Origin of the sequence: Nitrosopumilus oxyclinae (assembly GCF_013407165.1) — an archaeon.
GTDB classification, from domain to species: domain Archaea; phylum Thermoproteota; class Nitrososphaeria; order Nitrososphaerales; family Nitrosopumilaceae; genus Nitrosopumilus; species Nitrosopumilus oxyclinae.
This window is the reverse complement of record NZ_CP026994.1, coordinates 1,318,871-1,548,283: the sequence shown is the minus strand read 5'-3', so window position 1 is coordinate 1,548,283 and position 229,413 is coordinate 1,318,871. Positions and strand designations below refer to the sequence as shown.

At 32.6% G+C, this 229,413-nt stretch carries 267 protein-coding genes, 9 tRNA genes and 1 pseudogene (1 of these 277 running past the window's edge); 169 read left to right on the top strand and 108 right to left on the bottom strand.

Features of this window, described 5'->3' with window-relative positions; genetic code table 11:
• On the bottom strand, positions 1-103 hold the beginning of the coding sequence (locus tag C5F49_RS09345) for a hypothetical protein (RefSeq protein ID WP_179362700.1). The gene continues 488 nt to the left of window position 1, outside the view; 103 of the gene's 591 nt are visible here — the first part of the coding sequence; it begins with the start codon at positions 101-103; the stop codon falls past the left edge of the window.
• 26 nt (positions 104-129) lie between these two features.
• Between C5F49_RS09345 and C5F49_RS09340 the strand changes: the two genes are divergently transcribed.
• Positions 130-1,281 carry an aminotransferase class V-fold PLP-dependent enzyme gene (locus tag C5F49_RS09340; protein ID WP_179362699.1) on the top strand — a complete coding sequence of 384 codons (1,152 nt, stop codon included), beginning with the start codon at positions 130-132 and terminating at the stop codon, positions 1,279-1,281.
• Here the strand turns inward: C5F49_RS09340 and C5F49_RS09335 are convergent.
• Positions 1,276-1,533 (bottom strand): Lrp/AsnC ligand binding domain-containing protein, encoded by a 258-nt coding sequence (locus C5F49_RS09335; protein WP_179363654.1) that lies wholly within the window; start codon positions 1,531-1,533, stop codon positions 1,276-1,278. The genes C5F49_RS09340 and C5F49_RS09335 overlap by 6 nt on opposite strands.
• Before the next feature lie 75 nt (positions 1,534-1,608).
• Here C5F49_RS09335 and C5F49_RS09330 point away from each other — a divergent pair, with 75 nt between their 5' ends.
• The gene (locus C5F49_RS09330) at positions 1,609-2,262 is read left to right on the top strand and encodes a cyclase family protein (RefSeq protein ID WP_179363653.1); all 654 of its coding nucleotides are present in this window, start codon (positions 1,609-1,611) and stop codon (positions 2,260-2,262) included.
• Positions 2,263-2,294: 32 nt separating this feature from the next.
• Positions 2,295-2,789 carry a dual specificity protein phosphatase 23 gene (locus C5F49_RS09325; protein WP_179362698.1) on the top strand — a complete coding sequence of 165 codons (495 nt, stop codon included), beginning with the start codon at positions 2,295-2,297 and terminating at the stop codon, positions 2,787-2,789.
• Position 2,790: 1 nt separating this feature from the next.
• Here the strand turns inward: C5F49_RS09325 and C5F49_RS09320 are convergent, their stop codons facing one another.
• The 3 genes from C5F49_RS09320 to C5F49_RS09310 are packed head-to-tail and all read right to left on the bottom strand — an operon-like array spanning position 2,791 to position 3,668.
• Positions 2,791-2,937, bottom strand: coding sequence for a hypothetical protein (locus tag C5F49_RS09320; protein WP_179362697.1), 147 nt, complete (start codon positions 2,935-2,937; stop codon positions 2,791-2,793).
• Between the two features lie 10 nt (positions 2,938-2,947).
• On the bottom strand, positions 2,948-3,100 hold the full coding sequence (locus C5F49_RS09315) for a hypothetical protein (protein ID WP_179362696.1): 153 nt from the start codon (positions 3,098-3,100) through the stop codon (positions 2,948-2,950).
• A gap of 31 nt (positions 3,101-3,131) precedes the next feature.
• On the bottom strand, positions 3,132-3,668 hold the full coding sequence (locus C5F49_RS09310) for a hypothetical protein (protein ID WP_179362695.1): 537 nt from the start codon (positions 3,666-3,668) through the stop codon (positions 3,132-3,134).
• Positions 3,669-3,719: 51 nt separating this feature from the next.
• Between C5F49_RS09310 and C5F49_RS09305 the strand changes: the two genes are divergently transcribed.
• The 6 genes from C5F49_RS09305 to cobJ are packed head-to-tail and all read left to right on the top strand — an operon-like array spanning position 3,720 to position 8,879.
• Positions 3,720-3,998: an RpoL/Rpb11 RNA polymerase subunit family protein gene (locus tag C5F49_RS09305; protein WP_179362694.1), complete on the top strand. Its 279-nt coding sequence runs from the start codon at positions 3,720-3,722 to the stop codon at positions 3,996-3,998.
• Between the two features lies 1 nt (position 3,999).
• The gene (locus tag C5F49_RS09300; RefSeq protein WP_179362693.1) at positions 4,000-4,317 is read left to right on the top strand and encodes a transcription factor S; all 318 of its coding nucleotides are present in this window, start codon (positions 4,000-4,002) and stop codon (positions 4,315-4,317) included.
• Between the two features lie 34 nt (positions 4,318-4,351).
• Positions 4,352-5,098, top strand: coding sequence for a proliferating cell nuclear antigen (pcna) (gene pcn, locus C5F49_RS09295; RefSeq protein ID WP_179362692.1), 747 nt, complete (start codon positions 4,352-4,354; stop codon positions 5,096-5,098).
• Between the two features lie 35 nt (positions 5,099-5,133).
• Positions 5,134-6,537, top strand: a complete 1,404-nt coding sequence (locus tag C5F49_RS09290; RefSeq protein WP_179362691.1) for an aspartate kinase — start codon at positions 5,134-5,136, stop codon at positions 6,535-6,537.
• Between the two features lie 38 nt (positions 6,538-6,575).
• Positions 6,576-8,039 carry a DUF7482 domain-containing protein gene (locus tag C5F49_RS09285; RefSeq protein WP_179362690.1) on the top strand — a complete coding sequence of 488 codons (1,464 nt, stop codon included), beginning with the start codon at positions 6,576-6,578 and terminating at the stop codon, positions 8,037-8,039.
• A gap of 45 nt (positions 8,040-8,084) precedes the next feature.
• Positions 8,085-8,879 (top strand): precorrin-3B C(17)-methyltransferase, encoded by a 795-nt coding sequence (gene cobJ / locus C5F49_RS09280; RefSeq protein WP_179362689.1) that lies wholly within the window; start codon positions 8,085-8,087, stop codon positions 8,877-8,879.
• Here the strand turns inward: cobJ and C5F49_RS09275 are convergent.
• The gene (locus C5F49_RS09275; protein WP_179362688.1) at positions 8,876-9,922 is read right to left on the bottom strand and encodes a tyrosine--tRNA ligase; all 1,047 of its coding nucleotides are present in this window, start codon (positions 9,920-9,922) and stop codon (positions 8,876-8,878) included. The genes cobJ and C5F49_RS09275 overlap by 4 nt on opposite strands.
• Before the next feature lie 94 nt (positions 9,923-10,016).
• Here C5F49_RS09275 and C5F49_RS09270 point away from each other — a divergent pair, with 94 nt between their 5' ends.
• On the top strand, positions 10,017-10,226 hold the full coding sequence (locus C5F49_RS09270) for a hypothetical protein (protein ID WP_179362687.1): 210 nt from the start codon (positions 10,017-10,019) through the stop codon (positions 10,224-10,226).
• A gap of 2 nt (positions 10,227-10,228) precedes the next feature.
• Here the strand turns inward: C5F49_RS09270 and C5F49_RS09265 are convergent, their stop codons facing one another.
• Both C5F49_RS09265 and C5F49_RS09260 read right to left on the bottom strand, forming a co-directional pair.
• A complete protein-coding gene (locus tag C5F49_RS09265) occupies positions 10,229-10,417 on the bottom strand; it encodes a C2H2-type zinc finger protein (RefSeq protein WP_179362686.1) in 189 nt (62 codons plus the stop codon).
• Positions 10,418-10,479: 62 nt separating this feature from the next.
• Positions 10,480-11,055, bottom strand: coding sequence for a hypothetical protein (locus C5F49_RS09260; RefSeq protein ID WP_179362685.1), 576 nt, complete (start codon positions 11,053-11,055; stop codon positions 10,480-10,482).
• Between the two features lie 82 nt (positions 11,056-11,137).
• Here C5F49_RS09260 and C5F49_RS09255 point away from each other — a divergent pair, with 82 nt between their 5' ends.
• Both C5F49_RS09255 and C5F49_RS09250 read left to right on the top strand, forming a co-directional pair.
• Positions 11,138-12,220 carry a DegT/DnrJ/EryC1/StrS family aminotransferase gene (locus tag C5F49_RS09255; RefSeq protein ID WP_179362684.1) on the top strand — a complete coding sequence of 361 codons (1,083 nt, stop codon included), beginning with the start codon at positions 11,138-11,140 and terminating at the stop codon, positions 12,218-12,220.
• Positions 12,217-12,684: a tetrahydromethanopterin S-methyltransferase subunit A gene (locus C5F49_RS09250; protein WP_179362683.1), complete on the top strand. Its 468-nt coding sequence runs from the start codon at positions 12,217-12,219 to the stop codon at positions 12,682-12,684. Before C5F49_RS09255 ends, C5F49_RS09250 begins: the two co-directional genes overlap by 4 nt.
• Before the next feature lie 4 nt (positions 12,685-12,688).
• Here the strand turns inward: C5F49_RS09250 and C5F49_RS09245 are convergent, their stop codons facing one another.
• Entirely contained in the window at positions 12,689-13,030 is a 342-nt protein-coding gene (locus C5F49_RS09245) for a dUTPase (RefSeq protein WP_179362682.1), read from the bottom strand.
• 146 nt (positions 13,031-13,176) lie between these two features.
• Here C5F49_RS09245 and C5F49_RS09240 point away from each other — a divergent pair, with 146 nt between their 5' ends.
• A complete protein-coding gene (locus tag C5F49_RS09240) occupies positions 13,177-14,397 on the top strand; it encodes a helix-turn-helix domain-containing protein (RefSeq protein ID WP_179362681.1) in 1,221 nt (406 codons plus the stop codon).
• Positions 14,398-14,660: 263 nt separating this feature from the next.
• Here the strand turns inward: C5F49_RS09240 and C5F49_RS09235 are convergent, their stop codons facing one another.
• The 4 genes from C5F49_RS09235 to C5F49_RS09220 all read right to left on the bottom strand — a co-directional run bounded on the left by C5F49_RS09235 (position 14,661) and on the right by C5F49_RS09220 (position 18,861).
• On the bottom strand, positions 14,661-15,410 hold the full coding sequence (locus C5F49_RS09235) for a hypothetical protein (protein ID WP_179362680.1): 750 nt from the start codon (positions 15,408-15,410) through the stop codon (positions 14,661-14,663).
• 113 nt (positions 15,411-15,523) lie between these two features.
• A complete protein-coding gene (locus C5F49_RS09230) occupies positions 15,524-17,311 on the bottom strand; it encodes an AAA family ATPase (protein ID WP_179362679.1) in 1,788 nt (595 codons plus the stop codon).
• A 238-nt stretch (positions 17,312-17,549) separates the two neighbouring features.
• Complete coding sequence (locus tag C5F49_RS09225) at positions 17,550-17,855, bottom strand: hypothetical protein (protein WP_179362678.1); 306 nt, start codon at positions 17,853-17,855, stop codon at positions 17,550-17,552.
• Positions 17,856-17,901: 46 nt separating this feature from the next.
• On the bottom strand, positions 17,902-18,861 hold the full coding sequence (locus C5F49_RS09220) for an endonuclease/exonuclease/phosphatase family protein (RefSeq protein WP_179362677.1): 960 nt from the start codon (positions 18,859-18,861) through the stop codon (positions 17,902-17,904).
• A gap of 265 nt (positions 18,862-19,126) precedes the next feature.
• Here C5F49_RS09220 and C5F49_RS09215 point away from each other — a divergent pair, with 265 nt between their 5' ends.
• The 4 genes from C5F49_RS09215 to C5F49_RS09200 are packed head-to-tail and all read left to right on the top strand — an operon-like array spanning position 19,127 to position 21,232.
• A complete protein-coding gene (locus C5F49_RS09215) occupies positions 19,127-19,417 on the top strand; it encodes a hypothetical protein (protein ID WP_179362676.1) in 291 nt (96 codons plus the stop codon).
• Positions 19,414-19,836 (top strand): CBS domain-containing protein, encoded by a 423-nt coding sequence (locus tag C5F49_RS09210; RefSeq protein ID WP_179362675.1) that lies wholly within the window; start codon positions 19,414-19,416, stop codon positions 19,834-19,836. Before C5F49_RS09215 ends, C5F49_RS09210 begins: the two co-directional genes overlap by 4 nt.
• Before the next feature lie 2 nt (positions 19,837-19,838).
• Positions 19,839-20,243 (top strand): hypothetical protein, encoded by a 405-nt coding sequence (locus tag C5F49_RS09205; protein ID WP_179362674.1) that lies wholly within the window; start codon positions 19,839-19,841, stop codon positions 20,241-20,243.
• The gene (locus C5F49_RS09200) at positions 20,240-21,232 is read left to right on the top strand and encodes a hypothetical protein (protein WP_179361849.1); all 993 of its coding nucleotides are present in this window, start codon (positions 20,240-20,242) and stop codon (positions 21,230-21,232) included. Before C5F49_RS09205 ends, C5F49_RS09200 begins: the two co-directional genes overlap by 4 nt.
• Positions 21,233-21,241: 9 nt before the next feature.
• Here C5F49_RS09200 and C5F49_RS09195 read toward each other — a convergent pair whose 3' ends face one another.
• The 4 genes from C5F49_RS09195 to C5F49_RS09180 form a co-directional block, all read right to left on the bottom strand.
• Positions 21,242-21,409: a hypothetical protein gene (locus tag C5F49_RS09195; RefSeq protein WP_179362673.1), complete on the bottom strand. Its 168-nt coding sequence runs from the start codon at positions 21,407-21,409 to the stop codon at positions 21,242-21,244.
• Between the two features lies 1 nt (position 21,410).
• Entirely contained in the window at positions 21,411-22,082 is a 672-nt protein-coding gene (locus tag C5F49_RS09190) for a hypothetical protein (protein ID WP_179362672.1), read from the bottom strand.
• Positions 22,083-22,432: 350 nt separating this feature from the next.
• A complete protein-coding gene (locus C5F49_RS09185) occupies positions 22,433-23,326 on the bottom strand; it encodes a PfkB family carbohydrate kinase (RefSeq protein ID WP_179362671.1) in 894 nt (297 codons plus the stop codon).
• Between the two features lie 11 nt (positions 23,327-23,337).
• Complete coding sequence (locus C5F49_RS09180) at positions 23,338-23,787, bottom strand: hypothetical protein (RefSeq protein ID WP_179362670.1); 450 nt, start codon at positions 23,785-23,787, stop codon at positions 23,338-23,340.
• 129 nt (positions 23,788-23,916) lie between these two features.
• Here C5F49_RS09180 and C5F49_RS09175 point away from each other — a divergent pair, with 129 nt between their 5' ends.
• Positions 23,917-24,402 carry a hypothetical protein gene (locus tag C5F49_RS09175; protein ID WP_179362669.1) on the top strand — a complete coding sequence of 162 codons (486 nt, stop codon included), beginning with the start codon at positions 23,917-23,919 and terminating at the stop codon, positions 24,400-24,402.
• Here the strand turns inward: C5F49_RS09175 and C5F49_RS09170 are convergent.
• The gene (locus C5F49_RS09170) at positions 24,395-24,586 is read right to left on the bottom strand and encodes a hypothetical protein (protein ID WP_179362668.1); all 192 of its coding nucleotides are present in this window, start codon (positions 24,584-24,586) and stop codon (positions 24,395-24,397) included. The genes C5F49_RS09175 and C5F49_RS09170 overlap by 8 nt on opposite strands.
• A 48-nt stretch (positions 24,587-24,634) precedes the next feature.
• Between C5F49_RS09170 and C5F49_RS09165 the strand changes: the two genes are divergently transcribed.
• Complete coding sequence (locus tag C5F49_RS09165; protein WP_179362667.1) at positions 24,635-24,790, top strand: hypothetical protein; 156 nt, start codon at positions 24,635-24,637, stop codon at positions 24,788-24,790.
• Here the strand turns inward: C5F49_RS09165 and C5F49_RS09160 are convergent.
• Together C5F49_RS09160 and C5F49_RS09155 are read right to left on the bottom strand one after the other, a co-directional pair.
• On the bottom strand, positions 24,777-25,670 hold the full coding sequence (locus C5F49_RS09160) for a hypothetical protein (protein WP_179362666.1): 894 nt from the start codon (positions 25,668-25,670) through the stop codon (positions 24,777-24,779). The two genes, C5F49_RS09165 and C5F49_RS09160, sit on opposite strands and share 14 nt — an antisense overlap.
• Positions 25,671-26,147 (bottom strand): peptidylprolyl isomerase, encoded by a 477-nt coding sequence (locus C5F49_RS09155; RefSeq protein ID WP_179362665.1) that lies wholly within the window; start codon positions 26,145-26,147, stop codon positions 25,671-25,673. It lies immediately after the preceding gene.
• 246 nt (positions 26,148-26,393) lie between these two features.
• On the opposite strand from C5F49_RS09155, the gene C5F49_RS09150 reads away from it, so the two are divergent.
• The gene (locus C5F49_RS09150) at positions 26,394-26,627 is read left to right on the top strand and encodes a hypothetical protein (RefSeq protein WP_179362664.1); all 234 of its coding nucleotides are present in this window, start codon (positions 26,394-26,396) and stop codon (positions 26,625-26,627) included.
• 82 nt (positions 26,628-26,709) lie between these two features.
• On the top strand, positions 26,710-27,183 hold the full coding sequence (locus C5F49_RS09145) for a hypothetical protein (RefSeq protein ID WP_179362663.1): 474 nt from the start codon (positions 26,710-26,712) through the stop codon (positions 27,181-27,183).
• A 499-nt stretch (positions 27,184-27,682) separates the two neighbouring features.
• Here C5F49_RS09145 and C5F49_RS09140 read toward each other — a convergent pair whose 3' ends face one another.
• From C5F49_RS09140 to bluB, 3 genes are all read right to left on the bottom strand, one after another.
• Positions 27,683-28,210, bottom strand: coding sequence for an NADPH-dependent FMN reductase (locus C5F49_RS09140; protein ID WP_179362662.1), 528 nt, complete (start codon positions 28,208-28,210; stop codon positions 27,683-27,685).
• Positions 28,211-28,263: 53 nt separating this feature from the next.
• A tRNA-Arg gene (locus tag C5F49_RS09135) sits at positions 28,264-28,356 on the bottom strand.
• A 24-nt stretch (positions 28,357-28,380) separates the two neighbouring features.
• Positions 28,381-29,091, bottom strand: coding sequence for a 5,6-dimethylbenzimidazole synthase (gene bluB / locus C5F49_RS09130; protein WP_179362661.1), 711 nt, complete (start codon positions 29,089-29,091; stop codon positions 28,381-28,383).
• Positions 29,092-29,160: 69 nt separating this feature from the next.
• Between bluB and C5F49_RS09125 the strand changes: the two genes are divergently transcribed.
• Positions 29,161-29,234: transfer RNA gene (locus C5F49_RS09125), tRNA-Val, on the top strand.
• Between the two features lie 8 nt (positions 29,235-29,242).
• On the opposite strand, the gene C5F49_RS09120 is transcribed toward C5F49_RS09125, so the two are convergent.
• Positions 29,243-29,737, bottom strand: a complete 495-nt coding sequence (locus C5F49_RS09120) for a hypothetical protein (RefSeq protein WP_179362660.1) — start codon at positions 29,735-29,737, stop codon at positions 29,243-29,245.
• An 81-nt stretch (positions 29,738-29,818) separates the two neighbouring features.
• On the opposite strand from C5F49_RS09120, the gene C5F49_RS09115 reads away from it, so the two are divergent.
• A complete protein-coding gene (locus tag C5F49_RS09115) occupies positions 29,819-30,316 on the top strand; it encodes a CopD family protein (protein WP_179362659.1) in 498 nt (165 codons plus the stop codon).
• Here C5F49_RS09115 and rtcA read toward each other — a convergent pair.
• Positions 30,293-31,318 carry an RNA 3'-terminal phosphate cyclase gene (gene rtcA, locus C5F49_RS09110; protein WP_179362658.1) on the bottom strand — a complete coding sequence of 342 codons (1,026 nt, stop codon included), beginning with the start codon at positions 31,316-31,318 and terminating at the stop codon, positions 30,293-30,295. The genes C5F49_RS09115 and rtcA overlap by 24 nt on opposite strands.
• Positions 31,319-31,379: 61 nt before the next feature.
• Here rtcA and C5F49_RS09105 point away from each other — a divergent pair, with 61 nt between their 5' ends.
• The 3 genes from C5F49_RS09105 to C5F49_RS09095 all read left to right on the top strand — a co-directional run bounded on the left by C5F49_RS09105 (position 31,380) and on the right by C5F49_RS09095 (position 33,888).
• On the top strand, positions 31,380-31,874 hold the full coding sequence (locus C5F49_RS09105) for a nicotinamide-nucleotide adenylyltransferase (protein ID WP_179362657.1): 495 nt from the start codon (positions 31,380-31,382) through the stop codon (positions 31,872-31,874).
• A 39-nt stretch (positions 31,875-31,913) separates the two neighbouring features.
• The gene (locus C5F49_RS09100) at positions 31,914-33,059 is read left to right on the top strand and encodes a pyridoxal-phosphate-dependent aminotransferase family protein (RefSeq protein ID WP_179362656.1); all 1,146 of its coding nucleotides are present in this window, start codon (positions 31,914-31,916) and stop codon (positions 33,057-33,059) included.
• A gap of 82 nt (positions 33,060-33,141) precedes the next feature.
• Positions 33,142-33,888: a peptidylprolyl isomerase gene (locus C5F49_RS09095; RefSeq protein WP_179362655.1), complete on the top strand. Its 747-nt coding sequence runs from the start codon at positions 33,142-33,144 to the stop codon at positions 33,886-33,888.
• On the opposite strand, the gene C5F49_RS09090 is transcribed toward C5F49_RS09095, so the two are convergent.
• Entirely contained in the window at positions 33,885-34,949 is a 1,065-nt protein-coding gene (locus tag C5F49_RS09090; RefSeq protein ID WP_179362654.1) for a sn-glycerol-1-phosphate dehydrogenase, read from the bottom strand. The genes C5F49_RS09095 and C5F49_RS09090 overlap by 4 nt on opposite strands.
• A gap of 75 nt (positions 34,950-35,024) precedes the next feature.
• Here C5F49_RS09090 and psmB point away from each other — a divergent pair, with 75 nt between their 5' ends.
• Both psmB and C5F49_RS09080 read left to right on the top strand, forming a co-directional pair.
• Positions 35,025-35,657 (top strand): archaeal proteasome endopeptidase complex subunit beta, encoded by a 633-nt coding sequence (gene psmB / locus C5F49_RS09085; RefSeq protein WP_179362653.1) that lies wholly within the window; start codon positions 35,025-35,027, stop codon positions 35,655-35,657.
• 7 nt (positions 35,658-35,664) lie between these two features.
• Positions 35,665-37,605, top strand: coding sequence for a beta-CASP ribonuclease aCPSF1 (locus C5F49_RS09080; protein ID WP_179362652.1), 1,941 nt, complete (start codon positions 35,665-35,667; stop codon positions 37,603-37,605).
• Here C5F49_RS09080 and sepF read toward each other — a convergent pair.
• Together sepF and C5F49_RS09070 are read right to left on the bottom strand one after the other, a co-directional pair.
• Positions 37,597-37,875: a cell division protein SepF gene (gene sepF, locus C5F49_RS09075; RefSeq protein WP_179362651.1), complete on the bottom strand. Its 279-nt coding sequence runs from the start codon at positions 37,873-37,875 to the stop codon at positions 37,597-37,599. The two genes, C5F49_RS09080 and sepF, sit on opposite strands and share 9 nt — an antisense overlap.
• A gap of 73 nt (positions 37,876-37,948) precedes the next feature.
• Positions 37,949-38,962: a tRNA (5-methylaminomethyl-2-thiouridylate)-methyltransferase gene (locus C5F49_RS09070; protein ID WP_179362650.1), complete on the bottom strand. Its 1,014-nt coding sequence runs from the start codon at positions 38,960-38,962 to the stop codon at positions 37,949-37,951.
• A 71-nt stretch (positions 38,963-39,033) separates the two neighbouring features.
• Between C5F49_RS09070 and C5F49_RS09065 the strand changes: the two genes are divergently transcribed.
• Complete coding sequence (locus C5F49_RS09065; RefSeq protein ID WP_179362649.1) at positions 39,034-40,098, top strand: M24 family metallopeptidase; 1,065 nt, start codon at positions 39,034-39,036, stop codon at positions 40,096-40,098.
• Between the two features lie 2 nt (positions 40,099-40,100).
• Here the strand turns inward: C5F49_RS09065 and C5F49_RS09060 are convergent, their stop codons facing one another.
• The 7 genes from C5F49_RS09060 to C5F49_RS09030 are packed head-to-tail and all read right to left on the bottom strand — an operon-like array spanning position 40,101 to position 45,391.
• Positions 40,101-40,583: a hypothetical protein gene (locus tag C5F49_RS09060; protein WP_179362648.1), complete on the bottom strand. Its 483-nt coding sequence runs from the start codon at positions 40,581-40,583 to the stop codon at positions 40,101-40,103.
• A gap of 11 nt (positions 40,584-40,594) precedes the next feature.
• Positions 40,595-41,437 (bottom strand): methyltransferase domain-containing protein, encoded by an 843-nt coding sequence (locus tag C5F49_RS09055; protein ID WP_179362647.1) that lies wholly within the window; start codon positions 41,435-41,437, stop codon positions 40,595-40,597.
• Positions 41,438-41,466: 29 nt separating this feature from the next.
• Positions 41,467-41,634 carry a hypothetical protein gene (locus tag C5F49_RS09050; protein ID WP_179362646.1) on the bottom strand — a complete coding sequence of 56 codons (168 nt, stop codon included), beginning with the start codon at positions 41,632-41,634 and terminating at the stop codon, positions 41,467-41,469.
• On the bottom strand, positions 41,631-42,893 hold the full coding sequence (gene coaBC, locus C5F49_RS09045; protein WP_425489627.1) for a bifunctional phosphopantothenoylcysteine decarboxylase/phosphopantothenate--cysteine ligase CoaBC: 1,263 nt from the start codon (positions 42,891-42,893) through the stop codon (positions 41,631-41,633). The genes C5F49_RS09050 and coaBC overlap by 4 nt, the downstream gene beginning before the upstream one ends.
• A complete protein-coding gene (gene panB / locus C5F49_RS09040; RefSeq protein WP_179362644.1) occupies positions 42,874-43,713 on the bottom strand; it encodes a 3-methyl-2-oxobutanoate hydroxymethyltransferase in 840 nt (279 codons plus the stop codon). Before panB ends, coaBC begins: the two co-directional genes overlap by 20 nt.
• On the bottom strand, positions 43,706-44,470 hold the full coding sequence (locus tag C5F49_RS09035; RefSeq protein WP_179362643.1) for a 4-phosphopantoate--beta-alanine ligase: 765 nt from the start codon (positions 44,468-44,470) through the stop codon (positions 43,706-43,708). Before C5F49_RS09035 ends, panB begins: the two co-directional genes overlap by 8 nt.
• Before the next feature lie 9 nt (positions 44,471-44,479).
• Positions 44,480-45,391, bottom strand: a complete 912-nt coding sequence (locus tag C5F49_RS09030) for a pantoate kinase (protein WP_179362642.1) — start codon at positions 45,389-45,391, stop codon at positions 44,480-44,482.
• A 65-nt stretch (positions 45,392-45,456) separates the two neighbouring features.
• Here C5F49_RS09030 and C5F49_RS09025 point away from each other — a divergent pair, with 65 nt between their 5' ends.
• Positions 45,457-46,437, top strand: a complete 981-nt coding sequence (locus C5F49_RS09025; RefSeq protein WP_179362641.1) for a phosphate signaling complex PhoU family protein — start codon at positions 45,457-45,459, stop codon at positions 46,435-46,437.
• Here the strand turns inward: C5F49_RS09025 and C5F49_RS09020 are convergent, their stop codons facing one another.
• Positions 46,438-46,953: an NUDIX hydrolase gene (locus C5F49_RS09020; protein WP_179362640.1), complete on the bottom strand. Its 516-nt coding sequence runs from the start codon at positions 46,951-46,953 to the stop codon at positions 46,438-46,440. It abuts the gene before it with no gap.
• Positions 46,954-46,978: 25 nt separating this feature from the next.
• The gene (locus tag C5F49_RS09015; protein ID WP_179362639.1) at positions 46,979-47,881 is read right to left on the bottom strand and encodes an AsnC family transcriptional regulator; all 903 of its coding nucleotides are present in this window, start codon (positions 47,879-47,881) and stop codon (positions 46,979-46,981) included.
• 146 nt (positions 47,882-48,027) lie between these two features.
• Between C5F49_RS09015 and C5F49_RS09010 the strand changes: the two genes are divergently transcribed.
• The 7 genes from C5F49_RS09010 to C5F49_RS08980 all read left to right on the top strand — a co-directional run bounded on the left by C5F49_RS09010 (position 48,028) and on the right by C5F49_RS08980 (position 54,104).
• Complete coding sequence (locus C5F49_RS09010) at positions 48,028-49,185, top strand: ABC transporter permease (RefSeq protein WP_179363652.1); 1,158 nt, start codon at positions 48,028-48,030, stop codon at positions 49,183-49,185.
• A gap of 19 nt (positions 49,186-49,204) precedes the next feature.
• Positions 49,205-49,879 carry an ABC transporter ATP-binding protein gene (locus C5F49_RS09005; protein ID WP_179362638.1) on the top strand — a complete coding sequence of 225 codons (675 nt, stop codon included), beginning with the start codon at positions 49,205-49,207 and terminating at the stop codon, positions 49,877-49,879.
• Positions 49,879-51,183: a COG1361 S-layer family protein gene (locus tag C5F49_RS09000; RefSeq protein ID WP_179362637.1), complete on the top strand. Its 1,305-nt coding sequence runs from the start codon at positions 49,879-49,881 to the stop codon at positions 51,181-51,183. The genes C5F49_RS09005 and C5F49_RS09000 overlap by 1 nt, the downstream gene beginning before the upstream one ends.
• Positions 51,184-51,227: 44 nt before the next feature.
• Complete coding sequence (locus C5F49_RS08995; RefSeq protein WP_179362636.1) at positions 51,228-51,560, top strand: hypothetical protein; 333 nt, start codon at positions 51,228-51,230, stop codon at positions 51,558-51,560.
• A gap of 187 nt (positions 51,561-51,747) precedes the next feature.
• Positions 51,748-51,930, top strand: coding sequence for a hypothetical protein (locus C5F49_RS08990; protein ID WP_179362635.1), 183 nt, complete (start codon positions 51,748-51,750; stop codon positions 51,928-51,930).
• Positions 51,931-52,170: 240 nt separating this feature from the next.
• Positions 52,171-52,554: a hypothetical protein gene (locus C5F49_RS08985; RefSeq protein ID WP_179362634.1), complete on the top strand. Its 384-nt coding sequence runs from the start codon at positions 52,171-52,173 to the stop codon at positions 52,552-52,554.
• 5 nt (positions 52,555-52,559) lie between these two features.
• Entirely contained in the window at positions 52,560-54,104 is a 1,545-nt protein-coding gene (locus tag C5F49_RS08980) for an ABC1 kinase family protein (protein WP_179362633.1), read from the top strand.
• Here C5F49_RS08980 and hsp14 read toward each other — a convergent pair whose 3' ends face one another.
• Complete coding sequence (gene hsp14, locus C5F49_RS08975) at positions 54,105-54,485, bottom strand: archaeal heat shock protein Hsp14 (RefSeq protein ID WP_179362632.1); 381 nt, start codon at positions 54,483-54,485, stop codon at positions 54,105-54,107.
• Between the two features lie 77 nt (positions 54,486-54,562).
• Here hsp14 and tmk point away from each other — a divergent pair, with 77 nt between their 5' ends.
• From tmk to pyrH, 3 genes are read left to right on the top strand one after another with little or no spacing between them, the layout of a single operon-like run.
• The gene (tmk, locus tag C5F49_RS08970) at positions 54,563-55,168 is read left to right on the top strand and encodes a dTMP kinase (protein WP_179362631.1); all 606 of its coding nucleotides are present in this window, start codon (positions 54,563-54,565) and stop codon (positions 55,166-55,168) included.
• A complete protein-coding gene (locus C5F49_RS08965; RefSeq protein ID WP_179362630.1) occupies positions 55,165-56,400 on the top strand; it encodes an HD domain-containing protein in 1,236 nt (411 codons plus the stop codon). Before tmk ends, C5F49_RS08965 begins: the two co-directional genes overlap by 4 nt.
• A complete protein-coding gene (gene pyrH, locus C5F49_RS08960) occupies positions 56,397-57,080 on the top strand; it encodes a UMP kinase (RefSeq protein WP_179362629.1) in 684 nt (227 codons plus the stop codon). The genes C5F49_RS08965 and pyrH overlap by 4 nt, the downstream gene beginning before the upstream one ends.
• Here the strand turns inward: pyrH and C5F49_RS08955 are convergent, their stop codons facing one another.
• Complete coding sequence (locus C5F49_RS08955; RefSeq protein WP_179362628.1) at positions 57,081-57,437, bottom strand: hypothetical protein; 357 nt, start codon at positions 57,435-57,437, stop codon at positions 57,081-57,083.
• 70 nt (positions 57,438-57,507) lie between these two features.
• Here C5F49_RS08955 and C5F49_RS08950 point away from each other — a divergent pair, with 70 nt between their 5' ends.
• Entirely contained in the window at positions 57,508-58,062 is a 555-nt protein-coding gene (locus C5F49_RS08950; protein ID WP_179362627.1) for a hypothetical protein, read from the top strand.
• Between the two features lie 250 nt (positions 58,063-58,312).
• Here the strand turns inward: C5F49_RS08950 and C5F49_RS08945 are convergent, their stop codons facing one another.
• Genes C5F49_RS08945 through C5F49_RS08930 form a run of 4 tightly spaced genes read right to left on the bottom strand, consistent with a single transcriptional unit; the run spans position 58,313 to position 60,994 of the window.
• Complete coding sequence (locus tag C5F49_RS08945) at positions 58,313-58,960, bottom strand: Dna2/Cas4 domain-containing protein (protein ID WP_179362626.1); 648 nt, start codon at positions 58,958-58,960, stop codon at positions 58,313-58,315.
• 34 nt (positions 58,961-58,994) lie between these two features.
• A complete protein-coding gene (locus tag C5F49_RS08940; RefSeq protein ID WP_179362625.1) occupies positions 58,995-59,231 on the bottom strand; it encodes a hypothetical protein in 237 nt (78 codons plus the stop codon).
• A gap of 8 nt (positions 59,232-59,239) precedes the next feature.
• Positions 59,240-60,271: a V0D/AC39 family V-type ATPase subunit gene (locus C5F49_RS08935; RefSeq protein WP_179362624.1), complete on the bottom strand. Its 1,032-nt coding sequence runs from the start codon at positions 60,269-60,271 to the stop codon at positions 59,240-59,242.
• Between the two features lie 42 nt (positions 60,272-60,313).
• On the bottom strand, positions 60,314-60,994 hold the full coding sequence (locus tag C5F49_RS08930; RefSeq protein WP_179362623.1) for a hypothetical protein: 681 nt from the start codon (positions 60,992-60,994) through the stop codon (positions 60,314-60,316).
• A gap of 127 nt (positions 60,995-61,121) precedes the next feature.
• On the opposite strand from C5F49_RS08930, the gene C5F49_RS08925 reads away from it, so the two are divergent.
• The 4 genes from C5F49_RS08925 to C5F49_RS08910 all read left to right on the top strand — a co-directional run bounded on the left by C5F49_RS08925 (position 61,122) and on the right by C5F49_RS08910 (position 66,018).
• Positions 61,122-62,681 (top strand): ammonium transporter, encoded by a 1,560-nt coding sequence (locus C5F49_RS08925; RefSeq protein WP_179362622.1) that lies wholly within the window; start codon positions 61,122-61,124, stop codon positions 62,679-62,681.
• Positions 62,682-62,751: 70 nt separating this feature from the next.
• Entirely contained in the window at positions 62,752-63,528 is a 777-nt protein-coding gene (locus C5F49_RS08920) for a sulfurtransferase (protein WP_179362621.1), read from the top strand.
• A gap of 105 nt (positions 63,529-63,633) precedes the next feature.
• Positions 63,634-65,196, top strand: coding sequence for a porin PorA family protein (locus C5F49_RS08915; RefSeq protein WP_179362620.1), 1,563 nt, complete (start codon positions 63,634-63,636; stop codon positions 65,194-65,196).
• Positions 65,197-65,223: 27 nt separating this feature from the next.
• The gene (locus tag C5F49_RS08910; protein ID WP_179362619.1) at positions 65,224-66,018 is read left to right on the top strand and encodes a hypothetical protein; all 795 of its coding nucleotides are present in this window, start codon (positions 65,224-65,226) and stop codon (positions 66,016-66,018) included.
• 6 nt (positions 66,019-66,024) lie between these two features.
• Here C5F49_RS08910 and C5F49_RS08905 read toward each other — a convergent pair whose 3' ends face one another.
• On the bottom strand, positions 66,025-68,124 hold the full coding sequence (locus C5F49_RS08905) for a V-type ATP synthase subunit I (protein WP_179362618.1): 2,100 nt from the start codon (positions 68,122-68,124) through the stop codon (positions 66,025-66,027).
• Positions 68,125-68,201: 77 nt separating this feature from the next.
• Between C5F49_RS08905 and C5F49_RS08900 the strand changes: the two genes are divergently transcribed.
• The 6 genes from C5F49_RS08900 to C5F49_RS08880 are packed head-to-tail and all read left to right on the top strand — an operon-like array spanning position 68,202 to position 73,104.
• Positions 68,202-68,816 carry a V-type ATP synthase subunit E gene (locus tag C5F49_RS08900; protein ID WP_179362617.1) on the top strand — a complete coding sequence of 205 codons (615 nt, stop codon included), beginning with the start codon at positions 68,202-68,204 and terminating at the stop codon, positions 68,814-68,816.
• A gap of 1 nt (position 68,817) precedes the next feature.
• Positions 68,818-70,596, top strand: a complete 1,779-nt coding sequence (locus tag C5F49_RS08895) for a V-type ATP synthase subunit A (protein ID WP_179362616.1) — start codon at positions 68,818-68,820, stop codon at positions 70,594-70,596.
• Complete coding sequence (locus tag C5F49_RS08890) at positions 70,593-71,978, top strand: V-type ATP synthase subunit B (protein WP_179362615.1); 1,386 nt, start codon at positions 70,593-70,595, stop codon at positions 71,976-71,978. The genes C5F49_RS08895 and C5F49_RS08890 overlap by 4 nt, the downstream gene beginning before the upstream one ends.
• 4 nt (positions 71,979-71,982) lie before the next feature.
• Entirely contained in the window at positions 71,983-72,612 is a 630-nt protein-coding gene (locus tag C5F49_RS08885) for a V-type ATP synthase subunit D (protein WP_179362614.1), read from the top strand.
• Positions 72,613-72,614: 2 nt separating this feature from the next.
• Positions 72,615-72,740: a hypothetical protein gene (locus tag C5F49_RS09760; RefSeq protein ID WP_281361113.1), complete on the top strand. Its 126-nt coding sequence runs from the start codon at positions 72,615-72,617 to the stop codon at positions 72,738-72,740.
• A gap of 55 nt (positions 72,741-72,795) precedes the next feature.
• Complete coding sequence (locus tag C5F49_RS08880; protein WP_179360722.1) at positions 72,796-73,104, top strand: ATP synthase subunit C; 309 nt, start codon at positions 72,796-72,798, stop codon at positions 73,102-73,104.
• A gap of 36 nt (positions 73,105-73,140) precedes the next feature.
• Here C5F49_RS08880 and pyrI read toward each other — a convergent pair whose 3' ends face one another.
• Positions 73,141-73,602, bottom strand: a complete 462-nt coding sequence (gene pyrI, locus C5F49_RS08875; RefSeq protein ID WP_179362613.1) for an aspartate carbamoyltransferase regulatory subunit — start codon at positions 73,600-73,602, stop codon at positions 73,141-73,143.
• Between the two features lie 41 nt (positions 73,603-73,643).
• Here pyrI and pyrB point away from each other — a divergent pair, with 41 nt between their 5' ends.
• From pyrB to C5F49_RS08855, 4 genes are all read left to right on the top strand, one after another.
• Positions 73,644-74,573, top strand: a complete 930-nt coding sequence (gene pyrB, locus C5F49_RS08870) for an aspartate carbamoyltransferase (protein WP_179362612.1) — start codon at positions 73,644-73,646, stop codon at positions 74,571-74,573.
• A gap of 46 nt (positions 74,574-74,619) precedes the next feature.
• The gene (locus C5F49_RS08865; protein WP_179362611.1) at positions 74,620-75,327 is read left to right on the top strand and encodes an LON peptidase substrate-binding domain-containing protein; all 708 of its coding nucleotides are present in this window, start codon (positions 74,620-74,622) and stop codon (positions 75,325-75,327) included.
• A gap of 2 nt (positions 75,328-75,329) precedes the next feature.
• Positions 75,330-76,691 carry a PEFG-CTERM sorting domain-containing protein gene (locus C5F49_RS08860; RefSeq protein ID WP_179362610.1) on the top strand — a complete coding sequence of 454 codons (1,362 nt, stop codon included), beginning with the start codon at positions 75,330-75,332 and terminating at the stop codon, positions 76,689-76,691.
• 224 nt (positions 76,692-76,915) lie between these two features.
• Entirely contained in the window at positions 76,916-77,527 is a 612-nt protein-coding gene (locus C5F49_RS08855; protein ID WP_246275337.1) for a hypothetical protein, read from the top strand.
• Positions 77,528-77,573: 46 nt separating this feature from the next.
• Here the strand turns inward: C5F49_RS08855 and C5F49_RS08850 are convergent, their stop codons facing one another.
• Positions 77,574-77,957, bottom strand: a complete 384-nt coding sequence (locus C5F49_RS08850) for a CopG family ribbon-helix-helix protein (RefSeq protein ID WP_179362608.1) — start codon at positions 77,955-77,957, stop codon at positions 77,574-77,576.
• 89 nt (positions 77,958-78,046) lie between these two features.
• On the opposite strand from C5F49_RS08850, the gene C5F49_RS08845 reads away from it, so the two are divergent.
• Genes C5F49_RS08845 through C5F49_RS08835 form a run of 3 tightly spaced genes read left to right on the top strand, consistent with a single transcriptional unit; the run spans position 78,047 to position 80,498 of the window.
• Positions 78,047-78,961: a metal ABC transporter substrate-binding protein gene (locus C5F49_RS08845; RefSeq protein WP_179362607.1), complete on the top strand. Its 915-nt coding sequence runs from the start codon at positions 78,047-78,049 to the stop codon at positions 78,959-78,961.
• Positions 78,955-79,677 carry a metal ABC transporter ATP-binding protein gene (locus tag C5F49_RS08840; RefSeq protein ID WP_179362606.1) on the top strand — a complete coding sequence of 241 codons (723 nt, stop codon included), beginning with the start codon at positions 78,955-78,957 and terminating at the stop codon, positions 79,675-79,677. The genes C5F49_RS08845 and C5F49_RS08840 overlap by 7 nt, the downstream gene beginning before the upstream one ends.
• 32 nt (positions 79,678-79,709) lie before the next feature.
• Positions 79,710-80,498: a metal ABC transporter permease gene (locus C5F49_RS08835; protein ID WP_179363651.1), complete on the top strand. Its 789-nt coding sequence runs from the start codon at positions 79,710-79,712 to the stop codon at positions 80,496-80,498.
• Here the strand turns inward: C5F49_RS08835 and C5F49_RS08830 are convergent.
• Positions 80,488-83,262, bottom strand: a complete 2,775-nt coding sequence (locus C5F49_RS08830; RefSeq protein WP_179362605.1) for a copper resistance CopC/CopD family protein — start codon at positions 83,260-83,262, stop codon at positions 80,488-80,490. The genes C5F49_RS08835 and C5F49_RS08830 overlap by 11 nt on opposite strands.
• Positions 83,263-83,356: 94 nt before the next feature.
• On the opposite strand from C5F49_RS08830, the gene C5F49_RS08825 reads away from it, so the two are divergent.
• Entirely contained in the window at positions 83,357-83,992 is a 636-nt protein-coding gene (locus tag C5F49_RS08825) for a hypothetical protein (protein ID WP_179362604.1), read from the top strand.
• A gap of 14 nt (positions 83,993-84,006) precedes the next feature.
• Here C5F49_RS08825 and C5F49_RS08820 read toward each other — a convergent pair whose 3' ends face one another.
• On the bottom strand, positions 84,007-84,867 hold the full coding sequence (locus C5F49_RS08820; protein ID WP_179362603.1) for a PEFG-CTERM sorting domain-containing protein: 861 nt from the start codon (positions 84,865-84,867) through the stop codon (positions 84,007-84,009).
• Between the two features lie 57 nt (positions 84,868-84,924).
• Positions 84,925-85,743 (bottom strand): CFI-box-CTERM domain-containing protein, encoded by an 819-nt coding sequence (locus C5F49_RS08815; RefSeq protein ID WP_179362602.1) that lies wholly within the window; start codon positions 85,741-85,743, stop codon positions 84,925-84,927.
• A gap of 115 nt (positions 85,744-85,858) precedes the next feature.
• Between C5F49_RS08815 and C5F49_RS08810 the strand changes: the two genes are divergently transcribed.
• The 10 genes from C5F49_RS08810 to C5F49_RS08765 all read left to right on the top strand — a co-directional run bounded on the left by C5F49_RS08810 (position 85,859) and on the right by C5F49_RS08765 (position 94,401).
• Positions 85,859-87,562 carry a peptidase gene (locus C5F49_RS08810; protein ID WP_179362601.1) on the top strand — a complete coding sequence of 568 codons (1,704 nt, stop codon included), beginning with the start codon at positions 85,859-85,861 and terminating at the stop codon, positions 87,560-87,562.
• Between the two features lie 33 nt (positions 87,563-87,595).
• Positions 87,596-87,802 (top strand): hypothetical protein, encoded by a 207-nt coding sequence (locus tag C5F49_RS08805; protein WP_179362600.1) that lies wholly within the window; start codon positions 87,596-87,598, stop codon positions 87,800-87,802.
• Positions 87,759-89,351 (top strand): peptidase, encoded by a 1,593-nt coding sequence (locus tag C5F49_RS08800; protein ID WP_179362599.1) that lies wholly within the window; start codon positions 87,759-87,761, stop codon positions 89,349-89,351. The genes C5F49_RS08805 and C5F49_RS08800 overlap by 44 nt, the downstream gene beginning before the upstream one ends.
• A gap of 63 nt (positions 89,352-89,414) precedes the next feature.
• A complete protein-coding gene (locus tag C5F49_RS08795; protein WP_179362598.1) occupies positions 89,415-89,807 on the top strand; it encodes a hypothetical protein in 393 nt (130 codons plus the stop codon).
• The gene (locus C5F49_RS08790) at positions 89,800-90,300 is read left to right on the top strand and encodes a winged helix-turn-helix transcriptional regulator (protein WP_179362597.1); all 501 of its coding nucleotides are present in this window, start codon (positions 89,800-89,802) and stop codon (positions 90,298-90,300) included. The genes C5F49_RS08795 and C5F49_RS08790 overlap by 8 nt, the downstream gene beginning before the upstream one ends.
• A 46-nt stretch (positions 90,301-90,346) precedes the next feature.
• A complete protein-coding gene (locus C5F49_RS08785) occupies positions 90,347-91,525 on the top strand; it encodes a peptidase (protein WP_246275336.1) in 1,179 nt (392 codons plus the stop codon).
• 59 nt (positions 91,526-91,584) lie between these two features.
• Positions 91,585-92,229 (top strand): CHRD domain-containing protein, encoded by a 645-nt coding sequence (locus C5F49_RS08780; protein ID WP_179362596.1) that lies wholly within the window; start codon positions 91,585-91,587, stop codon positions 92,227-92,229.
• Between the two features lie 200 nt (positions 92,230-92,429).
• On the top strand, positions 92,430-93,173 hold the full coding sequence (locus tag C5F49_RS08775; RefSeq protein ID WP_246275335.1) for a rhomboid family intramembrane serine protease: 744 nt from the start codon (positions 92,430-92,432) through the stop codon (positions 93,171-93,173).
• A gap of 76 nt (positions 93,174-93,249) precedes the next feature.
• The gene (locus C5F49_RS08770) at positions 93,250-93,426 is read left to right on the top strand and encodes a tautomerase family protein (protein ID WP_179362595.1); all 177 of its coding nucleotides are present in this window, start codon (positions 93,250-93,252) and stop codon (positions 93,424-93,426) included.
• Between the two features lie 168 nt (positions 93,427-93,594).
• Positions 93,595-94,401 carry a carbon-nitrogen hydrolase family protein gene (locus tag C5F49_RS08765; protein WP_179362594.1) on the top strand — a complete coding sequence of 269 codons (807 nt, stop codon included), beginning with the start codon at positions 93,595-93,597 and terminating at the stop codon, positions 94,399-94,401.
• Here C5F49_RS08765 and C5F49_RS08760 read toward each other — a convergent pair.
• Entirely contained in the window at positions 94,385-94,801 is a 417-nt protein-coding gene (locus tag C5F49_RS08760) for a DNA topoisomerase (protein ID WP_246275334.1), read from the bottom strand. The two genes, C5F49_RS08765 and C5F49_RS08760, sit on opposite strands and share 17 nt — an antisense overlap.
• A 98-nt stretch (positions 94,802-94,899) precedes the next feature.
• Here C5F49_RS08760 and C5F49_RS08755 point away from each other — a divergent pair, with 98 nt between their 5' ends.
• The 13 genes from C5F49_RS08755 to C5F49_RS08695 all read left to right on the top strand — a co-directional run bounded on the left by C5F49_RS08755 (position 94,900) and on the right by C5F49_RS08695 (position 106,870).
• Positions 94,900-96,063, top strand: coding sequence for a thiolase domain-containing protein (locus C5F49_RS08755; RefSeq protein ID WP_179362592.1), 1,164 nt, complete (start codon positions 94,900-94,902; stop codon positions 96,061-96,063).
• Between the two features lies 1 nt (position 96,064).
• Complete coding sequence (locus C5F49_RS08750; RefSeq protein ID WP_179362591.1) at positions 96,065-96,430, top strand: Zn-ribbon domain-containing OB-fold protein; 366 nt, start codon at positions 96,065-96,067, stop codon at positions 96,428-96,430.
• A gap of 69 nt (positions 96,431-96,499) precedes the next feature.
• A complete protein-coding gene (locus C5F49_RS08745) occupies positions 96,500-96,661 on the top strand; it encodes a hypothetical protein (RefSeq protein ID WP_179360698.1) in 162 nt (53 codons plus the stop codon).
• Between the two features lie 184 nt (positions 96,662-96,845).
• On the top strand, positions 96,846-98,945 hold the full coding sequence (nrdD, locus tag C5F49_RS08740; protein WP_425489654.1) for an anaerobic ribonucleoside-triphosphate reductase: 2,100 nt from the start codon (positions 96,846-96,848) through the stop codon (positions 98,943-98,945).
• Positions 98,946-99,178: 233 nt separating this feature from the next.
• Positions 99,179-101,830: an adenosylcobalamin-dependent ribonucleoside-diphosphate reductase gene (locus C5F49_RS08735; protein WP_179362589.1), complete on the top strand. Its 2,652-nt coding sequence runs from the start codon at positions 99,179-99,181 to the stop codon at positions 101,828-101,830.
• Positions 101,831-101,875: 45 nt separating this feature from the next.
• Complete coding sequence (locus tag C5F49_RS08730) at positions 101,876-102,994, top strand: hypothetical protein (protein WP_179362588.1); 1,119 nt, start codon at positions 101,876-101,878, stop codon at positions 102,992-102,994.
• Between the two features lies 1 nt (position 102,995).
• Complete coding sequence (locus C5F49_RS08725) at positions 102,996-103,664, top strand: ribosome biogenesis protein (RefSeq protein WP_179362587.1); 669 nt, start codon at positions 102,996-102,998, stop codon at positions 103,662-103,664.
• A gap of 22 nt (positions 103,665-103,686) precedes the next feature.
• Positions 103,687-103,760, top strand: a tRNA-Gly gene (locus C5F49_RS08720).
• Between the two features lie 87 nt (positions 103,761-103,847).
• Positions 103,848-104,114: a ribonuclease P protein component 4 gene (locus C5F49_RS08715; RefSeq protein ID WP_343045190.1), complete on the top strand. Its 267-nt coding sequence runs from the start codon at positions 103,848-103,850 to the stop codon at positions 104,112-104,114.
• A 31-nt stretch (positions 104,115-104,145) separates the two neighbouring features.
• A complete protein-coding gene (locus tag C5F49_RS08710; protein WP_179362586.1) occupies positions 104,146-104,598 on the top strand; it encodes a 30S ribosomal protein S19e in 453 nt (150 codons plus the stop codon).
• A 7-nt stretch (positions 104,599-104,605) separates the two neighbouring features.
• A complete protein-coding gene (locus C5F49_RS08705) occupies positions 104,606-104,887 on the top strand; it encodes a DNA-binding protein (protein ID WP_179362585.1) in 282 nt (93 codons plus the stop codon).
• A 41-nt stretch (positions 104,888-104,928) separates the two neighbouring features.
• The gene (locus C5F49_RS08700) at positions 104,929-106,008 is read left to right on the top strand and encodes a zinc-binding dehydrogenase (RefSeq protein ID WP_179362584.1); all 1,080 of its coding nucleotides are present in this window, start codon (positions 104,929-104,931) and stop codon (positions 106,006-106,008) included.
• Between the two features lie 7 nt (positions 106,009-106,015).
• Positions 106,016-106,870, top strand: coding sequence for an HpcH/HpaI aldolase/citrate lyase family protein (locus C5F49_RS08695; protein ID WP_179362583.1), 855 nt, complete (start codon positions 106,016-106,018; stop codon positions 106,868-106,870).
• A gap of 19 nt (positions 106,871-106,889) precedes the next feature.
• Here C5F49_RS08695 and C5F49_RS08690 read toward each other — a convergent pair whose 3' ends face one another.
• A complete protein-coding gene (locus tag C5F49_RS08690; RefSeq protein WP_179362582.1) occupies positions 106,890-107,501 on the bottom strand; it encodes a transcriptional regulator in 612 nt (203 codons plus the stop codon).
• Positions 107,502-107,559: 58 nt separating this feature from the next.
• On the opposite strand from C5F49_RS08690, the gene C5F49_RS08685 reads away from it, so the two are divergent.
• The 12 genes from C5F49_RS08685 (at position 107,560) to C5F49_RS08630 (ending at position 114,564) form a co-directional block, all read left to right on the top strand.
• Positions 107,560-107,910 carry a response regulator gene (locus tag C5F49_RS08685; RefSeq protein ID WP_179362581.1) on the top strand — a complete coding sequence of 117 codons (351 nt, stop codon included), beginning with the start codon at positions 107,560-107,562 and terminating at the stop codon, positions 107,908-107,910.
• Positions 107,911-107,978: 68 nt separating this feature from the next.
• Positions 107,979-108,122, top strand: a complete 144-nt coding sequence (locus C5F49_RS08680) for a hypothetical protein (protein ID WP_179362580.1) — start codon at positions 107,979-107,981, stop codon at positions 108,120-108,122.
• A gap of 66 nt (positions 108,123-108,188) precedes the next feature.
• A complete protein-coding gene (locus tag C5F49_RS08675) occupies positions 108,189-108,893 on the top strand; it encodes a tetratricopeptide repeat protein (protein WP_179362579.1) in 705 nt (234 codons plus the stop codon).
• 69 nt (positions 108,894-108,962) lie between these two features.
• Positions 108,963-109,547, top strand: a complete 585-nt coding sequence (locus C5F49_RS08670) for a riboflavin synthase (RefSeq protein WP_179362578.1) — start codon at positions 108,963-108,965, stop codon at positions 109,545-109,547.
• A gap of 77 nt (positions 109,548-109,624) precedes the next feature.
• Positions 109,625-110,290 carry a 3,4-dihydroxy-2-butanone-4-phosphate synthase gene (gene ribB / locus C5F49_RS08665; RefSeq protein ID WP_179362577.1) on the top strand — a complete coding sequence of 222 codons (666 nt, stop codon included), beginning with the start codon at positions 109,625-109,627 and terminating at the stop codon, positions 110,288-110,290.
• A gap of 2 nt (positions 110,291-110,292) precedes the next feature.
• Positions 110,293-110,709, top strand: coding sequence for a 6,7-dimethyl-8-ribityllumazine synthase (ribH, locus tag C5F49_RS08660; RefSeq protein WP_179362576.1), 417 nt, complete (start codon positions 110,293-110,295; stop codon positions 110,707-110,709).
• Positions 110,706-111,458 (top strand): GTP cyclohydrolase IIa, encoded by a 753-nt coding sequence (locus tag C5F49_RS08655; protein WP_179362575.1) that lies wholly within the window; start codon positions 110,706-110,708, stop codon positions 111,456-111,458. Before ribH ends, C5F49_RS08655 begins: the two co-directional genes overlap by 4 nt.
• The gene (locus C5F49_RS08650; protein WP_179362574.1) at positions 111,452-112,642 is read left to right on the top strand and encodes an amidohydrolase family protein; all 1,191 of its coding nucleotides are present in this window, start codon (positions 111,452-111,454) and stop codon (positions 112,640-112,642) included. The genes C5F49_RS08655 and C5F49_RS08650 overlap by 7 nt, the downstream gene beginning before the upstream one ends.
• A complete protein-coding gene (locus C5F49_RS08645; protein ID WP_179362573.1) occupies positions 112,629-113,285 on the top strand; it encodes a 2,5-diamino-6-(ribosylamino)-4(3H)-pyrimidinone 5'-phosphate reductase in 657 nt (218 codons plus the stop codon). Before C5F49_RS08650 ends, C5F49_RS08645 begins: the two co-directional genes overlap by 14 nt.
• Positions 113,286-113,321: 36 nt before the next feature.
• The gene (locus tag C5F49_RS08640) at positions 113,322-113,615 is read left to right on the top strand and encodes an SWIB-MDM2 domain-containing protein (protein ID WP_179362572.1); all 294 of its coding nucleotides are present in this window, start codon (positions 113,322-113,324) and stop codon (positions 113,613-113,615) included.
• A 98-nt stretch (positions 113,616-113,713) separates the two neighbouring features.
• On the top strand, positions 113,714-114,271 hold the full coding sequence (locus C5F49_RS08635) for a hemerythrin domain-containing protein (RefSeq protein ID WP_179362571.1): 558 nt from the start codon (positions 113,714-113,716) through the stop codon (positions 114,269-114,271).
• Between the two features lie 2 nt (positions 114,272-114,273).
• Entirely contained in the window at positions 114,274-114,564 is a 291-nt protein-coding gene (locus tag C5F49_RS08630) for a hypothetical protein (RefSeq protein ID WP_179362570.1), read from the top strand.
• Between the two features lie 22 nt (positions 114,565-114,586).
• Here the strand turns inward: C5F49_RS08630 and C5F49_RS08625 are convergent, their stop codons facing one another.
• The 5 genes from C5F49_RS08625 to C5F49_RS08605 form a co-directional block, all read right to left on the bottom strand.
• Positions 114,587-115,978, bottom strand: coding sequence for an NAD-dependent succinate-semialdehyde dehydrogenase (locus tag C5F49_RS08625; protein ID WP_179362569.1), 1,392 nt, complete (start codon positions 115,976-115,978; stop codon positions 114,587-114,589).
• Between the two features lie 62 nt (positions 115,979-116,040).
• Positions 116,041-116,556: a transcription factor gene (locus C5F49_RS08620; protein ID WP_179362568.1), complete on the bottom strand. Its 516-nt coding sequence runs from the start codon at positions 116,554-116,556 to the stop codon at positions 116,041-116,043.
• A gap of 26 nt (positions 116,557-116,582) precedes the next feature.
• The gene (locus tag C5F49_RS08615; protein ID WP_179362567.1) at positions 116,583-117,116 is read right to left on the bottom strand and encodes a tRNA (cytidine(56)-2'-O)-methyltransferase; all 534 of its coding nucleotides are present in this window, start codon (positions 117,114-117,116) and stop codon (positions 116,583-116,585) included.
• The gene (hflX, locus tag C5F49_RS08610; RefSeq protein WP_179362566.1) at positions 117,106-118,227 is read right to left on the bottom strand and encodes a GTPase HflX; all 1,122 of its coding nucleotides are present in this window, start codon (positions 118,225-118,227) and stop codon (positions 117,106-117,108) included. Before hflX ends, C5F49_RS08615 begins: the two co-directional genes overlap by 11 nt.
• A gap of 58 nt (positions 118,228-118,285) precedes the next feature.
• Positions 118,286-119,332 carry a phosphate uptake regulator PhoU gene (locus tag C5F49_RS08605; protein ID WP_179362565.1) on the bottom strand — a complete coding sequence of 349 codons (1,047 nt, stop codon included), beginning with the start codon at positions 119,330-119,332 and terminating at the stop codon, positions 118,286-118,288.
• 92 nt (positions 119,333-119,424) lie between these two features.
• On the opposite strand from C5F49_RS08605, the gene C5F49_RS08600 reads away from it, so the two are divergent.
• From C5F49_RS08600 to C5F49_RS08550, 11 genes are all read left to right on the top strand, one after another.
• Complete coding sequence (locus C5F49_RS08600) at positions 119,425-119,898, top strand: PUA domain-containing protein (RefSeq protein ID WP_179362564.1); 474 nt, start codon at positions 119,425-119,427, stop codon at positions 119,896-119,898.
• Positions 119,898-120,239, top strand: coding sequence for a nascent polypeptide-associated complex protein (locus C5F49_RS08595; RefSeq protein ID WP_425489653.1), 342 nt, complete (start codon positions 119,898-119,900; stop codon positions 120,237-120,239). The genes C5F49_RS08600 and C5F49_RS08595 overlap by 1 nt, the downstream gene beginning before the upstream one ends.
• 79 nt (positions 120,240-120,318) lie before the next feature.
• Positions 120,319-120,645, top strand: coding sequence for a hypothetical protein (locus C5F49_RS08590; RefSeq protein WP_179362562.1), 327 nt, complete (start codon positions 120,319-120,321; stop codon positions 120,643-120,645).
• 189 nt (positions 120,646-120,834) lie between these two features.
• Complete coding sequence (locus C5F49_RS08585; RefSeq protein WP_246275331.1) at positions 120,835-121,329, top strand: hypothetical protein; 495 nt, start codon at positions 120,835-120,837, stop codon at positions 121,327-121,329.
• Between the two features lie 341 nt (positions 121,330-121,670).
• Complete coding sequence (locus C5F49_RS08580) at positions 121,671-122,129, top strand: hypothetical protein (protein ID WP_179362561.1); 459 nt, start codon at positions 121,671-121,673, stop codon at positions 122,127-122,129.
• A 17-nt stretch (positions 122,130-122,146) separates the two neighbouring features.
• Positions 122,147-122,488, top strand: a complete 342-nt coding sequence (locus C5F49_RS08575; protein WP_179362560.1) for a proteasome assembly chaperone 4 — start codon at positions 122,147-122,149, stop codon at positions 122,486-122,488.
• Positions 122,481-123,812 carry a UbiD family decarboxylase gene (locus C5F49_RS08570; protein WP_179362559.1) on the top strand — a complete coding sequence of 444 codons (1,332 nt, stop codon included), beginning with the start codon at positions 122,481-122,483 and terminating at the stop codon, positions 123,810-123,812. Before C5F49_RS08575 ends, C5F49_RS08570 begins: the two co-directional genes overlap by 8 nt.
• A 48-nt stretch (positions 123,813-123,860) precedes the next feature.
• A complete protein-coding gene (locus C5F49_RS08565) occupies positions 123,861-124,349 on the top strand; it encodes an acyl-CoA thioesterase (protein WP_179362558.1) in 489 nt (162 codons plus the stop codon).
• A gap of 50 nt (positions 124,350-124,399) precedes the next feature.
• The gene (locus C5F49_RS08560; RefSeq protein WP_179362557.1) at positions 124,400-124,813 is read left to right on the top strand and encodes a hypothetical protein; all 414 of its coding nucleotides are present in this window, start codon (positions 124,400-124,402) and stop codon (positions 124,811-124,813) included.
• A 57-nt stretch (positions 124,814-124,870) separates the two neighbouring features.
• Entirely contained in the window at positions 124,871-125,044 is a 174-nt protein-coding gene (locus C5F49_RS08555) for a hypothetical protein (protein WP_246275330.1), read from the top strand.
• 18 nt (positions 125,045-125,062) lie between these two features.
• The gene (locus C5F49_RS08550) at positions 125,063-125,728 is read left to right on the top strand and encodes a hypothetical protein (protein ID WP_179362555.1); all 666 of its coding nucleotides are present in this window, start codon (positions 125,063-125,065) and stop codon (positions 125,726-125,728) included.
• 4 nt (positions 125,729-125,732) lie between these two features.
• Here the strand turns inward: C5F49_RS08550 and C5F49_RS08545 are convergent, their stop codons facing one another.
• Together C5F49_RS08545 and C5F49_RS08540 are read right to left on the bottom strand one after the other, a co-directional pair.
• A complete protein-coding gene (locus tag C5F49_RS08545) occupies positions 125,733-126,416 on the bottom strand; it encodes a hypothetical protein (RefSeq protein WP_179362554.1) in 684 nt (227 codons plus the stop codon).
• A complete protein-coding gene (locus C5F49_RS08540; protein ID WP_179362553.1) occupies positions 126,413-126,796 on the bottom strand; it encodes a hypothetical protein in 384 nt (127 codons plus the stop codon). Before C5F49_RS08540 ends, C5F49_RS08545 begins: the two co-directional genes overlap by 4 nt.
• Before the next feature lie 151 nt (positions 126,797-126,947).
• On the opposite strand from C5F49_RS08540, the gene C5F49_RS08535 reads away from it, so the two are divergent.
• Entirely contained in the window at positions 126,948-128,336 is a 1,389-nt protein-coding gene (locus tag C5F49_RS08535; RefSeq protein WP_179362552.1) for a DUF5679 domain-containing protein, read from the top strand.
• Between the two features lie 27 nt (positions 128,337-128,363).
• Here the strand turns inward: C5F49_RS08535 and C5F49_RS08530 are convergent, their stop codons facing one another.
• Both C5F49_RS08530 and C5F49_RS08525 read right to left on the bottom strand, forming a co-directional pair.
• Positions 128,364-128,852, bottom strand: a complete 489-nt coding sequence (locus C5F49_RS08530) for a hypothetical protein (RefSeq protein WP_179362551.1) — start codon at positions 128,850-128,852, stop codon at positions 128,364-128,366.
• 66 nt (positions 128,853-128,918) lie between these two features.
• Entirely contained in the window at positions 128,919-129,074 is a 156-nt protein-coding gene (locus tag C5F49_RS08525; protein WP_179362550.1) for a hypothetical protein, read from the bottom strand.
• Positions 129,075-129,165: 91 nt separating this feature from the next.
• Here C5F49_RS08525 and C5F49_RS08520 point away from each other — a divergent pair, with 91 nt between their 5' ends.
• Positions 129,166-129,375, top strand: a complete 210-nt coding sequence (locus C5F49_RS08520) for a hypothetical protein (protein ID WP_179362549.1) — start codon at positions 129,166-129,168, stop codon at positions 129,373-129,375.
• On the opposite strand, the gene cyoE is transcribed toward C5F49_RS08520, so the two are convergent.
• The 3 genes from cyoE to asd all read right to left on the bottom strand — a co-directional run bounded on the left by cyoE (position 129,370) and on the right by asd (position 131,917).
• Positions 129,370-130,299, bottom strand: a complete 930-nt coding sequence (gene cyoE, locus C5F49_RS08515; protein WP_179362548.1) for a heme o synthase — start codon at positions 130,297-130,299, stop codon at positions 129,370-129,372. The genes C5F49_RS08520 and cyoE overlap by 6 nt on opposite strands.
• Positions 130,300-130,301: 2 nt before the next feature.
• Complete coding sequence (locus C5F49_RS08510; RefSeq protein ID WP_425489622.1) at positions 130,302-130,661, bottom strand: Lrp/AsnC family transcriptional regulator; 360 nt, start codon at positions 130,659-130,661, stop codon at positions 130,302-130,304.
• 179 nt (positions 130,662-130,840) lie between these two features.
• A complete protein-coding gene (gene asd / locus C5F49_RS08505) occupies positions 130,841-131,917 on the bottom strand; it encodes an aspartate-semialdehyde dehydrogenase (protein ID WP_179362547.1) in 1,077 nt (358 codons plus the stop codon).
• Between the two features lie 83 nt (positions 131,918-132,000).
• Between asd and C5F49_RS08500 the strand changes: the two genes are divergently transcribed.
• The 5 genes from C5F49_RS08500 to C5F49_RS08480 are packed head-to-tail and all read left to right on the top strand — an operon-like array spanning position 132,001 to position 136,186.
• The gene (locus C5F49_RS08500; protein WP_179362546.1) at positions 132,001-133,083 is read left to right on the top strand and encodes a pyridoxal phosphate-dependent aminotransferase; all 1,083 of its coding nucleotides are present in this window, start codon (positions 132,001-132,003) and stop codon (positions 133,081-133,083) included.
• Positions 133,080-133,919, top strand: a complete 840-nt coding sequence (locus C5F49_RS08495; protein ID WP_179362545.1) for a cobyric acid synthase — start codon at positions 133,080-133,082, stop codon at positions 133,917-133,919. The genes C5F49_RS08500 and C5F49_RS08495 overlap by 4 nt, the downstream gene beginning before the upstream one ends.
• Positions 133,916-134,887: a cobalamin biosynthesis protein gene (locus tag C5F49_RS08490; RefSeq protein WP_179362544.1), complete on the top strand. Its 972-nt coding sequence runs from the start codon at positions 133,916-133,918 to the stop codon at positions 134,885-134,887. Before C5F49_RS08495 ends, C5F49_RS08490 begins: the two co-directional genes overlap by 4 nt.
• Positions 134,880-135,605, top strand: a complete 726-nt coding sequence (cobS, locus tag C5F49_RS08485; protein ID WP_179362543.1) for an adenosylcobinamide-GDP ribazoletransferase — start codon at positions 134,880-134,882, stop codon at positions 135,603-135,605. The genes C5F49_RS08490 and cobS overlap by 8 nt, the downstream gene beginning before the upstream one ends.
• Positions 135,602-136,186 carry an NTP transferase domain-containing protein gene (locus tag C5F49_RS08480; RefSeq protein WP_179362542.1) on the top strand — a complete coding sequence of 195 codons (585 nt, stop codon included), beginning with the start codon at positions 135,602-135,604 and terminating at the stop codon, positions 136,184-136,186. The genes cobS and C5F49_RS08480 overlap by 4 nt, the downstream gene beginning before the upstream one ends.
• Here the strand turns inward: C5F49_RS08480 and C5F49_RS08475 are convergent.
• Both C5F49_RS08475 and C5F49_RS08470 read right to left on the bottom strand, forming a co-directional pair.
• Positions 136,169-136,366: a 30S ribosomal protein S27e gene (locus C5F49_RS08475; RefSeq protein WP_179362541.1), complete on the bottom strand. Its 198-nt coding sequence runs from the start codon at positions 136,364-136,366 to the stop codon at positions 136,169-136,171. The two genes, C5F49_RS08480 and C5F49_RS08475, sit on opposite strands and share 18 nt — an antisense overlap.
• Positions 136,363-136,644: a 50S ribosomal protein L44e gene (locus C5F49_RS08470; protein ID WP_179362540.1), complete on the bottom strand. Its 282-nt coding sequence runs from the start codon at positions 136,642-136,644 to the stop codon at positions 136,363-136,365. Before C5F49_RS08470 ends, C5F49_RS08475 begins: the two co-directional genes overlap by 4 nt.
• A 118-nt stretch (positions 136,645-136,762) precedes the next feature.
• On the opposite strand from C5F49_RS08470, the gene C5F49_RS08465 reads away from it, so the two are divergent.
• From C5F49_RS08465 to C5F49_RS08450, 4 genes are all read left to right on the top strand, one after another.
• Positions 136,763-138,478 carry an adenine deaminase gene (locus C5F49_RS08465; RefSeq protein ID WP_179363646.1) on the top strand — a complete coding sequence of 572 codons (1,716 nt, stop codon included), beginning with the start codon at positions 136,763-136,765 and terminating at the stop codon, positions 138,476-138,478.
• A gap of 44 nt (positions 138,479-138,522) precedes the next feature.
• The gene (thsB, locus tag C5F49_RS08460) at positions 138,523-140,130 is read left to right on the top strand and encodes a thermosome subunit beta (RefSeq protein ID WP_179362539.1); all 1,608 of its coding nucleotides are present in this window, start codon (positions 138,523-138,525) and stop codon (positions 140,128-140,130) included.
• Between the two features lie 43 nt (positions 140,131-140,173).
• Positions 140,174-141,040 carry an ROK family protein gene (locus C5F49_RS08455; RefSeq protein ID WP_179362538.1) on the top strand — a complete coding sequence of 289 codons (867 nt, stop codon included), beginning with the start codon at positions 140,174-140,176 and terminating at the stop codon, positions 141,038-141,040.
• Positions 141,041-141,138: 98 nt separating this feature from the next.
• Positions 141,139-141,747 carry a hypothetical protein gene (locus C5F49_RS08450; RefSeq protein ID WP_179362537.1) on the top strand — a complete coding sequence of 203 codons (609 nt, stop codon included), beginning with the start codon at positions 141,139-141,141 and terminating at the stop codon, positions 141,745-141,747.
• On the opposite strand, the gene C5F49_RS08445 is transcribed toward C5F49_RS08450, so the two are convergent.
• The 5 genes from C5F49_RS08445 to C5F49_RS08425 are packed head-to-tail and all read right to left on the bottom strand — an operon-like array spanning position 141,744 to position 145,282.
• Positions 141,744-142,004 carry a DUF2024 family protein gene (locus tag C5F49_RS08445; protein WP_179362536.1) on the bottom strand — a complete coding sequence of 87 codons (261 nt, stop codon included), beginning with the start codon at positions 142,002-142,004 and terminating at the stop codon, positions 141,744-141,746. The genes C5F49_RS08450 and C5F49_RS08445 overlap by 4 nt on opposite strands.
• Before the next feature lie 12 nt (positions 142,005-142,016).
• Positions 142,017-142,373 carry a hypothetical protein gene (locus C5F49_RS08440; protein WP_246275329.1) on the bottom strand — a complete coding sequence of 119 codons (357 nt, stop codon included), beginning with the start codon at positions 142,371-142,373 and terminating at the stop codon, positions 142,017-142,019.
• 8 nt (positions 142,374-142,381) lie between these two features.
• A complete protein-coding gene (guaA, locus tag C5F49_RS08435; RefSeq protein ID WP_179362534.1) occupies positions 142,382-143,905 on the bottom strand; it encodes a glutamine-hydrolyzing GMP synthase in 1,524 nt (507 codons plus the stop codon).
• 4 nt (positions 143,906-143,909) lie between these two features.
• Positions 143,910-144,509 (bottom strand): hypothetical protein, encoded by a 600-nt coding sequence (locus tag C5F49_RS08430; protein ID WP_179362533.1) that lies wholly within the window; start codon positions 144,507-144,509, stop codon positions 143,910-143,912.
• A gap of 35 nt (positions 144,510-144,544) precedes the next feature.
• Complete coding sequence (locus C5F49_RS08425) at positions 144,545-145,282, bottom strand: 6-hydroxymethylpterin diphosphokinase MptE-like protein (protein ID WP_179362532.1); 738 nt, start codon at positions 145,280-145,282, stop codon at positions 144,545-144,547.
• A gap of 33 nt (positions 145,283-145,315) precedes the next feature.
• Here C5F49_RS08425 and folP point away from each other — a divergent pair, with 33 nt between their 5' ends.
• From folP to C5F49_RS08410, 3 genes are read left to right on the top strand one after another with little or no spacing between them, the layout of a single operon-like run.
• On the top strand, positions 145,316-146,167 hold the full coding sequence (gene folP / locus C5F49_RS08420) for a dihydropteroate synthase (RefSeq protein WP_218841237.1): 852 nt from the start codon (positions 145,316-145,318) through the stop codon (positions 146,165-146,167).
• 45 nt (positions 146,168-146,212) lie between these two features.
• The gene (gene guaB, locus C5F49_RS08415) at positions 146,213-147,643 is read left to right on the top strand and encodes an IMP dehydrogenase (protein ID WP_179362531.1); all 1,431 of its coding nucleotides are present in this window, start codon (positions 146,213-146,215) and stop codon (positions 147,641-147,643) included.
• Positions 147,644-147,678: 35 nt separating this feature from the next.
• On the top strand, positions 147,679-148,146 hold the full coding sequence (locus C5F49_RS08410) for a hypothetical protein (protein WP_179362530.1): 468 nt from the start codon (positions 147,679-147,681) through the stop codon (positions 148,144-148,146).
• Here the strand turns inward: C5F49_RS08410 and pheA are convergent.
• Both pheA and C5F49_RS08400 read right to left on the bottom strand, forming a co-directional pair.
• Positions 148,143-148,958, bottom strand: coding sequence for a prephenate dehydratase (pheA, locus tag C5F49_RS08405; protein WP_179362529.1), 816 nt, complete (start codon positions 148,956-148,958; stop codon positions 148,143-148,145). The genes C5F49_RS08410 and pheA overlap by 4 nt on opposite strands.
• A gap of 3 nt (positions 148,959-148,961) precedes the next feature.
• Positions 148,962-149,513 (bottom strand): exosome complex RNA-binding protein Csl4, encoded by a 552-nt coding sequence (locus C5F49_RS08400; RefSeq protein ID WP_179362528.1) that lies wholly within the window; start codon positions 149,511-149,513, stop codon positions 148,962-148,964.
• Positions 149,514-149,600: 87 nt separating this feature from the next.
• Between C5F49_RS08400 and C5F49_RS08395 the strand changes: the two genes are divergently transcribed.
• Both C5F49_RS08395 and C5F49_RS08390 read left to right on the top strand, forming a co-directional pair.
• A complete protein-coding gene (locus C5F49_RS08395) occupies positions 149,601-150,677 on the top strand; it encodes a zinc-binding dehydrogenase (RefSeq protein ID WP_179362527.1) in 1,077 nt (358 codons plus the stop codon).
• A 4-nt stretch (positions 150,678-150,681) separates the two neighbouring features.
• Positions 150,682-151,281 carry a tetratricopeptide repeat protein gene (locus C5F49_RS08390; protein WP_179362526.1) on the top strand — a complete coding sequence of 200 codons (600 nt, stop codon included), beginning with the start codon at positions 150,682-150,684 and terminating at the stop codon, positions 151,279-151,281.
• Here C5F49_RS08390 and dph2 read toward each other — a convergent pair whose 3' ends face one another.
• Positions 151,282-152,277 carry a diphthamide biosynthesis enzyme Dph2 gene (dph2, locus tag C5F49_RS08385; RefSeq protein WP_179362525.1) on the bottom strand — a complete coding sequence of 332 codons (996 nt, stop codon included), beginning with the start codon at positions 152,275-152,277 and terminating at the stop codon, positions 151,282-151,284.
• An 82-nt stretch (positions 152,278-152,359) separates the two neighbouring features.
• Between dph2 and C5F49_RS08380 the strand changes: the two genes are divergently transcribed.
• Positions 152,360-153,688, top strand: coding sequence for a TiaS agmantine-binding domain-containing protein (locus C5F49_RS08380; protein WP_425489652.1), 1,329 nt, complete (start codon positions 152,360-152,362; stop codon positions 153,686-153,688).
• A gap of 1 nt (position 153,689) precedes the next feature.
• Here C5F49_RS08380 and C5F49_RS08375 read toward each other — a convergent pair.
• A tRNA-Met gene (locus tag C5F49_RS08375) sits at positions 153,690-153,764 on the bottom strand.
• Positions 153,765-153,846: 82 nt separating this feature from the next.
• Between C5F49_RS08375 and C5F49_RS08370 the strand changes: the two genes are divergently transcribed.
• The 11 genes from C5F49_RS08370 to hisI are packed head-to-tail and all read left to right on the top strand — an operon-like array spanning position 153,847 to position 163,597.
• Positions 153,847-154,938 carry a PQQ-dependent sugar dehydrogenase gene (locus tag C5F49_RS08370; RefSeq protein WP_179362523.1) on the top strand — a complete coding sequence of 364 codons (1,092 nt, stop codon included), beginning with the start codon at positions 153,847-153,849 and terminating at the stop codon, positions 154,936-154,938.
• 1 nt (position 154,939) lies between these two features.
• Positions 154,940-156,196 carry a hydroxymethylglutaryl-CoA reductase, degradative gene (locus C5F49_RS08365; RefSeq protein ID WP_179362522.1) on the top strand — a complete coding sequence of 419 codons (1,257 nt, stop codon included), beginning with the start codon at positions 154,940-154,942 and terminating at the stop codon, positions 156,194-156,196.
• A gap of 38 nt (positions 156,197-156,234) precedes the next feature.
• The gene (hisG, locus tag C5F49_RS08360; protein WP_179362521.1) at positions 156,235-157,212 is read left to right on the top strand and encodes an ATP phosphoribosyltransferase; all 978 of its coding nucleotides are present in this window, start codon (positions 156,235-156,237) and stop codon (positions 157,210-157,212) included.
• On the top strand, positions 157,212-158,483 hold the full coding sequence (hisD, locus tag C5F49_RS08355) for a histidinol dehydrogenase (protein WP_179362520.1): 1,272 nt from the start codon (positions 157,212-157,214) through the stop codon (positions 158,481-158,483). Before hisG ends, hisD begins: the two co-directional genes overlap by 1 nt.
• The gene (gene hisC, locus C5F49_RS08350; protein ID WP_179362519.1) at positions 158,480-159,550 is read left to right on the top strand and encodes a histidinol-phosphate transaminase; all 1,071 of its coding nucleotides are present in this window, start codon (positions 158,480-158,482) and stop codon (positions 159,548-159,550) included. Before hisD ends, hisC begins: the two co-directional genes overlap by 4 nt.
• The gene (locus C5F49_RS08345; RefSeq protein ID WP_179362518.1) at positions 159,547-160,521 is read left to right on the top strand and encodes an HAD-IA family hydrolase; all 975 of its coding nucleotides are present in this window, start codon (positions 159,547-159,549) and stop codon (positions 160,519-160,521) included. The genes hisC and C5F49_RS08345 overlap by 4 nt, the downstream gene beginning before the upstream one ends.
• Before the next feature lie 25 nt (positions 160,522-160,546).
• Positions 160,547-161,134 carry an imidazoleglycerol-phosphate dehydratase gene (locus C5F49_RS08340; protein WP_179362517.1) on the top strand — a complete coding sequence of 196 codons (588 nt, stop codon included), beginning with the start codon at positions 160,547-160,549 and terminating at the stop codon, positions 161,132-161,134.
• Positions 161,134-161,739 (top strand): imidazole glycerol phosphate synthase subunit HisH, encoded by a 606-nt coding sequence (gene hisH, locus C5F49_RS08335; RefSeq protein ID WP_179362516.1) that lies wholly within the window; start codon positions 161,134-161,136, stop codon positions 161,737-161,739. The genes C5F49_RS08340 and hisH overlap by 1 nt, the downstream gene beginning before the upstream one ends.
• Positions 161,736-162,443, top strand: a complete 708-nt coding sequence (gene hisA, locus C5F49_RS08330) for a 1-(5-phosphoribosyl)-5-[(5-phosphoribosylamino)methylideneamino]imidazole-4-carboxamide isomerase (RefSeq protein WP_179362515.1) — start codon at positions 161,736-161,738, stop codon at positions 162,441-162,443. The genes hisH and hisA overlap by 4 nt, the downstream gene beginning before the upstream one ends.
• Positions 162,440-163,243 carry an imidazole glycerol phosphate synthase subunit HisF gene (gene hisF / locus C5F49_RS08325; RefSeq protein WP_179362514.1) on the top strand — a complete coding sequence of 268 codons (804 nt, stop codon included), beginning with the start codon at positions 162,440-162,442 and terminating at the stop codon, positions 163,241-163,243. The genes hisA and hisF overlap by 4 nt, the downstream gene beginning before the upstream one ends.
• A 24-nt stretch (positions 163,244-163,267) precedes the next feature.
• Positions 163,268-163,597: a phosphoribosyl-AMP cyclohydrolase gene (hisI, locus tag C5F49_RS08320; protein WP_179362513.1), complete on the top strand. Its 330-nt coding sequence runs from the start codon at positions 163,268-163,270 to the stop codon at positions 163,595-163,597.
• 1 nt (position 163,598) lies between these two features.
• Here hisI and C5F49_RS08315 read toward each other — a convergent pair whose 3' ends face one another.
• Positions 163,599-164,174: a hypothetical protein gene (locus tag C5F49_RS08315; RefSeq protein ID WP_179362512.1), complete on the bottom strand. Its 576-nt coding sequence runs from the start codon at positions 164,172-164,174 to the stop codon at positions 163,599-163,601.
• A 212-nt stretch (positions 164,175-164,386) separates the two neighbouring features.
• On the opposite strand from C5F49_RS08315, the gene C5F49_RS08310 reads away from it, so the two are divergent.
• The 8 genes from C5F49_RS08310 (at position 164,387) to C5F49_RS08275 (ending at position 179,926) form a co-directional block, all read left to right on the top strand.
• On the top strand, positions 164,387-165,601 hold the full coding sequence (locus C5F49_RS08310; protein ID WP_179362511.1) for a threonine synthase: 1,215 nt from the start codon (positions 164,387-164,389) through the stop codon (positions 165,599-165,601).
• Positions 165,601-166,932: a ThiF family adenylyltransferase gene (locus C5F49_RS08305; protein WP_179362510.1), complete on the top strand. Its 1,332-nt coding sequence runs from the start codon at positions 165,601-165,603 to the stop codon at positions 166,930-166,932. The genes C5F49_RS08310 and C5F49_RS08305 overlap by 1 nt, the downstream gene beginning before the upstream one ends.
• 215 nt (positions 166,933-167,147) lie before the next feature.
• Positions 167,148-172,325, top strand: a complete 5,178-nt coding sequence (locus tag C5F49_RS08300) for a hypothetical protein (protein ID WP_179362509.1) — start codon at positions 167,148-167,150, stop codon at positions 172,323-172,325.
• 154 nt (positions 172,326-172,479) lie between these two features.
• Positions 172,480-173,412 carry a methyl-accepting chemotaxis protein gene (locus tag C5F49_RS08295; RefSeq protein WP_425489651.1) on the top strand — a complete coding sequence of 311 codons (933 nt, stop codon included), beginning with the start codon at positions 172,480-172,482 and terminating at the stop codon, positions 173,410-173,412.
• 31 nt (positions 173,413-173,443) lie between these two features.
• Positions 173,444-177,238 carry a S8 family serine peptidase gene (locus tag C5F49_RS08290; protein ID WP_179362507.1) on the top strand — a complete coding sequence of 1,265 codons (3,795 nt, stop codon included), beginning with the start codon at positions 173,444-173,446 and terminating at the stop codon, positions 177,236-177,238.
• A 42-nt stretch (positions 177,239-177,280) separates the two neighbouring features.
• Positions 177,281-177,886, top strand: a complete 606-nt coding sequence (locus tag C5F49_RS08285; protein ID WP_179362506.1) for a Rieske (2Fe-2S) protein — start codon at positions 177,281-177,283, stop codon at positions 177,884-177,886.
• Positions 177,870-179,465 (top strand): cytochrome b, encoded by a 1,596-nt coding sequence (locus C5F49_RS08280; RefSeq protein ID WP_179362505.1) that lies wholly within the window; start codon positions 177,870-177,872, stop codon positions 179,463-179,465. Before C5F49_RS08285 ends, C5F49_RS08280 begins: the two co-directional genes overlap by 17 nt.
• A complete protein-coding gene (locus tag C5F49_RS08275) occupies positions 179,462-179,926 on the top strand; it encodes a cupredoxin domain-containing protein (protein WP_179362504.1) in 465 nt (154 codons plus the stop codon). The genes C5F49_RS08280 and C5F49_RS08275 overlap by 4 nt, the downstream gene beginning before the upstream one ends.
• Here C5F49_RS08275 and C5F49_RS08270 read toward each other — a convergent pair.
• The 4 genes from C5F49_RS08270 to C5F49_RS08255 all read right to left on the bottom strand — a co-directional run bounded on the left by C5F49_RS08270 (position 179,923) and on the right by C5F49_RS08255 (position 182,530).
• Positions 179,923-180,273 carry a hypothetical protein gene (locus C5F49_RS08270; protein WP_179362503.1) on the bottom strand — a complete coding sequence of 117 codons (351 nt, stop codon included), beginning with the start codon at positions 180,271-180,273 and terminating at the stop codon, positions 179,923-179,925. The genes C5F49_RS08275 and C5F49_RS08270 overlap by 4 nt on opposite strands.
• A 39-nt stretch (positions 180,274-180,312) precedes the next feature.
• A tRNA-Arg gene (locus C5F49_RS08265) sits at positions 180,313-180,387 on the bottom strand.
• Positions 180,388-180,420: 33 nt separating this feature from the next.
• Positions 180,421-181,263 (bottom strand): DNA-3-methyladenine glycosylase 2, encoded by an 843-nt coding sequence (locus C5F49_RS08260; RefSeq protein ID WP_179362502.1) that lies wholly within the window; start codon positions 181,261-181,263, stop codon positions 180,421-180,423.
• A 1-nt stretch (position 181,264) separates the two neighbouring features.
• A complete protein-coding gene (locus C5F49_RS08255) occupies positions 181,265-182,530 on the bottom strand; it encodes an MBL fold metallo-hydrolase (RefSeq protein ID WP_179362501.1) in 1,266 nt (421 codons plus the stop codon).
• A 113-nt stretch (positions 182,531-182,643) separates the two neighbouring features.
• Here C5F49_RS08255 and C5F49_RS08250 point away from each other — a divergent pair, with 113 nt between their 5' ends.
• Together C5F49_RS08250 and C5F49_RS08245 are read left to right on the top strand one after the other, a co-directional pair.
• Positions 182,644-182,856, top strand: coding sequence for a hypothetical protein (locus tag C5F49_RS08250; protein ID WP_179362500.1), 213 nt, complete (start codon positions 182,644-182,646; stop codon positions 182,854-182,856).
• Positions 182,857-182,997: 141 nt separating this feature from the next.
• Positions 182,998-183,300, top strand: coding sequence for an ATP-binding protein (locus C5F49_RS08245; RefSeq protein ID WP_007403030.1), 303 nt, complete (start codon positions 182,998-183,000; stop codon positions 183,298-183,300).
• 38 nt (positions 183,301-183,338) lie between these two features.
• Here the strand turns inward: C5F49_RS08245 and tgtA are convergent, their stop codons facing one another.
• Together tgtA and C5F49_RS08235 are read right to left on the bottom strand one after the other, a co-directional pair.
• The gene (tgtA, locus tag C5F49_RS08240) at positions 183,339-184,850 is read right to left on the bottom strand and encodes a tRNA guanosine(15) transglycosylase TgtA (protein ID WP_179362499.1); all 1,512 of its coding nucleotides are present in this window, start codon (positions 184,848-184,850) and stop codon (positions 183,339-183,341) included.
• A 31-nt stretch (positions 184,851-184,881) separates the two neighbouring features.
• Positions 184,882-185,430: an adenylate kinase family protein gene (locus C5F49_RS08235; protein ID WP_179362498.1), complete on the bottom strand. Its 549-nt coding sequence runs from the start codon at positions 185,428-185,430 to the stop codon at positions 184,882-184,884.
• Positions 185,431-185,503: 73 nt separating this feature from the next.
• Between C5F49_RS08235 and C5F49_RS08230 the strand changes: the two genes are divergently transcribed.
• Both C5F49_RS08230 and kae1 read left to right on the top strand, forming a co-directional pair.
• Complete coding sequence (locus C5F49_RS08230; protein WP_179362497.1) at positions 185,504-186,691, top strand: redox-regulated ATPase YchF; 1,188 nt, start codon at positions 185,504-185,506, stop codon at positions 186,689-186,691.
• Between the two features lies 1 nt (position 186,692).
• Positions 186,693-187,676 carry a KEOPS complex N(6)-L-threonylcarbamoyladenine synthase Kae1 gene (gene kae1 / locus C5F49_RS08225; RefSeq protein WP_179363644.1) on the top strand — a complete coding sequence of 328 codons (984 nt, stop codon included), beginning with the start codon at positions 186,693-186,695 and terminating at the stop codon, positions 187,674-187,676.
• On the opposite strand, the gene C5F49_RS08220 is transcribed toward kae1, so the two are convergent.
• The gene (locus tag C5F49_RS08220) at positions 187,673-187,996 is read right to left on the bottom strand and encodes a hypothetical protein (protein ID WP_179362496.1); all 324 of its coding nucleotides are present in this window, start codon (positions 187,994-187,996) and stop codon (positions 187,673-187,675) included. The genes kae1 and C5F49_RS08220 overlap by 4 nt on opposite strands.
• A 37-nt stretch (positions 187,997-188,033) precedes the next feature.
• Here C5F49_RS08220 and C5F49_RS08215 point away from each other — a divergent pair, with 37 nt between their 5' ends.
• Positions 188,034-188,654, top strand: coding sequence for a KEOPS complex kinase/ATPase Bud32 (locus C5F49_RS08215; protein WP_179362495.1), 621 nt, complete (start codon positions 188,034-188,036; stop codon positions 188,652-188,654).
• Positions 188,638-189,186, top strand: a complete 549-nt coding sequence (rdgB, locus tag C5F49_RS08210) for an RdgB/HAM1 family non-canonical purine NTP pyrophosphatase (protein WP_179362494.1) — start codon at positions 188,638-188,640, stop codon at positions 189,184-189,186. The genes C5F49_RS08215 and rdgB overlap by 17 nt, the downstream gene beginning before the upstream one ends.
• On the opposite strand, the gene twy1 is transcribed toward rdgB, so the two are convergent.
• Positions 189,164-190,195, bottom strand: a complete 1,032-nt coding sequence (twy1, locus tag C5F49_RS08205) for a 4-demethylwyosine synthase TYW1 (protein WP_179362493.1) — start codon at positions 190,193-190,195, stop codon at positions 189,164-189,166. The genes rdgB and twy1 overlap by 23 nt on opposite strands.
• A gap of 195 nt (positions 190,196-190,390) precedes the next feature.
• Here twy1 and C5F49_RS08200 point away from each other — a divergent pair, with 195 nt between their 5' ends.
• The 5 genes from C5F49_RS08200 (at position 190,391) to C5F49_RS08180 (ending at position 198,603) form a co-directional block, all read left to right on the top strand.
• Positions 190,391-192,772 (top strand): thrombospondin type 3 repeat-containing protein, encoded by a 2,382-nt coding sequence (locus tag C5F49_RS08200; protein WP_179363643.1) that lies wholly within the window; start codon positions 190,391-190,393, stop codon positions 192,770-192,772.
• A gap of 10 nt (positions 192,773-192,782) precedes the next feature.
• The gene (locus tag C5F49_RS08195; RefSeq protein WP_179362492.1) at positions 192,783-194,951 is read left to right on the top strand and encodes a thrombospondin type 3 repeat-containing protein; all 2,169 of its coding nucleotides are present in this window, start codon (positions 192,783-192,785) and stop codon (positions 194,949-194,951) included.
• 82 nt (positions 194,952-195,033) lie between these two features.
• Positions 195,034-197,205: a thrombospondin type 3 repeat-containing protein gene (locus C5F49_RS08190; protein ID WP_179362491.1), complete on the top strand. Its 2,172-nt coding sequence runs from the start codon at positions 195,034-195,036 to the stop codon at positions 197,203-197,205.
• Between the two features lie 57 nt (positions 197,206-197,262).
• Positions 197,263-198,225, top strand: coding sequence for a tRNA dihydrouridine synthase DusB (gene dusB / locus C5F49_RS08185; RefSeq protein WP_179362490.1), 963 nt, complete (start codon positions 197,263-197,265; stop codon positions 198,223-198,225).
• Positions 198,226-198,363: 138 nt separating this feature from the next.
• Positions 198,364-198,603, top strand: coding sequence for an Lrp/AsnC family transcriptional regulator (locus C5F49_RS08180; protein WP_179362489.1), 240 nt, complete (start codon positions 198,364-198,366; stop codon positions 198,601-198,603).
• 164 nt (positions 198,604-198,767) lie between these two features.
• On the opposite strand, the gene C5F49_RS08175 is transcribed toward C5F49_RS08180, so the two are convergent.
• Positions 198,768-199,109 carry a P-II family nitrogen regulator gene (locus C5F49_RS08175; protein WP_179362488.1) on the bottom strand — a complete coding sequence of 114 codons (342 nt, stop codon included), beginning with the start codon at positions 199,107-199,109 and terminating at the stop codon, positions 198,768-198,770.
• Between the two features lie 126 nt (positions 199,110-199,235).
• On the opposite strand from C5F49_RS08175, the gene C5F49_RS08170 reads away from it, so the two are divergent.
• Positions 199,236-199,412, top strand: a complete 177-nt coding sequence (locus C5F49_RS08170; protein WP_179362487.1) for a hypothetical protein — start codon at positions 199,236-199,238, stop codon at positions 199,410-199,412.
• A 46-nt stretch (positions 199,413-199,458) separates the two neighbouring features.
• Positions 199,459-200,154, top strand: coding sequence for a hypothetical protein (locus tag C5F49_RS08165; RefSeq protein ID WP_179362486.1), 696 nt, complete (start codon positions 199,459-199,461; stop codon positions 200,152-200,154).
• A 1-nt stretch (position 200,155) separates the two neighbouring features.
• On the opposite strand, the gene C5F49_RS08160 is transcribed toward C5F49_RS08165, so the two are convergent.
• The 14 genes from C5F49_RS08160 to C5F49_RS08095 form a co-directional block, all read right to left on the bottom strand.
• The gene (locus C5F49_RS08160; protein WP_179362485.1) at positions 200,156-200,731 is read right to left on the bottom strand and encodes a hypothetical protein; all 576 of its coding nucleotides are present in this window, start codon (positions 200,729-200,731) and stop codon (positions 200,156-200,158) included.
• Between the two features lie 71 nt (positions 200,732-200,802).
• Positions 200,803-201,024, bottom strand: coding sequence for a hypothetical protein (locus C5F49_RS08155; protein ID WP_179362484.1), 222 nt, complete (start codon positions 201,022-201,024; stop codon positions 200,803-200,805).
• 15 nt (positions 201,025-201,039) lie between these two features.
• The gene (locus tag C5F49_RS08150) at positions 201,040-201,603 is read right to left on the bottom strand and encodes a TATA-box-binding protein (RefSeq protein ID WP_179362483.1); all 564 of its coding nucleotides are present in this window, start codon (positions 201,601-201,603) and stop codon (positions 201,040-201,042) included.
• Positions 201,604-201,667: 64 nt separating this feature from the next.
• Positions 201,668-202,123 (bottom strand): ASCH domain-containing protein, encoded by a 456-nt coding sequence (locus tag C5F49_RS08145; protein ID WP_179362482.1) that lies wholly within the window; start codon positions 202,121-202,123, stop codon positions 201,668-201,670.
• A 5-nt stretch (positions 202,124-202,128) separates the two neighbouring features.
• On the bottom strand, positions 202,129-203,670 hold the full coding sequence (locus tag C5F49_RS08140) for a pyridoxal-phosphate dependent enzyme (RefSeq protein ID WP_179362481.1): 1,542 nt from the start codon (positions 203,668-203,670) through the stop codon (positions 202,129-202,131).
• 80 nt (positions 203,671-203,750) lie between these two features.
• Positions 203,751-205,313, bottom strand: a complete 1,563-nt coding sequence (locus tag C5F49_RS08135; RefSeq protein WP_179362480.1) for a vWA domain-containing protein — start codon at positions 205,311-205,313, stop codon at positions 203,751-203,753.
• Positions 205,314-206,108, bottom strand: coding sequence for an AAA family ATPase (locus C5F49_RS08130; RefSeq protein ID WP_179362479.1), 795 nt, complete (start codon positions 206,106-206,108; stop codon positions 205,314-205,316). It lies immediately after the preceding gene.
• Between the two features lie 40 nt (positions 206,109-206,148).
• Positions 206,149-207,606: an NAD(P)/FAD-dependent oxidoreductase gene (locus C5F49_RS08125; protein ID WP_179362478.1), complete on the bottom strand. Its 1,458-nt coding sequence runs from the start codon at positions 207,604-207,606 to the stop codon at positions 206,149-206,151.
• Positions 207,607-207,792: 186 nt separating this feature from the next.
• Positions 207,793-208,221 (bottom strand): RNA-binding domain-containing protein, encoded by a 429-nt coding sequence (locus C5F49_RS08120; protein ID WP_179362477.1) that lies wholly within the window; start codon positions 208,219-208,221, stop codon positions 207,793-207,795.
• A gap of 27 nt (positions 208,222-208,248) precedes the next feature.
• Positions 208,249-208,860: a 30S ribosomal protein S3ae gene (locus C5F49_RS08115; protein ID WP_179362476.1), complete on the bottom strand. Its 612-nt coding sequence runs from the start codon at positions 208,858-208,860 to the stop codon at positions 208,249-208,251.
• Between the two features lie 40 nt (positions 208,861-208,900).
• Complete coding sequence (gene serS, locus C5F49_RS08110) at positions 208,901-210,166, bottom strand: serine--tRNA ligase (protein ID WP_179362475.1); 1,266 nt, start codon at positions 210,164-210,166, stop codon at positions 208,901-208,903.
• Positions 210,166-210,408 (bottom strand): KEOPS complex subunit Pcc1, encoded by a 243-nt coding sequence (locus tag C5F49_RS08105; RefSeq protein ID WP_179362474.1) that lies wholly within the window; start codon positions 210,406-210,408, stop codon positions 210,166-210,168. The genes serS and C5F49_RS08105 overlap by 1 nt, the downstream gene beginning before the upstream one ends.
• Positions 210,371-211,792, bottom strand: coding sequence for a RecJ family nuclease (gene recJ, locus C5F49_RS08100; RefSeq protein WP_179362473.1), 1,422 nt, complete (start codon positions 211,790-211,792; stop codon positions 210,371-210,373). Before recJ ends, C5F49_RS08105 begins: the two co-directional genes overlap by 38 nt.
• Entirely contained in the window at positions 211,792-212,241 is a 450-nt protein-coding gene (locus C5F49_RS08095) for a 30S ribosomal protein S15 (protein ID WP_179362472.1), read from the bottom strand. The genes recJ and C5F49_RS08095 overlap by 1 nt, the downstream gene beginning before the upstream one ends.
• 124 nt (positions 212,242-212,365) lie before the next feature.
• On the opposite strand from C5F49_RS08095, the gene C5F49_RS08090 reads away from it, so the two are divergent.
• Together C5F49_RS08090 and C5F49_RS08085 are read left to right on the top strand one after the other, a co-directional pair.
• Positions 212,366-212,698, top strand: coding sequence for a hypothetical protein (locus C5F49_RS08090; protein ID WP_179362471.1), 333 nt, complete (start codon positions 212,366-212,368; stop codon positions 212,696-212,698).
• A 141-nt stretch (positions 212,699-212,839) separates the two neighbouring features.
• Complete coding sequence (locus C5F49_RS08085) at positions 212,840-213,109, top strand: hypothetical protein (protein ID WP_179362470.1); 270 nt, start codon at positions 212,840-212,842, stop codon at positions 213,107-213,109.
• Positions 213,110-213,271: 162 nt separating this feature from the next.
• Here C5F49_RS08085 and C5F49_RS08080 read toward each other — a convergent pair whose 3' ends face one another.
• The 3 genes from C5F49_RS08080 to C5F49_RS08070 all read right to left on the bottom strand — a co-directional run bounded on the left by C5F49_RS08080 (position 213,272) and on the right by C5F49_RS08070 (position 214,824).
• Positions 213,272-213,805 (bottom strand): hypothetical protein, encoded by a 534-nt coding sequence (locus C5F49_RS08080; protein ID WP_179362469.1) that lies wholly within the window; start codon positions 213,803-213,805, stop codon positions 213,272-213,274.
• Positions 213,806-213,843: 38 nt separating this feature from the next.
• Positions 213,844-214,158: a hypothetical protein gene (locus C5F49_RS08075; protein ID WP_179362468.1), complete on the bottom strand. Its 315-nt coding sequence runs from the start codon at positions 214,156-214,158 to the stop codon at positions 213,844-213,846.
• 96 nt (positions 214,159-214,254) lie between these two features.
• Positions 214,255-214,824, bottom strand: coding sequence for a methane monooxygenase/ammonia monooxygenase subunit B (locus tag C5F49_RS08070; RefSeq protein ID WP_179362467.1), 570 nt, complete (start codon positions 214,822-214,824; stop codon positions 214,255-214,257).
• 253 nt (positions 214,825-215,077) lie between these two features.
• Between C5F49_RS08070 and C5F49_RS08065 the strand changes: the two genes are divergently transcribed.
• The 3 genes from C5F49_RS08065 to C5F49_RS08055 all read left to right on the top strand — a co-directional run bounded on the left by C5F49_RS08065 (position 215,078) and on the right by C5F49_RS08055 (position 216,874).
• A complete protein-coding gene (locus tag C5F49_RS08065) occupies positions 215,078-215,641 on the top strand; it encodes a methane monooxygenase/ammonia monooxygenase subunit C (RefSeq protein ID WP_179360580.1) in 564 nt (187 codons plus the stop codon).
• Positions 215,642-215,754: 113 nt separating this feature from the next.
• Positions 215,755-216,117 (top strand): hypothetical protein, encoded by a 363-nt coding sequence (locus C5F49_RS08060; protein ID WP_179362466.1) that lies wholly within the window; start codon positions 215,755-215,757, stop codon positions 216,115-216,117.
• A gap of 106 nt (positions 216,118-216,223) precedes the next feature.
• On the top strand, positions 216,224-216,874 hold the full coding sequence (locus C5F49_RS08055; RefSeq protein WP_086907103.1) for an ammonia monooxygenase family protein: 651 nt from the start codon (positions 216,224-216,226) through the stop codon (positions 216,872-216,874).
• Between the two features lie 94 nt (positions 216,875-216,968).
• Here the strand turns inward: C5F49_RS08055 and C5F49_RS08050 are convergent, their stop codons facing one another.
• Together C5F49_RS08050 and C5F49_RS08045 are read right to left on the bottom strand one after the other, a co-directional pair.
• Positions 216,969-217,832, bottom strand: coding sequence for a DNA adenine methylase (locus tag C5F49_RS08050; RefSeq protein ID WP_179363642.1), 864 nt, complete (start codon positions 217,830-217,832; stop codon positions 216,969-216,971).
• Positions 217,833-217,966: 134 nt separating this feature from the next.
• Positions 217,967-218,040: transfer RNA gene (locus C5F49_RS08045), tRNA-Thr, on the bottom strand.
• A 91-nt stretch (positions 218,041-218,131) separates the two neighbouring features.
• On the opposite strand from C5F49_RS08045, the gene C5F49_RS08040 reads away from it, so the two are divergent.
• Positions 218,132-218,253 (top strand) — tRNA-Leu (locus tag C5F49_RS08040).
• A 1-nt stretch (position 218,254) separates the two neighbouring features.
• Here the strand turns inward: C5F49_RS08040 and C5F49_RS08035 are convergent.
• The gene (locus tag C5F49_RS08035; protein WP_179362465.1) at positions 218,255-218,641 is read right to left on the bottom strand and encodes a hypothetical protein; all 387 of its coding nucleotides are present in this window, start codon (positions 218,639-218,641) and stop codon (positions 218,255-218,257) included.
• Between the two features lie 117 nt (positions 218,642-218,758).
• On the opposite strand from C5F49_RS08035, the gene C5F49_RS08030 reads away from it, so the two are divergent.
• The gene (locus C5F49_RS08030; RefSeq protein ID WP_179362464.1) at positions 218,759-219,652 is read left to right on the top strand and encodes a winged helix-turn-helix domain-containing protein; all 894 of its coding nucleotides are present in this window, start codon (positions 218,759-218,761) and stop codon (positions 219,650-219,652) included.
• A gap of 7 nt (positions 219,653-219,659) precedes the next feature.
• Here C5F49_RS08030 and C5F49_RS08025 read toward each other — a convergent pair.
• Positions 219,660-219,734: transfer RNA gene (locus C5F49_RS08025), tRNA-Ile, on the bottom strand.
• 39 nt (positions 219,735-219,773) lie between these two features.
• The gene (locus C5F49_RS08020; RefSeq protein WP_179362463.1) at positions 219,774-220,322 is read right to left on the bottom strand and encodes a thioredoxin family protein; all 549 of its coding nucleotides are present in this window, start codon (positions 220,320-220,322) and stop codon (positions 219,774-219,776) included.
• Between the two features lie 80 nt (positions 220,323-220,402).
• Here C5F49_RS08020 and C5F49_RS08015 point away from each other — a divergent pair.
• The 6 genes and pseudogenes from C5F49_RS08015 to C5F49_RS09630 all read left to right on the top strand — a co-directional run bounded on the left by C5F49_RS08015 (position 220,403) and on the right by C5F49_RS09630 (position 224,793).
• Positions 220,403-220,476, top strand: a tRNA-Ala gene (locus C5F49_RS08015).
• A gap of 336 nt (positions 220,477-220,812) precedes the next feature.
• A complete protein-coding gene (locus C5F49_RS08010; protein ID WP_246275325.1) occupies positions 220,813-221,853 on the top strand; it encodes a hypothetical protein in 1,041 nt (346 codons plus the stop codon).
• A 474-nt stretch (positions 221,854-222,327) separates the two neighbouring features.
• Positions 222,328-222,600, top strand: a pseudogene (locus tag C5F49_RS09635) (hypothetical protein); the annotation flags it as partial.
• A 79-nt stretch (positions 222,601-222,679) separates the two neighbouring features.
• A complete protein-coding gene (locus tag C5F49_RS08000) occupies positions 222,680-223,156 on the top strand; it encodes a phosphopantetheine adenylyltransferase (protein ID WP_179362460.1) in 477 nt (158 codons plus the stop codon).
• A gap of 52 nt (positions 223,157-223,208) precedes the next feature.
• Positions 223,209-223,538, top strand: coding sequence for a hypothetical protein (locus tag C5F49_RS07995; protein ID WP_179362459.1), 330 nt, complete (start codon positions 223,209-223,211; stop codon positions 223,536-223,538).
• Positions 223,539-223,611: 73 nt separating this feature from the next.
• Positions 223,612-224,793, top strand: coding sequence for a CxxC-x17-CxxC domain-containing protein (locus C5F49_RS09630; RefSeq protein WP_246275324.1), 1,182 nt, complete (start codon positions 223,612-223,614; stop codon positions 224,791-224,793).
• Positions 224,794-224,941: 148 nt separating this feature from the next.
• Here the strand turns inward: C5F49_RS09630 and C5F49_RS07975 are convergent, their stop codons facing one another.
• Entirely contained in the window at positions 224,942-225,223 is a 282-nt protein-coding gene (locus tag C5F49_RS07975; RefSeq protein WP_179362458.1) for a hypothetical protein, read from the bottom strand.
• Positions 225,220-226,332 (bottom strand): tryptophan--tRNA ligase, encoded by a 1,113-nt coding sequence (locus C5F49_RS07970; protein ID WP_179362457.1) that lies wholly within the window; start codon positions 226,330-226,332, stop codon positions 225,220-225,222. The genes C5F49_RS07975 and C5F49_RS07970 overlap by 4 nt, the downstream gene beginning before the upstream one ends.
• A 51-nt stretch (positions 226,333-226,383) precedes the next feature.
• On the opposite strand from C5F49_RS07970, the gene pheS reads away from it, so the two are divergent.
• Together pheS and pheT are read left to right on the top strand one after the other, a co-directional pair.
• Positions 226,384-227,775 carry a phenylalanine--tRNA ligase subunit alpha gene (pheS, locus tag C5F49_RS07965; protein WP_179362456.1) on the top strand — a complete coding sequence of 464 codons (1,392 nt, stop codon included), beginning with the start codon at positions 226,384-226,386 and terminating at the stop codon, positions 227,773-227,775.
• The gene (gene pheT / locus C5F49_RS07960; protein ID WP_179362455.1) at positions 227,766-229,406 is read left to right on the top strand and encodes a phenylalanine--tRNA ligase subunit beta; all 1,641 of its coding nucleotides are present in this window, start codon (positions 227,766-227,768) and stop codon (positions 229,404-229,406) included. Before pheS ends, pheT begins: the two co-directional genes overlap by 10 nt.
• Positions 229,407-229,413: the final 7 nt, after the last annotated feature.

The window sequence follows — 229,413 nt, the reverse complement described above, 5'->3', positions numbered from 1 at the left end:
ATGGTTTTGAACATAAAACAATGTTGGGATTGTTTTGTTCAAATTTAATTTGAACTGGTGTTAAATCATCACCTATAATTATCTCAGGATTTTTATCCAACACCGAATTAGCAATCTACAGATATAATAATGAATTTGGTATCTAAAGACATTTCAGATGATTTTCCAACCTCAGAGAAAATCTATCTCAATAATGCATCTGTTTCTTTAATGCCCACTCAAAGTATTGAGGCTATGAAAGAATTTCTAATCACATACAATTCTATTGGCCCTGATTCAAAAGAGTCAGAACCTCTTGTCAATGATAAATTGCGAAATGTAAGAAAAACTATTGCAAAAATCATTTCTTGTCAACCTGATGAAGTGGTTCTTACCCAAAGTACTACTGATGGAATTAATTTTGTAGCAAACGGATTGTCTTTTGATGAAGACTCTAATATGATAATTCGTGGAATGTCACACGAACATCATGCTAATTTTTATCCGTGGATAAAGTTACAAGAAAAAATTTCTATTCAAAATTTACCTATTGATGATAATGGTTTTTTTAAGTTAGATGATTTAGAGTCACTTGTTAATGATAAGACAAAACTAGTTGCACTTAGTCATGTATTGTATAACACAGGTGCAATAATTCCTGTAGAAGAAATAGGAAAAATTCTTGAAGACAAGGTTCCATTCTTCATTGATAGCGCACAAAGTATAGGTTGTATTGGAGATATCGATGTTTCAAAAATTAAATGTGATTTTATGTCATTTAATGGATCTAAATGGCTTTGCGGCCCCATGGGCACAGGATTATTCTATTGCAAAAGAAATTCTAGTGAATTACTAGAACCCAAAACAATTGGTGGCGAATCTGCAATAATTTATGATGATTCAAAATTAGCATACAAAGAATTACCAGATAAATTTCAAACTGGATTTAGAAATTATGTGGGAATTGTCGGATTGGAATCATCTGCAAATTATTTGTTAAAGTTTGGAATGAATAACATTCGCAAGAAAAATCAACACTTGTCAAATGTTTTAAGAGAAGAACTATCAAAAATTCCAAATATTATTTTGTATGGGCCGGAGGATTCTGATGTTAGAACAAGTATTGTTTCATTTAACATCAAAGGGATTGATTCACAACTTGTTGTTGATAAACTTGAAAAACAAAATATTATTTTAGCAGTAAGAGAAATTATGGACCAAAAGATTGTACGTGTATCTCCACACTTTTTTAATACTGAATCTCAGATTTTAAAAGTAATTGATGCAATAAAGAAATTATAGGCTTTCTTGTTCTTCTATTACCATCATTGTTAGTGTAGATTGAACTTTACTAATTTTTCTAACTTTGTTGGTAATAATTGCACGTAATTTTTCAGCATCATCAGAAGTTAATTTTAGGACAATATCGTATACGCCGTATACGCCTTGAACCTCATACTTTACATCCTCTTTTGTAAGAATTTGTTTTACTTCGTTGATGATTGTTTCATCTGATCCTAAATCAGAATTTAATAGAACATACGCTGTAGGCACAAGGGCTTTTTTCATCAGACCGTATTTAACCTTTCATTCTTCAAAATTGATAAATCACTAATGCGTCTTGATGATGTGAAACCAATAGATTTGTCACTTACAATATCAGAATCCATTCCAAGTTTCCCTGGATCTCCAACTCCCCAATTCATTGATTGGTCAGATATAGATCATGATGGATATAATCTTGAATTATTATTCCTAAGTTCACATACAGGAACACATCTGGATGCACCTTATCATTTTGTCAAAAATGGACTAAAAATTCACCAAATTCCACTTGATAGACTCTTTGGAAAAGCAATTCTAATCAAACTCAAAAAATCAAAGAATACCCCAATTACCAAATCCGATATCACATCATTTGAAAAAAAGAACGGTAATATCCCAAACCATTCTTCTGTTTTTTTCTTTACAGACTGGCAAAAAAATCTGAAAAAAAATAATTATTTCACTGAAAATCCTGGATTAGATGCATCATCTGCAAAGTATCTTGCATCCAAAAAAATCAATTTAGTAGGTATTGATTCCCCAAGTATAGATCTTGGAAAAGATGAATCATTTTCTGTACATCACATATTGTCTAAAAATAATATTTTGATAGTAGAAAATTTAGCAAATATGAATAAAATACGAACTTTGGAATTTAATTTTACAATTCTTCCATTAAAGCTAAAAGATGCTACAGGTTCCCCTGTCCGTGCAGTAGCTCATGATTACACTACGTAATACTAAAAATACAGAGTAATCATGAATTTAACATGAGTAAACCTGGTAATATTTGGAGAAAGGTTCATGGTAAAATTACAAAAAAACCTACAAACTTTTCTTGGTTAATTGAAGAAAAATTAGCAGGCTCAGGTATTCCGACAAGTTTGGATGAATTTGATTGGCTTCTAAATCAAGGTGTTAAATCAATTGTAACTATGACTGAGCAATCATTACCAGATGACTGGGTTAAAAATATTGGATATCTGCATGTCCCAACTCCTGATTTGACTGCTCCTGATATGGACAGAATAGATTCAGCAGTTGATTTCATTCATGAACAAATTAAAAATGATCAATCAGTAATGGTTCATTGTGCCGCCGGAATGGGAAGAGCTGGAACAATACTTGCTTGTTATTTTATAAAATACAAAAATTTTTCAGCCAAGAATGCAATTAAAAAAATTCGAGACGAAAGACCAGGTTCAATCCAATCTGAAGTACAAGAATTAGCTATCGGATTTTATGAAAAACATGTAAGAAATTAGTTTAAACAAATTCAGAAACTAATTTTCCATCTACAACTTTAATTTTCAAGGTTTTCTCTTCTTGAAAAAACAAAGTCATTCCACCGTCTGCATCAGGATCTTCTACTTTAACAAGTTCTAACATTTTGATTGCGTCAAATTTTTCCATTCACATTCACCTATTCTGGAATTGATACGGTCTCAATTTTTCCATCAACTGCTTTTATGAACATAAACCTGTTGTCTTTGAAGATAAAGGTAATTCCACCTTCCTTATCAGGTTCTTCAACTTCAAGTATTGGTTGTCCTAACAGACCATCGTATTTTGCCATTAATTATTACCCAAAAAAGTTCCTTATATCCCTAATTGATTGTAATTTCAATTTCACTTGAGCTGTTTTTGACATTTCCAGTTTCTGTAAAGTCATGTTTCTGCCAAGATGCAAAAGCTTCTGCTCCAATCTTGTGTTTTCCTTTACCCAAGTCTGATGCTTTGAATACAAATTTTTCATTAAAGTCAAATAATTCCTGTCTGACTTCCTCTTCTGATAATCTGATAAATGGTTCAAAATTTTTGGCTATCTGTACCCAAATTCGTCTGTCTTTCATTGGATTGACTAGTTTTGGATTTCGAGTCCAAAATATTGATGCCTTTCTATAACTATCAATGGTCCGTCCTAACTCCTTCTTTCTTAGTCCTCCAGATGTCAATTTTATGCCATGTTTCATTTTGAAAGAGACATCGTTATTGTTGTAGGCTTTAGTCCAGTTTGCCTCATTGAAGGCATTTCTAATGTCTCCCTCGACTGAAAATTGGACATTTATCTCGATATTTTCCTCAGATGAGTACTCATCCTTGGATTTTACTAATTCTATTACTGAAATCTTGCTTTCTCCCATTGTTACCGCTCATAATGATTTATATCCGCAATATGTGCTTTTTCTGAATACATGAATGCACAAGTGATCAGTTCTGAGCCTAAAGAGATCAGCCTTTCAATTACTGAAACTGATATTGGAATTTTATACATAATTCAACATGAACTGCTAAAAGCATCTTCTACTGATTTTGCAGGAGTTATTGTAAAGCATCCTCTTACCAATGAATGTTGGATGAGAGTTAATTCTAGTTCAAAACCACTTGGTGAAATTAAAAAAGCAACAGATTCAGCCATCAAAATGGCTCAAGAATTCAACCAACTATTCCATTCTCAAATTAAGGTAAATTAGATTGAAGTTTTGCCCCAAATGTGAGGTCAAATTAAAAAATAGTGGATCCGGCCTCCAATGTTCTAAATGTGGTTATACTGATGGAGAAAAAGCTAAACCAACAAAAAAAATTGCTGCTGAAGAAGAACCAGATTTCTCATTACTTGCTTTTGAAGGAGATGAAGGCGAAGAATCTAATCCAACTGTCAAGATAGACTGTGAAAAATGTGGACATGATGAAGCAGTTGGTTGGATGTTCCAAACTAGAAGTGCAGATGAACCTACAACAAGATTCTATCGTTGTCAAAAATGCAAATACACCTGGCGTGATTACACATAAGGTTTAACTGGAACATAAAGGGAAGAAAATTGATTTGACTTTTGGTGCAAAAACAAGTGGATCTGATGATCTAAAAGCTATCATTTCTGCAATATCTACACTTGTTGAGGAAGCAACTTTTGTTGCAACAGCAGAAGGAATTACTTTTAGAGGAATGGATCCATCACATGTAGCTTTGATAGATATCTCATGGCCAAATTCTGCATTTGAAAAATATGAATGTGATAGTGATATTAAATTTGGTGTAAGAATAGATGAATTTTCAAAACTTATCAAAAGAGCAGATAAAAAAGATAGCATTGAGATCAGTATCTCTGAACAAAACATGTTACTTGTAACAGTTGGAAAAAATAAAAAATACAAAATGCGATTAATTGAAAGTTCTGCAACTGATACTCCATTACCAAAAATCCCTTATGACTCAAAAATTGTTTTAACCTCATCAAAGTTTGACAAAATTCTTGGTGATGTACAGGTTGTATCTGATTATCTTACTATCCAAACATCTGATTCAAAAGGGGACTTTTCTGGAAAAGGTGATTCTGGTGAAGTTGTAATTGAACTTGACAAAGATGATAAAGAAATTGAAGAAATTTCTTCAAAAGAGGACAGTGTTGGTACATACAGTCTTGAATATCTAAATCCTGTAGTCAAAGCAGTAGGTTCCAATGCAGGCTCAATTACATGTGAGTTTTCAAGCGCAAAGCCTCTTAGAATTGAATTTAAAGTAGCAAATATCGGTAGAATTCACTTTTACCTCGCTCCACGCGTCGAAAGTTAAAGCATTTAAAGATTAACTAGTTCAGGTATTTTGAATTGAGACTTGTAATAAAATATGGTGGAACATCAATTTCTGCCGCAAAAGACATCCAAGCAGTAGCTAAGCATCTTAATGAATTATCAAAGAAAAACCAAATTGTTGTAGTATGTTCTGCAACTAGTGGAACTACAGATGATTTGATAGAAATTTCAGAATCAATAAAAAAAGAAAATAAATCCAAAGCTGAACAACTTGCATCAAAAATTACCAATAGACATAAGCAATTAGCTAAACAGACGATCAAAAAATCTGACATAAGAAAAAAATTACTTTCAAAATATGATGAAGACTTTGATGAACTTGTGGCCCTAATTGATGGAATGGTGTTACTAGGTGAAGTTACTCCAAGAACAATGGATTATCTATTTTCGTTTGGAGAAAGGTTATCAATAAAATTAGTTTCATCAGCAATTACTGATTCAGGAAAAAAATCAGTTCCTCTCACTGGCAAAGAAGTGGGAATAGTTACTGATTCTAATTTTGGTGAATCTAAACCACTCATTGATACAACACGATTGAGAGTATCAAAGACTGTAGATGCTTTATTTTCAAAGAAAACAATCCCGGTTGTTGGAGGATTTGTTGGTGCTGATCAACATGGTCATGTTACTACCTTTGGTAGAGGCGGTTCTGATTATTCAGCAACAATTGTTGGTTCCTGCATAAAAGCAGATGAGATTTGGTTAATGAGTGATGTAGATGGTCTAATGACTGCAGATCCAAAAATTGTAAAAAATGCAAAATTACTCAAAGAAGTTTCATACATTGAAGCAGTTGAAATGGCTCTATTTGGTGCAAAGCAGATACACCCAAGAACATTTGAGCCTCTAATAACAAAGAAAATCCCAATGAAGATTAGAAATTCCTTCAATATCAAAAATGAAGGAACCCTAGTTTCTGCATCAACTTCTTCAGCTGTAAAAAATACAGTAAAGTGCGTAAGTAATGTACGAAATAATGGATTAATTGATGTTCAAGGCGGTAGTATGGTTGGAACTCCAGGTACTGCAGCAAAAATATTTGCCACGCTAGCAAAGGCTGGAATCAACGTAATGATGATCTCACAGAATCCATCTGAATCAAGCATTACAATTGTAGTAAAAAATGCTGATCTTGATAAAGCAGTTAGTGCATTAGAGATGGAATTATTGGGAAAAATTATCAAAAAATTAGACATTACTACAGATGTTGCAATAATTGCATTAATTGGTTCAGGAATGAGAGGAACTGTTGGAGTTGCCTCTAAAGTTTTTGGTGCAATTGAGAAAAACAAAGTAAACGTATCCATGATTACTCAAGGATCATCTGAACTTAATCTTGCATTTGTTGTAAAAAATTCTGATACAAATGCAGCTGTACGAGCTTTGCACAATGAATTTGCACTAGATAAAATCAATTAAGACAAAATCATTTAAGGGAATAATCTCAAGATTATTTATTGAATAAACTTCAATCTTTGTTAATAATTGGAATTGTTTCTATTGGTATAATTTTTGTATCATCATCATCTGATCAACTAGTTGATGCAGGTTCTAGAAAGAAAATTCATTTCACTGAAACTATAACATCATCCCAAGATCCTGGCCAAGGACATGAAAATCACCAACTGGCATTGATTTTATCTCCAAATGAGGGAACAATCTATGACGGTTCTATGACATTTACCTCAAGTGAGCCTGTACAGATTATAGTTTTACATGAAATTAGTTCTCAAGAATCAAAAGGCCAACCTACATGGACAGTTGATGGAAAAACAATCTATGGTTTATCATTAATTGATTTACAAAAAAATTCAGGATCATTTGAGTTTACGGGAGCAGCGCTTGCATTGCATTCACCAAACTCCAAAAAATTTACATCTACTGTTAGTCTAGACGGATGGATTAGAGGCCAACCCACTGATGTAATAATGCAAAAAATTGAGTTTGAAAAAGATGAATCATCATATTTACTTTCAAGAACAAATGTCCCTGCCACAATCCCAATGCACAAAGGAATCTATGAAGGAAATCAAATCCATTACATCATAACTGATGGTAGTGATAAAAATTATGCAAAAACTATTTCAGATAAACAAGAATGGAATGTAGAATTTGCACCAGTTCTTGCAGATGTACCAGAAAAAGCACTTCAAAAATTATATGTTTTTAAAAATGGAGTAAAGGGCAATGGAATATATGGATTCCAAAACGAAGTATTTTCTAGCACACCATCACAAAAATCAGAATACAGTGCACTAAATTCTATTGTTGAAGTTACTTGGAAAGTTGGTCAAAAAGAAATTGAATTTAAATCTGCAGCAGATGTAATTGCAGCTGAAGAAGGTGGTCGAGTTAAATTTAATGAAACAGGAATTGTACTGAATACACCTCAAATTATTTGGCCTGATGGACAAATGAAAGTTCGTTCAGACAAAGAAATTTCTGATGAAATGTCTTACAGTGGTGGTCAAATTACTGAAATTAACAAAGAGGAAATGACTGTAACTTTTGTAGCTCATAGGGGTTGGGGACCTGATGGAAGAACAATTTACTATATTGTAACTGATGCAACACCATCAGGACCTGCTGAAACTATGGGTGTGGCCTCATCTCCTAGTTCAGCAAATCTGATTACTCATTCAGGCGCAGTAGATTTGTTCCAATTTAAAAATGGAATTACTGGTTCTGGCCCATTGGGATTCCAAGCAGGAATTGCTGGAGCATCACTTGGAGATGCAAATTATAGTCCTATGTGGAGAATCTATCTAGTTGAATGGAATGATGAAAAATCTGCAAAAATTTTAGAAACAAGGTCTGATATTGACTCTTTTAGTAAAGAGGATAAACTTTCAGTTAGTATTGCCAGACCAACTAACAGTGATCATATAGTAAACTGTCCATTTATTGATCCATTCCAATAGATCCACTAAACGGATAAATTACTTGATAAAAAATTTCTTTTAAAATTGACTGGTAAACTCTACATTGTAGGTGTCGGACCTGGCCATCATGACCATATGACATTTCGAGCAAAAGAAGTGATTGGTGAGAGTAATACAATTGTTGGATATGAAACTTATGTTAATTTAGTACAAGATCTTATTGAAGGAAAAACTGTTCATCGTTATGCAATGACACAAGAAGTTGAAAGAGCTCATCAATGTATTGATCTTGCTAAATCTGGAAAAATTGTTTCACTAGTATCAAGTGGTGATCCAGGAATTTATGGAATGGCAGGATTAATCTATGAAACACTTGCTGAATCTGGTTGGAATCCAAAAGATGATCTTCAAGTGGAAATTGTTCCTGGCGTGTCTGCACTTAATTCATGCGCATCAATTATTGGCTCACCTCTAATGACTGATTTTGCAGTTGTTAGCATGAGTGATTTACTGGTTCCATGGGAAGTTATTTCAAAAAGAGTTGAAGCAGCAGCTCAAGGTGACTTTGTAATTGTAATTTATAATCCTGCTAGTAAAAAAAGAATTCATCAATTACAAGATACAAGAAAAGTTCTTTTAAAATATAGAAAACCTTCTACACCAGTTGCAATTATCAAAAGTGCATATAGAGAATCTGAATCTATTGTAATGACTGATTTAGAAAATTTACCCAATCATTCAGATCAACTAGGCATGACTAGTACTGTAATTGTTGGAAATTCATCGACTTATACTTACAAAGATTTAATGATCAACCCAAGAGGTTACAAATCAAAATATAATTTAGAAGAACAAACAAATCCTAATCTTAAAGTCTAAAAACTTTTCTTAATTGCATCATTCAATTCTTCACTAAGATTCAATTTTTCTCTGATTGGAGAAACTACTTTGACTAAATAATTTCCAACTGTTTGTTTCAAATCTCCAGGATGTAATTTCTTTTCTGCAAAATCTTTTTCCAGTTGATTGTAATTAATATATGATACATTTCCACCAAATTTTTCAGGTCTCTCTACATTCATTTCATTAAATTCATGAAATATTACAGATTTTGAAATTTCTAATAATGGATTATTTTCAATATTTGCTTCTTCACACCATGCCTTGCTTATTTTTTTCCTTATTTCATCATCAGCATTATGAATAAACACTCCTGAGTTTGGATCAGATTTACTCATTTTACCTACGATTTTCTCATCACTAGAGTCTGCAGGTTTTGAAAGTCCTGGTAATAATTTATGATGAACAGCAACAGGTACTTTCCATTTCATTTTTGGAAATATTTCTCTAACCAACATGTGGATTTTCCTTTGATCCATTCCAGCATGAGCAATATCTACATCTAAAGAATGAATATCAACTGCTTGCATTGCAGGATATAGTAATTTTGCAACATCAATTTTTTTGTCGTCCTCTGATCTACCCATTATAGTCAAAGTTCTCATTGTTCTTGCAATTGACATATGTTTTGTAAATTTTACAAGCTCAGACCAATATTCTGTTTTTTCCTCATATAGTTTAGATCCTAAAATTATTTCTGCATCAGGACAAACTAATTTGAAAGCATCTTGGTAATATTTTGAAACTTTTGCAATTGTTTCCCAATCTCCACCTAGTTTGTCATTTATCAGAGTATGCCAATCGGCCAGAAAGATCTTACATTTTACACCAGCTTTTACGAAATCATTAATTTTAAAACCTGTACTAATTAGACTGCCAAGATGCAAGAAACCAGAAATTTCTAAACCAATGTAATGATTTGGTGATGAATTAGTTTTGAATAGTTCAATTAATTCTTCTTGTGTCACTATTTCTTCAGTTGGTGGTCTTTGAATCAAATCTACTTTTTCTGTAATATCCAAATCAAAACAACTTTTGAGAAGTAAACGTATAAAGTTATTCAAAGTTCAAGTTTCAATCTAGAAGGTTTGAATAGAAGATATTTTCATACTGTTTATGACTCTCGAAGAAGGTTTAGAATTAATTTCAAATTATAGAAAAGCCCTTGAAAAATTTCTTGAAACGTTACCTGAACAATCAGTCCAATTAGGCTCAGAAATGATCAATACTTTATCAATGAATTCTAAAAATGAAATTAAAAATTTAGATGCAATTGAAAAAGCTCTGAAAAGACAACCAAATTATGAATCTGGGTTGTCTGAATAATTTTATTTACAATTCTTCTTGTGTTTTCTCAAATCTTCTGAATAATCAAATTCAGCTCCACAAGCTCTGCATTTTTCTTTTTTCTTATTGTGTGCTTTTTCTTGATGTTTCTTTAATCTATCAGAATCTGGAAGGATTGTACCACATTTTTTACATTTTAATTCATTTTTACTAGAACCAAATAATCCCATGAACAAATTAGCCATTCATAGTTGATATAGTTTTTTTCGAAAATTATTCTGTAAAGAAAAAACTAATCAATTTTTGATTCATCTAGATTTTTTCTTGGTTTTACACTGAGATAAAATGCATGGGAACTAATGATAAATGATGCAAGAAAAACTTTGGTTGCAAATACTAAATTCCATGGTCTATCAGGATCTGGATACGCAACTGATAATTTATCAATGTCTGGAACCATCCCATTGATAACACCTGCAGTCATTTGTGCATTTAACACAGTAAAATTGTATAATACTTCATAAAGTGAAATTATTGAAAATCCTAATAACATTAATTGAAGTAATGCCATTTTTGTACCGACAATTTTATCGCCAGCAGTTCTTCTCCATCCAATTCTTGTAACACAATACCATCCAATTATTGTAGAGAAAAATATCCAAGTAGTTACTCTTGCAAAATTTTCAAATGGTATGGTTGTATTGTGAATTACTTCTCCCATAACATATGTTCCATTTTCCAGCCATTCTATTGTGGTGACATATACTCCGAAAACTAATGATGATGTCATTATGATTCCGCAGATATAGAAAATGTATAGATATACTTTGTAGCCTGGATCTGTTTTTTCAAGATGACGTGGCTTCATGATGCCGTTTGCCAAATTTTGAAATATAAAAATTCATGTTTCTTTGCTGAGATTTATAGACTAGTTATAAACAAGAATATTGTTGAAAATTGCAATTAACATTCCTATTGTGGGTAAAGAAGAGATAGATGTAGTCACGTCAATTCTTAAAAATGGAGCTTTAACATCTGCTGCTAATTTAGGCGGAAAACATGTTCAGGAATTTGAAAAATCTGTGGCATCTTTTGTAAAATCAAAATATGCCATTGCAGTAAATTCTGGTACTGCAGCATTACAGGCCGCACTTTATGCATTGGATATTAAAAAAGGAGATGAAGTTTTACTCCCATCATTTACATTTGTAGCAACTGCAAATGCAGTAGTTGCAACTGGAGCAAAACCAGTTTTTGTTGATATCTTAAAAGAAAATTATACTATAGATCCTGATGATTTAATAAAAAAAATTACAAAAAGAACACGAGCAATAATCCCAGTTCATCTGTATGGAAATGTAGCAAATATTGAAAGACTTTCTGAAATATCTAAAAAACATAATATCCCTATCATAGAAGATTCTGCACAATCATTAGGTTCTACTTACAAAGGAAAACACACTGGAACTTTCTTTGAAATGGGATGTTACAGTATGTATCCTGCTAAAGTAATGACTGCAGGAGAAGGCGGTTTTGTTGTAACTAATAATAAAAATCTCAGAGATAAACTGCTAATGATTAGAAATCATGGAATGGTTCATGGTTATGATACTCGAGTGTTTGGTCTAAATTTAAGATTGCCAGAAATAAATGCAGCAATAGCAACTGTACAAATAAAAAAACTTCCTAAATTTTTAAAATCTAGAAAAAATAATTCTCAACGTTTAACAAAATTAATTTCTGATCTTGATCTTGTTTTACCAAAAGAAAGAAAAAATGAAAATGTAAATTGGTATCTATATACAATTTCAACTGATAAACGTGATAAACTATTAAAAAAATTAAATGATAAAGGAATTGGTGCAGCATCCTACTATCCTACACCTGTACATAAAACACCATTTTACAAACTCAAAACAAAATTGCCTGTTACTGATTGGGCAGCTTCACATGTACTATCTTTACCAATCCATCCAAATGTAACTCAGAAAAATATTGAATTTATTGCTAAAACAATGCGTGAAATATTGTGAATGTAATTGGTGAGGCAATTGGAGAACTTTGTAAAGTCATTTTACCTATTAATGAAGAATTTTATCTTGGAAATCCTGATTCTAAGATAGCAATTTGTACTCTTTCAAGCATGGATTTGCTCAAAAATATTGCAAATTCTGAAATGCTAAACAAAATATCAATTGTGGGGAGATTACTTTCTGAAAACAAAGGAATTGATTCTATTATAAAATATGTAAACAAAAATCACAAAGTCAATACCATAATTGTATGTGGCAAAGATGTTTGGGGACATAAATCAGGTCATTCATTATTTCAACTTCATAAAAATGGAACTGATCAAAATAATAGAATAATTAATTCATCTAGTCCAGATCCATTTCTCACCGTTTCAAAATCAGAAATAAAATATTTTCAAGATAATGTAAAACTTGTAAATTTGATTAATGTAACTGAAACTGAAGTAATTTTTAAAAAATTCTAATTTTTTAATAACCTGTTCTTTGTCTTTCACGATTGATTTCATTTTTCTTTTTGTATTCATCTAAAATATCATCAGGTGTAAGTTTTAGTTCGAGAGAAGCCTGCACAACAAAATGCCAAATATCAATTAATTCTTCCCTTGCTTCGGCTTCATCAAATTCTACAGGAGTTTTCCACCATTTCCAGTTTGTTGTTCTTTGTAGTTCTACAGCCTCATGCATTATGGCAGTACATAAAGCAGAAATTCTTCCTTCAGAATCTTTTGGATATCTATCCAGTTTCATCATACTTGATAGTCCTTTTTGAAGTTTGAATATTGTCTCTAGTCGATCTTTTTCTTCTGACAATGATAAATAAATTTGAGAAATAATTGAACTTAAGTCTTTTTAGAAGATGTTCAAGTGTCAGATATGAAACCATCATATCTATTCTTTACATCAAAAAAACTTTCAAAATATTTTTGGTATGACCTTCTTTTTGGAGGAAAATATTTTTGAGCAGACCTCACATAAGACTACAAAAGAAAAGAGCAACAGAAGATCAAATAACAAATGAAATCTACAATCTGTTACACGGTACAGGTACCAGACCATATCCACTAACAGTAACGGAGACTGCCAAAGTCCTCGGAGTGTCAAGGGATACAATATACAGATACGTAAAAAAGATGAAAGGAGAATCAAAGATTCTCAAAACTAAAGACAGGCTAGTCTTACCAAAACTTCCCGAGGATACAAAGTTCCGCCAGTTTAACAAGAACCATCTAATTACAGGAGACCCGCTAGTCACAGAATGGATTGATGATCTATTAACAAGAAAGGGAGGAAGTCCGCTCAAGAACTGGGACAGAAGAATATGCTGTCTTGAGACAGTATGCAATACCTGCAAGATAGAACCCCAAGATCTCATAGTATCTCACAGGAGAACTGAAAAAATTATGCGAACCTTTGCCAAATTCTATACGTCAGGAAATGCAATCCAGTCAAAGAGCGGCTCAAAACCAACTGGACTAAACACAGGAATATACGCGCGAGTCCAAGCAGTCAGAGACTTTTGTATGTTTTACAATCTCTTCTGGCAGAAAGGAGTTACGGGTATTATGTCACAAAAAGTTCTAGGGCATGGCAAGTACAGCGACATCAGACTAACAGATGATGAATTACAAAGAGCAGATGAATACATCAAGGAAAAGTGGGGATTGGATTCAGATGTTTACCGCTGGTTCTGGGTTGGAATAGAGTCTTGTGCAAGATTTGATGCATTATACAACATGCCACTAGAATATACAGAATCAGTTTCTAAAAAATCAGGGAATACAACTTACCTAATGACTGCAATCGAAACAAAGACTGATCATATTCGAGGTGGAAAGTGGTTAAAGTATATCAGCAGAAAAGATACTCAGACAAGTTTGGATTTACTAAAAAGTAGAGGAGGACAAAGAATTCACGAAAATAATATCATAAAATACAAGTTTACAAAAAATATCTCATATTATCTAAAACAAATTTACAAACACTTGGGAAAACAAGCATCCTATTTTCAACATCACCCAACACATGCATTACGCCATATTGGTGCACATTACTGGTTATCAAAAACAGATTACAATTATGGATTAATTGCAGAGATCGGAGGATGGAACAACATGGACGAATTGAAGAAAAGTTACGGTCAAATTCCTCCAGAGAAAATTCTTGAAATTATAGAATAATACTAAAATTAACGTCCAAATGTTTTGTAGATCATTATTGAACCAATAATAAATACAATTAATCCCAATAAAAGATTAGACCCATCAGAAATATTTCTAAAAAGTATAGAACCAATAGAAATAGAATTGAAATCTGGTGATATCAGACCAAGAATAGAAAATAAAGTAATCAATGACCATAAATTCAACAGAAGTCCAATAACACCTATAGATCTAATCATTTCTTAGACCTCCAAAATATTGGAAATGATTGCGTTCCAAGTTTATCCATGATAGATTAGATCCTTATATCTAGTCTCAATTTTCAACATATCGAGCAGTAATAATGATTGAATAATAATCAAATCAAATCCTATATGTCTACATATATGGTGTTCATCATCAAATGTTAAATCGATTATACATTGTTCTGAAATAAGTCTTAATCTATTAATAATATCAGAATTAAAAAGCAATACAGAAGAATTTTTTGAATCATTAATTATTTCAACATAATGACAAAGGGAATTTTTCCATAAATAATTACATCTCTTCTTAATGATCTCTTTTTCTTCAATATTATCCTCTCTAAGCCATAATTTGATTTCCTTTTCCAATTCACCCATATTATACAAAATTCCTTCTAATGCAAAACCAATATGGAATCGTGCAGAATCTCTACCATTGTTATCTGGATCCAATTTTACATGAACTAAACCTTCAATTTTTCTAATTCTAGAGAATATTTCACGATTAGATTTTCTATTTACAGCATCAACAACAATTGCAATGATAATAGCAACGGCTGTTGTGAGTACTAAAGAATACCATGTTGAATTTTTATCAAATCCAGTACTTGTTGCAACTGCTGTTGCATACATTACAACTGAAAAAACAAGTACAATGGGTAGAACATATCGAAATCCTCCAAATTCATGCTTTAAGGAATATCTTATTTCTTCAATATGCCTTCTTCTTTGATCTATAGGACGACGAATGAATCTAGGGGGAGAAGGAAATACAGTTTTTATCACTATATACAAAATCATTGATGCAATTAATGCAAATACAAAACCAGAAATAAAATCAAATAGTAAATCGATATTCAACATAAATCACATTATAGAAACATGTATTATCCGATTTTTTAAGTATTAAGAATTGTTCGTACGTGGTCAAACAAAGGTTTAAAATTCTGAAATTCAATTTCTCCTTTTAACATCATTCTATCAAGAAAATCATTTTTGTATTTTTTAGCATTAAATTCAATAATTGTTTCCTGAGTTGCATCATCAGTAATTGTTTTAGTAAAGCCATCAAACATTTCAATTGAAAACAGATTTTCAATTCCTTTGTCACACAAGTTATTTGATATATTTTTTAAAAATGTATAAGCATATGTTTTATTTTTGGTTTCAAGATTACGATAATTTTCAACATCAGGATCCCAAACAAATAGTAGTTTGTTAGTATGTGGAATAGATGAAAACAAATCCCAAAATAATTTTAGTTGCCCTTTTCCAGTGATATCTTCAATACCTTCAAGAACATCTACGTTATCGATTAAGTCATTTGCAAAAAATTCCATTGTTTTTTTAATATATTGTACATTTTTTCCTTCAGTAATGATAACTAGTTCTTTGTTACTTAATTGATCAGCTAAATGTAATCCTTCTTCCAAGGTTGCAAATCCCTCAGTTAAAATATGTAATGCATTTTTTTTAGTACTTTTTTCAATTTTATTTTCTCCATCTTTATTTACAACAAAAACAGAATTTTCATCAGATAGTGCAATTGTTGTAGGAGAGTGAGTAGATAATATCACCTTAGTTCCATTTTTTAAAAATACTTCATTAATCACATTGAAAAGATTTTCAATCATACTTGGATGAAGTGTAGCATCAATTTCATCAAGCAATAATAGTTTTGGAAACATATTATCAGATTTACTTTTGAATAAACATAGGGCTAGTGAAAACAGAATTTGTTCGCCAGAAGATAATTGATTATATGGAATTGCCAAGTCACGTTTTTTATCTAACAGCATAGGTGTGAAAAGAGGCCCATCCTGATTAGAATAAGTGGACAAATCTAATTCTTCAGGAAATGAAAGTTTGTAATCAAAATTACTAAATGTACTAAGAAATGAATTAACTACCTCCCATGGTTTTTGTCCATTATAACGCTCCATGCATTTTTCTTCAGCTCTTTTTTTAATTTCAGTAGTATTTCCATTAATTTTTTGTAAATTAGCAGAGCATTCCTGAAATTCACTCATTCTATATTTTAGAAATATTTTACCAATTTCAATAGGTAAAAGATTTTCCTTGAGATGAATAGGCTCAAATAATTTAGTAAATTCAACATAAGTTATTTCATCTAAAAATGAATTAAATTTTTTTGAAACAAATACTATTGTAGGTAAAGTCCCACCATGTTTTAGTAACTCAGGGTGAGAAAAAATTTGTTTTAATCTTTTTTTATAATTACTTATTTTTTCATATGTTACATCATCAAGATCTTTTTTAGTTAATGATAACAATGGTTTATTTTTTGTTTTAGCAATTTCAGAAATTTTTTCTGAGTCGGCAGTCATAGGAAAAATAGATGATTTTATACTTAACAAATTATTTTTTAAAGTTCCAAATCGGGGAATATTTTGAGAGTCAAGTAGATCCCAAGTAGCCTTTTGCTCTTGTCTTAATTGAAAGCTATTCTGCTCAGGTTCATTACTTACTCTAAATTCCATATAATCAAAATAAATTATATCGTTTACGTCTTCAATAGAATCTATTACAACATCACCATTTTGAATTGCTTTTAGAAGATGAGTTTTGCCTGATCCATTAACGCCGGTTAAAATTGAAAAATCAGGCAATTCTGTAGAAGTGAACTGTTTAATGGAATGAAAATCATTTTTGTATTCTAATTTCATATATTCATATTTTGGGAGACTTTTATAAAGATAAACACCGTTGTAGTATTTCCACATTATATGGAAAATAATCTCTTTTCCAACTAACTATTCATCATCAATGATAACCCATGACAATCCAAGTAATTCTTCCCATGATTCATTTTGTGACATGGTATGGTATAGTCAATTCTGTTTATAACATTCATGAATGATTCATTCAGATCAATGATCCATCTCGAAAGTTAGAGTTTTATTTTTAACAGTCTGCTGCCGTTTTGGCTTTATCAATTTGTTCTATTGTGTCACGAATCGTATCCTTTTGTGCATTAGTAAGACTGCTTAGTGTGTTAAGATAAGTCTGCAATCTTAATTTGTGACCATCAAGATTAGAACAAAAATCAGAATCATTTGGGCTTTGCAATGTAGATAAAGTATCTCGAATCTCATCTTGGACTTGCTGTGGCATGGTTCCAGTAGAGCCAGAACCAAACAGTGCAATAATTGCAACAAGTATTGCAGCAGCTGCGGCTATTGCTAAAAGAACAAGCCATGGAAATCCCATGATATTGTATGAGAATCATATACTAATAACTGTATAGCAGAAGATTTTAGGATTTTTTTCGAATCAGCTGATCAAGTTCCTCATCATCAGTCCAGATATCCAGCTGAATCCACAAAGGAAGATGGTCAGACATTTCATATGTGAATGACTCTTTATCCATGTCAGGGAATTTCTTTTTAGGATATAGTTTCCTGAAATCCTTTTTGTAAAAGTCAACTACACCACCTTCATCATTGATGTTTTTTGTGTGACGCTTGTAATACAGAATTTGATCATATCTTTTCTTTTTTGCAAGATTTGTCCCGTGTTTTCCTAGCAAGGATTTTGGCATTTGGAGATTATAGGTTGTAATTGCATCATAGAGGGGGCTTTTTTCATTTGGGATGTTAAAGTCGCCCATTACAATGATATCCTTGTCTACAACATGTTTTGACTTGCGTCTTTTCTCAACCCATTCTGCAAGTTGCAATAGGGGATCATACCTGTCAATTGCACCTTTGCCCCATCGGATATGAGCAGTTAGCAGTACAAAGTCAAATCGTCCTGCACGAAATGATGCCAAGTAAGGGCTTCTCCACCAAGTAATCTCAGGCTCGTACTCTCCAGTCTTTTTGTTCTTTTTTCTAAATGGGTCGGCTTCTGCTGCCAATCCAGTGAATGTAACTACTCTCTTGTCATATAGATAACCAATTCTCTCAGAATTTCCTCCTCTATCCATTGCAATGTCTGAAAATACAACCTTCCAGTAAGGCCCCAAAACATCTATGACTCTTTTTAGATCGTTGAGGTTTTCTGCAAGTTCTGTAATTGCAATTAGATCAAAATTGGATAATACTTCAGCAATGTAATGAATTGATGCCTTGTCTCTTTTCTTTTTTCCAAAGGCGCGAATGTTCCAAGTTGCAATATTTATTTTCTCATCAACAACGGAGGATGGAACCTTGATTCTATTTCGCAGTTCCTTAATTCCCTTTGCAGTTTGGGCATCAATGTTCTCATGTAACATATTTCTTGGAATATAGTATTACTAGTTAAGTATGACTTTAGATTTTATGAACAAGCGTAATTACGATATTCATACTGTTATATCTTAAAACATTTGTGCAGGACTCTTAATAATATGAAAATATGAATATAACAACATGCCAATTGAACATACATTTTTTTATCTCTCAAATATTTTTCTGCAAACCAATATTTTCTCAACGTTGATTGATGAATGGTTTATACAAAATACCAATAATCTGTCTGCAATTATAGGTTCAGTGATTATGGGAATAGTAGGATCTACAGCATATCTTGTTGCCTCAAAACTAGGTTTCATCAAGTTTAATCAAAACAAAAAATTTCAGGAATTGGGTTATGGACGTGCATTTGGATATGCAATGATAGGAGGTGCAGTGGCCACGGTATTTCAGATACCTGAACTGCCAAACTTTATTCCAATCCAGTCATTTGTGTTGGGAATTACATGGCCATTACTTGTTGCTCAATACACTTCTAAGACAGAACCATCAAGTGAAAAAGAAGACATCTTGAAAAGGTTAGAGTGGGATAAATGAGACTAAATAAATTCGAAGAAAAAACTGTTGGAAAGATATTAGATCATATCATTGACAAGACAGACATTACTGTTCCAAATAGTATCAAAATAGCAGAAGCTGGAAAAAGTTTGGATAACAAGTATGGAGTTCTTGCAATTAAGGATCAAAATGACAAGGTTGTTCAAGTGGTATCAAAATCAGATATTACTCACATTTTATCAAATGAAATTACTTTGAATACATCTAATCTAATTAAAGATATTCAAACACGAATACATTACAATCCAATCAAAGTAGATGACAACGTAAGAAAAGTTTTAGATTTCATTATTGCTAATAAGATAGATAATTTGGTTTTGGTAGACAAGGATGGAAAGTATCATGGAATTATTAACAAAAACAAACTAAAAGATGCCATTGAAGAAATGGTAGACTAGAATTGCAAGAGTTTGATTTAATCTTCTTTGTTATTGGTGCTTTTGGATCATTTCTTCTAGACACGTATTGGTGGGTAAAGCCATCATTTAGCAAATATGAGAAAGGAGTACTTGTAAACCACGAGCACTATCATTTTGGACTGGAACTCATCATAGTTGCAATTGCATTAATTTTTGTATCAAAAGAATTCTCCATACCACTATCAATTGTATGGTCAGCCCTTGTTGGTGCAGGATTTGGATTCATCATTGCTGAATGGAGACAGATAGTAGAGACACACAGGGGAGAAGTCACTATGGGTCATCCGTTTGCATATGGCTCTAAGCACTTTAAGGAAAGCACTCAGATAGGAGTAGTTATTTTTGCAATACTGGTAATATTTTTGGCATATGTGATGGTAACATGACAGAATTTACAGTAGGAATCAATCTTGCATGGGTAGGAACACAGTATGATCATGACTTTGGAACAAACTCAACTAGAGACCATGACAATGGAGACCATATCCCAGTAGCGTATAATTCAAAAGAATTTGAGGAAATAATCAAGGACATTTCAGAGATGGGAGTCAAAGTGGTAAGATTATGGCTCTTTGAGAGATTTGAGGGGCTGTCATTTGGTCCAATTGGAACTGTTTTGGGAATTACAACTGACTTTTGGCATAACTTGCGTGATGCATGTACCATTGCACAAAAGTATGATGTGAAATTTTATTTTTGTCTTATGGATACATGGGCAATTACAGATGAGGGTGTAAAACAATTCAGAGAACATTATGCAGATATGATTAATGGAATTATAACAACTCAGCAAAAACGCCAGACCTTTCTTGATGCAGTTATTGAATTGCTAAATGATGAGATAATAAAAAAATCAGTTTGGGCAGTAGATGTAATTAATGAGCCAGAAGGAATAGAGCATGAAAAAATATTCAATGACAGAAGTGTATCTACAAATATCCATTGGCCTCAAATCATTCAGTACATCAATGATGCATGTACTCAGATAAAACAAAAGACAGGACACAGAGTATCATGTGGATTTCAGGAAAGCAACACAGTAAAGAAATTCAAAGAAGAGATAGAACAATCAATTGACTTTTTTGATTTTCACAGATATAATGATGCAGGAAATTTACCATCATACCAAGAATTAGGACTATCAAAACCATGCATAATTGGTGAATGTGGACAAGAATCTCAAGATAATAATGAAAATTTACAAAAAAAGACAATCAAAGCATTCCTCAAAAATTCAAAAGATTTAGGATATTCAGGTTGTATGGTTTGGAGATATGGTTACAAGAACTATACAGATGATTTTGACAGTTGGAATTTTTTGATTAATCCTGATGGATCACATAGACAGGCGGTAAAGGAATTGTCAAAAGTCTAGTTTTCATTTTTATCTACCACAATTCTCAAAATCAGGAAACATGAAGACTTCTTGGTCAGGTATAGCGATAGTCCAAAAATATGTGCACAGTATTGTATTTGCAGCACCGCCCACAATCACCCACAGGCCTCCAAATATCAGAACCAAGACAACTGAGATTAGATAAATTGTTTTCATTTTACATATCTCCAAAGTCATGTTTCATGCTATGCTCTATGATCTCGGGGTAGTTGCACGCAACACCGACATTTGATGATGCAGGAGTATGCCATGTTGCAAAGTAATCTTTGTCCTCCAGAGTAACCACGCCAAGATACTGTACCAGAGTTACACTTGTCCCCTCATAGTTATTGCATTTTGCAATAAACACATCAAATTTTTCCAAGACAGCAGAGAACTCAAAGTCATCAGTAATCTCATAATCTGTTCTTTCAGAGTTTCCAACTCGATAATCCTTGTCTGCAAGTGTTACAAGTGCAGTATCACCTGAAATCACTGTCATGTTCTTCATTGTAAAATAGGATACGCCTTTCTCAATAGGATCAAAGTGCAACTCACCATCAATTCCCGAAACTCCTCGAACATAGGATATGGCAGAATCCTCATAAACTCGCGGGTATTCATAGCAAAAGAAATTGTCATTCAAAGTTGTAAAGCAGGTGGAATCTTTCTTGTCCAGTGTTTTCTGAAATTTGTCAGGATCATCAGTGAATGTATAAATGTCAACTACAAGGCTGTTCAGAGGAACAGAGTAAGAGTAAAAATCAGAAATGGCTCCATAGTTTAATGAAATTAAAAGTAACGGGACAAGAATAGTACTAATCACAAAGAGGACGTTTACACTTTTCATTACAACTAATTCCAAATTATTAGATTGATAAGGAATTCTAATGAATTACAATGTAGAGATTAACAAGACCTTTTCCAGTAGAGAATGTAGGCACTACAAAAACAATTGTGTAGGCACTGCAAAGCATGTTGTAGAGAATGTAGAGACAGTGTAGGGGCAGATGTAGAGAATGTAGAATTTGTAATGCCTACACTTTTGGAAATTTAGTTTATCGACTATAACGTGTAGAAAAATAATGTGTAGAGATTGTAGTGCCTACAGTATTGTTTATTGTTAGAAATTATACAATCTGACACTCTATCTGACACTTTTTGTCAGATGTTATGCGTAAAAAGAGGGAAAGCTTAATTTTAGAATCGAATCATTTTTTCATATGTCTTGATACGTTTTTCAATATCGCCATTTTTTATTTTTAATAATCCATCAAGACCATATTTCTCTACAGCAAATGATCCTAAAACATTTCCATAAATTACAGCCTTTTTGATATCAGATATCTTTGTAGATTTTTTACTTGCAAGGTATCCAATCATTGCACCTGCAAATGAATCCCCTGCACCTGTAGGATCTACAACATCTTCTAGAGAGAATCCTGCAGTTGGAAAAATTACATCATCATAAAACATCAAAGAACCATGCTCCCCTTTCTTAATGATGACATATTTTGCTCCCCATTGCATCATTTTTTTTGCACATTTAATTAAATTGAATTCTTTTGTTAGGAGTTTAGCTTCTTCATCATTAATTACAACAGCATCAACTGCTTTGATCATTTTAATTACTGCCTCACGTTTAGTAGAAATCCAAAAGTCTATTGTATCACACATGGAAAATTTAACATTATCAAACTCTTTAATTAGAGAAGTGTTTTGTTCTGGATCATTATTTGCAAGATATACAAATTGAGATTTTTTATACGCTTCAGGTACAGTTGCTTTAAAATCCGCTAACACATTTAATTCTGTTTTTAATGTTGATCTTGTACTAAGTGTATTATCGTATTTTCCATCGTAACGAAATGTTTTTCCTTTTTTGATAGTCAATCCTTGTAAATCAAGATGTTTTGATAAAATTTTATGATGTTCTTTGGGAAAATCTTTTCCAACTACTGCAATTAGACCTGTATCTACAAAATTACTAGCTGAAATTGCTGCAAATGTAGCTGCCCCACCTAAAACATTTTTTAATGTTTTTTTTGGAGTTCTAATGGTATCTAGTGCTGTAGATCCAAAAACAGTAAGCATATAATGAGAAATTAATTTTGATGTATAAATTCTCTTGCTTGTTCTTCTGTTGGATAGTATACAAATGGAACATCTATTGATGTAACTAGTAGATCGTATTTTATTACTCCTGAAATTTTCACTGAATGAGATTCATCAGAATTAATATCTGTATGAAATGTTCCCTTTACAAAACTACTACCTAATGGCTGTAAAGTAAATGATTCAAGATTACCTTTTCCAATAATTTCATCGTTTGAAATTAGAAAGAATTCTGTTTCTCCTGCAGTTAATATCAACAATGAAGGATTTTCAAATTGCAATTCAATATTATAGTTTGAGCCTTTATCGTTTTCATTTAATAATTCACTTTGACTAATGCTTACTCCGATCTGTGAAGCAGATGCATATTGTGAATATCCAAAAATACTCATGCCTAATACAAACAAAACAACTATGCCTGCTTTTTTTGAAGATTTCATGACTAGTTTTTGAAAATTTGCATTTAACCTGAGAGGGAAAAAATCACAATAAATTGTGTAAAAGTTTTGATCTAATCTTAAAGCTCCTTAGAGCTACCAGAATAAATCAAAAATAGGTGATATCATCGTATGGCTAGAATTAAACTCAAACTAGGTGAAAATGAAATTGAGGTTGACTCTAGAGATTTCTATGTTGATAATCAAACATTAGGAGAAATCATTGATGATATTTCTCAGCATTTACCTGAAAATCAAGCTAAAATTGTTTATGAAACAGATACTGCCCAATCATCAATTCCGGCAGAACATCCAGCACAGTTTGGATTGGAATATTTAGATGATGCTGAAGCATATGAACCTGAATTTAATGAACCAAAATATATCACATCTCATGAGATTAAATCAAAGCTAAGAATTTTAGAAACAAGTAAATTTTTTGATTCTCCTAGAACAGTTACTGAAACTGTTCAACAACTTAGAGAATATGGATGGGCAGCTAGTCCATTAGATGTTTCAAAATCTTTAGCTAAAATGGCTTCTAACAAAGAAATAATGAAAAATTCTGAAGAAAATCGTACTCATTATTTTGTTCACGAATCTTTAGTAGCTAACTAGAAAAATATTTACATTTTTCACAGTTTGAAAAAATTTCTCCATCTAAATGATCAAAATGTGTATTGCATTGTTTGCATGTGTGATGCATGTCAAAATATCCATCTTTTTCAACTTCTCCAATTCTATTTGATTCTAAATCTGTACTTTTGCACTTTATACAATGACATCCACATTCAATTTTCATGATTATTCTCAGATAATGTATGTATAGTTGGAATGACTATACAAATCATTGGAAAAGAAAAGGGAGATACCAATAGAAATTGATGATCATTTCAAGCTTTTTGGAAAGGAACCATGGGAAGTAGAATATGGAGAAAAATGTGCAGTTTGTAATGTTCGAATTGACGAATATGGTTTTTGTTCTTGTGGATCTAAGGGAGATTAATTTTTCTTACAAAAGGCATAATCATAATTAATAAAAATCCAATTGCTAATGGTGTAATTATTGGAAATTCAGGTATAACTGTAGTTCCTGTGATGAGAGTTTCACCTACTGTATCAGGCCTCATGTTAATCCAAACATGTGTTCCATTATTTCTATGATCTTGAAATTGAATATTCTTATCATCGTGGATTATTACATATGGCCCCCACAATAATTCCAATGGGATTACTATGGTAAAAAATTGATTACTATCATTAATATCAAAACTAATTTTTTTTGTAGGTTGATCAAATTCAAAATTATCTATATTTGCAAAAGTTCCAATTTCTACTAGAAATTTTTTATCTTCCCAATTAACTTCAAAGATATTTTTTGGTTCATCAATTGCATATTCCAAAATTATTTGACAACCATGACATGAAAATCCTTTTTTCTCATCCAAGTAAACTGGTCTATCATTTAAAAAAATCAAATCTAATTCTTCAGGAATTAGAAAATCTGTTGTTTGTAAATATCTAAATTCCCATCTCCATAAATTATCTTTAAGTAAAAGTACATTTTTTAAATCATATTCTATAATTGAATCACTGCTTGATGGTAAAATTAGTACAGAATCATTACTGGCTGTTTCAACTAACATTTGTTCATTCCCTTCCTTATCAAATAAAACCAAATTTTCAATATCTCCACTGATCAATTCTACTTGTTTTGTAGTGGTAGAGGAACCTACAACATGTTTAACATGAATATTTCCTTCAATATCGATTACTACTTGAACTGATTTTTGATTTGCTTTTTCACCTATACTGAATTCTTGAGCAGTTGCTGAAGGAATTATTAATACTAGTAAAATTATGATAAATATTCCAATTATTTTCATTTATTCCACTGTAACATGAATCATTGATGTTTTTTCTAGTGGACAATCATTTCCATCTCTATCAAGATTTACAATTTTGTCTGCAACATCCATTCCTTCAGTTACTTCCCCAAACACAGTATATTCTCTATCTAAAAATGCACTATCAGAGGTAACGATGAAGAATTGTGAACCTGCACTGTTTGGATCTTGCGATCTAGCCATGGAAACTATGCCTCGTAAATGAGATCTTGAACTAAATTCAGCCTTGATATTGTAACCTGGTCCTCCCATTCCCCATGAACCTTTGTTATCTGTTTTTGTATTAGGATCGCCCCCTTGAATCATAAATCCTGGGATGACTCTGTGAAAAAGAGTTCCATCATAAAATCCGTCTTTAGCTAATTTTTCAAAATTTCTTACAGTTTCTGGAGCTAGTTCAGGTAATAGTTTAAATGAAATCTTTCCTAAATTAGTTTCAATATTCACTGTGGCCATTAGGATGAATCTGTAAATACATCTTAATAGTCTTTTGTGGAAATGACTTGGAATATTCTTACAGATAGTTTAGCATTATTGAAAAATCCATAACGTTCTGTACGGTTTTCGTTAGAAAATTAATTTTTGTGGACTATGAAATTTTTTGTTTTAGTATTATCTATACTATTTGAATTAATCAAAAATGACAATTTTGAAATTACAAAAGTTATAGTCTTATATAGAACAATTAAAATGTAGAATTCGTTGAATCGTACAAACCAAAGCACGATAATTAAAGAAGCGATTAATTCTTATCTTGACAAAGGGGTAACCGACAAGCAGGATATCTACACCAAAGTGGTTGATGAACTTGGAGTTCCAAGACCAACTGTAAGAAGAGTTGCAAGAGATCTAAGAACTGAACTATTGCAAAAAATTCAAATCTTACAATCAGATATGCCAAAAGCAACTGTCGCTACCACTGAAGCAGACGAATAAATTCAGCTCTTTTTTCTTTTTAATTATATTATTTTATGATTTTTAGCATTACTGTTATAAATAATGAAATTTTAAAATAATTATGGGATATGTTGGTAACCATTTAGCCACATTAGTAACCGGAGTTTTTGCAGCAGTATTGACCGGGCTTTGGGCATTTTGGGATTTATCACCAATACTAGATTTCGTATTTCTGATGGCAGTTCCTATTACATGGTTTATGGCTTTCACATGCTGGATATCTCAGAAAAGTACAGATTACATGCATAATCATGCACCATCTCATGTAGAAAAAAAAAGCTTGAGTAATACACAAACTATTGAAACTACAACTACTGGTTCACAAGTTAGTCTTTCAGAAATCAAACAAATTCAAAATGAATTATCTCTTGAACTAAATAATGTGAAAGAAACTGTAAAACTAAAAGACAGTGAAATTGAAAGATTAAATCAAGAAATTTCTAATCTTGAAACTCTTGTTCAAATAGAGTCATTAAAAACTGAATTAGCTAATCTCAAAATGCTAGCATCTGAAAGAAAAACTAAGAGTAAATAGATCTAATCTTTACAATGGGGACATACTTCACCATGATTTTCTTTACAACCTGGACAACTAACTGCCCCTCCAAAATGACATTTACATGAACATAATTCGGTTGGATCTTCTTTCAAATTCATAATATGTTCTTTAAATGATGTTATTATTTGACTTTTGCATCAAAATTGACATTTTGATTATTCTTTTATTGATAAATTTTTGATATTTGAAATGAATTTATTTGAATAGTGTGAATTTTAACTATTAATGAAATATTTCTCAAGTTCTTTTTAACAAAAGTTCTTTTAAATTAATTATTTTGATAAATCAAAAATTTTAAAATAAAAAATTGGTTAGAATTAATTAAATTAATTATGTAAATCATTTCATACATTCTAAATTCCTAATGATCACTATGAATTTTTTAAAAATAAAATAATTTATTAAAATTATCGTAATGTAAATTTACTAATATTAAATTTAGAATATTTGATTTTACTAGAGGGATTAATTGAGCCTATTTTTGATGCATTTTTGATGCAATATCTAAAGTCTCATCGACCATATCTCGTAGTCTATTTTTTGCATCATCATCAACTAAATTTTCTTTTATTGATTCTGTAGTTAAAAATACAGCCTTTGGATTTGTTATTACTCTGAAATATGACATCAATTGTGTGATTAATGCCTGTACGTTGACAAATCCAATGTTCCCAGCAGCCAAAATTGTAATTCCAGCCACTTTTCCTGGAGTCTTTTTATAATTTACATATTCAAAAAGATTTTTCAGTGCTGAACTAAAAAATGAATTATAAATTGGTGAACCAATTAACCATACATCTGCATCCATGATGTCATTTGCAGCAGTTTTTGTTGTTTCATCATATTCTATGTCTGGTCCTCTATAGTATTCAATCTGACCATCAGAGAGATTAATTAATTTTGTATCTTGATTTTTTGTTTTGGCATATTCAAAAACATATTTCATAATAATTTGCGTATTTGCATTTTTTCTTGGACTACCAGAAATGACAATAACTTTCATATCTTCAGCCATTCGTCTTTGTATTTAAATTTCCATTACTTATTAAAATTAAACGGGCTTGGAGGGCTTCGATCCCTCGACCTGTAACTTAGGAGGCTACTGCGCTATCCATGTTGCGCGTCATATTGACTCTGCGCTACAAGCCCAGCAAAAAAAACATTCTTAATTATTTAAGCGTAATCAAGATTTTCTTTAATCATTTTTTGAATTTTTTCCCAATTTTTATTTTCTTTATCATTCCATTTTTCAAAAAATACAACATCTTTCAATTCTAGTCTTGGTAACCAACCTTTAGTTTCAAGATCTGGTTTTTCAGCAAATTCATCAACATATCCTAAACACAAGTATGCAATAGGAATAACATGCTCAGGTAAATCTAAAGTTTCTTTTAATGTGTCATTTGATAGAATGCTAACCCAGCCAAGACCTATATTTTCTGTTCTAGCTGATAACCATAAATTTTGAATAGCACAACATACACTGTAAAGTCCAGCTTCAGGAATACTTGATCTACCAATTACAAAAGGCCCAAACTTTGTAGGATCGTATGTGACACATAGATTTACAGGAGATTCCAAAATCCCTTCTAATTTGAAAGAAAGATATTTTGATTTTTTTGGTTCTTCAACCAATTGTGATGATCGATTTTTCTCTTCCTCAAAAGATTCTTTTATTTTCTTTTTAGTATCCTGATCTTTAATTAAAATAAAATTCCATGGTTGAGAAAATCCTACTGAAGGAGCGTGATGTGCTGCGTTTAGAATTTTTGATAAAACCTCATCTTCTATTGGCTTTGAGATAAAGTGAGATCTTACATCTCTTCTTGAATAAATTGCCTTGTAGAAGCCCTGTTTTTCTTCATCAGTAAAATTTTCTGTCATCTATTTTGTACCTTCATTCTTTCTTTTGTTAAACGTTAATAATGTCAATTATTCGATTTATTTTTCAATGGGCCTGTAGTCTAGCTGGTTAGGATACCGCCTCGACATGGCGGTGATCATGAGTTCGAATCTCATTAGGCCCACTTTTTAATTAATAACCAGTTTTGAATTTTTTCTCAGTTTCACTCCATGAAGTTTGAGTGATGATATTTCCTTCAGCAGAAAAACTAGTAATTTTTTCATTAATGACATCTTCATAAATTTCTGAATTAACGTCTGATTTAGAAATAACAAATATGTTTTTTAATGGAATTTCTGCACCTGAAACAAATAATGCTCTGCCAGGCAATGCTATGTCTGCTGTAGAATATAATCCAGAACCTAATAGTTCACCATTACCATATAATTGGAAATCTATTTGTGAAACTGTTAGTGTTTTGTCACTTGGGTTTGTTACCAAAAATGTAACCTCGAATTTTGCTTGATTATTTACTGTGTTCACATCTAATAATTTCACATTTGTTAGTTCAATCTCAATTAAAGCAAGTTCATCATTATCAAGACTAGCATAGAAAATAATTCCTCCCATTAATGCTAAAACTCCAACTATTGCTAGATAAACTATCAATTTACTTTGAAGTGCCATTTCAATGATTCCAGATTTGTACAACTAAAAAAGGTTGGCAAGATCCAAATACATAATATTTGATTTAAAATATCATTAACTATGACTGCAATAGAACAGGCAATAATCACTTGGATTCATCTAATAGCTGCGTCAATTTGGGTTGGTGGTTCTTTATTTATTGGAATTGTATTTTCTCCTCTTTTAAAAACAATGACTAGTTCTATTGAAGAACGAATGCAAATAATGATTCGTGTTGGTAAACGGTTTAACAAAGTTGCTGTTCCTTCATTGATAATTTTAATGATCACCGGTTTGTATACTTCACATGCATTAATTGGAAAACCTGAACTTCTTTTTTCAACAAGCTATGGGACTTTTCTAATTATTAAGATAATTCTTGTTATTGCATTAATTATTACATATGCTGTTCATGTTAGAGTAATTCGTAAAGATGTTGAGGAAAAAATTATGTCAAACCAGATGTCAGAACCTGAAATTCAAAAACTTAGAAAAAAAATTATCATACTTGGAGAGATAACTGTAGTATTGTCTATAGCAATTCTATTCTTTGCTTCATTGCTTGATGCTGGAGTTTGAGATTCCCTCAATAATTACTTCAAAACCATTACTTGTTTTTCCAATACCATATTTACAACCAGTGATTTTTGATGTTACAAACAAATTTGTCTCTAAATGTTTTGTAATTTCTTTAACAGGAAAAATTGTTTTTCCAGCAGATAAACTGGCAGGAACGACTAACATGTCTGCTAAATTATTATCAATAGAATAATTTTTAATAAAATTATCCAAGTCTAAATCAAATTCATCTGTTTTTTTATTATATAATGCATCAATCCCCATAATGGAATCATGATCAATACTGTAAATTAACAAAGATGCACCAGAATCTAGTGCTTCTTCAGATATTATTTTTACGTTTACAATATGGTTTGCTTCAGTTAATTTTTTTACAATTTGATTTACTTTATTTTTAATTTTGTTGTTTGTAGATTTTGAAAAAGAACAAATTAATTTAACTTCATTTGTTTTTCTTTTTGAAAATGATGTTGCTTTTACATTAGATGGGGTTACTTGTAATTTTACTTCTCCACCGCCTTTAGGATAATAACCCCTTTTGATTAATTCAAGTGAAAAATTAATACCCATTCTTGAATATGCTTCTTGTAATACGTATTGAGTATAATCAATAGTTGGACTCCAAAGTACATCAGTACCGCCTTTAATTTTTAAATCAAGATGTTTTTTTGATATTGCAACTACCGGAATTAAAACCTGTAAAATTAATGGAATACTTCCAGCTGTTCCAACGTTTTCAACTAATTCTAAATTTTCAATATTACCTGGGATAAATTTTATTTCTGTAGATCCTATTTTTGCTCCAATGACTTTAGCATTTGCAACTTTTTGAAGAATTTTGATTGCTGTAAGATGTTGTGGCCTTAATCCAGAAATTTTTCTATTTTTTCTAATATTTTCTAAATGTATTGCTTGTTTTGTAATACATGATAGTGCAATTGCTGAGCGAATAATTTGTCCACCACCTTCGCCGTGGCCTCCATTAATCTTTAGAAAATCCATAGTTTTTTCAATTAATCACTCTTTATGATAGTTTTTTAAAAAGAAATTTTCTATAGATGATATGGATGGTTTATTGATAGGAAGATTCCAACCTTTTCATCTGGGCCATCTTGAAGCATTACAATTTGCATTATCTAAAGTTGATAAATTATGGATAGGCTTGGGAAGCTCAAACAAACCTGTAGAAAAAAACAATCCATTTACTGCCGAACAACGAAAAGAAATGATTTTATCTTCTATTGATGATTCAATGAAAGAAAAAATTTCAATTTATTTTATTCCTGATGTTGATAATCATGTGAAATGGATTGAAAAAATAGATACTATTGTACCAAAATTTGATATAATTTTTTCAAATGATGATTTGACAAAGCATCTATATTCGAAAAGAAAGATTCAGGTTCTTTCGATTCCTTTTTTGAATAGGGAATCATTATCTGGAACCAATATTCGCGATCTTATAATTCGCGATCAAAAATGGGATAATCTAGTACCTTCTGGAACAAGAAATTTTTTGGAAAGAATTAGTGCTAAAGAACATTTGAAAAATCTCTAATTATAAATAAACCCCAAAATAACTGCTGATAGATAACATATGGAATATCTATCAATGCTTCCTGGTCCAACAAATGTACCTAATAGAGTAATGAGGGCAATGCTTGCACCTATCATCAATCACAGAAGTGATGATTTTGTAGAGTTGTACACTGATGTTGTTGATAAAACTCAACAAGTATTTGAAACACAAAATGATATTGTAGCTTTATCTGCATCTGGAACTGGGGCAGTTGAAGCAAGTGTTGTAAATTTAGTTAAAAAAGGTGACAAAATTATCATTCCTGTAAATGGAGAATTCAGTAGACGATTATCAGAATTAATTGAAGGTCAAGGAGGCAATGTTGTAAAACTTCAAACTCCACCAGGAGAAAATGCAACTTTTGATCAAGTTAAAGAAGCATTTGATAATAACAAGGATGTTAAAGCATTCTATGTTGTTCACAATGAAACTTCAACAGGAACAATGGTTAATTATCTTGATAAAGTATCTGATTTGACTTCAAGAAATGATGCATTCTATGTTGTAGATTCTGTTTCATTACTTGGCGGTGCTCCACTTCCAGTAGATAAATGGAATATTGATGTATGTATGACTGGTGCACAAAAAGCAATCGCTGCTCCTCCAGGAATTTCACCAATTTCTGTTAGTGCTAAAGCCAAAAAATACATGATTGAAAATCCACCCGCTACAATGTATTTCAATTTAGCAAGATACTTCAAATTTTATGATGGAGAAAAACACACTCCTTTCACACCAGCACTTCCATTACTTTATGCATACAGAGAAGCATTATCCATGATCTTAGAAGAAGGATTACAAAATGTCTTTAAACGTCATAAAGTTTGTTCAGATGCATTATACTCTGGTCTAAGTGCAATGGGATTATCTCCATTTGCAAAAGAAGAAGATCGTTCAATCTCAATTATTGCATTAAATTATTTGGATGGACTTGAAGACAAAACTTTCAGAAATACACTAGCTGACAAGTTCAAAGTACTAGTTGCAGGTGGGTTTGGTGATCTTAAAGGTAAAGTATTCAGAGTTGGATGTATGGGAGAAGTTAGTCCTTATCATGTAATGAGAACTATTTCTGCAATCTCAGCTACATTGACAATGATGGGATATAACGTTGATGCTCAAGCAGGTTTTAAAATAGCAGAAGAAAAATTAAAAGCTCTCTAAACCCTGTTAATTTGATATTATGAAAAATAATCTTATCCGTTTCTCGCTTAACTTAATATAAGGAAATTCGAAACCGATCTCATTGACTTTCATCAAAGGTTCACTAATTCTAGTAGATTATACTGCAAAGGTAAAAGATACTGAAGAAGTCTTTGATACAACAATTGAAGAAGATGCAAAAAAACATTCAATTCATGAACAAAATTTCAAGTATCAACCAAAACTAGTTTCTATTGGTGAAATTTCTTATCCTGTTCTAAAAGGACTTGATGAAGCACTTGCAAAAACAGCTGTTGGTGATAAACTTACAATTGAAGTAACACCGGACAAAGGTTTTGGTGAAAGAGATTCTGGCAAAGTTAGAATGATTCCTATTAGAAAATTAGGTGAAGATGCTGAGAAAGTTTCAGTAGGTGATTCTATTGAAGTTGATAATAAAAGAGGCATTATTCGTTATATTGGATCTGGTAGAGTTCAAGTAGATTATAATCACAGATATGCTGGAAAAACAATTTTGTTTGATGTCAATGTCATTAAATCTCTAGATACTCCAAATGATAAAATCGATAGCATTCTTAAAAATAGATTACCTGTTGAGGATACAAAAATTGCATTTGATTTGAAAGATAAAGAAGTGAACATTACAATTCCTGAGGAAATTTTACGTGCTGATGGATTACAAATCATGAAACACTTTATCCAACTTGATGTTTTCAAATTTGTTCCTACATTAGAAAAAGTTAGTTTTGTTGAAACACATGTGAACAAACAAGCTCAGGAAAAAAAGCCTGAAACAAAAGAAAAAGCCCCTGAACAAAAAACCGCTTAAGTTACATTTGTAGATTTTGCAATATTTTTAGCTCTTCGTTCTGTCATATCGATTTCTTTTAGAATTGTATATCTTTCTGGACGTAAATCTTGTGCAATCATTAATGCATCAATTATTTGTTCTTCCTTCAAATCAATCTGTTTTGCAGTAGTTGGTGCTCCTACATTTTTCAATGTTTTGACTATTTCTTTCCAGTTTTGTCCTTGAAGTTTTGAAATCATAATAGCACCTAACCCACATTTTTCTCCGTGTAATCCTTTACCTGGTGCAATTCTATCTAATGCATGTGAAAAAAGATGTTCAGCACCTGAACATGGTCTACTACTTCCTGCAATACATGATGCAACTCCTGCACTAATCAAAGCTTCAACTATTACTCTGGCATCTAGACCATTCTTGGCATATTGACTAGATTTTTCCATAACTATTTCTGCACTCATTATTGCTAAATTTGCTGAATATCTTCCGTAATATTCACCTGTTTTATCCCGTCCTAATTTCCAATCTTTAACAGCAGTAATATTTGCTACCAAATCTCCACAACCACTTGCTAGTAGTCTAGATGGTGCTTTTTTGATTATATCTATATCTACAAAAACACCTAATGGTGCTGTTGCTACAATTGAATGTGGTTTATCGCTTTTTATTGAAACAAAAGGACTTGCAATTCCATCATGTGATGCTGCTGTAGGTACACTGACAAATGGAATATCTAAATTAAACCCGATTAATTTTGCGGTATCTATTGAACGTCCACCTCCTATTCCTGCAATTATATCACTGTGATCTTTTTTTACATCATTTTGAATTTTTTTAAGAGTAGTAATCTGATTATCTTTTGATGTATGCCAAACAAATTTAATTTTTTTACTTTTTAATGATTTTTCAATTTTTTGTTTAAGAATTTTTTTTACATTAATTCCTGAAATTAATGACACTTTCTTAGGCTTAGTTAAACTTTGAAGAAATCCTGCAAATTCATTGATATTTTTTTCACCTACAACGATCTGTCTAGGTAATTCCATCGTGTGTGAATCCATGCGATCTTGATTTGTTCTCATTATTTATGATTTCAAGGGATCAAAAAGTTATTTAAAAGGGGCCGATTCCCTTTACTTTATCTTAATAGGTGTATTTTGTCAAATAACGTTGAAGAAAAAATTCTGCATGGGACTACCACAGTAGGTATCAAGGCCAAAGACGGCGTCGTATTATGCGCCGACATGAGAGCCAGCGCAGGCTATTTTATTGCAAATAACAATACTATGAAAATCCAACAAATTGATCAACATGCTGGACTTACCCTGGCAGGTGGTGTTGCTGATGCTCAAAATATCGTGGATATCTTACGTTATCATTCTAATCTTCACAGAGTTGAAAAACAAGGTGACATTTCTATTCATTCACTAGCAAGATTATGTTCATTGATATTTCATCAGAATAGAGGATATCCATTCATGGCTGATATCTTACTTGGTGGATATGATGCAAATGGTCCGTCATTGTTTAATGTTGATATGTTTGGATCAGTTGAAGAGAAATCATATGTTACAACTGGTAGCGGTTCTCCAGTAGCTTATGGTTTACTTGAAGAAGAATACAAAGAAGACCTTACGATAGAAGAAGCAAAACAAGTAGCTCTAAGAGCTGTTAAAGCCGCAATAACTAGAAACATTGGTACAGGCGATGGAATTAACATCGCAGTTATGGACAAAGACGGTTTCCGTCTATTAACCGATGAACAAAAGAAAGCCGTCATCGAACTTTAGTGATTTAATGCAACGTAAATATCAAGAAAAAGAATTACCTCCTACTAGCCAGAATATAATGGCCACCATACTGCAAAGTATACCTAAAGAGGCAAGTGTAACAAAAATAGAATATGAAGGACCAAGAATTGCTCTTTATACAAACTCTCCACGCTACTTGATGGAAAACAATGATACAATTTCTAATCTTGTAAATATAATTAAAAAAAGAATTGTTGTTAGAACTGATGAATCAATAAGAAAACCTGAAGCTGAAGCAAGAAAAATTTTGGCTGATTGTGTACCAAAAGAAGCTAATCTACAAGGAACTATTTTTGATACCGCAACAGGTGAAGTGTCAGTTGAAGCAAAAAGACCTTGGTTGTTACAAAGGAATGCAAAAGAATTCAATCATGCTGAAGTAACTGAAAAGATAGGTTGGAGATTACGAATTAGAAAAGCAACAACTATTCCTTCGCGTACAATTCAAACAATTAATGCGACTCTAAAACAAGCCTCTGTTGAAAGAGGTAAACAGCTAAAACAAGTAGGTGATGAAATTTTCAGACCTCGATTATCTCAAAGAACTGAAGTGTCTCTTCATACTCTTGGTGGATTTGGTCAAGTAGGACGATCTTCAATGTTACTATCTACTCCTGAAAGTAAGATCTTAGTTGACTGTGGAATTAATCCTGGTGCACGTTCTCCAATGGACGCATTTCCAAGATTAGATTCTCTAAACATAACACTAGATGAACTTGATGCTATAGTTATTGGACATGCTCATTTGGATCATACTGGATTTTTACCGGCATTATGCAAATATGGATACAAAGGTCCAATCTATTGTACTGAACCTACATTACCGATGATGAATTTGATTCAATTAGACGCAATCAAAGTAGCTGCTGCTCAAGGCAGGACTCCAATTTATGCTGAACGCGATGTAAAACAAGTCATGAGACAAACAATTACTTTACCATATGGAACCGTAACTGATATTTCTCCTGACATTAAACTAGTTCTTGCAAATGCAGGTCATATTCTAGGTTCTGCATTATGTCATTTTCATATTGGAAATGGTGATCATAACTTTGTTTATTCAGGTGATATTAAATTTGGAAAAAGTATTTTGTTTGAAGCTGCTAGTTGGAACTTTCCAAGAGTTGAAACTTTATTGATAGAAAGTACGTATGGTCTTAAAGAAGATATTCAACCAACCAGACAACAAGTAGAATCTTCTTTCATCAATGCTGTAAACAACACACTAGCTGATGGTGGTAAAGTTTTGATTCCTATACCAGCAGTTGGACGTGCACAAGAAATTATGATGGTAATTGATCACTATATGAAATCAGGAGAAATGGTTGAAGCCCCTGTATTTACAGAAGGAATGATTTCAGAGGCATCAGCAATACACGAATCTTATCCTGAATATCTTGCAAGAGAACTTAAACAAAAAATACTAGAAACTGATGATAATCCATTTGATTCTGAATACTTTACTAATATTGAACATGCCGATGCTAGAGAAGAGCCTATGAGGGATAATTCACCATGTATTATTTTGGCAACATCTGGAATGTTAGAAGGTGGACCTGTTTTAGAATATTTCAAAAATATTGCACCTGATAAAAAGAACAAAGTGTTGTTTGTTTCTTATCAAGTGAATGGAACTTTGGGAAGACGAGTTCTTGATGGATCTAAACAAGCAACTATGTTAGGCAAAGAAGGAAAAGTTGAAGTTGTTTCAATTAACTGTGGTGTTGAAAAATTAGATGGTTTTAGTGGACACAGTGATTATAATCAATTAATGTCATTTGTACAAAGATTAAGACCAAAACTTCGTCGTGTTCTAGTTAATCATGGTGAACGCTCAAAATCAGAAAACCTTGCAATGAATATCAGACGAATGTATAAGCTACCTGCACATTACCCACAAGTTCAAGAAGCAATAAAATTATTTTAGATCGTATTCAGGTTTCCAGATCTTTATACTGGATGGTGCAATTATAATTCTCTCCTCACCTAATCTTGCAATTTCAGCATCTTCTGCTTTTGCAATAGAATACAATTCTTCAACTACTTTACGAAGTTGTTCCACATCTTTTTGTGCTAATGGTGTAACTCTTAGAATCAATATCATATTTTTTTTGATGTCTTCTTTGATAGAATGAACATCACTAATGTCTCTAATTGTTATTGCCTTTAGATATGTAGAATTTTCTTGTTTTTGCATCCTTGTTGAAAATGAGAACTACTTATTCAAAAACTCTTCCTTAGTTTTAACTAATTTTTAAAATATTTCACGCCTACATTCTAAATTTAAGATAAGATTGTTCTTCTGCACATTCAGAACTAACTTCATCAGTTGAATCTCCATTTTTAACAGAAACTACACTGTGTCCACTTTTTGGCGCATCTGAATATCTTAAAGTTACAGCTGATGCAAATTCTACATGTAACTTTGCATTCTTACCACGTAAGATTGAAACTGGTCCAACGTAATCTTTAGCCTCAAGTAAAATATCGTCAGGCAAAGCTAATGCTTTAATCATTTCATTTTCATCTTTGTGTCTTCCAACAACAAATTTTGTTTCTTCATCTAATCTAAAATGTCTTCCAATTTTTAACAAATCAATCTCATTAATTGTTGGAGTTTCTATATGATCAAACAAATCTTTAGCTTTAATTCCAAATTGTGGTTCAGTTAACAAACAACCACCACCTGCATTTGGCGGATTTTCAATTCCATATTCTTTAGCCATTCGCATTTGAATTTTTCTTTGTCTTCCTTTAATCATTCCAAGGTTTTCTCTTTTGATCAAACCATCTTTTTCAGCATCTGATGGTGGTAATAATCCAGCAGATAATGGTCTTACAATTTTTCCTTTCAAATTAGATTCATTTTCAATAATATGTAATGATGGTGCATGTTGACTCATTGGACGTTGACCTAATACTTCTCCTGAGATAATAAATTCTGCACCAATTTCTTCCATGTGTTTTTTTGCTGCATCAAACATCATTGTTCTACAATCAACACATGGATTAAATCCAGCACCGATTCCGTGCTTTGGATGTTTTAGCATCTCGATATATTCATCACCAAGATAAACTGTTTTTAAATTCACATTGAGATCATCTGCTCTTTCTCTAATTTCAAAACCACATCCTCTTCCACAATCAAAATCACAAAATGGAGTTTTAATTGCTACAGCTGATACATCAAAACCCTGTTCCTGCATCATTCTAACTGCAAGCTGGCTATCTAAACCGCCAGATAGTAATGCAACTACTTTCTTCTTTTCTTTTTCTTCAGCCACTGCGATCTGGCTCAATTTTCCATATACAAACTTTACATCATACATAAATTGAGAATTAGAGATATCTGAGTATGAATATACGTAGAAAGAATCTTTTGAAATATGCCCAGCAAATTGATTGTGATACTTTGGTTACATTTGAGCCTGAAAATTTGTTTTACATGACTGGGTTTTGGGGTGAGGCGATTGGATTACTTGAAAAAAATGGAAAAACCACAATTATTGCACCTGAACTTGAAGTTGGTAGAGCAAAAGATGAATCTGTTGATTGTAATGTAATTACAGCAGAACGAGGAGAAGGTCTGATTACCTCATTAATTAAAAAAATTAAGAAAAATCGAGTTTGCACTGATTGCCAAAATTATTCAATAATGATGTCATTAAAAAAATCAATTCCAAAAATTAAATCATCAACTGACCCATTTTACAATGCTAGAATCATAAAAGATGAAAAAGAAATCCAAATTCTCAAAAAAGCATCTAAAATAATTGATGAAATGTTTCAAATTTGTACTAAAAAAATGAAAATTGGTCAAAAAGAATCTGAATTACAAACAATTCTGATGACATATGCTATGGAACAGGAAATGTTTGATACAGGATACAAATCTACGCTTAATCCCTTAATTATTGCTGGAGGTCCAAATGGTGCATTACCACATGCTCAAGTTACAAATAGGAAATTCAAAAAAGGAGACTTAGTCGTAACTGATCTTACATTAAGATACAAAGGGTATGTTTCTGATGCAACTAGAACATTTGCAATAGGAAAAATTTCATCACAAGCAAATGAAGCATATGAAATTGTTAAAGAATCTCAAAGACTTGGTTTAAAAGCTGTTAGACCAAATATTGATTGCAAAGATATTGACTTTGCATGTAGAAAATACATTGATGATCAAAATTATGGCAAATACTTTATTCATTCAACAGGTCATGGAATTGGATTAGAAGTTCATGAATTACCGACTGTTTCTTATCGAAGCAATACAAAATTAAAAGAAAATATGGCAATAACTGTGGAACCTGGAATTTACATTGAAAATAAATTTGGAATTAGAATAGAGGATTCACTAATTGTAAAAGATAGACCAATTATAATGCATAAATTTACTAAAGATTTAGTAACAATTTGAGCCTAGTCGTAATAGTTTACTAGATCAATAATGTATTTTGATTCTGAATTATTCGAAGAAATTTTTTCTGAAATTACGTTTACATTCCAATCATAATTCATTTCACCCTTATGTGATATGAAATTTAAATTCACCTTGTATTCTTCAGAATTTACATTTGTTACAGTTAGATCGACTGTAGTCTTTTTATGATCAAAAATTTTCTCTTGAGGATACTCTTCACTTATTTTATTCTCTAATGCTTCTAAGACAGTTAATCCTGAATTATTTGGACCATCATACTTCATTAAAATATCTACAATTTTTTGATTTTCATCACTTAGTTCTGGAAAACTCTTTTCTAGTGTTCCTTTTGTCATTTCTGGAATTACAAATACCACAAACATTGCGATCAAAGCAAGGTAGATTGGAGCTCTTTTTTTCAAAAATGACTTGAAATCATTCTTCTTCGGCTTATCTTCCTTTTTTTTACTTTCTTTACCCATGTCTCTTCAATCTAGTTTTTAGCACCTAGAATTAAAACTTGCCAAGGAAATAAAATTTCTCCATTTTTCTTTGTATATTGTAATGTTTTATCTTTGACTAGTTGTTTCAATTCTTTTCTTTTTGAATAATCTAAATTATTTAGCTTTTCTTTTAGTGGTTTTGCAATGTATTTTAGATAATTTCTCCAATAATCTTCAAATTTTCCTGGACTGAAATGAAAGACATAATCTTTTACAGTAATTTTTGAGAAACCTGCTTTACTTACTTCATTTTTTAAAGCTGATTTCGTCCCAAATCTATCAAGATCTGGAGAACCTGGTGGTACATAATCTGGAATGTACTTGGTAACTGAATCTATGATATTGCTAAAGAAAGGAACAGAATCTTTACTTCCGTGGACAGAAATCCCAATATTCCCAGATTTTTTAAGGCTATTTTTCATATTTTTTAATGCTTTTTGAGCATTAGGAAAGAAAAATAATGCATATTGACATGTAACAACATCAAATTTTTTAGAAAAATTAAATTTTTCAGCATCAATATTTACAAAATCTACATTTGATTTTTTACCATTCCATTTTTTTGCAATTTTAATTGCCGTACTTGAAGTATCTACTCCTATCACATATCCTGATTTTCCTATCTTTTTTTGAATTTGATTTGTTACTACTCCTGTACCACATGCAACATCCAATACTGCATCACCTTTGTTGATATTTACTAATTCTACTAGTTTTTTTGTACTTTGAAATGGTCCTTTATTTACACTAGCCCATCTCTTATGATATCTAGGAGCAACTTCATTCCAAATTTTCATATTTCGTTGTTTGTATTCTGAATGAATAATTTTCATCTAACTACTTTCACCTTATTTGATCTATTTTATGTCATCTCTTCTAAATCTGATTTTAATGTTCTACCAGTTTCATGATAATATTTCTGTTCAATCATTTTTAATTTATCATTTAATTTTTTATTTTCTGATTTAGATAATTTTATTTTAGTTTCTTTATAGTCAGATACTAATCTTCTAAGTTCGGATTTTTTCATTTGATTTTTACTTCAATTTGTTTTCTGATAAACTTGGCAATTTTTTCTTTATCCATCCATCTTGAGACAATATTTTTTTTGGAATCCACAATAATGACTTGATTTTTTTGAGAATTTTTCTTGTATCTCATTGAACCAACATCATTTGCAATAATCATATCTGCTGTTGATTCTTTTAATTTTTTTTCAGCTGATTTAATTAATTGATTTTTTGTTAGATTTGTTTCTGCTTTAAAACCTACAAGTAATACGTTTTTTTGATATTTTTTTACTTGATCTATGATTTTCGGAGCTTTTTTGAGGCTAATAGTAATTCTTGACTTTGAACTTTTGATTTTATTTTTACTTTGAATTATAGGTACATAATCTGCAACAGCTGCAGCCATAATTACAATATCAAATTTTTTCTTTAATTCTGATTTTATAGCCAAATGCATTTCTTTACTAGATGAGACATTGATAATTTTTGCACCTTTTGGTGGTTTTTCTTTTCCTGGTCCATAAACAAATGTAACTTTAGCTCCTGCAGAAATTAATTCTGTTGCTAAACTTACTCCTGTCTTTCCAGAACTATGGTTTGTAATTGCACGTACAGGATCTATCTGTTCGACAGTTGGTCCTGCAGTCATCAACACTTTTTTATTTTTTAATATGGATGCAAATCCAAATTTTTTTAACACATTCTCTAAAACATCTTCAGGTTCCGGAGATTTTGCTTTACCTTCAATTAGTTTAGGAGAAAGAAATTCAATTTTATTTTTTAGAAATTCAATATTTTTTTTAACAGCTGAATTTTCATACATTGATGCATGCATAGCAAGACACATCAAGATTGGAATTTTTGATCCAAATCCTACTGTGAGAACTGTTGATACAGGCGTATCATCAATCCCATTAGCTAATTTTCCTAATGTATTTGCAGTTGCAGGATATACTATTAGAAGATCAGATTGATTATAATCTGCTAATCTGATATGTTCTAGTTCACCTGTAAGCTTTGTAATTACTTCATTACCTGTTGCCCATTTGAAATATTCTGGTTGAATTAGTTTTGTGACTGCGTTACTTGTAACACATGTTACATCAGCTCCATGTCTCATTAGTAATCTTGCAAGTTCAATTGCTTTGTAAGCTGCAACACTACCTGCCACACACAAAACAATTTTTTTCCCAGATAACTCTACACCATGTGAACTAACTATGTCTAAAGACGGATGATCTTTTCTTTTTGATTTCTTTTTAACTACCAAGTGCTTCACGTAACTTTTTTAATTCTTCTTCATTCATTGAAAATGAGTTCTCTTTAGTAGGAAATGAACCTGATTCAACATCAGTTCTATATTCTTCAAGTGATTTTACAATATCTTCAGATAAATTCATGTATCTTTTGGCAAATTTTGGTTTAATTTTATCATACATGCCTAACAAATCTTGAACAACCAATACTTGTCCATCACAATTTACACCAGAACCTATCCCTATGGTGGGAATGTTAACTGATTCAGAAATAATCTGTCCAACCTCATTACTAACCATTTCTAATACAATACTGAAAACTCCTGCCTCTTCTAACCCCTTGGCATCTTCAATTAACTTCATTGCACTATCTTTTGTTTTGCCTTGAACTTTGTATCCTTCTGAAAGCATCGTAGTTTGTGGTTGAAGTCCAATATGTCCCATTACAGGAATTCCTACATCCACTATTGCACTAATTGTTTCAGCCATAATTAAACCACCTTCAAGTTTTACTGCATCTGCACCGGATTTAATTAATCTACCAGAATTATTTATGGCATCTTCAATACTTGCCTGGTATGACATGAACGGTAGATCTGCTACTAGTAGAGAATTTTTTCTTGCTCTACTAACAGCTTCAGTAAACATACACATTTGATCCATTGTAACAGGAATTGTATTTTCATATCCTAGCATTACCATTCCGGCACTATCTCCAACTAACATTACATCAATTCCTGCTCTATCACATAATGAAGCAAGAGTGTAATCATAACTTGTAATTACAGAAATTTTCTTTTTCTCTTTTTTCATATTAATTATATCTTGAACAGTTTTATGCAATTTTGGCTCTCCTATCCAAATTATTTTTTATTTGAATTACATTTTCTCTTAGATTCTTTTTATTATCAAAATTATCAACAATTTTTTGAAGACTCTTTTGATTTTTTTTTGATAGTTTTTTTAATTCAATTATTAGTAAATCAATTGCTCTGGTTACATTATCTACAATTGTAATATCTGCTGTCTGTGATGTTCTGGAGAGTGGATTTAGATCAAATGTTATGACTATTTTTCCAGCTTTTCTTAGTGCCATTGTTCGATCTCCGTCTTCTAAAGGAACTACTACAACATCTGCCACAAATATTCCATTTTTATCTACAATTCTTCTTGCAGAATCTATGCCTGGTAATTTTTTAGATGATGTAGTTTTAGAACCTAAAATTTCACTGGCACCATTTTTTTTCAAAGTTTTAATGATTGACAACTTTCTTTTTTCATTAGTATAGAATAGATTTACCTCAAGTTTTGCTTTGATTTGTTTTGATAGTTTTACAATTTGTTTTGGACATAATGCTGCTATATTTCCATTAACTGAGATTACTGGTAATTTTGCTACAAGTAATTGGGCTGCTGCAGCCTTGATAGCTTGTTTAGCAGCCTTGCCTGTTTTTTCTCCTAGGAGATAATCAAATGCCTCTCCTCTACCTTGAGCTAAAAGGCCTTCTTTAGCAACCAGTCCATTATCAAATCCTTCAACAAGTTTCTCACGAATTAAAAGAGATTTAGCTCTAGGGTGAGATTTGGGAATTAATGACATAATTTCTAATTAATTATTTAAAACTCTGGCCCCATCATCATCTAACACTGATTTTATTAAAATTCCATCAGAATATTTTTGTAAAATATCCAAAACTTTAGATTCTTCTTTTTGTGGAATCATAGAAAAAATTGTTTCTCCAAAAAGGGCGATTCCACATTTAATATTATTTTCAGATAACTCTTTTACTATTTTTTGCATTCTAGGAGTCATTACATCTACATACTTTGCAAATTCCAATGACATATCTTGAAAATGATCATAATCTTTTGATTCTATTAATTGATTTACCATTTTTCCACCTAACCCATTAATTTGGGATAAACGTTCTTTGATGAATTTATTTGTAGAAATTGGAGAAAAACAAATCATAATGATTGAAATTTTTTCTGTAGGAATTTTTTCAACATGTCCAATTCCTGGTGCACCTGGTTTAACTCTAATTTCAAATCCTCCATGATATGATGCTAAGACATCTCCTAGTCCTGTTTTACAATTTATTTCAGCATTATGAGCAATTTGTCCGATAATTGTTTTTTCTAATTTAGTTTCAAGTGCTTGATCTAATGCAAATGATAATGATAATGCAACTGCACTACTAGATCCTAAACCATAACCCACTGGAACTGATATGTTGTGTTCTATGTCAAAAAATTTATCTGAAAATTCTCCTAATTTTAAAAATTCATTTAATACGTATTGTGAAACATCTGTTTTATCTGATTGATATCCATGTGTTGTAATTTTAAAATTTGATTTTTGATTATCTTTTGTTTCTATTTTTACTTTAGTTGTCACTCCTTGATTTATTGAAAAACCTGCTCCCATTGAGCCTAAACTTTCTAAATTATCCCCATGCCCTTCTAAATGGGCTTTAAAAAAACCTGTAATGTGTGCTGGACAAAATGCTGTAGCCTCCATTGATCTGAGTTTAAACTTTACACAAAATATAAGAATATGGCTTAAATTAATTATATTAGTATAAATTGACTAAATTTATTCGACGACTGCAAAGAATTGGAAGTAGCATACTAGTTTCATTACCTAAAGAGTGGGTCGATGCAAATAATCTAGATAAAGGTAATCAGGTTGAAATAGAAACTGGTCAAGATAGTATTTCAATATCTGCAAATAAAGAAACTCGACCAACAAAAGAACTTGTAATTTCATATCCATTACCTAAAGAAGAAAATATTGTTGCAAACATAACAGGTGCGTATCTCTTAGGATATGACATTATTGTAATCAATTCAAAATCTATCATCCCTGGAAAAGATAGAGAAGACATTCGTAATTCAATGAGACGATTAGTTGGTATGGAGATAATTGAAGAGGATGCATCTCACATTAACATGCAATTTCTCTTAGATGCAACAACACTAAATCCATCAAAAATTCTCAAACGAATGAGTTCCATTGCACTTGGAATGTATGATGATGTTTTAAATGGATTAATTTCAGATGATAAATCTAATCTTCAAACATTGTCTAAACGTGATGTTGAAGTAAATAGACAATATTTTTTATTAGTTCGTTTAATTCGCAGTACATTAGTTGACAAAAGACTGTCAAATGTATTTAATTTAGAAAATATTGATGTACTTGATTATAGAGTTGCTGCAAATGTTCTTGAAAATGCAGGTGATTCTATTGTTGAATTAGCTATTTTCATCTTTAATTTTTCATTATCAAAAGAGTTTTCTAAAAAAATTTATGATGTTGTAAAAGATTTTAATAAACTTGCAGAAAAATCTATTGATGCTTTTACAAAACCTGATAGGCTTTTAGCTATTGAAGCAATTTCTATGCATAAACAATATGAAAAAAAACTTAGTTTACTCAGAAACACATTAGGAAATAAAAAACAAATTCCATTAGATTTTCTTGATCTTGTATACATGTTTGAAAGAATTGCACAATCTTGGGCTGATGTTGCAGATCTTGTGCAGCCTATCTATAATGAATAATTAGTATAATTTTTTCTTTGCAGCATATGTTAAAACTGCACATATTGTCTTTGAATCTTGAATTTTACCAGTTTTTATCATTGTAAGGAGTTTTTTGAAATCCATTTTTACTACAGATAAAATTTCATCTTCATCAAGCTTCAGATCAGATATTTTCTTCAATCCTGAGGCTAGAAAGCAATGAATTATCTCCTCATTATAGCCAATTGATGGATAGTAAGTAATGAGAGGAGTCATTTTTTTGGCTCTATATCCTGTTTCTTCTTCTAATTCTCTAAATGCACATTTTACTGGTTCTTCTTTTTTTTCTAATGTCCCAGCAGGAATTTCTAAAACATATCCGTGTGGAAACCTGTGTTGTTTAACAAGAATTACTTTTTTATTTTCATCAAATGCAAGCATGGCTGCAGCACCTCTATGTTTGATAACTTCTCGTTTAACTTTTCTACCTTCAATTTTACCATCATAAACACTAAGACCTAAGATTTTTCCTTCATAGATCTTTTTCTCTTTCATATAATTTGTAGAAAATTATTCTTATTTAATTGGTTTGATATGTTAAATGTAATTTTGGTGATTTTTTGAAATCATTTATAGCTTTTTCTATCCATTTTATGTAAAATGACATCTTCTTTGGGATAAACAAGTCAACTGATTTTACATTTTTAATTTTTCTAATTTTTTGTGTTAATTCATCCATTTTGAAAATATTGTCACTGTACATAAATAATACAATTTGATTTTTTGCAATAAATGGAATTTGTAAGTATGAGTTAGAAAATGAATTATTCAAACTCTCTAAAGTTTCCTTTAGATCTCCTTCTATCCATGTAAGAATGGCATGTGGAATGAAATTTTCAATTTTTTTAGGATCATAAACTAGTGTAAATTGTATTCCTTCATTTTCATGTAATTTTTCTATACATCTTGTAATTGTTTTTGTTGACATTTTTGTATTTCTTGCTATTTGTTCTATTCTTTGTCTAGGATCTTTGATTAATTCTTCTAGAATTTCTAAATCTGTTTTTGTAAGATTGGAACTATATCCTGGATTTTCTGCTTCAAAAATAGATAACACTCTAACATCTTTCATCAATTTTTTTGCAAGTTCAATTTTTTGATTGACATTTTCTTTTATAGAAATTCCACAAACTGTTATTCCACCAACACATGGTACTACAAAATATGGTTCACCTACAAGACTTGCTTGTTCTAAAATTTCTGTAATGTTTTCTCCTGATACAACAAAATACAAAACTCCATATCCCAAGACTGGAGGTTCAACTTTGACAAAAAATTCTTCAATTATCTTCTTTTCAATCATTTTTCGGATTCTGGCTCTTACTGCTCCTCCTGATATTCCTAATTCTATGCCTATTTGTCGATCTGATTCTCTGCAATTATTTAATAATCTACTCATAATTTTGATATCTAAATTGTCCAATATATCACCTAAAATGACTCCATTAACAATAGAAATTACTAATATGTTATAAAATTGTCTATACTATTAGCACTATGTATCATATACGTTAAATATCAGACTATTTCATGTTTCTTGTGGATTACAGGATAAAATTAGCAAAAAGAATGCTGTTTAATCAGAAAGGAAGTTTGGTTGGTGCTGTGTTAGCAGTAACAATTGGAATTTTAGTAATTCATGTAAACTTTGTAATTTTTCAGGGATTGTTTGATGCTATTGTTAGAGACATTAGTGATTACAACACTGGGGATGTTATTGTAACTGATGAATTTGATTTTATCGATAAATCTGATCAATCTTTAATTCGATGGTTTGAGCGAATTCCAGTTGTTCAAGCCGCAACACCGCGGCTATCTACCACTTCAGAAATGAATATGACTAAAAATGGAAAACTAATTCAAGAAACTAGAATTTCATTAGTTGGTGTTGATCCATTTAATGATATTAGAGCATCTACAGTTCATGAAACTGTTACAGAAGGAAGTTATGTTTTTTCAAGAAACTCTATAGTATTAGGATCTAATGTAGCAAGAGATCTTGGAGGAGCTCAGGTTGGTGATAGTGTAAAAGTTCTAGTGGTTGATAGATGGGGTCAAGATCAAATCAGACGATTTACAGTTACTGGAATTGCAAATTCACCCGGTGGACAAGGGTTTGATTATTCTGGAGTTATTCACATTGATACTTTACGGGATATGATGAGTAGACATGGAGATACTGGTTCATTTATGGTGAAACTTTACGATCATTCTAAAGCTTTTGAAGTTAAAGAATTCTTTTTACGCTCATTCCCAAATGAAGACTTTATTGCAGAAACTACAGAAGAAGCATCAGAAGCTCAACTACAAGGTTTTAGATCTGGTATTGCTATGATCAACATGATTGGATATTTTGGAATGATGGCATCTGCATTTGCAATTGTAACAATACAAATGATGTTGGTAAATGGAAAAACAAGACAAATTGGTGTCATGAGATCAATTGGAGCTAAACGAAAAGATATTTTGATAATTTTTATTTTCCAAGGAATGATTATTGGAGCTATTGGTGCTGGTGTAGGTACTGCAGCAGGCTTGGGTTATACTGTATATGCAAAGGAAACCAAAATGTCGTTTAATGGGAGTCTTCCTTTAGAAGTAACTTACAACTGGGAAAAGATTATCCAAACTGCATTAATGTCATTTATTTTGGCAATAATAGCATCTCTATATCCATCGTATAGAGCTACGAAACTACTACCTGTGGAGGCTATGAGAACTGTCTAGTGTACTTGAAATTAATGATATGAGTAAAATTTACGGTGAAGCCGATAACAGGGTGAAAGCTCTTGATGATGTTTCATTTTCAATTAAACAAGGAGAATTTGTTTTAATTGTTGGTAGCTCTGGATCTGGAAAATCTACATTACTAAACATGATTGGATTATTAGATCATCCAACAAAAGGTAAAATTGCGATTGATGGAATTGATACTACTACACTTAATGATGATAAAATCTCTTCATTTAGAAATAAGAAATTAGGTTTTATTTTTCAATTTTCAAATCTGCTTACTGATCTCTCAGTTTTAGAAAATGTTTTGTTGCCTTTACAAATTGCAGGCAATAATACTGGTGAGAAAGATGCAATAGATTTACTGAAAGCAGTTGGACTTGAAGACCAAATATACAAACGTGCAAATAAAATTTCTGGTGGACAAGCTCAAAGAGTTGCAATTGCAAGAGGCTTAATCAATAAACCATCAATAGTATTAGCTGATGAGCCAACTGGTAATCTTGATTCTATTACTTCAGCAACTATAGTTCAACTAATGAAATCAATGGCAAAAAAACTAAATCAGACATTCATAATTGTTACACACGATAGAGAACATTTTGGAGAAGTTGATAGAGTAATTACTATTAAAGATGGTAGAGCCTTTGAAGGTGATCTTCCATCTGAAATGGAGATAGTGGCATAATGAATTCTAAAATCATTTTATCGTTATTTGTAATTGGATTGTTACCAATTATTTTTAATAATTCATATGCACAAATTACTTCAGGAGGATTTGGCCAATCTCCTTTTGAAAGAGATTTTGGTGATGTAAAATTTTTAGATGCTTATTTTGGTACAATAAATGAAAAAATTGAAGTGGAAGCAGGTGATAGTAATGTTCCATTTACAGTTGTATTTGCAAACGTTGGAACTCAGGATATAACTGGAATTAGAGGCCAGTTGTCATTACCATTTGGTTTTTCAGCATCTGATGGCCCAGGCGCAGTGATACATGCAGATAGTGATTCAAATTCGTTGGCAGGAGAGAATTTCCACTTGACATTTTTTGTAAATATTGATAATAATGCTCAAATCCAGCAGTACCCTGGAACTGTGAAAGTTGATTATTCACGATTAAGAGAATCTGGTGTTCGAACTGCTTTTGCTAATTTTGATTTTAAAGTAACAGGTGATGGTGTGATTAATGTCAAAGCTCAAGAACCTTTTCTTACTTCTTTACGATCTAATCATGTAGTTATTGAAATTGCAAATGATGGCACTGCTCCACTTTCTGGTGTAGATATTACTGCAACTAATACACAAACAGAACTTGCATCAACATCATCTTCAACTACTAATATTGAAAATGTTGTAATTTTGGAATCAAGCTGGGACATTGGAAATATTCCTCCAAAAACTGTAAAATATCTAACTGCAACTGTATATGTTCCCCAATCATTAAAAGGTGATACTCTAAGAATCCCTTTATTAATTTCATACTATAATACACATGGTGATTTACATCAAATTTCAAAAATTGTTGATTTTTACATTAAAGGATTAATTGATTTAAGAATTTTCAATGTTGATGTTATAGAATTATCTGGCAATCAAATGGTGATTGGTGAAATTATTAACGAAGGTAATGAAGATGGATTATTTGGTTTTGTATCTATTGAATCTAAAGGTGACTCTAACATTAAATCATCAACTCAATTCATTGATGAAATTGAAACAGATGCACCAGTTCCATTTAACATTCCAATTGAATTTGATGGTGAACCACAATACGGTGAGCATGATATAACTATCACTGTTAGATACAAAGACAGTACAAGAGATGAGATATTTCTAAATCATGATGCAACAATTACTGTAAAGGCACCATCAAATGAAGATGAAAATTCTACTGACCCGACAATGATAATTATCCCAATTATTTTGGTCCTAGGAGCTGCATTTTACATAATTCGTAGGCGTAAAAAAGCAACAATTGAGGCTAATTGAAGATATAATTTTAAATTTAAAATAGAGAAATAAGGAATAATAAATTGAGATTAACAATTATCATTCTCATTGCAGTTTTATCAATTGGGAGTGTTGTAATTACATTAGGCTTTCTAACTTCCCAAGAATACATTGATGTTCCTGAAATTACCAATCAATATGAAAAATTAGAATCATACAAAAATGAATTAGAAAAAATCAACCAACAAAATCAAAAAATCTTAAATGATTTAGAAAATCAAATTAAAAATTCAGATGATGTTCATATAGATCAAATTAATCGTGAGATCGAAGTGATAAAACGTGTAATAGAAGAAAACAAAGCAGAATTAGAACAAGTAATTACAAAATTGTCTCAAATGGAATCTAATCCATAGTAAAGATATTTCCACTTTTGGGAAATTTAGATCATAATTATATCATATCTTAAGGAGATGATATTGGTATGGCAAAGGGCATTTTTCTCTTTCTAGCAGGTAGTATTGTAGGGTTTATCACAACACCATTACTATAGGATCTGAAAATTTTTCTAAATTCATATAGTTATTTACAATAAAATTTTCATTGGAAAAACATCAAAAATTTACAATTTTAGGAGTAATTTTCTTAGTTCTAACTTTTTTAATTAATTATTATCACCAAGAAACTCACCCTGGTGATGGATTCAATTATGCATATGTTACTGGAATAATCATGTTGGTAGCATTTTCAATTAGTTTTGTAATGTTTACAAAAAATCAACTATAGTGATCTAAATTTCTATATGTAATAGATGGTGTGAGGTCTTTTGTAAGAAAAGCCTCCATCCTATCTATTTAAAATAAATTAATTTTATTTGAATAAATAATACACGTAGAAATCATCAGCGAGATCTAAATACTATTTTTTAACAATCTTGTCAGTCGTCACCAAAAAACAAATCGTTTTTGGTCTTAGACTGTCGATTTTTGACCGTAAGATTATAAGCAATTACTGGATCTTGCGATTATGCCTGGCGACGAGATTGAAGTTCCTAAAGAGATACGAGAATTCATGCTAGAAGAAGCTGAAGAAACAATACTTGGTCAAAAAAATGGTGCATACAAACAATTTCGTTATGGGAATTTACACATTAGAGAATATGGTGATAAATTTTTAGTTCATAATGATAAAATTGATCCACGTAAAGATCCAATGGGACATTTGGTTTATGATGCTCCTGAAGTTTTAATTGGCATAGCATGTGCAATTTTTGGTGGTTCACAGATTGCAAAAAAAATCACAAGTAACAATTCTAAAAAATTAACAGTGTCATCAGGATTAATCTCTTCAATGATTTTTGGATATATTGGATATTTAGCTACTAAGAAAATTAAAAATTATTTGGAGTAAATCATATGTCTACGGCTAGAACCATCCAAGTACTCTTCAAACTTCTTCCATCTATTCTTGCATTACGCAAAGATAGAAAAAAATGGATAAATCAAGAAAAAAATCAAATTGATTCAGAACAGTTTAGGAAAAACGCACGAAAAGTACTCGATACTTTCATTTCTTTAGGTCCTGTGTACATAAAATTAGGGCAATGGCTTTCTTCAAGAGCAGATATTTTACCACAACCATATTTAGAAGAACTCTCAAAACTTCAAGACAGTGTACCATCTGCTCCATTTGATCAAGTTAAACCAATAATTGAAAAAGATCTTGGTCCTATTGATAAAAAATTTGATGATATTGATCCTAATCCTATATCTGGTGCTTCATTAGGTCAAGTTTATCGTGGAATTATTTCTGGTCAACAGATTGTTGTCAAAGTTAAAAGACCTGGAATTGAAAAAGTTGTAGCAAAAGATCTTCAAGTTCTGAAAAAGGTTCTTCCACTTGCATTAAGATTTGTTGATCCAAATTTACGCTATTCAGCAAAAGCAATGCTTTCTCAATTTATCGAAACAATTTATGAAGAAATGGATTACAAAAATGAAGTACAAAATCTTAAAAGAATCAAAGAGGATATGGCAGGATCAACCAATGTAATTGTACCATCAGTTTATGATGACTATTCATCAAAAAATGTACTCACTATGGAATATTTGCCTGGAATTAAGGTCACAAACGTTCAAGCTTTAGATGAAAAAGGAATTGATAGAGAACAACTAGTAATTGATGTCCACAAGGTGTTTTTCACAATGCTTCTCAAACACTCAGTTTTTCATGCAGATCCACATCCTGGAAACATTTCCGTAACTGATGAAGGAAAACTCATTTTGTATGACTATGGAATGGTAGGACGAATAAATAATGAAACACGATTCAAACTAATTAGGCTGTATCTTGCATTAGTTGAAAGAAATCCTCCTAGGGTAGTAAATGCAATGAATGATCTTTCAATGCTAACTCCTGGTTACAACAGAGAAGTAATTGAAAAAGGAATTGAACTTTCAATTCGTACAATGCATGGAAACAAACCTGATGAAATGGAAGTTCAAAGTTTAATGGAACTTGCAAATCAAACAATGAGTAAATTTCCCTTTGTATTACCAAAAAATTTAGCTTTGTATATGAGAATGGCATCTATCATTGAAGGAATTTACAAAACCCATGATGTTGATTTTAAATTTGTCAAAGTTTTAAAAAATATTTTACAAGAAGAAAATCTCATTCCACGAGCATATGTTGAGGAATTAAAAATTTCATTTGATAATTTCTCAAAATCAATTGATTCTGCACTTAGAATGGGACCTGAGATGAAAAAACTCATGGATGAGGTTCAAATCTATATGAAGAAGGGAAGACCTATGGTTTTAATTAGTGGAAGCATATTTGCATCTGCAACATTTCTTGGTTCTGTATTTTTGTTTCAATCAAATGAATTACTTGGAGTGATCGGTATGATAAGTTCTGGTTTAATTATTGCAGCTTCAGGATTTTTTAGAAAATATTGATTATTCTATTGGGATATCTTTTCCCTTTTTAATAACCGGAATAATTAATGTAAGAATTCCATTTTCATATTTTGCAGATTCAATTTTTTCTTCACCTTGTTTAATTTCTACAGGAAGTCTAATTTTTTTATCTATTACATTTGGTCTTTGGTTTGATATCAAAGATTTGGATTCTTTTTCATCTGTTGTTTTTTTTGCATTGATAGAAAGAATATCCCCACATAATGATAAATCAATTTCATTTTTTGTAAATCCAGGAATGTCAATTACAATTTTTATATTTTTATCGTTGAGATACATATCCATTGGTGGTAAAACAAATTCATAGAATTCTCTTGATTTGTTTCCAATCTCTTTGATTACATCTTTTACGAGTCCCATTTTGTGTTATGTGCTCAATTTTTAGTTATAAATCTTGATAGATTTTTAATCAATTAATTTCTCAGTTTTGATATCTCATGATTATTGTAATTGAAGGTGGAGATCAGGCAGGAAAATTAACCCAATCCATTCTATTAGAAAAAGCTCTCAAAAAACGAAAAATCAAAACAAAACTGTTTCACTTTCCTGACTATGAAACCCCAATTGGTAAAGAAATTAGAAAATATTTAGATGGAAAAAGAAAATTTCCACCTCAAGTAATTCATTGTCTTTTAGCAGCAAATAGATGGGAAAAGCTTGATGCAATTTTAGCAGCTGAGGAAAAAAATTCAGTTTTAATTATGAATAGATATTATCAATCTAACTTAGTTTATGGATTAGCAAACGGTTTGAAGCAAAAATGGCTTGAGAGCCTTGATGAAGGTCTTCCAAAGGCTGATCTTGTTATTTTACTTGATGTTACTCAAAAAGAATCATTTTCAAGAACTCCACAAAATAAAATTGGAGGAAAGAAAATGAAACGAGACAAGTTTGAAAAAAATAAAGAATTTTCTACGAAAATTTCTAATCTTTACAGAACTGTTGCCAAGAAAAAACATTGGAAAATAATTGATGCTACTATGACTAAAGAAGAAATCCATGAAGAAATTCTAAAAATATTTTCAAAGAAATTAGGAATATGAAAAAAAATTATCTAGATATTATTGATCCAATTCATGATTTTATTCGTGTTTATGATTATGAACTTCCAATAATTGACAATCCTCTTTTTCAAAGATTAAGAAGAATTAAACAGCTTTCTGGTGCACATTTAACATATCCTTCTGCTCAACATAGTAGATTTGAGCATTCTCTAGGAGTTATGCACATTGCTAGTCAAGCTGGTTTTGCGTTAAATGAAAAAGGATTTTTAAATTCTGATGATGTTCAATTATTGCGTATTGCCGGCTTGTTACATGATATTGGCCATGGGCCTTTTTCTCATTTGTTTGAAGAAGTAATACAAGAAAAAAAATTTTCTCATGAAGATTATGGCAAAAAAATTATTCTAGAATCTGAAATTGGTGATATCTTATCAAAAACAGGATTTGATAAAAAACTAATTACTAAAATTGCATTTGGTGAATCAAAATTTCAATATCTAAATGAAATTGTTTCAGGAGCTTTGAGTGCAGATATGATGGATTATTTGCTAAGAGATGGTTATTTTACAGGAGCAGAACATGCAAAAATAGATCATAAAAGAATTACACAATCACTTGATATCCATAAAAATAAACTTGCCTTGGAGCGTTCAGCGCTTTATTCTTTTGAATCCATGATGCATTCAAGATATCAAATGTTCAAAGCAGTATATTTCCATAAAACTGTACGTGCAGCAGAGGTAATGCTTATTGAAGCATTAAGATTGTCTGATGATGAATTTGGTTTTACATCTTTTAATCTCAATGAATTTGTTAAACTAACTGATGAATATGTTCTATCATCATTGATTACATCCAAATCTTCTAAACTCAAACGAGCAAGGCAATTTGCAGAAGATTATCAAAATCGTAAATTGCTAAAATGTGTATATGAAAGAATACTCACAAATCAAACAAATTTGAAGAAAACAAGAACAAATGAACTTAGAATTGAAATCTCTAAAAAATCTAAAGTTGATGAAAATGAAATTTTTGTAGATAGTTCTGTCACTCCATCAATTCCACTTGCCCCATCAAAAAACGAGTCAAAATCAATCATTTTGATTACAAATGAGGGTACGAAATCCTCAGCAAAAGAGATGCCTATCTCTGATATACCTGTGGTTTCAGCGATTTCAGGGTTCATGAATATACTTAGAATATACACTCATCAAAAGAACAGAAAAAAAGTTGAAATTGCCGCAAAATCAATCCTTGGTGATCTAAAATGAAAAAAAGAATTGTAATCAAATTATCTGGGCGAGTTTTTGGTATGGATAACGTCAAAGTTCTAAAAGATTATGCTACATTTTTAGTAAAAATTAGCAAATTCTGTCAACCTATTGTAATTGCAGGTGGTGGTAATATTGCTCGACATTATATCTCACATGCAAGATCTTCTGGAGCCGATGAATCTACTCTTGATGAATTAGGAATTGAAATTTCAAGACTCAATGCAAAGTTGTTGATTTATGCTCTAAAAAATAAAGCATATTCACATCCCCCAACTACTTTGCAAGAAGTAAGACATGCAGTGGATGATGGATTAATTGTAGTAGCAGGTGGTCTTCATCCTGGTCAAAGTACTAATGGTACTGCAGCATTGATTGCAGAAAAAATCAAAGCTGAGCAGTTTCTTAATGCAACTGATGTTGATGGAGTTTATGATATGGATCCTAACAAATTCAAAAAAGCAAAAAAATTCAAACGAATAGAATTAAAGAATTTGAAAAATATGTTAGTTCATGAAGATTCTGTAGCTGGTGGGTATGATTTGATGGATATTGTTGCTCTCAAAATTATTGAGCGTTCAAAAATTAAAACAAGAATTTTAAAAGCAGATCCAAAAATTATTGAAAAGGCAATTAAAGGTGGCGATGTTGGCACCGAAATTATTATTCCTTCAAAATAATCAATCAGAAGAATCGTTTTGAATTGTAGGTCTTGTTTGAGACCAGATTTGAATCTCATTTTTTGGATATTCAGGAATTCCAGTCTCTAGTAGTTTCTTGTAAATTGATAAGGCTTCTTCTTTCTCCACAGCCTTGGATTGAGCCTTTGTAAATCCATCTTTATCTACTATTACGGCAACATGACCATCTTCAGAACTAATCACTGCAGTAAATTCTTCTTCTCCGACAGGCTGAAATTTTCCATCGATCTTTTTTGTAGTTAGTGTTAACATGCTAAATCCAGCAACTTCAAACATCTTCATTTGTGATTTCCCTGCTCTTTGTTTTCCTTGTTGTACTGCTTGAAAATATTGCATAATTTTTTCTTCCTACAATGGTATAATAACTATCTCAACATTTAAGATATCAAGAGGAAATGCATAATTCATGAATCCTAAAATTTTCGTCGGTGTAGCGGTTGTTGTACTTGTTGCAATTTTAGGTGGAATTCTTTTAACAGGACCTACAATGATTATTCCTTCACAAGAAAATTCAGGTAATATTCAAAATACTCCTCAAGCAAAACCGATACAAATTGAATTAGAGGATATTTCAATATCTAAAATTTCTGAGCGATCAGTAACTATTGAAGTGGCATTCAAACTTTCAAATCCCAATGAACGTGCAATGATTGTACAAACCATGGATTATCAATTATTTGAAACAGGTTATTCTGAAACTGAACAAATTACTGGTGGTGAAATTGGTAGTAGACCTACAGGAATGGTCGAGTTTGGTTCAAATTACTATACACTCCTTGGTGAAAACTCAATTACTCTAAAAGATTCTAAGACCATAAAGAATTCTGGAAACACTGCAGAGTTGTGGGCAGCCTTTGAAGATGACACTCCAACATGGAGAGTATCTGGTGATGTATTTTACAATCTTAGCTCAATGACTAGCGGTCAAGAAAATAAACTTCACTTTGAGTTTACGAAATAAACCAGATAGTATCATAAAATCTAAAAATTATGATATTATGTTTTTAGAGGAAAAATATTGGCAAAGTTATAAAAGTCCGTTTCATTGTTTTTTATCAAATGGCAGAAGCAGGTATGGCCGCATTTGGCGCAGCAGCAGGAGTCGCAATTGCACTCGCAGTAGTGTGTTTCGCTCTACGTGGTAAAGGACATCCAGAACCACTCGACTAAACAAAGGAATTTTTCCTTTACAACATTTTTCTAATCTTTCATTAATCTTTCTTGCCAAATCCTAACATTTCTGCTAGGTCTAATTGTTTGGCATTTTTCTTTTTCATGAAACATCTTTCATAATACTGACAATCGGAGCATTCCGATGATGGTTCTAAAATTGGAGTTTTTTGCTCTTTTAAAAGATCATTTAGAACTCTAACTCTTCGAATAATTTCCTCAAACATTTTTTTATTTCGTGAAATGGAAAATGATGTTTCTTTTCTATCTCCAGTTATGTATACAATAATTCCATCTGGTTTATCATAAATCCACATACATGCATTCAGATAAAGAACATCATTTGCTAGCGGATTTTCTAACTCTGTTGTTGCTCCTCTGAACAAGAATATGGAGTCATCAATAAGCATGTCAACTTGACCCTTTAGTTTGATATCATCGATGTCGAATTCTTTTGGATCACTTCCATATTGTAATTTTCTAAGTAATCCTGAAAGAAGTTCATTGAATCCTTTTCTCTGAACTTCTTCAGGGTCGATTCTATCATAATATGACCTTCTCAGACATTGCACAACCTCATGTAGATGTATAGTCTGAATATTTGCTGAATCAATTTTAATTTCTAGCTCTTTTCCAATGGAGTCTATTGCATTTTCAACAATACTTCGAAAATCTCTATCTCCCATCATGATGAATTATTTCATTACTATGATCACTTATAGTTTAGCTCAAAATTTGAGTTAAAAATTTTGAAATTTTACCTGAAAATGCTAAAATAACAAAATGCATGGCAAATCCTAAAACTGCGCCTACAGCAAGATTCCCTGTTCCAAAATATATCCCTAAAAATATCGCTAATGGAGGTATTGAAAAAATCATTGCTAAAAATGTGCTAACCCAAATAGTATTGATTAACGTCTCTGTAGAAATATTTTGTTTTTTCTTTGGAAATTTAATCATTTTGAAAACTATTCTTTTACAATTAGTTTTGACATTGTGATATCAGTAGCAATTTTTTGCTCTACTGCATAAGCAATTGCTGCTAAATTCCTTACTTCAAAAGCTGTTAATTTTGTAATTCCTATGATTGTGGCAAAATTGAACATTTTGGTAAATGAACTTGCTGATGAATTGTAAATTGCCATCTCAAATGATCTTTCAAATTGAGCTACAGCATCTAATTCGTTTTCAACATCAGGAATCAAATTCTTGTATTTTGTATTTGATAATTCAGCAAATGCATCTCTAATTGTTGCAGCTGCCATCATTCTTTGAAGTAGCTCTTTAGGAATTGATGGAGTTTGTGAAACAATTAAATCTTCAATTTGTGAATCATCTAACCCCCAGAACTTACCTCTGATGACACTCAGTAGATTGTAAAAGTCAACATCCATTCCAACTAATTTTATCACTTCTCTGTCTCTAGTGTTTTTCAAAGCACGTCCTAATTGTTGATATAAAATTTTATCAAAATATGTATCAAAAACTTGAAGATTCTTTGTTTCATTGTACAAAGTAGCTGCTTTTGAAATTTCATCACCAAATTGAACTGAGTTTAAACTGGCAACTGTTTCTTCCAAATCTTTTGAAACTAATGCTTTGATTATTACATCTCTTTGTTTGATTAATTCTTCTGCACGGAGATTAATGTGAGTCTCAATCTCTTCTTGAGATTTTCCTAAAACTTTACCTTTGAGAATTTGTTTTAAATTTGAAATAATGAATTTCATATAATATGCATCTAAAATATCTGAATCTCCTGCAGTCTTTGCAATAGAATAATGAACTCCTGCTAAATGACCTCTTAAACCAGATTCAATACCCTGAGAAGTGTATGGCTTTTGAACATTTGAAATTGCATCGCCATAAATTGTATTCTTAATTCGAGTCATTAATTCTTCAAGATCTCTTGATTCTGCCAAAGTCTGCAAATCAGCCTTTTTTAGTAATTTTCCTCTTTGGCTGTATGATTTTACAGATGCATAGACATTCTTACCCATTAAAAAAACGTGATGAGTAACCGATTTTAATGTTTGGCGATATTACTGCCCATCTGGAATAATTTTATTTAGGAACTTTAATGCCTCATCTTTTTCTTGTTTAGTAAATTTCAAAAATACATCTAAAATCTCTTTTTGGATAATTAATGACTCATCTGAAATTTGGCTTAATTTTGAAAGATTAAATGGCAATAATTCATCGATCTTATTCTCACAAAATGCCTTTACATATTTTTTAAATATTGAATGAGTAAAGTTTGGACTTGATTCTAATAGATTGATGAGGATATCTTTGAATTCTTTTTCATTAGAATCAGCCATTGAAAAAAACTCTTTCATGAGATTTTCTTTATTTTTAACCTCTGTAATTGATAGTGCAACTAAGATTCCTTTTTTTGTTAAATGATAGTATGGAATTCCTTTCTCCTGTAATGCTTTTGGACCTCTTTTCAAAGGTAATCTTCCATCTTCTTCTGCAATTTCAAGAGGAAGTAGGATCTCATCTAGATCTCGAAATATTCCTGAGTAGATATTTTTCCATGCAATATCTGCTTTTTTTGCTATTCTTTGAGATATTCCAGTTCTAGTTCTTTCTGCAGGATTTGCGTTACTTCCCAGAATAGCGATGATCGCTCTTTGTCTATTTGCTTCTCCAGTAAGATCATTACCTTTTGTCTTGAATGTATCAAAAATTGCTAATTTCGTTTTTGATTTGACTTTCATTTACTCACCTTTATCATAATATTCATATTTTATGTTACTATCAGAATACACTAAAATATAATTATTTACTTTTTTGTATGCTTTCTAGTCTCCAACCCTTAAATAATTTTCAATTTCGATTAATTTAATGAATTCTAGGAACTACAAGTATGCTCTATTACTTGTAGCCGCAGTATCTATCACAGCAGTTGGTGCTATGTCTCAGGCATATGCACAAAGTGTTGATGATGGTATGGATGGATATGTCAAAGGAACCAGTGGAATTTACACTGGTAACACTAGCGAATGTTGGTATGAAGAAGATGGCAGCATGCTACCTTGTAAAATTGATACAGGTGATACAGCATGGATGCTTACAGCAACATCTTTGGTACTCTTCATGTCCCCAGGTGTCGGCTTCTTTTATGGCGGTTTAGCCAGATCAAAGAACGTCGTCAATGTACTTGGTATGACCTTAATCGTAATGGGTCTAATGTCAGTACAATGGGTTCTATGGGGTTACTCACTAGCATTTGGTGGAATTGATTCAGATGCAAACATGTTCATGGGAAATCTCGACTATGTCGGATTTAACATGGTATCACCATACGCACCATTAGGTGAAGCAGGTCCATGTGCAGACACATGGTCAGCAGCTTACCAGATGAATGCAATGGTTGAAGGAGATGTTTGTAGTCAAGGTTGGCCTGGTACAGTACCTCACCAACTATTTGCAATGTTCCAAGCAACATTTGCAATAATTACACCAATTCTAATTATTGGTGGATTAATTGACAGAATCAAATTCAGCGCATTAATCATATTCGTTCTCTTATGGGGAACCTTCGTTTATGATCCAATAGCACATTGGGTCTGGGGAGGCGGATACATAGGAGGAGGTTCACTTGATCTCGATCCAGAACTATCACCATCGTATGCACTTGACTTTGCAGGTGGTACTGTAGTACACATTACTTCAGGATTTGCTGCATTGGCAGGAGCCTTAGTCCTTGGCAGAAGACTTGGATATGGCAAAGTGCCAATGGAACCACACAATATCCCAATGGTAGTCCTCGGAGCAGGAATACTCTGGTTTGGATGGTTTGGTTTCAACGCAGGAAGTGAAGTTATGGTAGACGGCATTACCGTCAGCGCATGGACTGTTACAAATACAGCAACTGGTATGGCTGCAATAACTTGGGTGCTCATGTCTTGGGCACATACAGGAAAACCAAGTATTGTTGGAGCTGCATCAGGAGCAGTAGCAGGATTGGTAGCAATCACACCAGCCTCTGGTTGGGTAGGTCCAATGGCTGCGATTATAATCGGTATTGCAGCTGGTACAGTTTGTTATGCATGTATCGCATTCAAGAGCGCACGCAAATGGGACGACGCATTAGATGTATGGGGAGTACACGGAATGGGTGGTCTTACAGGTGCAATTTTGACTGGTACATTAGCTAGTCCACACATTTGGGATACTGGAGACGGTATCGGTGCATGGACTGGTACAGCAGAAGGAATGGAACAGCAAGCAATCAGCATCATTGGTGCTGCAATATCAATAGGCTATGCCTTTGGTGTTACAATTGTAATCCTTAAAGTAATGGATGCCGTATGGCCGGGCGGAATCAGAGTCACTCCAAAAGAAGAGGAGATTGGTCTCGATTTGGCACAGCATGGCGAAAGAGCATACGTTAACGAATAGAAAAAAACCCTTTTTTTCTTCTTTTTATTTTAATCCAAATCAATTTACATTTGATCATTTTATCTAAATCATGTTAATCTCTACAACTCAACTCAATTCAATTTTAGATGACTCTGATGTTATCATAGCTGATACACGCTCTTTCAAAGAATATTCTGAAGGACATATTCCAGGAGCCGTTCATTTGGATTTATTTGCATTTCATTGGATTGATACAACACAAAAAGGAATTGAAAATTTCAACAATCAATCTCAAAACCTTCTTTCATTTCTTGGGGTAACACCAGAAAAGAAAGTTATTTTTTATGATTCAGTTTCTGGAATGCTTGCAGCTAGAGGAGTTTGGATGCTGATGTATTTTTCACATGAAAATGTTTCAATGCTTGATGGAGGAATAACAAAATGGAAACAAGAAAATCTCTCTCTTGAGACAAAACCTAATGGTTTCAAACCATCTAAATTTTCAGGAAAAATAAATTCAGATATTATTTCAGGATTTGAGTATGTTCGAGATAATCTTGATAATCTGAAAATCCTTGATGCCCGTTCTAGTGGAGAATATGATGGAACTATAATCAGAGCGGCTCAATCTGGTCATATACCAAATTCCATCAATATTGATTGGAATCAAAATATCACAAAAGATGGTACTTTCAAAAATGATGAAGAATTATCAAAAATGTATGAAATTCCTAAAGATACTGAAATCATCACTTATTGTCAAGGGGCATATAGGGCTGCCAATTCATTTTTGGTTTTGAAAAAATTAGGATTCAAAAATGTTCGAGTTTATCTTGGGTCATGGGGTGAATGGGGAAATAAACCTGAATTACCGGTTGAAAAATAATTCTAAAAATCTATCAAAATATAGGCTCAAAAAAAGTTTTCTGAGGATGAGTTATCTGATAATACAACAGATCGGTTTTAAGCGATCTAAAATTAACATTTCATAATGGGAAAATTTACTTTGGCAGCAGTATTGGGGGTAGGATTTTTAATTATGATTTTATGGTTTTTCTTTGCAATTCCAGAATTGGTGAATACATATGATGTTTATGAATTTTCTAGTGAAAATATTGGGTTCATTCAACTTGCTGATGAAGTTGGAGCACCATTATCAGATCCAATAAAGATGATTTTTGTTGAGGATGGTAAGGTAATCGAAGATAGTGGTAATCAGATTCTTTTGCGTACAACATATACTTACAAAGATATTCTTTCTGATGAAATTTTTTGGTTTGTTGAACTTGATGAAAAAATAGAACAGACTACTCGTCAATATGTAGACAAACCTGGACATGCAATGTTCCCATATAATTTACAACAAAAAGATTACAAAGTCTATGACATTGGTGGAGCGATAATGGATTATGATTTCATTAGAACAACAGAAATTAATGGTTTGGAAGTGTATGAATTTTCCGGAGAAACAACTTTTGATATTTCAGATATATATCCTGATTTTGAAAAACAAATTTTTGAAGATTATTCATCTACTGCTTTTATTGAACCTGAAACTGGAATTGAAGTATCCTTTACAGAAAAATTTACTGATTATGCAATTATTGATGGTCAAAAAATTCCTATTTTAGAAGCATGGGATGGACCTACAGAATTTTCTCAAAAAACACTTGTCCAAAAGGCACAATCTCAAAAAATAATTCATCAACTATATCATCAAATTGTTCCAATACTGATTGCAATTGGAACATTAATTGTTTTTGTAACTATTTTTTCAAGATCAAAAGTTGTAACCAAACAAAAACAAATTGTTAAACTCAAACAAGTTGAAACGAGAAAAGATGAATTTTCATCTATGATTGCCCATGAACTAAAAACTCCGTTAGTTCCAATTAAGAGCTATTTGGATATGATAATTTCTGGTAAAATTGGCCAACTAACCCCCCAACAAATAGAAAAATTGGAAATTGTACGCTCAAGTGCAAATTCTTTGAATAAGCTTATTGATGATTTATCTGATGTTCAGAAACTTGATACTGGAAATATGAAGATTCACCCAGAGGATAATTCATTATCTGAAATTATTAATGAAACTGTAATCAAACTAGAACCTGATTTTAACAAAAAAGGAATTAAAGTAAATTTAGAATTACATCAAGTAAGATGTCTTTGTGACAAATCTAGAGTTTCTCAAATTCTTTTGAATTTACTTACAAATGCTATCGATTTTACTCCATCATTTGATGGTAAGATAACAATTTCATTATCAAAAGATGATGATTATGCGAAATTATCCGTAGAAGATAACGGTTCAGGAATACCTAATGACAAACTAGAGCAAATTTTCCAAAAATACTATCAGGTTGATTCTTCAATGAAGCGAGAATATGGTGGTACTGGATTAGGATTATCAATTACAAAAGGTATTGTAGAAATGCATGGAGGAAAAATCCAAGTTGAATCAGAAATGGGTAAATTCACTAGATTTACTATTTTCTTACCATTTACTCCTAAAAATTCCCAATCATTTGATTCACCAAAAATTAAATCTTAGACAAATTCATTTGTTTTAAAGAAAGACATGAATAAAATACTCTATGCAATAATTCCAGTCCTTGCATTTTCTATAATATTTGTAAATGCATTTTTTGGACATTTAATTTTTGCATCAGAAACTCAAGAGGTTGTAAACAAGTATTCAGTTTATGTTCACCTGCTATCTGAATGGGAAAGTGATTCAAAGAATATTATTTTTGATGTTACAAACACTTGGCATAAATCAGATAAAATTAGTAACGTCAATCATGTATTTGATGCTGAATCTAAAGAATACAATGAAAACCAACTTCATGAGCTTAACGGTAAATCATATGTTGAATTAAAACACGAATTCAGTAATTGTCAAGAAGAATGGCAACCAATGCTGTATAGAAAAGCAGTAGATACTGTGAGACATGAAATAGAATATGTCCAAGGACAGCAACTAAGTGCAGATCCTACAGTTTCTGTATATCCTGATATTCAGAATAAAAATTATGAGAATTCAGAACAACAATCAGAAATTAAAAATGGTTATGTGCAATTTTTTCCTATTTGTACATCTCGGGATACTACATCGTATGATTATAGTGTAAAAACTGATAACAAAGATTTAGGTTTTGATGTGTACTTTGTTTCATCATCTATTCAACGTGAGCAATTTGTTGATTCAGAATTTGATTATTACACAGAGTCTGGATGTTATGCTCAAAATAAACAGAGTTACAGTGGGACATGCAACAATATCAAAAAAGACAGTGGTTTACTAGTAATTTTTCCTGATAATCTAAAGCCTTGGACTACAAAAGTTACAGTAAATCTTTATGAAAATAATTAGAATTTTCTATTTCTTCTTCCAAACAAATTGATTGTAAATCAACTCTGGTCTAATTTGTCTAAATGGTTGTGCTCCACCATCATACCATTTTGTAAAGAATTCGTACAAGTGCAATCTGAGAGACTGGATGTACACAATCAATCCTTCAATCATCATAATTCCCAAGTTTCCTCCAATTATCATTGCCATTGCAGCACCTGAACTTGCACCTCCAAGTGATTGAAATGCATTGTTGACTGTCATGAGCAATGCGGCGTGTACAAGTAACATGATTCCTAATCGAGCATAACTAATTGTATGTGCTAAACTTTCTACTGTCTTTCCAAGAAATACCTCCATAACCACATTTGCAGCCGAACCTCCATCTTCAGGATGTTTCTTAGCATGCATTACACCACCAACCATCATCAAGACCATTGAAGTAATAATTATCACAACTGCAATTCTTGTAATTATCCACACTTCAGCCCATTCTCCTAAGAAAATTGTAACCCAAGGAACTGCTTCTGTGTGAACTTTGGAATACATGTTCATCACGTCATAGTTAGCTCCAATTGCACACATCATGATGACTACAATTCCACCATAAAGTGTAATGTTAGGAATTGCTTCCATGAACATAACAAACTTGTGACCTTCTGCAGCTAATCTCTTTACTCTTAGAACCATTGCCCAAACCAAATGGACAATTCCAATGAATAATGAAACTTTGAGTATGTTAATGACTTGATCAAATGTTAATTCTGCTACACTAAGAATACCTACAATCCAACTAACTGAATGTAATGCTCCGCCTTCTTCTAACAAACCTTCCAATGGTCCCATATGATCTAGATGGAATCCAAAGGCTTCACCTGCACCAACACCTGCTATAGCAGCTGAAGCACCAGATATTGCAATTAACATGCCCCATCTTGAAAGTGTACCTTGTCCTTTTACTTTGAATAATAATCCCATTCCCATTAGCAATAGACCGTGACCCATGTCTGCAAACATTAGTCCATAGAAAATTGGCCACATTAGAGCAATCATTGGAGTTGGATCTGCTTCTCCATGTTTTGGAATACCTTGACTTTCTGTAATTACTTCAAAAGTTTTCACGAATTTTTTATTATCAAATAATGTTGGGATTTCTTCTTTTAATTTTGGATCAGTGATATCTTCAACTACTGACATCCATTGTTTAGTTGAATCTTTGAATTTCTCCTCCATTTTAGATGGAATGAATCCTTGAATTACTGCAAAATGCTTTGTTCCTGATGGTTTTCTAATTGTTTCTAGAACATCTTTGGCCACTTGAGCCTCTTCATGAATTGCTAAAATATCTCGTCTAATCTTTTTTGTGATCTTTGCAATTTGTTTTGTATTTGCTTTCTGTTTCTCAGTTAATTCTTTAATTTTTGATTCTGCTAATGCATATGCTTCAGATGGAACTTGAGATATTCCTTCTGGAATTACAAATGGATTTGCATTAAATCCTCTTAGTACTTTGAGGGTTTTATCAGAATCGGCTGTACTAGAAATTACAAGAATTGCTGCTTTCTCTTTACTTGCTAATTCGTATTTGTAAAATGTAATTCCTTCTAATGCTCTGCTAATTTCTTCATAGTCAGCAGAGTTTATGACAAAAAGATTTGTGTAAAAATACTTCATTAATCCAAATCCTGAAAGATCAATGCTTAGCTTTTTTGCAATTTCTAATGTTTCTTTAAGTGATGTGTATTCTTCAAGTGAGCGTTTCAGTGATGTTTGTTCTTCTAATAGTTTAGATGGTTCATCAATTATTGCTGGTGTTCTCTTTTTAAGATCATCAACCATTCCTTCTATTTCATCAATCTCATAATCTTTCTTTTTGATTGTTGTACCTTTGAACATAATTTCTAAAATTCCGACCATTGGAGGAATGCCTAGCCCTTTAACCACATCATCAATAGATTGGTAAGTTTGCTGAGCATCTAATAGTAAATCATCAATTTCTGGTGTGACTATGTCGTTTTCAGTATCAATTTTGTGAAACCATTCAAATTCAGTTAATCTAGAAATTGCTCTTGGAGAGTCACTTCTTGGTAAAATCAAACTTCCAAGCTTTAGATCGGCCACAACCAAGATAATCCATCGGTGATTTCTTTGATTTTAATATCTTTCTGAATCTGTCTATTGGTTCCCAAACATTAAAATCTATTATGGATAAAAGCCACCCATTGACAAATCTTGCTTTAGAACAAACTATTGATAAAATCCTTAATCAAACTCAAAAAGATATTGAATCAAGCATAGATTCTGCTTTAAATGACACAAATCAAACTCTTGATGATGCTATTCCTAAACTAGACAAAGAATATGACAAAATTATTGCAGATGGTAAGAAAGAAGCAGATAAAATTGAAAAGCAGATTATCGGTGGTGCTGATATTGAGGCCCGAAATAAACAACTTATGGCATTAGAGGCCTCAGTTGATAAGGTCTTTACAAAGGCATTAGATCAAATTACAAATAATGATCGCAGTGGTGATTATGCTAATTTGATTAAGTCATTATTAGATGAATCAACTCGAATTTTGGGTACATCTGAAGTTATAGTAACTGCAAATTCTAAAGATCGTGATGTTGTTCAATCTGCACTATCTGGATTTCCTGGATCTGAATTATCACCAGATACCATTGAATGTATTGGTGGTGTAATTATCAAATCTAAGGATGGAGCAATGACATTTGATAATACTCTTGATGCAAGAATTGAACGTCTGAAGCCTTTAATTAGGAAAGATATTGCAGCAAAATTCGGAGTGAATAATTAGAATGGCTGCTCAAGGTAGAATTGTTTGGGTCAGTGGCCCAGCTGTAAAAGCAGATGGTATGTCTGATGCAAAAATGTATGAGACTGTAACTGTAGGAAATTCAAAATTAGTAGGCGAAGTTATTCGATTAACCGGAGATGTAGCATTTATTCAAGTATACGAATCAACAAGTGGATTAAAACCAGGTGAGCCTGTAGTTGGTACTGGAAACCCACTTAGTGTATTATTAGGTCCTGGAATTATTGGACAACTTTATGATGGAATTCAAAGACCACTAAGAGAATTATCTAAAGCATCTGGTTCTTTCATTGGAAGAGGAATTACAACATCTGCAGTTGACATGACAAAAAAATATCATTTTGTTCCAACTGCAAGTAATGGCGATGAAGTTTCTGCAGGAAATATCATTGGTACTGTTCAAGAAACTGATCTTATAGAACACTCAATTATGTTACCACCAGATCATCCAGGTGGAAAACTTTCAAACCTTGTATCTGAAGGAGATTATGATTTAGAAACTGTAATGGCTACTGCTGAGAAAGATGGACAATCAGTTCCAATCAAAATGTATCACAAATGGCCTGTACGAAAACCACGTCCTTACAATAAAAGATATGATCCAACCGTACCACTCCTAACTGGACAACGTGTTATTGACACATTCTTCCCAATTGCAAAGGGAGGAACTGGTTCAATTCCTGGAGCATTTGGAACAGGAAAGACTGTTACATTACACCAAATTGCAAAATGGGCTGATTCTCAAGTTGTTGTTTACATTGGTTGTGGTGAAAGAGGAAATGAAATGACTGAAGTATTAGTTGAATTCCCACATCTTAAAGATCCACGTAGTGGAAAACCATTAATGGATAGAACTGTCCTTGTAGCAAATACTAGTAACATGCCAGTAGCAGCAAGAGAAGCAAGTATCTACACTGGTGTTACAATTGCAGAGTATTACAGAGACATGGGTAAAGACGTTGTACTTGTTGCAGATTCTACAAGTAGATGGGCTGAATCACTTAGAGAGATGAGTGGAAGATTAGAAGAGATGCCTGCAGAAGAAGGTTATCCATCATATTTAGCATCTAGATTAGCAGAATTTTATGAAAGAGCAGGCCGTGTTCAAGCATCTGGTAGTCCAGAACGTGACGGTTCAGTTACTTTGATTGGTGCAGTATCTCCATCTGGTGGTGACTTTACAGAGCCTGTGACAACTCACACAATGAGATTTATCAAAACTTTCTGGGCATTGGATGCAAAACTTGCATACTCTAGACACTATCCATCAATTAACTGGATGAACAGCTATTCTGGTTATCTTGCAGACATTGCAAAATGGTGGAGTGAAAACATTAGTGAAGATTGGTTTAGCATTAGAAGTGAAACATATGGAATTTTACAAAGAGAAGATACACTAAAAGAAATTGTCAGACTCTTAGGTCCAGAAGCTTTACCTGATGAAGAAAAACTAATTCTTGAAGTTGCAAGAATGGTAAAGATTGGTTTGTTGCAACAAAACTCATTTGATGATGTCGATACTTATTGTAGTCCTGAAAAACAATTCAAATTAATGAAATTATTAGTTGACTTTTACAAAAAGGGACAACAAGCACTCAAAGAAGGTACAGCATTATCTGACATACGTGAATTGTCTATAGTATCCAGTTTGCTCAAAGCAAGAATGGATGTCAAAGATGATGAGATGCCAAAACTTGAACAATTAGATAAAGATATGCAAGAACAATTCAAAGCAATTTCAGGAGTGAAAATATCAAATTGACAACAGAAGGCGGAGTTCAATACAGTAAGATTGCAGAAATCAAAGGCCCTCTAGTTGTTGTAGATGATGTTGAAAGTGCAGCATTTGATGAACTAGTTGAAATTGAAACTACTGAAGGAGAAAGAAGATTAGGCAAAGTTCTCGAAGTAGGAAACGGTAAAGCAATTGTTCAAGTCTTTGAAGGAACAACTGGATTGTCAATATCTGGAACTAAAGCAAAATTTGTAGGTAAAGTTATGGAAATGCCAGTATCAAAAGAGGTACTTGGTAGAGTATTTGATGGATTAGGAAGACCAAAAGATGGACTCCCAGATCCAATTGCTGATAAATTTGTAGACATTAACGGAGAACCAATGAATCCCGAACAACGTGAATATCCAAAAGATTTCATTCAAACTGGTGTATCTGTAATTGATGGGTTGATGACTCTAGTTAGAGGACAAAAACTTCCAATCTTTTCTGGTTCTGGTATGTCTCACAACCTTTTGGCAGCACAAATTGCAAGACAAGCAAGTGTTGTTGGAAAACAAGATGACTTTGCTGTGGTATTTGCCGCAATCGGTGTGCAATACAGTGAAGCAGAATATTTCAGAAGAAGTCTTGAAGAATCTGGTGCACTCAAAAGAAGTGTTCTATTTCTAAATACAGCAGATGATCCTGCAATTGAAAGAATCATCACACCTCGTGTAGCATTAACTGTAGCAGAATATTTGGCATTTGATTTAGGAATGCACGTTCTAGTTGTAATGACTGATATGACAAACTATGCAGAGGCACTAAGAGAGATTAGTGCAGCAAGAGAAGAAGTTCCTGGAAGAAAAGGATATCCTGGTTATCTTTACACTGACCTTTCAACAATTTATGAAAGAGCAGGAAAGCTTAATGGAAGAAAAGGAAGTGTTACACAAGTTCCAATTTTGTCAATGCCATCTGATGATATTACTCACCCAATTCCTGACCTTACTGGATACATTACAGAGGGACAAATTGTAGTTGGTAGAGATTTATTCAGACAAGGAGTTTATCCACCAATCAATATTTTGATGAGTCTTAGTAGACTGATGAAAGACGGAATTGGTGAAGGAAGTACTAGAGATGATCACAGTGAAGTTTCTAACCAAGTTTACGATGCATATTCTAGAGCACAAGAAGTAAGAGCACTTGCAGGCATTGTAGGTAAAGCAGGATTGACAGAAATTGATCTCAAATATATGGATGTTGGTGATACTTTTGAAAAAGAATTCCTTACCCAAGCTACTGATGAGAACAGAACAATTGAAGAAACACTTGGTCTAATGTGGAAGATCGTATCAAAATTACCAAAGAATGAGATTACCAAAATCAAAGACAAGCACGTAGAAAAATATTACAAGGAAGAGTAACTGAATGTCATTTGGACAAAACGTTGCAGCAACAAAAATTGAACTTTTCAAATACAAAAAATCTACACAAATTGCTGTTATGGTTCAGCAAATTTTAGATGATAAACGTAAAGTTCTTTTAAAAAATATTGAAGAAATGATCCAAGAAGCTTCTAAAGCAAGAGGTGGAATTTGGGATCCTTTACAAGATATTTACAAAGCAGTAAACGAAGCATATCTGGCACTAGGTACTAACACTGTCGACTCTGTTGCAGAATCTACTCCACCTGTTATGGAAGTAGAAGTTCATGTTAGAAGAGTTGTTGATGTAAAGATTCCTGCACTTACTGTAACTGAAAAAGATACAAAATCAATGCCTTATGGATTTGCAGATACAAATTCTTCAATTGATAGAGCGGCAAAACAAATCAAAGAATTAATGCCAAAAATTTGTAAAGCAGCAGAATATGAAAATTCTATCTTTAGTCTTGCAAAAGCATTAGAAAAGACACAAAAATTACTAAATGCACTTGAAAACGTCATTATTCCTCAATACAAAGAAAATATTCGATTTATCCTCTCAACTCTTGAAGAGAGAGAAAGAGAAGAATTCGCAAAGTTAAAAAAAGTCAAGGCAAAGATGGAAAGTAGATAATAATGGCAAAAGAAGAAATAAAAAAATTACTTGAAAACTCTAAGAAAGTTATAGAAAAAGATCATGAGGTTTTCTCAAAATCAATTAAAGACGATCTAATGTCTTTTAAAAAGAAAGCACTCAGTTAAACTGATATTTTATTATCATGATTTAAATATGGATTTAAGAGAGCCTGATCAGAAAATGAAACCTATCGTTTTACTACTTTTGGCAGCAGCAGTAATATCCGTAATTGGATCTACTGGAGTCGCATATGCTGCAGAAGGCGATGCAGCAGGAAGTTCTGATTCATTCAAAATTCTTGGTGCAGGATTAGCTTTCGGTCTAGCAGCATTTGGTGCAGGTATTGGTCTTGGCCAAGTAGGTGCAGCAGGACTTGCAGTAATTAGTGAGAACCCAGCACTACAGTCAAAAGTATTCATCTTCGTAGGTATGGTTGAATCAATCGCAATCTACGGTATAGTTATGATGTTTATCATCTTAGGACAATAGTCTAAACTACATATTTTTCAAATTTTTAAATAATTTTTAATTATATTTTAGCTGGTTAACATCCAAAACTCGTGCACAATATCTGCATTTGAGAACTCTTCCATCTTTGTTAATTACATCCATTACAGACTCAATGTGTTCTGTACTGTTTGTAATGCAATCAGGATTTGAACATCTGAAAATTCTATCGATCTCATTTGGTAATGAGACTCGTCTTTTTTCAACAAGTTTGTATTCTTTAATCATGTTGATTGTTGCAGATGGTGCAATTACTGCAATCTTGTTTGTATCATCATCTTTTAGAAACTTATTTTCAACTTTGATGATGTCTTTTTTCTTAAATTTACCACTGGGAACATTCAAGGCTATGGTAATTAGACTGCCATCTTTGCCATCGATTTGTAATGCATTGAGTACCTGAAGACCTTTGCCTTCGTCTATATGGTCAATTACAGTGCCCTCTTTAATTCGTCGAACCATAAGGTCGGACTGTTCCATCAGAATACTTTGTATAGTCACCTGTATATATTATTGAAAGAATGAACGAGTTCTATCAAAAAGATATCATCTCAATTAAGGATTATACAAAAGATCAACTAGAGTCTATCTTTACATCAACTGATAAAATTATGAAACTAAGCCTATCTGAAAGAAGAGAAATTTCCAAAGGTAAGACATTGGGATATTTGTTCTATGAGCCAAGCACTAGAACTCGCCTTAGCTTTGATTCTGCTATGGCATCAATTGGTGGAAATTCTTTAGGAATATCTGATATAACATCTTCATCAACCCAAAAAGGTGAAAGCCTTGCTGATACTGTTAGGATAATGTCAATTTATTCAGATGTTTTAGTTTTGCGTCATACTCTTGATGGTTCCAGTAGATTTGCTGCAGAAATTTCTGATAAACCAATTATCAATGCAGGCAGTGGTACAGAAGAGCATCCAACTCAAGCAATTCAAGATCTGTATACCATAAAAAAAGAAAAGAAAAAGATTGATGGTCTAAAAATTGGAATTGTAGGTGATCTAAAGTATGGACGAACTGTTTACTCTCTATTACATGGACTTGGAAATTATGATGTTGATGTTAGATTAATTTCTCCTGAATCACTAAGAATAAGATCTGACTCTACTTATGAAATCAAAAAGAAATTAGACTTTACTGAATCTACTAACATTGAAGATCATCTAGATGAACTTGATGTTCTTTATGTAACAAGAATTCAAAAAGAGAGATTCCCTGATGAAGAAGAATATCTCAAAGTCAAAGGAAGTTATGTTGTAGGATTAGATATGCTAAAGCGAATGAAAGATGATACGATAATCTTACATCCGTTACCAAGAATTGATGAAATTTCTGCAGACGTTGATAAAACAAAAAATGCAAAGTACTTTGAGCAAGCTGAGTATGGAAAACACACACGTGCTGCCATATTAGGTATGATTCTAAACGAGAATGGATTTTAAGAAAATCCGTATTCCATATATCTAGAGACGTTTCAATAATGACTAGTTGACAGAAACAAAAATTATCCCAATCTTCCCATTAGACTTGGTATTATTTCCAAGACAAGAACTCCCTCTTCGGATTTTTGAGCCTCGATACAAGCAATTAGTTGATGATTGTATGCTAGGTGATGGGCAATTTGGTGTATGTCTGATTGATGAAAATAATTCTATCAATGGCTGGAATTCCCCAAAATTAGTAGGTACTATTGCTAAAATTTCTAAATGTGAAGATGTAGAAATTGATGGATTACAATTACACATTGAAACAATTGGAAGAAATTCATTTAAAATCAAAAAAATCATTCCTCCATCTATTACACAACCTGCAAATTATGATCCACTTTCAGTAGAAGGACACCAAGAAATTTCTGAGATACATGAAAAAGTTGGAACTGGAGAAAAAATGTACATTCAAGCCGAAGTTGAAATGATTCCTGAAATTGATGAGAACGTTTCATCTGAGAACTGGGAAAAACTAGTTCATTTATGGAAAAAGAAAATCATTAAACAGGCTTTACCTCAAATTGTTGATTCACATTCATTAGATCATGTGTTGGAGCAGTACTATCTGAACACTGATACGCCTACAATTGATTACATTTATTCTTTAGCTGCAATTGGCGCCAAGGATCCAAATGATTTACAACTAATTTTAGAGGCAACTACTATGGATGAACTAATTAAGCGAATGAAAGAATTGTTGACAGTATAGATATGATTTCTTTAAAAAAATTAGTAATATTTGGATTAATTTCATGTCTGTTGTTTCCTGCAAGTAGTGTTTATGGACATGGATTTGGTCTTGATACTATTTCATCAATTGACATTCAAGGAAAAAAACTATCAATTTCTGTAGAGATGCCATTGGTTTTTGAAAATGATCAAGAGCAAATTACAATTACTGCAACTGAAGATGTAACAAAAGAAAATGCAAAAAATGTTACGTTTCTGATTGGTCTATTTCATGAAAATGAAATGATATTTAGAAATTATTTCTTTGCTGAAGATGGTGTTTTACAAATTCAAGTAGAACCCACACAAGAAAATGAAATTACAATTCACGGTGAACAAGATTCCTTGCTTGGAGCATGGCATGGAACTGAATCTGAACCGCTTAAAATCACAGGACCTTTGTTTGATTCCAGTGGATTATACAATTTTGAAATTGAGATTCGAACAATTGATGAGCCTACAAATATCATAGAATCTGGAATCTATAATGCTGATTTGAGCGTAATTGAGACTTTATCGTTTACTCAAAAAGATTCTGAAAATAATGATGTAGATTTTCGCTCAAAGTCATATTTTGATACAATTTCTAATTTCAAATATGACTATGAGGCAAATAAAGTCACATTTGAAATGCCATTTGACTGGAGTGAAAAACAAATGTCACATGTTAATGTGGTTCATGTAGAAACCCATTTCCCAAAATACTTTGATGAGTTTTTAGCTCCTAGTTATTCAGGATATGTTAATGGAATTGAATTGTTCAAATCTTCAGTTTCTGTTGATGACTATACAGAAGACGATGAAAGAATAGTTCATTTTGTTTTGTTACAAGATCATTTACGATATTTGAAAAATGAGATGAAAAAAGAGCTTGATGAATATCCTGATAATATGGTATTTACAATTTCTATGAGCAAAGATACTGCATTTCCATTAGAAGCTTATACAAAAAGTGAAGATTTCAAAGTAAATCTCTCATGGGATCCAATGAATGTAGAACCTGGTGTTGATACTAATTTTATTTTTACAATTAGAGATGGAAGAACAAATGAACCTCTAAGAAGTTCTGACTATACATTTGTAATAATTCAAAATGATGAGGAAATTCATCGTGTATCTGGAAAGGCTCAAGTTGGTGGTGAATTTGAGAAATTTACATTTACTGAAGATCAGACCGGTCCTACAATAATTAAATTTGAAAATATTAGAAATACAGGCCAAGAAACTGAATTTGTTTTAGTGGTTGCACCTGAATTTGGAACTATTGTTATGGCTATACTAGTAGTTGGTATGATCAGTGTGATCGTACTTGGTACAAAACATCAGACTTTTTTTCTCAAGTAGAATAAATTTCTTGTAATTTGGTAGATTTTTTGCTTAAAAATCATTTTTGTAATTATGAGTGAGTTTCTAGTGGAACAAAATTGTAGTTGTACCAATTTCTTAAAGTATAATATTGATAATCATTAGATTATTGTTATGAAAGTTGTATCAATTTTCTTATTATTGAAGCGATGACCCAAAGGAAATTTTTATTAATATTTGGTTTATTGTTAGGCACGCTTATCGTGCCTAATGCTTATGCCCATACCATTGATGCGATAGATGACAAATACAGAATAGAGATTGGATGGATGGTAGAACCTGTGGTAAGTCAAGAAACAAATGGAATTGTGATATCTGTAAATCCATTAATTCTATGTCCTGAAATTCCAAAAGCAATCAAATGTGCAGAATCTCAGAAATTTGAGAACGGAATAGAAGGATTGGAAAAAACTTTAAAATTAAAATTAATTTACCAAGAGGAAAACATCACACTTCCACTATCACCGGATCATAATACCCCTGGAAAATATTATGCCTTTGTCAATCCAACAGTTTCAGGATTTTATCAAGTAAATATTTTGGGAACGATTGAAGAAACCTCTGTTAGTTTGTCAATGCATCCCCCAAAAGTTGATGAACGTTCATACATTGAATTTCCAGAACCATCTGATATTACAATACAGCAGATGATTGATGGACATACTGCTCTAATTGAGGATGTCAGTGAACTAAAAGATTCAGTTAGTAATATGGAAGAAACTAATTCACAAATTGATGTTGGATATATTGGAATTGGAGTGGGTGTTATTGGTGTAGTTATTGCAATAGTAGCAATGATGAGAATTAGAAATTAAATTAAGAGTTTAGATTTAATGTTATGGAGATACTAATCGTTTTAGATTAAAGTGCCACTAGCTTTACTGTATCCATGTTTTTATTTCTTTGAAAATCTTTTGTAATTGTAGATACTTTTTCAGCATCTCCATTAATTACAAAAAGTTCCATGCATTTTTCTTTATCGATTTTACTATGAAGATGTGTTGTGATCAAATCTTCAAAATTATGAGTGATTCCTGAAACTATGTGATCGAATTCATCATTATGAACAACTAAGAGAATAGCGTGAATGTTTCCTGATAAATCCGCCTTTTGTTTTTCTTCAGAAACGAATGTTCTGATTCCTGCTCTGATAGCTTCTGATCTTCCTGAGAATCCCATAGAAGATTGGAGTTTATCTAATTCAGATAGAATCTCATCATTTAGAGAGATTGAAACTATTGGCATATGCCTAATGTTATTAATTATCTTATAAGTTTAGCAATAATCTTATTAAGATTTTATAAATTTATTAATAATCTTGATTGAACTGCTGCGTGAATACTCAAACTAAGATGGCAATAATTTCAATTGTAGTAGTAATTCCATTAGCTTCTGCTGCTGTTTATGGTACCAATACCAATCAACAGTTTACAGACAATGATAATTCTAAACTTTTAGCCGTTTCATCATTTAATCCACTTCATGAATTTTCTCAAATTGTGGGAGGAGAAAAAATTGATGTAACTTTACTTGTTCCTGTTGGAGTTGAACCACATGATTGGGAACCTACCATAAAAGATGTTCAAAAAATGCACAAGTCTGATTTTATAATAATTAATGGAATAGGTTTTGAAAATTGGGTTGATGATTTAATTGAAAATAATTATCAGGGAATAATTGTCGATACAAGTAAAGGAATTAGTAAAATTCAGTCTGAAGAAAAACATGATGAACATGATCATCTTCTAGGAGATCCACATATTTGGTTAAATCCTGTATATGCAAAAATACAAGTTCAAAATATTGCAAATGCTTTTTCAAATTCTGATCCTAATAATGCACAATTTTATCATACAAATGCAGAAGAATATAATAAAAAATTAGATGTATTAGATTCAAAAATTAAAAATGAATTATCCGAATGCAAACAAGATTTCATTGCTTTTCATGATGCTTTTTCTTATTTTGCAGATGAATATGATTTAAATCAACATACTATTGTTGCAACAACTAATTCTCATGGAGAAGTAACTGCAAAAACATTAGAGAATGTTATTTCAACAGCTAGAGAATTGAATATTAAAATAATTTTTAGTGAAGAAACTGTAAACACAAAAACATCACAAATTATTGCAAATGAAATAGGTGGTAAAGTTTTAGTTTTATCTCCACTTGAAATTGTATCTGAAGATGATTATATTTCAAAAATGTCTCAAAACCTTGAAAATCTAAAGGAGGCATTATGTTGAAAGTAGTAGAAATTAACAACTTGACGGTTCAATATCCAGATGTTAAGGCTCTTGATGATGTTAGTTTAGTTGTTAACCAAGGTGATTTTCTAGGCATAATTGGACCTAATGGAGCAGGAAAATCTACACTTTTTGCATCAATGCTTGGACTCAATACCAAATACAAAGGTACAATCAAATTTTTTGATGAGGACATAAAAACATCAAAAAATTATCTAAAAGAACTTGGATATGTTCCACAAAAACCAATCTTTGAAAATAATTTTCCAGTAACTGTTACCGATGTGGTTAGAATGGGATTAAGAAAAGAATCTGATGAGAATAAAATTGATGAGGTTTTACAACAGTTATGGATACATGAATTACGTAATAGACGAATAGGCGAACTGTCAGGTGGTCAACAACAACGTGTCTTTATTGCAAAAGCTTTGGTAAATAATCCAAAAATTTTGATCTTAGATGAACCCGTGACAGGAATTGATCAACAAAGCATTGATCTGTTTTACAGTATTTTACGTGAATTAAATTCTAAACAAAAAATTACAATTATTTGGTCATCCCATGATTTGGATGCAGTAAACAAACTAGCAAATCATGTCGCATGTTTGAATAGAACTTTGTTCTTTCATGGTGAATCTGAAACATTTTTTTCAGATGATGAATTAGTCAAGCAATACTCTGAGGCTTCAATGCAGGAACACATGCATCATCATTAATCATGTCTTTTGAAATTCTAACTTTTGGTTTTATGCATAGAGCATTAATTTCTGGAGTTGCAATTGCAATTCTTTGTTCAGTTGTTGGGTTGTTTCTAGTTTTAAGACGTTATTCATTGTTTGGTGATGCAATAGCCCATTCATCATTTGGAGGAATTGCTTTAGGATTACTGGCAGGTGTTTATCCTTTATGGACAGCATATGCTGTTTCTATTGCTAGTGCACTGATAATTACTAAAGTCAAAGATAGATACAACATTTCTGGTGATGCATCTATTGCCGTACTATTGTCCTCAGGCATAGCAGTTGGGCTTGTAATTATTGGTTTATCTGGAGGATTTACAATTGATATCTTTAGTTTTCTATTTGGTAGTATTCTACTAGTTAGTGTAGATGATACTGTTCTAGTTTTAGCATTAACTGGGGCAATTCTAATTGTAATTCTCTTGCTTTATCGTCAACTTCTTTATTCAACATTCAATGAAGAACAAGCCAAAGTTAGTGGAATTCCTGTAGAAAAAATAAATTACTTGATTGTTTTTATGGCAGGAATTACTGTAGTTACATCTATTCAACTTGTAGGTGTATTGTTGATTTCAGCTCTCTTTGTAATTCCTAATGTTACAGCAATAATGTATGGTAAAGGATTCAAACAAACAGCAATAATTTCAATGAGTTTTTCTGTTTTCTCAGTTGTAGTAGGAATTCTAGTCTCTTACATCTTTGATATTACTCCTGCAGGAACCATTGTTTTAATTGCAATTGGATTACTTGCAGGAACTATGGGAATAAAATCAGCTGGATTGCTATCTAAGAATTAATCAAAGAATTTAATCTTCGTTTATCTTTTACACTCTTTACAAAAAACAATGATGTTGCAATAATTCCTAAGGCAATCAATGGTGATGCAAGTTCAGTATATTTTATCTCTAAACTATTTGACTCTTGAATTTGTGAAATGCTGATTGGAATTTCTGTTAACTTTACAGTGCCAATTTTATTTGATTGTTGTTCAATAAACCAAACATTGTCATTTCCATCTGATGCCATAAACTGAGTAAATGATGTTTCAGTTGGAATTGGAATCTCTATCAAATCATTGTTATCTGGATCATAAACGCCTAGACTATCAACAGTATGTTGTGCAAACCAAATGTTTCCATATCTGTCAAATGTCATACCAAAAGGTAATGCTTCCTTATCAGGCACAGTTATCCTGCTAAATGTCTCTAAAATTGGATTAAATTTAGTAATTGCCAAGCCTGTATGCTCTGCAATCCATAGATTTCCATCATTATCAAAAATCAAAGCTTCTGGTGCTTGTAAAATTGTCTCAGTTGAAATCTGAGTTAATTCATTAGTTTGTGGATCTATGAATCCTATTTTACCTGCACCTGTTGCTGTGTACCAAATCTTTCCATCTTCATCAATAGTTAATGCAAACGGAAATGATTGTCTATCTGGCAAAACTATTTCTTTAAAGATATCTTCTTCTGGTAAATATTTTAGAATTCTATCTTTGTTAACAATTGTAATCCAAATATTATCATCAAAATCTGCTTGAATGAATACTGGTGTATTTTCTGAAATTACTGGATCTAGTTTTGGAAGAGTTTTAGTAGTGATTTCTTTACTTTTAATATCAATAAATCCAATTTGATTTCTTGGTGGATCTGTAAACCAAATTCTTTCTTTACTATCTTGTGTTAGAAAAGTTGTAGCTAAACCATCAAATGAATATGGTGTAAATTCATTTGTTTCAAGTGAGAATTGCCATAATTTAGGAGCAGATGCATCACTAATCCACAAAGAATCTTTTCCATCATAAACTAAGAAGAGTGGTTTTGCATCTTCTGGCAAATTGTATTCAACAACTTGAGTTTGAATATCTGTTAATCTAGGTTTTACAAGTAAATTCAACATTACTGATTCATTTGCATTCTCAGTTCTTTTAGATTCGATCTCAACTAACCATTCTCCTGAAAACCCAAATGTTAATTCCCCTTGGAATTGAATTGGATCAGATGGATTCTTTATTGACATTGGAACTTCTATTGGAGAAATATTCTTTGATGGGTTTGATATTTTCACATGAATTTGGTCTGAATCATAAAGTTGATTCCCTTCAAAATCACTTACTGTAACTAGAATGGTGTTAGCTCCGCTTGAAAATGGAGATATATCAATAATGAATTTTGCATTTTCTGAAAATTCTGTAGTTTTAAACCCATAAACAATCTCTTGAGCACCAACTTTTTGAATTTCACCTGCAGGCAATGTTCCATTAGCTAGTAACGCAACTACTCCAAGTAGAATAATCCCTAACGTTGCATCTACCTTAAGTGATCTTTTTAATTTTTTATGAACAGAAATTTTTCCCGATGAATAATTTTTTTCTGCATTTTTTTGTATTTTAAATTGGAAAAAGCCTCCTAACCCTACCATAATTGCAGCAATTGCTATTTTGAGAATGATTAATTGACCATACACTGATTCAGTGATTAGCCCAACATCGCTTTCTAAGAACCACAAAAGTGTTGGACCTGTAATAATTACAATTCCTACTGAGATGATAAACGCTATTGAAAATCGTGGAATAAGTACCAAACTCATCTTTTCTCTATTTGATTCTTTGAGTTGAGAAAATGTTGGTAATAATGTAAAGACAAAATAAAATATTCCTCCTATCCATACAGCTGCAACTAGGTTGTGAATGTAATCTAATACAACTGCAGGTATTTCTCCACTAGCTGCACCATGTCCGATTAAACTTGTAGTAGCAATTAATGCAAGTGACATTACAAGCATTGGAATCTGATTCTTTTTTGATAGAGTTTTTTTCCTGTCTAATCCAAACCAAATTCCTAATAAAATTACTGTAATTGCCATTCTGATTAGCCAAATATTTCCAAAGTCAGTTTGTATCGCATTTAATGGAGATGTTTCTAGTCGTATAGTTTGTACTGCAATCATCAAAATATCAGAAACAAAAACTAATCCGAGGCCAATTCCCGTAAGTGACATAAATTTTCCATGATGAATTGATTCAATTTTTTCTAATTCTTCTTTGATAGAATGTTTGTTTTGTGTTCCCCAAATCATTAGAGATGCAATTACAACTCCTAGAACAATTGTTTGACCAACAATTCCAGGAAATCTTGCCCCTGCCTCAGGTAAAAATACAAGCTCAGATGGTCTATCAACATCTACTATTCCGCTAATGTCAACATCCCCTACTGCAAACAAGAATGCCCCTGGAACAAGATGTCCATCTATTTTGGAGAGGACTTTGGTTGTTGCAGTATAAACTCCATCTTCTAAAGGAGGTGTTGTAACAATAAGGGATGATTCTCCTTGATAGTAACTCGTATCTTTGTTATCTATTTGATTTCCATTATTGTCAAGCACTCTGAGTTCACTAAAGTTGATATCAACTGGTTCTGAAAAAAATACAATTACTTTTGTTGTACCTGTAGGTGCATTAGATTCCAAACTTGGAATAGTTTCTTCTGTAAATGGATGAGCTGCTGCTAATGGGATGGAAATGAATGATAAGACAAGTAAAAATATTAGAAATTTTCTCATTTGTTGATAAGATCATTTATGACAATTTAAACAGTTTACAAATTCTAAATTTGTACCAATTTACATAAAGATAATAACCTATTATCATTCATTGATGGTCGTGAGGATAGGATTTTTCGGCCTTGTGGCAATATTACTTTCAGTTGGAATGATTACTCCTTCATTTGCGCATACCACTGTTCATGTAGAACAATATGAAATTGAAGTTGGATGGGGAATTGAACCACCAGTGGTTGGTATTAGAAATGATCTTGTTTTCAAGTTCACTGAGGCTGGAGAAACAGAAGGTACGCGTAAAGCAGTTACAAATGTTTTCAAAAATATTGATGCTACAGTGATGTTTGGAGGCGCATCCAAAAAAATAGATATCAATTCTGATTCAAAGCCGGGTTATTATTTCTCACCTATTATTCCTACAAAAACTGGAAGTTATTCTGTAGAATTAAAAGGCGAGATTGATGGTGTTTTTGTTGATATCAAAATACCTGTAGAAGATGTCGAGCCTACTGCAATCTTAGATTTTCCTCCATCCTCTAGTGCTGGAGATACTGATATTGTTGCACTAAAAAATGCAATTTCATCATTGCAACAAGATATTTCTAAACTAAACTCAGGTGAAACTAAAATTTCTTCAAGTGGTGGTGAATCTTATGACTTTGCAATATTTGGTTTGTCCATTGCATCAGCAGCTATAATCTTGGCAATAATATCATTAGTAAAAAGAAAATAGAAAAAGAGGAATTCCTAAAATCTTGGAACGACTCTAGATTTTGCAGTTACTGCTACGATGCTTATGATTGCTACAGCTAGTATCATCATTGCAATTGTACCAAATTCTGGGACAACGTTTGAGAATACTACTTGTTCACCAATTGGTCCAGTCTTTGGATCATTTACTCCATAACCTTGGAAAGTAATTGTTACATTTACTGGATCAGATGTGCTAAGAGCTTTTGTTGTATGAACTCCTTTTCCATCGTGATGGTGTGCAGCTTTATCATCTAGCACTGTATTACCATTTTGTGTGACTTTCATATCGTGATTGACATGTTCTGCACCTTCAAATTGAACACTGATTTCCATCATCTCACCTTTTGTTGGTGCTGTTGTCCAAATTGAAACTTTAGTACCGTCAGACAACATTCCTGTTGCTGATGCAGCACCTGTTGGCATCATCATTTCATCACCATGATCGTCTTCTTCAATTCCTTGTACTGTGATTATTCCTGCCATCCATGGATGAACTATACAGAAGTATGGTTGATCACCTACTTCAGTTGGAGTCCATTCGTATGTGTTTCCAGCCATTACTAAACTAGAATCAAATACTACTCCGACTGAATCAGAATCTGTTGCCTCTCCTGATGTGAATGTATGTGCTGCACTATCAGTGTTTGAGAAAATTACTTTTCCACCAACATCGACAGTTGCAATCATTGGAATGAAACATCCTTCTGGTGTTTCTTCACATCCTGGAGAACCAGAACCTGCTGCTGGAATAACTGTTACTTCAGCATGATCTGCATATGCACCTGGTGCCATTGCGACAATACCAGCTACGATAGCAAATAGTACGAAGAAAGAGCTAATTGCTTTAGTCTTCATTAAACAAATTACTTGGTTGGATACATAAAAACCTCACTGGAATTTCCAGACTTGGAACTAGTTTTTTCTAAACTGGTACAACTTTAGAATTCCAAATGCAGGGATTCCAACATACATTCCAATATTTAGTAAAATGATGGAGACTCCATATCCCAGTATTTCTTGCTCTGAATCAATCTCAACTAGATTAAGTAATGATAATGATGATAGCATTGGAGTTAATCCAACTTTTACAATTTCTTTGAAAACAGGATTCTCTCTTTCATAGTCAGCTACACTAGGTGAAAATGAATAATAGAATTGATTAAATCCACTCATAAAAGCAATTCCAGACTTTGTTGATAATACAGTATTATCTCTAAGTTCTCGTAATTGTTGAATTTGTGGCGCCATTTCAGAACCATATGCTGCAGTTGCAATTAAACATCCACCATTTTCTTCAGTAGGTGGAACATCATTGTTTGGTGTTGGTTGTGCATGTGCTTCTCCTACTGTAATATCAAATGATACTGTTTCAGTAGGAATTGGCTGAAATAGAATTCCTTCGATTTCAAAGTCCATTGTATACACACCTTCGCCAAGATTGAATTCAATTGGAATCTTAACTGATCCAACTGAAGTATGAGTTAGTGGAATTGGTCCAAAGACTTTTTCTCCATCTTTAGAAACTGATATTGTATAATCAATATGCTCTTGAATTTTTTTGGTTTGAGGATTTAGAAAATCAATATTGATTTTTGTTTGAACATTTGGTTCTATTTCATCATGTGTTAATTTTACATCAAGTGTTCCTTTCTCAGTAGGTAAAGTTTGGGATTCTGCAAATGCAGGAATAGTCAATAATGGAATTAGTAACAGTACAAGTAAAATTTTCATATACTTACTTTAAAAATCGGAAATAAAAGTCGTACTCTGTTTTTCAAATGAAAAAAATTATCACGCATAGGAATACTGTGCCAGCTTTAAATATGGAATGAACGCAATTTTTGTATTGTATAGCAAGTTTACATTATTCATTTCAATTATTGGTATTTTCTCAATTGCCACTGTTCTTCCTGATGCATTTGGACATGGACTTGGTGGAGATCAAGCTGAACCACTAACATTTGGTGATATGGAGGTAACTGTTCGTACACAATTGAGTCCATCTGATATTACAGTTGGAGAACTTGATTCTGCTAACATGCAAATACGATTCTTTGATACATTAACTGACAAGAATCTTGACAAAGTAACTTACAGAATAGAAGTTTGGCAAAGTGGTGAACTTTTAGCTAGAAATTTGTTTTATGATTTAGATGGTAGATTAGATGTGAAAATTAAACCAAAAACTGGATGTAATGAAAGCCTTCTTGAAAAATGCTCCATTTATGGTGGTTCTGAACATGTTAGTGCACCTGGTGCATTATTTGTTCAAGGTGCAGCATGCACTGATGATAATTTAGAAATTTGTGGAAGACCATCAATTACAGGTCCTATATTTGTAAAAGGTGGATTGTATAAGATTCGAGTTGACATAGAGGCTGCTACTAGTCCAAGAACAGTATTAGCTAATTTACTAAGCTATGAGACTTTTGTCAGTGTTGCACAAGAACAAAAATTTTCTTTCCAAACAGCAAATGCTGAAGAAATCCCAGTAGTTATAAAAACATACTATGATGATGTTGATAACTTTGAATTTGATACATCTGATAATTCAATTTCATTTGATATGCCATTTGATTGGAGTCCTGATTATGTAAACTTGGTACAAGTAGTACATGAAGAAGTAAGAGTTCCTAAATCATTTGCACCTTATGCAGATGGGAAGCAATTCAAAGGATATGTTAATGGTGTTGAAATTGATCAGAGAGCATTACTTAATGATCCATATTCATCAGAGGATTCAAACATTGTTCATTTCTTAATTACCAAAAATGAATTAGAGAAAATTAACAAAACTCTTGGGCCTTCTAATTATGATAATCAACAAATGGATTTGAAATTAGTTCCATTAGCAGAAATATCAAAAAGTTCTACTGAATTTTATCTAGTAGATACTAAAAGCTTTGAACAAGTCCCAACAACAGTTAACATTTCATGGGATGGAAAATATGGTGCAAATCAGAATGTTCCATTTGAGTTTACATTCTTTAATGAAAATAGAGATTTAATCAAAGATCTAAAATACGCCTATGTTGTTTTAGATGAATTTGATAATGAAATAGCTCGAAATGATGGAGATGACCCTCTCAATCCTGGAATTACATCCATTGAAGGATTAGATATACAGAAAATCTTTGTTCCATCTGCTGGTCAAATTCGTGTTGATATCTTAGTTTATGGAACTGGATTGGATTATGATCCAAAGTATGCTGGAATTGGTTCAGCAATAATTGAGATTGGTCCAGGTTCTCCAACAACTTCAATACCTGAAAAAACACCAATTCCTAGTTGGATTAAAAACAATGCAGAGTGGTGGGCAGCAGGACAAATCGATGATGGTTCATTTGTTCAAGGCATTCAATATTTGATTAAAGAAAATGTTCTAAAAATTCCTCCAACTTCACAAGGAATTGGTTCTGGTTCAAGTGATATACCAGGCTGGATTAAAAACAATGCAGAGTGGTGGGCAGCAGGACAAATCGATGATGATTCATTCATTCAAGGAATTCAATATTTGATTAAAGAAGGAATTATGAGAATTCAATCATAGGTTTTTAAACAAATTCAGTAAAGTGATAGTATAATGAAAGACATCAATGATATCATGCCAAAAGTTCCTAACATGAGATGGGGAGCTTTGATGAACAAGGCACCAACAAGTGATAAAGTTGAAGAAATGAATAAAATTTTTCCTGACAACGGTAGATGGCATACAGTTTTTGAAGAACAAGATCAGATTACAGTTGATGGAAAAGAAATTCGAAAGAAAAATCCTGACAAGTGGACCTAGATTGAAAAGTTTTCCATTACTTGCATTTTTAATAATTTTATCTATTGTTGGATTTGATAATGTCTATGGCCATGGCGTAGGAAGTGAAACTTTTCCACCAGTTGATCTAAATGGTAAACTAGTAACTTTGGAAGTATCATCATCAAAAAGTGATCCTAATACAAGTGATGATCAGCAAATATCAATTTCATTAATTGATTTTAATTCAAAAATTACTCTACGAGATGTTACATTTCTTATCAAGTCTGAACGTGGAGAAGAATTTCTTTTTGAGCAAGAATTCAAAGCAGACAATGGATTCATAGTTTTTAATTTTGTATCCGAAGAAACTGATTCAATTATTTTAGAGGAAGAAAATGGAGGAGGGCTATTTGGGTCATTATTGGGTCTTGAAAGCAGAATGGTTCATGTTAAAGGACCTAAACTAAGCGAAGGTGGATTATACAAATTAGATGTTAGTGTATTGACTGCTGATGGATATTCTCAAAAATTAGATGAGCCTCTAGTCTTTAACGCCGGAATTTCAATAGCTCAAACATCTAGACATGATTTTGTTGATCCAAACTTTGGTGAACAAAACATTCATGTGATTACTTACTATGATAAAATTTCAAATTTCAATTATGATCCTAATTCTAAAGAAATTAGCTTTTTCATGCCGTTTGAGTGGAGTCAATCTAACATCAATCAAACATCAGTAGTTCATCAAGAATTGGTAATTCCAAAAAAATTTGGTGATTTACTAGTATCTGGATTTACAATGTATGTCAATGGAGTACAATTATCACAAGATATTGTAAACATTGATGACTTTTTTGCTGATGGACGAATTGTTCATTTTATAATATATCAAAAAGAGTTACAGAAAATTTTTGATAATAATTCAAACCAAAATGGAATGGACTTTATTATAACTCCAGATCGTGATTATGCTCATCTTAGTGCAGTTACTGATAATGGGCAATTTAGAATTCTTGTGTCTTCAGAACCTGAAAATCTAAAATCAAATTCAAATGCAAAAATACTTTTTGATGTAACTGATATTTTCTTAAAGAATAAACCAGTTGCGACAAATTATGAATTTTCAGTAACTCAAAATGAAAGAATAATTTTTGAAAAAAATGGAATTAGTACTGATTCTAGAGATGAACATAACATTGCAGAATTTATGATTCCCGATGATGTAACTGGCATTGTAAATCTTAATTTCAAAAATTTAGATGGCAACAAACTTGCAAAGGCAACATTTCCTGTTGTAATTGATAGAATAGCATCAAATGAGATTTCAATTCCTGATTGGATTAGAAACAATGCATTGTGGTGGTCTCAAGAGCAAATAGATGATAAAACATTCATTCAAGGAATTGAATATATGATTCAAAATAAAATTATTCTAATTCCACAAACACAACAAGAAACTTCAGAATCTCAGGAAATCCCTTCTTGGATTAGAAACAATGCTGCATGGTGGGCAGATGGTCAAATAGATGATATAACATTTGTTCAAGGTTTGGAGTTTATGATAAAATTTGGAATTCTTAGTGTTTGATCGATTCCTATTCGATCAATGAACCAGTCACTTTAAATCTCTAAAATCGATATTTTGATCACTTTGTTTAGGCCTGAGAGAATAGTTGAGAGAAAATCCACATTGTTTTCAATTGTTGTTGCTGGTGTTATTGCAATTTTAGCAATGCCGATAATTATTCCACATTTATTACATGGTTATCATTTAGCACACATCTTTTTGCATGTTGGTGGAATTACACTTGCAGTCTTTATCTCAGTACTTGCAACTTTTGCATATTATAGATTAAGAACAAAGCGACTTTTACTTAGTGCTGCAGCTTTTACCAATTTTATTGCAGCAGAAGTTGTTTTACTAGTGGATGCTACATGGCCATCCGTCTTTGATATTGGTGATGTGACTCTCTCTGAGGTAGGACATTTATTGACATTTTTGACATTAGGGTTATTGGCATTAGGAGTCTTTAGAAATGACTGATAGGGATTTACAATTACAACAAATCATTGAACAAAATCCGGGAATTCAATTCCGAGAAATTATGCGTTCATCTGGATTAAAAAATGGAGTATTGAGTCATTATCTTGGTAAATTAGAAAAAAGCGGTATCATCAAGGTGATTCGTGGACCGCGTCAATCAAGATTTTATCCACCAAAAATTACCGAAGATGAATCAATTGTAATCAAAGCTTTACGAAAACAAACTCCTCGGGATTTGTTACTTGCATTAATTGAAAATGATGGATTAGAATTTTCACAACTAGTAAAGGCAGTTAAAAAATCACCATCAACAGTTTCCTTGTATCTATCACAAATTGTAGATGATGGATTAGTAGAGATTAGATTAGTAGAATTAAAAAAGAGATATCATATTAAAGCAAGAGATCTTATTGATAAATTAATTGAAGACTATAGACCAAGCTTACTTGAAAAACCAACAGCTGGATTCGAAGATATTATCAATTCCTTCTAGAAATTTAGCCTCAAAAATTCCAATATTATTTGGATTTCTATTTGTCATGTTGTTTGTTCCTCAATTAGCATTTGCTGATGTCTATATCCCATTACATGAATATCTAGGATATTTTGATTCTAATGGAATCTATACTGTTGTAGGGAACGTAAAAAATACAAATAATTTTGGAGTAGTACCAACAATTACTGTTTCTGTAATTGATGATTCTAAAACAATTTCAAAAATAATTAACCATGTTCCATTAGGCCCTGAAAAAGAAATACCATTTAAGATAAAATTCCCTGAGTTATTATCTAATACTCCAATACTTGTTAATCCTGAAATAACATTCCAAAAAGCAATTACACATGAAATTCCAATTCAAATATTGTATGACAAAACTCTGATAAAATATAATGATGGTCACATTACAGGAAGAATTCAAAACACAGGTGATCAAACCATATTTTATCCTAAAATCTATGCTGTTGTTCATGGATATGAAAATGTATTAGATATTACACAAAACATTGAATTTATTGAAAAAATTGAACCCGGGGAAATTTTAGATTTCTCAATGTATCCAGATCCTGCAATTACTCAAGATGTGTTCTATTACAGCTGTTTTGCACCCGTTGATACTACTGTAATTCCAATTACTGCAAAGAAAAATGATGGAAATTTTGATTTTAGATATGACTCAGGTGCATGGTATTCTGCTGCAAAATTTGATGAATCAGGAACAACTCTTAGCATTAGAGGTTACAATAGTTATCCATTAGAGACATATGCAAATTTTGAATTCCCACCAATTTCTGGAAATGAAAAATTTTCTGTTACTCTAAATGATGAACCAGTAGATTTTATTCAAAGTATAGATGAGATGGGCTTTTGGCATGTTGCATTTACAGTTGGACCTACATCACAGGGTACGCTTAAAATTTCCGGTTTTGATAAAGGATTGCCTCCTGAAATGCCAAAAATTCCACAGTGGATTAAGACTAATGCTGATTGGTGGGTAAACAATCAGATTTCTGATTCAGAATTTCTAGAAGGTATCGATTTCCTTTTTGAAAAACAAATTGCATCAGTCCCTGAAAGAGATGTAATTGCTGAATCACAATGGGATGTTCCTTCATGGGTAAAAATTTCAACAGAATGGTGGCATGAAGAAAAGATTTCTGATGATGAGTTTCTAAATATAATTGAAAATCTTGTAAAAAGAAAAATAATTGTAATTTGATAGGTACATTCGTCGAATAACCCAGATTCGTTTTATAAAAAAACTGGAAATCATTTATAATGCAAACAAAAGCAAACTTGCTAGTATTTTCACTAGCTACAATACTCGCAATTTCTGCTGTCACTGTAGTGACACTACAAGAAGCAGAAGCTGCAGATAACAAGTGGAAGTTTAAGAAAGATCCAAGCTTTACTGCAACATTAAGTGCTGTTCCTTCTACCCCTGGGGATTTTGAAGGTACTGCTACAGCTAAATTTTGGTTGGATAAACATGGTGATGCTCTAAAGTATAGAATATCCATTAAAAATATGGATATTAGTGGTGGAGCAACTTTAGAAACTTCTGATGATGTTAGTAAATTACATCTTCATGAAGGTACTGGAGGAGCACATGTTCTTAATGTCTACAAAGCACCTGGAGAAGATGATAATGATTTAGTTGTAAAACCAACTAAAGGAATCATTAAAGGAATTTGGGATGATAGTGATGAAAACCAAACTTATGGTGGTCACGATAACTCAGAAACTTTAACTTCACAACTAAAGAATTTGTGTGAGGGAAATCTTTTCACAATGATTCATGGTGATGGAGGAGTAGGTGTTCTTAGAGGATTTATTGAACCAACAAGTGATGGCGAAAAAATCTGTGATAAATTAGATAAAAAAGGTCTACTTGTTGATGTTGAACACCACCCAGAAGAATAATCTTAAAATTCTTTTTTCTTTTTCATTTTTTTAATACATCTTACGAATGTACCAATTTTGTTTTTATCTATTGTATAGTAAATTACACAGGCCATAGTTAGGTGAGAAACAAAGGAGTCATTTTGGTAACTGTTTCTCATCTTATATTTTAAAATACTAAATAATCTTATTATACGATTTTTATTGAATTGAATTAATTCATGATTCCTTTAAAAGATGAAAACCCAACTCCACCTGGTTTTAAGCCTAAAATTACAATTGGATTAATCATAACAAATACAATTGTATTTTTTATTCAAGTTGCAATTACTGGACAATTTTTTGATTTTGAAATGGTAGATGCAAGTGGAATTCATGCAAATACAATCAGCATGTATTACAATTGGGGTGCTGTCCCAAATTGTATTACCGGTGCTACTGCATCTCTCATTAATTTTGGTGGTGGTACAGTTTCACTTTCTTGTCCAAGTGTTTCATACATCTCTTTACTGACTTCTACTTTCATGCATGGAGGACTTTTGCATTTTGGTGGTAACATGTTATTTTTGTGGGTATTTGGTGATAATATAGAACACAAATTTGGAAAATTAAAATTTCTTTTAATTTATTTAATTTGGGGAATTGTTGCTGGATTAATTCATGTTTTAGGTGAACCTACAAGTCCTATTCCTGCAGTTGGTGCATCCGGTGCAATTTCGGGAGTTCTCGGAGCTTATCTAATTATTTTCCCAAGAGCTAGAATTCTAACTCTTATGGGATACTTTATGATGCATGTTCAAGCTAGATGGTTCTTACCTTTTTGGTTTGTATTTCAGAATTTAATTCCATTTTTTATTGGTGGATTTGGTGCATCAAGTGGTGGAGTAGCATTTCTTGCACACATTGGAGGATTTTTAGTAGGATTAGCAGCTGGCTATATCTACAAAAAAAACTCATCGTTCTGATTCTATGTATGGGACACGTTATGGTTACAGACCAGATTATTGAAAGAATAAATCCCCCAATCCATTTGAAATTCACATGCCTCTGATTACAGTGTCAATGTATCCTGGTAGAACTCAGGAACAAAAGGACGAATACGCAAAAGCAATCACAAAATCAGCAGTTGATATTCTAAAAACAAAAGAAAGTCACGTTATTGTTGTTTTTGAAGACAATCCTAAAGAAAATTGGTTTTTAGCAGGAAACCAACTTTAATTATTTTTAAAAATATTTGACTGGAAAATATCCCCTCCAGTCTAGGGTTGACATACACACTATGATCGGTTTGTATTGAATACAATGAATTTGCATAATAAGAAAATGGTACATTTCTAAATTGTACCACAAGTTTATCCTTTTATTATAATACAATCAATCAAATTCATGAAAGTTGCAGTAGTACAATTCACAGCATCAACAAACAAAGAAGTAAATCTCAAAAAAATAATTTCATTTATTTCAAAAGCTGCATCAAAAAAAGCAACTTTATGTGCATTTCCGGAATTTATGATGTTTTACACAAACTCGGCACAAACTCCAAAACAATTAGCAGATTTGTCTGAAACAATTAATGGAAATTTTGTTAGTACTCTTGTAAAAGCTGCAAAAGAAAACAAAATCCAAGTTATAGGCTCATTTTATGAGAAAAGCACAACAAAAAATCGTGTTTATGATACTGCATTTGTCATTGATAAATCCGGTAAAGTAATCTCTACTTATCGTAAAATACACCTCTATGATGCATTGGGATTCAAAGAATCAGACAAGATGAAATCAGGTTCAAAAATTGCAAAGCCAGTTAAAACATCTATAGGAAAAATTGGAATGATGATATGTTATGACTTGAGGTTCCCAGAGATGTCAAGATCACTTGCAGCTGCAGGATCAGAAATACTAGTTGCACCATCTGCTTGGGTGAAAGGTAACATGAAAGAAGAACATTGGATTACAATTAATAAAACACGTGCAATTGAAAATGGATGCTATGTTATCGCACCTGATCAAGTTGGAAACATTTACTGTGGACGAAGTTTAGTAGTTGATCCTTATGGTAAAATCATACTTGACATGAAACAGAAGCAAGGAATTAGTTTTGTAAACATTGATTTGAACAAAGTAAAACAAACACGAAAAATTTTACCCTTGTTAAAAAACAGAAGAACTGATGTTTATCCTACTTTGAAGGCTTAATTTTTCTGCTTTCACAATTAAAATTTCCACACTGTTTAGTCCATTTCTGATTTCGTGAATAACGAAAAATTATCATTGGCCATTTGCATATATCGCATGGTTTTTTCATAGCCCTCATTCTTGCTTTTTGTAATAACGGTGATGATGCTTTACATCCACCATAAAAGTTAGAACAACCCATGAATCGTTTTCGTGTGGCTTTATTTTTAATTACCATTAACTCTCCAAGCTTGCATTCAGGACATGGTACTAGACCGTTTTTTGGAGAATTTGTCCCAAGAATAATGTATTTTCTCTCTTTTGAGGACCAAGATAGGAATCCATTACTATCAAAATATTGAATGATTTCTTTTTTGAAGATGCTAGTTTTTGATTTTGTTGTTTTGACGACATGTCTCATTGTAGGCTTTTTGATCTGTACAGTTTTGAGACTTGATTTCCTTCTTGGCATTTTCTATGATGAATTTACTAAAACAATTTTTATAGGGAAATGGGTCAGTGACATTTGTGGAAAAGGTTTGTGTTCTTGGCGCTGGTAGCACCAAATATGGAAAATTAAATGAAAGTATAGCAGATATCACTACTCAGGCGTCAGTTTCAGCCATAGAAAGTGCAGGAATCTCCCCAAAAGACATTCAAGCATCATACATTTCAAACGTTTTCGGAGTTGCTGACAAGCAAGTCCACCTCGGTCCAGTATTGATGAGCCGATTAGGAATTCCAGATAAACCATCATTAACTATAGAGTCCGCATGTGGAAGTGGCTCTGTATCTTTTAGAGAAGCCTATGCAAATGTTGCAGCAGGATTTTATGATTGTCTAGTTGTAACCGGTGTTGAAAAAGTAACTCACACAGGAACTGAATGGACAACAACTTACTTTGCATATTGTTCTGACTTTTTTTATGAAGGTCAAGCCGGTGCATCGTTTCCAGGATTGTTTGCATCAATGGCAAGAGCTTACTTGACAGAGTTTGATGCAACTGAAGAAGACTTTGCAGCAGTTGCAGTGAAAAATCACGATAACGGTTTTCTTAATCCAAAAGCTCACATGCAAAAGAAAATTACTATTGACGATGTAATGAAATCTCCAGTAGTTGCAAGTCCACTAAAACTTTATGACTGCTGTCCATTTTCTGATGGTGCAAGTTCTGTTATTCTTTGTTCTGAAAAGTTTGCAAAAGCACATGGTGGTGATTACATTGAAGTAATTGGTTCAGGCAGAGGTGGTTCACCTGCTGCATTACAAGGACGTGAACATATGACAACAATTCCAAGTACAAAGCTTGCAGCAGCAGATGCATACAAGATGGCAGGTATAACTGCAAAAGATATTGACTTTGCAGAAGTACATGACTGTTTCACTATTGCAGAAGTAGTTGACACTGAAGACTTGGGATTCTTTGATAAAGGACAAGGTGTTCAAGCTGTTCGTGAAGGTAGAACAAAATTAAATTCTGACATTTCTATTAATCCATCAGGTGGTCTTAAATCAAAAGGACATCCAATTGGTGCAACAGGTGTTGGACAAGTAGTAGAAGTATTTGATCAACTAACTGGAAAAGCTGGTGCAAGAACTGTTAAAGATGCAAAAATTGGTTTAACTCATAACTTTGGTGCAACAGGTGCAAGTTGTGCTGTTCACGTATTCCAAAGTGTATAAAATGACTATTGAAGAACAACTTATTGAATTTGCCAAACAAGGCAAGCTTCTAACTCACAAATGTACTGAATGTGGATATCTCCATTTGTCTACGGCATATTATTGTCTAAAATGTGGTAGTAAGGGATTTGAGGATACTGTTTTAGACGGTGTAGGCTCAGTTGCCACCTATACTATAATCACTGTGGCGCCTGCAGGCTTTGAAAAATATACTCCATACGCCTTTGTTGTCCTTCAATTAGATGATGTGAATTTGAGAATTTCAGGATTTATGCCAAATATAGCTACTCCTGCAGATCTCCCTGTTGGTACTAGAGCAAAAATTGCTGGTTTTGATGAACGCGGAATTCTTATCGAAAAACAGTAAAATAATTTGCTTGAATTATTAAAAAAAATCAAAATCGTTTCTTAATTATTTTACATATTTAATCTATTCATGTCAGTTGAAATTACATGTGGTAAATGCGGAGAAAAGATCACAAACATGAAGATGTTAAAATCTCTAAAAGACGTACTCAATCCAACAAATGGAAAGTGTCCGTCATGTGGACAGAAACTTTCTACATCAGAATTTTCACTTGATGTCCAAGAAAAATAAACAAAATGATCTTCTTTAAAGATCTTTTATCTTTTACGAATATGATCAAAAATCGTAACAAATTATCTAGTCACAAGTCTTATTTACTTCATTAATTTTAGGAACAACAGTGAAACAAACCGAGGAAGATTTGGAATTAGACCTAGATGTTGGTGCTGAACTAGATGATGATTCTGAGTTGGGTATGGATCTAGATGACGACGTAGACGACTCTGATCCAAAAAGAGGCGGAATCTTACAATCCACCTCAAAACGTGTCAGAATGATCTTTTCTGTCATGGCCAGTCCAAACAGAATTGATATCCTAAGAATCCTAAATTCTAAAGGCCCATTGACTTATTCTGAACTAAAATCCCTAGCTGGTTTCAAATCAAAAAAAGAAAGTGGAAAATTTGCATACCACTTGAGAAAATTACTCAGACAATCACTTGTTGCATTAAATAAATCTGAAAGACGTTACACCATTACAAATCTTGGAAAACTTGTTTTGAGTTTAGCAAGACAAATTGAAGAAAGATCAATTATTGAAAGTGGAAAGATGTATGTTAGAACATCATCTGAATCAATTGAAGAATTCAATTCCCATAAAATTATTCAATCACTTGTACGTGAAGGAAGTCTTCCGCTAGAACTAGCACAAAAAATTACTGAAGAAGTTGAAAATAGAATTTACAAATATCAAACAACCTATCTGACAGGCGCATTAATTCGAGAAATGGTTAATTCTGTACTTCTTGAGCACGGACATGAAGAATACAGGAACAAACTAGCACGCCTAGGTCTGCCTGTTTATGATGTTCAAGAGATGATTTCTAATTTAGATGATGTAGATAATGGTGCTGAGGGATTATTGTTCAATACAGGACAAAGAGTATTTGCTGAACATCTTCTTACAAATATTTTACCTAAAGATGTAGCAGACTCACATCTTTCTGGTGACTTGCACATTTCAAATCCTGGTGTTTGGTCTATGATTCCTGATACAATATTTGTTAACATTAAAGAATTGATTGAAGATGGAGTTGATCTTGGAGGAAAATATCTTGATGTATCAAGAATTTCTGCATCAAAACAACTAGATGAAATTACAAGTTCACTCTCTGTAGTAATCGCTCTTTTATCAAAAGAAGCTTCACAAGAAATTGTTCTTGATGGACTAGTTCCATTGTTTGCAAAACATTCCAAATCTATTCCAGAACTTGAACAAAAACTAACTGATGCATTTGCAACCTCATCAACAACTTCAAAATATAATAAAAATAGTACTAACATTTCAATTCGTTTACAATTAGGAACTGATACAAAAATAATTACAGCAATTATCAATGCATACAAAAATTATACAAAAATTACACCAATTCCAAAAATTGGTTTGATAATTGATGCTGATAAAGGAAAGATTACAGATGTATCGCAAGCAGTAGCTGAAATTCTTTCAATCGGTGGAAAAGTAATGTTTGCTAAAGGTCAAACATCTAGTTATGGTATTACTAATGGATCTACTAAAACATCTGGCCCTCTTTCAATAACCTTACAATCTGTTTCAATCAATCTTCCAAGATTAGCATTTGAATCAAACAAAGATGAAACTTACTTTAGAGCAAGACTTGCTTTGTTGATGAAACCAGCTTTGGCTTCTATGGCATTAAGAAAGAAAGAGATTTCAGATCTTACTAGAAGAGGACTTAATCCAATTTTAGCAAAGAACACACAATACATGCAGAGAAGTTCTGTATCCCTTGTTGTGAATTTAGTAGGTCTCAAAGAAGCAGTCTTTAACATACTTGGATTCCAAGACAACAAGGAAGGACGAGATATTCTTAACAAAGTCATTGAAACTGCAGTTGATGTTGGTGCCAAAAAAGGCAAAGAATTAGGCGACACAGTGGCCATTTCTATGACTGAAACTGAAGGTTCTGTCCGTTTTGCAACCCTTGATGGTGAAAAATACGGTAAAAACTCGAGCCTAAATTCTATGGATGCTGATTACTATTCTCAAGGTATTGTAGTTAATGCTTCAGAAGTCTCTGATTTAACTGCAAAAAGTCCGGTTATTGTTGAATCTAACAAACTCTCAAAGATACTCAACGGAGGTCTTCTTGTAACTTTACAAATTGACAAAGACGCTAAAGTTGATGATATCAAAAAAGCAATAGAGAAAACATCTACGCTTACACCTTCTTTCAAACCTGTAAGACCAACTGCAATTTGTGGTGAGTGTGGATTCAAAGATGAACCATTTGATGATAAATGTCCAAAGTGTAAGTCACCTTACGTTGTCTGAAAATCGTAGATGAAAAACTAGTTCCGATCATTTTTGAAAATTTTTTGATCAGTTTCAGACATTGCGATCATCGCTAACTGTAAGTAATGTTATGTCTATATGAAATTCATACTATTGTAGAACCGATCCAACGCAAATTGGAGCGTTGTCAATTTTATTGAATCAAAGTTTTGGGAAAATCCGACAAACAGTTTATACAGTAATTCTTTCTAACCCTCTTTGGGGAGATTATAATGGACAATTCACAAATAGAAAATACGATCAATAAGATCCGTAAGCGCAGTGGCACAGTCACGGCTTTCAATAAAGATAAAATTTCAAATGCCATATATCAGGCATTGGCAGCCACCTCTAAAGCCGATCGTGGCGTTGCCGACAAACTAGCAGCAGATGTAGTTAACAAGTTAGTAGAGCAAGGATTTACAAGCTCTAGAGCACCTACAGTTGAAGATATTCAAGATATTGTAGAGTCAACTTTAATCGATAGCGGTAATAGCGATATTGCAAAAGCATACATCGTTTACAGACATGAAAGAAGAAAATTAAGAGACGAAAAAATGAAGGTCTTAAATCTTAAAGCCCTCGATCCAGTCTCTAAAAAATTCGATTTAAACTGTCTGAGAGTATTAGCATCGAGATATCTATTTAGAAATTCAAAAAGTGAGATTATTGAATCACCAACACAAATGTTTGAGCGAGTCGCAATTCTAGTCGGAATTGGTGATATGTTATATGATTCACAAATCTTTGACAAATCCGGAAATAACAAGCAGGATATAGATGAAGCAAAATCTTATCTTGAAAAACTAGATGCCTTTGATTATAAATTCAAAGTTGGAGATTATTTCTTCAATAAATGGCATTTTAGATCTTTAATCACTCACTATGTGACTCTTGCAAACAAAGGTCAGATGAAAATAAGTTTCAAAGATCTATTGACATTGCTAGCAGGCAAAAAACTAGAAAGTTATGCAGATAAAATCACTGAATACTTTACAATGATGACTGGGCAAGACTTCCTACCAAACTCACCAACCATGATGAATGCTGGAGGAAGACTAGGACAACTCTCAGCATGCTTTGTACTTGGTATGGAGGATGGCATGGAAGAAATTATGAAATCTACTTCTGATGCAGCATTAATCTTCAAGTCTGGTGGTGGAGTTGGAATTAACTACTCAAATCTTCGTGAAGAGGGTGACATTGTAGCATCAACATCTGGTGTTGCATCTGGTCCAGTATCCTTCATGAATATCATCAATACAGTCACTGAAGTTGTAAAACAGGGTGGAAAAAGACGTGGAGCAAATATGGGAATCATTGAAGCATGGCATCCTGATGTTGAAAAATTCATCACAAACAAAACTGAAGCCGGAGTTTTAGAAAATTTCAATGTAAGTGTTGGAATTTGGGAAGACTTTTGGCATGCACTTGTAAATACAACTGACGGTAACTATGTCCTACGTAGTCCACGTGACAGAAAACCTGTAAAAGAAATCAATGCACATCAACTAATTGATCTAATTGCATTATCTGCATGGAAGAGCGCAGAACCTGGTTTGATCTTCTTTGATCAAATTAACAAATACAATGTATTTGCTAAAGCACGACAAGCACCACTTAGAGCTACAAATCCATGTGGTGAACAAAGTCTCTATCCATACGAATCATGTAACTTGGGTTCAATCAATTTGGTAAATCTTGCAAAAAGACAAGCTGATGGTTCCTATGAATTTGATTGGCAAGGATATGAAGAGATTATCAGAAAGACAACAAGATTTTTGGATAACATCATTGATGTAAATAATTATCCAGTTCCAGAAATTAGTACAGCCTCAAAAGAGTCTAGAAGAATTGGACTTGGTGTAATGGGAGTCGCAGATTTGTTATACAGATTGAAAATTCCTTACAATTCACAAGAAGGATATGAACTACAATCAAAACTATCTGAAGCCCTAACATACTATTCAATGGAAGAAAGTGTTGCACTAGCAAGATCTCGTGGTGAGTTCCCACTTTGTGCAAAGACAGAATACCCTGAAGGAAAGATTCCAATATCTGGATACTATGAGAAATCAAAAGAATCTCATTCATATGAATGGGAACCACTCATTGAAGAAATCAAAAAACATGGTATTAGAAATGTCTTAACTACTACAGTAGCACCAACTGGAACGCTATCTATGATTGCAGACTGTTCAAACGGAATGGAACCTGCATTTGCTTTAGTGTTTGAGAAGAGAGTTACTGTTGGAAGATTCTTCTATACAAACAAGATTCTTGAAGAAGCACTCAAAGAAGAAGGTCTCTATACAGATGAAATTCTTGAAAAGATTGCAGACAATTATGGTTCATTGAAAGGATTAGATGAAATCCCGCAATGGATGCAAGATGTCTTTGTTACAGCAATGGATATCCATTGGGCTGATCATTTAATGGCTCAAGGTGTATGGCAAGATTGGATTGGAAATGCAATTGCAAAAACAATCAATATGCCGTATGATGTAACAGTCGAAGATGTAAAATCTGCATATCTACTTGCACACGAAATTGGTCTAAAAGGAATGACTGTTTATCGTGATGGTTCAAGACACAAACAAGTTCTTCATATGACAAGTGAGAATGCAACAAAGATCTTTGAGGTCTCACCAAGTGAGTTCATGACTGCATTTGTAACCAAAAATATCACAAACCCATACATCAAATCACAAGTCAATGCTTCATTGGAATTGAAAGTACATGATGAAGAAATTCAACTAGAGGCTCCAAAAGTAGAAGCCGTTTCTGAAGACAAATTATGTCCTACATGTAAAAACAACTTGGTATTCGTAGAGGGTTGTAGTATCTGCATTGAATGTGGATACAGTGGTTGTACTTCTGGATAGAAACAGAATAACAACTTTTTTACTTTCTTTTATTTTTGAATCTATATGGATAAAAAACCTCTGGGCATAATTGTAGGTATAGGCCTTGTTATTGCTGTAATGGCAGTGGGGTTGAGTGCTTCAAATACTGATATTCTTTTCCCTCAACAAACAAATGAAAAAATTGGTCTGGTAATTAATTCCCCAAATCAATCAACAACATTACATGAACTAAATGATGTTTATTCAGAAGCTGCTGATTCTGGAATTGGAAGAAGTAATGTGTATCTTTTTTGGAATCTAGTTGAACCAGTACGTGGAGAATATGATTGGGGGCAATCTGATGCATTAATGAGCTTTAACAAAAATAATAATCTCAAAGTTACTCTATACTTTTCAATAATTAATGGCGAAACACTTGGACCATTCCCAAATTGGATTGGAAAACCATCTTTGAATTCTATAGGTGAAGATAGAGTTGTTAGTGTTCTTGATGAAATATTATCTAGATACGATATTGTGGATACTGTAATACTTGCTGGACAAACAGAATCTCAATTTAGATTTTCTGAGCAAAATATTCCTGTCTATAAAGAACTATTCAATGGAGTCTATGAAAAAATTAAAGAAAAGCATCCTGATGTAAAAATAGGCAATGCATTTGCATTAGATCAAGTATTAAACAAAAATTTACGATACATAGTGACTGAATTAGCTATTGGTGATTTTGTTGCTTTTTCATATTCTCCAGTTGATACTCTAAATGAAATTGCAAAAACCCCAGATCAGGCAAAAGAAGAACTTCAGCAGGTATTTGATTTGGCAGGGGATAAAAAAGTGGGAATTTTTGAGATTAGTTGGAGTACATCTGATTTTGTTCTAGGAAGTGAAATTGGACAAACAGAATTTCTAGAAAAATCCTTTGAATTTTACACTGAAAATGAATCTGAAATAGAATTTTTCACTTGGTATAGGCAATATGATAGACCAGAAGGAACCTGTAATGTTGAAGCTCCAACAATAGGAGAGGATACTCTAACTGTTGAAGGCTCTGGTTTTGGAACTAGTGAACACGTGGTTGAAAGATTAAGTCATTACATTTGTAGTGCAGGTATGATTAGTAACGATGGGGATCCAAAACCAAGTTGGAATGAATTTAAGAAGCAAATTAAAATGATAAACTAGAATGTTCTCTTTTGTTTTAGCTGAATCATCCTTAGAACTTGTTCCATCTGAATTAAAACATCATCCATCAGTTGTTTCCCATGCAAGAAAACTTGATAAACATCCATCAGAAATTTTACTAGATAATTCATGGCATTTTGCAGCTATGAAAGGAATTCAAAATGAAATGAAGAGAGGCAGACCTGATCTTGTACATTTTTCTATACTTGAAGCTACAACTATCCCACTATATCTTCAAAATAAAATGAAATTCTATGTTCACACTCTAGATGATAAAGTAATTTCTTTTGGAAACAATGTACACATTCCAAAATCATATCATAGATTTGCAGGAGTCATAGAAAAATTGTATCAAGAAAAAGAAATTACAACAAAAGATGATGTTTTGTTAGAAATTGAAGAAAAAACTTTTCCTCAATTACTTGATGAGATTAATCCTTCAAAAGTACTTGGTTTTTCTACAACTGGTAAGACCAGTACATATGAAAAAATTGCAAAAGACATTCCAGATGATGCTTGTATTGTAATTGGAGGATTTCAAAAAGGACATTTCTCTGATTTAATTGAAAATAAAATAACAGATCTATATTCTGTTGGGGATGAATCTTTTGAAGGACATGTAGTAGTTGCTAGAATGCTCTATGAGTACGAAAAAACCATTTTTATGTAGGAAATTAAATTTGCATTTTATTGCAGTCATAGTATAGCCTGGTTAGTATTCGGGGTTTCCAACCCTGTGACGCGGGTTCGAATCCCGCTGACTGCATTTTTCAATACTTATGAGAACCAATTTTTAGGTGCATTATTAGATAATATTGTGAAGCCTGGAGCAAAAAAAATTGCAATGGAGAGAATGCAAATTCTTATTGAAAATGCAATTACTAATGCAAAACAAAATCCTAAACTTTCTCAGCGACAAGCTTCTCTTGCCCGAAGAATTAGCACTCGGCATAAAATCAGAATGCCATACTATCTTAGAATGGTATTTTGTAAAAAATGCAAATCCTTTATTGCGCCTGGGGTAAATTCTAGATTTCGATTAGGTAGAGCATCTGTAAAGTCGATCAGAATTTCTTGTAACTTGTGTGGGCATACTTATCGCAAAATTATATCTCAATGATTTATAAGACGATTATCGAGTTTTTGACTTTATGGCAAAGGTATACGATGTACCAGCAGATTTGTTGATAGAAAGACTATCTACAGCACTAAAGAGTGAAGATATTCCTGCACCTTCTTGGATACCATTTGTCAAAACTGGAGCTCATGCAGATAAACCTCCTCAAAATAGAGAATGGTGGCATACAAGATGTGCTTCAATTATGAGAAAAATTTACCTAAATGGACCAATCGGAATTAATGCTTTAAGAAATGATTATGGCGGCGGTAAACCATCTGGTTATGGCGCAGCACATCACAAAGATGCTGGTGGCGCAATTATCCGTAATGCAATTCAAGGATTAGAAAAACTTGGATATGTAGAAAAAGTTGAGAAGAAAGGAAGAATAATTTCTAAACAAGGAATGCAAAAGCTTGATAGATTATCTACTGAAATTCTCAAAGAACTAATTGTTGAAACCCCGCAATTGAAGATATACTCTTAGATTCAAAATGAGTTTTCCAGAATCTAACGAACCTCCTGTTGATAACACAAATCATGAATTAGCTGCACAAAAAGAGCAAATTCTAAAACAAGTCTTATCTCCTGAAGCTAGAATGAGACTAAATAATATCAAAATGGTAAAACCCGATCTCTCTGAGATGGTTGAACAATATCTTGTTGGTATGGCTTCTCAAGGAAAAATCCCAGGCCAAATCTCTGATGAACAATTAAAGCAGATTTTGCTATCTACACAGCAACCAAAACGTGATTTTAAGATAAATCGTGTTTAATACAGAAAAAATTTAAATTTAGAAAGAATTTTCATTCATTCATGAAAGCCGTTGTATACAATGAATATGCACCAGATGATAATTATGCTAAAATCCTCAAAGTCCAGGATATAGATGACCCAAAACCAAAATCAGACGAAGTAGTATTTTCAGTAAAAGCTGCTGCTTTGAATTATAATGATATTTGGGGAATGCGTGGAGTTCCAGTTGCAGTTCCATTACCACACGTATCAGGATCTGATGCCGCAGGTGATGTTATCGCAGTTGGTGAGGATGTTAAAAATATCAAAGTTGGAGATAGAGTAGTTTCTCACTCAAACATGTCATGTAGAGTTTGTAAAGCTTGTACTGACGGTAGAGAATTTGACTGTATTAAGAGAACCATTTGGGGATTCCAAACTGGTCCTACTTGGGGAGCATTCCAAGAAGTAACTCATCTTCCTGAAGTAAATGTTTCAAAAATTCCTGAAGGACTATCATATGATGACGCAGCTGCTGCATCAATGACTATTCTAACTTCATGGCACATGCTAGTTGGCAGAGCCAAGATTACACCTGGACAAACCGTCTTGATAATGGGTGGTGGTTCTGGAGTTGGAAGCTTTGGAATTCAAATAGCAAAACTATACAATTGTGATGTAATTGCAACTGCAAGTCCTGACAAACTAGACAAATGTTTAGAACTTGGCGCAGATTATGCAGTAGATCACAGAAAAGAAGATTGGAGCAAAGAAGTCTACAAGATTTCAAAAGAAATTGCAAAGACAAAAGGTGAAGCACCAGGAATTGATTTATCATTTGATCACATTGGTGAAACACACTGGAATCAGCAACTACAATTACTGAAGTACGGTGCAACCCTAGTTTCATGTGGTGCAACCACTGGTTACAACGCAAAGACTGATCTTAGACATGTATTCTTCAAAGGAACAAACATCTTAGGTTCAACACAAGGAACCAAAGCCGAACTTGATCAAGCCCTTTACTGGATGGGTCAAGGAAAAATTAAAGCAGCAATTGACTCAACTTATACCTTTGAGCAAGCAGCTGAGGCTCACACAAAGATGTTAACCGGAAAAGGAATGTTCGGAAAAATCTTAATGAAGCCAGAGGGCGTTTAGTCATTTAATGACTCAGCTTTTTCGAAGTCTTATTTTTGTACCTGGAAATAATTCCAGATTCTTAGAAAAAGCAAAAACACTCCAAGCTGACATTGTTTGTTTTGATTTAGAAGACTCTGTTCCAGATAATGAAAAAACAAACGCACGAAAATTAATCAAATCTGCATTAAAGGCACGAAAATTATACAAATCTTCAATTTTTGTTAGAACAAATTCTCCAAGTTCAGGCAAAATTCCATCTGATCTTAAAGAAATTGTTCAAAAAGGAATTGATGGAATTGTAATACCTAAAGTAAATAATGTAAAAGAGATGAAAAAAATTGAAAAATTATTATCAAATTTAGAAAAAACCAAAAATCTAAAGCCTATTCAAATTATCCCTTCAATTGAATCTGCAGAAGGAGTTGTGAATACTTTTGATATTGCATCTTTTGGAAAACGAGTTTCTGCTGTAGTTTTTGGTGTGTTTGATTTACTAAATGATTTAGGAGTAGAGTACACAAAAGATTCTGAAGGGGAAAAATATTCTAGAAGAAAAATTCCTGTAGATGCTCATGCTGCAGGTGTTGCAGTAATTGATGCCATCTGGCAAGATCTTAAAGATTCTAAAGGATTAGAAAAGGATTGTAAATTAGGAAAAAATCTAGGATATACAGGAAAAAGCATTATTCATCCAGATCAAATACCAGTGGTTCACAAATTATTTCATCCGAACAAAAGCGAAATATCATGGGCTCGGAAAGTATGTGAAATTTATCTTGAATCTACCAAAAAAGGCAAAGGGGCAACCACTGTAGATGGAAAAATGATAGATGAGGTTCATTTCAAGCAAGCAAAGGCACTTCTTGAACTTGTAAAATGATAATTTTCAATAATTAATGTTATCCAAGTAATTCAATAATTGATTTCATACTGGTACTTTTCTCAAACAACTTTTTATTTACAATTCCAACAATTTCCATTTTGTCTTTTTTAATATCTAATTTTATTTCTTGAAATACACATTGTAGTTTAGATATTTTTTTACTTTCACTAAGAACTTTACCTGACTCTATGATAAATCCATGTAAAATCAAATTTTCTATTTTTCTATATCCTGATGTTTTAGGAACTTTGGATTCTTTAAGAATTTTCGGAATTGTATATTCATTTTCTAATAGTGTAGAGATAATTTTTCTAGTTTCAATATCTCCAAATAATTCTAAAATTAAATCTCTCAAATCTGAATTAACGATAGTTACTAAAAATTTATCATCTCTTTTTTTTACTTTGAGAATTTTATCTATACAGTCATTTTCAAATTTCTTAACATCCATTGTGGACTTTTTTCGAAGTACACTGGTAAATTTCTGAAAATGTTCTATTGATAATTTTATTGACATACCATGTTCTAAAAATAATTCCCTCTCTGTATCCTTTAGAATTTCTAAATCTAGATTTTTTTTAATTTCAGATGATAGCGAAGATGCTATCAATCTATCAATACCGCCCATACTATACTTGTAAATGATGGAAAATATTAAAGCACTGCTCTTTCTAGTATGACTAGACATGTCAAAATCGGTTATAGTTATTGATGATGATGAGGATACTGTTAGACTGTTTAGCGAATTTCTAGAAGAGAATGACATCAATGTTATTGGAAATGGATTTGATGGTGTTACAGCTGTAAAACTTTTCAAAGAAACTAATCCAGATGTTGTCTTAATTGATCTTAATATGCCAAATGGAAGCGGATTTTATGCAATTAAAAAAATTCAAGAAATTAATCCTAGAGCACGAATAATTGCCGTAACTGCAGATGGAAGTTATACAACTGAAGAGAAATTGGAAAAATTAAACATCCCTCTTATCCAAAAACCATTCAAGATGGATCAAGTTATTTCAATAATCAAAAATTAAAGATTCCCATTTTTGGAACTTTTCATATAATGTTATATTAGAAACTTCATACAATATTTTTGATATAAATGAGTAAACGAGTTACAATAATGATTGATGAGGATCTTGACAAAAAACTTAGAATGCGTCAAGCAAAATTGATTCAACAAGAACAATCCTCGTATAGTTATTCTAAAGTTTTGAATGAAACACTTCGTAAAGTTTTAAAATAATTCAACTTTTTTGAATTTCTATTTAATTAGAATAGATTAAAGATAATGAAATTCTATTAATAGAGAATGGTAGATCTTCTTGATCCTTCAAGTGTCATAACTAGGATGTTTGATGCTGAAAAATATGAAGAGTTGTACACATATTGTAAGGAATTACTAGAAAAAACTCCAAATGATATGCTTGCTTTACAAAATATCTCATTAGCTTTGATTTACCTAAAAAAATATGAAGAGTGTATTGATTACTGCAACAAAGTTTTAGAGATAAAAAATTCTGATACTTATGCCTTAAAAAATAAGATTTTTGCTCTTGAAAATTTGAAACAATATGAACAAGTTATTGAATTATGCCAACAAATCCTTTCAACTAATTCTAAAGATACATGGGCTCTAAACAGCATGGGTTTGTCCCTAAATGAATTAAATCGTCATAAAGAAGCTCTTGAATGCTACGATACATCACTTCTCATAGATCCAAATGATATTACAGCCTTGATGAATAAAGCAATTTCATTAAGTCATTTAGGAAATTATCGTGATGCTATAGATTACTATGATAAAGCTCAAATGATTGATCCAAAATTGAAAGAACTTCCACTTGCTAAATCACGCTTATTTGAGAAATTGAAACTGAGTGATGATGCATTTTTAGCAGCTCAAGGAGTTCTCAATAAGGATATGGAAAAAATCAAATATGATGCTAAGAAAAACAAATGTTCTGTATTTCATCAATTTTGTAATGATGAATTTAAAACATCAAATTCTGAATAATTTTAAAGGTAATTCAAATTATTTGTAATCACGTGAAGAATTTTATACATATGATTCATAGATGTTCTAATGTTTACTGGAATTATTGAAGGAATCGGTAAAGTAGAAAAAATTTCTAAAAATACAAAAAATAGAAGTGATATTCAAATGACTGTAAATTTAGGAAAACATGCAAAGGGATTGAAAATTGGACAAAGTGTTGCTCTAAATGGAGTTTGTCTTACTGCAACAAAACTTTCTAAATCTAGTTGTATTTTTGAAATGATTGAAGAAACTACCAAAAAAACTGATCTTGGAAATTTAAAGATTGGAGGAATTGTAAATATTGAACGTAGCTTAAAAGCAGGTGATAGACTAGAGGGACATTTTGTTTTGGGTCATGTGGATGGCGTTGCAATAATTAAAAAAATTCTAAAAAAACCAAAGGAAGTACAAGTTTGGTTTGAAGTTCCAAAAAAATTATCTAAATTTGTAGTGAAAAAAGGTTCTATTGCTCTAGATGGAATTAGTTTAACTGTTGTTGATATAAAAAATTCACTAGCTTCAGTTTCATTAATACCTCATACAATTGAGATTACAAATTTTCATACAAAAAAGGTAGGCGATAAAGTTAATATTGAAACTGATATTCTTGGAAAATATATCCTAAAGTAAAGCCAATTATCTACAACTTTAGTGGTAATTACCAATTTTTTAGTAAACTTTATAATTAGATTAAGAAGTTTTTTCATATGTCACTTGATTCTGCATTACAATCTTTGAAACGTGGAGAGTTTGTTCTATTGTTTGACTCTGCAGGGAGAGAAAATGAAATTGATATGGTTGTGGCTGCAGAATTTGTAACTCCTGAACATGTTGCAAGGATGCGTCAACATGCTGGTGGACTATTATGTATTGCAATTGAAAATAATTTTGCAGCATCTCTTGATTTACAATATATGCATGAAATTCTTGCTGACTCTTCAATTTCAAACAAAGAAATGATCATGGGATTAGCTCCTTATGGCGATCATCCAACTTTTTCATTATCTGTAAATCATTACCAAACATACACTGGAATTACTGATAAAGATAGGGCATTGACAATTAATGAAATGGCTAAAATCTATAATGTTGAAAACAAGCAGAAAAAATTTGCATCATCTTTTAAGACTCCTGGACATGTTCCTTTATTGATAGCATCCAAAGGTTTGTTAGCTGCACGTCAAGGACATACAGAGATGTCTGTTTATTTAGCACAAATTGCAGGTTTAACTCCAGTAACTGCAATATGCGAAATGATGGATGCTGAAACTTATACAGCATTATCTGTGGATAAAGCAGAAAAATTTGCAAAACAAAATGGAATTCCATTAATTGATGGAAAAGAGCTATTAGAATACGCTAAGGTGAATTAGTTTTGAATATAGCAATAGTAGTTTCGGAATTCAATGAGGAAGTGACGTCTAGGATGCTCTCTATTGCCAAAGAAAAAGCAGAACTAATGAAATTAAAAATATCTTTCACTTGTATGGCTCCAGGAGCCTATGATATGCCTATCATAGTTGATGCATTATTGCAGAAAAAAGATGTTGATGCTGTAGTCACTTTAGGTGCTATCATTAAAGGACAAACAAAACATGATGAAGTCATTTCACATGCAGCTGCTCAAGCACTTACAGATTTATCATTAAAATATCAAAAACCTGTTTCTTTAGGAATTTCAGGTCCAGGAATGCAGGAAAGACATGCTTATGCTAGAATTAGACCAGTTGCAGAACGAGCAGTAGAGGCAGTTGTAAAAATTTCTGGTGAGCTAAAAAGGATTCAAAAATGATTCAACTAAGTATCCTAAAAATCACAGAATATGGTCCATGGACATTAACACTTGGTAGTGATAGAGAGCATGAACTCCAAATGCTTCAGGCAACTATCTACAAAGAGATACAGAAATTATTTTCTGATAAAAACTGCATAGTTTTTCTAAATAGAGCAGATGAATTTTTTGTAATTTCAAATGGATTAGATTTAGAAGAACATATTCAAATTCAAAAAACTCTTGAAAAATTATTTGAAGTTGGAATGACTATTTCTATCGGTTATGGTAATTCACCTTTTGAAGCAAATCTCAAAGCATATGAGGGGAAACAAAACAAAATTATCTTAAATTCTGAACACAATATTTTTGGTTTCATTTATGAAAAATCTGATACAAAAGTTTCAATAATGCATCTAGATGTTGATGATCTTACATCTAAACGAAAAACTAATTCTCCGTATGAAATTTCATCAATAATCTTTGGATTATATTCAAAAATGTCTAAATTCTTTTTAGAAAAAAATTCTCTTACATTTTTTATGGGTGGTGATAACTTTATGGTTGTATCAACTAATGAAGGAAAAGAGTCAGTTCAAGATTTCATTAATCTTATAAAAAATGAAGATGAAATTTTATTAAATTGTGGAATTGGTAATGCAAAAACTGGTAGAGAGGCAGTAAAATTAGCCACAAAATCCCTTGATACAATACGTGAAATTCGAGATTCAGGGAAAGAAAAACCTGAAATTTATGAATTATCATGTTAATTAAAAATACTAGTGTTTTAATTGGTCAAGAATTAGATTATGTTTCAAACACCGATATTAGAATTCAAAATGATAAATTTAAAAAAATTAATTCAAAAATAAAACCAATTTTAAAAGAAGAAACTATAGATTGTGAAGGACTCTTGATGATACCTGGGTTCATTAATGCTCATACTCATATTGGAGATTCTGTAGGAAAAGATATTTCATTAAACAATACAGTTAATGAAAAAATTCATCCTGTTTTTGGTGCAAAATCAAAAATTTTAAAAAAAACATCAAATGAGATCCTAGGAAATTTTATGAAAAATACATGTCATTCAATGCTTCGAAAGGGAATTACTACATTTGTTGATTTCAGAGAGGGCAGTTTAGATGGTGTGATTTTATTAAAAAAAGTATTAGAAGATGTTCCTTTACGTTCAATTATCTTAGGTCGAATAGAATTCTATCAAGATGCCAAAGAAATTAAAAAAAATTTATCATTTCCAAGCGTAAAATCTTCTGAATTATCTGAATTACTCAAAAAATGTGATGGTATTGGTGTCAGTGGTGCAAATGAAAACAGTAATTCTGTATTGAATTATTATTCAAAAATACCAAAAATTAGAGCAATTCATTCTGCTGAAACTATACAAAGTATTTCTCAATCAAAAAAAATAACTGGAAAATCAGAAACAATTAGGGCTCTAACTCTAAAACCTGATTTTTTAGTTCATATGACATTTGCCTCAAAATCTGATCTTAAAATAGCCTCTAAAAAAACAAGAGGTATTGTAATTTGTCCTAGAGCTAATTCATCACTTGCTGAGGGGATTCCTGATATTGATTTAATGCAAAAGTCAGGCTGTATCTTAGCACTAGGCACAGATAATGTTATGATAAATTCCCCTGATATGTTTAGAGAAATGGATTTTATTTGGAAAGTAACTATGGGGTTACACAAAAAAAGAATTGATGCTAAAGAAATTCTTAAAATGGCAACAGTAAACGGTGGAAAAATTTTGAATAAAAATATTGGAAGTATTGAATCTGGAAAATTTGCTGATTGTATATTTTTAGATAAACATGCATTAGATTTAGAACCAATGCATGATCCACATGCATCAATTGTACATAGAGCATCTGAATCTGCAATTAAAGCCGTTATGATTGGAGGAAAAATAGTACATGGAAAAATTTAAGCCATATGTTATTTTGAGTGCTGCAATATCTGTTGATGGTAAAATTGCTACTAGAACAGGTGATTCAAAACTTTCTTCCGATAAAGATCTTCATAGATTACATAAACTAAGAGCAAAAGTAGATGCAATAATTATTGGAAAAAATACACTAATGCGTGATGATCCTTTGTTAACTGTACGTTATAGTAAAGGAAAAAACCCTATTAGAATAATTTTAGATTCTAAAGGTGAAATCTCTGATAAATCAAAAATTTTACAAACATCTGCTAAAGTACCAACAATAATAGCTGTATCTAAAAAAATTACGAAATCTAATTTACAAAAATTAAATAATTTCCCAGTTCAAGTAATAATTACTGGAGAAAAATCAGTTAATATCAAATCTTTGTTGAAAAAACTTTCAGAGAAAAAAATCAAAAAAATACTAGTTGAAGGTGGTGGAACCGTAAATTGGGAATTTATTAAACAAAATATTTTTGATGAATTGATCATAACCATTTCTCCATTTGTAATTGGAGGAAATGATTCAATATCTTTTGTTCAAGGTATTGGATTTGATAAAATTTCTAAATCCCCAAATTTACATCTCAAATCTGTCAAGAGGCTCAAAAACCATCTCGTTTTGAATTATCGAAAAGTGTAAGTTATTATACTTTCTTTGAAATAAAATTACAAGAAATTGGCAATAAAAAAGAAAACTACAACAAAAAGAAAAGCAGCTCCAAAAAGAAAAGCAGCTCCAAAAAGAAAAGCAGCTCCAAAAAGAAAAGCAGCTCCAAAAAGAAAAGCAGCTCCAAAAAAGAAAGCATCCAAATCAAAATCTAAAAAACCAGCATTTGGTGGATATGCAATTAGTTTTGCAGGACGTTCTGAAACAGTAGAACAAGTCTTTGGTAAGAAACCAATTGCACCAAGTGAAATGACTAAAAAGATTTGGGCATTTGTTAAATCAAACAGCCTTTCTAATCGTTAAATCCCAATGTTAACGAATCATCGTTAACTAAATTCTATCTTTTAATTATTTTTTTAAAATGAATAAGATATAGATAATGGATTTTATTTTAATTAATCATGTCTACTACATCATTAAGACGCGATCATGAGTTAATAGAAAAAGTCATCAAAGCAATGGAATCTACCGTTCAATTACTAAATGATGGTAAACAGATCCCTGAATCAATATTATTACCAGTAATTGATTTTTCAAAAAACTTTACAGATGTTTGTCATCATAGTAAAGAAGAAAAATCATTATTTCCAGCATTAGAGCAAGCTGGTTTACCTACTAACATGGGACCAATTGCTATGATGTTAATTGATCATCAACGTTCTCGAGAGATTGGTGCAGAAATGGAAATTTCAGCTAAAGAATATCTTTCTTCAGGTGACTCAACAAAATTAGTAAGTGATATGCAACAATATGTTGAACATATCACTGAGCATTTATGGAAAGAGAATAATAAATTATTCATGATGGCAGAGGCAAGATTACAATATGTTTCAGAAAAGGTTGACAAAGAATTAACTGAAATTGAAAATTCAAAACTTGATGAGATTGGAAAAACTAGAGAACATTATGAACAATTAGCAGAAAATCTTACAAAAGATGTTTCTCAACAAGGTAGTTAGATTTGGCTCATAGTATATTTGGTCAAGTGACAACAGTAAGGAAATTTGCGCATGGGGATATTGAATTTGATTTTTATCATGAAGATGAAATTACCTCCTATAGATTTTCATCAGATCCTAGTAGATTAGGAAATTTTCCTAAAGAACTTGCCGAAATTTTAGTATCCACTTTAGCCACTGATATCTGTGTTGAGATTTTTTTTGGAGATGATGGAAATCCAACCCATGTTGAATTGGAAGAATGTGATGATGAGGAGGAAGAATTAGATGATGATTCTGATTCAGACGATTGATATTTTAGAATTCAAAAATAATCTATTCTACGTAATGATGATGTGTTAAATTATCATAAAATCTGACTGATTTTAAATTTACAAATTCTAGCATTCCATATCTTGATAGTTCTCTTCCAAATCCACTATGCTTAATTCCTCCAAATGGAATACGTGGATCTGAAATTACTACATTATTGACACTTACTATGCCTGATTCAATTCGTCTAGACATTTTGTCTGCTTTAGCAAGATCTTGTGTCCATATACTTGCACCAAGTCCAAATTCACTTTCATTAGCTAATTTAACGGCCTCACTTTCATTTTCAACAATTGTAATTGGAGCCACTGGACCAAAAGTTTCTTCCTGTGCTATTCTCATATTTGATTTAACATTTCTTAGGATGGTTGGTTTGTAAAAGAATCCTTTTCCATCTATTTGAGAGCCTCCAAGAAGAATTTCTGCACCCTTTTCTTTCGCATCTTCAACTATTCCAGAAATTGTTTCAAATCCGCTTTTACTTGACAATGGGCCAATGTCTGTTTCAATTGACATTGGATCACCTATTTTGAGCTGAGATGCTTTTTTAATAAATAACTCAATAAATTCATCTGCAATATTTTTTCCAACAAAAAATCTTTTTGATGCAACACAACTTTGACCACAGTTGATGAATCTACCTTTGACTGCACCTTCTGCTGCTTTTTCAATAATTGCATCATCTAATACTATGAAAGGATCACTTCCTCCTAATTCTAAAACACATTTTTTCAAATTCTTTGCAGCTCTTTCACCTACTTTTGCACCTGCATTGGTACTGCCAGTAAATGTAACTGCATTAACATCTGAATCAATTAGATGATTTGCAGATTCTACGCTTCCAACTACTGTTTGGAAAATTCCATCAGGTATTCCAGATTCGGTAAATGCTTTTTCAATTTCAATACCTGATTGCATTGTAACTCTAGATGGTTTCATTACAATCACATTTCCTGCCATTAGACAAGGAGCTGCAAATCTTAATGCTTGCCAATAAGGAAAATTCCATGGCATAATTGAGCCTATTACTCCTAGTGGTTCAAAAGTCAGAAAACTCTTTCTTGCATCTGTGTTTAGTACTTCATCAGCAAGAAAACTATCTCCGTGGTCTGCATAAAATTCTAAAGCCCATGCACATTTTTCAACTTCTCCGATTGATTCTTTGAGTGGCTTGCCCATTTCAGATGTAGCTACTTTTGCTAGTTCTGTTTTGTTCTTCTTTAGATATTCAACTAAATTGTAAATGTAACTTCTCCGTTTTTCATAATCTTTCTTCCATTCTGGATATGCTCTTTTTGCTTTTCCTACTAAATCAAATACTTGATTTTTATCCATTGCAGAAAAGTTTGTAATATCCTCACCTGTTGTTGGATTTACTGTAGTGATTTGACTCAAGGATCTCTCACAGGGTTTCTCCTATTTATTCTAGTAACCTGCTTTTCAAATTTTTAATCTAATCAAAATGTCTGTTGCATATCTTGTTTGATCTCGTCAATTTTCTTTTGATATGCTTTTCTTGATTTATCATTCTTTTTTAGATTCAAAACATTTTGACATGATGGGCATTTGAACATTCCATCAAGAGCACTTTCAAATGTCACTCTAGGGCAATCTTCGTTTCCACAGTGATAGAAATCTGAAGCATTCTCATAATCTAATCTCTGTTGTAATCTTTCATCGATTTTCTTTTTTTGATTTTCAATAAAATGCTCTACTTCTTCTCTTCTAGTTCTCCATCTGTAGACAAACCATCCTTTTCTTTCATCTTTAACTCTAATACCAGTAATGAGAGACTTTCCAAATAGATCATACAATACTTTTCTTACCATATTGATTCTAAGACCTGTAGAACTAGCAATTTCTTCATCAGTAGCATCTTCTGCTTTTAGAAGAGATCTTGCTACTTTGAGATATTCATCTCCTCCAATCATTGAGGCGATTCTAACAAAAGGATCTTCGTATTTATCTACCAACTCTAATGAGTTCTGATTTTCTACTATTAATCCCTTGTTTCTTTTACTTGTACATTTTTGCCCTTTTTAGTAGGAATGATCTTTCTTTTTGCATTAGGAAACTCTTTCTCAAATTGTTTACCTTTTTGTATACGATCTAAAAGAATTGCTAAAGCACTAATCTCTGAATGTGGTTGGCTACCCACTCCGACATTATAGTCTGCTAATTCATAAATCTCTCTTGGAACTTTTTCAGCACCTACAACTATCAGCAGATTTTCTTCATCTCCAATTTTTTCTTCAGCATCATTGATATTTTCACCATACATTGATAGATGAACAATTTTGAAACCTTCATCTTTTTTCTTTTTCACAATCGTTTTCCATTTTTCAATAAATTCAATCTGAAAATTACCTCCCCAAGTATTGTTGATCTTTTCAATAGTATCTTTGATCTCTGGATTTACTTCTGTCATGTAAATTCGCTCAGCACCAAATCCTCTTGAAACAAGTGCTACATGTGTGGTTACTCTGTCATCTCTTACAACACGTTGTCCTATCCTAACTACTTCAATTACCAAATGTTTTATTCGCTCCTTCCCATGCATTCTTTTTTGGTTTATGGTAATTCTGACTTTCTGTAATTTCTTTGATCAATTTTTTTAATTGTGATATGTTTTTTCCAGTTTTTGCAGATACTGAAATCAATTTTTTATTTTCAGTTAAATTGAGATATTCAACTTTTCTTTCTATTTCTTCATTTTTTAATAAATCTGACTTGTTTAGTGCATAAATTATCTTGTTTTGTTCTACCCCTAATTCATTTAAAGTTCTCATACAACTAGAAAATTTCTTTTTCAATTCAGATATTGAATCATTAATATCAATTACCAGAATGATTACATCCGTATGTATCAATTCTTCTAGTGTAGATTTGAATGCATCAATCATATACGCTGGCAGTTTGCTGATAAAACCAACTGTATCTGCAATTAAAAATGGCTCTTGATCAATCATTACTCTTCGTGTTGTTGTAGTAAGAGTTGTGAAAAGTTCTTTACTTTGAGTTTTTGTTTCACCTGTAGTTTTGTTAAACAATGTAGTTTTTCCTGCAGAAGTATAACCTGCAAGTGATATTGTCTTGAATCCCATTCTTTTTCTTCCCTGTCTGTGAAGTTCTCTTTGTTTTCCAGCTTTTTCGAGCTTTGATCTTATTGTCTGCATTCTATGTTTAATATCATTATAATACACGTCAACCTCGAATTTCCCTATTCCCATAAATCCAGGCTGTTCACCCATGTTTGCAAGTCTAACTTTTTCTTTAGCTCTTGCCATTTCATATCTCAACTGAGCCAATTTTACTTGTAATTTTGATTCTGCCCCTGAAGCTCTGCTTTCAAAAATCTCCAGAATCAATGCTTCTCTATCTAACACTTCTCTGTGTAATTCTGTAGCAAGATTGTAGTTCTGGCTTGGTTTTAAAATCTCATCAAACACTATGATGTCTGGTCTTAACTTGTCTGCAATTTCTTGCAATTGTTCCAGTACTCCGCCACTGATGCCATACTTTGGTTTCTGAAGATAATCTTGTGTTATTACGTGGACTACCTCATAACCAGCTGCATCACACAATCCTTTTGCCTCATTTATTGAGTCTTCTTGATCATATGTGATTAAAATTGCAGAATTCATTCTATTTCATTTTATTAATTGAATCTAAGATAATTGTATTGGACATGTTTTTAGTAAATTAATCCGATTTTTTTAACGTTTTTTCAATATTCATATTCAAAACTATTTCAGCTATATCGCTAGCATATTCAGCGACTCTTCGAATATTTTCAGTCATTCTTCTTACCCTGTAAATCTCCTCATCATCTTTTAATGATTTAGAAGCATCTCTTACTTTCTTTTCAAATTTTGCAATTTCCTCAATTTTTGTTATTGTTTTTTCAGCTTGATAGTAATCTTCTTTGAATAATGCAAGACATGAATCGTCTAAAACAGATAAACAAAACTCATTCATATCCTGTAATTTTTGCAAAATCTCTTTTTTTACAGGTTTTTTAAATTCAATCAGATCTTTTGCTATGAATGCAGCATGATCTCCTGTTCTCTCTATATTTTTTACAACCAGTCTATACCCTAAGCAATTCCTAGCATTTCTAAAACCCATTTCTTTTAACATATGCTCATTTTGAATTGCGATCTTTAATTGTCTGATAATATAAAATCCAAATCTATCTACTTCATCATCTGTATTGATAACTTCTTGGGCTAATTCTAAATTATTTTCTTTTACAGCCAAAATTGCATCACTTGACATTGATTTTGCTAGGTGAATCATTCGCTTGAAGGCACCATCTACTGATAATTCTAACAAATTAACAAGAACTTGGACTGTAATCCCACTTGTTGAATCGGCAATTATTTCAGAACCCATTAACATTCGCTTCACAGCTTTTTTTACTGTGTTTCTTTGATGTGCACTCAGTATGCCATTTTTTGGTTTTACATTAATCGTTTTGAATCCTAAAAAGTACAACGAAATTAATTTTCTAACAATAGAGGCTGCTTCTTCTCCTCCGTCAATTTCTATTACTGCTTCTTCTTTTTTCTGAATTCTGGATTCAAATTTTGGTGGATACAACTCTAATGTTGATGAACCCTTTCGAACCATTCTGATTTGGTCTCCTTGTTTGAGACCCAATTCCATTATCCATTGTTTTGGCAATGAAACAATGTATGATGATTTACCGGTAAACTGTATTTTCCTAGTTTCTCCCCCATCTTCCATAATCTAAACGGAAAATTCTATTCTATATAGTTTGATCCTTCCAATATAGACTATCACTGAACTAATATTTAGAAAAAATTCTACTATGAGTATTGGATCATATCGTTAAACTCCAGCATTCTCTTGATGCATTATTTGGAAATGGCACATCAAAATTATTACCAAAAGATATTGAAATGACTTTTTCTAGAAAGACTGGTAGAATTAGAACCGTTTCTCATAAAGGGAAATTTCTATGTACTTTGAGAATTGATGGAAGTCTTGCAATTAGTATTCATTTTGCTCAAATGTTACTGAAAAATAAAAAATTTAAAGAAAATTGTATTGAGATAAATTCTGATGCTGCCCCTTTTGTTGAGCAGGGCAGATCTGTATTTTGTAAGCATGTTGTATCATGTGGAAAAAATGTCCAAATATCTGCAGACACTCCTGTATTATTCAAAAATAAGGTAATAGCCGTAGGAAGGGCACTATTGGCATCTGATATGATTTCTGATTTTGATAGAGGAGTGGCCATAAAGATCAGAGATAGTTTAAAAAGTCGTAATGAGGAAATAACATCATGATGCGAGGAGGAGGAAACCGCGAAATGCGAAGAATGATGGATAAGATGGGTTTGGATATGAATGAATTATCTAATGTTCAAGAAGTTATAATTAAAACTGATAAAAAAGAAATCATTATTTCAAAGCCTGCTGTTACTGAAATGAAAGCAAAAGACAATTCAATTTTTACAGTAACTGCTGATAGTTATGAAGAAAGGGAATTAGAAGTTCCAATTTACTCCGAAGAGGATATTCAGCTTGTAAGTCAACAAGCTGGTGTTGATGAAGAAAAAGCCAAAAATGCTTTAGAAGAGGCTGAAGGCGATCTTGCTCGAGCTATCTTGCTTTTAACAACTGGATAATCTTAGAATGCCATATTCTTGTGCCTGAAAATGAATGATTTAAGTAATGGATTATCAGATTTAGTACATAATGAGTAGTATGGCTGAATCCAAAGTCACAGGAATTATCAAATCATTAAATGCCTTAGAAGATGATCTAGATTCTCTAAATAGTAAGGTAGGGGATATGAAAAAACAACTATCTGTAAAGGCTCTATCTGAAATTGATAATTTGTTAGAAAAAACTCGTGAAATGGCCACTAAAGAGGCTGAAGTCATTATCAATACTTCTAAAGATAAAGCAACTGCGGAATCCACAAAAATTGCTCAAGAGGGTGAAGCAAAATTATCTGAAATGCAGTCAAAAATTGATGCAAATTTTGATGAAGCAGTCAAACATGTAGTGTCAACAGTTTTGAAAGCATAAACCTAAATCTAATATTTCATTTCATCAATCATCGATCCCTTACAGAATTCACGTATTGGAATTGCTACTACCTATGGTAAACCATACTATAGATTTTCAACTTATCTGAAACGTCTCAATCTATGTTTTGATTCTATACTACCTGAAGAAATAGAGTTCTATTCTGGAAATTTAATTCTTACAACTCAAATGGAATCTCCTAAAAAATGTGAAAAGATTTTACTTCATGAAGATGTTCTTGAACACCATCCTACTGTTCTTAGAGGTGTAATGATGCAAAAACTTAATCTCAGTTTTGAAGAAGAAAATCTAGTTTTAGGAGTTGATCCTGGTCAGCGAATTGGTTTATCCATATTTTATTATGGCATAGAAATTGAGAGATCAGTTCATAATTCAATTGAGGAATTGGTCTACCATATTATTGGAATTTTAAGTGGTCTTCGAGCTAAAAGAAAAATTCTGAAAATTGGCGATGGAAATATGCTTGTTGCCAAACAAATTGTAAAAATGCTTAATCTAAAATATTGTTCATCATTTGAATTGGAATTTATAGATGAAAGAAAAACAAGTATGAAAATTAAAAATTTTAATCAGCGGGGAAAACGAGATATGCTCTCAGCAAAATATATTTCTCAGCGAGAAGGATATCGACATTCAATTCTTCCATTATCTATTACAGGTTAGTAATTTTGATATTTTTTGAGAAAAATTTGATTTTATATGAAATTTCTACTTTTTTCATGGTTTAATGACGATGAAAGTATGATAATATTATAAATTTTCACTATTTTTTTATAAAAAAATGAAATTTTTTGTCAAACACCTATATTGACACATATTATTATTTCAAAAAACATGATATCAAAATCAGCTATACATATTTATTGTTAATTTTGTGTTTTTATTTGAAAATAATAATTTTGATCGACCATTAATCTAAAATATTTACAAGAAATTTTAATATTTTATATGAAATTTATCGATCCATGCTTATATAGTTATGAATTCTATACAATATTACCAAGATGACTTGTAAAGGAATTTGTGTTAGATATAAGGCTCAAAAGCCTGTTGGCACTGGAAGATATGCTTCTGGACAACGTCGATGCCAGATTTGTGAAATTTTCATCAAATGGGAAGGACTTTGGTGTCCATGTTGTGGATATAGATTAAGAACAAAACCACGTAATTTGAAATACAAAGCAAAATTGCGAGCAAGAGTTGAGGCTGATTCTATGGAAGCTGCAGCAGCTACTGAAATTGAATCAGAAGTTGTAGAAGTAACTGTTAAAGCAAAATCTAAAGCTAAAACAGCTAAAGCAAAAACAACAAAATCCAAAGCTAAAGCAAAAAGTAAGGAAAAAACTCCATGTACACACTGTGAAAAACTCTTTGTTTATCCAGACAAGCATGAGAAGAATTGCAAAAAGAACCCTGAAGTTGTTGCTTCCCAGAAAAGTGAAACAATAGCAATAAAAGCATAAGATTTGTTCATAGCTCGTTGACCTCTCCAAATGGATTTTTCCATAAAATGGTAAGTTTGGGGAGTCGTAGTTTTTCTTTACAAATTCAAAAATTCGAAAATGGTTATTTTATTTCAGTTACTGAAGGATCAAACAAATTGGGATCCATGGTAGTTTCATTAGCAACAGGACCAACACCAATTACAACTACTATTATTCCATCCAGATCTGAATCTCTTTTTTTAAAACTTGTTTCTGAAAGAATTAGTACTAGAATGAGAGGGATTGCTTTAGTTTCTGCTTTTATTCAAAAACCTTTAGAATCAGATACGGCAAAAGCCTTAATGTCTGAGATTATGGAGATGATTGAGAATGAGTGATTTAAGAAGCTACATTTCACAAATTAAAAAAATCAATGAACTCAAAACTGTAAAATCTCCTGTGTCAACAAAATATGAAATTGCTGGAATCACTGCTAAGGTTGATGGATCAAATGCTGTATTGTTTGAAAAAATAAAAGAAAGTAATTTTAGATTGATAGCAAATTTAGTTGGAACTAGAAAGCGATTTGCAATTGCCGTTAATGGCACAGAAAATAATATTCATGAAAAAGTAATTTCTGCAATTAAAAAAGCAAAAAAACCTAAAATTGTTTCATCTGGAAAATTTATGGAAAACAAGTCAAAAAACCTACTTTCCATGCCTATAGTTACTCATTTTGAAAAGGAATCTGGTCCATTTATCACATCCTCTGTAGCATATGCTAAAAATCCTGAAACTGGCAAACAAAATTCTTCATTTCACAGAATGATGCCAATTGATAAAACTCATTTTTCTATTAGGATGGTTGAAGGTCGTCATCTTCATCGATGTTTTACTGATGCTAAAGAACATGGTGAAGATCTTAAAATTGCCATAACTGTAGGGGTGCATCCTGCAATTTCTATTGCTGGTGCATATCAAGCTGATTGGGGAAAGGATGAAATCGATATTGCTAATTCTCTTTTAGGTGGAAAATTAACTTTAGCAAAACTTCCTTTTACTGGATTGAATGTTCCTTCTGGTTCTGAATTTGTTATGGAAGGAAAAATTCTTCGTGATAAAACACATCCAGAATGGATGGTTGAAATGCTTCAGACATATGATCATAAAAGATCTCAACCTGTTTTTGAACTTGAAAATCTCTATTTTAGAAATAATCCAATTTTCCATGATGTTTTATCTGGATATTCAGAACATAGATTGTTGATGGGAATGCCAATTGAATCAAAATTAAATGGAGAATTGAAAAAATCATTCTCTCAAACAAAACAAGTTTCTATGACTAATGGTGGATGTAACTGGTTACATGCAGTAGTGCAAATTAAAAAGAAAAATGACTCAGATCCCAAAAAAATTATTAAAAAAACATTTGAATCACATCGTTCATTAAAACAAGTCACTGTAGTTGATGAAGATATTGATCCCAATAATGCTGAATCTGTAGAATATGCTATGGCTACAAGATTTCAAGCTGACAAAGATCTAGTTATCCTCAAAAATGTTCGTGGTTCCAGTTTGGATCCATCAAGCAATCAACAAAAATTGCAAACTGCCAAAATGGGTATTGATGCTACTAGATCCTTATCTAAGCGTCCAGAGGGATTTGAGTTAGCAAAAATCCCGAAAATTGATAAAATTAAACTCGAAAAATATTTCAAATAACTAAAATCAACTGATTAAATTAAATTGAGAATCATAATAAGATAAAAAATGTCATCAGAAAGCTCCAATATGCGAGAAAAAAGCCCTTCAGAATCTCATGCTGAAGTAATTGTTAGAATGTTTCCTTCAGATGCAAATCCAGCTGGAAATGTCTTTGGAGGTGAAATTCTAAAACATATCGACATGGTAGCAGGAATTGTTGCTCAACGTCATTGTCAATCAAATGCAGTTACTGTATCTATGGATAGTGTGAATTTTTTAAAACCTGTTTTTGTTGGCAATGTTCTAACATTAAATGCTAGGATAAATTATGTTCATAATTCATCAATGGAAATAGAAGTTAGAGCTGAAGCTGAAGATATTGTGACTGGAATTCGAACTGTTACTGGAACTGCTTTTGTAACATTTGTAGCACTTGATAAAAATGGAAAACCCACACATGTTCCTAAATTATCACTAAAAACAGATGATGATAGGATAAAATTTGAAGAAGGTAAAATCCGAATGGATACTAGAATAAAACATCGCCAAAAATAACCTATATTCTCATAGATCCACTTAAGAATAATGAACAATATCTTTAGTTAATGTCAGATCAACCAAAAAATAATGAATGGGATTCATTATGGCAAGAATATACAAAATCACTTGAAAATTGGAAATCTCTATTTGAGCAAATTCAAACTGCAAGTAAAGACATGCAAACCAAATTCAATGGTGTTTGGGATAAAGCAAATGTTGAATCAAGTGCTGAAACCATGAAATTATTTGGAGAAAATTGGCAAAAAGCTCTCAATGATGTTGGAATGAATTCTTTCAAAGAATTTAGTGAAAATTGGCAAAAGGCCCTTAATGACACTAATGCATCCACTTTCAAACAATTTGCTGAAAATTGGCAAAAGACTCTTAGCTCATCTGGTTTAGAACAGATGAATGTTTACGGCGAAATGATGAAAAAATTTGCTGAAACTTGGGCTTCAATGTGGCCAAAATCCCAATAAATTGTTGAATTGAGAGAAAAATTTCTCTTTTTTTGTACTTGTACTGGATTAGAAATCATGACTGCAATAGGCGTTACTGGATATTTGTTTCATTTAGAAGAATATGTTCTGTCTTTAATTTCCATGATTGTTTTTGGCAAGCTTATTCTTTTTCATTTTATTATGGAATTTTTTGATAGAAAAAAATTACAAACAAAAAATTCTCATAATGTGGAAAGAATAAAACCATGATTATTTCATAATTTTTTGATGTCCATTACTCAGAATGAATACTATGTAGAATTATCTAGTTTTGATGATTTAGCGAGATTTACATGTGCATTGCAAGAATATCCTAAACGAGTATATTCCCAAGAATTAGATGGTACTAGAATTATTTCAAGTAGTTTGACTCTTGCAAATACATTGTTGATTTTTTATACACCAATTTTAAAATCAGGAAGATATGTTTCATACCAAGTTGATTCTGGAAAAGAAATTTGTGATATTGTTGAATCTACAAAAACTAATTCTAACTATGCGCCTATCGTTCATATGGAATCTAAGATTTCATCTTTGCCTGTAAAATCAAAGAAAATATCTGATCAATTTCACCCAATACAAGTTAAAGATTTAGGAAGTTTAGCCCGATTAACATATGATCCAGAATTTCCAGATGAACAAAATCTTACGCTTTTTGCATTGCCCCACAACAAATCTTGGGTAATGGGATACATTACTTCGCTTGAAATGGATGAAGTATACTATAATTTCAATTACGTTGAATTAGATTCAGAACCTACCAAGCATTTTGTCAAATACCAGGGTAATCAGGGTCAGGATCCAGAATTTTCTGATAATTTTGATCATGGCTACTCATATCTTCCAATAGTCAAAATAAAATCTGAACATTCAATTTTTGGTTTATCTGAATAAATTTTCAATTATTCCTAATCAATTCTTTAATTTTCATCCTTGCTTCTTCAACTAGCCGTTTCATCACTGGTATGTAAATTTCAGATGCATAAACAACTTCAATATTTTTATGATCTTCAATATCTAAAAATGTGGAAGCAACTATCTGATTATTTTCAACTTTAGGCTCATTTTTTTCACGTCTTTTATGATTAATAACTTCTAAAAAAACTGGTATTTGTCTTTTTATTTCAATATCTAATTCTTCTTTAGAACGTAATTTTTCATTACTTAAAGGAACTTTAATTTCTAGATTAATATCATCTTTGTATCTATCTGATGCTCTAATCATAATTTTTACATTTGGTAATTTTTCAAATTTTTTTCTAAAATTACATATTTTGCTCATAAAATTTGGATATGGATTCTTATGTTCTTCAACATATTTTGTTCTAAACCATTTTGAAAATTTAATTGCATTTTCATCATTTTTTGATTTTGCTTTTTGATGAAAACTTTCTTCAGTGATTAATCCAGTTAAAAATAATCCAAAATCTCTGTCGGCTTCTTCAAAAATCCCTGCTATTATTTTCTCTCTTAAACTAATGTACTGATCAAAAAAATAATTTACATAAAATGGATCAGGATCATATTGTTTAATTTGTTTTAAAGAGATCTCACATTTTTCTATTGTTTCATCAATATTCATTGGGCCGTATTAGATTCTGAATTGGCATATTTTGATTGTGATTTTAAACTAGTAGCCAATTCTTTAAAAATTTCATTCACACTAACATCTACTAAATTTATTGTGGCATTTTCTTTAACAATTTGTTTCTCAAATTTCTCTTTAATTGCAAATGATACAGATGACCAATGTAGCGTTCCTTTCAATTGTTCATCAACTGTGGAATTGGTTGTTGGAAAATTTGCTGGAGAGAAAACAACTCCATTTGTCCATTGCATTGTAGGAATTCCCCCTCCTGATGATCGTGTACTAAATGCTATCTGCTTTACCCAATCCTCAAATTTGTATTCAATTACCTCGTGAATAATCAATTTTTTCCAGGGTTCGATAGAAATTTCCATTAATTTCAGTTATACTCTGCTGATTATAACCCTATTTTTTATGCCTATTTTCATACATTTTCCTGATTTTATTCAAATTTTGGAAATTCATTTTTTTTAATATTCCAAAAATCATTGCTTAATTAGTAGAAACTAATCATTATTTTTTGTAATGAAGAAATGGGCTGATTACTTAATTTCAGAAGTAAGCTATGATTCTGAGCATTTAATTTCGATAGCTACACAACATCAAGATACCGATAGTGGCATAACTAGAGGTAAACCTGTAGATCGATTAACAATTGCATCTGACATAAAAAATGGATTTGTATACATTACAATTTACAGTGGAAAAAATTCTTGGAAACCTGGTAACAAACTTCGAACTTTTTCAATTGGGGGTAGTCCTTATCTAAGAATAGATGAAAATAAAGTGAAATTAGATTACCTAGGTGATTTACCAGAATCTTCATTTGCAGAAGAACTTCCTCAAGAGTTAGAATTACAACCAGAACCAATAACTGAACCAGAACCACCTTCTAGTCCTAGAGGTTCATTACCAAAAGAATCTACAGAAGAACTTCCTCAAGAGTTAGAATTACAACCAGAACCAATAACTGAACCAGAACCACCTTCTAGTCCTAGAGGTTCATTACCAAAAGAATCTACAGAAGAACTTCCTCAAGAGTTAGAATTACAACCAGAACCAATAACTGAACCAGAACCACCTTCTAGTCCTAGAGGTTCATTACCAAAAGAATCTACAGAAGAACTTCCTCAAGAGTTAGAATTACAACCAGAACCAATAACTGAACCAGAACCACCTTCTAGTCCTAGAGGTTCATTACCAAAAGAATCTACAGAAGAACTTCCTCAAGAGTTAGAATTACAACCAGAACCAATAACTGAACCAGAACCACCTTCTAGTCCTAGAGGTTCATTACCAAAAGAATCTACAGAAGAACTTCCTCAAGAGTTAGAATTACAACCAGAACCTGTAACTGAACCAGAGGAAGAAGAAGCTACTCCTGAACAATTATCACAAGTAAATGATCTTCAACAACAAATAGATGATTTGGAAAACATTCTATCAAATCAAAAATTCTCCGAACCAGAGGAAGAAGAAGCTACTCCTGAACAATTATCACAAGTAAATGATCTTCAACAACAAATAGATGATTTGGAAAACATTCTATCAAATCAAAAATTCTCCGAACCAGAGGAAGAAGAAGCTACTCCTGAACAATTATCAAAAGTTAAGAAATTAGAAAAAGAAATTAAAAAATTAGAGGCAATAGATGTCGAACATAAAATTATTCCAACTTTACGAAAACAAAAAAAGAAACTTGATGATATAGAAAATAAACTTGGTAATTCAAAAAATATTACAATTAAAACTCCTAAATCTTCTAGTCAAGAAGCTTATTGTGTTAGGTGTAAAACAAAAAGAATTATTAAAAATCCAAAAAAGACCATCATGAAAAATGGTAGACCTGCAATTAAAGGAATTTGCTCAGTATGTGGATGTAAAGTCTTCAGAATAACTAAAATGAAAAAATAAAAACTTGTTTTGTTAACTTGGAAATAATTACATTTGTCCTGATTGCCACGCCTGATTGAATTTCTTGATTGCCTCTTGATATGCTATAATCGAATCATCACCAGAGGATTTTAGAAATTTTTCCCATTGAATATTAAATTTTTTAATTGATTCAATGTTAGTTTCTTTAAAGATATTTTCCATCATCTTTGTTTGTTGTTTGATATATTCAGGTCCAATTTCTTCCCAAGTATTTTCCCAACTTGAACTAACTTTTTTCAATAATTCTGCATCTGATTCTAATGCTTTTTGACATGCATCATGATATGTCATCAAAGTTTCATTTGTGGCTTTTTGCCATTGTGCAAGTGAATCTTTCCAACCGCTCAAAGCAGAATTGTAGTCTTTCCAAGCTTTTTCAAATTCTGGTTTTTTTAATGAATTTGAAACTTGTTTTTTAGGTTTAGAGACAGTTTTTTTTACTGTCTTCTTAGGTTTACTAATTTTCTTAGGCTTACTCATTTTCTTGGCTGCCATATTGTACTTTGAAAATAGTAGATGTTAAATCTTTCAATAATTTTATCATGTAAAAATAACTGAGTACTAAACATCTGATGCCTTGGAAAATATTGGGTTGTGTTTTTTGTCCTTATTTTCAAATAATTTGTAATGTATTTTACATAGATTTCTTGTTTCTCTAAAACTAATTTTTACAGTTTCTATAGCTTTTTCTTTGCATTCTGATATACTGCATTGCATTTAAAAAAAATACATATTATTTACTAATAAAACTTTGAAATTATGTAATTACCAATGCTAACTTTTTATGATTGTAAAATGTCAAAAAATTATGAATGATCAAGAAAAAGGAGAACAATTTTTAAAATTAATTGATGATCAAAACAATATTCAGTGGAAGATTGTTGCAAAATTGACATCTCTAATTTCATCTGAATGGAATTCTGAAGAATTAAAAAATGATCTCAAAAATCTGGTAGAAAATCATTCTGAAATCACTAAAGAATTAAATAGCTTAGATGATGAAGGGAGTATTTTATAATGCAGAATCAACCATTAGTGCAATAAACAATACTGCCAAGTATGGACTAGAGAATTTAAACAATGTCCAGGCTGCTTTTTCCATTGGTTTGACTATGACCCATATTGATAATCCTACCATTAATGCACCTGATGCAATTGCAGTCCATAGATATACTGCTCCAACCATTTCTTCACCGCTTTGAGTTGTAATGAAAAATGGGGCAATTGAAAATAATACCATTACGACTGTTGAAATTGCAATAGCCCTTGCAGAAGTTTTTTCTGATTGTACTGCAGTCAACATTGGAACATTGACTTTGTTATAATCTTCTTTAAAATGTAAAGTGAGTGCCCAAATATGCATTGGAATCCAAATGAACACTAAACCTGCCATGGCAAGACCCATTGTCCATAAATCTGACATACTTACTGCTACCCATCCAATCATTGGAGGTGAACCTCCACATAATCCACCTAAAATAATGTTAGTCCTAGAATTTCGTTTTAAAACATATGAGTAAATTATGATGTTATTTACTAATCCAAATGCAATGAAAGCAGTTGCCCATGTTCCTTGTTCTAATGTCGTTGTAAAAGAAATTCCAAATGCTAGAACTAGAGAGATGCCTGCTAATGCTAATCCAAAATTCCTTGCCTTTACTGCAGGGTAGATTCTTTTTGATGGTAGAGGTCTGTCTTTTGTTCTTTCCATAATGGCATCGATATCTCTATCATGATAATTTGTCAAAGTATTTGCTGCTGCTGAACCAGCTGCAACTGAAAATAACATTAGTAGCCATGTTGCAGGAGATATTTCTATGTCGTAAATATTGGAAGCTGTTAATGCTGCACCAAATGCTGTAAAAACTAGTAAATACCAAATTTTTGGCTTTGTTAATTCATAATATACTGCTACTCTGGATTCGGATTTTTGCTTTTGCAATATTAGTCACTGTCCTTTGATGGCATATATGGCATTGCTTTCATTCGTGATTTCATTTCAATAAACGATTCAGATGACTGAATTCCTTCAATTCTGCCAATTCGCTCAGAGACCATTTTATGCATTTGATCTAATGATTTTGAATACATTGTAACTAGAATGTCAAATCTACCTGTAACTTCTGCAACTTCTCTGACTCCGTCTATTTTGAATAATTCCTCAATTATATGATCTCGTTTTTTTGTATCCATATTGATTCCAGTTAATGCTTTAACACTGTAACCCAATTCTTCATCATTAACAACAATGGTAAAACGTTCAATCAGTTTTCTCTTAACTAATCGCTTGATTCTTGAATACACTACAGATGAATTAACATTAATTTTTTTTGATAAACGGGGAACTGAAATTGAGGCGTCATTGGATAATTCTGATAAAATTTGTAAATCTAAGTCATCTACTTTTGCCGTCTAAAACACCTGAGTCGATCTAGTTTTCTGGATCTTATAAAGTTATTATTGTAAAAATTGCAATAAATTCTCTAAATCTTACCTTTTTTGTATAACATTTCTGCCAACAAAACTGCTCCCTTTGCTGAACCCATTTTTTTATTGTGAGAAAATAACATGTATTTCAAACCGTTATCAAATAATTCTTCAGTTTCAACTCTTCCGATAGTTGTAGTCATTCCATCTCCAACATTTCTTTCCATTCTTGGTTGAGGTCTAGTTGGGTCTTCATGAAATGCATAGTATTTTTCAGGAGCAGATGGTAAACCAGCTACTGAAATGTCTTTGTTACATTGATCATAGGTTTCTTTTGCTTTTGTAGGATCAATTTTTTCTGTAGTTTCTACAAAAACTGATTCTGTATGTCCATCAATTACAGGAACTCTTGTACAAGTACAACTAATTCGGATATCTGCATCTTCAATTTTTCCATCTATTAGCTTGCCTAATATTTTCCTTGTTTCTAATCTTACTTTACCTTCTTCTTTTGGAATATATGGAATGATGTTATCAGTAATCCCCATTGCTGATACCCCAGATTTTCCACCTCCGGATATTGCTTGCATTGAAGTCATCATAACTTTTTTTGCTCCATATTTTTCAAGTAATGGTTTTAATGTAATTGCTAAACCCGTTGTAGTACAATTTGGTAATGGAGCTACCCAACCTTTCCAATTCCTATTCTTTTTTTGAGTTTCAAGTAATTCTGTTTGCTCATCATTAATTCCTGGGATTAAGATTGGTACATCATCTTCATATCTATAAGCAGAACTTGTAGAGATAACTGGTAAATCTGCAGCCATCTTAGTTTCTATAGCTCTGGCTGCCTCTGATTCTACTGCTGAAAATACTAAATCTAATTGAGAAATATCTAACTCATCAACTGATTTTACTGTCATTTCTTTGATATGTTCTGGGATTTCTCCACCCACATCCCATGCTATAATTCCACTTGCATCTTTAATTGAATCCAGATATTTTTTTCCTGCTGAACGTGAGGATGCTGCAATTTGAGTAACTTCAAACCATGGATGGTTATTTAATGACTGAACAAATTCCTGACCCACAGAACCTGTAACCCCAATAATTGCCACTCTTTTTTTACTCATATTTTGAATATTGATCGGTTTCAACTAATAATCGTTTTCTGTATTACCCAAACATACTAAATCGACTAATTCTATTTGGAACTGTGAAAATACGAACAAAACCCTCGATCATTAATCATATACCAGTACTTCATGGGGGACGAAATTCTTCACAAAGCATTGATTCAAAAATCATCGATTTTAGTTCAAATGTATCGCCTGCAGGTACTCCATTTACTGTAAAAAAATCTCTTAAAAAAAATATTGAAAATATCAAACACTATCCAGATTCTAGTTCATCAACGGTGATTTCAAGCCTAAAAAAATATACAAAATTAGAAAAATCAAATCTGATAGTTGGGAATGGTGCAATTGAAATTCTTTATAATTTCTGTTTTGCATTTTTATCTAAAAAAACTAAAGTGTTGATCCCAATTCCAACTTTTCAAGAATATGAAGCAGTAGCTAAACTCAATGAATGTCAAATTTCTTATTTTAAAACAATGAATTTATCTAAAAATCTTGATGTATTCATTTCAAAAATTCCAAAAAATGGGTGTGTATTCATCTGTAATCCAAATAATCCAACAGGACAATTATTATCAAAAAAAGAATTACTACAAATAATTAAAAAAGCAAAAAAATTATCTACAATTGTATTTTTAGATGAATGTTTTATAGAAATGGTTCCAGCATCAAATGAATCGATTATATCATATGTTAAAAATCACAAAAATCTTTTTGTTTTACGTTCGTTAACTAAATCATTTGCATTACCTGGAATCCGTATTGGATATGCAGCAGGCTCAAAAGAAATCATTAACGTTTTAAAAAAAATACAAATACCGTGGAGCGTAAATTCGTTAGCTCAAGATGCAGCAAATACTGCCCTTAAAAATAAATCTCATCTTGTTAAATCTAATTCTATTATTGAAAAAGAATTAATCTTTTTAAGAAATAAAATAAATAAATTAAAAGGATTTGATTGTGATGACTCTTCAACTAATTTCATTTTAATTAAAACAAAAAAAAATTCGACCGAATTACAAAAGAAATTACTCGAACACAAAATTTTGATCAGAGATTGTAAAAATTTTAGAGGATTAGATAACCATCATATTAGAATTGCTGTTAAAGCCCATAAAGACAATTTAAAACTTGTAAATGTATTGGAGAAAATAAAATGAAATCTTTGATGATTCAAGGAACTTCTTCTGGAGCAGGAAAAACAACGTTGGTGGCAGCGCTTTGCAGAATTTTTTCTGATAAAGGTTACCGTGTTGCACCTTTCAAATCTCAAAATATGTCAAATTTTGCATATGTTACGCCTGAATTTGAGATTTCTCGTGCTCAAGCAATTCAGGCTATTGGTTCTAGATGCGAAATTACTCCTGATCTAAATCCAATTTTACTAAAACCAATAGGAAACTACAACAGTATTGTATATCTAAATGGAAAACGATACAAGAAAATGCACGCAAAAGAATATTATGAAAAATTTGTAAATCAAAAAGGAATTGATGTTGCAGTTAAATCTCTTAAAATATTGCAGAAAAACTATGATTTAGTTATTTTAGAAGGTGCAGGTTCTCCAGCTGAAATTAATTTACAAAAATTTGATATTGCAAACATGAGGATTGCTCAAAAAGCTAATGCATCTGTTTTATTGGTTTCAGATATTGACAAAGGTGGTTCTTTTGCAAGTCTAGTTGGAACCATGGCTTTAATTGAAAAAAAATATCAAAAACTTGTAAAAGGTTTCATCTTTAACAAATTCAGAGGAGATTTAGACGTATTAAAACCTGGATTTAAAAAACTCAAAAATATTACAAAAATACCTGTTGTAGGCACTATTCCATTAATCCCATTAGACCTACCTGAAGAAGATTCACTTAATGCCACTCCTAAAGATATTCAATGGACTAAGAGAAATATTTCAAAAATTGACAATGAATTAAATAAATTGGCAAAAACTGTAGAATCTAATCTTGATATACAATCTATTGAGAAGATGTTGAAATGATTATTGAATCTATTTTTGTAATTGGTTTTGCAATTTTACTTGATTTGAAGTTTGGAGATCCTAAAAATAAATATCATCCTACAGCTTGGATTGGAACTTTGATTGCTAAACTTACTCCTATGGCAAAAAATGAACATCCTGTGATAGAAAAATTTGGAGGTGTCTGTGTTGTTACTATTACTTCTGGTTTAGTAATTCTACTACTTTTTGTTTTGAATATTGGAATTTCGTTGATAACTATTGATTATCTATCACTGATTGTTTTTGTAATTGTTGGTGGATTGTTATTAAAAACTACAATTGCTATTCGTGGAATGGAAAAACATGCAAAATCTGTTATAGAATCCTTAGATGAGGATAATCTTGATTTGGCAAGAATTCACTTATCTATGATTGTTAAGCGTAATACCAAAAATTTAGACAAAAATCATGTACTTTCAGGTGTACTTGAGAGTATTAGTGAAAATACCGTCGATGGAATCACTGGGCCATTATTTTATTATGCTCTTCTTGGATTGCCTGGAGCATTTGTATATCGTATAATTAACACCGCAGATTCTATGGTTGGATACAAAACTGATATTTTTAAAAATGTTGGTTGGTTTGCAGCAACTTGTGACAGTATTCTAAATTATATTCCATCTAGACTGACAGGGATTATAATGATAATTTCTGCTGCAATTTTACAAAATAATTGGAGAGAGTCTTACAAAATAATGATCAGAGATGGTAAAAAAACTGAAAGTCCTAATGCTGGATATCCTATGGCTGCTTTAGCTGGAGCTTTAGAAACAAAATTTGAAAAAATTAATCATTACAAATTAGGCGATGGTGAAATAATTCTAACAAAAGAGGATGTACATTCTGCAATTTCTATTATGAAACTTACCTCTGTACTCTTTTTTGGAATTGTATCTATTCCAATAATTTTTATTTTGTCTATTGTAGGATGGTGGGTACTTGTTTAAAGAAATTGGATCTGTTTTTTCATTTTTAACAATATTCCCATCAACAAATGCTTCGTTAGATACTATTGCAAAATACATGTTCATGTTTCCTATAGTTGGAATAGCTATTGGACTTTTAATTGGTTCATTAGGTTTTGGACTATCTTTCTTTTTGGAACCATTGTTGGTTAGTTTGTTAGTTGTTGCATCTATTGCAATAGTTACAGGTATACATCATGCCGATGGTTTAGCTGATTTTGCAGATGGATTGATGGTGAAAGGATCAAAAGATAAAAAACTCAAAGCAATGAAGGATCTTTCTACAGGTTCGGCAGGAATTGTTACAATTGTATTGTATCTCATTGGTTTGATAATTACTATTTCTCTTACAAGTGGATTTGATTTGTTTAAGGCAATTTTGATTAGTGAAATTTTGGCAAAATTTTCAATGGTTTTGATGGCTAGTTTGGGCAAATCAGCTTCATTAGGATCAAATTCTCCTTTTGTTGAATTCATGAAAGATAAGAAAAAACTCACAGCAGCATTTCTCATAATGCTTATTCCTGTAATTGTAATTGGTGAAACAACAGGATTGATAATGCTTGGTGTAACTATTGTTTTGACAATGTTTCTCCTGGCTTTATCCACTCGTAGTTTTGGTGGTGTTACTGGTGATGTGCTAGGAGCCACCAATGAATTCACTCGATTAGCTTCTTTGATGGTGTTTGTTTCAATATGATCTGTCTTGTAATGGCTGGCGGCAAAGGTACTAGAATGAATTTAGATGATGAAAAACTATTACTCAAATTTAAAAAACCTGTAATTCTACATGTTGTTCATTCATTAAAAAACTCAAATTCTTTTTCAAAAATTCTAGCCGTTACTAGTTGTAATTCCCCTAAGACAAAAAAATTACTCGAAGAAAATAACATTGAAACTTTTGATACATCAGGAATTGGTTATGTAGAAGATCTAAATTCCACATTAAGAACAATCAATGATCATGTGTTAGTAATTTCCGGTGATTTACCTTTACTTGATGAAGAAATAATCAAAAAAATCACTAATCAATTTGATCCTAAAAAAATTTGGACTAGTATTCTTGTAACTAACAAATTCTTAACCGCTCTTGGTTTAGAATCTGATTTCTCTGTTAATTTTGATGGTCAAACATGTCATTACACTGGAATTTCTTTGGTAAATTCCGAAAAAGTCTCTTCTTTAGAAAATTTAGATGAAAATTATATCATAATTGATGATAAGAGAATTGCATTTAATCTAAATTCTAAAAAGGATTATGATTTACTCGGCACTGCCTGAGATTTTACCATTGATTTGTGCTTTAGATCCAGTTGGTTCTGAAATAGTATTTCCACAGGAATTACATGCTACTTTAGTTGATGCATGTGAATAAACTACTTGTAGTTCACCGCATTCATTGCAATTGACTTTTTGAAACTTACTAGATGGCTTTGGAATTTCAATATGATCTTTCTTCATGCTGCTATCAACTCAAATTTCTTAATTCTAACGCCTTTTTTATTGTATTTCTTTTTACATACAGTACATGTCATAATAGGAGTAACTTTCTTTGTAACTTTGGCTGGTTTTGCTAATTTTGGGAATTTTTGTCCACCATATCCTTTTTTACGCTCTGCATGTCGGCGTTCACCAGCAGCAGAACCACGTCTTTTTCCAGCCTTGTAAATGGAGATCTTTTGTTCAGTATGTGCATTACATTTTGCACAATACTTTCTGATCACCTTAGGAATGTTCATATCACAAAAACCTCTTCAACCGTAATTTATACATTGAATCTATAATAGGCGCAAATTCCAATTAAAAGAAGTGAATTCGAGCCTAGCAAATTCGATCTTGTCTCTTAACTCTGTAGCAATGGGTGATAAGAAAGCCGATCTGGTTTTAAAAAATTGTAATTTAATGTCAGTCTATACTCGGGAAATTATTCCAGAGATTCAGATTGCAATTATTAAAGATAGAATAGCGTACGTTGGACCAGACGCTACACATACAGTTGGTCCAAAAACTATTACAATTGATGTAAAAGGAAAATATGTTAGTCCTGGTTTTGCAGATCCTCATTTACATATTGATCAATTTGTCTTGCCATCTGAATTTGCAAAAAAGGCTTTACTCTGTGGTGTAACATCTCTATTTTCTGATCCTATCGATATCGTTAGTGTAGGGGGATATCGAGGTTTTCAAGAATTTTTAAAACTTGGTGAGAATCTCCCAATCCGAATTTTTCAAGTAGTTCCAGGCGGTCTTCCAGTAGATGCAAAATTTAGTAGTAGTAAATCGTTATCATTATCACAAGAAAAAACTGCTATCAAACATCCACATGTACTTGGATTGGGAGAAGTTTTTTCTTGGACAAAAGTTACTTCGCGTGATCCAAAAACAATGAAATCACTTTCATCGATGTTGGAATGTGATTGCATAATTAATGGACATACTGCTGGAGCAAGTGAGAAAAAACTTAATGCATATGTCTCATCTGGAATTCTATCTTGTCATGAACCAATTAATTTTGATCAAGTTTTAGAAAGACTACGTCTTGGAATGTGGATAATGATTAGAGAGGGTTCAATTAGACGCGATTTAAAGGAAATAATTCCATATGTTTTGTCTCATGGGACATATCTTAATCGATTAATGTTTTGTTCAGATGGTCTTGATCCTCTAGATATATCTGAATTTGGCCATATAGATCATTGTATTCGAGAATCAATCAACCTTGGCCTAAAACCAATAGATGCAGTTACCATGGCATCAAAGAATAATTTTGATTATTATAATATGGGAAAAGATCTGGGTGGTATAGCTCCTGGTAAATTAGCAGACATTCTAGTTTTTGATGATTTAAAATCATTCAAACCCAACAGAGTCTATATCGGAGGTAAACTGGTTGTGTCAAATGGACAAATAGTTGCCCCGATTAAAAAACAAATGATTTCACCTTGGATTAAAAAAACTGTAAAACTGAAAAATTTCTCTAAAAATGACTTTGCAATAAAATCAAAAAAGAAAGATGTAATTGCAAATACTATCTATATGCAAACTGAAATTATTACAAAGTTAGGTTCTGCTGAACTTCATACTAAAGATGGGCATGTTTCTGCCTCATTAGATTCAGATATTTGGAAAGTTGCAGCCTTTGATAGAATTCATGGAACTGGTAAACATTCTATAGGATTTCTTGAAAATTTTGGTGCAGACATTGGTGCTTTTGCTTCAACATGGAGTTTTCATGAAAATGACATGATCGTAATTGGTTCAAATGATTCTGATATGGCAATTGCATCAAATCATCTCATCAAAAATCAAGGTGGACTTGTTGTAGTAAAATCTGGAAAGATTACTGCTTCATTACCTTTACAGTTTGGTGGTATTATCTCCACAGATTCTTTTGAAAAAGTTTCATCCAATTTTGAAAAAATCAATAATACTATTGTAGATTCAGGTTCTAAATTTTCTAGACCACATTTGATTCCATTATTCTTACCATTCTTGGCTCTTCCATCTGTTCGAATTCTTTGTGGTGGAATTGTCGATGTGAAAAAACGTAGTTACATTTCACCGATCTACTAAGTAATGTTAAAAAGGGGGATTCAGTGGATTGAAGCTGAATCTAAATGGCATCAATTCAACAAGGACCAAATGGACCTGTTTTAGTTCTCAAAGAGAGCGCATTACAGCAAAAAGGCAAAGATGCTCAACAAAATAATATCGCAGCAGCAAAATTAGTTGCACAATTAGTTAGAAGCAGTCTTGGACCAAGAGGTCTTGATAAAATGTTAGTTGATTCCTTAGGTGATGTTACAATTACAAATGATGGTGCTACAATTCTAAAAGAAATTGATGTTCAGCATCCTGCAGCCAAAATGATGGTTGAAATTTCTAAAACTGTTGATAATGAAGTAGGAGATGGTACAACATCTTCTGTAATTTTTGGAGGTGCATTATTGGCTAGAGCAGAAGATCTTCTAAACAAAGATGTTCATTCTTCAACTATTATTGATGGATATCAAGCAGCAGCTGATAAAACCCTTGAAATTTACTCAGACATGGCAAAAAAAATCCAGCCTGATGATCGAGCATCACTATTAAAAATCGCTACAACTAGTATGCAATCAAAATTAATCTCTGAAGATAGTACATTCCTTTCTAAAATTATAGTTGATGCTATTCTAAGTATTGCAACAAAGAAAGGTGATACTTTTACTGTTGACCTTGAAAATATTAAAGTAGAAAAGAAAGCTGGTGGTTCAATTGATGATACACAAATTATCAAAGGAATTGTTTTAGATAAAGAAATTGTTCATAGTGGAATGCCTACAAAAATTGAACATGCAAAAATTGCATTACTTAATTCAGCATTAGAAATTGAAAAAACTGAATTAAGTGCAGAAATTAGAATTACTGACCCAACTCAAATGCAGATGTTCTTAGAAGAAGAAAACCGAATGTTGAAAGCTATGGTTGACAAACTGCATGATGTAGGAGCTAATGTATTAATTTGTCAAAAAGGAATTGATGATATTTCACAACACTATCTGGCAAAATATGGAATTATGGCAGTTCGTCGTGTTAAAGAAAGTGATATGATTAAACTTGCAAAAGCAACAGGAGGACGTGTAATTAGTAATATTGATGATCTTTCAGAAAATGATCTTGGTATTGCAGATTTAGCTCATCAAAAGAAAGTTGAATCTGATAAATGGGTCTTCATTGAAGGATGTAAACATCCACAATCAGTTACAATGTTAATCCGTGGTGGAACTCAAAGAGTAATTGATGAAGTTGATCGTTCAATTCATGATTCTTTGATGGTTGTAAAAGATGTAATTGAAAAACCAGCAATTGTAGCTGGTGGTGGTGCACCTGAAGCATTTGCAGCATCCCTACTCAAAGACTGGGCTGATAATTTTGATGGAAGAGAACAACTTGCAATTAAAAAATATGCAGAAGCATTAGAAACAATTCCACTTACTATCGCTGAAAATGCAGGAATGGATCCAATTGATACAATGGCTAATCTTAGAGCAAAACAAAATCAAGGTCAAAAATGGACTGGAATTGATGCTAGAAATATGAAGATAGCAGATATGATGGCAATCAACGTTGTAGAACCAATTGTAGTTAAAGAACAGATAATTAAATCTGCAACTGAAGCTGCATGTATGATACTTAGAATTGATGATGTTATTGCAATATCCGGTGCCCCTGGCGGAATGGGGTAAAATTTTAGTTAAGCTTAAGCGTTTTAATTTCTATAAATAATTTATGTACAAACTTGGTGTTGATTTAGGTGGCACCAAAATTGAAGCAGTTCTGTTAGATCAAAATTTCAATGTAATTAAAAGAAAAAGAATTCCTACACCGCAAAATGATTATCGAAAAATTCTAGACTCTATTTCATCTTTAGTGATGGACATATCTGAAAACATATCTGATTATTCATTAGGAATTTGTACTCCTGGTGCAATTTCTAAACAAACTGGATTGATTAAAAATAGTAACACGCAATGTTTGATTGGAAAATCACTAAAAGAAGATTTAGAAAATAAACTTGATAAAAAAATTTCTATGGAAAATGATGCCAATTGTTTTGCATTGGCTGAAGCAACTTTGGGGATTGCTGTAGATTTTGATTTAGTTTTTGGTGTTATACTAGGAACTGGTGTCGGTGGAGGAATAGTGATTAATAAAAAACTCTATTCTGGAAGAACTAACATTGGAGGTGAGTGGGGTCATCATACATTACATCGAAATGGAAATTCATGCTATTGTGGAAAGACTGGGTGCGTAGAGACTTACATTAGCGGTCCATCACTGGAAAAGCATTGGACTCAACTAACAGGAAAGCATCAGCATCTTCCTGAAATACTTACCAGTATAGACAATGAACATTGGGATAAATGGAAAAATGAATTTCTAGAAAATTTGGGGTATGGCCTTGCAAATGTTATTGATATTTTGGATCCTGATGCAATTGTTTTAGGAGGTGGTTTATCAAACATTGATTTTTTGTATACTGAAGGAAAAAAATTGATTTACAATCAAGTCTTTTCTGATTTGGTTGATACGCCTATTTTGAAAAATAAATTAGGAGATTCAGCAGGTGTTTTTGGTGCATGTATGCTTGACTAATATTTCCAAATTGGAATCTGTTTGTTAAAAAAATTGTCTATTATAGATATAACCCATCAAATTTGATAAATTATAGATAAAAATTGATTTCAAAAATAATGATTGGATTTTTTTCAATACTACTGCTATTTCAAGTAAATTCTATTTATGGACTAGAAGAGATTCCAATTATCACTATAGATTTTCTTTCTGGAAATGTAATTGATTTAGATAAAACTCCACAAATGATTAGAGCTAACATTGAAATTCAAAATTATGATCCACAACATGGTTATCACTTTATGGAAATATCACGATTAAGTGATGGAGATATTATAAAATCTACTGAAATTCTTCCCAAAGTCATAGACGATGATCTATACGGGGTTCAGATATTACATTACCTTGATCCTGATGACGATGAAACAAATGTTGTTGGTGATTATGGATTGAGGATTTTTTCTGAATCTGGTCCGACATCTATATCTTCAACATTCTCTATAATTCAATCTAGCAAGCCAGTAATAGTAACTCAAAATATTGAGGAATCACAACCTGAAGTTGAAACTGAAGTTGAATCATTACAAATTGAAACTTCAGAACAATCTAAAATCCCTGCATGGGTTCATGACATATTTGTATGGTATGCAGATGAAACAATTTCAGAAAATGATCTATTATCTGCTATACAATATTTAATTTCAGAAGAAATTATTGATGTGGATTAGTTCGGACATCCTTCCATCTTTGAAATAGAATATCCAATAGTCATTATTTCAATTTCCATATCTTCTGGTACTGATTGAGTATGACAAAATTTACATTCATTTGCAGTAACTGTTGATGATTCTTCACCAATAGATTTTAGCCATTCTTTAGCATAGGAAATTGCTTTTTCTAAATCACTTGTATCTGTAACAACATCAAAATGCATTGTATGCCCATCTTTTGCTTTTACATAAGAGTCAAAAACATGAAAATCCATATCAATCACAGATTATGAAGAATGTTTATTTTTAATTGTTATAATTTTTTCTGCAATCATATTTACATCCGCATTCAATTCAATACTAATCAAAATTAACCCTGCACCGCCAATTGGAACTGTTACTCGATAAATTTTCTCATATTTTGCTAATGCATAAATTGGTTTTCCAATTTTATCTGCAGTCTTTTTACGTGTAGACCAGCGATACACTGCTTGAGATAAGGACATTTCAGTCTCTTCCCTTGATAAATGACTTTTAAGCCCTGGTTTCATTTTATCGTAAAGCTCTCCGTAATCGTATATCCCAACATATCGAATATCTTTATCACATTCTAAAATTTCATCACAGATTTTTTCGTATTCCATTTTAATCACTATTGGGGCTCTATTGTTGCAGGTGGTTTACTTGAAATGGTATACGTAACCCAAGTAACATCTTCAATCTCATTTGTTATTCTATTACTCATCTTTTCTAATAATCCATGTGGTAATCTTGTCCAATCTGCAGTCATTGCATCAACTGAATCTACAACTCTGATCATAACAATATTTCCATATCTACGCTCATCTCCCACAACTCCAACTGCTCTATCATCCCCTACTGCAGCATATGCCTGCCATACTTTTTCATACAAACCTACAGTCATCAATTCTTCTTCTACAATCTTACTTGCAACTTTACAAATTTCGAGTTTTGTTGGAGTTACTTCTCCAATTATTCTAACTGATAATCCTGGACCTGGAAATGGATGTCTCATGAAAAGTTTTTCTGGAACTTCAAGAATTTTAGCAATTTTTCTTACTTCGTCTTTATACAATTCTCTTAATGGCTCTAAAATTTCTAAATTAAGCCAATCAGGTAATCCTCCAACATTATGATGAGATTTGATTACTGATGCAGGCCCTTTTGATACTCCGCTTTCAATTACATCTGGATACAATGTACCTTGAGCTAACCATTTGAAAGGACCACTGTTTTTAGCAAAATCCGTAAAAACATGAATAAATTCTTCTCCTACGATCATTCGTTTCTTTTCGGGATCTTCCACTCCTTTGAGTTTCCCAAGAAATTGTTCAGCAGCATTAATTGAAGTAAAATCTACTTTGAAATTATCTTTAAACATGTCCTCTATCTCTTTTTCTTCGTTTAATCGTAACAATCCATTATTTACAAAAACACATTTTAGTCTATCACCTATTGCTTTGTGAATTAATAATGCAACAACAGTAGAGTCAATACCTCCACTTACTCCACAAAGTACATTTCCATCTATCTTTGCAATTTTCTCAACAGCTGTATCGATAAACCCCTCCATGGTCCAATCTTGTTTTGCACCACAAACCTTTAAAACAAAATTTTTTAGAATTTCTGTACCTTGTTCTGTATGTACTACTTCTGGATGAAATTGAATGCCATAAATTGATTTTTCTTCAGATGCAATCGCCGCTGCTTTTGCATTTTCAGTATGCCCAATAACTTTGAAACCTTCAGGAATTTGTTCTGCTTCATCTCCGTGACTCATCCATGCCCTCACTGATTCTCCAACTCCGTTTAGAAGATCTTTATCACTATCAATTGTTAGTAATGATGAACCATATTCTTTGTTTGCTCTTTTCACTTTACCTCCAAATTTATTAACAATTAATTGATGTCCATAACAAATTCCAAGAAGTGGTAAATTCATATCAAAAATTTTATTTTCTGGAATTGGTGCATCTGAATTATAAACACTTGATGGACCCCCAGAAAAAATTATCCCTGTAGGATTTAGTTTTTGTAATTCCTCATAACTAATATCATATGGAACAAGTTCTGCATAAACTGAAAATTCTCTAATCCTTCTACAAATCAAATGACTGTACTGAGATCCAAAATCTAAAACTACAATTTTGTCCATATTATCACTTATTTACATTCTCAAGCATTCTAGTTAATGACCATCCTGCTGTGTTAATTAACTCGTTCACTCTTTCTTTTTGTCTATAATTTTTAATGATAATTTCTCTAATATCTGCCCCATTTTTATTAACAATGTAATCAATCACTGATTCTTTCTGAATTTTTCCATTTTCTGCTTCAACGACATCTTTCTTTTTCATTTCACCAATTATTCTATCTAAAAAGAATGATTTGAAAGGTGGAGTGTCTGCATTAATTATAATCTCATTATCTAAAACTATGGAGACCTGATCTGCTGTAACAAAAGCGTTAGCGATAATCTTACCATCGTTGACTCTTTTAATTGGAATTGAATTTTCTACTGATTTTTCTATGATTTCAGATTTTGATTTTATCTCTTTTTTTTCTATGATTTCAGATTTTATCTCTTTTTTTATTTCTAATTGAGATGCCTTTGTAAAACTCGAGTCTTTTAGAAACGAGTCTAAAACTGTAATATTTTTTTCTAACGCCTCTATCCCTTCCTGATGTTTGTCAATTTGCTCAATCAAACTCTCCTTTAAAGCAACAATTTCTTTTACTTGCTCCTCTGAGAATTTCATAATTTGATTAATGTGGAATGGGTATTAAATGCATTCTAGGTAATTATAATATCCAGTTCTTTGTATGATATTTTTTTAAATCCTTCAATTGCCTTTGATGTGGTAAACAATTCTGCCTTTGTAAACGATGATAGCCATTTCAAAAGAGATTCACCTCTTTTCAATTTCATCAATTTTCTTTTTCTATCTGATCTTTTGGTTTCTGAATATTTTCCAATTTGATCTCCAAAATCCATTCCCATCAAAATAATTTTTTTAGCTTGAAAATGGTTTGCTAGAAAAACTCCTCTATCTCCATCTGTAAAACCACCATAATTTTCTATTTTATCAAAAGGTGTAGACTGTGTTGTTCCAATACAATTTTTAAATTTTTTTACAAATTCCAATTTTTCAATATTGTCCCCATGTGCATGTACAACAAAAACACATTTAGTTTTTCCAATTTTTTCAAGTGTTTTTACATCTCCATCTAAATCTGTTACAATGATATCTGGTATGATACCATTTGCCACAAGTGGTTTTATTGAACTATCCGCAGCAATTTTTACTATTTTTTTATAATTTTTTAATTTTGGAATGGCTGATGCTAAAGACGGTCCAGAACCAATCACCAAAACTGTTTTTCCTTTGATTAAATTGATGATTTTTTTGTTAACATTAGTTTTTTTTAAAATTGAATTTAAAATAATAGCTGATTCTTTGTCCTCTTTTTCAGCGTACTTGAATTCATTTAAAATCTCCTTGTACCTCTTTTTCCAACCTAAAATCATCATATCACTCAAATTGTATTAGATTTGATAAACCATGTGGCAAAAATTGGGAATATAGGTGTGGGTGGAAAGAATCCAGTCCGAATAATGGGAATTATGAACACTAGTCCTGAATCATTTTACAAAAAGTCTGTTAATACTAGTAAAACTGTGATAAAAAATACTGCTAAACTAATGGAGGATCAAGGAGCAGATTTTATTGATGTTGGAGGGATGTCTACTGCACCATATCTGTCAACATCGGTTTCAGAAAAAATAGAATCAAAAAGAATTCAAAATGCAATTAAAATTATTCAAAATTCTACAAATCTTCCAATATCTGTGGATACTTGTAGAGCAACAGTTGCAAAAGATGCTTTAGAATGTGGAGTTGAAATTATTAATGATATTTCTGGATTAAAATATGATAAAAATATGCAAGGTGTAATTTCTAAATACAATCCATCTCTAATTTTATGTGCATATAGTCAAAAATTTGTTTCTGGAAATCCTATAACAACTACAAAAAAATTACTTCAAGATAGCATAAAGATGGCAAAAAAATCACATGTTCCTTCAGAACAAATTGTATTAGATCCTGCTATTGGGTTTTTTAGAAAAACTGGAAAGGGACCATTTTTTACAAAAATTAAATCAGATTGGTTAGAAAGAGATCTACACGTTTTACAAAATCTAAATCTCATCACAAAAAATTATCCAATCCTTATCTCTGTTTCAAACAAATCATTCATAGGGAAAATTTTGGGAAAAGAGAACCCAAATGATCGATTATTTGGCTCGCTTTCTGCAGAAGTAGTATCTGTTATGAATGGTGCTGATATTATTCGTACTCACAATGTTCAGGCAACTAAAGATGCCGTAACGATCGCTTCTAAATTATCAAAATAACACAAAGGCTTATAATCAATATTTTACTTTCTTAACAAGGTTTCATTGGAATTCAAAGAAGGATTAACATTTGACGACGTTCTTCTTGTACCCAAATATTCAGATATTACAAGTAGAAGTCAGACCGATCTATCTACCAAATTATCTCGAAATATTACAATAAACATTCCTTTTGTTAGTGCAAATATGGATACTGTAACTGAATCTTCTATGGCAAGTGCCATGGCTCGGGCTGGAGGAATTGGAATTATTCATAGATTTTTGACCATTGAAGAACAAGCAAGTGAAGTTCTCAAAGTTAAAAGATCAGGCAGTGTGATGATTGAAAATCCATATTCAATCTCTACAGATAAATCCGTTGAAAATGCTTTAGATTATGCACTTGATAAAGAAATTTCAGGTCTTTTGGTTGTTGATTCTAGTTCAAAATTAATTGGAATAGTGACTGAAAGGGATTTACTATTTGCAAATAAAACCAGTAAAATTCAAGATGTGATGACAAAAGACGTTGTAACTGCAAAACTCGGAGTTACATTAGATGAATCTAAAGCAATTTTGCATAAACATAGAATTGAAAAATTACCTATTGTTGATGACTCTGGGTTTATCAAAGGTTTGATTACAAGTAAAGATATTACAAACAATGCAGATTTTCCAAATGCATCTAAAGATAAGAAAGGTAGACCACTAGTTGGTGCTGCAGTTGGAGTTAAGGGTGACTTTTTAGAAAGAAGTGAATCTCTTTTAGAAGCAGGTGTGGATGTACTTGTTGTCGATATTGCACATGGACATAGTGAAAATGCAATCAGTACAATTCGTAACATCAAAAAAGCATTTCCTAACTGTGAATTAATTGCAGGAAATATTGCAACTGCTCAAGGAGCTGAAGATTTGATTAAAGCAGGTGTAGATGCTGTCAAGGTGGGTGTAGGTTCTGGTTCAATTTGTATTACTAGAGTAATTACAGGCTCTGGAGTTCCACAACTAACTGCAGTAATGGATTGTGCTAAAGTTGGAAAGGATCATGGAATTCCAATAATTTCTGATGGAGGGACAAGAACTTCTGGTGATGCAACAAAGGCATTAGCTTCTGGTGCCTCAACAGTAATGGTTGGCAGTATGCTTGGAGGAACTGATGAATCTCCTGGTACAGTTTTAACTAAAAATGGAAAACGATTCAAAGTTTATCGTGGTATGGCATCACTAGCTGCATCTATTGGTAGAAAATCTAAAGAAACAGGTTCAATATCACTTGATGATGATTTAAATGATTATGTTGCAGAAGGAGTTGAAGCAATGGTTCCATACAAAGGAACTGTAACTGATATTCTAAAACAACTAACTGGTGGTGTCCGTTCTGGTTTGAGCTATTGTGGTGCACATACAATTCCACAAATGCAAGAGAATGCAGAATTTATCAAAATGTCAAGAGCAGGATTTGCAGAGAGTCAGCCTCATGATGTTTCTTTGATGTAGATAATTTTTTAAACAGCATATAGAATAATTTCATCATGCTTTCTAAAAGAACAATAATTGGATTAGTAGTTGGCGGTGCAATTATTGCAATTGGCGGATATTCTTTACTTACACATATTGGACCACTTACGGTTTATGAAGATTATACAGTGGCCATAGGTGATTCAATGTCATATACAATTCCTGCTCCTAATCATACCCCACAGCATATGATGATTGTAGGGGAAGCATTTGATCTACAACTTGCAAGTCCTGCAACAGGATTACAAATTCCACTCAGTTCGTATAAAAATGAATTAAAATTAGATTGGGTTCATCTAGAAGATGGTGAAACAAGAATTAAGATTCAAAACACTGGTGATTCCGAATTACATGTCACTGGAGAATTAATTCGAAGTTCTGATCCAATTTGGTTCACATATGATTTAATGGTGATTACATCAGGTATGGTTATCATTGGATTTAGTATGGGGTTCACACTAAGAAAGCCTAAAGGATTTTAGTTTAGTTTTGCAGAAGGATAAGATCCTAAAATTTTCATAAATAATGTATCTTGTTTTATTGAATCTAGCATTTTTGAAATTTTAGAATTAGTTTGATGCCCTTCAAAATCCACGTAAAAATTGTACTCCCAAGTGTTTGCTTTGGTTGGTCTGGATTCAATTTTTGTTAGATTGACGTTATTTTTATGGAAATTCTCTATTATTCTAAATAAAGAACCAGGTTCATGTTTTATTGAAAAGATTATTGATGTCTTATCATTTCTTGTTTCAGAATTATTTTTTTTTGACAGAATTAAAAATCTTGTATAGTTATTGAGATTATTTGCAATATTTTCTAAAATTATAGGCATGTTGTAGATTTCTGCTGCATCCTTACTTGCAATACATGCACAGTTATCTTTGTTTAATTCTTTAATCATTTTTACGCTTCCAGCAGTATCGTATGCTGGAATTTTTTTCATGTTGTGCTCTTCAATGAATTTCCTACATTGACCTAAAGCTTGAGGGTGTGAATAAACTGTATCTATTTGATCAATATTGCCGGTTCCAATTAAACAATGTTCTATTCTGTGATAAATTTCACCTGTTGCATTTAGAGATGTTAAATACAATAAATCATAACTTTCACCTACACTTCCTTCTATAGAATTCTCTACTGGTAAAACTGAATATTGTGTTTTATCATTTGATGTACTTTCTAACACTTCTGCAAATGTAGTTTGAGGTACGGTTTGAATTTTTTCATTAAAAAATGATCTTGCTGCAGCTTCACTATAAGCACCTCGTTCACCTTGGAACGAAACATGAATCATTTCTTAATCTCTTAAATTTACGAAGTCACTATTTCCAAAGTTTGCAGAAAGTTTTCTCTCATCAATCCATGCACAATCTGTACATTTTATTGCATCACGCATTGGAATAACTTTTCCACCACATTTTCTACATTTTGTAAATAAAATTCCTAAATTTGGTTCACTAATAGATGCGTGAATAGTTCCATTAAGATGATTTAGAATTTTTAATGTAACTATATCATTAACTAATGCAACATTTCTTATTCTTAAATTTCGTGTTCCACAAATACATTCAACTTTTGATGTTGTAGGTTTTCCATTAATGTAATCAATTGAAACTGCAATCATAGATGACATGACTGCTGCTACTGTTCCAATAATGATGTCTCCTACCTTTGGAATCGATAAAAGTTTTGGGTGTTTTACATTTACAGTTCGTGATGCCTTGTCAATATCTTTTTCTCCAATAGTTGCTGCTCTAACCATGTCTCCATCGTCAAAAGCATTATTTCCTGCCTCATATTCTTCAATAGATGCTATTTTGTCTCCTGGAAATATTGCATTTTCAGACATATTGAGAATTCTGTATTTATGATTATAATTGTTTGTGGTTTAATGGATCTTGATAAATCATATATCTTCAAAAATTAGACAAAAATCATGAAAGCTCTAGTATATGATCAATATTCTGTTGATGATGATTTTTCTAAAATCTTAAAAATTAAAGATATTCCTATACCTGAACCGAAATCTAATGAGGTCATAATTAAAGTAGAAACGGCTGCTCTCAACTACGATGATATCTGGGGTATGAGAGGGAAACCATTAGCAATTCCATTACCTCATATTTCTGGAACTGATGCTGCTGGTGAAGTAACAGCTATTGGTAGTGATGTTAAAAATATTAAAGTTGGTGATAGGGTCGTCTCACATGGAAATATGTCATGTAGGGTTTGTAAACTATGTACATCTGGACGAGAATTTGATTGTAAAAAACGAACTATTTGGGGTTTTGAGACAGGACCACTATGGGGAGGTTACTGTGAATTTACACATCTTCCAGAAGTTAATGTTGTAAAAATTCCGGAAGGTGTTTCATATGATCAAGCTGCTGCTGCATCAATGACTTTGTTAACTTCGTGGCATATGTTGGTAGGTAGAGCAAAAATTCAACCAGGCCAAATAGTTTTGATAATGGGAGGCAGTTCTGGAGTTGGAAATTATGGAATACAGATTGCAAAACTTTTTGGATGTACCGTAATTGCTACTGCTAGTCCTGATAAATTAGATAAATTATTGGAGCTTGGTGCTGATTATGCCGTTGATCATAGAAAAGAAGATTGGCATAAAGAGGTAAGATCAATTACTAAAAAAATTCCCAAACCTTTAGGAGATGTACCTGGAGTTGATGTTATTTTTGAACATATTGGTGGTTCTCATTGGAACAAAGAACTTACTTTACTAAATTATGGTGGAACAATTGTAACAACTGGTGCCACAACCGGTTATGATGCTGAGACTGATTTACGTCATATTTTCTTTAAAGGCATTAACATTTTGGGCTCTACTCAGGGTACTAGAGCTGAATTAGAACAAGGTCTGTATTGGATGTCACAAGGCAAGATCAAGTCTGTTATTGATTCTGTATATTCATTAGAGCAAGCTGCTGATGCACATACAAAAATGCTTAAAGGTAAAGGTCTCTTTGGAAAAATCTTAATCAAGCCTAGGTCTTAATAATATGGAAGATCCAAGAACAAATTCAATTTTAGATGAAGCCAATAGATTGTTTTTAGCAGGTAAATTACGTGAAGCCATTACATACTATGATAAAATTCTCGATGATAATCCCAAACATGTAAGCTCGCTTAACAATAAGGGATATGCTCTCAGTAAACTAAAAGATTTTGAAAATGCAATAAAATGCTATGATGCTGCTTTACAGAATTCTCCAGATGATCTTTCACTACTAGTAAACAAAATTTCTTCATTTCGTAAACAAGGAAAATTTGTAGATGCATTATCCATATGTAATGGTATTTTAGATAATAATTCAAAATATAATATTGCATTGTATCATAAAGAGAGAATTTTATTTTCTATGGAAAATTATGATGAATCTATTGAATGCTGTAATCAAATTTTAAATGATTATCCTGAAAATGGGGATGTTTTATTTGATAAGTCTTGTAGTTTTGTTATGTTGTCCAAAGATGATGAGGCATTAGATTTACTTGAGCGTGCTATCTCTCAAGGAGCACAATACAAAATTAAAGCTAAAAAATCAAAAATATTTGAAAAACTCTCTAATGATGTCCGATTTAAAAAATTAATTTTATAGCTATAACCAATGTGGAATTTCTAAATATTCACCAATACTTTCTTTTCGTAAAACTTTTAGAAGTGCATTAGCCTGTGGGGTGGACAATACTGGCTTGTCGAATTGATTATCTGTGGAAATTCTTGGACATGCAACTTGAATAAATGCATCAATTCCTCTAAGATTGTTTAATCTTTCATTTGTAATGTCTGTAAGTGCAAATAACTGAACTGTCTTTCCTTCTTTTTCTAATTCTTTTTTAAATTTTAAACCAAACACTTTTGATAATTGCCCTTCTTTTAATCCGATAATTATCCCAAATGATTTTGCTTCAGCTGCTTTGAATATTGCCAATGATGCTTTCTTTTTTAGTGAACGTGCAAATTCTGTTACTTCTCTTACTTCGTTAAAATAAGGATCTAACACAAATGTTGGCAAATTTGTTGATAATGCAATTCCTGCAGCATGAAAATTACTTTGTCCTAAAAATACATAGGCATCAACTTCTTTTTTTAGTTCTGTTGCAGGATAAAATTCACAACCAAATACTTGACCGTCATTTAATTGCCCTTTCCCCTTTCCAATTTTTACTTTAATTCCGTTTTTTGTTAAAATTTTTTCAACTCTATCCATTTGATGTAAATGTTGACTGTCTGTAACAAGTGAAATTAATTTTCCCTTTAAAAGATCTGTACATTGCTCTGCAACATTATCAAATCCGACATCATCAAAAGCATCAATTAAAACTAAATTTTCTTCTAATGATTCTGTATTAATTGTATGTCCGATATTGAATTGAATTTCAGCTCCTAGTATTTTTGAACCTGTTGTATTCAAATCACAAGTTCCCCATGTGGTATCTGCTAACACATATGCTGGAATATCATATTTTGCTGAAATTTTGATTGCCATATCTTGAACTTGAGGCAACATGCCATCTGGACCATTTAATGAAACTGATGCTGGTTTTTTTTCATCTATTTCTTTGAAAATTCTTGCTTCATCTATTATGATCAATTCAGCTTGGAATAACATATTATTAATTTAAATCAACTGAAGCTTACAACAACTAAAAATGTCTGATCAATTTAAAAAAGTCATGGAAAAGGAAACTATCCTAAATGTTGGATTTGATGACACTGATTCACCTAAAGGAATGTGTACTACATTTCTTGCTTACAAAATTGTTGATTTACTTCAAAAACAAAAAACAGAATTTTTAGATTTTCCACGATTAATTAGATTTAATCCTAACATTCCGTGGAAAACTAGGGGAAATGGAGCCGTTTCTTTTAAAATAAAGACAAAAAATCCATCTAAAATTAAAAAACAAATTAAAAATCTTGTTTCAAAATACTCTGATACTGAAAATGGTGCCAATCCAGGATTGGTATTTTTTGAAAGTGATAGTATCCCATCTGAATTTACTAAATTTAGTAAATTAGCTTTATGGCAATTAATTAATCGAAACAATGCAAAAACATTTGCTAAAAAAAATAATCTTGAAATTCATTTCCAAGGAAATGGTCAAGGATTAGTTGGTGCTATAGGTGCAATAGGTTATGATTTTCAAGATCACACATTGGAACTTTTAAGCTACCGTAAAAAATCAAAATTTGGAAAAGAGAGAAAACTTTCTACTGCGAGTGTAAAACAAATGCAGGAAAAAACTTCTCCTAATACGTTTAACAGTTTTGATACAAAGAAAGGCCGAGTCTTAATTACTCCACATGGTCCAGACCCTGTATTTTATGGCGTTAGAGGTGAAAATGTTGATTCCTTGGTTTATGCAACTAAAATTATCAAAACAACTGAAAAATTAGATGGATATATGATCTTCAAATCAAATCAAGGAACTGGTGATCATTTGAAAAATGAATTAACTTTTGAAAATATGAAACCATATGCATCTGGAAAAATTTCTGGGATTGTATCTAATACACCAAAAATTGTAAAGGGGGGTCATGTATTTTTTAAAATTAATTCAAATAACCATGAATTTTGGTGTGCTGTTTACAAACCAACAGGTATGACTAAAGTTGCATCAAATTTGTTAAAAGGTGATAAAATTAGTGTTGGTGGAGGAGTTAGAAAAGCTTCGAAACATTTCCCTCGAATAATTAATCTTGAATTTATTAATATTGTTTCATTAGAAAAGAATACTACACTATCAAATCCACAATGCAATAAATGCCATAAAAAAATGAAATCTAAAGGTATCAATCAAGGGTTTCAGTGTATTCGTTGTGGAAAAAAAGATTCTAAAAAAATTACTACTGAAATTCCAAGAGATATCAAACAACAACTATATCTTCCAAAAATTTCTGCACATAGGCATCTAAGTAGGCCCTTGCAAAGAATTAGAACGATTAACAAATCATCAAAATTTGATAAATCTCTTTCATGGTTTTGTGTATATGGAAAATAAGTAGCGGGGAGTAGATTTGAACTACTGAACTGCGGGTTATGAGCCCGCCGGGATGACCTGGCTTCCCCACCCCGCTGAACATAAATGAAGTTGAGCCGTATATACGCTTTATCAAATTCTTGAAAGTAATTAATAGGATTTGAAGAACTCATGTTTTCATGGATAAAAAAATTCAAGTTGCTGCAATTGTTGTAGCTATTGTATTTTCAGCATTAGTTTTAACATCGCCAACAGATCCAATTCCATTACCTCTTCCAAATTCTAATTCTGAAAATGACTTTGTAACTATTTTAGCTAAAAATCTCGATAAGCCAAGAGCTATTGCTGTTTCTAATGATAGGATTTTTGTTACTGAAAAAGATGGAATGATTAAAGTAATCCAAAATAACACTTTGTTAGAATCTCCATTAGCTACATTACGTGGAGCTGATGTGTTTGATGGTGGATTGTTGGGGATTGCATTACATCCAAATTTTTCAAATAATCATTACATGTATGTATTTTTGACCTATGAAGAAGGTGATAATTTATGGAATAAGATTTTAAGAATTACTGAATCAGAGAACAAATTACAAAATGCAGAAATTATTTTAGATAAAATTCCTGGTTCTTCATTTACAAATGGAGGTTTTTTGAAATTTGGTCCAGATGAAAAATTGTATGTAGGTACAGGTACTATTTCTGATGCTTCTCATTCACCACAAGATCTTGATTCTCTATCTGGAAAAATTTTAAGATTAAATGATGATGGTACAATTCCTGATGATAATCCATTTCCTAATTCACTTGTCTACTCATTAGGATTCAGAAATCCTCAGGGAATGACTTGGGATGATAATGGAAATTTCTTTGTTGCAGAATTTGGTCCAGAAAAAAATGATGAAATTAATCTAATTCAAGCAGGGAAAAATTATGGATGGCCTGAGGAACAATGTTCAGGTGATAAAATTTTTGAAGATGCCCTTCTTTGTTATGATCCAAGTATAGAACCTGGAGGTATCTTGTTTTATTCTGGGGATTCCATAGACTTTGAATCCTCATTTATTATGGCATCCATGAGGGCAGCAAATCTATACCAATTAGATTTTGAAGAAGGGTTGAGTTCACAAAAGTCAATTCTTAGTGGTATAGGACGTGTACGTGATGTAGTACAAGGTCCTGATGGTAGTCTGTATGTAATTACTTCAAATACAGATGGAAAAGGTTTTCCAGATAGTATGGATGATAAACTATTGAGGATATTGAAATAAAATGCCTGATTCATCAATTTCCAAATTTTTTGAAAAATCTAAACAAGAAAGATTAGATGTTGTTGCCAATTTTGCAAATCTTTCAAATGAAGAATTAGAAATTTTAAAAAATGATAATGGGGGAATTTCTTTTGATAAAGCCGATAAAATGGTTGAAAATGCCATTGGAACTTTCTCTCTTCCTTTAGGAATTGCTACAAATTTTAAGATAAACGGTAAGGATTACTTAGTCCCTATGGTAATTGAGGAACCATCCGTAATAGCTGCTGCATCAAAGGGTGCTAAAGTTGCACGAATTAAAGGTGGATTTGAAGTATTTGCTGATGAATCTATTAGCATTGGTCAAATCCAAATGTTAGATGTTGATATTTCATCAGCAATATTGGAAATAGAAAATGCTACAAAGGAAATAATACAACTAGCAAATTCAAAAAGTAATACTTTATCTAAAATGGGAAAAGGTGCTAAAGAAATTTCATGTAAAGAAATTGATACGCCATCTGGAAAAATGCTAATTGTTGAATTACTTATTGACGTAGGTGATGCAATGGGTGCAAATGTTACAAATACTATGTGCGAAGCTATCTCCCCTTTAATTGAAAAAATTACTGGTGGAAGAGCATTATTAAGAATATTATCTAATTATTCTACTAGACGAATGGTGAAAGCAAAAGCAGTATTTGAAAAAGAAGCTGTAGGTGGTGAGCAAGTAGTTGATAACATTATTTCTGCATTTGAGTTTGCTGATAATGATGTGTATCGAGCCGTTACTCATAACAAAGGTATTATGAATGGAACAATAGCTGTTGCTAATGCAGTAGGTCAGGATAGTAGGGCAATAGAGGCAGCAGCTAATGCTTATGCTGCACATACTGGAAAATATCGTTCTTTGAGTAAATGGAGTAAGGATAGTGAGGGGAATCTAGTTGGGATTTTAGAAATACCACTTTCTGTAGGAATTGTGGGTGGAATTGCAAATGTTCATCCTGTAGCCAAAGTGTGTACAAAGATTCTAGGAGCAACATCTGCACAAGAACTTGCATGTGTGATGACTGCTACTGGATTGGCTCAAAATTATAGTGCAATTAGAGCTCTTTCAACTGAAGGGATTCAAAAAGGACACATGCGTCTTCATGCTAGGAATTTAGCTGCTGCTGCAGGTGCTACACCTGATCAAATTGATGAAATTGTTCAAAAAATGATTGAAGAAAAGAAAATTTCACTTGATAGAGCCAAAGAATTACTTGAGCAAATTTAAACATGCGATTATATAGCTAAAAAGTGAAAAAATTAAAAATGTCTGAAGTAAAATTTGCTATTCCAAAAGGAAGTTTAGAAGAAGCTACTTTCAAATTGTTAGAAAGATCGTTTACCAAAGTAAATCGAAAAAGTAGAACATATCGAGTTTATCTAGATGATCCAAGTATTGTTGTCAAAATGCTTCGTCCTCAAGAAATTCCGACAATGGTTGCAGAAGGATTGTATGATGTAGGCATTACTGGAAAGGATTGGGTAGGAGAAACAAATTCTGATGTTGAACCAATCTTAGATTTAGAATATGGGAAAATTAGACTAGTAATTGCATTTCCTGATAAATACAAATACAAAAATCTTGATGAAATGATTGCAGATTATGGTAAGAAGAAAAAAACACTTAGAATTTCATCTGAATATCTCACAACAGCATCAAAATTTCTAAAACAATCGAAATCTTACAAAAAATATTATGGTTCAAAAGATCCTCTAATTGTTACTCCTTGGGTTAGATTGGGAAATAACAAAAGTGTTCAAATTCATTTATCCTTCGGTGCTACTGAAGCGAAACCACCTGAGGATGTTGATGCAATCATGGATGTTACAGAAACTGGAACAACTCTAAAACAAAATAAACTCAAAATTGTAGATGAGGTTCTTACTTCAACTGCACATTTGATTGCAAATAAAAAATCATTAAAAGATCCTATAAAACGTGAAAAAATCTTTGATATAGTAACTTTGATGAGGGGTGCAGTTCAAGGCAAGAAATTCTTACACATTTATCTAAATGTTGAAGAAAAAAATCTGAAAAAGCTTTTGACACAGATGCCTTCTCTCAAAAAACCTACAATTAGTCCACTAAGTGAACAAGGATGGTTTGGTGTAAATACAGTAATTCAAAAAGAAGAATTTCACAAACTCATTCCTAAATTACGAAAGATTGCCCAAGGTCTTGTTGTTCATGAACCTAGACAAATACTTGAACTTGAGGAAATAAAACGTGACGAAGAAAATTGATGAAAATAATCAAAGTAACAAATGTTGAACAGTTTGCAGCTAAAATACTTCCAAAACAGGCTCAAAATAACAAAACTATAGTTGAATCTATTCTAAAGGATGTTGGAAAAAATGGAGATGCTGCAATTCGCAAATATGAAAAAAAATTTAGTAAGGCAAACATATCATCGTTACGCTTAACTCAAAATGAAATAAAAAATGCATATTCTAAAATATCAAAAACAGAACTTGATGCATTAAGATTAGCAAAAGCTAGACTTGGAAAAACAGAATCTTCAATTAAATCACTTTTCAAAAATAAAACAATTAACCAGGATGGAATAAAAATCTCTAAAAAATTCATTCCTATTCAAAGTGTAGGCTGTTACATTCCTGGGGGATTGGCACGATATCCTAGTTCTGTAATTATGTCTGTAGTTCCAGCAAAAATTGCGGGAGTAAAAAGAATTGTAGTTGTATCTCCTCCAAATTCTGCTGGAAAAATTGATCCATTAACAGTTGTTAGTGCTGATATTTGTGGTGCAAATGAAATTTACAAAACAGGAGGTGTTCAATCTATTGCAGCATTGTCTTTTGGAACTAAATCAATCCGTAAAGTGGATAAAATTGTAGGTCCTGGTGGTGCATATGTTACAACTGCAAAATCCATGATAAGTGATCAGACTGGAATTGATATGCTTGCAGGTCCTACTGAATTAGGAATAATTGCAGATAGTTCAGCAAATCCAAAATTTGTGGCATTAGATTTGATTTCTCAAGCTGAACACAGCAATGATACATTTTGTTATTTGATCACAACATCTGAGAAAATTGCAAAATCAGTAAACAAAATTGTGTCAGAATTAATTCCAAAAATTCAAAGAGGAAAAATAGTCCAGTCTAGTCTAAAAAATAATGGATTTATTGGAATATGTAAAACTAATTCTGATATGATAAAACTTGCAAATATTTTAGCCCCTGAACACTTGCAAATAATGGCCAAAAATTCGGAATCTATCTCTTCCCAAATTACTTCATCTGGGCTTGTTTTAATTGGAAATGATACTCCATCATCAGCAAGTGATTATATTCTAGGCTCAAATCATATCCTTCCTACTAACGGATTTGGAAAAATTAGAGGCTCCCTCTCTGTTTTGGACTTTATCAAAGTAAACACACAGATTACATCATCTAAAAAATCACTGTCGAAGATCTCAAAACATCTTGAAGTTTTAACAAAAGCTGAAGGACTTTCAAATCACTTTGAAGCAGTAAGGGGTAGAATAAATTGAAAAAAAATTGGTTTGAAGATAAAATTAAGAAATTTAGTTCAATAGGTGGCTATCAAAAACCTGAACTAATTGAGGATTCTGTAAAACTTGATTCTAATGAAAATTATGTAATTTCAAAACAATTTCAAAACGATATAATTTCTTCTGCAAGAAAAAATTCTGACATTCGAGAATATCCATTAGGAGGAGTCGAAAGATTAATTGCAACAATATCTAAATTTGCAAAAATACCATCATCTATGATTGGTGTAGGTAATGGCTCTGATCAGATTTTAGATTTAATCCTTTCAAATTTTGCATCAAATGAAACAAAAGTTCTCACATCAAATCCTACATTTGGATTTTTTGAAGAGCGTTGTAAGCTCTATGATATACCTCTAATTGCAATTCCATTTTCTGATAATATGACATTAGACATTAAAGATTTCATACAGCAATCTAAAAATGCAGATATTCTTTATCTAGATTCCCCAAATAATCCAACTGGATTCCAGTTTACAAAAACTGAATTACAAAAACTCATAAAATCTTTTTCGGGTCTTGTAATAATTGATGAAGCATACGGTGAATTTAGTGAATATTCTTTATCAAGTATGGTGAAGACTCAAAATAATTTAATTGTTGTACAGACTCTTTCAAAATCATTTGGATTAGCAGGATTAAGACTGGGTTATTTTATTGCAAACAAAAAATTTACTGAAACTTTTATGAATGTTTTACAATACCCATACCCAATTAGCACTATCACAATTGAATCTGGAATTCATGCTTTGGAAAAATCAAAACAAATGAAAGATACTCTTGAAATTATCAAAATTGAAAGAAAAAGAATAGTTGAAACTTTACAAACTTTTGATGCCTTTGATGTGTTTGATTCCAAGGCTAATTTTGTGTTATTTGATGCTCATGGTGCCTACAAACGTGTCTACTCTGCACTTGCTGAACAGGGAATCTCAATTCGAAAATTAGGTAAAATTGGAAATCATAATGGATGTCTTAGGGTAACTATTGGAACAAAAGAGATGAACTCAAAATTCTTGTTGGCTATTCGTGATCTATTAGGATGACTTTAACAAAAAAATCTGACGGTGTCTATACGGATGATTCTAAAATTCAAATTCTAAATAAAATAGATGCAATAATTTTTGACTGTGATGGGGTGTTAATTGATATTACAAAATCATATGATCTGGCTATTATCAAAACTACTCGATATATTTTAGAACATCTAGCAAAAATTGATTCTTCTATTGATGTTGATTTTAAAATTATTGATGGATTCAAATCTACTGGGGGATTTAATGATGAAGTTGATTTAACTTATGCTGCAATAATTTCACTTGTTGCTGCTGAAAAATTAGAAAAAAATCCATCCAGTTTTATCTTTGATGTAATTAAAAATTCTGATTCTACCGGAATTGTATCTGTAGAAAAATATATTGAAGATAAAATTGATATTTCTGATATCAAAAAACAATTATCTTATCCTGGAACTCATCATGATAATCCTTTATACCAAATTTTTGATCAGATATTTTATGGACCTGAATTATATAAAAAATTATTTAATAAATATTCAAACTTTTCTGAACCTGGTTTAATTGAACAAGATGATGTACTCCTAAATGAAATTTTGTTTGAAAAATTACAGAAAAAATTTAATTCAAAAATTGCAATGGTGACTGGAAGAGGAAAAGAATCTGTAAGTTATTCTTTAAAATCCCTACTTGAAAAATTTAATTTAGATAATTCTATATTTCTTGAAGATGAATCACGTGAACTTGCAAAACCCAATCCCAAATCTCTTTTAAATTCAATTAAAGGAATGAATTGCACTTCCACTCTTTATGTTGGAGATTCTATGGAGGATTTCATTATGGCCAAAAGAACTAGTGATTTAGGACATGAAACTACTTTTTGTGGAATTATAGGAACTAGTAAAGATCCTCAAGAAAAATTGGAACTATTTGAGCGAAATGATGCTATTTTGGTATTAGATTCAATTAATCTATTACCAAAGGTATTAAATTTAGAATAAAACAATTACATAATCTGTGAGAAAAATGGCACCACGAAAAGCATCAATTAAACGAAATACAAAAGAAACAAGCGTTTCTGTGACTGTAAATCTTGATGGAGTAGGAAAGACATCTATCAAAACAGGAATTAATTTTCTTGATCACTTGATTGTATCATTTGGCAAACATGGGATGATGGATCTCAAAGTTGATGCAAAATCTAATGATGGAATTGAACACCATTTGATTGAAGATACTGCAATTACAATAGGACAAACAATTGACAAGGCACTAAATTCTAGACGTGGAATTACTAGATTTAGCTATGCATCTGTTCCAATGGATGAATCTCTTGCTGAGGCTTCAATTGACTTGATAAAACGTCCATTTTGGAAATTAACATTATTGATTAAACGTAATAAGATTGAAGATATATCAAAAGAGGATCTTGAGCATTTCTTTCAATCTTTATTGCAAAATCTCAATAGTTGCATTCATCTCACTGTGAAGTATGGGGATAATGATCACCACAAAGTTGAGGCTGCCATAAAATCACTTGCTGTTGCATTAAGAAATGCATCGTCGCTAGATAAAAAACAAAAAGGAATTCCAAGTACAAAAGGTTCAATGTAATGGTAAGTGTTGCAATTTTTGATTATGGTGCTGGAAATATTTTCAGTCTAAAAAATTCACTTGAAAAAGTAGGAGCTGCAGTTAATGTAATAACTAATTTTGATAATGAAAATAAATATTCTGGATTGATACTTCCAGGTGTAGGAAATTTTGATCCTGCAATGAATAGTATTAGGGATTTATCTAAAATTCAATTTAAAGAATATATCGGAAATATGCCTGTATTAGGGATTTGTCTTGGGATGGAAATGTTTTTTGAAAAAAGTGAAGAAGGTAAAGAGAAAGGTCTGAATGTTATTGATGGTGAAGTAATAATACTTCCTTCTAGTATGAAAGTGCCACACATGGGATGGAATAATCTTGAAATAAAAAAACCTGGAAAAATTCTTGAAAGTGTGGAAGATGGTTCATGGGCTTATTTTGTTCATTCGTATAGGGTAAAACCTTATTCTGATGATGTCATAACTGCTGAATCTGATTATGGAATTAAAGTTCCTGCTGTAGTGGAACAAGATAATTTCTATGGAACTCAATTTCATCCTGAAAAATCAAGTACTGTGGGAAAAATAATGTTAGAGAACTTTCTTAGAGAGTGTAAAAAATGAAAATTATTCCTGCAATTGATCTTATGGATGGCAAAGTTGTTAGATTGTACAAAGGAGATCCTGGCCAAAAGACTGTGTATAGTGACAATCCTGTAGAGATTGCAAAAAAATGGGAATCTGCAGGTGCAGATGTTTTACATTTAGTTGATCTAGATGCAACTCTTGGAATTGGCTCCAATCTTGATGTGATTAAAAAAATCCTTGAATCTATTTCAATTCCAGTTGAAGTTGCTGGTGGATTGAGAGATAAATCATCAGTTTTGGAAATGGCAAAATTATCGGAACGAATTGTTTTGGGAACTTTGGCATTCAAAGATAAATCTCTACTGAAATTATTATTGTCTAAACTAGGAGAAGAAAAAATTGTAATTTCGGTTGATCATAAAGATGGTGAAATCGTAATTAATGGTTGGCAAAAAGATACTGGAATTAAATTAATTCCTGCAATTAATGAATTTCTTGAAATGGGCTTTACTGAATTTTTACTAACAAATGTTAGTCGTGATGGAACTATGGAAGGTCCAGATTTAGAATTTTTAGAACAAGCATGTAATTTACCTAAAACAAATATCATTGCAAGTGGAGGAATCTCTAATCTTGATGATGTTAAAAATGTAAAAGAAAAAAATGCATTTGGAGTAATCCTTGGCAAGGCACTGTATGAGAAAAAAATTTCAATTGAGGAGGCAAAAAAATTATCATGACATTAACTAAAAGAATTATTCCATGTTTGGATGTAAAAAATGGAAGAGTGGTAAAGGGATTAAACTTTGAATCAATTAAAGATGCTGGGGATCCAGTAGAGCTAGCAAAAAAATATAGCAATGAAGGGGCAGATGAACTAGTTTTTTTAGACATTACTGCATCAGATGAACAGAGAAAAACCCTTAAAGATCTGGTTCAGAAAGTTGCATCAGTAATTGATATTCCATTTACTGTCGGTGGTGGGGTAAAGTCATTAGAAGATGCTAGAAATATTTTACTAAATGGGGCAGATAAAGTTGGAATTAACACTGGAGCAATAAAAAACCCTAAAGTCATTACAGAATTAATGGAATTGTTTGGACGCCAATGTGTAGTGATAGCAGTTGATGCAAAAAGAAATTACAACATAGATGATTTAAAAAATATTTTTATTGAGAATGATAAAAAATTTTGGTTTGAAGTTTTCATTTATGGTGGGAAAGAAGGTACTGGAATCGATGTAATTCAATGGGTTAAAGATGCTGAAAAATTAGGTGCAGGGGAGATTCTTCTTACAAGTATTGATAAAGATGGAACTAAAGACGGCTATGATATTTTACTGACTAAGAATGTCGTTGATTCAGTAACTATTCCTGTTATTGCTTCAGGAGGTTGTGGAAAACCTGATGACATGATTGAGGTTTTCAAGGAATCAAATGTAGATGCTGCACTAGCTGCTTCCATATTTCATTATGAGACCCATGGTGTAAATGGCGTAAAGTCCTATTTGAAAAATAAGGGTATCCCTGTAAGATTATAATAGCTATTTTTTTTATTTGTAATTATGGAAAAAACCATCGATGAATTAGATTTTGAGAAAAGTGGTGGTCTTGTGCCTGTTATAGTTCAAGATGCAAATACAAAAGATGTCCTTACGTTGGCATATACAAATAAAGAATCTTTAGAACTTGCAAAAAAAACTGGTAACTCTTGGTTTTGGAGTCGTTCCAGAAATAAACTTTGGATGAAAGGAGAAGAATCTGGCAACATTCAAAAAATCAAAGAAATTTTAGTTGATTGTGATCTTGATGCAATAATTTATCTTGTTGAACCTTCAGGCCCTGCATGTCACTTGGGTGACAAAGTTTGTTTTCATAATTCTTTAGAGAAATAAATCAACAGATTGGTTTAAAATCACTTTCATTTCCAGGTAGTATCTGTTCTGTTATTTTAAATTCTAAATTGGGGTAATCTGTACCTCTAAACACCACTCTCCAATTTCCTACAAAATCATCTACAGTACAATATCCTTTTGTCTTTGAAAGTTGCGGTTCTACATAATAATTGAAAGCAGGTTTATTTGCACCATCAAATGGAATTGTAATGAATACTGAATAGTGTGTATTGTTTAATGGTCTTAGAAATGCAACTTGACCCTTGTCATCATATTCTAATCCTCCAATTCTCAGAAAAATTTTCTCTCCTAAAACATATTCACTGCGATCAATTTGAAATGGACCTGAAGTTATCCATTCTCTTTCTTTTGGTGAATATTCATTTTCTAAATTTATTTTTTCTATTTCATTTAATTTTTCTTCAACTTCTGGTGTGATATCTTCATTTAGTTGTAATTCTTTATTCAATGTATCTTCAATTTTAATTGTATCTGATTCTTGATTTGTAATTACAATAATTCCTCCTATTACTATGATTATCCCTATTGCAATTGGAATTACAATCTTATTATTCACACAAATATCCTTTCAAAAATATCTAAAAACCTTCCTCATAATTCAAATTTTATAAAATTTGATTGTTTTACTTTTTTTTGCTAAAATTCCACTTTTCCTATTTTTCACCTTATGCTCATTATTATTCATTATATTTTTTAATAGCTAAAATTAAGTAACACTTAACTTGATATTAGGATTTTTTATGTATTTTCTCAAAGGATATACTGATCTTGACTAGAACTTCATTACAATGCAGAGAATGTAAGAAAGAATATGATACTGCTTTCAAGTACATCTGCGATGAGTGTTTTGGCCCACTTGATGTAAAATATAATTTTCCTGCAATTACAAAGGAGACATTTTCTAATCGTGAGCATACCTATTGGCGATATTTTGAATTATTACCTATAGAGGAAAAATCTAATATTGTAAGCATTGGTGCTGGAATGACTCCTCTTATCAAGGCTGATAATCTTGGAAAAAAACTAGGACTAAACAATCTTTACATAAAAAATGATTCTGTAAATCCCACATTTTCCTTTAAAGACAGACCTGCTGGAGTTGCAATATCTAAAGCAAAAGAATTTAGATTAACATCTGTTGGGTGTGCATCAACTGGTAATTTAGCATCTGCAACTGCAGCACATGCAGCAAAAGCAGGTTTACCATGTCATGTATTTGCTCCAAGTAATATTGAGATGGCAAAAATTGCACAAGCACTATCTTATGGTGCAAATTACATTGCAGTTGATGGAACATATGACGATGCAAACACAATAGCTGCACAAATTGGTGATAGTAAAGGAATTGGTATAGTGAACATTAACATGCGTTCACACTATGTAGAAGGTTCTAAAACATTTTCATTTGAAGTAGCAGAACAACTTGATTGGCAAGTCCCTGATCAAGTTATAGTTCCAGTAGGAAGTGGTGCAATGCTCAATGCTATTTGTAAAGGATTTGAAGAATTACAAACTGTCTCATTACTTGATGATGTTTCAAACATGCATATGGTTGCAGCACAACCACATGGATGTGCACCAATAGTTGACGCATTTAAGAAAAATAGTAAAGAAGTAATCCCAGTTGAGCATCCTGACACTGTTGCAAAGAGTTTAGCAATAGGTGATCCTGGTGATGGTAGATATGTTTTGAAACGATTACAACAGTATAATGGGTTTGCAGAAGAATGTAATAACAAAGAAATCCTTGATGCAATTTTACTTCTTGCACAAACTGAAGGAATATTTACAGAACCTGCAGGTGGAGTTTCTATTTCAGTTCTTCAGAAGATGGTTGAACAAGGAAAGATTGATAGAAATGACAAAGTAGTATGTTATGTTACTGGTAATGGTCTAAAGGCAACTGAATCAATTATGGACGTTTTAGAAAAACCAACTGTAATGAAAGCAGACGTTGGAGAAATATCGGCGGTAGTAAATTAATGACAAATATCACTTTTACAATTCCATCTGTACTAAACCAAAGTGGTGGGGAGAAGAAAACTGAGATTTCTGCTGATTCTCTATCTGATGCTTTTGCAAAGATTTCAGAAATTATGGGTGATGATTTTAAGCGTAGAGTTTTGGAAGGTGATGGAACCCCGCGTTCATTGATAAATATCTACATCAATGGAAAGAATGCAAAATTTTCTGGTGGCATGGAAGCTGTTCTAAAAGATGGTGATGAAGTTTACATTTTACCTGCAGTTGCAGGTGGTTCTGAAGAATTATCTCCAAAAGAACTTGATAAATTTTCAAGGCAAGTAATGTTGGAAGAAATTGGATATGGTGGACAATTAAAATTAAAAAATGCCAAAGTTTGTGTTGTTGGAACTGGTGGTTTAGGACATCCAATTATTTCTAGGTTAGCTACAATGGGTGTTGGGGCTTTACGTATTATTGATAGAGATGTAATAGAACTATCTAATTTACATAGACAAATGTTGTTTGATGAAGATGATGTTGGGCAAGTTAAAGTTGAAGTAGCTGCAAAAAAATTACAGAAATTAAATCCTGATTGTAAAATTGAAGCATTATCTATATCTGTAAACGATTACACTGCATTAGAAGTAGTTGAAGGGTGCGATGTTGTAATTGATGCACTTGATAGTGTTAATGCAAGATATGCATTAAACAAAGCATGTGTTAAGTTTGGAATTCCGTTTGTAACAGGGGCTGCAGTTGGAACATCAGGACAAGTCTTTACAGTTTTACCAAAAAAATCTGCATGTTATTTTTGTATGTTTCCTGAATTAGATGAGGATAAAATGCCAACATGTAGTATTGAAGGTGTTCATCCTCCAATACTTTCTATTGTTGGTGCAATTGAAGTTGCAGAAGCTGTAAAAATAATTCTTGGAAAAACCCCTAATCTTTCTGAAAGAATTTTACATATTGATTTAGAAAATTTAGATTTTAACAGTACTAGAACATTCAGAGCTGAAGAATGTCCAATATGTGGAACAGGAAAACTTGATGTTGTACAAAAAGAAGAATTAATTTTAGAAGAGTTGTGTGGACGTAATCGTGGAAAGAGAACTTACTCTATTACTCCAACTGAAACATTTGATCTTGATGTTAATGGTGTTATTGCAATTGGAAAACAAAAAGGATTTACAATTGATAATCAAGGTGACTTGGGTTTGTCTTTGAGAACAAATGAATTATCTGTTAGTTTTATGAAAAGAGGTTCTGCAGTTGTCGTAGGACCAAAGGATGAATCTGATGCTATATTTTTGTACAAATCTTTACTTGGTAAAGAGATCAAGGCGTAAAATAGCCTACAAAAATTTCATTAATTATACATAAAATATGAAAAATATGACGATCATTTACTATTTCATATATCAAACTATGATTATTATGACTAAAATATCTAGAAATTATATTGAATTTGAATATTTACTAAAATAATTACAAAAAATTCGATAATTGTGGACAATTCGTCCATTAGTCTTTTATACTAATTTTTAAGAAAAATATCAATAACATGAATAACGAAATAGGACGTAAAATAACTAGTCTTACATTAATGACAATTATGTTAGCCGGTGGTTTGACATTTGCAGCACCTGGTGTAATGCCAGCTGCATATGCAGCCAACGCTAACCTATTTGTTTCCGCAGAAAACTCACAGTTTGACAATTACATGTCAGGTCCTCAAGTAATTGAGGTAGTCGTAATTGATTCTGATATCAATGATACAGATCAAGCAAAAGGTGAACCAGATGTTACAGTCAACGGAAAGATCCTGAGAATGGCTCAAGCCGTAGACGGTAACTGGTATGGATACTTTGCAGATAGAAACATGGCTCTGATTGCTGATTCAACAGCAGCAGGATCATTAGTTTCTGGTAGTGGATTAGACTTTGGTGACTTTTGTGAAGCAGCTGACGGCGTAGCCGCAGTTGGTATTAACTTAAGTGACACAGTCGGATTCGCATCTGGTAACGTTACAGGTGGTATTAATGGTACTTCAAGCGGTGGCGCAATTACTGCAGGTTCAACTGCATGTGTCCCAGCAGGTACTAATGGTAACACCAACAATGTTGTCAGAGAAGCAAAAACTCTAAACCTAAATGACGCAGCTAACCCATCAGCAACAGCAGCAGGCCAAATTGGTGTGCTAAATGATGGTGCAGCATGGCCAATTATACAACTCTATCCTCTAAACCCAACTGGTAACGTTGTCGTACAGTACAACAAAGGTGGTGGTGCTCAATCAACCACATTAACTTTTGATACTGTTGATAACTTTGCTGGTGTAGAATTGGACAGATCTGTATATCCAAAAGGTTCACAAATTCACGCAACAATTACCGACTTATGGTTAAACATTGACCCAACTGATGAAGACTCTTGGACATTTGGTACGAATAACGCCAACGCTACAAGCAGAGGCCCACACTACCAAGTATTCGATGAAAACGGTGCATCCGGTGGTACTCCGATCAAATTAACAGCACAACAACGATCCTCACTAATGTGTGAAGATAATTGTAATCTGTTAATTAATTTGAACGTACAAGGCTCAACAGCTAATGTACTTACCATCCAGGACAACGATGATTCTATCCTAGATAACCTAAATGGTACCAGTTCTACTGCCTCATCAAATAATGCAACAAACTTTGGTGTAGCAGCATTTACTGCACAACTAGGGGAAGGATCAGTTCCTGTAACAATCACCGAACAGGGTCCAAACAGTGGTGTGTTTGGTACATATGATGAATCAGATGTATCAGCAATTCAAGTAACAACTAATGCAAAGAGGGGAACCTCAGCATCTCTTGATTACAATGAATCACCAGTAACTGTTCTTGTGGGATTCAGCTTTGCAAGTATTGACATCCAACCAATTGATGATGAATGGAGCTCTGGTGAAGAGATTCCAGTAACCATCGTTGACGGTGATCAAAACAAAAACAGCAGAGCTGATGAAGACTTAGATTTAGATAACACAGAAATCACACTTGTTCCTGCCTTAAAAACAGGAGATCCATTTACCATTGGTGAGGGAACTAGTACACCATCAGTCAATGTATTTAATGCAACTAGAACCGTATTAGGTGGTTCTACCGTTGCAGGAGATATGGCAACTGGTGCACTAGCAAACTACACCTTGGTAACGATCAGTGGAACTGGCGCAAACACAACTTCTACAGCAGCAGTAGATACTTTCAGTCAAAGAGCAATTCTTTCACAGGTAGTAAATGCAACTGCTGAAGTTGGTACAGTTATTGTAGACCTTGGTACAACCATGAGTGAACTACAAAAAACAATTGGCCAAGCAGACGCAACAGGTGTCCGATTTAACTTCTTTAACTATAATGTAGAATCCTTCGGTGCAGATGAAGTAAGTATATTCTTACTTAATCAAACCGGTACAATTCTTACTGCAACAGGATACACATCTAATGCTACAGCAACACAATCAAACGCTGTAGTACTTATTGCAAACGGAACTGGACAGGACTACATTTCATTGAATGGCCTTGATGCTAACTTGTTTAGTGCAACAGATCCAAAAAGACAAAATCTCGGTCTCGCTATCGAGTTTGACTATGCAGGAGCTGCCACAGCAAGAGGTGTTACAGGTATCGATGATAAAGAAGCTATAGTAGCTGACTTCTTCTCATTTGGTTTCACAGATGACGGCGTACAATCAAACGAAAGAATTGCACACCAAATCATCAGAATTGAAGCTGAAGAAACAGGTGATAACACAAGTACCTTCGTAGGTTCACTTGAGTATATCATGGTTAACCAACTCAATATTATTGATGTTGCAACCTTTGCAGGAATTACTCCAATCGCAGACGATCCTTCATTCATCGTAATTGAAGATTTGACTGACGAAGACGCACCAAGAGTCTCATATAACGACTTAGGTGCAGATGGTGTAGTAACTCCAATATCTGATCAAGAAGAAGCTCCAAGCCACTCTGGTATTGTTTCTCTAAATCAAGACTCTTACAAAGCAGCTGATACTGTAATTATTACTCTAGAAGACTTAGATCTAAACGTCGACTCTGATCTTATCGATATTTACACCGTAGTAGCACCATTAGCTGGCTCACAGCCATCTACTGATGCAACTGGCGGAGCAGATAACGATCAAGTAGGTGTCGATGTAACTGCCCTACAAGAAGCCCTTTCATTTGGTTCTCAAGGTAGACTCCTCGATGTTACATTTGACGATGTAAAATGGGAGAATACTGGTACTACTTGTAACGCTCAATTTGATGATGGTTTGTTTGCTACTGGATTTACTCTAGTAGAGACAGCCAAAGATTCAGGCAAATTTATTGGTGATTTCCAAATCCCAGCAGATTGGTGTAGAGCAGCAACAGGTGTAGCCGAGACCGTAACCGGACTCGACATCGAAGTCAACTATGTTGATTATAGAGATGCATCTGGTGAAATAATTGAAGTAGGTGACTCAGCAGGAGTACGTGCCAACACAGGTTCAGTAAGCCTTGATAGAACAGTTTATCCGGTACCATTTGGTGTTCCGGCAAACTTTGCTACAGGAACAACTGAAACTCCTTCACAAAGATCCGTATTCCCAATCCACCAAACTGGTATGGGAGTCGTAGCAGGTAATACTGCAGATCTTGATGCAGGAGAATTCCTGTCAAATGGTGATCTAACAGTCCACATTAGAGTTAACGATCCAGACTTTGACATTAACCCAGCTGGTGAAGATTCTATTAACGCAAATACCGCTGCAGCTGCAGTCGGCCCAGTAAAAATCTCTGTAGTTAGAGGTTCTTCTGAAGTCGTACTCGGTTATGCAGGTGGTCCAACAGAAATTGACGGCACAATAGATGTCGGCGATGCAACTCCTTTGGCCACCAGACAATTGGGTCCAATCGATGAGATTGCCCCAGATGCCGGTATTTACGAATTAGATCTTAACATCAGATACACTGACGGTCCAGCAAGTGCTACCTGTCCACCTACTTTAGCCACAGGCTTTACTAGTATAGACGGTACCGCTTCTGGTACAGAATTAAGCAGATTTAGCGTTGCAAGTGCAGCTGGTCTGAATTATTGTATCTTACAAGGAGATATTCTCCAAGTAGAGTACACTGATCCAGCAGATGCATCTGGTGATGTTAACACTGTAACTGATTCTGCTACATTTGACCTAAGAAACGGTGTATTGCAGTCCGACAAATCCGTATACATTATCGGTTCCGACATGATCTTAACACTCATTGAGCCAGACCTTGATCTTGACAATGATGGTGCTGAGACTTATGACTTGGACTTAATCGAATGGGATTCAGATGCCGCTACTACTACCATGGGTAACCTTGGTGTTGGTGCAACAGCATTTGACCCAGAGCCAACAGATTTCAGAGAAACAGGTGACAGTACTGGTATCTTCCAGATTGTTATCGAGATTCCTGATGCTCTAGGTGGTGATAACCTTGAAAGAGGTGAAGAAATCATCTTAGAGTACACTGATTGGGGTCCATCCGGTTCAGATTATGTAGGTGATGAAGATGAAGATGTAAACATCACAGTCTTCACATCTAACTTCGGTGCAACTGTCGAACTTGACCAAAAAGTATACACATGGACTGACAAAGTCTACGTTACCATAGTCGCTCCAGATCACAACTTTGACGGTGATTTAGTTGACGAGATTGGAAATACTTCTAGTGATCCGATAAAGATCTCTACAAGAGGATTCAATATTGACAACTACAAACTCGTCGAAACTGGAACTGACACAGGCATCTTCACAGGTGAAGTAATCCTAACAGGATTTACAACACATGATGCAGATGGCGATGGTACTGCAGGCGATGCATCCGGTATAAAATCTCTTGATGGTACTGGTCCAACAGATGGACTACTACCAACTGATGACGATGACGGTATTACAGTCTCCTTTGAATTCTCAGAGGATGAAACTGTAGTCGGTTCAGCACTTATCAGATGGAACATCGGAGAGGTACAATGGTTAGAAGCAAGCTACCCAGCTAGCGGAACAGGTGTTGTAAGAGTAATTGATCCAGACATGAACTTAAATCCAGAAGCAGTCGACAACTTCGATGTCGATGTGTGGTCTGACTCCGACGCCGGAGGTATTGACCTTACTGTAACTGAGACTAATGAGGCAACCGGAATTTTCGAAGGTACTGTATTCTTTACAGTTTCTGACGAATCATCTGGTCACAGACTCAGAGTCGCAGAAGGTGACACTGTCACCGCAGAATATGAGGACAATACATTACCAGATCCGTACACAACTGCAGATGAACTTGATATCACTGCCACTTCACTAATCGGTACTGTAGTACCACCTCTCGAGAGAGCACCAGCTGCTAACTTGAGAACAGTTGATGCCTTCGGCAACAGTTTAGATACTGTCTCCGTTGATCAACAGGTGCAAATCAGTGCTGACTTAGCAAATGGTCAGGATAGAGAGCAATCATTCGCATACTTGGTACAGATCCAAGATGGTAACGGTGTTACAGTCTCACTAGCATGGATTACAGGTTCACTATCTGCTGGTCAATCATTCAGCCCGGCATTATCATGGATTCCAACACAAGCAGGAACTTACACAGCAACTGCATTTGTATGGGAATCAGTAGATAATCCAACGGCATTATCACCACCAGTCAGTACAACAGTAACTGTACAATAAGTAAGATAACTAGTTCAAATTTTCCTTTTTTTCTTTTTTTTGAATACCTCTTAACGAAAGTTATGCACAATTTTTTCACAAGTAATATCTAGGAGAAGATTAACAATTAATTAAATTGAAATTCAAAATTTGTCTTTCTGTTTTTTTTCTAGTTATGTTGATGAATACTCCAAATTCATTTGCAGAAGAACTTGAACTTTTTACAAATAGTAAGGTCTATTCTCCTGCACATAATTTACAAGTATATGGCAACGGATTGCCTGAAGAGAATTTAATTATTAGAGTTTTTGCCCCCGATGAAACAATTACAAAATTTGATCAAATTACTACAAATTCTGATGGCACATTTAACTATGTATTGTTAACATGGCCTGGACCTTCCACTGATTTTCCATATGGAACGTATACTGTTGAGGTAATTAGTACAGAACAAAATGGTGTATCGAAAAAAATTGATGTTAAATTTTCAGCTACTATTGATTTACTTGATGTAACTATTGAAAGATTTGTAAATACACTAGTTTTTGCTCCTGAAACTGCTGCAAAAGGTCATCCAATTAGAGTTTTTGTGCAGACGACAAGTGATGGATTATTGATTGGAAATGAACCTAGTAAATTATTGGGGACAACTCACGTTCACCTACCTTCAGGATCTTCAGTTACTCTATCTAATTCATTTAAGACATTACATCAGGGATTATACTATGTTGATTATACTCCGATAGAAGAAGGAACTCATGTATTCCATGTAGTTGCATTTAGTCAAGGAACAACATCACATGGATCAGCGGCTACAACTGTGTTGAGTCAAGATCTTGGAGGAATTTCAAATCAAATAATTAAATTAAATTCCATTTTGGATCAAACATCAGAGGAACTTGAAATTTTAAAATCTGAAATAAACGGTTTTGATACTACTTTAAAATATGCCAGTACTCAAATTGATGAAAATATTGGTACGTTTGCACTTTCTGCAAAATCTATCAGTGAATCATCTGCACAACTAAATGCATTATTGTTACCAATCATTGCATCTGTGGGACTAATTGTTGCACTTCAAATAGCAATTTTAGCTAGAAGAAGATAGTTATAATAAGATAAGAATCGAAAACATATCAATGCCCAAAGTGGCTATACTCTTTTTCATATTGTTATTTTCTCCGATGATAACTAATTCACATGCTTTCATTCCTGTTGATTTAAAAACTGAAAATGACGAGAAATATACTTTAATTTTTGATTCTGGTATTGTGGATATTGATTCTAATTTTTTTACTGAAAATGATTTTAAAAGATATTTAATTTTTGGAGATAAACTAGAAAAAAATGATATTTTAAAAACTAATTCATTCTATGGAATTCAATCTGATTCTGGATTTTTTTCTGTTGCTATACTTACAGAAACTTCTGCAACTAATTTGGTTTCTCAAGGGTATACTGTAGTTGAAGATTTCCAATTAGATTTTCATTCACAAAATAATCAAATTCAAGACGCTTCTAGAATTGGAGAAATAACTGGTTCAAATTTAGCTAAAACAAAGTATGATTCATCTGGAAATGGAACTGTAATTGCAATTGTAGATACGGGTGTTGACTTTTCAAATCCTGATATACAACATTCCTTGGCAAGAAATGATCTTAATCATCCTATAATGCTTGATCCTGATGGTCAAGGTATTGTATTAACAAACGCAACTTTTTTTGCATATATTGATAAAAATGAAATAATTCGAAATTATAGTAAACCAATCCCTTCTCATATGACATCGTCAGCGTATGTTACACGGGATGGTGTGTTCCTTGATGTATCTCAAGGTGGGAAAGGTAGTAACATACCTATTTACAATTCATTTTTTCCACAGATTGGTTCATCTGTAATATTTAATGGAACGCTAACAACTGATATGAAAATTGGCGAAGATAATAGAAATTATATTAAATCTAAAAGCGGTGTTTATCATCTTGGTGTGATATATCAAGGTGGATTGAGTGGACCTTATTCTAAAATACAAGTTGTACCTGTACTTGTTGTTGATTCATTTATTCCAGGAGTATATGATACAATAATTCCTGATCTTAGTACTTCATGGGAAGATTATACGCGATTTGATTTAGAAAAAGGTAAAAAACCAAATTATGACTTTGATTTTACTGATGAAAAGCCTATTGTATTAGGAAGTGGAAAAGAATTCCTTGTTTATGATTCAAACAATGATGGAATAATTGATTACAGTGCTGGCACATTTGGTGCGCAAGTTCTGGATGTTTATGGTGTAATTAAAAATAATTCTACTGATATTGATGATGCACTAAAGGCAATTAATGGAACTCTTTTACCACCTTTGGATCCTAATGGTGAATTTTTTGGCTTGATGACAGATTTTATGGGACATGGTACTTCTAGTGCAGCTTCAATCACTTCACGTGGTCAAGAAACTTATGACATTTATAATAATTCAAAAAAATATTCTATCACTGGTGTAGCTCCTGATGCAAAAATTCTACCCGTAAAAGCGCTGTGGTTTGGAGATACTGTATATGGTTGGTTATGGATTGCAGGATTTGAAAACAATGAACATACTTGGGAATATACTGGAAATCCAAGAGTTGATATAATTTCTAATAGTTGGGGTGTGTCCAATTTCCCATCATTCAAGGCATCCCCTGGAATGGATATGCTATCTTTAATTTTGAGTGTACTTACAACTCCTAATTCTTTTAATGATAATTATCCTGGCATTACAATAATTTCTAGTGCAGGAAATTCAGGTCATGGTTATGGTACAATTGGGTTGCCAAATGCTTCACCATTTGGTATGTCAGTTGGTGCTACCACAAACAATGTTTTTGTTGGTTATGGTCCGTTCAAGGATCAACCTAGATTTGGAAACACAACAATTCATTCTAACAATGTAGTTGATTTTTCTAGTAGAGGTCCTAGTTCAATAGGAGATCCAAAACCTGATGTTATGAGTATTGGTGCCCATGGTTTTGTACCATCTAATATGTTGAAAATTAATAAAGATTCTAAAAATGAATCTTTTTCATTATTTGGTGGCACTAGTATGGCCGCACCCCTTGTATCTGGAAGTGCTGCAATACTAATTGAAGAATTAAAAAAACAATCTAAAGATTATGATTCTTTTTTGATCAAAAATATTCTCATGTCTACTGCAACTGATTTACAAAATGATCCATTTACTCAAGGTTCTGGTTTGGTAAATATTGAATCTGCATTAAATTACGTTAATGGTAAAAATGGAACTTTTATTGTTTACAATGATGGTTCATATAATAATATAAAAAATATTCTTGAACCTGCAATTGAAAAAATTAACTCTACATCAATAGGATTTGAGAAATTCCAACTACCTTCAAAATCATTTCCAATGACAAGTTGGTTTGCAGGACAATTACTTCCTGGAGATAGAACTACAACAACTTTTACCATAGATAATCCTTCAAATGAATCTCAAACAATAAATGTAAAACCTCAGACTTTGTCATTAATTTCTAAAATTCAATTTAATGGAACAACAATTGTAAGACAACAAGATACTTTGATGAATAAAACTGATACATTCATTCCAAATTATGTAAAATTATCTGAACTTGCAAATCAAGATGAACTTGGGCAATTTTTTAACAATGATGATCCAATTCCTGATGAATCATCACTAATGATTCTAAATCTGAATTTTGAATTTAATGATTTTATGAATAATACTTCAGATGTTTATGCAGATGATCTCAAAATTTCTTCTCTTTATCTTTATGATTGGATTGATAACAATAATGATACAAAAATTACTAGTGATGAATTATCTTTAGTGAATAGAGCTGGTTCATGGGGAACTGTTCAAGAACTTAGGGTTTCACAACCAAATGAAAAATTTGATGGTGTTCCATTAGTTGGAGTTTACCCAGTCCCTACACGTTATTCTTACTGGTTAGGTGACACTAAACTAAATTCTACTTCCATGGATTATACAATTTCAGCTAGTCACTATGAAAAAGAAAAATGGCCTATCCTTTGGTCTGAATCTGAAACAATTTTGGTTTCTCCTCAAAGCTCATCAACTGTTGATGTTACTTTGGTAACGCCAACAGATTATCAAACAGGTATGTATCAAGGATTTTTAACTTTTGAAGGTGAACAACATACTGTAAATGCGCCAATATCTTTTGTTATCAAACAACCTGTAATTGAAAATGATTCTACTATTTTGATCAAAGGAATACAAAGTGATGATATTCTTTATGGAAATGGTTACACAAAAGGTGCATTTGATATGGTTAATAGATACATGGCAGGAGATTGGAGGCAATATTATTTTGATATTCAAAATCCATCCATCAATGCTGCAGCAATTGAACTTTCCTGGATTAGCAATAACACAAATCTATCTGTATTTGTAATGAATCCTTTAGGAGAAATAATACAAACTAATGTCCCATCTGGAGTCTTTGGTCATTTTCTGGGATGGGCTTCACTTGATTGGTTAGGCAGTTCAATTTTTAGTCAAGGTGGGGGTTTCTATCCTGTGAAAAATAAAGATGACACTTCAACTGTTCTCTATGTTCCAATTAACCAAACTGGCACTTACACACTATTGACACACTCTACATTATTTGGAGGTTCATCAACTACAGAACCAATTACACTTGCAGCTAAATTCACACATATTTCTGCTGAAATGTTTGATTCTCAAGAATCTGTCAATGTGGAAATAAAAACAATACCTACAAAAATTGAAGATACATCTGAAATAATATCTAAAATAGAAATTCAAGATCCAAATAATGTGAATTCTGATCTTCCATTTAGTACTGGAATTGCAGTAGGAATAGTCATTGGAATTGCGATCGGATTAGTTTTCATTTTTATCATTAGACAAAAACCTCCAAATTAACTGAATAAGGTTTATAAGCAATTTGTCGAGTACGAGAGCTGAATGTCAGAACTGGGGACAAAAAAGTCTGGCGGATTATCCCGAAGAGACTTTCTAAAATTAATAGGAGCAGCAGGCACAGGATTGGCTTTTGCTCCATTTGTCCCATTTGGTAATTTCATGCCAAATCCAAATCAGGCCTCTCTTGAAAGAGTCCCAGTAATTCTGCCTGATGGCACTCAAGCAAATATCAATACTTATCCAATTAATCATGCCGAAGTAATTACATATCCTGCAACTGGTGATGCAGCACTTGATGCAGAAGCATTTCGTAAATGGCAATTCATTAGATTACCAAAAGAACTAGGTGGAGATAAAAAAGATCCTAGTTCATTACGAGCTTATAGTATGATCTGTTTACATCTTTGGTGTTTATGGAAATATTGGCCTGATGAAGGAAGAAAGAGGGGTGAATGTCCTTGTCACGGTAGTATGTATGACCCAATGACTGGAACTGCATTTGTTGGTCCTGCATCAGTGCAAGCCGCACCATCAAATACATTACCTAAATTAACTTTAGATATTGATTCAGATGGCTTTGTATTTATCATGCCACCAAAGTTTAACGCAAATGAAAATGGAGTAATTGGATATGGCCGTTTCGCTTGAGAGAAGAACTGGGGTCGTAGCATTCCTTTATTGGCTTTGGGATGGAGTAGACAGAACTATCTTTACAGCAATTAAATTTTCATTCCCTGCAAGATTTGTAAGTCCGTTTGGCTTTTTGGGAATGCTCACATTCATTGTTTTCATTATTCTTGGAGTATCGGGTGCTTTACTGATGTTTTACTATCAACCGATTTTAGATAGAGCTTGGGACAGTGTTCAATTCATTAATGATGATGTTCCATTTGGTTTTCACATTAGAAACATTCACTATCATGGTTCTAATGCTATGGTACTTCTTGCAGTTCTTCACATGTATTACCAATACTTTAGTGGAAGATATAAAATTAGAAATGAAGTTTTATGGATGACCGGTGTTATTTTAGGAACTGTTACTATTCTTGAAGCGTTTACTGGATATGATGTAATTTTCAGTGAAAGAGCAGAACTTGCAATTAGTATTGCGGCGTCGTTAACAACATCTATCCCTGTTGTAGGACCTACAATTCGTGATGCGGCGCTGGGTAGTGGTTTCTCAGACTTTGTATTAAGATTCTATGCACAGCATGTATTCTTGCTACCTATCGTTATGCTTGGATTAATGGCAGTTCACTTCCCAAGATTCTTGGTATTTGATGTTCCTATGGTAATGGCTATTGGTGGTGCTATTTTGATTACTGGTGGTGTTTTCCCAATTGATTTGGGATTCAAGTTTGAACCCACCGTGCCGCCCGGTGTTACAGTCCCTGAATGGTATCTAACAGGAATCTATGCGTTCATGAGGACACAATATGACAAGTTTGTTACAGGTTTACTGTGGCCGTTATTATTCATCATATCGTTCGTTTTGATTCCATTTATCGACAGATACAAGAAATTCTCATGGAGGGATAGACCACTAATTACTGCATTTGGTATTACCAGCCTTGCTCAAATCATGGTTACAACATATTGGGGCTTCTATATTTCACCTGACATCTCAATTCCATTAGTAGAGCGTTTAGTAATTGATCCGATATTCTTCTATTCAACAATGATATTGTTGGTTCCATTATCATTTGGATTCACTTACATGATGATTAAACTAGCAAATGAAGCAGAAAGAAAATCAAAACTTGCTAAAAGTAATGGCCCGCAAAAAGTTGCCACAATTAATTTATCTGAAAAATGGATTAACTGGTTACTAATTGCACTATTGGCATTCCAAGTATTCCTAAACATTGCAGCATACAATGCATCTTTGACAGGCATGAAGAACATCTCACTGTTCTTTGTTGGACTTATTTTGTTAGTATTTGCAGCATTCTTCCATGTGTATAGATATGCAATGAGTCAACAAAAGAATGCACCTCCACCTGCACCTATACCTGTAGTTGAGGAGAAACCAAAACTTGCAGAACCTGAAGTACTTGCAGAGCAAAGTAAACTTCCAGAAGGTGAAACAACATCTGATGCAAAACCTAATGCAAAAGAATTGGCCCCTGAAGTACCAGTACCAAAAACTCAAGCCGATATGGGAGTTGGTGCAAATAACAATTCAAAGGTTGGTTCTAACGATGTTGATGGAGTGAAAAAATTATGAGTAGTCCCACATCAAGTCATGCATATGGAATTGGAATGATTGCATTAATTATTGCCATGTCTGCATCTGTTGTATTTTACACATCGTTTTATCTCCCAGAATCATTGGCAAAGCCATCTGTATCTGATCATATCTTACATCCGGCAGAAGAGTTTTTCATTATTGAAATTGTTCCAGGTGCAGTTATTGAGGGTAATGAGAATTATGTTCCAAATGATCCAACGGTACTTTTAGAATTTACAAATAACGTAAGGTGGATGAATAATGATGATACTGCTCACACCGTTACTCCTGATCATCGTCATGCAGATGCTTATTCTGGAGACTTTGGTTCAACAGGTGTTTTAAAACCGGGAGATACGTACGACTTTTTGTTTACTGAACCACAAGAGGTACACTATCATTGCCAACCTCATCCATGGATGACCGGTTCAATTGTGGTTGAAAAGAGCAGATTTTAGACTGAATATTTTGCAAAAATTATTTGACTTTCAATTTCTTTGTGTTGTTCAATAATTGATACTCTAAATTTTACTTCATGTTCTTGAGTTGGTTCAAAATTAATTATTGCAGTAAATTCTGCCTTGTCTTCAGGCATTACATCTTTGTTGATGAATAGTCTTGAAACATTTTGTGATATTTTTTTTTCATTATATGATTTGTAAATGATATGTTCGTTTGAGTCTAAAATTGTGGTATTAACTACCACTCCATCATACCGTCCTGGATATGAAACTAAAATTGTTCCTTTAATTTCAGAATCTGGATGAATATCTGTTGAATTTAACTTGAATTCTAAATCTTTCACAAAACTTTCTTTTTAAATTGGCATAATAATTTTGTTAAGTGGGCCCAAAGGGCTTCGATCCCTTGACTTTTGGATTAGAAGTCCAACACGCTATCCATGCTGCGCCATAGGCCCAAAAACCTAGAAATTAATTACCATTTTAAGGGTTTACAGCCACTTCTTTTGGTAATTTTCTCTTTCCATTTTGAAAAGAAATTGTTGTGCATATCCTGCATATGGTCCAAAATGATTTACAATTTTTTCATGAAGAATTTCATATTGTTTTTCAGTTATTGATTTTGTTTCTAATTGGAATTTATCTGAATAATATTTTTCTAATATTCTGATCATCCATCTATCTAATGGGAAAGATTCCAATTTGTTTAATGAAAATAATAAAATACAATCTGCAACTTTGTTTCCTACACCTGGAATTTTACAAATCTCTTCCTTTGCATCTTGATAATTACATTTCTTCAAGTATTCAAAATTTATTTTTTTTAAAGCCATCATATTTGCAGCCTCTTTGATAAATTTGGCACGATAACCAACTCCACAACTTTTAATTTCATTTATTGATGCTTTAGCAATAATTTCTGGTTTTGGAAATAAAAAAAACTCTTGATTTTCAAATTCAACCTTTTCTCCAAATTTTTTTGATATTTTTTCTAAACTATTCTTAATTTTTTGGATGTTAGAGTTTGATGATACAATAAAAGAAATTAGACATTGAAATGGATCTTGTTCTAGAATTCTCAATCCCAAATATTGTTTTACAGCTTTTTTGGTAACGCTATCTTTAGAAATTGATTTAATTATTTTTTCAATATCATCTCTTTTTCGGAAAAAATCTGTTTTTATATTTTGATATGATTTAATTTTCCCTACTTTTGAAATTTTTAAAATATCTTGTCCATTAACCCCATACCAGATATCATTGTTTTTTCTCCAAAGAAATACTTGACCGCTATTAATTGAATTTTCGACATTTATTGTGCAATTATTTTGCATCTCAAACAGTTATTTCGTCATTAACTGCAGGTGCATGTGTTTCAAAACCAAATTTTTCATGAATTTCTTGAGCAAACATTTCACATGATTCTGAATCTCCGTGCACTGTCCATACCTTTGGGTTTCCTTTTATTTTTTTTATCATATCAAACAACTCTTTTCTGTCTGCATGTCCTGAAAATTGAAATTGTTTAACTTCTGCTTTAACATGTAGATCTTTACCTCTGGTTGAAACCATTCCTGTATCTAGTAATTTTTTACCTGGTGTACCTTCCCCTTGATACGATACAAGGGCTATTCCGTTTTTACTATCAAAAGATAATTGTTGCAAATAATAAACAGCATTCCCTCCAACTAACATACCAGCTGGAGATATTACAACACAAGGTTCTCCCATTGCACGTTTTCTTTCTGAATGTTCTCTTATTGCAGTTGCACTTTTGATTGCTTCAGAAAATATTTTGGGATCTCTTAGATATTCTGGATGTTTGAACATTATTTCATTAACTTTTAGTGCCATCCCATCCATGATGATTTTATGTTTAAAATTTGAACTTCTCAAAATACATGCTATTTCTTGAGAACGCTCTACTGAAAATGACGGAATAAACAAAATCCCTTTTCTATCCATTACTTCATTTGCAAATTCTATTAATTCAGTTTCTGACTCTTTTCTTGATTTTTGTTGTGTTTTTGCATAAGTACTCTCAGTAATCAGCATATCAATTTCTCCAATATCCATATCCATCTCTCTAAGCATTCGAGAACCGTTTGTTTTGATATCCCCTGTGTAGAAAAGACGTTTTTTCTCAGATTCTACCAGTACAGTACTTCCACCAATCACATGCCCTGATTCTCTGAATTCAAAAGTTGCATTTCCTTTGGTTACTTTTTGTTTGAATCCAATTTCCTTTGCATTTTTCATCATGTTATTTAATTCAGGTAAATCAAATGGATGTGCATTTTTTTCAATTTTTAACATATCATTAATCAATAATTTTGAGAGGTCAAATGTTGGAGGTGTGGCGTATACGTCAGTATTCCCACTCACAAATAGAGATGGAACGTTTCCTGAATGATCTAAATGTGCATGTGTGATAATGATGGCATCCAAATCCTTTGGTTTTACATGAAGCGGATATTGTGGAGGTGAACCTCTTCTTCCAAACATTACCCCATAATCAAGCAGTAATTTTGTACCATTGCAATTAACCAAAAATCCTGATCGGCCCACTTCGTTTGCAGCACCTAAAACTTTAACATCCAAGAATTAAAATGACTTTTTATCTACCTTAAAACCTTCTTAGCAGCGATCCGATCATAACGCCTGTCGTGGAATCTACAAAAGCTTTAATTAGTGTAAGCTAAGATCCGATCCTCATGGGAAGAAGTTTCGCAGATTGGTTAGCACAGCAAGACCAAGCCGTTGTCTCAAAGACACGTGCTGGTGATGAAGCAAACAAACCACTCTTAAATCAACTCAACTGGATTTGGGTAAACAATCTTATGAATAAGAAAGCAGACCTTAATCCTTCTTCAGCAGAACTACTTGACTGGGTAACCTCTGGTCAAATAGATGCAATGAGAAAATAAACGTGCACAACACGTTGTCTTTTTGTTTTTTAAATTCCTTAATCTAGATTCTGCGCATACATTTTGGGTCGATCATTTTCATAACAGGGTTATGAATTTTGATCATGGTTTAAATAGGTACCAAGCAATCTAATCATTGTAATGCCAATAGCAATACTTCCAGACATTGATGAACAAAGATGTATCGGATGTGCACTATGTGTAGAAATCTGTACAACTCTTGGTCCTGATGTCCTTAGAGTCAAACCTGTTGAAGGCTGGAAGAGAGGTAAAGCATTTGTTTTCTACCCAGAAAGATGTATTTCTGATGGTGCATGCATAGGTGTATGTCCAACAAAATCAATCTTTTGGATGAGACCAATGAATTACACAGCTGGACAACCAGTACCTCTTCACAAAAACGGTATCTTCATTAAAGGTTGGGCAGAAGACGCCGCTCTATAAGCAGCTTCTTTTAGCACATTCTTTTTTCTTATTTTTAATTACCCTTGAGATTTTTTCTTGATCTCTTTTGGCAAACTCTTTACAAAATATTTTAGAAATTTATCTTCTTTATCAAAATGAATTTCAGAAAATTTATTGTATGCAAAGAATTCGTTCCATGTTTTTTCAAATACAGGAAATTCATTTGGTTCAAAATCTATTCTAGAAGTTTCATGATGTGCTGCTGGAAAAATATCAGAAATCTCGATTGGTATTAATCCTAAAAGAGGATTGTATTGGCAAATTTGAAATGATTCAAAATCTTTAATTTTCTTTTTTAGTCCAGCATATTCATGTGAAAGATATCCTGGTTTTGAACTTGATTCTTTAGTTATGATCAATTTCTTTTTCTTTGATTTGAATTTTCTAACTATTTTATGGAATGATTGAACTTCTGGTCTATATTGATCCTCTTTACTGAATAAGAAAATTGCTTTTTCTTTGAATTTGGGAGTTCCTAAACCTAAAAATTCATAATTTTCAGTCATAACCTCGATCATTTCAAATAATTTTGGATGAGCTCTTGCTTTTTTAATTACATATTCCCATAATCTTCCCTCATAGATTGCTTGTTTTACCTTGTCAACTTCTAGTTTAATTGCATACAAATTATGAACTGCTAATTGATTGATCTTTTCAGTGGCTTCTAATTGACGAAATTCATCTGGTGTATATTTTGAACATATTTCACAATTACATGGAAATGTGGAAATATCGGATAAATATCGTGTCCCATCATCTGTGATGTATCTGAGTTGTTTTGCATAAAGCATGTATGATGCTGAATCAAAAGTATCACATCCTAAAGCTATTGCAAATGGTATGGTAAGAGGATGTCCTGCACCAAATAGGTGTAAAGGAATTGAATGTGGCATCTGTTTTTTTGCAGCCACTATCATCTGTGCTAATAATCTATATTCATAGGACTCCATAAATTCAACTGGGCTTCCTAATGCAAGCATTTGAAATCCCATATTGACTAAACTTTTTGTAGATTTTCCAACAAGATCAAAATGTTCTCCTCCTTGAATTGGACCTATCCAAATTTGACCATTATCTTCACTATCCTTTAGAGTTTGTTTACAAACATCTAGAGTATGTTTTACGTAGGCTTCTGCTTTTTTAATTGGCATTCCATATCCTGTTGGTTTATCAAGTGGAATTGCAAAATCAGTTAAGATACCTCTTTCAAAGTTTGCCATATCTGGTGGCAATACATCAACATCTCCGTATTCAAGAACTTGATAACCTCCAGAATCTGTCATTATTCCACCATCAAAATTAATTATTTTGTGAATTCCTTTTTCAACTGCTTCATCTCCATAACTGTTTCTTGTAATGTAGGCATTGGTAATTACTAAATCAAAACCAATCTCTTTAATTTTTTTAGATGGGATTGTTTGTTTGACTGGATGAATAACTGGTACAAAAGCTGGGGTCTCAATTTTCCCATGATTGGTATACAAGGTCCCAATTCTTCCAGCTAAATCAGTTTTAGAGATTTCAAACAAGTAATTACACCAATCCAAAGGCGTTATTTAATCAATCAGCAAAAAATTTTCCTAAATCATTATTTTTTCTTACTATTTCTAGCCAATCTACCACTTCATTTCCTTTTTTATCCATAATCATATTCATAATTTTTTCAAATACTTCTGGAACTGTTTTCTCACTAACGTTAATCTGAAATGTTTTTTCTTGAAATTTACTCATTGCATCATTTGTTATAATTCCTAAAATTTCACTACCTACATTATCTTTGATTTTATCATCATCATATTTTCTCTCTTCGTAAACTGGAATCAAATCATAGGGACTCCTTCGTAATACTATCATTATTTTTACTTGGTTTTTTTCCAAAACATATGGTGCCAAATGCCCTACGATAATATTATTTTCAAAAGTTTTTGATTCAAGAATTTTTTCAAGTACTTCAACATCTACATCATTTATATCCCCATTTTTTTCAAATAGTCCAGAATCTTTTGCTATTTTATTAATATCAATTATTGATAATTTCATTTTCTCTGCAATTAGTTGTGTAATTGTGTGCTTTCCTACACCTGGATTACCTGTAATTACTATTGACATGATATGAAATCATGATTAACCAGATTAAACGATTTCTGCAATACTAATAAGTAGAATTAGATTTTCGACAGTATTGCAAATTGGTTTACTAGGAAAAGCAAATGTTGGTAAATCCACATTCTTCTCAGCTGCAACTGAAACACCTGTTGCAACAGGAAATTTTCCTTTTACGACAATTGAACCTAATGTTGGAGTAGCATATGTTAAAGCAGATTGTGCTTGCAAACACTTTGAAATAAAACATGAAAATGAATTATGTGTAAATGGTACGCGTTTTATTCCTGTTAGACTAATTGATGTTGCAGGATTAGTACCTGGAGCTCATGAAGGTAAAGGGTTAGGGAATCAATTCCTTGATGATGCACGACAAGCCGAAGTTTTAATCCATGTTGTGGATATTGCGGGAACAACAGATATTCAAGGACAACCAGTTCCTGTTGGAACTCATGATCCATTAGAAGATGTTGTCTTTGTACAAGATGAATTTGATCAATGGTTTGCAGATATTTTAAAAAGAGAATGGGATAAAATTACTAGAGAAATAGATCAAAAACGTGCAAAACTAACTGATGGTATTGCAAAAAGATTTTCTGGATTGGGAATTAAAGATTTTCAAGTTCAAGAAATTCTTCAAAAATTAGGGTTTATGGCTAAAAATCCAAAAGAATGGGTAGATGATGACATTGAAACTTTTGTTAAAGAATTAAGAAGGAGTACAAAGCCTATGATTATTGCAGCAAACAAGGCAGATCTTTGTCAAGACTTAGACATAATTAAGAAAATTACTGATAATGTAATTCCATGTAGTGCGGAAACTGAATTGCTTTTACGAAAAGCATCAAAAGCTGGAATTGTAAATTATTCTTCTGGAGATGAAGGATTTACTCCTGTTGAAGGAAAAGAAATTCCTTTACCCCAACAAAAAGCACTTGATTTAGTAAAATCTGTTTTTTCAAAAATAAATTCAACAGGAATTCAAAAAATTCTAAATACTGCTGTTTTTGATTCTCTAAAATATATCGTTGTATATCCTGTAGAAGATGAAACTAAACTTACTAACAAAGACGGAGTAATTTTACCTGATACAAAATTAGTTCCACAAGATTCTACTGCTAAAGATTTGGCAGGATTAATTCATGCAGATATTGCAAAGGGATTTTTACATGCAATAGATTGTAAAACAAAACAAAGGATTAGTGGAGATCAAAAACTCAAAAATGGTGATGTAATCAAAATTGTTTCTACATTAAGTCGTGGTTGATATGCTAGGATTGGGAATAGAAAGTACTGCTCATACATTTTCTTGTGCAATAATTGAAAAACGTGGAAAAAAAGGAAAAATTCTTTCAGATATCAGAAAAATTTATCGACCTGAAGAGGGAGAAGGAATTCACCCTAGAGAGGCATCACGCCATCATATTGAGAATAGTTCACAAGTACTATCTGATTGTCTTCAAGAAGCAAATGTAACCGTCAAAGATTTAGATATTGTTTCATATGCTGCAGGACCAGGATTAGGCCCATGTTTACGTGTGGGTGCTATAGTTGCTAGATCTCTTTCTTCATACTACAAAATTCCAATATATCCTGTGAATCATGCAATTGGACATATTGAATTAGGAAAATTACTAACTGGATCAACTAACCCCCTAGTACTTTTAGTATCTGGAGGACATACCATGCTTTTGGCATTTCTAAATAAACAGTGGAGAGTATTTGGAGAAACATTGGATATTACTTTAGGCCAATTGTTAGATCAATTTGGACGTTCAATTGGATTTGCATCTCCCTGTGGAAAAAATATTGAAGAGTTAGCGTCTACATCTTCAAACTATGTTACATTACCTTACTCTGTAAAAGGTAATGATGTGTCATTTTCTGGATTATTATCTGCAACAAAATCTGTTGCAACAAAAAGTAAGATAGATGCGTGTTATTCACTTCAAGAAACTGCATTTGCTATGATAAGTGAGGCAGTAGAACGCGCTCTATCCTTTACAAGAAAAAAAGAACTAATGATTGTTGGAGGAGTTGCTGCTAACAAACGATTATCTGAAATGCTAAAGGATGTTTGTAAAAGACATGGTTGTAAATTTTTTGTTGTTCCATTACAATATGCTGGAGATTGTGGAAGTCAAATTTGTTGGACTGGTTTATTAGAATCTCAAATAAAATCTGGTGTAGAATTAAAAGATACGTTTGTTACACAATCTTGGAGATTAGATTCTGTTAAAATTGATTACTAGTTTTTGTTTTCACTAATGGTTTGTTCAATAGCTTTCATCCAACTTTTTGTATTAAATACTCCGAACTTGTAAGTTTGCTCACCGTCATCTGTTTTTGCTGTAAAACATACTTTTTTCATCAATAACCCTTCTTTCCATGTTTTTGTTACTTTATCTAACGAAATATCTAAAACTGTATCTCCAAAATGTTTAGAAAAGTCCATTATTCTTGCATTAGTTTTATCAAATGCTAATCTTTTGTTTGTTAATGTTAGTATTCCTGCACCTAGATTATCTTCACTGCAGTCTTCTTGTTTGATTCGTTTTTCTCCTTCATCCATGATTAATTTTTATTGAATCCCTCTGGATATAATGTTAATGAAATTACTCAAAAAAGGTGCTGAAGCAGATTTGTATCAAACTAAATGGCAAAATTCAAAGGTGATATTAAAAATTAGAAAAATTAAAACTTATAGAAATTCTTCTCTTGATTCAAAAATTCGTAAACAAAGAACTATCAAAGAATCTCAAATGCTCTCTCTAGTAAAATCATTTGGAATACCTACACCTCTTGTTTACTTTGTAAATTTAGATAAAACATCAATTACCATGCAAGAAATTCCAGGGACACCAGTACATGACTTGCCTGAATCAAAAATTATAGAATTATCAAAAGACATTGGGAAATTAGTAGGTACTTTACATAAGAACGGTGTAATGCATGGTGATTTAACAACTTCAAATTTTATTTTAAGTAAAAATACTGTATATGTAATTGATTTTGGATTATCTCAAACTTCAATAAAACCAGAAGATCATGCTGTTGATTTGAGATTAATTAAAGAAATTCTTAACAGTGCTCATGCCAAAATTATGTTACTTTCCTGGAAAAATTTTCTAAATGGATACAAATCCGTCGTTGGTCATGCCTATTATTCTAAAATAACTAAATTGGTATCAGAAATAGAAAGTCGTGGAAGATATGCACAAGTCGTTTGATCTATTTTTTGTATCTTCTAATAATCACAAATATCAGGAATCTAAGATTATTTTAGATTCTCTAGGAATTGATATTGGATATTTAAAATCTAATTTAGAAGAAATCCAATCAAGTTCTCTTGAAACTATTGCAATGGCAAAAGCTAGAGATGCATTTTCTAAATTTAAAAAACCCGTTATTATTGAAGATGATGGGTTATTCATAGACTCAATTGATGGATTTCCAGGTCCATACTCTTCATATGTTTTCAAAACAATTGGGAATAAAGGAATTTTAAATTTATTAAAAAATAATCGAAAAGCAAAATTTGTTTCAATTATTGCTTATTGTGATAAAACAATTTTGCAATCGTTTGTAGGTAAACTAGATGGAAAAATATCTAAAATTCAAAAAGGTAAGGGTTGGGGTTTTGATCCAATATTTATTCCAAATAATTTCAAGAAAACATTTGCAGAATTAAATAATAAAAATGAATTATCACACAGATACAAGGCACTAAAAAAATTCTCTAAATGGTATTTGCATAAGTAGGAATAAAACGATCAATAAATCGTTCGTTATTTTGTAATATTGATATTCTTGAAACAATACTTTCATCCATTATTGAAAATATTTTACTTTGATTTGCAATTTCTTCACTAAAACTCTTCACTTCTTCCATTTCTAACATATTTGTATATTCTAATCTATTTGTTGAGCGCCCGATATGCATGTATGATTTTATTTCGATAAAGTGCGGACTTGCTTTTCTAAACATTTCTGCAAATGCTGGAATTGATTCTTTTTGATCATTATGATCCCTGATTAAGGTAATTCTTAACACTGTTCTTGTTTTCAAATCTTTTAACATGTCAAGTGTTCTATTCCATCTTTCCCATGAATCATCATATCTTGGTTTGTTTATTTTCATAAAAGATTCATAGTCTGCAGCATTGGTTGACAGATACAATTGTGTTGGTAATGCATCTTCATCTTGTAATTTTTGAATCATGTCTGGTTCTTGCCCATTAGTTACAAGAAAAATTGATTTTGTTGCTTCAAATGTTTTTAGATATTTAATTAATTCTGGAAGTTTAGGATACATTGTAGGCTCTCCAGAAAGTGAGATAGCATAATGTGCAGGCAATAAAGATTCATCTAATCTTTGTTTGTCATTTCTTGAATCACCGTAAAACCCATTGATCAATTTTTTTCGTTCGCCCATCAATTTTGTTAAAATCTGTTCTGGCTCTGCAACTTGCTCTGGCTTCATTTGCATAGAATCATAAAATTCCATTGGTCTCCAACAATACACACATCTATTTTCACAATACATGCCAGCAGGGGAAAATTCCATACATCTATGAGTTGAAATTCCATAAAACTTGTGTTTGTAACAACTACCTTCATGCTTGAATGATTTTTTTGTCCAATGACAAAGTCCTACAGTTGAATGATCTGCTACACCATATTTTGCTTTTTTTAATTGCGCAGTAATTACAGGTCTGATCTGAAGTAATTGCTCATCATCCTCTTCGACAGTTTCTCCAGAGCAACTCATTAGTTCAGATCGTGTTCTGGTTTACTTAAATTGATCGAGATTTTTGTCCAACATGGAAATTTTTCTCAAAACTATTGATATTTTTAGCCGATTCTAGAGTGAGGTTTAATAACTGGATCCTCGACGTATTTTTAGGCTTTGAATAAAATACACTCGATATCTTTCCTATTGTTACTTGTAACCACATTAACTAGTATGCCGATCAACCCTGCTTTTGCAGCAGTTGATGACTTTGATAATGATGGTGTTTCCAATTCTGTTGATTTATGTCCTAATTTACGAGAAGATTATGAGGGTACAATAGATGGTTGTCCATCAAATTTCGTACCATGGTATGATGAAGATTATGATGGAATAGAAGATCACATTGATCAATGTCCAAATCTTAAAGAAAAGTACAATAAATTCCAAGATGAAGACGGTTGTCCTGATACACTTCCTGGTACAGGATCTGGTGGTGCACCAGATTCAGATGGTGATGGTTTTATTGACTTGGTTGACTTGTGTCCAAATCAACCAGAAACTTTCAATGGTATTTTAGATAGAGACGGTTGTCCAGATAGTTATGGTTCTGGTGATAGAGATAGAGATGGAGTTTTAGACTTTGCTGATCAATGTCCATTAAGTCCTGAAAATTATAACAGATTCCAAGATGAAGACGGTTGTCCTGATACTCTAAAAGATTCTTCTTTCATTGATACTGACAATGATGGTATTCAAGATAAAATTGATTTGTGTATTAACGAACCAGAAGTGTATAATGGTTATAGAGATACAGACGGTTGTCCTGATGTTGCACTAGATACTTCATTTACTGATAGAGATGGTGATGGAATTGCAGATAAATTTGATATTTGTCCTGATCATCCTGAAACTTTCAATAGATTTGCAGATTATGACGGTTGTCCTGATAGTATTCCAGCATTTGATGGTACACTAAATGATGCTGATGGTGATAGAATTATGGATGCTAATGATGCATGTCCATTAGAACCAGAACGATACAATGGTTATCAAGATGAAGACGGTTGTCCTGATATGCCTCCTTATACAAGTGACAATGATTCAGACGGTGATGGAATTCCAAATAGTATTGATCAATGTCCAAATGTAAAAGAGACTTACAACCAGTTCAAAGATGAAGACGGTTGTCCAGACTTTGTAACATCTGATAAAGGAATTCCAGATTCAGACGGTGATGGAATCAATGATTACTCTGATTTATGTCCAAACCAACCAGAAACGTTCAATGGTATTTTTGATAGAGACGGTTGTCCCGACAATGACTCTTCATCTGATAGAGATATGGATGGAGTTCCAGATAATTTAGATGCATGTCCAACTGCAAAAGAAACTTACAATAAATTCCAAGATGAAGACGGTTGTCCAGATGGTAAAGGTGGATTATTAGGATTAGATTATGACGGTGATGGAATTACTGATATTAATGATAAATGTCCCCTAGAACCAGAAACTGTAAATGGTTATCAAGACCAAGATGGTTGTCCTGATATTTCTGTGTTGGATTCAGACGGTGATGGTATTAGAGATGTACTAGATCAATGTCCTTCAACAGCAGAAACTTGGAATCGTTATCAAGACCATGACGGTTGTCCTGACGATCCAATAGAATCTGATTCTGACCGTGATGGAATTTTAGATTCTGTAGATCAATGTCCTCTTGTTAGAGAAAGATACAATGGTTTCCAAGATGAAGACGGTTGTCCGGATTACCCTGATTTCATCACTTCATTAGATTCTGATTATGATGGAATTCCTGATAAATCTGATCAATGTCCTTTGGTTCCAGAAACTTACAATAAATTCCAAGATTTAGACGGTTGTCCTGATTATGTGGGAGATAACAAAGGCACTCCTGATTCTGATAATGATGGAATAAATGATTACAATGATCATTGTCCAAACCAACCAGAAACTTACAATGGAATTCTTGATAGAGACGGTTGCCCAGATGATTATATTTTAAAGAATGATAGGGACATGGATGGTGTTCCAGATGGAATTGATGCATGCCCAACTGCAAAAGAAACTTACAATAAATTCCAAGACGATGACGGTTGTCCTGACACTGTGTCTAAATCATTTGTAGTAGATTCTGATAACGATGGAATTAATGATATTAAAGACAAATGTCCTTTGGTTGCTGAAAACTATAATGGTTTCCAAGATGAAGACGGTTGTCCTGATGTAGATGATACTCAGCCAGATTCAGACGGTGATGGTGTTCCAGATGTAATGGATATGTGCCCACAACAAAATGAAGTTTGGAACAGATATGTTGACTATGACGGTTGTCCAGATGCCATTCCAATTTGGGATTCAAAAATTGATACCGATGGAGATAGAATCCTTGATTCAATTGACTTGTGTCCAACTGACAAAGAAACTTGGAATAAATACCAAGACGATGACGGTTGCCCAGATATTGCACCTGAACAATCAAGATACAAACATGATGCTGATTTAGATGGAATTATCAACGAGAATGATATGTGTCCTCTAGAACCTGAAGATTATGACAATGATAGAGATACTGATGGATGTCCAGACCCATAGGAGTATCTAGATGAAAAAACAATATCTTTTAGGATTCTTGCTTTTACTTACCTCTACCATAGGTATGATGCCATCTAGTGTGTTTGCTGCTGATCCAATAGATAGAGACGGTGATGGTGTACCAGATAATTTAGATCAATGTCCAAATCTTCTAGAAGATTATGATCCTCAATATGGTAACAACATAGACGGTTGTCCTGCAGACTTTGTTCCATGGTATGATGCTGATTTTGACGGTGTAGAAGATCATATTGATAATTGCCCTACTGTAAAAGAAACTTACAATAAATTCCAAGATGAAGACGGTTGTCCTGACATATCACCTGTTAATCCAAAAGGAATTGCAGACACTGATGGTGATGGTTATCCTGATTTCATGGATTCCTGTCCAAACCAACCAGAAACTTTCAATGGAATTGATGATAAAGACGGTTGTCCAGATAATGCTTTAACTCAAAAGGATTCAGACCGTGATGGAATATCTGATGGTCTTGATGCATGTCCATTAGAACCAGAAACTTACAATAGATATCTAGATTCAGACGGTTGTCCAGATTCTGCAGATTCTGTTAAAGCACAATATCAATTCCCAGATACTGACGGTGATGGAATTGAAGACAGATGGGATTCATGTATCAATGAACCAGAAAATTATAATGATTATCTAGACTTTGATGGTTGTCCTGATGTACCAGGTGTTACTTCCTTACAAGCACCAGACGCTGATTATGATGGAATTCCTGACGATGTAGATGCATGTCCATTCGAACGAGAAAATTATAATAAATTCCAAGATTCAGACGGTTGTCCAGATGAATTACAATTGACATTTACAGGTGATATTGACGGTGACGGCATTTATGACAATTTAGATTCTTGTCCGTTTAGTCCTGAAACTTATAATAAATATCTCGATTCTGATGGCTGTCCTGATTATGTTGCAGACAACAAATTTGCATTTGATACTGACGGTGATGGAATTATTGACAATTTAGATCGTTGTCCAAACCAACCAGAAACTTACAATGGTTTCCAAGATTCTGACGGTTGTCCTGACAGTGGTTCAAATTCTGATAAAGATCGTGATGGAATTATTGATTCCCTAGATGCATGTCCATTAGAACCTGAAAATTATAATAAATTCCAAGACTTTGACGGTTGTCCAGATTCTGCAGATTCTGTTAAAGCACAATATCAATTCCCAGATACTGACGGTGATGGAATTGAAGACAGATGGGATTCATGTATCAATGAACCAGAAAATTATAATGATTATCTAGACTTTGACGGTTGTCCTGATGTACCAGGAACAACTGCAGGTGATATGCTTGATGCTGATTATGATGGATTGGCAGATCATTTAGATCAATGTCCATTATTAGCTGAAAGATACAATGATTTCCAAGATGAAGATGGTTGTCCTGACAGTGTTGATTATAAAACCATTGGAGATTCAGACGGTGACGGCATATATGATGATGTAGATCAATGTCCTCATGCAAAAGAATCTTACAATAAATTCCAAGATGCTGATGGTTGCCCAGATTATATTGCTGATAATAAAATGACTGCCGACACAGACGGTGATGGTATTCCTGATATCGTTGATTCATGTCCAAATCAACCAGAAACTTACAATAAATTCCAAGACGGTGACGGCTGTCCTGATAAACTTGCTTCAAACTTAGATTCAGACGGTGATGGCATTCCTGATGTATTTGATGTATGTCCATTAGAACCAGAAACTTACAATAGATATCTAGATTCAGACGGTTGTCCAGATTCTGCAGATTCTGTTAAAGCACAATATCAATTCCCAGATACTGACGGTGATGGAATTGAAGACAGATGGGATTCATGTATCAATGAACCAGAAAATTATAATGATTATCTAGACTTTGATGGTTGTCCTGATGTCTTGGGTGCAGAATCAACAACTCCTACATATGCTGATTCTGATGCTGATGGTTATCCAGATGTGATTGATTCTTGTCCAACAAGTCCAGAAACCTGGAATAAATATCTAGATTGGGATGGCTGTCCTGATACTGCTCCAGAACAACAGAGATTTGTCCATGATGATGATCTAGACGGTATCATCAATGATGAAGATTTGTGTCCATTCGATCCAGAAGACTATGATGGTGACCGAGATTTAGACGGCTGCCCTGATCCATAATCTCTTTACTAATTTGTAATTTTAGAAGAATCTATTTAACGTGAGACTTAATAAATACATGATAATAGCGGAGTCAGATAGAATGAAAAAACAATATCTTTTAGGATTTTTACTTTTACTTACCTCCACAATCGGAATGTTGCCATCTAGTGCTTTTGCTGCTGATCCAATAGATTCAGACGGTGATGGCGTTCCAAATAGTCTTGATTTTTGTCCTCATCTTTTAGAAGATTATGATCCTCAATATGGTAACAACATAGACGGTTGTCCAGCAGATTTTGTTCCATGGTATGATGCTGATTTTGATGGAATTCAAGATCATATTGATGATTGTCCTACTGTAAGAGAAACTTACAATAAATTCCAAGACCAAGACGGCTGCCCAGATTTATCTCCTCAAGGTAAACAAGGCATTACTGATACTGATGGTGACGGGTATCCTGATTTTATGGATTCATGTCCAAACCAACCAGAAACTTTCAATGGATTTGATGATAAAGACGGCTGTCCTGATAATGCTTCAAATTTGAGAGATAGTGATAGAGATGGAATCTCCGATGGACTTGATGCATGCCCACTAGAACCTGAAACTTATAATTTCTATCTAGACTTAGACGGTTGTCCTGATAGTGTTGATACTGTTAATTCTGTTTACGTTTTTCCAGATACTGACGGTGATGGAATTGATGACAGATGGGATCAATGTCTAAACGAACCAGAAAATTTTAATGGATATCTGGATTGGGATGGATGCTCAGATACTCTTGGTGCTGATTCTAATGGATTGATTGATTCTGATTATGATAGTATTCTTGATTCTGTAGATGCATGTCCATTCGAACGTGAAAATTTTAATAAATTCCAAGATGAAGACGGTTGTCCAGATGAAATTGAACTTTCAATTTCTGGTGATTCAGACGGTGATGGAATTTTAAATCAATTTGATCTGTGTCCCTATTCAAAAGAAACTTACAATAAATTCCAAGATACTGATGGTTGTCCTGATTTGATTGCTGATGGTTCAGTAACATATGATACTGACGGTGATGGTATTGTTGATAATTTAGATCAATGTCCAAACCAACCAGAAACTTACAATAAATTCCAAGACAGTGACGGTTGTCCAGATAAATATAATTCCATTCTTGATTCTGATCAAGATGGTATTCCAAATGTTTCAGATGCATGTCCACTAGAACCTGAAACTTATAATTTCTTCAAAGACGGTGACGGTTGTCCCGATTCAGCTGGCTCTATCATCTCATCTTACATATTTCCGGATCTTGATGGTGATGGAATTGATGACAGATGGGATCAATGTCTAAACGAACCAGAAAATTATAATGATTTCTTAGATACTGACGGTTGTCCTGATATTACCGGATTTTCAAAATCTGCTTTACCCGACGCTGATTACGATGGAATTCCAGATGAATTTGATTTATGCCCTACATTTGGAGAAAAATACAATGGTTTCCAAGATGAAGACGGTTGTCCAGATGCTATAGCATATGATTCCTATGGTGATGCTGATTTTGACGGTATTACTGATAATATAGATCAATGTCCTAATTCTAAAGAAACTTACAACAGGTATCTAGATAATGATGGTTGTCCAGATCAAATTCATGATAACAAACGTACAGCAGATTCTGACGGTGATGGAATTCCTGATATTCTAGATTCTTGTCCTGCTCAACCAGAAACATTCAATGGTTTCCAAGACAAAGACGGTTGTCCAGACAAACTAGTATTTACAATAGATTCTGATCAGGATGGAATTGTTGATATCTCTGATGCATGTCCACTAGAACCTGAAACTTATAATTTCTATCAAGATAATGATGGTTGTCCAGACTCTATCATTAGTACAATACCTTCTTACATATTTGCAGATGTTGATGGAGATGGAATAGATGATAGAAAAGATGCATGCCCTGATGAACAAGAGAACTTTAACGGGTATCTGGATTGGGACGGTTGTCCTGATGTATTAGCAGCAGATTCTACCACTCCTACTAGACCTGATTCTGACGGTGATGGATATTGGGATGCAATTGATTCATGTCCAACAAGCCCAGAAACATGGAACAAATACAATGATCATGATGGTTGCCCTGATACTGCTCCAGAACAACAAAGATTTGTCCATGATGATGATTTAGATGGTATCATTAATGATGAAGATCTATGTCCTCTTGATCCTGAGGATTATGATGGTGACCGAGATTTAGACGGTTGCCCAGATAATTAATAGAATTTTTTGGTATATTTTTGAATGATAAATATATTCAGTTTGTAAAGTTTGAATATGCTTCCAAAATTTTCTAGTAGGGCATTTTTAGCACCTATGGCAGGTGTAAGTGATCCTGCACTTCGTTTACAATGTAAAAAAATGGGTGCTGGATTAGTTGTAACAGAATTTACAAATATTCATAGTATTATCGCCAAAGAAAGTCAACTCAAAGAAAGAATGAAAACAATTCAAGAATTCATTGAATATTCTGATGATGAGCGCCCTCTTTCAATTCAACTTTTTGGTTCTAATCTTCCTGCGTTAGAGAAAGCCGCAAAGATTGTAGAGCCATATTTTGACATTATTGATTATAACATGGGTTGTCCAGCTCCTCACATTACTCAACAAATGGCAGGTGGTGCATTACTGCAAGAAGTCAATCTAACTCAACAAATTTTTAACACACTTGTGAATGCTGTTAAAAAACCTGTAACTTTAAAAATTCGTTCTGGAGTTACAGATGCAAGTAAATTTCTCTTTAGAGATATAGCCGAAGTTGCTGAAGATGAAGGAATCCAAATGATCACATTGCATCCTAGAACTGTTAGTCAAGGATATTCTGGAATTGCTGATTGGGATTTAATTAAAGAGTTAAAAGAAATTTCCAGTATTCCAATTGTTGGAAATGGTGATATCACTACTCCTGAAGATGCTAAAACTATGATTGATCATACGAACTGTGATTATGTGATGGTTGGTAGAGGGGCAATGGGTAATCCGTTTTTGTTTGAACAAATAAATGATTATCTAAAAACTAACTCTTACAATGAATATTCATTCAAAGATAGATTAGATTCTTTTTTTGATTATTTACACATTACAAATCAATATAAGATAAAATTTGCAAACATTAAGGGTCAGGCCATGAGGTTTACTAAAGGGATGAAAGGCGGTTCAAAATTACGCTCCAAAATTACTCTTTCAAAAAATATTGAAGAATTAGAAAAAATTATGAAAGATGCATATTCTTTATCTTAGAAATATTTTAAATTAAATAAAATTTCTTTACATTTGTTTATCATATGATTCAATTTTAATTGAATTTTTAAGTAAAATGGACTATTCTTATATATTTCCAGAGTGTATTTTGTGTATGAAAATAGGAATTGAATTATAATGGCAACAGCTTATGTTCTCATAAACTGTGAGTTAGGTTCTGAAGAATCTGTTATTTCAGAACTAAAGTCTATTGAAGGTGTTGTTGAAGTACATGGTACCTTTGGTGCATATGATATTCTGGCTAAAGTAGAATCAAGCCAAGTAGAAGCACTGAGAGAGACTATTACATGGAAAATTAGGAAAATTCCAAAAATTAGATCAACACTAACCTTGATGGGAATTGAAGGTCAACAATAATCTTCAAAATCCTATGCTTTTATACTAAAATTGTAATACTATACCATCCCTTCAAAAACATGTCCCCCAAAGGGATACCACCCTGAGAGGTTTATTCACCATTCCTCTCAGCAGTTTAATTTACATTAATTCTAATATTTTATAATTTTAATAAAAGAAAATGATTAGAGGGCTTCAGAACCACTCTTTTTAGATGCGATATTCAGAACGCTATCCACATTGGATACAGCAATAATTCCATCTCCGCCTTTGCCCGTAAAAGATGCATCAGCAATTGCTGTGGAAACTTTCTCTACGTCTGAGTCATCTACTATTGTAGTAACATATGCAACATGGTTGTATTCTGCAGTAACAGTACCAGTTCCTCTCCCAGATCTCATTTCTTGTCTGGCTCCAGAACCTCTACCTTTACCTTCCAAAACGGTGTATCCTCCAACAATATCATTTATTGCTTCAGTTACTGCCCCAACTTTGGTTGATTGAACCGTTGCCTCAATTCGTTTCATTTGCATTCTTATTTTCGTATTGTTTAAAAAAGATCATATGTTTTTATTCAAATATTATGATACTATGGCTCTAGTTGGTTATGTCATAATCCTCTGACCTTTTTAGTATCTGAGAAAAATAAAATTATGAAAAGTGATGAAAAAAGGTCTCATAGGCTCAATTATCTTTTGAAGTGTTATTTGCTAAATCCTAAAGAAATTGATCTTTATCAAAGAGCAAAGCAAATGGGGGTTACTGATTCAACTGCTAAGGATTACATTAGAACAGTCATAATACAAGCCCAAAAAATCTATGCAAAATAGCTTTCTGACATATATTCATAAATAATCAATTTGAGAGAAAATACACATGACAGATCCATTGTTGGATGATGTAAAAGCTCTTTTGGATAAGGATTTTGGAGATGACAGAATTCTAAAGCAAATTTGTAGAGCATGTGAAAATAATGAAGTTATAAGTAATTATGAAAGAAATTATGTCCGACAATTAGCTGAAAAACATCTAGGAAAAAAACCTGAATTTACTCCAACACCTTCAGTTGCAGAAAAACCATCGGTTCCTGATGTGATTATGCCTGAAATTCAATCTAGTCAACAAACTCAATCATTCCAAACCCAAGTCCCAAGAATATCGTATTCAAAATCAAAAAATAAAAAAATTATGTTTGGAATTGGTGGATTAGCTTTAGTAATAATTATTGCAGCAGCAGTTTCTCTTAATGGTCTTCCAACTGGCACTACAATTAATACTTCATCTGATAATACATCAATTTCACAACCAATTCAAACTGATTTAAAATCCTACAGCAAAAAGGATTTAATTTCAATTAGTGGAGTGTCTACTTCTAAAGGAACTGTGAATCTTTCAATAAAGAATCAAAACAATGAAATTGTGTGGGCAGAACAAGTATCATTAAAAAGTGATGGAAGATTTTCAACTTTAGCTATTGCAGGAGGTTCAGGATGGGAAAAATCTGGCACTTATACAATTACAGTAGATGATGGTAAAGAAATAAAATCAAACACATTTTCATTTACTGCATAATTTACTCAAATTCTTTCCAATGTGAGTCTACTAAATCTCGTAACTTTTCTACACTTATCTCATTCATATATTCACGATAAACAATGAATTTGTTTTGTTTACCTACATCGTTTTCATAGATGTCTGTAGTGTTTTTGGGTATTGCACCTGATTTCCATTGATTCATTTCAAAAATCCATATTGTCGAATCTGGATTAGAAAAATCAATATCATCACATCCGACAACGTACAGATAACATTTTGTTGCCATGTTTAATTTTTCATGTAATTTTTCATAAGCTATCATTTGCCCTTTTGCTATGTTGATTTTGTCGTTATGAAATCCCTTAAATTCCAAAATAATGAATCCCCCTCTATGTTCAATTAACCAGTCAATATCTGTGCCACCTGAGGCTATCATACCATGAACAATAAGATCACCTAGGACTTCTCTCCCTCGTGTAAACTCTGATTCATCAAAAATTTGATATTTTGCTTTTGGACTTTTACGATTCATTTGTTTAGTTATTTGTTGAGTTTGGATTGGATTTTCTTTTTCATATAGTGTATCAATTAAATCCCTTACTTCATCAGACACTATTTCTAAATTTTTTAACTAAATGATAAGAGATTGTGTAAAATTTAGTAAAGTTTTATGATTTTTCTAATCTATCTACAGAAATATTCATTCCCTGTTCCTTTGTAAAGAACAAAGTATTCTTCCTGAATTTTTCGATCTTTTTTTGCATTAAGAGCATCTTGATACATTTCAAAATGTTCTACTAAATACAATTGATTACCAGGCTCTGCAAAATAATCAATACCAACCAAATCAAAACCTTTTTCAGGAGTTAATTTAATTTTTTCATCCTCAAAAATATCTTTAGTCAATTTAATAAATCAAAATTATTCATCATAAATCATTAGAGATTTTTCTTCTAATAGTGCATGTACATTGTGAACTGAACGATAAACATCTGATTCATTCTTTGCTCCAGTACACACTAATTTTCCTGATGCAAATAACAATAAGACTGTTTTTGGATCTACCATTCTATGAATTAGTCCTGGAAATTGTTCAGGCTCATACATGCTTCTAGGTAATGTTCGAGCTGCTTTTTCTAAATGAATTTTTCCACCCAAATTAATTGATGCGACTATATTTTGAACTGTAATTACTGCATCTTTTTTTATTTTGACTTTGCCTTTTCTTAATTGTTGAACGACTGTGTTCACAGCTTTAATTGCCATCTCTTCAGATTTTGCTCCAGTACACACCATTTTCCCAGTTCTAAAAATTAGAGTTGCAGTTTTGGGTTTTGTTAATCTAAACACAAGTCCTGGAAATTGTTCTGGATTATATTCAGTATCTGGAAATTTCTTAGTAATTTCAATAAGATCAATCTTTTGGTCTACTGATGCTGATGCCACGACATTTTCAACACTAACAATAGGCTTGGTTTGAGGCATAACGAGGGACTTTATATATGGCCTTTATATATACTAGTCAAATTTTTTATTGATTTTTAATTTTCTAATGATGTCCAATCCATTGATAACGATATTCTTCATCTATGATGTCTGATACGATTTCTTTGTTTTTGATTTTTGTTTTTGGAATGTTTACATCGAAGATTCCCAATTGACCTTTCCATGGAATTGGAATTCGTAATGGTTTAGCATTTTTTAACATAAAACCAAATGTTTTAGTTTGAAATTTTTTTGATGCAAAATGATGTTTCTGATCTAATTTGATTTCTTTTAATGAATTATATTTTTTAACATCGTATAACTCTACTTTGCCAATGATTGCACCTGTAATAAATTTTTTATTGATTTTTAATCTTTTAGAATCATCTGTCCTAATTTTTAGTGGAGAATGAATTAAAAATTCTCCACGAAATTCTGTATTCCAATTCCTTAATTCAATAGTTTTTTTTCCTGAAATAATTAAATCAGCAAATGGTTGTGAAACTGAAAGACATTTCAAATCTATTATTCGGTGGCTGCTTTAATATATTGACCTGGGTTTTTACCTTGTCCTTCTGGTAAATTTGTTATGCCTCCATTCAAACTTTCAGTTACGATGCCCTTACTTGCAAGTACTTGAGCAGTCATTAATGATGTGTTTCCAGCCATACAAATTAACAACGATTTACCTTTAGAGCCATCTAGATCTTTACTTAATTCTTCAGGAATTTGTTGTGTGGATAACAATTGATTAATTGTACTGGCTTTGGGTATTGCAATTTTCTCTTTATCTATTCCTAGAGATTTAGCAATCATTTCAATCCCTTCTTCTTTTGGAGTATATGATGTATGTACCCATATTATTTTATCATAATCTTGTACACTTGCTGATGCTTCATCTAATGAGACTTGCATACGCTGATTACTTGACATTGCTTCTAGATTTTTCCTATATTTTTCAATACCGTCTGCAACTACAACTACAAATTTACCTTTATCCCCATTACTGAGCATTTCTAGAATTGAATATAGGGCCAATGCAGTACTTTCACCAATATCATGACCTTTGTCTACAAAGAATTTGAGTAAGTGCTTTGCTTGTCCAAAATCAACTTCATGTTGAGCAGCATATGCCTCTGGATTATACAATTTTAATCCGTCTGCCTTTGCTTTTGTTCTAATTCCTGCTACATCTTGACCTGGAATTGGGAATACAACATGAATTGCCTTTTTACCATATTTTTCATTCATGTATTTACTTAATCCTCCAGATGTACCACCTGTTCCAAAAGAACATACAATTCTATAATCTTCTAATGAATCCCCATTTTCATGTAATTGTTGATCAATTTCTACTGCTGTAATTGTTCTATGAGCTTGAATGTTTAATTCATTATCATATTGTTCTGGACAAAAACATCCATACATTTTTGAAAGTAATTTTGCAAGATTGATAATGTCTTGCGCTGCCAATAGTGTTTCAACTTCAGAAATTGATTTATCGTAAATTGTAGGATCAAAACCCAATTCGGCTAATTGAGAACGAATATTTGCTGCCGTTGCTTTTGCTTTTAATGCATCAGCATCACTATCTTTCATTCCAGGAGCGGGACAAATATCCATATCCAAATCCATTATTCGAATATTTTCATCCCTTAATTCCTTAAAGACTCCTTCTTGTAATTTCCTTGAAACAAGTGAAACAACAGTGAGACCTAATTTTGACATTTGTCCAAGTGCAATTCCAAAATTCCCTGATGTTGCTTCAATAATTGTTTGATTACTTTTCAATTTCCCAGTTTTAATTGCATCATGCATAATGTGAATTGCTGGTCTGATTTTGATTGAACCTGATACTAAATTAGCATCAAATTTTCCATACACTTTCAAGTCTAAATCTGCAATGTCTAGTTTGTAGAGATTTTTTGCACATTCCTTTAGATCTTTTGTCAGATCAATGAGTGGTGTTGCATTGACTACTTTGTCTCCTTCTAAATGTGGAATTTTACTCCAAATTTCTTGCTCAAATTTTTCCAGTAGAGGTTTATCATAATCAGTTTCTGACATATTTTCTCTAGGTGCAGTCAATTTTTTGCTCATATAAAATATCTGATATTATTTGGGATTGATTCATTTTTGATTTTACCTCATACATCTAAAATACCAATAACTTTGTTTGGAATATCTTTTAGTCTACTAACCGCCATAGTTTTTTCATATCCTAAATGTTTGAGATTATTTGCTATAGTAATGGCTCTAACTGTATTTGGGCCTAATCCTAAAGCCACCATGCTAATTCCTAAATTTTTGAAAGATTTACTCATATTTCTTACTGCATCAGGATCTGCAGGTTCTCCATCAGTTAATGTCAAAAAAATATCTGGTCTCTTTGATTGTAAAATTGGAAACATTTTATCATAAACTTCAGCTAATGGTGTTGAACCGTTAGCAACAATTTGTGTTAGTCTTTTTGCAGTGATACTATTCCATTTTACATTTTCTGGTTTAATTGACCAACAAACCATTGATCTATTTTCAGTGCTAAATGCATAAACTGCAAATTTCACTTTGAGAAAAGATAATACTTCACATAATGCTAAAGTTGCTTTTTTATATTCAATTGAATCTGATGCAATACTGGATGAATGATCTAATAGAATGACAATTTTTGTTTTAATTGATTTTTTAATATCTGTAAAAAATGGCTCATTACCTTCAATGTAATTTTCCTCATCAAATTCATCTCCTGAACTAAGATGTTGTTCTTTCCAACCAGTTTTCCATTCTTTGAATTTTGTTTTTAATCCATTAATCAAACTCATATCATAGATTGTTGTTTCGTCTACATTTCTTATTGATGGAATTTGAATTCCTATTGTTTCAGTTGCCAATCCTTTATTTTCTGTTTTTTTATTTTCATCTAATAGTACTTTGTATTCATCATAAACATCCTCTCCTTTAATTACTGATTTTGGATCAATTGTACCCAAATCACCTTCTTTATTTTTAGAAATTATTTTGAGTACTTTAAGTAATTCTTCTTCTGATAATGCCATTCCAGCTTTCATAAAAGGCAGAGAAATTGGAATTGTTAGAAGAGAATCAATATCTAATATTTTTATTATTTCAGTGATATTTTTTTCAATCCAATCGGTATTTTGTTTTTTTTCAATTGCTTGATTAACAATTGATTTGGCAAAAACTACTGCTTTTTTTATTTTTTCAAAGTCACTTGGTTGAATTTCACCTTTCAATGCTCCAAACATAAAATATTGATAAAATGCCTCTACAATCCTTGCTTTCCCATATACTGTGTGTAATTGTGGTCTTGCTACAAGCATATACGTATAATTGAAAATGATCTCTTCATCCATACCCCTCCAAATCTTTCTTCCCAGTTTTTCAATCCTTTGAGATTCCATTGCATTGAGAATAAATCCAAATGCATGATCATCACTGAGGATTTTTTTACAGTATTTTATTCTCATGGCCTCATACCATAATGATGTTCTAAATTGACGATATTTTTGAAAATCATTCCCGATTCGTTTTTCCATTGGAGTTAAGATTACTTTGTTTTCATTTAGACGTGTTTTTGTTTCTGTTTTATCTGAAATTTCTACAATTATGTTTTCATTTTCAGACCATCTTCTAACAAGAAAAGTTGCTATTTCAACTAAAGAATCATTTTGTAATTGAATTGCTTGCATTTAGTTTCCAAACATTGAAGTTATGATGTCGCTTACTTTTTGATACTCTATATCGCCCCACTGTGTATAGACATTTCCAAAAACAATTTTAGCTACTTCTTTTGCTGCCATACCCTTATCTAATAATTTGGCAAAAGCAATTGTTTCTCTTAAGCTTGGCGAATAAAATAACTCTTCAACTGCTGCAGCCTGCCTTAATGTATTTGCTAGTTTAACTGCCTGAATTATTTCTGATTCGTGATTTCCTGAAACATGTTTTTTAATAATTTCTAATTCTATATTCTCTGGCGGATATTCTAATCTAATTCGTACTGGGAATCTACTAAGTAATTGTGGTGGTAATTCTTTTGTTCCACTATGTGTTAATGGATTGATTGTTGCAACTACAAACCAATTTTCTTTTGCTTTGATTACTTCACCTGTTGATTCTTTTAAGACAATTTGACGTCTGTCATCTAATGCCTCATCCAACCTGAGTAAAACATCTGCTTCTGCTGAATTGATTTCATCTAGGTATAGTATGTCTCCGCTTTTCATTGATTTGATCAACAGACCTTCATCAAAACTAACTGTTCCATCTGTTAGTGTTTTAGTACCCACCAAATGACTTTCTCTAGTTCTTAAACTAAAATTGATAGAATCCAAATTGATGTTTTTATTTCTGGCAAAATCCCTTACTAGAGATGTCTTTCCAGTCCCTTTTGGACCAATTATGAGTACAAAAAGACCTGCCTCATATGCTTTGTTTAGAATTTGAATTGAATTATTCCAGTCAAGATATTGAGTTTCTACCAAAGTATGTTTTCAATGAATTCTACAATATTTAATATTAGATCTAAGAATCAAATGATTCTATTTTTGTAAATGCTTCCTGTAGTCTTTGATGTAGTGTTTTATTCCATTCATTAAATCCTGACGGATCTTTTGGATAATTATTATAATGTTCAACTAACCATTGATTTTCTTTAGAGGTATATCTGAGTCCGTCTGCAACTGTTTTATTCATTGCACCTCTAATTATCATTCCAATCTTTCCTAATCCTGAAAAGTCTGGATGTTCACCTTTACTAATTGATTCAGCATCAAGTTTTCCCAAAAAGTGTTTCATTCCATAACTAATTTGTTCATTAGACATTTGTTGAATTAATCGTCTAAAGAGTTCAAGACCTGCAGTTTTGTATCCGTACTCTTTGATGTAATCTAAATTGTATTGCCATAAACCTGCTTCAGAAACATCATTTGCTTCTAATGCTTGGGCTACATTGTTTCCTAGAATTGTACCTGCAATTAAAGCGGGGCCAATACCGCCAGCATCAATTGGTTTTGGCATCCATGCTGAATCTCCTACCATCACATATCCACCTGAAACCATACAGTCGTTTTGTCTTCTAACTGAAACTTGGAAAACTCCTGAATTATTGTTAATATCTTGAGGTTCTTCTGATAATTTTGCATTTTTAATTGCAGTATTTCTGTGAAGATATTCTTTCATCAAGGATTCGACATTATCTTTTTTCCCTAATCGTTTGTTTCTTTTATCTAGTAGAGATTTTTCAACTCCTAAACCAATGTTAACTTTAGTTTCTCCCTTTGGAAATACCCATCCGTATCCTCCAGGTGCAATGTCTTGATCTAAATGAATAATGCAATAATCTGGATCAAATTCAGTAAGATCTTTTTGACCCTTTTCAAAATGCATGATGTATCTTCCAGTTGATTCTAAATCACGTCTATCGATTCTTTTTTCTACTTTAGTAGAGTTCTGAAGACCATTTCTAAGCATTGATGTGACTCCTGTTGCATCAATTACAATTTTTGATGTTTTTTTGTATGGTTGTTTTGTTTTGTTATCTACTCCTTGAATTCCAACTGCTTGTTGTCCTTCGTAAATTAAACCTGTGAGATTAATTTCATATTCAAATTCAATTCCCATTTTTTTACATCTTTCATTTTGAATTTCTGGTAATTTTTGGCGATTTAACATAAACCCATCACCGTCAAATGGAATTGAGGTTTCTTTATCTGGGGAGAATGCCATTACTCCTTTTACATCATGTTCAATTTCTGGTTTGGTCCATTCAACTTTGATTCTTTCTGTCATAAAATCAACAGCTTCTTTGGAGCATGCATCTCCACATACCCATCCAGCTAGTGATTTTCGACCTGGTAAAAATTCTGTATTTCTATCAACAATTAAGATTTTCAAATTTTGTTTTGAATAGTGAGAAACAGCTTGTGCAGTAATTGTACCTGCTAGACCTCCACCTGCAATTATAACATCATAATCTGCCACGATATTGGGGTTTGTCTATCGGTATTTAAAATAATACCATCAAATAGTCTGTAAAATCAATAACTCAAAATTATTGATCGATAAAAGGGGTCGGTTCGTCGCGGCGTCTTCAAAGCTTTCGCTCAGACTGGAGCGGCTAATATTTCCTCATTCCCAAATTGTATGCTTGTTTTATTCCTATTTAATCTAGTTGACATTATGAAAAATTTCTGTAAATATTTTGATTGTGTCTTTTTTGTTGTAAATTGGTGTATGAATTTTTAATTTTATTGTCTCTTTTTCACTAATCTTTAGATTGCCTTTGATCAATTCCTGTTTGTCTAGTCTCATGTGGAACTTGGAATTTTCTGTTCTTTCTTCAATTTCTTCAGTTAAGTCATTGATTTGTTCATCTGTTAATAGTTCAAGCATTTTACTCATTAAATTTTGAGCCTGTTTTTTTACAATTTTTGCCTTTAACATGGTGATTGGATTTTCATAATGTCCTTCTGTTTCTTCAATTGTAAAATCGTCTTCTTTGAGATTCAAAACATCTTCAAAAGATTGAAAAATTTTTGAAATATCTTCTGTTGCATGAACAATTACGTCGATTGTAATTTCAATCTTATCTACCATGATATTGTAAAAGAATAACTTTGTAGGTTATGCTTCTAGTAATTTTGTTTCTTTGTCTGCAGTTCTGATGAGTTTTACTTTCTCAAGACCTACATGTCTTACTCTAATTACTCTCTTGAATGCTGCCATAATGTCTGAATTAATTTTACTGTAGCATGTTGCTTGAACAAATTGATCAATTGTCATCTCTGGAATTGTTTTGTTAATTACTTCTTGTGCAATTAATCTTAGAGCATGTTGTCTGGATGTGTTTAATGTTCTATGTGTTAGAGCCAATAATTTGATTCTAAAGACATATCCGTCTTTTGTTTTAATATCAATACTGTAATTAATTTTTGATGATCCTCTTCTTACTAAACTACGCAAAAATTCTTTTGAATACTCATATCTCTTGAAGATTGTTGTAGCCTTGTCTCCATCAATTTTGTTAATTTGGAAATAGATTTTGTATTGATGTTGTGAAGGATCTCCTTTTAGAATATCATATAATGTCACTTCAATGACTCTACCTACTGCATTTTCGTCATCTGTAATTGGAACATATGCGATTGGAACATTGTTGAATGAATCTGGTGCATATACTGTAACCCAGCGTTTTTCTCGCCACTTGTCCTTTACTCGACCTTTTCTACGTGCCAATTATTAACGACCTTTGAACCCAAAATATAAGGGTATATCACTAGATCTCTTTCTGATTTCCCATGTAACTCTGTAAAACACTAGGGATTCTAATGTGGCCATCTTTGGTTTGGAAATTCTCCATTATTGATACTAAAACTCTGGTAGTAGCTATCAAAGTACTGTTTAGAGTATGCAAGTACTGTGTATCTTCATTTGTCTTATCTCTAAATCTAATCTTCAATCTCCTTGCTTGATAATCTAAACAGTTTGAACATGAAACAATTTCTCTGTATGCGTTTTGCCCTGCCATCCAAGCTTCAATGTCGTATGTCTTTGCAGAAACCTTTCCCATGTCTCCTGATGATAGTAACATTACTCTATGAGGAATTTCCAAGTTTTGATAAAATTCTTCAGCCACTGCTAACATTTTTTCATGCTCTTTCCAGGAATCTTCAGGTCGTGAAAATACAAATTGTTCAATTTTGTCAAATTGATGAACTCTGAAAATTCCTTTCTGATCTCTTCCATGAGCTCCTGCCTCTTTTCTAAAACATGGGCTAACTCCTGCATATCTTAATGGTAATTCTTTCCCTTCTAGAATTTCTTTTGCTCTCATTGCGGCCATAGCGTGTTCAGATGTTCCTATCAGGTATAGATCCTCATCTTCAACTTTGTAGATTACTTCTTCAAAATCATCCGCAATTACAGCTCCCTCCATAGATTCTCGATTAATCATGTATGGGGGTTGAACAAGTGAATATTCTTTTTTTGCCAGAAAATCTAATCCATAGTGAATTAATGATTGATTTAATCTAACAAGATCGTTTTTCAAATAATAAAACCTAGCTCCTGCTACTTTAGCAGCTCTTTCTAGGTCTACTAAATCTAAATTTTCAGAGATATCAATATGGTCATTTATTTTAAAATCGAAACTTGGAATTTCTCCCCATTTTTTGATTTCTTTATTTGCATTCTCATCTGCTCCAATAGGAACTGTTTCATGAATGAGATTTGGAATGGTTAATGCTAATTTAGAATATTTATTTTCAACTATCTCTTGACCTGTTTCTAATTTTGTAAGATCAGCTGAAACTTGAACCATTTCATTTAAAATCTGAGTTGTATCTTCTCCTGCTTTTTTCTTTTGAGCAATTTGAATACCTATCTCATTTTTCTTTTTTCTTAACTCATCTGTTTTGATAATAAATTCACGTCTTTTTTGATCAGATTCTATTAGTGCATCTAAATCAAAATCAACCGCTCTTGCTTTGAGCATATCTCGAATTACTTGCGGTTTCTCTTTGATTAGTTTAGGATCTAGCACTATTCAATCACCTTTAGAGCAACTTGGATGTGTTCCATAACTTCATCAACCGTACTTGTAAGCTGTTTCATGTTCTTCTTACTTTCAAAATTAAAAACTAGTTTGTTATCAATATTTTCAACATAAAGACTCAATCCTTCTGGAAAATCTACATTGTCTGGTTCTAAGGCTTTCTTCACCGTTTCGGCTTTTTCTTTTGATATATTATTGAGAATTACTTGAACTTGGCACGTTAACGACATTTACTTCTAAATAGTTGAGAAATTCATCCAATTTGTCTTTAGTTATTTTGGCTCCTGCAGCAGCATTATGACCTCCTCCAATACCATCAAATCTCTCAGCTCCATTTCTCATTATTTCACTAAGATTGATGTCTGATGTACATCCAAAAGATTTCCTTGATGAGAACTTTATCGTATTCTCTTCTCCTTTGGTTCTCAAAATTACAATTTTTCCAGAATTTTTAGGTGATCCTGCAATTAATGATGAAATAGTTCCTGTCATTGTTTCTGGAACAATGTCTTCGCCATTGACCATTACACATGTCTCACTTTCTGAAATTCTCCATCTTTCATTTGATAAAATATTCATGTATTCTCTTATCATTTTTCTATAGTCTGTTAGGATGGTTTCAGCTTCTCGTAGGATTTTGTTTCTGTCTCCCATACATACTGCCATTCCAACCCCTGAACGATTAATTCTACCACAAGAGTTTAACATTGTTGAAAATTCTCGTCCATCTCTCAAGAAACTCCTGTTGTCTTCTCTTGGAAATGTATAGGTATATCCAATTAATTCTGACATTATTTCTGTTGTATTTTTCCCAGATGCAAATTTTGTAATTGATTCAATAACTTGTCTTTTTTCTTCCTCGTTAAGATCTGCTGGCACTCTCCATCTGCCTTCTTCCTTTAGATTAACCCCTGATGATTTTAGTAGTGAAAAACATGCTTCTCTGTTCCAGGTTAACCCTTCAATAAATGGTTGAGATGTAAATGCTAAGGAATCTGCAAGAGGTCTTGTTTCTCTCCCAACTAATAGCAAGTCTAAATCGATATCTACTAAACCTAGTTCTTTGGCGATGTTTGCAATTTCAAAATTTTTACCTGTAAATGATTTTCTTTCTCCTTGGTCTTGTCTATCTCCCAAAGCTGAAACGATAGCAATTGCAGACAAATCTGAATTTCTTTCATCTAGTGCTTCTGAGGCTAGATATGCCATTCCTCCAGCACAAATATCGGTTCCACCATCAATTCCATATTTCCAAGAATTTATGACATTTTGATTATCTAATTCTTCATCTGGAATTTGATGATGATCTAAAACAATCCAATTATCTCCTAATGTTTTGTCTAATTCATTTGCAAAACCTCCTCCAAGATCAGTAACTATATGAAAATCCCTAGAATCTGTTTTGAATGACTCTAGAACATTTTTACTAAATTCCTTTGATGTTCTAACTGTACAATTAGCTCCTGCTCTGATTAGGGCTTTAGTGATTATACTTCCTGATGTTAATCCATCACAATCAATATGTGTTGTAACAGAAATAGATTTTTTTGATTTTATACAATCTATAATTTTATCTTTGAAAAATGAAAGTGATTCATCTAGCGATTTTGTCATTACTCTAGTTGAGCAACCACGGATTTATACTTCCATGTTTTATCAATTCTTCCAATTCTTTTGTAGTAGACTGATAGTCTGTGAACTTTGGCTTCAATTAATTCCAAAGATCTTACGTTTCTGTTATCTCCTTTGTTTGCTTTGAGGTGTTTTTGAAGACCTACTGCTTTTGTAACAATATTTCCTAAATCTTCAGGCATCTCAGCTTGCAATTTATTTTCCTCTAAAATTTGACCCATGCTCTTTTTGGTAATTGGTTTAATCAGAGGAATGGAATGTTGATCTCTTAATTTAATTCCGATTTGACTTGGAGTCAAACCATCTTTAGAATATTTAACTACTAATTCTTCAATTTCTGCAGGACTTTGTGTAATCCATGAGGGTGCACGAAGTGTTGCTGGTCTAATGGAGTGTGATTTCCCATGTCTGTGTGTATGCATTCGTCCCATGATTTGGCTCAATATAGAACAGAATTAAACGTTACTTATACTGATCTCGTACATTATATCGAAATTTGGTGTTCAGAATAAAAGTTAAATATCTCTCGTCCGCCAAAACGAGCAGGTAAATCGTATGAATACAAAAATACTCTTAGCAGCATCCTTAATCGCTGTATTCACTATAGGACTCTATGCAGAAAGTGCAGTAGCATTTGCACAGTACATGGGTAATGTCGGTAGTGAAGGACAAACCGGATCATACACATTAGAAGAAGCACTTGAGATTCAAACAAGAAGAATCGCAGCAGCAGAAGCTAACCCAGCATCTGGCTCAGGAACTCCATATCTTGATGCAGGTGGTGTAGTTGGTGCAGCAGTTATTGCAGGTGCAGTATTCGGTGGTATTGCAGGAGCCTTCTTCTTAAGAGGAAGATCAGGCAAATACGCAGCAATGGGAAGAGGATAAACAAACCTCATATTTCTCTTATTTTATTATCTTTTCTTAGTGTAAACTGAATTCGTTTATTTTTATTCTTGGTGAATACTGATCTCGTACTTTCTGAAAATAAAAGAAATGTATATATCGCACAAATAGAGCCAAATTATTATGATTCCTATCGTAGGTACTTTCCTAAGCATCCTGTCTTCAATTACAGGACAACTAGGACCAAACTATGATCCATTGTTTTACGATGTAATGATTTACATCTTCGGAACCATTATGTTCACAGTATTCCTTCTTGGAATTATTTCATTCTGGTTACGTGTACACGGCTGGGCTTACAAAGACAACCGTGAGAGATGGGTTGATGAATTAGACAGACACTTCGAAAGAGAAGGTATCGGTCTCATTCCAGACAACGGTAAATACTGGTAAAATTACCAACTTTCATCTTTTCATTATTTTTAATACCTTTTAGTGAAAACTATGATGTTTTAAAATCTAAAAATTATGTGGGTTCTGCTTATGTTATTGACAATGATATGGTTTTAGAATATTTTATTTTTTGAATTTAGTTTTTTACAAAGTTTGCTAATTCTACTTTTCTAGTTCTGGTAGGAAGTCTTTGTCTTTGGATGAATCATAATCCTTTGTAGTGAATACTCCTTTGTAGTGGTATCCGTCTTGTAGTGGGGTGTTGATGAATTGTGATGATTCTTTATCATTGACATAAAATGTTGATTTGTCTTGATCCATGTCTCTTAGAGGGAAATCCCACATCCACAAAAAGTGACCAATTTCCCATGAATAATCCTCTTCCCATTCAACATAGATGGTCCCATCATCTGTTAGAGTGTACATAGTCCTTTTACATTCTCCTTCATTTAATCCGGCGTTAATATTGGCAGGAATTGGTGTTGGAAGACCATCTATAATTAACTCCAAAGTGACTTTCATTTTGTATGGGGTTTCTCTATCATCAATACAGACTTTGAGAGGATTGTCTTGGTTTAGTTGACTTTGAATGACAGTACTCCCTAATCCTATTGATACTGCTATGATTGCAGATATCAAAAGAAATCTTATAGTTTTCTTTTTCTTGTATGGATCCCCCATCCCAGGATATTTCATCGTGATGACTTTGACCAGATTCCTTAAAGTCCTTTCTCTTATTCATACATAATTTCAATGGTGTCACATTGGTCTTGATGATCTGCAAGAAAGTATGTTATTTCATCAGAGTCGATTTCTAACCATTCTGATTCTCCTTTGTAAGGAAGATAATCTTCCATAAACAAACCTCCTTCTCCTGATACTCTTACTACAATTTTTTCATTTTTTGGTTTTATCTCAAAAGGTAGTTTTAGAACTTTTCCTCTTCTTTGATTTTGAATGTTTACTTTGTATTTGTCAGAACGGAATTCAATTTCTCCAAAAAAATAACTTTGAAAAATATCTAATTTTGTTATCTTAAAACTTAGCATATTTTTATTATTATTTTCTAGAAAATAAAACTTGGTTTATTGTTTTACGGAAACCGTAAAGAAGAATCTAATAAATGAAAAGGAAAAGTGGGTTGTTTAGATTACTTGCCAGGGTCGTGTTGCAAACGTAATGACATATCCAACACCGATAATGATTGATTGATATGCGATGTTAGTATATGGGATTGGTTTGATAATTGGATCTCCTTCAACTACTACTGTTTGACCTGGACCTAGTCCTGGACCAACTTTTGCTACATTGAGTTGGGTGTGTACGTGGTATACACCTGCTTCAAGTGCTTTGGCAGATAGTGAGTAATCGATGACTGAGTTACCTGGAATGTCAAAGACGTTTCCTGGTGGATCTCTTGCCAACATCTCCCATCTGTTACCTGCGTTGGTTGACTCTGTGAAAATGGATAGCCATCCTCTTAGGTCTCTTTCTACTAAACTAACTAAAGTTCCTTGAAGTGTCAAGGTTTCGCCAGTTTGTAGGGATTGTCTGTTGAAGGTTTCATCCTCAATTCTGATGAAACGACTCTGGAGTTGTGCTTGGACACCGTGTGCATCTGCAGTTGGAAGTATGGATTCAACCCAGTTGAAACCTAAAGTTCCTAGTGCAAGTACTACAGCTAGTCCAAATACGAAAATTCTTTTTTCGACCATAGTTATCCCTAAAGTCAGGAAACAAAACACGTCGTTATATGTTTTACCTTAACAACGAGGATCGATATTGAATTCATTGTATATCGTTGATGTATAACAATGAAATTGATAAAAAAATGGACTAAATTCTAGTATTTTAAAAGTAAAAATATGTAATATTTCTATATTATTTCTAGAATATTATGATAAATTGGAAAAAATTACCGTCTTCTAAAACTCTTACTTTATATTCCGAATTCACATGATGGTGTACATGGCACAGATGCCCGCATTAATCCCAAAAGAAGTTGAGATCCAGAGACTAAAGAAAATCTGGCTCATCGTTATTGCTATGGGTTCTACTGCAGCATCAGTCGAAGTTGATAACTTCGTTGATGGTTCTTTGCATCAAACCTCTATCAGAGATAGTGCTTTCACACCAGCTCACTGGTGGCTATACTCCCACTTCATCACATTACCACTTGGATGGGGAGCAGCAGCAATCTATGATAGAAAAATCCCAGTTCTTAGAGGCCCAAATAATTCAATGAACACTGGATTGAAGATGACCATTCTTGGTTACCTTGCAACCATGTTTACAATTGGTGTCAATGAGATGTGGCATTTCTGGTTTGTAGAAGAAATATTTGCAGTTCCAAACCATTGGATGTTTAACATGGGAGTCGTAGTGGCTTTCATGGGTGCACTAGCATACGTAGTTAGAGTATATGCTCGACTCGTAGAACTTGGTGCAGAAACTCCTGGAGAGAACCCATACGTTGCAGAGATGTACAAGATGGCCTTAGAAGGCAAATTGTACAGCAGAGCAATTCCTTAGAAAAAGTGCATTAGCACATTTTTTATTTTATTTTTTTAAAAAACGACGTAGATCGTACAAGTCCTATTCAATTAAGAAAGACTTAAAAGAATCTGAATTAGAATAATTCCAGAATGACTCTTCCTAAAGGATTCGGTTCTGGCGGCGCTGGTGGATCATCAAGTGCCGATGTAGAACGAATGATTGGTAGACGCGTTGAAAACATGACTGGTATGATAACTATTTCATTCTGGGCAGCATGGTTAGCAACTTTTGGTGGAACTGCAGCAGGATATTTCTATTATCCATGGGCATATCCAACCCCAAGTGGTCACTTTGCATTCATCGTATTGACAATCATTGAGGCAATAGGTTACATCTTCTGTGTTAAAGTCATGGAAGAAGGTTCCAATAAGAATAGTAATGGTATCGTAGCAGGCAGTATTGCCGCAGTTACAGCAGGTACTATCTTCATAACTCTATTCGTTGGTAACTAGAAGGAAACCCCTTCAGACACTTCTTTTTCATTTTCCTTTTTAGTTTTAGTTAACGATCTTCATCACACTCTAAAATTTTATATACAGACCATTTCTTCACCTTCTTATGGTCTGGTTAAGACGATGTACACACTACTTATTCATAGTAGTTGTTGCAGTTAACTCAACACTGTTAACAATTAATGCAGGAGACTACATCTTCTACACTGACTGGGCTTGGACTTCGTACACGGTATTTTCAATATCGCAAACGTTGATGCTTATTGTAGGTGCTACATACTATCTTACATTTACAGGCGTTCCAGGCACAGCAACGTACTACGCTCTAATTATGACAGTATACACATGGATTGCAAAAGGTGCATGGTTTGCACTCGGATATCCATATGACTTCATTGTAACTCCAGTTTGGCTACCTTCAGCAATGCTGTTGGATTTGGTTTACTGGGCAACAAAGAAGAACAAGCACTCCTTGATACTGTTTGGCGGCGTACTGGTAGGAATGTCATTACCATTGTTCAACATGGTAAACCTGATAACAGTAGCAGACCCACTAGAAACGGCATTCAAATATCCAAGACCAACATTGCCACCATATATGACACCAATCGAACCGCAAGTCGGCAAATTCTATAACAGCCCAGTTGCTCTCGGTGCAGGTGCAGGTGCAGTATTGGCATGTACATTTGCAGCTTTAGGTTGTAAATTGAACACTTGGACATACAGATGGATGGCCGCTTGGTCAAAGTGGGACTAACACTCCAACCTTTTCATTTTATTATTTATCCCTTAGATGATTCTCTACAAAAATTTTTGATTTTAAAAATTTTAAAAAATTTGATTTAATTTTTTTAATAATTTTTAATTAATAATTCAAAGTGTCCAGTTCGTTTTTTGGAGTTTGAATTGATAGAACGGTTTGCTCGGATTTTATTAATTTTCCAAGATTTGTTTGAGAATATTTCTGCAACTTCTTTAGAGTCTGAATTTGACAATAGAACTTTGCATCCTTTGGAATCTAATTTCATACAAAGTTCAGCAAGTCTGTTTAGATCCTCATATGTGAAACTCTTGTTGGTATAACTTGTAAAATTGGCAGTTTCACTAACTGGCTGATATGGAGGATCAAAGTATACTAGATCTCCTTTTTTTGCATCTCGAAGTACTGATTCAAAATCTCTACATTTTATAGCAACCTTACTTGATTGTAAAATAGCACTAACTGAGCGTAAATTTTCTTCATTTACTATATTGGGATTTGTGTAACTGCCTAGAGGGACATTGAATTTTCCCTTACTGTTTACTCTGTATAATCCATTAAAACAGGTTCTATTCAAAAAGAGCAATCTTGATGTCTTTTCAATCTCACTTCTTGGATTTGATTCTCTAACTGAATAATAGTATGTTTTAGAATCCTTTTGATAGTTTTTTTCGTGATTTTTTAAAGATGAAATTAACTCATCAATTCTATTTCGAATTGCAGTATATGTCAAAACTAAATCAGAGTTCAAATCTGAGATGCTGCATTTTTGAGCATTTCTCTCAGTAAGAATATGGAACAGTAATGCACCTCCACCTAAAAATGGTTCATAATATGTACCAAAGGTTTTGGGTAAATTTTCATTTAGTATAGGAATTAGTTGACGTTTTCCACCAGCCCATTTTACAAATGGCTTTGGGGTTACAGTTGAAATTTGACTGTATTCTTGTTTCAATAGTTGTAATTGCAAAAATCATTAACAGTGCTATACATAAAATAATTTGATCTGGAACTAACTTTTTCCTAGTCCTGAAATAGCTTAAATAGAAATTTCGTAAATTACCAAAATCTGTGATTTAGAAAATAGAAAGCTTCGAACGGGATCTGAACCCGTGACCTTTACATTACCAATGTAACGCTCTACCAGACTGAGCTACCGAAGCACAAATTCACCCTGTAGAAAATCCTTATAATTCTTGATTCTGGGCCAATTCACTCTAAACTGTTAAATTTCACTCAGATTTTTATCCTTTTGGAGGAGTAATCAAGCCTGGCCAAAGTAAGCACTATGTGCTTTTGGACATGCAGGACTTAAGATCAAATAATGGGTGATCCTGTCTCTCAGGAGTTCGTGGGTTCAAATCCCACCTCCTCCACTTATCTTGGATTTTTGATTCCTCTAGAATTTAGAACTTCATAAACATCTGGCAATGAGAACACAAATCCAACATGGACACAATCTTTCTCATCACAGAGCTGACAAAATAATTCGCCTTTTTGAATTGCAACTTCTGCAATCCTATTTTTGATATTATCTTTTAGAACAACACGATCATCATCAACTGAAATTTTTTCAATCTTTGGAGCATATCTTGCAAAGGTCTTGTCTTTTTGCATCATCTCCTCTAACATGTAAGTTACATAACCGGCAAAACTGTTGACCCCTTTCATTGTTAGGTCGTCTTTACTCTTTTGATAAACTTCATGGAATTTATCATAAACAGTTTCTGAAACAGTGATTGATTTGAATCCGGCTTTTGGCAATTTACTTTTCCTTACCGTACTATACAGTACCCAAGTATATAATGTTTTATTCTAAAATAATACCTGTTATTCTAAATGAAAATTAGTCTTTATAGAATACTATAGTCCAAGAGCACTATGGGAAGAGGCTATTCAACTGAAGAGATTAGAGAAAAATTAATTTCAGTTTTGGGTGGTGCAGTATCTGGAATGTCTGGAGTTGAAATTTCTGAAAAAATAGGTATCAGTAGAATTACAATGTCAAAATATCTCAAGGTTTTTGCAGCCGAAGGATTGCTCCGACAAAAAAATATTGGAAATGTCACTTTGTGGTTTTTAGAACCTGGTCAGAAATCTTTCAAATTTCCTGATGATTATTTCAAAGTGATTCCGGAATATCTTGATTATTTGGTAAAAGGTACGGAGGATCAAGTTTATTCTTTGATTCGTAATTGTATTCATTCTGGGGGTACAGTGAATAGATTGGTATTGGAAGTTATTTTTCCATCCATTGATCATATCAAGAAATTATTTGATGATGGAAAAATCGGGACCTCTGAACAAAATCTCTTGATGAATACTATTTCAAAATCCCTTCAAATTTTTAACCAAATTCAAGTTGTCTCTGATCCAAAAAAGAACGTAATTGTAATTGCTGCTGATGCTCAAAGTGTATTATATTCTGAAGCAGCTTCTGCAGTTTACCATTCTGATGGATGGAAGGTTTCTCATTTGGGAGATATGTCTTCTTCAATCAATATATTGTTTGATCTTGATCTTCAAAAATTAATAGGAAAAATTTGGAAACAGAAACCTGGCGTTTTGATAATAACAGTTTTCGCTCAAACTTATGAAGGCCTAAACTTTTTTGCAGATTCTATAAATCCAATAAAAGAAAAATCTGGAAAACAAATGAAATTAGCACTTTGTGGAAAAGTATCTAAAAAAACTAAAATTCAATCCGATTTGACATCTGAAAAAATAGGTGATATTTTACAATGGTCTCAAACAATTTCTCAAAATTTAAAATGATAAAAAATGGGCCCGATGTGATTCGAACACATGACCTTTCGATTATCAGTCGAACGCTCCAGCCAAGCTGAGCTACGAGCCCACGAAGAAATCTCTAGGCTAGACTCATTTAAGTTTAATTTTATTTCCATTTGATTGAACAACCAATTGATGGGTCAAAATCTTTTTCAATTTTTTCTCCAGCTATCAATTTCTTCATATTAACAATCATGGTTTTTTCAGTTGCCTCATCATCTGGTTTCATGGCGTTGTCTATTTTTCCATGAAAAACTAGTTGTTTTTGTGCATTAAACAAGAAAGGATCTGGTGTACACATGGCACCATATTTTTTGGCAATTTCTTGTGTTTCATCTACTAGATAATCAAATTCAAATCCTTTCTCTTTTGCTGTCTCTTTCATAGCTTCAAAACTATCTTCAGGATAATCTGTGGAATCATTACTGTTGATTCCAATTATTGCAATATCCTTACCGCATTTTTCAAATAATTCATTGAGTGCATCTACTTTTGCTTTTACATACGGACAATGATTACACATGAAAATTATTAGAATTCCTTTGTAGCTTCCATAATCATTTAATGAATGCATTTTATCATCAATTCCCATTAATTCAAAATCTGGTGCAATATCTCCTGTTTTTAGTTTGATTTGTGATTCTAAAAGTACCATATTGAAAATATAGTGTTTTCAAATAAAATTCTTGCCAAGAAGACAACAATTAAAATCCACACTTTATCCATTCTTTTTGTGGGCCGGTAGTATAGCCTGGTAGTATACCCGCCTTGCACGCGGGGGGTCACGGATTCAAATTCCGTCCGGTCCACTTTCTAAGTATCCGATCAATACTGAAATTCAGACTTCAGGATGGATTTAAATAGGATAAGTTTTGGTTTTCTCTTATGGCAAGTGTAGTCGATGGATGGCCTGTATGGATTCCACTCATTGTTGGTTTAGCTCCAGGTTTAATTTACTGGTTAGCAATTACCGCAAAGAGAAAATAAAATAATTACATCTATTTTTAATTTATTTTTATTCTCCTAACTTTTAGTGTAAACTGGGTTTAACGTTGTTACCTTTCTTGTTCACTATTTGTTATGCTACCTGAAATTAATCCCTAATCTCTTGGATGAATATGTTCAAAGTCATTTTATGTTCGTTTTTGATATTACTGCTAATTCCTTTTTCACAAGCATTTTCAGCAGAAGTTACTGATACCCCATCTACTCTAACCGTAATTCTTAACGAAGAAAATATTCATGTTTATCGAGATTCAGCCGGATACACTGTTGTGGTTGGAATTGCTGAAAACAATAATTCCCAAACAGCTATAGAAAATGTTAGAATTCAAGTCAAATTTTTTGATGAATTTGACCCTTCTCCTTTAGAGGTTGTTACAGGAAATACTACCCTTGATGTAATTGCAAAAAATGGTAAATCTACATTTTCAATAAGCTCAAAAACTGCCAATCCTGAAATCACGGATGCATCTATCTCCCTTGTAGGATTTGATCCGTCACCCCAAAAATTTTCAGGACTCACAGTTTATTCCACTGATGTATTTTTAGATACATCTTTTAGATTTTCAGGAGTTTTACAAAATGGAGGAGCTCCAAGTAATGATACCAATGTTTATCTTGCATTTTATGATGGATTTGAACCCCCTAGAATTCTTAGCGTATCAACAATAGAACTAGGAAATGTACCTCTGAACACTGATGTATCCTTTGAGTTGAACGAAGAAATTAACTCAAGAGCAATTGGGTTTTTCTTATTTGCAGAATCTAGTGTTTTCATCTCTGACTGGGTAGATATTCAAATTCCTAAATCTCAAATTCCTGACAAGCTAATTACAATCTCAAATGTATCTGTAGAAGATACTAATGGAAATAACTTATCTGAACTAAGTGTAGGTTCTCAAGTGAACATAAAAAGTGAAACTCAAATTGAATTTGCTGCAGACAAAGAATCTAATGAAACTGCTTACACATACTATGTGCAAGTAAAGGAATCTGGTAAATTACCATATGTGGAATATATTGGATCATATGATGGGCGATTCATTGGAACTGGTCAAGAAACACAAGTCATAGATTGGATTCCAGAAAAACCTGGTTTGTATTTCATTGAAACATTTGTTTGGGATAGAAATAATATTCCAATTGCTGAGCAGGGTCCATTTATTCTAATAATCGTAAACTAAATCCACTATCATTCCTCACCGTTTAAATGCAGAAAGGTATGTACAATCGTAATTATGAATAAGAAAATTTTCACTATTTCAATAATCTCTTTAATTCTAATATCTTCATCTGGACAGTCAGTTTTGGGTTATGGTGGACCTCCTGAACAGAGTAGCTCTAACAATTACACTGTAGATATTATTACTGACAATACATCATATGCACTTGGAGAATCTGTAGTATTTTCTGGTAGCGTAAACAAATATGATGAAGACAGAAATTTACGAATTACAATTTTTGGTACTGGAAATAGTCTAATTGTATCTCAAAAAACTCCTGTAAATATGGATGGTACTTTCTTACATGAAGTAAATCTTAATGAAAAATTTAGTGATGGTAAATTTACAGTTAAAGCCCAATATGGTAATTCAAAGGCAACAATTGCAATTATTGCATTTGAAGTAATTTCTAGCAATGTTGTTTCTCAAGATAATAAAATTCCTAGTTGGATTAAGAATAACGCTGGATGGTGGGCAGATGGACAAATAGATGACAATTCATTTGTTGAAGGAATTCAATTCTTAATCAAAGAAGGATTTATGCAAATTCCAATTACTGAACAAGGTTCAGCTTCTCAAGATAATAAAATTCCTAGTTGGATTAAGAATAACGCTGGATGGTGGGCAGATGGACAAATAGATGACAATTCATTTGTTGAAGGAATTCAATTCTTAATCAAAGAAGGATTTATGAAATTATCAAAATAAACTGAATTTCTAAATAATTTAGAGTAAAAATCAATAAAAAAACTAGTAGATTTATTTTCAAAGAAAATTATCATATTACATGTCTCAATTCTCTCTTGTAGCAATGGGTGGAACTTTTGATATTATCCATAAAGGTCATCTTACTTTACTATCCAATGCATTTGATATTTCTGATAAAGTTATCATCGGAATTACCAGTGATGAATTTGCTGCAAAAAAAGGAAAAATTCCTATAAACAAATATGATCAACGTTTTGAAAATTTAACATCTGTTTTAACCAAAGAATTTCCTAATGCTTCTTTTGAAATTAGTAAATTAGAAAATGATTTTGGTCCGGCAGTTCTAGAAAAGGAAGTTGAGGCATTAGTTGTTAGTGATGAAACTAGTATTCAGGGAACCATTCTTAATGAATTGAGAGCAAAAAAGAATCTTCCACCAGTTCAAGTTGTTACGGTTCCAATGTTATTAGCAAAAGACGGTACTAGAATATCTACGACTAGAATTAAGAATTCTGAAATCGATATTGATGGAAACTTGCTATCAATTGACAAGTAGCTTATCGAACTTTGAGTAATTGGAATAAAACAAAATTCTTGGATTGAGCCTTATGGCAATCATTAACCACATGATGAAAAAAATAGATACTGATGTAACAAATCTCAAACAAGGATTACATCCTCAAAATCTTTCATATTGGTATGATAAAATTATCAAAGAAACTATTGATATGGCACCTCCATGGCTACAAGATAAAATCAAAGTACATCAAGATCCTGTTCTTCCAATGAAATTTAATTTAGATATCTCAAAACGTGCTGTAAGATATTTTATGATTGTAGTTGATAATAATTTAGATGATATGCCATATTCTACAAAACTCTATTTCCTTAAAGTACAAGAAATAATGTCGACTGAAATGGACAAATCTTTAGTTTAATTAGATTTTTTTATTCTAGGCACAAATCAAAGCTCTAAGTATCTATAACCAATTGATCTTAATTTCTCTATTAATGGACTTATACAAATCAAAGTATTCCGATGGAAAAACAGATGGAAGAAATTCCAGACGAGAAAATAATACATCTCGTTCTTTTAGAAATTCTGGAGATACAAGAGGTTCACGAGATGAATCTACAACTGTAACTTGCTCTGATTGCGGTACTGAATGTACAGTTCCATTTGTTCCAAGAACTAACAAACCAGTCTACTGTAGTGATTGTTTCAGACAAAACAAACCACAGGATTCAGGAAATGATAGATATTCCAGAGATGATAGAGGTTCACGTTCTTCACGAGATGATAGAGGCTCAAGATATTCCAGAGATGATAGAGGTTCACGAGATGAATCTACAACTGTAACTTGCTCTGATTGCGGTACTGAATGTACAGTTCCATTTGTTCCAAGAACTAACAAACCAGTCTACTGTAGTGATTGTTTCAGACAAAACAAACCACAGGATTCAGGAAATGATAGATATTCCAGAGATGATAGAGGTTCACGTTCTTCACGAGATGATAGAGGCTCAAGATATTCCAGAGATGATAGAGGTTCAAGAGATAATGATAGAGAAGATACCGAGGTAACTTGTGCTGATTGTGGAAATCAATGTACAGTTCCATTTGTTCCAAGAAGTAACAAACCAGTCTACTGTAGTGATTGTTTCAGACAAAACAAACCACAGGATTCAGGAAATGATAGATATTCCAGAGATGATAGAGGTTCACGTTCTTCACGGGATGATAGAGGCTCAAGATATTCCAGAGATGATAGAGGTTCACGTTCTTCATCTAGACGAGAATCTAGTAGAGATGATAACAGATCTAGAAAACCACGAAGTGATAAATTTTTGAGAAAACAAGAGAGTTTCTTTTCCGGTGGTTCAGACAAATTTTTTGAAACAATTAAAGAAAAACTATATGAAATTCTAGGTGGAAAAGTCTGTTCTAATTGTGGTTTTAGTGATGAAAGAGCTTTAGGAATTAGTCCAATTTCTGAAAATGTCACTTCTGATAATTCTGGCCGTGGTGGTGATGTTGCCTCATGGGGCAAATATATCTCCGCACCAGATGTTGCTAGAGAGGAATTAAAGGTATTTTGTTTAAATTGCAATCAAATCAGAGAACCTACCGCAAAACGTTCTGAAGTCAGTTCAAGACCAAAATCAAAAAAGAGCAAATATTTTCCTAGATAATTAATAGAATCATTTTTGAGAATTTATTAACACTTTAATTATAATTATTTTCAAATTAATCTATGAATAGTGATTTCAAAGCATTAGGGATCTCTCTAATTGTTGTTGTTGGAATTGTAACTGCATATGCTGTATTTGGTCTCTAGAATCACTCTTTGACTAATTCTACAACATGTTCAATAATTTTCGTTGAAATTAACGTATGTTCTTTGTCCAATACTGATTGAATAAAGTCTGCAAAATTCTCTACTGTTTCTTCATCTTTGAGTAATATGCTGTGAGCAGATTTGTCTTTTAATGAAATAACCAATTCATTTTTCACAATGTTTAGAATTCCTGTAATGAAAGTTTCTTTTCCATCCTTTATGAAAATAAGACTAGCTAATTTTTGTGCCTCATATTCATCATCACAAGTAATACTGATCTTCATTTATTCTCAAAAAGAAATTGTTCTATTTGGTTTTTAGCTTTTTCTCTATTTTCTTGATGGACTGCAAGAAATGCATTAATTTTCTCAATCAAAATAGCTTTTAGTTCACCTGAAAGTAGTTTACCTGATTTGTAATCTTCATAAATTGTTTTTAATTTATCATCATCTGGTTCAAAAAATATTCTTAGGTATTGATAAGATACATCGATATCTGGATTTCCACCAAGTTTTCTATGTTGTTCAATATCTGGTTGGCCTCCTGAAAATGCATGTTTGTTAATTTTCTTTTTTACTTCGGATGGTGAATCAGTTGTGTATATTGTACCTTTTTCATCTGATGCTGACATTTTTCCACCTGGCCCTTCTAAACTAGGAATCATAATATTGTGAACCAACGCTGGTTTTTGTTTTCCAATTTTTGGTGCAATGTCTCTTGTTAATCTAAAATGAGGATCTTGATCAACACCTAATGGAATTAGAACTGGTTTATCTTCAATAAAACATGGAGCTGACTGTAACGATGTATAAAATATCATTCCAAGATTTGTTTCATTTGTAAAACCAAATGTTGCCTTTGTATTTGAAAAATTAATTTTTTTTGCTACCTGAGCTGCAATTGGATATAATGTTTGAATATTTCTTGTATTGATGATAATTTTTGTTTTTTCTGGATTGAAACCTAATGCAATAAAATCTAATGCATTTTCATAAGCAAATTTTTTTGTATCTTCTAAAGTAAGATTAGGTTTTGAAAAAAATTTTTCATCATCGGTAAGTTGAAAATACATGTTCACATCAAATTTTTCTTGTAACCATTTTGCAAACATCCATGGTACCAAATGTCCTATGTGGGTATGTCCTGATGGACCCCTTCCAGTATATAGAAAGAATTTATTTCCTTTTTCATATTCATCAAGAATTCTATTTAGTTCTCTATGTGAGAAGAAAATACCCCTTCTGAGCATGAAATGATCCTCACCTGTAATTTTCTTGATTCTCTCGAGTAATTCTGAAGAAATTTTCTCAGTTCCAAACTGTTTGATTAGTTTATCATAGTCAATATCACCCTCAACATGCCAAGGTGTTACAATAAAGTCATCAGCTGACATTCATCTTGACTTAGGTTAAGGTTTAAAAAGTCTTTTTCGGATTCTTTGCTGTTGTCGCAAGTTTTTCATGATATTGAAAAAAAAATTATCACCTCATTAAGAGCTGATCTAAAACAATCTCCTGAAATGCTTCAAAATTCTACAGGACTTTCACTAGATCAGATTAGACGAGGAATTGAATGGTTGAAACTAAAAGATTTAGCTATTGTTGATGAATCCTCTGTAAGTATTCTAAGTTTAGGTAAAAATGGAATCGAATCTTTGAAGATGAATTTACCTGAACGACGTTTGTTAGATTTACTAAAAGACGGGCCTAGAAAATTATCTGATTTACAAAAAGAATTGGGAACAATTTTTGGACCAGCTATGGGATTATGTAAAAAAAATAATTGGATTGAAATAACAGATAATCAAATTTCGCCCATTTTTGTTTCTGCAGATGAACTTCCAGGAGAAAAAACTCTCAAACAAATTGGAACCAAACAAATTCCTAAAAGTCTTGTTGATGAAAATGATCTAGCATCATTATTGAATCGTCCGGATTTTATTATTGATACTCCTAAAAAGACAAAAGAAATCTCTCTAACTGACACAGCGATGAAAATAGAACTATCTAATTCTTCAGATGCAATTGATGTTGAAGCTAAAGTTCCAGAAGTTTTTGTTGCAAGAACTCATCCACTAAAAGATACAATTGATGAAATCCGTGAAATATTTGTCACACTTGGTTTTTCTGAAATTTTAGGCAACATGACGCAATCAAGCTTTTGGAATTTTGATGCTCTTTTTACTCCACAAGATCATCCGGCTAGAGAATTACAGGATACATTTTATCTTGATAGAATAAATGCTAAAAAAATTGGAACCCCTGAACAAATTAAAAAAGTTTCTGAATCCCACAAAAAGAATTGGAGATATCAATGGGACATTAATGAAGCAAGAAAAATGGTTCTTAGAACTCACACTACTTGTGTAACTATCAAACATTTAGCTGAAAATAAGCCTGATGAGGCACGAATTTTCTCTTTAGGACGTGTATTTAGAAATGAAAAAGTTAGTTACAAACACCTTGTGGAATTTAATCAAATAGAAGGTGTTGTTGTTGGAAAAGATGCATCTTTGAAAAATTTAATGGGAATTCAAAGAGAGTTTTACAAACGAATTGGAATAACTAAGATAAAATTCTGGCCAACATTTTTCCCATACACTGAACCATCACTTCAGACTATGGTTTATAATGAAAAATTAGGAAAATGGATTGAGTTATTTGGAATGGGTATTTTTAGACCTGAAGTAACTAAACCCCTTGGAATTACACAACCTGTTTTAGCTTGGGGAGGTGGGATTGAAAGAATTGCAATGCTAAAATATGATCTAGATGATGTAAGAGAGTTTTACAACAATAATCTTGGATGGTTAAGGAGTGCTAAAAAATGCCAGTAGTTGAATTATCTTATTCGCGTCTCCAAAAATTAATTGGAAAAGTATCTAAAAAACAAATTTCTGATTCTTTACCTTTTCTTGGATTGGATATTGAATCAGAAGATAAAGATCTTGTGAGGGTTGAATATAGTCCAAACAGACCTGATTATTCAACTGATTTTGGAATTGCACTTGGTTTGCAAGGATTGCTTGGAATTAAGACTGGTCCAATCAAACTAAATGTAAAAAAATCAAACAAATATCCAATTTCTGTTAAATCAACTGTCTCAAGAATTAGACCATTTGTAACTGGAATTATTGCAAAAAATGGAAAAATTGACGATAAAACAATTAAACAATTAATGACGATGCAAGAAGATCTTCATTTCGGAATTGGAAGAAAAAGAAAAAAATCTTCTATAGGAATACATGATTTAGATAAAATCTCATTCCCATTAGTTTACACTACAACTACTAGAAGTCACAAATTCATTCCATTAAACTCTGAAAAAGAATTGAGTATATCTGAAATACTTGATACTACTGATGTTGGAAAAGATTATGGATCTTTACTTGGACAGTCTCCACAAGTTCCTATCATTTTAGATGCAAAACAAAATACGGTATCATTTCCTCCAATTATCAACGCTTCAGTTACAACTGTCACGACTAAAACAAAAAATCTCTTTGTAGAGGTAACTGGTCTCAATAAAGACGATGCTGAAGATATGTTATCAGTAGTAGCCACTGTTTTACAAAGTGCTGGGTTTACCTTAGAATCAGTAAAAATTACTGGCGCTAAAAATTCTTCACCGAAATTAGAATATAGAAAAATGTCTGTCAATTCTTCATTGATTAATCAAATTTTAGGTTTGAATCTTACATCTTCAAAAATTATTTCATCCTTGAAAAAATCTAGATTAGATGCATCATCTAAAGGAACAAACATTGTTTGCACAATACCTGCATATAGATTTGATATTTTTGGTCCTATGGATTTGGTAGAAGAAGTTGCTTTAGGATATGGAATTCAAAATCTTGAACCTACAATATCTCCTTCTCAAACTATTGGACAAACAAATTCTATTTCATTGAAACTAAAATCACTAGATCAAACGATGATTGGACTTGGATATCTTGAAGCATTGAATTCTAGTTTGACTAGTAAGCGTGTGTTATATGATATGACCAACAGGGATTCGACTAAACTCCTCTCAGTACTTGATTCAAAAAGTAGAGAACATACTATTTTACGAGACTCAGTACTTCCAGGATTATTAGAAAATCTTTCAAGAAATATCCATGAGTCTTATCCTCAAAAAATGTTTGAAACTGGAACAGTGTTTGCAACTGAAAATCCTATATCTGAAAAAATTAGTTTTTCTGGAATTAGTGCTCATAAAGATGCAAATTTCACAGAAATAAAATCAATAATACAATCTGCATTAAACATTGGATTTGGAATTAAAATTGAAACAAAGACTGCAACTAATTCTACATTTGAAGAAGGTCATTGTGCATCTATTCTTCTAAATAACATTCCAATTGGAATCGTTGGAAAAATTGATTCAAAGATTATTGAAAATTACAAAATACGTGTTCCTGTAGTTGGATTTGAAATTTCATTGACTGACTCTATTCTTAAAAATTAAAATTATT

What these genes read in the sequence shown, in the direction of transcription:
- C5F49_RS08440 (WP_246275329.1), bottom strand. Translation starts at nt 142,373, where the DNA reads ATGGAATACGAAAAAATCTGTGATGAAATTTTAGAATGTGATAAAGAT.
- C5F49_RS08475 (WP_179362541.1), bottom strand. Translation starts at nt 136,366, where the DNA reads ATGAAGAAAGATCATATTGAAATTCCAAAGCCATCTAGTAAGTTTCAA.
- C5F49_RS08525 (WP_179362550.1), bottom strand. Translation starts at nt 129,074, where the DNA reads ATGCAATGCAGTATATCAGAATGCAAAGAAAAAGCTATAGAAACTGTA.
- C5F49_RS08380 (WP_425489652.1), top strand. Translation starts at nt 152,360, where the DNA reads ATGGAAAAGGAAACTATCCTAAATGTTGGATTTGATGACACTGATTCA.
- C5F49_RS08685 (WP_179362581.1), top strand. Translation starts at nt 107,560, where the DNA reads ATGTCAAAATCGGTTATAGTTATTGATGATGATGAGGATACTGTTAGA.
- C5F49_RS08820 (WP_179362603.1), bottom strand. Translation starts at nt 84,867, where the DNA reads ATGAAGACTAAAGCAATTAGCTCTTTCTTCGTACTATTTGCTATCGTA.
- hisF (WP_179362514.1), top strand. Translation starts at nt 162,440, where the DNA reads ATGACATTAACTAAAAGAATTATTCCATGTTTGGATGTAAAAAATGGA.
- C5F49_RS08170 (WP_179362487.1), top strand. Translation starts at nt 199,236, where the DNA reads ATGAAAAGTGATGAAAAAAGGTCTCATAGGCTCAATTATCTTTTGAAG.
- C5F49_RS08650 (WP_179362574.1), top strand. Translation starts at nt 111,452, where the DNA reads ATGTTAATTAAAAATACTAGTGTTTTAATTGGTCAAGAATTAGATTAT.
- C5F49_RS08545 (WP_179362554.1), bottom strand. Translation starts at nt 126,416, where the DNA reads ATGAATATTGATGAAACAATAGAAAAATGTGAGATCTCTTTAAAACAA.
- C5F49_RS08490 (WP_179362544.1), top strand. Translation starts at nt 133,916, where the DNA reads ATGATTATTGAATCTATTTTTGTAATTGGTTTTGCAATTTTACTTGAT.
- C5F49_RS08135 (WP_179362480.1), bottom strand. Translation starts at nt 205,313, where the DNA reads ATGCAAGCAATTCAATTACAAAATGATTCTTTAGTTGAAATAGCAACT.
- C5F49_RS08680 (WP_179362580.1), top strand. Translation starts at nt 107,979, where the DNA reads ATGAGTAAACGAGTTACAATAATGATTGATGAGGATCTTGACAAAAAA.
- C5F49_RS08715 (WP_343045190.1), top strand. Translation starts at nt 103,848, where the DNA reads ATGCAAATTCTTATTGAAAATGCAATTACTAATGCAAAACAAAATCCT.
- C5F49_RS08020 (WP_179362463.1), bottom strand. Translation starts at nt 220,322, where the DNA reads ATGGTACTTTTAGAATCACAAATCAAACTAAAAACAGGAGATATTGCA.
- C5F49_RS08800 (WP_179362599.1), top strand. Translation starts at nt 87,759, where the DNA reads ATGGAAAAGAAATTCGAAAGAAAAATCCTGACAAGTGGACCTAGATTG.
- C5F49_RS08915 (WP_179362620.1), top strand. Translation starts at nt 63,634, where the DNA reads ATGGGAAAATTTACTTTGGCAGCAGTATTGGGGGTAGGATTTTTAATT.
- C5F49_RS08595 (WP_425489653.1), top strand. Translation starts at nt 119,898, where the DNA reads ATGCGAGGAGGAGGAAACCGCGAAATGCGAAGAATGATGGATAAGATG.
- C5F49_RS08150 (WP_179362483.1), bottom strand. Translation starts at nt 201,603, where the DNA reads ATGCCTCAAACCAAGCCTATTGTTAGTGTTGAAAATGTCGTGGCATCA.
- C5F49_RS08060 (WP_179362466.1), top strand. Translation starts at nt 215,755, where the DNA reads ATGACTCTTCCTAAAGGATTCGGTTCTGGCGGCGCTGGTGGATCATCA.
- C5F49_RS08055 (WP_086907103.1), top strand. Translation starts at nt 216,224, where the DNA reads ATGGTCTGGTTAAGACGATGTACACACTACTTATTCATAGTAGTTGTT.
- C5F49_RS07995 (WP_179362459.1), top strand. Translation starts at nt 223,209, where the DNA reads ATGGCAATCATTAACCACATGATGAAAAAAATAGATACTGATGTAACA.
- C5F49_RS09055 (WP_179362647.1), bottom strand. Translation starts at nt 41,437, where the DNA reads ATGAAAATTATTCATTCAGAATACAAACAACGAAATATGAAAATTTGG.
- hflX (WP_179362566.1), bottom strand. Translation starts at nt 118,227, where the DNA reads ATGAATTCTGCAATTTTAATCACATATGATCAAGAAGACTCAATAAAT.
- C5F49_RS08835 (WP_179363651.1), top strand. Translation starts at nt 79,710, where the DNA reads ATGCATAGAGCATTAATTTCTGGAGTTGCAATTGCAATTCTTTGTTCA.
- C5F49_RS09080 (WP_179362652.1), top strand. Translation starts at nt 35,665, where the DNA reads ATGCAACGTAAATATCAAGAAAAAGAATTACCTCCTACTAGCCAGAAT.
- C5F49_RS09195 (WP_179362673.1), bottom strand. Translation starts at nt 21,409, where the DNA reads ATGAAAACAATTTATCTAATCTCAGTTGTCTTGGTTCTGATATTTGGA.
- C5F49_RS08880 (WP_179360722.1), top strand. Translation starts at nt 72,796, where the DNA reads ATGAAACCTATCGTTTTACTACTTTTGGCAGCAGCAGTAATATCCGTA.
- hisA (WP_179362515.1), top strand. Translation starts at nt 161,736, where the DNA reads ATGAAAATTATTCCTGCAATTGATCTTATGGATGGCAAAGTTGTTAGA.
- hsp14 (WP_179362632.1), bottom strand. Translation starts at nt 54,485, where the DNA reads ATGGGACTCGTAAAAGATGTAATCAAAGAGATTGGAAACAAATCAAGA.
- C5F49_RS09760 (WP_281361113.1), top strand. Translation starts at nt 72,615, where the DNA reads ATGGCAAAAGAAGAAATAAAAAAATTACTTGAAAACTCTAAGAAAGTT.
- C5F49_RS08885 (WP_179362614.1), top strand. Translation starts at nt 71,983, where the DNA reads ATGTCATTTGGACAAAACGTTGCAGCAACAAAAATTGAACTTTTCAAA.
- hisI (WP_179362513.1), top strand. Translation starts at nt 163,268, where the DNA reads ATGGAAAAAACCATCGATGAATTAGATTTTGAGAAAAGTGGTGGTCTT.
- C5F49_RS08840 (WP_179362606.1), top strand. Translation starts at nt 78,955, where the DNA reads ATGTTGAAAGTAGTAGAAATTAACAACTTGACGGTTCAATATCCAGAT.
- C5F49_RS08635 (WP_179362571.1), top strand. Translation starts at nt 113,714, where the DNA reads ATGTCTACTACATCATTAAGACGCGATCATGAGTTAATAGAAAAAGTC.
- C5F49_RS08700 (WP_179362584.1), top strand. Translation starts at nt 104,929, where the DNA reads ATGAAAGCCGTTGTATACAATGAATATGCACCAGATGATAATTATGCT.
- C5F49_RS09185 (WP_179362671.1), bottom strand. Translation starts at nt 23,326, where the DNA reads ATGCTTACTGTTTTTGGATCTACAGCACTAGATACCATTAGAACTCCA.
- C5F49_RS08080 (WP_179362469.1), bottom strand. Translation starts at nt 213,805, where the DNA reads ATGAAATATCCTGGGATGGGGGATCCATACAAGAAAAAGAAAACTATA.
- pyrI (WP_179362613.1), bottom strand. Translation starts at nt 73,602, where the DNA reads ATGGAACAGTCCGACCTTATGGTTCGACGAATTAAAGAGGGCACTGTA.
- C5F49_RS08945 (WP_179362626.1), bottom strand. Translation starts at nt 58,960, where the DNA reads ATGATGGGAGATAGAGATTTTCGAAGTATTGTTGAAAATGCAATAGAC.
- C5F49_RS08710 (WP_179362586.1), top strand. Translation starts at nt 104,146, where the DNA reads ATGGCAAAGGTATACGATGTACCAGCAGATTTGTTGATAGAAAGACTA.
- C5F49_RS09340 (WP_179362699.1), top strand. Translation starts at nt 130, where the DNA reads ATGAATTTGGTATCTAAAGACATTTCAGATGATTTTCCAACCTCAGAG.
- C5F49_RS08850 (WP_179362608.1), bottom strand. Translation starts at nt 77,957, where the DNA reads ATGCCAATAGTTTCAATCTCTCTAAATGATGAGATTCTATCTGAATTA.
- C5F49_RS08085 (WP_179362470.1), top strand. Translation starts at nt 212,840, where the DNA reads ATGATTCCTATCGTAGGTACTTTCCTAAGCATCCTGTCTTCAATTACA.
- C5F49_RS08220 (WP_179362496.1), bottom strand. Translation starts at nt 187,996, where the DNA reads ATGGATGAAGGAGAAAAACGAATCAAACAAGAAGACTGCAGTGAAGAT.
- C5F49_RS08285 (WP_179362506.1), top strand. Translation starts at nt 177,281, where the DNA reads ATGTCAGAACTGGGGACAAAAAAGTCTGGCGGATTATCCCGAAGAGAC.
- C5F49_RS07970 (WP_179362457.1), bottom strand. Translation starts at nt 226,332, where the DNA reads ATGTCAGCTGATGACTTTATTGTAACACCTTGGCATGTTGAGGGTGAT.
- thsB (WP_179362539.1), top strand. Translation starts at nt 138,523, where the DNA reads ATGGCATCAATTCAACAAGGACCAAATGGACCTGTTTTAGTTCTCAAA.
- C5F49_RS08645 (WP_179362573.1), top strand. Translation starts at nt 112,629, where the DNA reads ATGGAAAAATTTAAGCCATATGTTATTTTGAGTGCTGCAATATCTGTT.
- C5F49_RS08955 (WP_179362628.1), bottom strand. Translation starts at nt 57,437, where the DNA reads ATGCAATATTTTCAAGCAGTACAACAAGGAAAACAAAGAGCAGGGAAA.
- C5F49_RS08175 (WP_179362488.1), bottom strand. Translation starts at nt 199,109, where the DNA reads ATGAAACGAATTGAGGCAACGGTTCAATCAACCAAAGTTGGGGCAGTA.
- C5F49_RS08770 (WP_179362595.1), top strand. Translation starts at nt 93,250, where the DNA reads ATGCCTCTGATTACAGTGTCAATGTATCCTGGTAGAACTCAGGAACAA.
- C5F49_RS09140 (WP_179362662.1), bottom strand. Translation starts at nt 28,210, where the DNA reads ATGAAAGTTATTGTCATTTCTGGTAGTCCAAGAAAAAATGCAAATACG.
- C5F49_RS09030 (WP_179362642.1), bottom strand. Translation starts at nt 45,391, where the DNA reads ATGGAGGCTACAGCATTTTGTCCAGCACACATTACAGGTTTTTTTAAA.
- C5F49_RS09155 (WP_179362665.1), bottom strand. Translation starts at nt 26,147, where the DNA reads ATGGCCACAGTGAATATTGAAACTAATTTAGGAAAGATTTCATTTAAA.
- C5F49_RS08985 (WP_179362634.1), top strand. Translation starts at nt 52,171, where the DNA reads ATGCCTGGCGACGAGATTGAAGTTCCTAAAGAGATACGAGAATTCATG.
- C5F49_RS09090 (WP_179362654.1), bottom strand. Translation starts at nt 34,949, where the DNA reads ATGAGAACAAATCAAGATCGCATGGATTCACACACGATGGAATTACCT.
- C5F49_RS08290 (WP_179362507.1), top strand. Translation starts at nt 173,444, where the DNA reads ATGCCCAAAGTGGCTATACTCTTTTTCATATTGTTATTTTCTCCGATG.
- C5F49_RS08695 (WP_179362583.1), top strand. Translation starts at nt 106,016, where the DNA reads ATGACTCAGCTTTTTCGAAGTCTTATTTTTGTACCTGGAAATAATTCC.
- C5F49_RS08925 (WP_179362622.1), top strand. Translation starts at nt 61,122, where the DNA reads ATGAATTCTAGGAACTACAAGTATGCTCTATTACTTGTAGCCGCAGTA.
- twy1 (WP_179362493.1), bottom strand. Translation starts at nt 190,195, where the DNA reads ATGAGTTGCTCTGGAGAAACTGTCGAAGAGGATGATGAGCAATTACTT.
- C5F49_RS08670 (WP_179362578.1), top strand. Translation starts at nt 108,963, where the DNA reads ATGTTTACTGGAATTATTGAAGGAATCGGTAAAGTAGAAAAAATTTCT.
- asd (WP_179362547.1), bottom strand. Translation starts at nt 131,917, where the DNA reads ATGAGTAAAAAAAGAGTGGCAATTATTGGGGTTACAGGTTCTGTGGGT.
- C5F49_RS09175 (WP_179362669.1), top strand. Translation starts at nt 23,917, where the DNA reads ATGGCTAGAATTAAACTCAAACTAGGTGAAAATGAAATTGAGGTTGAC.
- C5F49_RS08450 (WP_179362537.1), top strand. Translation starts at nt 141,139, where the DNA reads ATGATTGGATTTTTTTCAATACTACTGCTATTTCAAGTAAATTCTATT.
- C5F49_RS08400 (WP_179362528.1), bottom strand. Translation starts at nt 149,513, where the DNA reads ATGTCTGAAAATGCAATATTTCCAGGAGACAAAATAGCATCTATTGAA.
- C5F49_RS08765 (WP_179362594.1), top strand. Translation starts at nt 93,595, where the DNA reads ATGAAAGTTGCAGTAGTACAATTCACAGCATCAACAAACAAAGAAGTA.
- C5F49_RS09210 (WP_179362675.1), top strand. Translation starts at nt 19,414, where the DNA reads ATGAGACTAAATAAATTCGAAGAAAAAACTGTTGGAAAGATATTAGAT.
- C5F49_RS09220 (WP_179362677.1), bottom strand. Translation starts at nt 18,861, where the DNA reads ATGTTACATGAGAACATTGATGCCCAAACTGCAAAGGGAATTAAGGAA.
- C5F49_RS08410 (WP_179362530.1), top strand. Translation starts at nt 147,679, where the DNA reads ATGCTTTCTAAAAGAACAATAATTGGATTAGTAGTTGGCGGTGCAATT.
- C5F49_RS08065 (WP_179360580.1), top strand. Translation starts at nt 215,078, where the DNA reads ATGGCACAGATGCCCGCATTAATCCCAAAAGAAGTTGAGATCCAGAGA.
- C5F49_RS09260 (WP_179362685.1), bottom strand. Translation starts at nt 11,055, where the DNA reads ATGAAGCCACGTCATCTTGAAAAAACAGATCCAGGCTACAAAGTATAT.
- C5F49_RS08825 (WP_179362604.1), top strand. Translation starts at nt 83,357, where the DNA reads ATGGTCGTGAGGATAGGATTTTTCGGCCTTGTGGCAATATTACTTTCA.
- C5F49_RS09265 (WP_179362686.1), bottom strand. Translation starts at nt 10,417, where the DNA reads ATGGGATTATTTGGTTCTAGTAAAAATGAATTAAAATGTAAAAAATGT.
- C5F49_RS09200 (WP_179361849.1), top strand. Translation starts at nt 20,240, where the DNA reads ATGACAGAATTTACAGTAGGAATCAATCTTGCATGGGTAGGAACACAG.
- C5F49_RS08815 (WP_179362602.1), bottom strand. Translation starts at nt 85,743, where the DNA reads ATGAAAATTTTACTTGTACTGTTACTAATTCCATTATTGACTATTCCT.
- C5F49_RS08090 (WP_179362471.1), top strand. Translation starts at nt 212,366, where the DNA reads ATGAATACAAAAATACTCTTAGCAGCATCCTTAATCGCTGTATTCACT.
- C5F49_RS08775 (WP_246275335.1), top strand. Translation starts at nt 92,430, where the DNA reads ATGATTCCTTTAAAAGATGAAAACCCAACTCCACCTGGTTTTAAGCCT.
- C5F49_RS09060 (WP_179362648.1), bottom strand. Translation starts at nt 40,583, where the DNA reads ATGGGTAAAGAAAGTAAAAAAAAGGAAGATAAGCCGAAGAAGAATGAT.
- C5F49_RS07975 (WP_179362458.1), bottom strand. Translation starts at nt 225,223, where the DNA reads ATGAAGATCAGTATTACTTGTGATGATGAATATGAGGCACAAAAATTA.
- C5F49_RS08200 (WP_179363643.1), top strand. Translation starts at nt 190,391, where the DNA reads ATGCCGATCAACCCTGCTTTTGCAGCAGTTGATGACTTTGATAATGAT.
- C5F49_RS08725 (WP_179362587.1), top strand. Translation starts at nt 102,996, where the DNA reads ATGTTCTCTTTTGTTTTAGCTGAATCATCCTTAGAACTTGTTCCATCT.
- bluB (WP_179362661.1), bottom strand. Translation starts at nt 29,091, where the DNA reads ATGACAGAAAATTTTACTGATGAAGAAAAACAGGGCTTCTACAAGGCA.
- C5F49_RS08390 (WP_179362526.1), top strand. Translation starts at nt 150,682, where the DNA reads ATGGAAGATCCAAGAACAAATTCAATTTTAGATGAAGCCAATAGATTG.
- C5F49_RS08950 (WP_179362627.1), top strand. Translation starts at nt 57,508, where the DNA reads ATGAATCCTAAAATTTTCGTCGGTGTAGCGGTTGTTGTACTTGTTGCA.
- C5F49_RS08120 (WP_179362477.1), bottom strand. Translation starts at nt 208,221, where the DNA reads ATGGTAGATAAGATTGAAATTACAATCGACGTAATTGTTCATGCAACA.
- C5F49_RS08030 (WP_179362464.1), top strand. Translation starts at nt 218,759, where the DNA reads ATGGGAAGAGGCTATTCAACTGAAGAGATTAGAGAAAAATTAATTTCA.
- C5F49_RS08070 (WP_179362467.1), bottom strand. Translation starts at nt 214,824, where the DNA reads ATGGTCGAAAAAAGAATTTTCGTATTTGGACTAGCTGTAGTACTTGCA.
- ribB (WP_179362577.1), top strand. Translation starts at nt 109,625, where the DNA reads ATGTCACTTGATTCTGCATTACAATCTTTGAAACGTGGAGAGTTTGTT.
- C5F49_RS08730 (WP_179362588.1), top strand. Translation starts at nt 101,876, where the DNA reads ATGGATAAAAAACCTCTGGGCATAATTGTAGGTATAGGCCTTGTTATT.
- C5F49_RS09120 (WP_179362660.1), bottom strand. Translation starts at nt 29,737, where the DNA reads ATGGCACTTCAAAGTAAATTGATAGTTTATCTAGCAATAGTTGGAGTT.
- C5F49_RS08920 (WP_179362621.1), top strand. Translation starts at nt 62,752, where the DNA reads ATGTTAATCTCTACAACTCAACTCAATTCAATTTTAGATGACTCTGAT.
- C5F49_RS08895 (WP_179362616.1), top strand. Translation starts at nt 68,818, where the DNA reads ATGGCTGCTCAAGGTAGAATTGTTTGGGTCAGTGGCCCAGCTGTAAAA.
- C5F49_RS08280 (WP_179362505.1), top strand. Translation starts at nt 177,870, where the DNA reads ATGGCCGTTTCGCTTGAGAGAAGAACTGGGGTCGTAGCATTCCTTTAT.
- C5F49_RS08235 (WP_179362498.1), bottom strand. Translation starts at nt 185,430, where the DNA reads ATGTCAATAGTAATTACAGGTAATCCAGGTGTAGGAAAGCACACAATT.
- C5F49_RS08745 (WP_179360698.1), top strand. Translation starts at nt 96,500, where the DNA reads ATGTCAGTTGAAATTACATGTGGTAAATGCGGAGAAAAGATCACAAAC.
- pyrB (WP_179362612.1), top strand. Translation starts at nt 73,644, where the DNA reads ATGAACGAGTTCTATCAAAAAGATATCATCTCAATTAAGGATTATACA.
- C5F49_RS09050 (WP_179362646.1), bottom strand. Translation starts at nt 41,634, where the DNA reads ATGAAAAAATCCGAACTTAGAAGATTAGTATCTGACTATAAAGAAACT.
- pheA (WP_179362529.1), bottom strand. Translation starts at nt 148,958, where the DNA reads ATGATTCATGTTTCGTTCCAAGGTGAACGAGGTGCTTATAGTGAAGCT.
- tmk (WP_179362631.1), top strand. Translation starts at nt 54,563, where the DNA reads ATGATTATTGTAATTGAAGGTGGAGATCAGGCAGGAAAATTAACCCAA.
- C5F49_RS08305 (WP_179362510.1), top strand. Translation starts at nt 165,601, where the DNA reads ATGACAAATATCACTTTTACAATTCCATCTGTACTAAACCAAAGTGGT.
- C5F49_RS08735 (WP_179362589.1), top strand. Translation starts at nt 99,179, where the DNA reads ATGGACAATTCACAAATAGAAAATACGATCAATAAGATCCGTAAGCGC.
- C5F49_RS08930 (WP_179362623.1), bottom strand. Translation starts at nt 60,994, where the DNA reads ATGAAAGTCAAATCAAAAACGAAATTAGCAATTTTTGATACATTCAAG.
- C5F49_RS09000 (WP_179362637.1), top strand. Translation starts at nt 49,879, where the DNA reads ATGAATTCTAAAATCATTTTATCGTTATTTGTAATTGGATTGTTACCA.
- C5F49_RS08430 (WP_179362533.1), bottom strand. Translation starts at nt 144,509, where the DNA reads ATGAAATTCTCAGAGGAGCAAGTAAAAGAAATTGTTGCTTTAAAGGAG.
- pheT (WP_179362455.1), top strand. Translation starts at nt 227,766, where the DNA reads ATGCCAGTAGTTGAATTATCTTATTCGCGTCTCCAAAAATTAATTGGA.
- C5F49_RS08260 (WP_179362502.1), bottom strand. Translation starts at nt 181,263, where the DNA reads ATGCAAAATAATTGCACAATAAATGTCGAAAATTCAATTAATAGCGGT.
- C5F49_RS08105 (WP_179362474.1), bottom strand. Translation starts at nt 210,408, where the DNA reads ATGTCGTTAACGTGCCAAGTTCAAGTAATTCTCAATAATATATCAAAA.
- C5F49_RS09215 (WP_179362676.1), top strand. Translation starts at nt 19,127, where the DNA reads ATGGGAATAGTAGGATCTACAGCATATCTTGTTGCCTCAAAACTAGGT.
- C5F49_RS08470 (WP_179362540.1), bottom strand. Translation starts at nt 136,644, where the DNA reads ATGAACATTCCTAAGGTGATCAGAAAGTATTGTGCAAAATGTAATGCA.
- C5F49_RS08425 (WP_179362532.1), bottom strand. Translation starts at nt 145,282, where the DNA reads ATGATGATTTTAGGTTGGAAAAAGAGGTACAAGGAGATTTTAAATGAA.
- hisD (WP_179362520.1), top strand. Translation starts at nt 157,212, where the DNA reads ATGAAAATAATCAAAGTAACAAATGTTGAACAGTTTGCAGCTAAAATA.
- C5F49_RS08935 (WP_179362624.1), bottom strand. Translation starts at nt 60,271, where the DNA reads ATGGGTAAGAATGTCTATGCATCTGTAAAATCATACAGCCAAAGAGGA.
- C5F49_RS09170 (WP_179362668.1), bottom strand. Translation starts at nt 24,586, where the DNA reads ATGAAAATTGAATGTGGATGTCATTGTATAAAGTGCAAAAGTACAGAT.
- C5F49_RS08495 (WP_179362545.1), top strand. Translation starts at nt 133,080, where the DNA reads ATGAAATCTTTGATGATTCAAGGAACTTCTTCTGGAGCAGGAAAAACA.
- C5F49_RS08980 (WP_179362633.1), top strand. Translation starts at nt 52,560, where the DNA reads ATGTCTACGGCTAGAACCATCCAAGTACTCTTCAAACTTCTTCCATCT.
- C5F49_RS08140 (WP_179362481.1), bottom strand. Translation starts at nt 203,670, where the DNA reads ATGTCAGAAACTGATTATGATAAACCTCTACTGGAAAAATTTGAGCAA.
- C5F49_RS09105 (WP_179362657.1), top strand. Translation starts at nt 31,380, where the DNA reads ATGGATGGTTTATTGATAGGAAGATTCCAACCTTTTCATCTGGGCCAT.
- guaA (WP_179362534.1), bottom strand. Translation starts at nt 143,905, where the DNA reads ATGGACAAAATTGTAGTTTTAGATTTTGGATCTCAGTACAGTCATTTG.
- C5F49_RS08345 (WP_179362518.1), top strand. Translation starts at nt 159,547, where the DNA reads ATGACTTTAACAAAAAAATCTGACGGTGTCTATACGGATGATTCTAAA.
- C5F49_RS08300 (WP_179362509.1), top strand. Translation starts at nt 167,148, where the DNA reads ATGAATAACGAAATAGGACGTAAAATAACTAGTCTTACATTAATGACA.
- C5F49_RS09325 (WP_179362698.1), top strand. Translation starts at nt 2,295, where the DNA reads ATGAGTAAACCTGGTAATATTTGGAGAAAGGTTCATGGTAAAATTACA.
- C5F49_RS08370 (WP_179362523.1), top strand. Translation starts at nt 153,847, where the DNA reads ATGGATAAAAAAATTCAAGTTGCTGCAATTGTTGTAGCTATTGTATTT.
- C5F49_RS08860 (WP_179362610.1), top strand. Translation starts at nt 75,330, where the DNA reads ATGATTTCTTTAAAAAAATTAGTAATATTTGGATTAATTTCATGTCTG.
- C5F49_RS08965 (WP_179362630.1), top strand. Translation starts at nt 55,165, where the DNA reads ATGAAAAAAAATTATCTAGATATTATTGATCCAATTCATGATTTTATT.
- C5F49_RS08215 (WP_179362495.1), top strand. Translation starts at nt 188,034, where the DNA reads ATGAAATTACTCAAAAAAGGTGCTGAAGCAGATTTGTATCAAACTAAA.
- C5F49_RS08395 (WP_179362527.1), top strand. Translation starts at nt 149,601, where the DNA reads ATGAAAGCTCTAGTATATGATCAATATTCTGTTGATGATGATTTTTCT.
- C5F49_RS08540 (WP_179362553.1), bottom strand. Translation starts at nt 126,796, where the DNA reads ATGGAAATTTCTATCGAACCCTGGAAAAAATTGATTATTCACGAGGTA.
- C5F49_RS08790 (WP_179362597.1), top strand. Translation starts at nt 89,800, where the DNA reads ATGACTGATAGGGATTTACAATTACAACAAATCATTGAACAAAATCCG.
- C5F49_RS09630 (WP_246275324.1), top strand. Translation starts at nt 223,612, where the DNA reads ATGGACTTATACAAATCAAAGTATTCCGATGGAAAAACAGATGGAAGA.
- pyrH (WP_179362629.1), top strand. Translation starts at nt 56,397, where the DNA reads ATGAAAAAAAGAATTGTAATCAAATTATCTGGGCGAGTTTTTGGTATG.
- C5F49_RS08445 (WP_179362536.1), bottom strand. Translation starts at nt 142,004, where the DNA reads ATGGATTTTCATGTTTTTGACTCTTATGTAAAAGCAAAAGATGGGCAT.
- C5F49_RS09020 (WP_179362640.1), bottom strand. Translation starts at nt 46,953, where the DNA reads ATGAAAGAGAAAAAGATCTATGAAGGAAAAATCTTAGGTCTTAGTGTT.
- C5F49_RS09315 (WP_179362696.1), bottom strand. Translation starts at nt 3,100, where the DNA reads ATGGCAAAATACGATGGTCTGTTAGGACAACCAATACTTGAAGTTGAA.
- C5F49_RS08180 (WP_179362489.1), top strand. Translation starts at nt 198,364, where the DNA reads ATGGCAACAGCTTATGTTCTCATAAACTGTGAGTTAGGTTCTGAAGAA.
- C5F49_RS08590 (WP_179362562.1), top strand. Translation starts at nt 120,319, where the DNA reads ATGGCTGAATCCAAAGTCACAGGAATTATCAAATCATTAAATGCCTTA.
- C5F49_RS08480 (WP_179362542.1), top strand. Translation starts at nt 135,602, where the DNA reads ATGATCTGTCTTGTAATGGCTGGCGGCAAAGGTACTAGAATGAATTTA.
- C5F49_RS08675 (WP_179362579.1), top strand. Translation starts at nt 108,189, where the DNA reads ATGGTAGATCTTCTTGATCCTTCAAGTGTCATAACTAGGATGTTTGAT.
- C5F49_RS08560 (WP_179362557.1), top strand. Translation starts at nt 124,400, where the DNA reads ATGTCAGATCAACCAAAAAATAATGAATGGGATTCATTATGGCAAGAA.
- C5F49_RS08760 (WP_246275334.1), bottom strand. Translation starts at nt 94,801, where the DNA reads ATGAGACATGTCGTCAAAACAACAAAATCAAAAACTAGCATCTTCAAA.
- C5F49_RS08565 (WP_179362558.1), top strand. Translation starts at nt 123,861, where the DNA reads ATGTCATCAGAAAGCTCCAATATGCGAGAAAAAAGCCCTTCAGAATCT.
- C5F49_RS09005 (WP_179362638.1), top strand. Translation starts at nt 49,205, where the DNA reads ATGAGTAAAATTTACGGTGAAGCCGATAACAGGGTGAAAGCTCTTGAT.
- C5F49_RS09160 (WP_179362666.1), bottom strand. Translation starts at nt 25,670, where the DNA reads ATGAAAATAATTGGAATATTTATCATAATTTTACTAGTATTAATAATT.
- kae1 (WP_179363644.1), top strand. Translation starts at nt 186,693, where the DNA reads ATGCTAGGATTGGGAATAGAAAGTACTGCTCATACATTTTCTTGTGCA.
- C5F49_RS08705 (WP_179362585.1), top strand. Translation starts at nt 104,606, where the DNA reads ATGAGTTTTCCAGAATCTAACGAACCTCCTGTTGATAACACAAATCAT.
- C5F49_RS08245 (WP_007403030.1), top strand. Translation starts at nt 182,998, where the DNA reads ATGCCAATAGCAATACTTCCAGACATTGATGAACAAAGATGTATCGGA.
- nrdD (WP_425489654.1), top strand. Translation starts at nt 96,846, where the DNA reads ATGGATCTAGATGACGACGTAGACGACTCTGATCCAAAAAGAGGCGGA.
- C5F49_RS08655 (WP_179362575.1), top strand. Translation starts at nt 110,706, where the DNA reads ATGATTCAACTAAGTATCCTAAAAATCACAGAATATGGTCCATGGACA.
- C5F49_RS08900 (WP_179362617.1), top strand. Translation starts at nt 68,202, where the DNA reads ATGGATAAAAGCCACCCATTGACAAATCTTGCTTTAGAACAAACTATT.
- C5F49_RS09190 (WP_179362672.1), bottom strand. Translation starts at nt 22,082, where the DNA reads ATGAAAAGTGTAAACGTCCTCTTTGTGATTAGTACTATTCTTGTCCCG.
- dusB (WP_179362490.1), top strand. Translation starts at nt 197,263, where the DNA reads ATGCTTCCAAAATTTTCTAGTAGGGCATTTTTAGCACCTATGGCAGGT.
- C5F49_RS08295 (WP_425489651.1), top strand. Translation starts at nt 172,480, where the DNA reads ATGTTGATGAATACTCCAAATTCATTTGCAGAAGAACTTGAACTTTTT.
- C5F49_RS08605 (WP_179362565.1), bottom strand. Translation starts at nt 119,332, where the DNA reads ATGGAAGATGGGGGAGAAACTAGGAAAATACAGTTTACCGGTAAATCA.
- C5F49_RS08550 (WP_179362555.1), top strand. Translation starts at nt 125,063, where the DNA reads ATGTCCATTACTCAGAATGAATACTATGTAGAATTATCTAGTTTTGAT.
- C5F49_RS08910 (WP_179362619.1), top strand. Translation starts at nt 65,224, where the DNA reads ATGAATAAAATACTCTATGCAATAATTCCAGTCCTTGCATTTTCTATA.
- C5F49_RS08585 (WP_246275331.1), top strand. Translation starts at nt 120,835, where the DNA reads ATGGAATCTCCTAAAAAATGTGAAAAGATTTTACTTCATGAAGATGTT.
- C5F49_RS08365 (WP_179362522.1), top strand. Translation starts at nt 154,940, where the DNA reads ATGCCTGATTCATCAATTTCCAAATTTTTTGAAAAATCTAAACAAGAA.
- C5F49_RS08535 (WP_179362552.1), top strand. Translation starts at nt 126,948, where the DNA reads ATGAAGAAATGGGCTGATTACTTAATTTCAGAAGTAAGCTATGATTCT.
- C5F49_RS08580 (WP_179362561.1), top strand. Translation starts at nt 121,671, where the DNA reads ATGACTTGTAAAGGAATTTGTGTTAGATATAAGGCTCAAAAGCCTGTT.
- C5F49_RS08190 (WP_179362491.1), top strand. Translation starts at nt 195,034, where the DNA reads ATGAAAAAACAATATCTTTTAGGATTTTTACTTTTACTTACCTCCACA.
- C5F49_RS08275 (WP_179362504.1), top strand. Translation starts at nt 179,462, where the DNA reads ATGAGTAGTCCCACATCAAGTCATGCATATGGAATTGGAATGATTGCA.
- C5F49_RS08805 (WP_179362600.1), top strand. Translation starts at nt 87,596, where the DNA reads ATGAAAGACATCAATGATATCATGCCAAAAGTTCCTAACATGAGATGG.
- C5F49_RS08750 (WP_179362591.1), top strand. Translation starts at nt 96,065, where the DNA reads ATGACTATTGAAGAACAACTTATTGAATTTGCCAAACAAGGCAAGCTT.
- C5F49_RS08830 (WP_179362605.1), bottom strand. Translation starts at nt 83,262, where the DNA reads ATGAGAAAATTTCTAATATTTTTACTTGTCTTATCATTCATTTCCATC.
- C5F49_RS08340 (WP_179362517.1), top strand. Translation starts at nt 160,547, where the DNA reads ATGGCACCACGAAAAGCATCAATTAAACGAAATACAAAAGAAACAAGC.
- C5F49_RS09180 (WP_179362670.1), bottom strand. Translation starts at nt 23,787, where the DNA reads ATGAAATCTTCAAAAAAAGCAGGCATAGTTGTTTTGTTTGTATTAGGC.
- C5F49_RS09270 (WP_179362687.1), top strand. Translation starts at nt 10,017, where the DNA reads ATGACTCTCGAAGAAGGTTTAGAATTAATTTCAAATTATAGAAAAGCC.
- hisH (WP_179362516.1), top strand. Translation starts at nt 161,134, where the DNA reads ATGGTAAGTGTTGCAATTTTTGATTATGGTGCTGGAAATATTTTCAGT.
- C5F49_RS08000 (WP_179362460.1), top strand. Translation starts at nt 222,680, where the DNA reads ATGTCTCAATTCTCTCTTGTAGCAATGGGTGGAACTTTTGATATTATC.
- C5F49_RS09310 (WP_179362695.1), bottom strand. Translation starts at nt 3,668, where the DNA reads ATGGGAGAAAGCAAGATTTCAGTAATAGAATTAGTAAAATCCAAGGAT.
- C5F49_RS08165 (WP_179362486.1), top strand. Translation starts at nt 199,459, where the DNA reads ATGACAGATCCATTGTTGGATGATGTAAAAGCTCTTTTGGATAAGGAT.
- C5F49_RS08455 (WP_179362538.1), top strand. Translation starts at nt 140,174, where the DNA reads ATGTACAAACTTGGTGTTGATTTAGGTGGCACCAAAATTGAAGCAGTT.
- C5F49_RS08075 (WP_179362468.1), bottom strand. Translation starts at nt 214,158, where the DNA reads ATGCTAAGTTTTAAGATAACAAAATTAGATATTTTTCAAAGTTATTTT.
- C5F49_RS08555 (WP_246275330.1), top strand. Translation starts at nt 124,871, where the DNA reads ATGACTGCAATAGGCGTTACTGGATATTTGTTTCATTTAGAAGAATAT.
- C5F49_RS09305 (WP_179362694.1), top strand. Translation starts at nt 3,720, where the DNA reads ATGAATGCACAAGTGATCAGTTCTGAGCCTAAAGAGATCAGCCTTTCA.
- hisG (WP_179362521.1), top strand. Translation starts at nt 156,235, where the DNA reads ATGTCTGAAGTAAAATTTGCTATTCCAAAAGGAAGTTTAGAAGAAGCT.
- C5F49_RS08465 (WP_179363646.1), top strand. Translation starts at nt 136,763, where the DNA reads ATGGGTGATAAGAAAGCCGATCTGGTTTTAAAAAATTGTAATTTAATG.
- C5F49_RS09115 (WP_179362659.1), top strand. Translation starts at nt 29,819, where the DNA reads ATGACTGCAATAGAACAGGCAATAATCACTTGGATTCATCTAATAGCT.
- rtcA (WP_179362658.1), bottom strand. Translation starts at nt 31,318, where the DNA reads ATGGATTTTCTAAAGATTAATGGAGGCCACGGCGAAGGTGGTGGACAA.
- C5F49_RS09035 (WP_179362643.1), bottom strand. Translation starts at nt 44,470, where the DNA reads ATGTCATTAATTCCCAAATCTCACCCTAGAGCTAAATCTCTTTTAATT.
- C5F49_RS08940 (WP_179362625.1), bottom strand. Translation starts at nt 59,231, where the DNA reads ATGATTAAATTTCCAAAGAAAAAACAAAATATTTCTACAGAGACGTTA.
- sepF (WP_179362651.1), bottom strand. Translation starts at nt 37,875, where the DNA reads ATGCAAAAACAAGAAAATTCTACATATCTAAAGGCAATAACAATTAGA.
- C5F49_RS08785 (WP_246275336.1), top strand. Translation starts at nt 90,347, where the DNA reads ATGTTGTTTGTTCCTCAATTAGCATTTGCTGATGTCTATATCCCATTA.
- C5F49_RS09145 (WP_179362663.1), top strand. Translation starts at nt 26,710, where the DNA reads ATGGGATATGTTGGTAACCATTTAGCCACATTAGTAACCGGAGTTTTT.
- C5F49_RS08690 (WP_179362582.1), bottom strand. Translation starts at nt 107,501, where the DNA reads ATGGGCGGTATTGATAGATTGATAGCATCTTCGCTATCATCTGAAATT.
- C5F49_RS08250 (WP_179362500.1), top strand. Translation starts at nt 182,644, where the DNA reads ATGGGAAGAAGTTTCGCAGATTGGTTAGCACAGCAAGACCAAGCCGTT.
- C5F49_RS09320 (WP_179362697.1), bottom strand. Translation starts at nt 2,937, where the DNA reads ATGGAAAAATTTGACGCAATCAAAATGTTAGAACTTGTTAAAGTAGAA.
- C5F49_RS08195 (WP_179362492.1), top strand. Translation starts at nt 192,783, where the DNA reads ATGAAAAAACAATATCTTTTAGGATTCTTGCTTTTACTTACCTCTACC.
- C5F49_RS08095 (WP_179362472.1), bottom strand. Translation starts at nt 212,241, where the DNA reads ATGGGACGAATGCATACACACAGACATGGGAAATCACACTCCATTAGA.
- C5F49_RS08570 (WP_179362559.1), top strand. Translation starts at nt 122,481, where the DNA reads ATGAGTGATTTAAGAAGCTACATTTCACAAATTAAAAAAATCAATGAA.
- recJ (WP_179362473.1), bottom strand. Translation starts at nt 211,792, where the DNA reads ATGACAAAATCGCTAGATGAATCACTTTCATTTTTCAAAGATAAAATT.
- C5F49_RS08780 (WP_179362596.1), top strand. Translation starts at nt 91,585, where the DNA reads ATGCAAACAAAAGCAAACTTGCTAGTATTTTCACTAGCTACAATACTC.
- C5F49_RS09065 (WP_179362649.1), top strand. Translation starts at nt 39,034, where the DNA reads ATGAATATACGTAGAAAGAATCTTTTGAAATATGCCCAGCAAATTGAT.
- C5F49_RS09100 (WP_179362656.1), top strand. Translation starts at nt 31,914, where the DNA reads ATGGAATATCTATCAATGCTTCCTGGTCCAACAAATGTACCTAATAGA.
- C5F49_RS08520 (WP_179362549.1), top strand. Translation starts at nt 129,166, where the DNA reads ATGAATGATCAAGAAAAAGGAGAACAATTTTTAAAATTAATTGATGAT.
- C5F49_RS09225 (WP_179362678.1), bottom strand. Translation starts at nt 17,855, where the DNA reads ATGGGATTTCCATGGCTTGTTCTTTTAGCAATAGCCGCAGCTGCTGCA.
- C5F49_RS09010 (WP_179363652.1), top strand. Translation starts at nt 48,028, where the DNA reads ATGCTGTTTAATCAGAAAGGAAGTTTGGTTGGTGCTGTGTTAGCAGTA.
- C5F49_RS08530 (WP_179362551.1), bottom strand. Translation starts at nt 128,852, where the DNA reads ATGGCAGCCAAGAAAATGAGTAAGCCTAAGAAAATTAGTAAACCTAAG.
- C5F49_RS09230 (WP_179362679.1), bottom strand. Translation starts at nt 17,311, where the DNA reads ATGAAATTAGAATACAAAAATGATTTTCATTCCATTAAACAGTTCACT.
- rdgB (WP_179362494.1), top strand. Translation starts at nt 188,638, where the DNA reads ATGCACAAGTCGTTTGATCTATTTTTTGTATCTTCTAATAATCACAAA.